The organism is Armatimonas rosea (assembly GCF_014202505.1).
In the GTDB taxonomy this organism is placed as follows: domain Bacteria; phylum Armatimonadota; class Armatimonadia; order Armatimonadales; family Armatimonadaceae; genus Armatimonas; species Armatimonas rosea.
Genome location: NZ_JACHGW010000004.1, coordinates 445,085 through 670,695, shown reverse-complemented (window position 1 = coordinate 670,695; position 225,611 = coordinate 445,085). Strand labels below are relative to the sequence as shown.

General features: G+C 63.5%; 200 protein-coding genes, 1 tRNA gene and 1 other RNA gene (2 of these 202 running past the window's edge). 75 read left to right on the top strand and 127 right to left on the bottom strand.

The window, feature by feature from the left end:
• The 14 genes from HNQ39_RS22605 to HNQ39_RS22540 form a co-directional block, all read right to left on the bottom strand.
• A protein-coding gene (locus HNQ39_RS22605) for a helix-turn-helix domain-containing protein (protein WP_184202337.1) crosses the window boundary here: on the bottom strand, positions 1–323 show its 5' portion. The gene continues 4 nt to the left of window position 1, outside the view; the window shows 323 of its 327 coding nt (coding positions 1–323); the start codon lies at positions 321–323; its stop codon lies beyond the left edge, outside the window.
• On the bottom strand, positions 320–715 hold the full coding sequence (locus HNQ39_RS22600) for a type II toxin-antitoxin system RelE/ParE family toxin (RefSeq protein ID WP_184202335.1): 396 nt from the start codon (positions 713–715) through the stop codon (positions 320–322). The genes HNQ39_RS22605 and HNQ39_RS22600 overlap by 4 nt, the downstream gene beginning before the upstream one ends.
• A gap of 55 nt (positions 716–770) precedes the next feature.
• Positions 771–1,121 (bottom strand): hypothetical protein, encoded by a 351-nt coding sequence (locus HNQ39_RS22595; RefSeq protein ID WP_184202333.1) that lies wholly within the window; start codon positions 1,119–1,121, stop codon positions 771–773.
• A 6-nt stretch (positions 1,122–1,127) separates the two neighbouring features.
• Positions 1,128–1,913, bottom strand: coding sequence for a hypothetical protein (locus tag HNQ39_RS22590; protein WP_184202331.1), 786 nt, complete (start codon positions 1,911–1,913; stop codon positions 1,128–1,130).
• Entirely contained in the window at positions 1,910–2,206 is a 297-nt protein-coding gene (locus tag HNQ39_RS22585) for a DUF1905 domain-containing protein (RefSeq protein WP_184202329.1), read from the bottom strand. The genes HNQ39_RS22590 and HNQ39_RS22585 overlap by 4 nt, the downstream gene beginning before the upstream one ends.
• Before the next feature lie 187 nt (positions 2,207–2,393).
• On the bottom strand, positions 2,394–3,815 hold the full coding sequence (locus HNQ39_RS22580; protein WP_184202327.1) for an outer membrane protein assembly factor BamB family protein: 1,422 nt from the start codon (positions 3,813–3,815) through the stop codon (positions 2,394–2,396).
• Positions 3,816–3,992: 177 nt separating this feature from the next.
• A complete protein-coding gene (locus HNQ39_RS22575) occupies positions 3,993–4,421 on the bottom strand; it encodes a DUF5990 family protein (protein ID WP_184202325.1) in 429 nt (142 codons plus the stop codon).
• A 32-nt stretch (positions 4,422–4,453) separates the two neighbouring features.
• Entirely contained in the window at positions 4,454–4,771 is a 318-nt protein-coding gene (locus HNQ39_RS22570) for a hypothetical protein (RefSeq protein ID WP_184202323.1), read from the bottom strand.
• A 4-nt stretch (positions 4,772–4,775) separates the two neighbouring features.
• The gene (locus tag HNQ39_RS22565; protein WP_184202321.1) at positions 4,776–6,104 is read right to left on the bottom strand and encodes a glucuronyl esterase domain-containing protein; all 1,329 of its coding nucleotides are present in this window, start codon (positions 6,102–6,104) and stop codon (positions 4,776–4,778) included.
• 9 nt (positions 6,105–6,113) lie between these two features.
• On the bottom strand, positions 6,114–7,472 hold the full coding sequence (locus HNQ39_RS22560; RefSeq protein WP_184202319.1) for a glycoside hydrolase: 1,359 nt from the start codon (positions 7,470–7,472) through the stop codon (positions 6,114–6,116).
• Positions 7,469–9,265: a hypothetical protein gene (locus HNQ39_RS22555; protein WP_184202317.1), complete on the bottom strand. Its 1,797-nt coding sequence runs from the start codon at positions 9,263–9,265 to the stop codon at positions 7,469–7,471. The genes HNQ39_RS22560 and HNQ39_RS22555 overlap by 4 nt, the downstream gene beginning before the upstream one ends.
• Complete coding sequence (locus HNQ39_RS22550) at positions 9,252–10,073, bottom strand: DUF1559 family PulG-like putative transporter (protein WP_184202315.1); 822 nt, start codon at positions 10,071–10,073, stop codon at positions 9,252–9,254. Before HNQ39_RS22550 ends, HNQ39_RS22555 begins: the two co-directional genes overlap by 14 nt.
• Before the next feature lie 42 nt (positions 10,074–10,115).
• Positions 10,116–11,153, bottom strand: coding sequence for a LacI family DNA-binding transcriptional regulator (locus HNQ39_RS22545; protein WP_184202313.1), 1,038 nt, complete (start codon positions 11,151–11,153; stop codon positions 10,116–10,118).
• 90 nt (positions 11,154–11,243) lie between these two features.
• Complete coding sequence (locus tag HNQ39_RS22540; protein WP_184202311.1) at positions 11,244–12,341, bottom strand: Mrp/NBP35 family ATP-binding protein; 1,098 nt, start codon at positions 12,339–12,341, stop codon at positions 11,244–11,246.
• Between the two features lie 128 nt (positions 12,342–12,469).
• On the opposite strand from HNQ39_RS22540, the gene HNQ39_RS22535 reads away from it, so the two are divergent.
• Positions 12,470–13,672 (top strand): polysaccharide biosynthesis/export family protein, encoded by a 1,203-nt coding sequence (locus HNQ39_RS22535; RefSeq protein ID WP_184202309.1) that lies wholly within the window; start codon positions 12,470–12,472, stop codon positions 13,670–13,672.
• Here HNQ39_RS22535 and HNQ39_RS22530 read toward each other — a convergent pair.
• Both HNQ39_RS22530 and HNQ39_RS22525 read right to left on the bottom strand, forming a co-directional pair.
• Positions 13,669–15,012, bottom strand: coding sequence for a hemolysin family protein (locus HNQ39_RS22530; protein ID WP_184202307.1), 1,344 nt, complete (start codon positions 15,010–15,012; stop codon positions 13,669–13,671). The two genes, HNQ39_RS22535 and HNQ39_RS22530, sit on opposite strands and share 4 nt — an antisense overlap.
• A gap of 4 nt (positions 15,013–15,016) precedes the next feature.
• Entirely contained in the window at positions 15,017–15,772 is a 756-nt protein-coding gene (locus tag HNQ39_RS22525; RefSeq protein ID WP_184202305.1) for a diacylglycerol kinase, read from the bottom strand.
• Between the two features lie 63 nt (positions 15,773–15,835).
• Between HNQ39_RS22525 and HNQ39_RS22520 the strand changes: the two genes are divergently transcribed.
• Entirely contained in the window at positions 15,836–16,429 is a 594-nt protein-coding gene (locus HNQ39_RS22520) for a Uma2 family endonuclease (RefSeq protein ID WP_184202303.1), read from the top strand.
• Here the strand turns inward: HNQ39_RS22520 and HNQ39_RS22515 are convergent.
• The 3 genes from HNQ39_RS22515 to HNQ39_RS22505 all read right to left on the bottom strand — a co-directional run bounded on the left by HNQ39_RS22515 (position 16,426) and on the right by HNQ39_RS22505 (position 21,990).
• Positions 16,426–17,751, bottom strand: a complete 1,326-nt coding sequence (locus HNQ39_RS22515) for a DUF1552 domain-containing protein (protein WP_184202301.1) — start codon at positions 17,749–17,751, stop codon at positions 16,426–16,428. The two genes, HNQ39_RS22520 and HNQ39_RS22515, sit on opposite strands and share 4 nt — an antisense overlap.
• A gap of 166 nt (positions 17,752–17,917) precedes the next feature.
• Positions 17,918–20,470: a DUF1592 domain-containing protein gene (locus HNQ39_RS22510; protein ID WP_184202299.1), complete on the bottom strand. Its 2,553-nt coding sequence runs from the start codon at positions 20,468–20,470 to the stop codon at positions 17,918–17,920.
• Positions 20,467–21,990, bottom strand: coding sequence for an alpha/beta hydrolase family protein (locus HNQ39_RS22505; RefSeq protein ID WP_184202297.1), 1,524 nt, complete (start codon positions 21,988–21,990; stop codon positions 20,467–20,469). The genes HNQ39_RS22510 and HNQ39_RS22505 overlap by 4 nt, the downstream gene beginning before the upstream one ends.
• A gap of 99 nt (positions 21,991–22,089) precedes the next feature.
• Between HNQ39_RS22505 and gyrA the strand changes: the two genes are divergently transcribed.
• Positions 22,090–24,645 carry a DNA gyrase subunit A gene (gyrA, locus tag HNQ39_RS22500; protein ID WP_184202295.1) on the top strand — a complete coding sequence of 852 codons (2,556 nt, stop codon included), beginning with the start codon at positions 22,090–22,092 and terminating at the stop codon, positions 24,643–24,645.
• Between the two features lie 77 nt (positions 24,646–24,722).
• Here the strand turns inward: gyrA and HNQ39_RS22495 are convergent, their stop codons facing one another.
• Positions 24,723–26,210, bottom strand: a complete 1,488-nt coding sequence (locus HNQ39_RS22495; protein WP_184202293.1) for a DUF4419 domain-containing protein — start codon at positions 26,208–26,210, stop codon at positions 24,723–24,725.
• An 81-nt stretch (positions 26,211–26,291) separates the two neighbouring features.
• Here HNQ39_RS22495 and HNQ39_RS22490 point away from each other — a divergent pair, with 81 nt between their 5' ends.
• On the top strand, positions 26,292–26,804 hold the full coding sequence (locus HNQ39_RS22490) for an adenine phosphoribosyltransferase (protein ID WP_184202291.1): 513 nt from the start codon (positions 26,292–26,294) through the stop codon (positions 26,802–26,804).
• A gap of 3 nt (positions 26,805–26,807) precedes the next feature.
• Positions 26,808–27,572 (top strand): Nif3-like dinuclear metal center hexameric protein, encoded by a 765-nt coding sequence (locus HNQ39_RS22485; RefSeq protein WP_184202289.1) that lies wholly within the window; start codon positions 26,808–26,810, stop codon positions 27,570–27,572.
• On the opposite strand, the gene HNQ39_RS22480 is transcribed toward HNQ39_RS22485, so the two are convergent.
• Positions 27,556–28,335: a YqjF family protein gene (locus HNQ39_RS22480; protein WP_184202278.1), complete on the bottom strand. Its 780-nt coding sequence runs from the start codon at positions 28,333–28,335 to the stop codon at positions 27,556–27,558. The genes HNQ39_RS22485 and HNQ39_RS22480 overlap by 17 nt on opposite strands.
• A 24-nt stretch (positions 28,336–28,359) precedes the next feature.
• Positions 28,360–28,887, bottom strand: a complete 528-nt coding sequence (locus tag HNQ39_RS22475; protein ID WP_184202275.1) for a hypothetical protein — start codon at positions 28,885–28,887, stop codon at positions 28,360–28,362.
• Positions 28,888–28,966: 79 nt separating this feature from the next.
• Here HNQ39_RS22475 and coaD point away from each other — a divergent pair, with 79 nt between their 5' ends.
• Genes coaD through HNQ39_RS22455 form a run of 4 tightly spaced genes read left to right on the top strand, consistent with a single transcriptional unit; the run spans position 28,967 to position 31,265 of the window.
• Positions 28,967–29,473 carry a pantetheine-phosphate adenylyltransferase gene (gene coaD / locus HNQ39_RS22470; protein ID WP_184202273.1) on the top strand — a complete coding sequence of 169 codons (507 nt, stop codon included), beginning with the start codon at positions 28,967–28,969 and terminating at the stop codon, positions 29,471–29,473.
• 35 nt (positions 29,474–29,508) lie between these two features.
• Complete coding sequence (locus HNQ39_RS22465; RefSeq protein WP_184202270.1) at positions 29,509–30,243, top strand: hypothetical protein; 735 nt, start codon at positions 29,509–29,511, stop codon at positions 30,241–30,243.
• Positions 30,244–30,281: 38 nt separating this feature from the next.
• Positions 30,282–30,938 (top strand): YceD family protein, encoded by a 657-nt coding sequence (locus HNQ39_RS22460; protein ID WP_184202267.1) that lies wholly within the window; start codon positions 30,282–30,284, stop codon positions 30,936–30,938.
• 12 nt (positions 30,939–30,950) lie between these two features.
• On the top strand, positions 30,951–31,265 hold the full coding sequence (locus HNQ39_RS22455; RefSeq protein WP_184202264.1) for a hypothetical protein: 315 nt from the start codon (positions 30,951–30,953) through the stop codon (positions 31,263–31,265).
• On the opposite strand, the gene HNQ39_RS22450 is transcribed toward HNQ39_RS22455, so the two are convergent.
• Both HNQ39_RS22450 and HNQ39_RS22445 read right to left on the bottom strand, forming a co-directional pair.
• A complete protein-coding gene (locus HNQ39_RS22450) occupies positions 31,262–32,200 on the bottom strand; it encodes a phytanoyl-CoA dioxygenase family protein (protein ID WP_184202261.1) in 939 nt (312 codons plus the stop codon). The two genes, HNQ39_RS22455 and HNQ39_RS22450, sit on opposite strands and share 4 nt — an antisense overlap.
• Positions 32,197–33,021, bottom strand: coding sequence for a phytanoyl-CoA dioxygenase family protein (locus tag HNQ39_RS22445; protein WP_184202258.1), 825 nt, complete (start codon positions 33,019–33,021; stop codon positions 32,197–32,199). The genes HNQ39_RS22450 and HNQ39_RS22445 overlap by 4 nt, the downstream gene beginning before the upstream one ends.
• An 84-nt stretch (positions 33,022–33,105) precedes the next feature.
• Between HNQ39_RS22445 and HNQ39_RS22440 the strand changes: the two genes are divergently transcribed.
• Positions 33,106–33,987, top strand: a complete 882-nt coding sequence (locus HNQ39_RS22440) for an AraC family transcriptional regulator (protein WP_184202255.1) — start codon at positions 33,106–33,108, stop codon at positions 33,985–33,987.
• 15 nt (positions 33,988–34,002) lie between these two features.
• Here the strand turns inward: HNQ39_RS22440 and HNQ39_RS22435 are convergent, their stop codons facing one another.
• The gene (locus tag HNQ39_RS22435; RefSeq protein ID WP_184202253.1) at positions 34,003–34,794 is read right to left on the bottom strand and encodes a hypothetical protein; all 792 of its coding nucleotides are present in this window, start codon (positions 34,792–34,794) and stop codon (positions 34,003–34,005) included.
• A gap of 137 nt (positions 34,795–34,931) precedes the next feature.
• On the opposite strand from HNQ39_RS22435, the gene HNQ39_RS22430 reads away from it, so the two are divergent.
• Positions 34,932–35,690: a phytanoyl-CoA dioxygenase family protein gene (locus HNQ39_RS22430; protein WP_184202250.1), complete on the top strand. Its 759-nt coding sequence runs from the start codon at positions 34,932–34,934 to the stop codon at positions 35,688–35,690.
• A gap of 66 nt (positions 35,691–35,756) precedes the next feature.
• Positions 35,757–36,548 carry an ABC transporter ATP-binding protein gene (locus HNQ39_RS22425; RefSeq protein WP_184202247.1) on the top strand — a complete coding sequence of 264 codons (792 nt, stop codon included), beginning with the start codon at positions 35,757–35,759 and terminating at the stop codon, positions 36,546–36,548.
• A 54-nt stretch (positions 36,549–36,602) separates the two neighbouring features.
• On the opposite strand, the gene HNQ39_RS30385 is transcribed toward HNQ39_RS22425, so the two are convergent.
• The 8 genes from HNQ39_RS30385 to pyk form a co-directional block, all read right to left on the bottom strand.
• A complete protein-coding gene (locus HNQ39_RS30385) occupies positions 36,603–38,432 on the bottom strand; it encodes a TonB family protein (protein ID WP_184202245.1) in 1,830 nt (609 codons plus the stop codon).
• 19 nt (positions 38,433–38,451) lie between these two features.
• Entirely contained in the window at positions 38,452–38,904 is a 453-nt protein-coding gene (locus tag HNQ39_RS22415) for an ExbD/TolR family protein (protein ID WP_184202241.1), read from the bottom strand.
• Positions 38,905–38,928: 24 nt separating this feature from the next.
• Positions 38,929–39,384, bottom strand: coding sequence for an ExbD/TolR family protein (locus tag HNQ39_RS22410; protein ID WP_184202238.1), 456 nt, complete (start codon positions 39,382–39,384; stop codon positions 38,929–38,931).
• A gap of 35 nt (positions 39,385–39,419) precedes the next feature.
• Positions 39,420–40,055, bottom strand: a complete 636-nt coding sequence (locus tag HNQ39_RS22405) for a MotA/TolQ/ExbB proton channel family protein (protein WP_184202235.1) — start codon at positions 40,053–40,055, stop codon at positions 39,420–39,422.
• Between the two features lie 115 nt (positions 40,056–40,170).
• On the bottom strand, positions 40,171–42,816 hold the full coding sequence (locus HNQ39_RS22400) for a TonB-dependent receptor domain-containing protein (protein ID WP_184202232.1): 2,646 nt from the start codon (positions 42,814–42,816) through the stop codon (positions 40,171–40,173).
• Positions 42,817–43,186: 370 nt separating this feature from the next.
• Entirely contained in the window at positions 43,187–43,834 is a 648-nt protein-coding gene (locus HNQ39_RS22395; RefSeq protein ID WP_184202229.1) for a sugar transferase, read from the bottom strand.
• A gap of 151 nt (positions 43,835–43,985) precedes the next feature.
• Positions 43,986–44,300 carry an FtsB family cell division protein gene (locus HNQ39_RS22390; protein WP_184202225.1) on the bottom strand — a complete coding sequence of 105 codons (315 nt, stop codon included), beginning with the start codon at positions 44,298–44,300 and terminating at the stop codon, positions 43,986–43,988.
• The gene (pyk, locus tag HNQ39_RS22385) at positions 44,284–45,708 is read right to left on the bottom strand and encodes a pyruvate kinase (protein ID WP_184202222.1); all 1,425 of its coding nucleotides are present in this window, start codon (positions 45,706–45,708) and stop codon (positions 44,284–44,286) included. Before pyk ends, HNQ39_RS22390 begins: the two co-directional genes overlap by 17 nt.
• Positions 45,709–45,795: 87 nt before the next feature.
• On the opposite strand from pyk, the gene HNQ39_RS22380 reads away from it, so the two are divergent.
• A tRNA-OTHER gene (locus HNQ39_RS22380) sits at positions 45,796–45,925 on the top strand.
• A 23-nt stretch (positions 45,926–45,948) separates the two neighbouring features.
• Positions 45,949–46,395: a group I intron-associated PD-(D/E)XK endonuclease gene (locus HNQ39_RS22375; RefSeq protein ID WP_184202219.1), complete on the top strand. Its 447-nt coding sequence runs from the start codon at positions 45,949–45,951 to the stop codon at positions 46,393–46,395.
• Between the two features lie 52 nt (positions 46,396–46,447).
• Here the strand turns inward: HNQ39_RS22375 and HNQ39_RS30380 are convergent, their stop codons facing one another.
• The 18 genes from HNQ39_RS30380 to HNQ39_RS22285 form a co-directional block, all read right to left on the bottom strand.
• A complete protein-coding gene (locus HNQ39_RS30380; RefSeq protein ID WP_184202216.1) occupies positions 46,448–47,494 on the bottom strand; it encodes a zinc-binding dehydrogenase in 1,047 nt (348 codons plus the stop codon).
• A gap of 3 nt (positions 47,495–47,497) precedes the next feature.
• Positions 47,498–49,123, bottom strand: a complete 1,626-nt coding sequence (gene nadB, locus HNQ39_RS22365) for an L-aspartate oxidase (RefSeq protein ID WP_184202213.1) — start codon at positions 49,121–49,123, stop codon at positions 47,498–47,500.
• Between the two features lie 54 nt (positions 49,124–49,177).
• A complete protein-coding gene (locus tag HNQ39_RS22360) occupies positions 49,178–49,843 on the bottom strand; it encodes a hypothetical protein (protein ID WP_184202210.1) in 666 nt (221 codons plus the stop codon).
• A 7-nt stretch (positions 49,844–49,850) separates the two neighbouring features.
• Complete coding sequence (locus tag HNQ39_RS22355) at positions 49,851–51,011, bottom strand: hypothetical protein (protein ID WP_184202207.1); 1,161 nt, start codon at positions 51,009–51,011, stop codon at positions 49,851–49,853.
• Positions 51,012–51,069: 58 nt separating this feature from the next.
• Positions 51,070–52,107, bottom strand: a complete 1,038-nt coding sequence (locus tag HNQ39_RS22350; protein ID WP_184202204.1) for a C40 family peptidase — start codon at positions 52,105–52,107, stop codon at positions 51,070–51,072.
• 38 nt (positions 52,108–52,145) lie between these two features.
• Entirely contained in the window at positions 52,146–52,934 is a 789-nt protein-coding gene (locus HNQ39_RS22345) for a hypothetical protein (RefSeq protein WP_184202199.1), read from the bottom strand.
• A gap of 15 nt (positions 52,935–52,949) precedes the next feature.
• Complete coding sequence (locus HNQ39_RS22340) at positions 52,950–53,972, bottom strand: hypothetical protein (protein ID WP_184202196.1); 1,023 nt, start codon at positions 53,970–53,972, stop codon at positions 52,950–52,952.
• Complete coding sequence (speD, locus tag HNQ39_RS22335) at positions 53,969–54,313, bottom strand: adenosylmethionine decarboxylase (protein ID WP_184202193.1); 345 nt, start codon at positions 54,311–54,313, stop codon at positions 53,969–53,971. Before speD ends, HNQ39_RS22340 begins: the two co-directional genes overlap by 4 nt.
• Positions 54,304–55,833 (bottom strand): polyamine aminopropyltransferase, encoded by a 1,530-nt coding sequence (locus HNQ39_RS22330; protein ID WP_184202191.1) that lies wholly within the window; start codon positions 55,831–55,833, stop codon positions 54,304–54,306. Before HNQ39_RS22330 ends, speD begins: the two co-directional genes overlap by 10 nt.
• A gap of 6 nt (positions 55,834–55,839) precedes the next feature.
• Positions 55,840–56,133, bottom strand: coding sequence for a DUF350 domain-containing protein (locus tag HNQ39_RS22325; RefSeq protein ID WP_184202189.1), 294 nt, complete (start codon positions 56,131–56,133; stop codon positions 55,840–55,842).
• Positions 56,134–56,137: 4 nt separating this feature from the next.
• Entirely contained in the window at positions 56,138–56,332 is a 195-nt protein-coding gene (locus HNQ39_RS22320) for a hypothetical protein (RefSeq protein ID WP_184202187.1), read from the bottom strand.
• Positions 56,329–57,546: a DUF4178 domain-containing protein gene (locus tag HNQ39_RS22315; RefSeq protein WP_184202185.1), complete on the bottom strand. Its 1,218-nt coding sequence runs from the start codon at positions 57,544–57,546 to the stop codon at positions 56,329–56,331. The genes HNQ39_RS22320 and HNQ39_RS22315 overlap by 4 nt, the downstream gene beginning before the upstream one ends.
• A 60-nt stretch (positions 57,547–57,606) precedes the next feature.
• Entirely contained in the window at positions 57,607–59,115 is a 1,509-nt protein-coding gene (locus tag HNQ39_RS22310) for a S41 family peptidase (RefSeq protein ID WP_184202183.1), read from the bottom strand.
• Between the two features lie 2 nt (positions 59,116–59,117).
• Positions 59,118–60,539 (bottom strand): S41 family peptidase, encoded by a 1,422-nt coding sequence (locus HNQ39_RS22305; protein WP_184202180.1) that lies wholly within the window; start codon positions 60,537–60,539, stop codon positions 59,118–59,120.
• Positions 60,540–60,618: 79 nt separating this feature from the next.
• The gene (locus HNQ39_RS22300) at positions 60,619–63,378 is read right to left on the bottom strand and encodes a tetratricopeptide repeat protein (protein WP_184202177.1); all 2,760 of its coding nucleotides are present in this window, start codon (positions 63,376–63,378) and stop codon (positions 60,619–60,621) included.
• 18 nt (positions 63,379–63,396) lie between these two features.
• Positions 63,397–64,170: a hypothetical protein gene (locus HNQ39_RS22295; RefSeq protein WP_184202174.1), complete on the bottom strand. Its 774-nt coding sequence runs from the start codon at positions 64,168–64,170 to the stop codon at positions 63,397–63,399.
• 63 nt (positions 64,171–64,233) lie between these two features.
• Positions 64,234–66,897: a carbohydrate binding domain-containing protein gene (locus HNQ39_RS22290; RefSeq protein ID WP_184202171.1), complete on the bottom strand. Its 2,664-nt coding sequence runs from the start codon at positions 66,895–66,897 to the stop codon at positions 64,234–64,236.
• Positions 66,898–66,934: 37 nt separating this feature from the next.
• Entirely contained in the window at positions 66,935–68,689 is a 1,755-nt protein-coding gene (locus HNQ39_RS22285) for a tetratricopeptide repeat-containing diguanylate cyclase (protein ID WP_184202168.1), read from the bottom strand.
• Positions 68,690–68,781: 92 nt separating this feature from the next.
• Here HNQ39_RS22285 and HNQ39_RS22280 point away from each other — a divergent pair, with 92 nt between their 5' ends.
• The gene (locus HNQ39_RS22280) at positions 68,782–70,035 is read left to right on the top strand and encodes a Gfo/Idh/MocA family protein (protein WP_184202165.1); all 1,254 of its coding nucleotides are present in this window, start codon (positions 68,782–68,784) and stop codon (positions 70,033–70,035) included.
• Positions 70,036–70,105: 70 nt separating this feature from the next.
• Here HNQ39_RS22280 and HNQ39_RS22275 read toward each other — a convergent pair whose 3' ends face one another.
• From HNQ39_RS22275 to serS, 3 genes are read right to left on the bottom strand one after another with little or no spacing between them, the layout of a single operon-like run.
• Positions 70,106–70,804 (bottom strand): HAD family hydrolase, encoded by a 699-nt coding sequence (locus HNQ39_RS22275; RefSeq protein WP_184202162.1) that lies wholly within the window; start codon positions 70,802–70,804, stop codon positions 70,106–70,108.
• Positions 70,801–71,379, bottom strand: a complete 579-nt coding sequence (locus tag HNQ39_RS22270; protein ID WP_184202159.1) for a Uma2 family endonuclease — start codon at positions 71,377–71,379, stop codon at positions 70,801–70,803. Before HNQ39_RS22270 ends, HNQ39_RS22275 begins: the two co-directional genes overlap by 4 nt.
• A 15-nt stretch (positions 71,380–71,394) precedes the next feature.
• Positions 71,395–72,675 (bottom strand): serine--tRNA ligase, encoded by a 1,281-nt coding sequence (gene serS / locus HNQ39_RS22265; RefSeq protein WP_184202156.1) that lies wholly within the window; start codon positions 72,673–72,675, stop codon positions 71,395–71,397.
• A 32-nt stretch (positions 72,676–72,707) separates the two neighbouring features.
• On the opposite strand from serS, the gene HNQ39_RS22260 reads away from it, so the two are divergent.
• From HNQ39_RS22260 to HNQ39_RS22245, 4 genes are read left to right on the top strand one after another with little or no spacing between them, the layout of a single operon-like run.
• The gene (locus HNQ39_RS22260; protein ID WP_184202154.1) at positions 72,708–73,130 is read left to right on the top strand and encodes a cupin domain-containing protein; all 423 of its coding nucleotides are present in this window, start codon (positions 72,708–72,710) and stop codon (positions 73,128–73,130) included.
• 36 nt (positions 73,131–73,166) lie between these two features.
• Positions 73,167–73,778: a TetR/AcrR family transcriptional regulator gene (locus tag HNQ39_RS22255; protein WP_184202151.1), complete on the top strand. Its 612-nt coding sequence runs from the start codon at positions 73,167–73,169 to the stop codon at positions 73,776–73,778.
• Positions 73,779–73,815: 37 nt separating this feature from the next.
• On the top strand, positions 73,816–75,348 hold the full coding sequence (locus tag HNQ39_RS22250; RefSeq protein ID WP_184202148.1) for an efflux RND transporter periplasmic adaptor subunit: 1,533 nt from the start codon (positions 73,816–73,818) through the stop codon (positions 75,346–75,348).
• Positions 75,345–79,700: an efflux RND transporter permease subunit gene (locus tag HNQ39_RS22245; RefSeq protein WP_184202145.1), complete on the top strand. Its 4,356-nt coding sequence runs from the start codon at positions 75,345–75,347 to the stop codon at positions 79,698–79,700. The genes HNQ39_RS22250 and HNQ39_RS22245 overlap by 4 nt, the downstream gene beginning before the upstream one ends.
• Here the strand turns inward: HNQ39_RS22245 and HNQ39_RS22240 are convergent.
• Complete coding sequence (locus HNQ39_RS22240; protein ID WP_184202142.1) at positions 79,675–81,138, bottom strand: adenylate/guanylate cyclase domain-containing protein; 1,464 nt, start codon at positions 81,136–81,138, stop codon at positions 79,675–79,677. The two genes, HNQ39_RS22245 and HNQ39_RS22240, sit on opposite strands and share 26 nt — an antisense overlap.
• 278 nt (positions 81,139–81,416) lie before the next feature.
• Between HNQ39_RS22240 and HNQ39_RS22235 the strand changes: the two genes are divergently transcribed.
• Both HNQ39_RS22235 and HNQ39_RS22230 read left to right on the top strand, forming a co-directional pair.
• Positions 81,417–82,460: a 3-deoxy-7-phosphoheptulonate synthase gene (locus HNQ39_RS22235; RefSeq protein ID WP_184202139.1), complete on the top strand. Its 1,044-nt coding sequence runs from the start codon at positions 81,417–81,419 to the stop codon at positions 82,458–82,460.
• A gap of 13 nt (positions 82,461–82,473) precedes the next feature.
• Positions 82,474–83,790 (top strand): alpha-L-fucosidase, encoded by a 1,317-nt coding sequence (locus HNQ39_RS22230; protein ID WP_221290234.1) that lies wholly within the window; start codon positions 82,474–82,476, stop codon positions 83,788–83,790.
• Here HNQ39_RS22230 and HNQ39_RS22225 read toward each other — a convergent pair.
• Entirely contained in the window at positions 83,787–83,990 is a 204-nt protein-coding gene (locus HNQ39_RS22225; RefSeq protein WP_184202133.1) for a hypothetical protein, read from the bottom strand. The two genes, HNQ39_RS22230 and HNQ39_RS22225, sit on opposite strands and share 4 nt — an antisense overlap.
• Positions 83,991–84,026: 36 nt before the next feature.
• On the opposite strand from HNQ39_RS22225, the gene HNQ39_RS22220 reads away from it, so the two are divergent.
• The 3 genes from HNQ39_RS22220 (at position 84,027) to HNQ39_RS22210 (ending at position 86,923) form a co-directional block, all read left to right on the top strand.
• Entirely contained in the window at positions 84,027–84,422 is a 396-nt protein-coding gene (locus tag HNQ39_RS22220) for a hypothetical protein (RefSeq protein WP_184202130.1), read from the top strand.
• Positions 84,423–86,189, top strand: a complete 1,767-nt coding sequence (locus HNQ39_RS22215; RefSeq protein ID WP_184202128.1) for a carbohydrate ABC transporter permease — start codon at positions 84,423–84,425, stop codon at positions 86,187–86,189.
• 323 nt (positions 86,190–86,512) lie between these two features.
• Positions 86,513–86,923, top strand: a complete 411-nt coding sequence (locus HNQ39_RS22210; RefSeq protein ID WP_184202125.1) for a hypothetical protein — start codon at positions 86,513–86,515, stop codon at positions 86,921–86,923.
• 80 nt (positions 86,924–87,003) lie between these two features.
• Here HNQ39_RS22210 and HNQ39_RS22205 read toward each other — a convergent pair whose 3' ends face one another.
• Positions 87,004–87,894: an Npun_F0296 family exosortase-dependent surface protein gene (locus HNQ39_RS22205; RefSeq protein ID WP_184202122.1), complete on the bottom strand. Its 891-nt coding sequence runs from the start codon at positions 87,892–87,894 to the stop codon at positions 87,004–87,006.
• Between the two features lie 243 nt (positions 87,895–88,137).
• Between HNQ39_RS22205 and HNQ39_RS30375 the strand changes: the two genes are divergently transcribed.
• From HNQ39_RS30375 to HNQ39_RS22190, 3 genes are all read left to right on the top strand, one after another.
• The gene (locus HNQ39_RS30375; RefSeq protein ID WP_184202119.1) at positions 88,138–88,503 is read left to right on the top strand and encodes a competence type IV pilus major pilin ComGC; all 366 of its coding nucleotides are present in this window, start codon (positions 88,138–88,140) and stop codon (positions 88,501–88,503) included.
• A 123-nt stretch (positions 88,504–88,626) separates the two neighbouring features.
• Positions 88,627–89,709 (top strand): selenide, water dikinase SelD, encoded by a 1,083-nt coding sequence (gene selD / locus HNQ39_RS22195; protein ID WP_281380331.1) that lies wholly within the window; start codon positions 88,627–88,629, stop codon positions 89,707–89,709.
• A gap of 6 nt (positions 89,710–89,715) precedes the next feature.
• Positions 89,716–90,636, top strand: coding sequence for a hypothetical protein (locus HNQ39_RS22190; RefSeq protein WP_184202116.1), 921 nt, complete (start codon positions 89,716–89,718; stop codon positions 90,634–90,636).
• Here HNQ39_RS22190 and HNQ39_RS22185 read toward each other — a convergent pair.
• The 3 genes from HNQ39_RS22185 to HNQ39_RS22175 are packed head-to-tail and all read right to left on the bottom strand — an operon-like array spanning position 90,587 to position 93,512.
• A complete protein-coding gene (locus HNQ39_RS22185) occupies positions 90,587–91,351 on the bottom strand; it encodes a CPBP family intramembrane glutamic endopeptidase (RefSeq protein ID WP_184202113.1) in 765 nt (254 codons plus the stop codon). The two genes, HNQ39_RS22190 and HNQ39_RS22185, sit on opposite strands and share 50 nt — an antisense overlap.
• Positions 91,323–92,744: an amidohydrolase family protein gene (locus HNQ39_RS22180; protein ID WP_184202110.1), complete on the bottom strand. Its 1,422-nt coding sequence runs from the start codon at positions 92,742–92,744 to the stop codon at positions 91,323–91,325. The genes HNQ39_RS22185 and HNQ39_RS22180 overlap by 29 nt, the downstream gene beginning before the upstream one ends.
• Before the next feature lie 9 nt (positions 92,745–92,753).
• Entirely contained in the window at positions 92,754–93,512 is a 759-nt protein-coding gene (locus HNQ39_RS22175) for a DUF1559 family PulG-like putative transporter (RefSeq protein ID WP_184202107.1), read from the bottom strand.
• Between the two features lie 144 nt (positions 93,513–93,656).
• Here HNQ39_RS22175 and HNQ39_RS22170 point away from each other — a divergent pair, with 144 nt between their 5' ends.
• The gene (locus HNQ39_RS22170; RefSeq protein ID WP_184202104.1) at positions 93,657–94,478 is read left to right on the top strand and encodes a DUF1559 family PulG-like putative transporter; all 822 of its coding nucleotides are present in this window, start codon (positions 93,657–93,659) and stop codon (positions 94,476–94,478) included.
• 103 nt (positions 94,479–94,581) lie between these two features.
• Positions 94,582–95,415, top strand: a complete 834-nt coding sequence (locus tag HNQ39_RS22165; RefSeq protein WP_184202101.1) for a type II secretion system protein — start codon at positions 94,582–94,584, stop codon at positions 95,413–95,415.
• A 57-nt stretch (positions 95,416–95,472) separates the two neighbouring features.
• Here HNQ39_RS22165 and ybeY read toward each other — a convergent pair whose 3' ends face one another.
• The 4 genes from ybeY to HNQ39_RS22145 form a co-directional block, all read right to left on the bottom strand.
• Entirely contained in the window at positions 95,473–95,937 is a 465-nt protein-coding gene (gene ybeY / locus HNQ39_RS22160; protein WP_184202098.1) for an rRNA maturation RNase YbeY, read from the bottom strand.
• Positions 95,834–98,125: an HD family phosphohydrolase gene (locus HNQ39_RS22155; protein ID WP_184202095.1), complete on the bottom strand. Its 2,292-nt coding sequence runs from the start codon at positions 98,123–98,125 to the stop codon at positions 95,834–95,836. The genes ybeY and HNQ39_RS22155 overlap by 104 nt, the downstream gene beginning before the upstream one ends.
• 93 nt (positions 98,126–98,218) lie before the next feature.
• Positions 98,219–98,410: a 30S ribosomal protein S21 gene (gene rpsU / locus HNQ39_RS22150; RefSeq protein WP_184202092.1), complete on the bottom strand. Its 192-nt coding sequence runs from the start codon at positions 98,408–98,410 to the stop codon at positions 98,219–98,221.
• Between the two features lie 89 nt (positions 98,411–98,499).
• On the bottom strand, positions 98,500–100,302 hold the full coding sequence (locus HNQ39_RS22145; protein ID WP_184202089.1) for a DUF1549 and DUF1553 domain-containing protein: 1,803 nt from the start codon (positions 100,300–100,302) through the stop codon (positions 98,500–98,502).
• Positions 100,303–100,523: 221 nt separating this feature from the next.
• Here HNQ39_RS22145 and HNQ39_RS22140 point away from each other — a divergent pair, with 221 nt between their 5' ends.
• Positions 100,524–101,918, top strand: a complete 1,395-nt coding sequence (locus HNQ39_RS22140) for a DUF1501 domain-containing protein (RefSeq protein ID WP_184202086.1) — start codon at positions 100,524–100,526, stop codon at positions 101,916–101,918.
• 173 nt (positions 101,919–102,091) lie between these two features.
• Here HNQ39_RS22140 and HNQ39_RS22135 read toward each other — a convergent pair whose 3' ends face one another.
• The 5 genes from HNQ39_RS22135 to HNQ39_RS22115 form a co-directional block, all read right to left on the bottom strand.
• Entirely contained in the window at positions 102,092–102,913 is an 822-nt protein-coding gene (locus HNQ39_RS22135) for a phytanoyl-CoA dioxygenase family protein (RefSeq protein WP_184202083.1), read from the bottom strand.
• A gap of 4 nt (positions 102,914–102,917) precedes the next feature.
• Complete coding sequence (locus HNQ39_RS22130) at positions 102,918–103,730, bottom strand: hypothetical protein (protein WP_184202080.1); 813 nt, start codon at positions 103,728–103,730, stop codon at positions 102,918–102,920.
• Positions 103,727–104,272 (bottom strand): RNA polymerase sigma factor, encoded by a 546-nt coding sequence (locus HNQ39_RS22125; RefSeq protein WP_184202077.1) that lies wholly within the window; start codon positions 104,270–104,272, stop codon positions 103,727–103,729. The genes HNQ39_RS22130 and HNQ39_RS22125 overlap by 4 nt, the downstream gene beginning before the upstream one ends.
• A gap of 63 nt (positions 104,273–104,335) precedes the next feature.
• Positions 104,336–105,148: a hypothetical protein gene (locus tag HNQ39_RS22120; protein ID WP_184202073.1), complete on the bottom strand. Its 813-nt coding sequence runs from the start codon at positions 105,146–105,148 to the stop codon at positions 104,336–104,338.
• Positions 105,149–105,242: 94 nt separating this feature from the next.
• Positions 105,243–106,160: a hypothetical protein gene (locus tag HNQ39_RS22115; protein WP_184202070.1), complete on the bottom strand. Its 918-nt coding sequence runs from the start codon at positions 106,158–106,160 to the stop codon at positions 105,243–105,245.
• 67 nt (positions 106,161–106,227) lie between these two features.
• Between HNQ39_RS22115 and HNQ39_RS22110 the strand changes: the two genes are divergently transcribed.
• Positions 106,228–108,231 carry a beta-galactosidase gene (locus HNQ39_RS22110; protein WP_184202067.1) on the top strand — a complete coding sequence of 668 codons (2,004 nt, stop codon included), beginning with the start codon at positions 106,228–106,230 and terminating at the stop codon, positions 108,229–108,231.
• On the opposite strand, the gene HNQ39_RS22105 is transcribed toward HNQ39_RS22110, so the two are convergent.
• The 4 genes from HNQ39_RS22105 to HNQ39_RS22090 form a co-directional block, all read right to left on the bottom strand.
• Positions 108,206–110,446 (bottom strand): hypothetical protein, encoded by a 2,241-nt coding sequence (locus HNQ39_RS22105; RefSeq protein ID WP_184202064.1) that lies wholly within the window; start codon positions 110,444–110,446, stop codon positions 108,206–108,208. The genes HNQ39_RS22110 and HNQ39_RS22105 overlap by 26 nt on opposite strands.
• A 10-nt stretch (positions 110,447–110,456) precedes the next feature.
• Positions 110,457–110,843: a hypothetical protein gene (locus tag HNQ39_RS22100; protein WP_184202062.1), complete on the bottom strand. Its 387-nt coding sequence runs from the start codon at positions 110,841–110,843 to the stop codon at positions 110,457–110,459.
• 1 nt (position 110,844) lies between these two features.
• A complete protein-coding gene (locus HNQ39_RS22095; RefSeq protein WP_184202059.1) occupies positions 110,845–111,456 on the bottom strand; it encodes a hypothetical protein in 612 nt (203 codons plus the stop codon).
• A 252-nt stretch (positions 111,457–111,708) separates the two neighbouring features.
• Positions 111,709–114,264 carry an ATP-binding protein gene (locus tag HNQ39_RS22090; RefSeq protein WP_184202056.1) on the bottom strand — a complete coding sequence of 852 codons (2,556 nt, stop codon included), beginning with the start codon at positions 114,262–114,264 and terminating at the stop codon, positions 111,709–111,711.
• Between the two features lie 49 nt (positions 114,265–114,313).
• Between HNQ39_RS22090 and HNQ39_RS22085 the strand changes: the two genes are divergently transcribed.
• A complete protein-coding gene (locus tag HNQ39_RS22085; RefSeq protein WP_184202052.1) occupies positions 114,314–114,814 on the top strand; it encodes an NUDIX hydrolase in 501 nt (166 codons plus the stop codon).
• 174 nt (positions 114,815–114,988) lie between these two features.
• On the top strand, positions 114,989–117,328 hold the full coding sequence (locus tag HNQ39_RS22080) for a glycoside hydrolase family 2 protein (protein WP_425503586.1): 2,340 nt from the start codon (positions 114,989–114,991) through the stop codon (positions 117,326–117,328).
• Here HNQ39_RS22080 and HNQ39_RS22075 read toward each other — a convergent pair.
• From HNQ39_RS22075 to HNQ39_RS22060, 4 genes are all read right to left on the bottom strand, one after another.
• The gene (locus HNQ39_RS22075) at positions 117,325–118,584 is read right to left on the bottom strand and encodes a mandelate racemase/muconate lactonizing enzyme family protein (protein WP_184202046.1); all 1,260 of its coding nucleotides are present in this window, start codon (positions 118,582–118,584) and stop codon (positions 117,325–117,327) included. The two genes, HNQ39_RS22080 and HNQ39_RS22075, sit on opposite strands and share 4 nt — an antisense overlap.
• Before the next feature lie 64 nt (positions 118,585–118,648).
• Positions 118,649–120,826, bottom strand: coding sequence for a ligand-binding sensor domain-containing protein (locus tag HNQ39_RS22070; RefSeq protein WP_184202043.1), 2,178 nt, complete (start codon positions 120,824–120,826; stop codon positions 118,649–118,651).
• A complete protein-coding gene (locus HNQ39_RS22065; protein ID WP_281380312.1) occupies positions 120,819–121,481 on the bottom strand; it encodes a Uma2 family endonuclease in 663 nt (220 codons plus the stop codon). Before HNQ39_RS22065 ends, HNQ39_RS22070 begins: the two co-directional genes overlap by 8 nt.
• On the bottom strand, positions 121,465–122,205 hold the full coding sequence (locus tag HNQ39_RS22060; RefSeq protein WP_184202037.1) for a hypothetical protein: 741 nt from the start codon (positions 122,203–122,205) through the stop codon (positions 121,465–121,467). Before HNQ39_RS22060 ends, HNQ39_RS22065 begins: the two co-directional genes overlap by 17 nt.
• Positions 122,206–122,294: 89 nt before the next feature.
• On the opposite strand from HNQ39_RS22060, the gene HNQ39_RS22055 reads away from it, so the two are divergent.
• Positions 122,295–123,263, top strand: coding sequence for an aldo/keto reductase (locus HNQ39_RS22055; RefSeq protein ID WP_184202034.1), 969 nt, complete (start codon positions 122,295–122,297; stop codon positions 123,261–123,263).
• On the opposite strand, the gene HNQ39_RS30685 is transcribed toward HNQ39_RS22055, so the two are convergent.
• The 3 genes from HNQ39_RS30685 to HNQ39_RS22040 are packed head-to-tail and all read right to left on the bottom strand — an operon-like array spanning position 123,241 to position 127,687.
• Positions 123,241–123,654, bottom strand: a complete 414-nt coding sequence (locus HNQ39_RS30685) for a phosphatase PAP2 family protein (RefSeq protein WP_184202030.1) — start codon at positions 123,652–123,654, stop codon at positions 123,241–123,243. The two genes, HNQ39_RS22055 and HNQ39_RS30685, sit on opposite strands and share 23 nt — an antisense overlap.
• Before the next feature lie 38 nt (positions 123,655–123,692).
• Positions 123,693–124,892, bottom strand: a complete 1,200-nt coding sequence (locus HNQ39_RS22045) for a ligand-binding sensor domain-containing protein (protein ID WP_184202027.1) — start codon at positions 124,890–124,892, stop codon at positions 123,693–123,695.
• Positions 124,889–127,687 (bottom strand): VIT domain-containing protein, encoded by a 2,799-nt coding sequence (locus tag HNQ39_RS22040; protein ID WP_184202024.1) that lies wholly within the window; start codon positions 127,685–127,687, stop codon positions 124,889–124,891. Before HNQ39_RS22040 ends, HNQ39_RS22045 begins: the two co-directional genes overlap by 4 nt.
• Before the next feature lie 93 nt (positions 127,688–127,780).
• Here HNQ39_RS22040 and HNQ39_RS22035 point away from each other — a divergent pair, with 93 nt between their 5' ends.
• Both HNQ39_RS22035 and HNQ39_RS22030 read left to right on the top strand, forming a co-directional pair.
• Entirely contained in the window at positions 127,781–128,644 is an 864-nt protein-coding gene (locus HNQ39_RS22035; RefSeq protein WP_184202021.1) for an NAD-dependent epimerase/dehydratase family protein, read from the top strand.
• Between the two features lie 148 nt (positions 128,645–128,792).
• On the top strand, positions 128,793–129,605 hold the full coding sequence (locus HNQ39_RS22030; RefSeq protein ID WP_184202018.1) for a metallophosphoesterase family protein: 813 nt from the start codon (positions 128,793–128,795) through the stop codon (positions 129,603–129,605).
• A gap of 6 nt (positions 129,606–129,611) precedes the next feature.
• On the opposite strand, the gene HNQ39_RS22025 is transcribed toward HNQ39_RS22030, so the two are convergent.
• Positions 129,612–131,225: a hypothetical protein gene (locus HNQ39_RS22025; protein WP_184202015.1), complete on the bottom strand. Its 1,614-nt coding sequence runs from the start codon at positions 131,223–131,225 to the stop codon at positions 129,612–129,614.
• A 142-nt stretch (positions 131,226–131,367) separates the two neighbouring features.
• Between HNQ39_RS22025 and HNQ39_RS22020 the strand changes: the two genes are divergently transcribed.
• On the top strand, positions 131,368–132,330 hold the full coding sequence (locus HNQ39_RS22020) for an aldo/keto reductase (RefSeq protein ID WP_184202012.1): 963 nt from the start codon (positions 131,368–131,370) through the stop codon (positions 132,328–132,330).
• Between the two features lie 54 nt (positions 132,331–132,384).
• Here HNQ39_RS22020 and HNQ39_RS22015 read toward each other — a convergent pair whose 3' ends face one another.
• Positions 132,385–135,618 carry a VPS10 domain-containing protein gene (locus HNQ39_RS22015; RefSeq protein ID WP_184202009.1) on the bottom strand — a complete coding sequence of 1,078 codons (3,234 nt, stop codon included), beginning with the start codon at positions 135,616–135,618 and terminating at the stop codon, positions 132,385–132,387.
• A 48-nt stretch (positions 135,619–135,666) separates the two neighbouring features.
• Here HNQ39_RS22015 and HNQ39_RS22010 point away from each other — a divergent pair, with 48 nt between their 5' ends.
• Both HNQ39_RS22010 and HNQ39_RS22005 read left to right on the top strand, forming a co-directional pair.
• Positions 135,667–136,263, top strand: a complete 597-nt coding sequence (locus HNQ39_RS22010; protein WP_184202006.1) for a phosphoribosylanthranilate isomerase — start codon at positions 135,667–135,669, stop codon at positions 136,261–136,263.
• A 220-nt stretch (positions 136,264–136,483) separates the two neighbouring features.
• On the top strand, positions 136,484–137,140 hold the full coding sequence (locus HNQ39_RS22005) for a GNAT family N-acetyltransferase (protein ID WP_184202003.1): 657 nt from the start codon (positions 136,484–136,486) through the stop codon (positions 137,138–137,140).
• Between the two features lie 187 nt (positions 137,141–137,327).
• Here HNQ39_RS22005 and dapF read toward each other — a convergent pair whose 3' ends face one another.
• From dapF to miaA, 3 genes are read right to left on the bottom strand one after another with little or no spacing between them, the layout of a single operon-like run.
• Positions 137,328–138,173 (bottom strand): diaminopimelate epimerase, encoded by an 846-nt coding sequence (gene dapF, locus HNQ39_RS22000; protein ID WP_221290230.1) that lies wholly within the window; start codon positions 138,171–138,173, stop codon positions 137,328–137,330.
• On the bottom strand, positions 138,170–138,448 hold the full coding sequence (gene hfq, locus HNQ39_RS21995; protein WP_184202000.1) for an RNA chaperone Hfq: 279 nt from the start codon (positions 138,446–138,448) through the stop codon (positions 138,170–138,172). The genes dapF and hfq overlap by 4 nt, the downstream gene beginning before the upstream one ends.
• The gene (gene miaA / locus HNQ39_RS21990; protein WP_184201997.1) at positions 138,445–139,374 is read right to left on the bottom strand and encodes a tRNA (adenosine(37)-N6)-dimethylallyltransferase MiaA; all 930 of its coding nucleotides are present in this window, start codon (positions 139,372–139,374) and stop codon (positions 138,445–138,447) included. The genes hfq and miaA overlap by 4 nt, the downstream gene beginning before the upstream one ends.
• A 114-nt stretch (positions 139,375–139,488) precedes the next feature.
• Between miaA and HNQ39_RS21985 the strand changes: the two genes are divergently transcribed.
• The 6 genes from HNQ39_RS21985 to HNQ39_RS21960 all read left to right on the top strand — a co-directional run bounded on the left by HNQ39_RS21985 (position 139,489) and on the right by HNQ39_RS21960 (position 143,681).
• Entirely contained in the window at positions 139,489–140,340 is an 852-nt protein-coding gene (locus HNQ39_RS21985; RefSeq protein ID WP_221290219.1) for a phytanoyl-CoA dioxygenase family protein, read from the top strand.
• 51 nt (positions 140,341–140,391) lie between these two features.
• A complete protein-coding gene (locus HNQ39_RS21980; RefSeq protein ID WP_184201992.1) occupies positions 140,392–140,739 on the top strand; it encodes a hypothetical protein in 348 nt (115 codons plus the stop codon).
• Complete coding sequence (locus HNQ39_RS21975; protein WP_184201989.1) at positions 140,736–141,248, top strand: hypothetical protein; 513 nt, start codon at positions 140,736–140,738, stop codon at positions 141,246–141,248. The genes HNQ39_RS21980 and HNQ39_RS21975 overlap by 4 nt, the downstream gene beginning before the upstream one ends.
• Positions 141,249–141,349: 101 nt before the next feature.
• Complete coding sequence (locus HNQ39_RS21970) at positions 141,350–142,219, top strand: ankyrin repeat domain-containing protein (protein WP_184201986.1); 870 nt, start codon at positions 141,350–141,352, stop codon at positions 142,217–142,219.
• Positions 142,220–142,334: 115 nt separating this feature from the next.
• Positions 142,335–142,625, top strand: coding sequence for a putative quinol monooxygenase (locus HNQ39_RS21965; protein ID WP_184201983.1), 291 nt, complete (start codon positions 142,335–142,337; stop codon positions 142,623–142,625).
• 3 nt (positions 142,626–142,628) lie between these two features.
• Positions 142,629–143,681, top strand: a complete 1,053-nt coding sequence (locus tag HNQ39_RS21960; RefSeq protein WP_184201980.1) for an SMP-30/gluconolactonase/LRE family protein — start codon at positions 142,629–142,631, stop codon at positions 143,679–143,681.
• Between the two features lie 55 nt (positions 143,682–143,736).
• On the opposite strand, the gene HNQ39_RS21955 is transcribed toward HNQ39_RS21960, so the two are convergent.
• The 3 genes from HNQ39_RS21955 to HNQ39_RS21945 form a co-directional block, all read right to left on the bottom strand.
• Entirely contained in the window at positions 143,737–144,996 is a 1,260-nt protein-coding gene (locus HNQ39_RS21955; protein ID WP_184201978.1) for an aspartate aminotransferase family protein, read from the bottom strand.
• A gap of 93 nt (positions 144,997–145,089) precedes the next feature.
• Positions 145,090–145,422, bottom strand: coding sequence for a hypothetical protein (locus tag HNQ39_RS21950; RefSeq protein ID WP_184201975.1), 333 nt, complete (start codon positions 145,420–145,422; stop codon positions 145,090–145,092).
• Positions 145,423–145,432: 10 nt separating this feature from the next.
• The gene (locus tag HNQ39_RS21945) at positions 145,433–145,663 is read right to left on the bottom strand and encodes a hypothetical protein (RefSeq protein ID WP_184201972.1); all 231 of its coding nucleotides are present in this window, start codon (positions 145,661–145,663) and stop codon (positions 145,433–145,435) included.
• 41 nt (positions 145,664–145,704) lie between these two features.
• On the opposite strand from HNQ39_RS21945, the gene HNQ39_RS21940 reads away from it, so the two are divergent.
• From HNQ39_RS21940 to HNQ39_RS21930, 3 genes are all read left to right on the top strand, one after another.
• A complete protein-coding gene (locus HNQ39_RS21940; RefSeq protein WP_184201969.1) occupies positions 145,705–146,571 on the top strand; it encodes a GHMP family kinase ATP-binding protein in 867 nt (288 codons plus the stop codon).
• A 68-nt stretch (positions 146,572–146,639) separates the two neighbouring features.
• Positions 146,640–147,008: a hypothetical protein gene (locus tag HNQ39_RS21935; RefSeq protein ID WP_184201966.1), complete on the top strand. Its 369-nt coding sequence runs from the start codon at positions 146,640–146,642 to the stop codon at positions 147,006–147,008.
• Positions 147,009–147,102: 94 nt separating this feature from the next.
• Entirely contained in the window at positions 147,103–148,071 is a 969-nt protein-coding gene (locus HNQ39_RS21930) for an isoaspartyl peptidase/L-asparaginase family protein (protein ID WP_184201963.1), read from the top strand.
• Positions 148,072–148,142: 71 nt separating this feature from the next.
• Here HNQ39_RS21930 and HNQ39_RS21925 read toward each other — a convergent pair whose 3' ends face one another.
• Positions 148,143–149,315 carry an LL-diaminopimelate aminotransferase gene (locus tag HNQ39_RS21925; protein WP_184201960.1) on the bottom strand — a complete coding sequence of 391 codons (1,173 nt, stop codon included), beginning with the start codon at positions 149,313–149,315 and terminating at the stop codon, positions 148,143–148,145.
• A 77-nt stretch (positions 149,316–149,392) separates the two neighbouring features.
• On the opposite strand from HNQ39_RS21925, the gene ssrA reads away from it, so the two are divergent.
• From ssrA to rph, 5 genes are all read left to right on the top strand, one after another.
• Positions 149,393–149,769: a transfer-messenger RNA gene (gene ssrA / locus HNQ39_RS21920) on the top strand.
• 54 nt (positions 149,770–149,823) lie between these two features.
• Entirely contained in the window at positions 149,824–151,674 is a 1,851-nt protein-coding gene (locus tag HNQ39_RS21915) for an N-acetylmuramoyl-L-alanine amidase (RefSeq protein WP_184201958.1), read from the top strand.
• A gap of 3 nt (positions 151,675–151,677) precedes the next feature.
• Positions 151,678–152,292, top strand: a complete 615-nt coding sequence (locus tag HNQ39_RS30370; RefSeq protein WP_184201955.1) for a GerMN domain-containing protein — start codon at positions 151,678–151,680, stop codon at positions 152,290–152,292.
• Positions 152,293–153,084, top strand: a complete 792-nt coding sequence (gene murI, locus HNQ39_RS21905) for a glutamate racemase (protein WP_184201952.1) — start codon at positions 152,293–152,295, stop codon at positions 153,082–153,084.
• On the top strand, positions 153,077–153,790 hold the full coding sequence (rph, locus tag HNQ39_RS21900; protein WP_184201949.1) for a ribonuclease PH: 714 nt from the start codon (positions 153,077–153,079) through the stop codon (positions 153,788–153,790). The genes murI and rph overlap by 8 nt, the downstream gene beginning before the upstream one ends.
• Before the next feature lie 19 nt (positions 153,791–153,809).
• Here rph and HNQ39_RS21895 read toward each other — a convergent pair whose 3' ends face one another.
• Entirely contained in the window at positions 153,810–154,298 is a 489-nt protein-coding gene (locus tag HNQ39_RS21895; RefSeq protein WP_184201946.1) for a methylated-DNA--[protein]-cysteine S-methyltransferase, read from the bottom strand.
• A 359-nt stretch (positions 154,299–154,657) separates the two neighbouring features.
• Here HNQ39_RS21895 and HNQ39_RS21890 point away from each other — a divergent pair, with 359 nt between their 5' ends.
• The 3 genes from HNQ39_RS21890 to HNQ39_RS21880 all read left to right on the top strand — a co-directional run bounded on the left by HNQ39_RS21890 (position 154,658) and on the right by HNQ39_RS21880 (position 161,282).
• The gene (locus HNQ39_RS21890; RefSeq protein WP_184201944.1) at positions 154,658–157,834 is read left to right on the top strand and encodes a hypothetical protein; all 3,177 of its coding nucleotides are present in this window, start codon (positions 154,658–154,660) and stop codon (positions 157,832–157,834) included.
• Between the two features lie 116 nt (positions 157,835–157,950).
• Positions 157,951–159,930, top strand: a complete 1,980-nt coding sequence (locus HNQ39_RS21885) for an SWIM zinc finger family protein (protein ID WP_184201941.1) — start codon at positions 157,951–157,953, stop codon at positions 159,928–159,930.
• A complete protein-coding gene (locus HNQ39_RS21880) occupies positions 159,927–161,282 on the top strand; it encodes a reverse transcriptase family protein (protein WP_184201938.1) in 1,356 nt (451 codons plus the stop codon). Before HNQ39_RS21885 ends, HNQ39_RS21880 begins: the two co-directional genes overlap by 4 nt.
• A gap of 108 nt (positions 161,283–161,390) precedes the next feature.
• On the opposite strand, the gene aspS is transcribed toward HNQ39_RS21880, so the two are convergent.
• A complete protein-coding gene (gene aspS, locus HNQ39_RS21875) occupies positions 161,391–163,190 on the bottom strand; it encodes an aspartate--tRNA ligase (RefSeq protein WP_184201935.1) in 1,800 nt (599 codons plus the stop codon).
• Between the two features lie 157 nt (positions 163,191–163,347).
• On the opposite strand from aspS, the gene HNQ39_RS21870 reads away from it, so the two are divergent.
• The 4 genes from HNQ39_RS21870 to HNQ39_RS21855 are packed head-to-tail and all read left to right on the top strand — an operon-like array spanning position 163,348 to position 167,795.
• Positions 163,348–163,929 (top strand): ATPase, encoded by a 582-nt coding sequence (locus HNQ39_RS21870; protein ID WP_221290217.1) that lies wholly within the window; start codon positions 163,348–163,350, stop codon positions 163,927–163,929.
• Entirely contained in the window at positions 163,889–164,125 is a 237-nt protein-coding gene (locus tag HNQ39_RS21865) for a hypothetical protein (RefSeq protein WP_184201929.1), read from the top strand. Before HNQ39_RS21870 ends, HNQ39_RS21865 begins: the two co-directional genes overlap by 41 nt.
• A 47-nt stretch (positions 164,126–164,172) precedes the next feature.
• Entirely contained in the window at positions 164,173–164,793 is a 621-nt protein-coding gene (locus HNQ39_RS21860) for a hypothetical protein (protein WP_184201926.1), read from the top strand.
• A gap of 32 nt (positions 164,794–164,825) precedes the next feature.
• The gene (locus HNQ39_RS21855; RefSeq protein WP_184201923.1) at positions 164,826–167,795 is read left to right on the top strand and encodes a proline dehydrogenase family protein; all 2,970 of its coding nucleotides are present in this window, start codon (positions 164,826–164,828) and stop codon (positions 167,793–167,795) included.
• Between the two features lie 95 nt (positions 167,796–167,890).
• Here HNQ39_RS21855 and HNQ39_RS21850 read toward each other — a convergent pair whose 3' ends face one another.
• The 3 genes from HNQ39_RS21850 to HNQ39_RS21840 form a co-directional block, all read right to left on the bottom strand.
• Positions 167,891–168,472, bottom strand: coding sequence for a TMEM175 family protein (locus tag HNQ39_RS21850; RefSeq protein WP_184201920.1), 582 nt, complete (start codon positions 168,470–168,472; stop codon positions 167,891–167,893).
• The gene (locus HNQ39_RS21845; protein ID WP_184201917.1) at positions 168,469–168,921 is read right to left on the bottom strand and encodes a hypothetical protein; all 453 of its coding nucleotides are present in this window, start codon (positions 168,919–168,921) and stop codon (positions 168,469–168,471) included. The genes HNQ39_RS21850 and HNQ39_RS21845 overlap by 4 nt, the downstream gene beginning before the upstream one ends.
• Before the next feature lie 149 nt (positions 168,922–169,070).
• On the bottom strand, positions 169,071–171,452 hold the full coding sequence (locus HNQ39_RS21840) for an endonuclease MutS2 (RefSeq protein WP_184201914.1): 2,382 nt from the start codon (positions 171,450–171,452) through the stop codon (positions 169,071–169,073).
• Between the two features lie 64 nt (positions 171,453–171,516).
• Here HNQ39_RS21840 and HNQ39_RS21835 point away from each other — a divergent pair, with 64 nt between their 5' ends.
• Positions 171,517–172,416: a pectinesterase family protein gene (locus tag HNQ39_RS21835; protein ID WP_184201911.1), complete on the top strand. Its 900-nt coding sequence runs from the start codon at positions 171,517–171,519 to the stop codon at positions 172,414–172,416.
• A gap of 137 nt (positions 172,417–172,553) precedes the next feature.
• Here HNQ39_RS21835 and HNQ39_RS21830 read toward each other — a convergent pair whose 3' ends face one another.
• The 6 genes from HNQ39_RS21830 to HNQ39_RS21805 form a co-directional block, all read right to left on the bottom strand.
• Positions 172,554–174,320, bottom strand: a complete 1,767-nt coding sequence (locus HNQ39_RS21830; protein ID WP_184201908.1) for an ABC transporter ATP-binding protein — start codon at positions 174,318–174,320, stop codon at positions 172,554–172,556.
• A gap of 167 nt (positions 174,321–174,487) precedes the next feature.
• On the bottom strand, positions 174,488–175,624 hold the full coding sequence (locus HNQ39_RS21825) for a glycosyltransferase (RefSeq protein WP_184201905.1): 1,137 nt from the start codon (positions 175,622–175,624) through the stop codon (positions 174,488–174,490).
• Between the two features lie 25 nt (positions 175,625–175,649).
• The gene (locus HNQ39_RS21820) at positions 175,650–177,863 is read right to left on the bottom strand and encodes a bifunctional diguanylate cyclase/phosphodiesterase (RefSeq protein ID WP_184201902.1); all 2,214 of its coding nucleotides are present in this window, start codon (positions 177,861–177,863) and stop codon (positions 175,650–175,652) included.
• Positions 177,864–177,974: 111 nt separating this feature from the next.
• Positions 177,975–178,532, bottom strand: a complete 558-nt coding sequence (locus HNQ39_RS21815) for a hypothetical protein (protein WP_184201899.1) — start codon at positions 178,530–178,532, stop codon at positions 177,975–177,977.
• Positions 178,529–179,080, bottom strand: coding sequence for an RNA polymerase sigma factor (locus HNQ39_RS21810; protein WP_184201896.1), 552 nt, complete (start codon positions 179,078–179,080; stop codon positions 178,529–178,531). Before HNQ39_RS21810 ends, HNQ39_RS21815 begins: the two co-directional genes overlap by 4 nt.
• 186 nt (positions 179,081–179,266) lie before the next feature.
• A complete protein-coding gene (locus HNQ39_RS21805) occupies positions 179,267–180,691 on the bottom strand; it encodes a D-apionate lactonase family protein (protein WP_184201893.1) in 1,425 nt (474 codons plus the stop codon).
• Positions 180,692–180,751: 60 nt separating this feature from the next.
• Between HNQ39_RS21805 and HNQ39_RS21800 the strand changes: the two genes are divergently transcribed.
• On the top strand, positions 180,752–181,654 hold the full coding sequence (locus HNQ39_RS21800; protein WP_184201890.1) for a glycoside hydrolase family 5 protein: 903 nt from the start codon (positions 180,752–180,754) through the stop codon (positions 181,652–181,654).
• 12 nt (positions 181,655–181,666) lie between these two features.
• On the opposite strand, the gene HNQ39_RS21795 is transcribed toward HNQ39_RS21800, so the two are convergent.
• From HNQ39_RS21795 to HNQ39_RS21780, 4 genes are all read right to left on the bottom strand, one after another.
• Positions 181,667–182,416, bottom strand: a complete 750-nt coding sequence (locus HNQ39_RS21795; protein WP_184201887.1) for a hypothetical protein — start codon at positions 182,414–182,416, stop codon at positions 181,667–181,669.
• Between the two features lie 5 nt (positions 182,417–182,421).
• Positions 182,422–183,147 (bottom strand): SDR family NAD(P)-dependent oxidoreductase, encoded by a 726-nt coding sequence (locus tag HNQ39_RS21790; protein WP_184201884.1) that lies wholly within the window; start codon positions 183,145–183,147, stop codon positions 182,422–182,424.
• Entirely contained in the window at positions 183,147–183,944 is a 798-nt protein-coding gene (locus tag HNQ39_RS21785) for a fumarylacetoacetate hydrolase family protein (RefSeq protein ID WP_184201881.1), read from the bottom strand. Before HNQ39_RS21785 ends, HNQ39_RS21790 begins: the two co-directional genes overlap by 1 nt.
• 121 nt (positions 183,945–184,065) lie before the next feature.
• Positions 184,066–185,730 carry a PLAT/LH2 domain-containing protein gene (locus tag HNQ39_RS21780; RefSeq protein ID WP_184201878.1) on the bottom strand — a complete coding sequence of 555 codons (1,665 nt, stop codon included), beginning with the start codon at positions 185,728–185,730 and terminating at the stop codon, positions 184,066–184,068.
• A gap of 107 nt (positions 185,731–185,837) precedes the next feature.
• On the opposite strand from HNQ39_RS21780, the gene HNQ39_RS21775 reads away from it, so the two are divergent.
• Positions 185,838–188,486, top strand: coding sequence for an ATP-binding protein (locus HNQ39_RS21775; protein WP_184201875.1), 2,649 nt, complete (start codon positions 185,838–185,840; stop codon positions 188,484–188,486).
• Between the two features lie 149 nt (positions 188,487–188,635).
• Here the strand turns inward: HNQ39_RS21775 and HNQ39_RS21770 are convergent, their stop codons facing one another.
• The 3 genes from HNQ39_RS21770 to HNQ39_RS21760 form a co-directional block, all read right to left on the bottom strand.
• Positions 188,636–189,475 carry an inositol monophosphatase family protein gene (locus HNQ39_RS21770; protein WP_184201872.1) on the bottom strand — a complete coding sequence of 280 codons (840 nt, stop codon included), beginning with the start codon at positions 189,473–189,475 and terminating at the stop codon, positions 188,636–188,638.
• Positions 189,378–189,632 (bottom strand): hypothetical protein, encoded by a 255-nt coding sequence (locus HNQ39_RS21765; RefSeq protein ID WP_184201869.1) that lies wholly within the window; start codon positions 189,630–189,632, stop codon positions 189,378–189,380. The genes HNQ39_RS21770 and HNQ39_RS21765 overlap by 98 nt, the downstream gene beginning before the upstream one ends.
• Before the next feature lie 85 nt (positions 189,633–189,717).
• The gene (locus tag HNQ39_RS21760; protein ID WP_184201866.1) at positions 189,718–190,062 is read right to left on the bottom strand and encodes a histidine triad nucleotide-binding protein; all 345 of its coding nucleotides are present in this window, start codon (positions 190,060–190,062) and stop codon (positions 189,718–189,720) included.
• Positions 190,063–190,095: 33 nt separating this feature from the next.
• Between HNQ39_RS21760 and HNQ39_RS21755 the strand changes: the two genes are divergently transcribed.
• Entirely contained in the window at positions 190,096–190,425 is a 330-nt protein-coding gene (locus tag HNQ39_RS21755; RefSeq protein ID WP_184201863.1) for a hypothetical protein, read from the top strand.
• On the opposite strand, the gene HNQ39_RS21750 is transcribed toward HNQ39_RS21755, so the two are convergent.
• Together HNQ39_RS21750 and HNQ39_RS21745 are read right to left on the bottom strand one after the other, a co-directional pair.
• Positions 190,422–191,192 carry a DUF5602 domain-containing protein gene (locus tag HNQ39_RS21750; RefSeq protein ID WP_184201860.1) on the bottom strand — a complete coding sequence of 257 codons (771 nt, stop codon included), beginning with the start codon at positions 191,190–191,192 and terminating at the stop codon, positions 190,422–190,424. The two genes, HNQ39_RS21755 and HNQ39_RS21750, sit on opposite strands and share 4 nt — an antisense overlap.
• Positions 191,193–191,436: 244 nt before the next feature.
• The gene (locus HNQ39_RS21745) at positions 191,437–192,681 is read right to left on the bottom strand and encodes an aminopeptidase P N-terminal domain-containing protein (RefSeq protein ID WP_184201857.1); all 1,245 of its coding nucleotides are present in this window, start codon (positions 192,679–192,681) and stop codon (positions 191,437–191,439) included.
• Between the two features lie 72 nt (positions 192,682–192,753).
• On the opposite strand from HNQ39_RS21745, the gene HNQ39_RS21740 reads away from it, so the two are divergent.
• Both HNQ39_RS21740 and HNQ39_RS21735 read left to right on the top strand, forming a co-directional pair.
• Positions 192,754–194,148, top strand: coding sequence for a glycoside hydrolase (locus HNQ39_RS21740; protein WP_184201854.1), 1,395 nt, complete (start codon positions 192,754–192,756; stop codon positions 194,146–194,148).
• On the top strand, positions 194,145–194,804 hold the full coding sequence (locus tag HNQ39_RS21735; protein WP_184201852.1) for a carbohydrate binding domain-containing protein: 660 nt from the start codon (positions 194,145–194,147) through the stop codon (positions 194,802–194,804). Before HNQ39_RS21740 ends, HNQ39_RS21735 begins: the two co-directional genes overlap by 4 nt.
• Here the strand turns inward: HNQ39_RS21735 and HNQ39_RS21730 are convergent.
• Together HNQ39_RS21730 and HNQ39_RS21725 are read right to left on the bottom strand one after the other, a co-directional pair.
• Positions 194,790–195,845 carry a hypothetical protein gene (locus HNQ39_RS21730; RefSeq protein ID WP_184201848.1) on the bottom strand — a complete coding sequence of 352 codons (1,056 nt, stop codon included), beginning with the start codon at positions 195,843–195,845 and terminating at the stop codon, positions 194,790–194,792. The two genes, HNQ39_RS21735 and HNQ39_RS21730, sit on opposite strands and share 15 nt — an antisense overlap.
• 215 nt (positions 195,846–196,060) lie before the next feature.
• On the bottom strand, positions 196,061–196,864 hold the full coding sequence (locus tag HNQ39_RS21725; protein ID WP_184201845.1) for an alkaline phosphatase family protein: 804 nt from the start codon (positions 196,862–196,864) through the stop codon (positions 196,061–196,063).
• A 162-nt stretch (positions 196,865–197,026) separates the two neighbouring features.
• Here HNQ39_RS21725 and HNQ39_RS21720 point away from each other — a divergent pair, with 162 nt between their 5' ends.
• From HNQ39_RS21720 to HNQ39_RS21710, 3 genes are read left to right on the top strand one after another with little or no spacing between them, the layout of a single operon-like run.
• A complete protein-coding gene (locus HNQ39_RS21720; protein WP_184201842.1) occupies positions 197,027–197,893 on the top strand; it encodes a prepilin-type N-terminal cleavage/methylation domain-containing protein in 867 nt (288 codons plus the stop codon).
• Between the two features lie 3 nt (positions 197,894–197,896).
• Positions 197,897–199,033, top strand: a complete 1,137-nt coding sequence (locus HNQ39_RS21715; protein ID WP_184201839.1) for a carboxymuconolactone decarboxylase family protein — start codon at positions 197,897–197,899, stop codon at positions 199,031–199,033.
• A 3-nt stretch (positions 199,034–199,036) separates the two neighbouring features.
• A complete protein-coding gene (locus HNQ39_RS21710) occupies positions 199,037–199,222 on the top strand; it encodes a hypothetical protein (RefSeq protein WP_184201836.1) in 186 nt (61 codons plus the stop codon).
• A 56-nt stretch (positions 199,223–199,278) separates the two neighbouring features.
• Here HNQ39_RS21710 and HNQ39_RS21705 read toward each other — a convergent pair whose 3' ends face one another.
• From HNQ39_RS21705 to HNQ39_RS21685, 5 genes are read right to left on the bottom strand one after another with little or no spacing between them, the layout of a single operon-like run.
• Positions 199,279–202,500 carry a DUF1553 domain-containing protein gene (locus tag HNQ39_RS21705; RefSeq protein WP_184201832.1) on the bottom strand — a complete coding sequence of 1,074 codons (3,222 nt, stop codon included), beginning with the start codon at positions 202,498–202,500 and terminating at the stop codon, positions 199,279–199,281.
• Positions 202,501–202,545: 45 nt separating this feature from the next.
• The gene (locus HNQ39_RS21700; protein WP_184201829.1) at positions 202,546–203,130 is read right to left on the bottom strand and encodes a hypothetical protein; all 585 of its coding nucleotides are present in this window, start codon (positions 203,128–203,130) and stop codon (positions 202,546–202,548) included.
• A gap of 25 nt (positions 203,131–203,155) precedes the next feature.
• On the bottom strand, positions 203,156–204,388 hold the full coding sequence (locus HNQ39_RS21695) for a DUF1501 domain-containing protein (RefSeq protein ID WP_184201826.1): 1,233 nt from the start codon (positions 204,386–204,388) through the stop codon (positions 203,156–203,158).
• A 7-nt stretch (positions 204,389–204,395) separates the two neighbouring features.
• Positions 204,396–205,874, bottom strand: coding sequence for a DUF1800 domain-containing protein (locus tag HNQ39_RS21690; protein ID WP_184201823.1), 1,479 nt, complete (start codon positions 205,872–205,874; stop codon positions 204,396–204,398).
• Positions 205,871–206,398 carry a hypothetical protein gene (locus tag HNQ39_RS21685; protein WP_184201819.1) on the bottom strand — a complete coding sequence of 176 codons (528 nt, stop codon included), beginning with the start codon at positions 206,396–206,398 and terminating at the stop codon, positions 205,871–205,873. Before HNQ39_RS21685 ends, HNQ39_RS21690 begins: the two co-directional genes overlap by 4 nt.
• 104 nt (positions 206,399–206,502) lie before the next feature.
• Between HNQ39_RS21685 and HNQ39_RS21680 the strand changes: the two genes are divergently transcribed.
• Positions 206,503–207,816, top strand: a complete 1,314-nt coding sequence (locus HNQ39_RS21680) for an MFS transporter (RefSeq protein WP_184201816.1) — start codon at positions 206,503–206,505, stop codon at positions 207,814–207,816.
• On the opposite strand, the gene HNQ39_RS21675 is transcribed toward HNQ39_RS21680, so the two are convergent.
• On the bottom strand, positions 207,810–209,177 hold the full coding sequence (locus tag HNQ39_RS21675) for a HEAT repeat domain-containing protein (protein WP_184201813.1): 1,368 nt from the start codon (positions 209,175–209,177) through the stop codon (positions 207,810–207,812). The genes HNQ39_RS21680 and HNQ39_RS21675 overlap by 7 nt on opposite strands.
• A 95-nt stretch (positions 209,178–209,272) precedes the next feature.
• Between HNQ39_RS21675 and HNQ39_RS21670 the strand changes: the two genes are divergently transcribed.
• Both HNQ39_RS21670 and HNQ39_RS21665 read left to right on the top strand, forming a co-directional pair.
• Entirely contained in the window at positions 209,273–209,878 is a 606-nt protein-coding gene (locus HNQ39_RS21670) for a hypothetical protein (protein WP_184201810.1), read from the top strand.
• Between the two features lie 63 nt (positions 209,879–209,941).
• Positions 209,942–210,826 (top strand): hypothetical protein, encoded by an 885-nt coding sequence (locus HNQ39_RS21665; protein WP_184201807.1) that lies wholly within the window; start codon positions 209,942–209,944, stop codon positions 210,824–210,826.
• 316 nt (positions 210,827–211,142) lie between these two features.
• Here HNQ39_RS21665 and HNQ39_RS21660 read toward each other — a convergent pair whose 3' ends face one another.
• Positions 211,143–212,390, bottom strand: a complete 1,248-nt coding sequence (locus tag HNQ39_RS21660; RefSeq protein WP_184201804.1) for a type II secretion system F family protein — start codon at positions 212,388–212,390, stop codon at positions 211,143–211,145.
• Positions 212,391–212,394: 4 nt separating this feature from the next.
• Entirely contained in the window at positions 212,395–213,603 is a 1,209-nt protein-coding gene (locus HNQ39_RS21655; protein WP_184201801.1) for a type II secretion system F family protein, read from the bottom strand.
• A gap of 174 nt (positions 213,604–213,777) precedes the next feature.
• Here HNQ39_RS21655 and ppdK point away from each other — a divergent pair, with 174 nt between their 5' ends.
• Both ppdK and HNQ39_RS21645 read left to right on the top strand, forming a co-directional pair.
• Positions 213,778–216,453 (top strand): pyruvate, phosphate dikinase, encoded by a 2,676-nt coding sequence (gene ppdK / locus HNQ39_RS21650; protein ID WP_184201798.1) that lies wholly within the window; start codon positions 213,778–213,780, stop codon positions 216,451–216,453.
• A gap of 128 nt (positions 216,454–216,581) precedes the next feature.
• On the top strand, positions 216,582–216,830 hold the full coding sequence (locus HNQ39_RS21645; protein ID WP_184201796.1) for a hypothetical protein: 249 nt from the start codon (positions 216,582–216,584) through the stop codon (positions 216,828–216,830).
• A 288-nt stretch (positions 216,831–217,118) separates the two neighbouring features.
• Here HNQ39_RS21645 and gcvPB read toward each other — a convergent pair whose 3' ends face one another.
• Genes gcvPB through gcvT form a run of 5 tightly spaced genes read right to left on the bottom strand, consistent with a single transcriptional unit; the run spans position 217,119 to position 222,174 of the window.
• A complete protein-coding gene (gcvPB, locus tag HNQ39_RS21640; RefSeq protein WP_184201793.1) occupies positions 217,119–218,576 on the bottom strand; it encodes an aminomethyl-transferring glycine dehydrogenase subunit GcvPB in 1,458 nt (485 codons plus the stop codon).
• Between the two features lie 4 nt (positions 218,577–218,580).
• Positions 218,581–219,366: a DUF6882 domain-containing protein gene (locus HNQ39_RS21635; RefSeq protein WP_184201791.1), complete on the bottom strand. Its 786-nt coding sequence runs from the start codon at positions 219,364–219,366 to the stop codon at positions 218,581–218,583.
• Entirely contained in the window at positions 219,354–220,661 is a 1,308-nt protein-coding gene (gene gcvPA / locus HNQ39_RS21630) for an aminomethyl-transferring glycine dehydrogenase subunit GcvPA (protein ID WP_221290215.1), read from the bottom strand. Before gcvPA ends, HNQ39_RS21635 begins: the two co-directional genes overlap by 13 nt.
• A 4-nt stretch (positions 220,662–220,665) precedes the next feature.
• Positions 220,666–221,061, bottom strand: coding sequence for a glycine cleavage system protein GcvH (gene gcvH, locus HNQ39_RS21625; protein WP_184201785.1), 396 nt, complete (start codon positions 221,059–221,061; stop codon positions 220,666–220,668).
• Between the two features lie 24 nt (positions 221,062–221,085).
• Positions 221,086–222,174, bottom strand: a complete 1,089-nt coding sequence (gene gcvT, locus HNQ39_RS21620) for a glycine cleavage system aminomethyltransferase GcvT (RefSeq protein WP_184201783.1) — start codon at positions 222,172–222,174, stop codon at positions 221,086–221,088.
• A 62-nt stretch (positions 222,175–222,236) separates the two neighbouring features.
• Here gcvT and HNQ39_RS21615 point away from each other — a divergent pair, with 62 nt between their 5' ends.
• Positions 222,237–223,094 (top strand): hypothetical protein, encoded by an 858-nt coding sequence (locus tag HNQ39_RS21615; protein ID WP_184201780.1) that lies wholly within the window; start codon positions 222,237–222,239, stop codon positions 223,092–223,094.
• Here the strand turns inward: HNQ39_RS21615 and HNQ39_RS21610 are convergent.
• The 3 genes in view from HNQ39_RS21610 to HNQ39_RS21600 are tightly spaced (at most 6 nt apart) and all read right to left on the bottom strand, a layout consistent with a single transcriptional unit that may run on beyond the window.
• Complete coding sequence (locus tag HNQ39_RS21610; protein WP_184201777.1) at positions 223,060–224,337, bottom strand: UDP-glucosyltransferase; 1,278 nt, start codon at positions 224,335–224,337, stop codon at positions 223,060–223,062. The genes HNQ39_RS21615 and HNQ39_RS21610 overlap by 35 nt on opposite strands.
• A gap of 3 nt (positions 224,338–224,340) precedes the next feature.
• A complete protein-coding gene (locus tag HNQ39_RS21605; RefSeq protein WP_184201774.1) occupies positions 224,341–225,585 on the bottom strand; it encodes a hypothetical protein in 1,245 nt (414 codons plus the stop codon).
• Between the two features lie 6 nt (positions 225,586–225,591).
• Positions 225,592–225,611 carry the final stretch of a hypothetical protein gene (locus tag HNQ39_RS21600; protein ID WP_184201771.1) on the bottom strand. The gene runs 724 nt beyond the window's last position, so 20 of the gene's 744 nt are visible here — the last part of the coding sequence; its start codon lies beyond the right edge, outside the window; its stop codon occupies positions 225,592–225,594.

Below are 225,611 nucleotides of genomic sequence, written 5' to 3'. Positions count from 1 at the left end.
GCGATGACTTCTAGCCCTTTGTGCTTCACGAGGGAGAGGAGCTTCAGTGATGCGCCCGAGGGAGATTTCTCGCCCCGCTCCCACTGGCTCACGAGGCTCACTGTCACATTGAGATAGTGCGCGAAGACGGCCTGGCTGACATGCTCCCGCTGGCGTAGCTCACGAATCTCCTCTGCGGAGAGCCGCGCGACGGGAGTAAGGCAGAGCGCATCGAATTGGCGCATCGTCTGCTTGTCCATGAGCTGAACCTCATGGAGGTCTGAGGCCGTCTCATGGACGGCGGCGAGAATACTACTTTTGTAGGTCTGATCTGTCTTGCTCATGCTAAGTTCTCCACTTCGGCAGATGGAGGGCAAGCAACCTCAATGAGTATGCCTGCCTCTTGTGCAGTCTGAAGCTGCTCCCGTGTGTAGGCCAGCAGCTCACTGGCGAGTAATCGAAACGCGGTAAGCTCATCGTCACGGATATTCTCCCGCTCGTTTTTCGCGAAACCGTAGACGAAAAAGGCTCTGTCCGCAGTGCGAAAGAGAACAATGCTCCGAAAGCCTCCCGAGCGTCCCGCACCGGGCCGCGCGATGCGCTGTTTGATAACCCCACCGCCCAAGTCTGCATCTACCAGCCCACGCTCCGCCCGCTCAACTGCTTCACAGAGCGCTAAGTCGGAGATTCTCTGTTGTCGGGCAAACCGGGTGAAGGCCTTGTTCTTATAGATCATCGTCGGCTACAAGATCATGCTATCACACTGAGTGCTATATTTCTAGAGGGTAGCCTTACGGCTCAGGGTGTTGTTGATAGCGCTGAATCGTTCGCGCGAGGATTTCCGCAGGCCATAGAGAGCCGTGCCCACAGCCTCCGAAAAAGGGGCTTGGTTTGAGAAGCTTGCCCTCTATACGCACGGTCTTCCCATGCCAGCGCCGACAAACGTCACGGTCAAAGCCCAAGCTCCCCGTGCCGACGGAGATCCACAGCGAGGACTCAATTTCTCCACGACGTTCCGCCTTAGGAAGGTGGTACAGCGCGACATGCTCGAACTCAAACCCAAGCTGGCCGTAGACGATCACCTCGGTCCCTGCGAGGCTGTCTAGCTGGTCAAGGGCTTGGTTGATGCTGAGAGGCTTCAATTGGACCTACTCCTTTACTTCCTGTGGGCGGCACAAAATCGCCATCGCAAAGTACCCCAAGATCGGCCCGACACCAAAGCCCAGCAGCGGCATGGGCGTGAGCTGGCGGTACGCAAAAAACAGAATCGCGGCGTAGTAGACCGCGACCGCAACGTGGCCCATGCGAAGGAGCATCGCGACCGGCAAGGCAAGTGCGATCAGAGCAAAACCCAGCGCGAGCATCCCGACTTGCTGCGCGAGCACGAGCACGCCCTCCACATACGCGACCGGCTCCAGTGGATCGGGGCGCAGCCACGCAACAGCCGTGGCACCGGCCAGCGCGACTCCCACACCGACGCGCGCGAGCCCAGACAGCGGCGCACGCCAGAGCACGACGAGACCCGCAAGGGCAAAGGCCGTGACCTGCGACGCATCCGGCTGGGCGGCGAGAGCGGCGGCGATTGCTAGGAGCGCGATCCAGGCGCTTCGTGTTTGTGGCAGGAGAGGCACCGCTCCGGGGAGCAATACCGACGCCATGTAGAGCCGAAAACCACCCACCCCCAGCCAGCGGTGAGGACCCGCGCCGGGGGCGAGTAGCGGGAGCACAAGGAGCACCACCACGCCCATCAGTGCGCGTCCTCGGGACGTCTCTGTAGAAGAAAGCGGCTTGCGCGAGGTGAGCACAAAGGCCAGCGCGGCGACACTAAAAGCCACCACTTGCTGGATGAGCTGCGAGAGGCCCGCACCACCGCGCTGCATCAGAAAGAGGCTCCCCAGAAACGCCGGGAGCGCGGCAAGGGCGAGCACGCTCACGGCAGGGTCAGCTCGACCGCAAGGTGCACGGTCACCATGTCATCTACCTCCAGCTGCTCCGCTTTCCGAACGACATCTTTCAGCGGGACGATATAGCCGCCGTTTTTGGGCCAGAGCGAGGTCTTGTAGGTGGTTGCGCCAAGGGTCACGGTCGCGGGGATCATGCCCCAGCCGTAGGTCACGAGCCCCGAAATGCCCTTGAGCTCCTCGCTCTCTTGCTCGGGGACCGTGACAAAGTGGAAGGGGGAGGGGCCGCGCCAGTACCAGATCGGGCCGGTGAAGGTGAGGGTCATCTTAAGAGATAGGATACCTGGTTGGAATCGCCCCCGTGAGAGGGGAGCGTCAACGGGCATTCTGCCGCAAAGGCCTCCGGCCATCAGAGAGCCTCATAGCTTTCCTATGGCCGAAGGCCTTCCCAGCGGAGCTTGCGACGCTCGTTGACGCCTCCCTCCAACGGGGGCGATCAAACCGGGGCGACGACTACCCCTTCTTACGAATCGAGTAGAGCAGGGTCTCGGTGCGTAGGAGCAGGCGCTCCCCGACCAGCGCGGGCGTAGCCTGCGCCATCTCGCCCAGCGCGTTGGTGTGCAGGAGCTTAAACGTCTCGCCTGCGGTCACCACGAACGTGTCGCCCTCCTCGCTCAGGCAGAAGACCTTGCCGTTGTGTGCCCACGGCGAGGTCGTGAAGTTTCCCGCGGTTCCCAGGCGCTCCTTGTAGGTCTGCTTGCCGGTCTTGGCATCGAAGCGGCTCAGAATCCCGGTCTCCGTGAGGGAGTAGATCGCGCCTTGGTAGGCCAGGGGGGTGGGCAAGTACGTGCCGCCCCGGGCCTGTGCCCAGACCACGAAGTCGTTGGAGGTTCCGCCACGGGGGAGGGAGATATCGCCCGTCGCGCCTGGCTTGAGCGCGTAGAGCCCGCCGCCACGACCGCCATTGATATAGAGCAGGCCGTCGTAGGCAAACGGGGTCGGGATCGGGGCGGGGGACATCCCGGACAGGCGCCAGAGCTCCTTGCCCGCCAGGTCGTAGCTCACCGCCACGCCGGGGCCAACCGTGACGATCTCGGTGCGCTGGGCGTGCTTCCAGACAAACGGGGTCGCCCAGCTGGAGCGCGCCTGTGGGGCTTGGGGGATGGCCAGGTCCCGGTTGGTGCGCCAGAGCTGGTTGCCGGTCTTGGTGTCGAAGGCGGCGAGATACTGCTGCTTCTGGTTATCGGTGAGGATCACCAGCTGGTCGCCCGCCAGCACCGGCGAGCCGCCCGTGCCAAACTCCAAGTAGATCGGGTTGGACTCCAGGGACTTCTTCCAGACCTGCTTGCCGCTCAGATCGTAGGCCCAGATTCCCAGGTTGGCGACATAGACATAGACCCGCTTACCGTCGGTCACCGGGGTCTCCGACGTAAAGCTATTCTTGCGATGGCGTCCACCCGGCGGATGGCCCGCGTGGAACTCCTGCTTCCAGAGCACCTTGCCGGTCTTGAGGTTCAGGCAGTAGAGGTAGTAGTGCAGGTTCACCTCGTTGGGGAGCTCAAAGTCACGCTCATTGACTTTCTTCATGATCTCCGCCTCGCTCAGGCCCTGCTTTGCCAGCTCCGCGACATACTCATTGCTGTACTCGGTGCCCACTTGGGGAGCCTTGGACTTGCCATCGGTGGTGGCGGTGGTCACGAAGACCTGATCCCCGACAACGATCGGCGACGACCACCCGCGTCCGGGGATGGGCTGTGCCCACTCGACATTCTGTGTCTTGGACCAGCGGTCCACAAGACGGGGGCTGGTTCCCACCGGGTTGACACTGGGGCCGCGGAACTGGGGCCAGCTAGGTGGGGTGCCCTGTGCAAGGGTTTGGGGGGCAAGCACCAGCAGGCCGCCGAGCGCCGCAAGATAGGTTCGTGTTGGTTTCAAGAGAGTCCTCATGTTCATCAATCGCGGAAAACTACGAATGTTATACACTACTGCGCCGCCCAATGGAATTGGGCGTCTGCAGTGGCCTGCGCCCACAAAGCCCGTGCCGGGCTACGGAACCACACTCTCCAGCCCGGTACGGGCTTCGCGGCGGAACGCCACGGCAGACGCCGGTTTTCAACCGGCGGTCCAGGGGGTGAGAAGGGGGACACTGGCAAAGAACGGGCCGCCATCTTTGGCAGTGCCCGCGACCCGCGCCTCCAGCGCCCTGCCCGACTCCAGCGTTGCCTGAACCAGCTCTGCCGAGATGCCCCAGAGCGGCACCTTCGCCCGCCGCGTCCATGCCGCGTCCGGCTGCCCCGCCAGAGTCCCCGAGCGGACGTAGACAAACCGCGCAGCTGCCGGTCCTTGCGCAAACTCCCCCGTGAAGCGCACGGGAGTGGCAGCAAGATCGGCTACGACCAACGAGAACTCAAAGACAAGTGCATCTGTGGAATCTTCGATTGGCCCCAGAAGCCCGTCTTTGCCGCGCTGTAGGGCTAGTGTCACGCCTGCTGGGGGGACCATAACTGAAAGGCGAAGGGGAAGCTCAATTTTGCTACTCATCTTTGTATCTTCTTTCGCTCCCGTTCAAGGGGTCAGGATGGCAACGAGAAAAGGCTTTGTTGGGGACAATCTCGACGGACCGTACCATCGGCGAACTTGGCGAGGGATTCTTGGTAGCTGCCTGTTGTCACGTCGAAAACGGTCTCAAATTCCTGAGAGAGCGTTCCCTGTTCATCGAAGAGAAAGCCTTTCACGCGATGAAGCTGGAGCTCCCGAATGGATGCACTTCGGTCCCAGACATGCTCCTTGTCGTAGTAGTCAGACAGGGGGAGAATGTCGGAGTAGACGCAGTTGCCTTCTGGATTGAAGCCCATGAGAACGGCCTGACTTTTGATCGCGCGTGCATCCATTCTCCTATTTCCAGTAGCGCTCGGCCCAGGTGAGCAGATAGGGCCAGTTGGGGCCGACGGTATGGCCGCCTTCGTGCTGACGAAATGCAAGCTCGCCGCTGGTGAGCCCTTCGCCGATCTTGGGCATCTCCGCACTAGGGAGGGGCTTCTTGCCCAGGAACGAGTACACCGGCCCGGCGGCGACCCCGGCGAGGAACTGCCCCTTGCTATCGACCCAGTTGCCCTCCACAAACGGTGAGCCGCAGCTGATAAAGACCGGGCGCGGGGCACAGAGCGCGATTAGCTCATGGGCATCGACAGGGAGGTCGTTGGGCCCAAGGGAGCCTGCGGCGTACTTCACGAAGTTCCCCGCCATCCAGTGGTACTCACCGGAGCTGGCGACATTCTCGATCTGCTCGCCGAAGTGCCGCCGGTAGAGCTTCGCCCCGCCCGTCCCCGACGAGCCGATAAAGCCGACTGAGAAGCGCGGCTCGTAGGCCATGGTGACCAGCGCGGCTTTTCCGTAGCGGGAGAGCCCCTCGATCGCGACCTGCTTGGCGTTCACGTCCTTGTCGGTCTCGAAGTAGTCCAGGGCGCGGCTGGCACCCCAGGCCCAAGCCTTCAGTGCGCCCCAGTCATCGGGCTTGCGCGGCTCGCCCTTATTGACCAGGCCGATGATGCCCTCACGCAGTCCCGCGCCATTGTCGGCCTGCACCGATGCGGGGGAGAGGATGGCGTAGCCCCAGCCTTTCTCTAAAACTTGCTCCTGCCAGCTCTTGCCCGTGCCAAGCGGCGGGGCGAAGGCGGGCGCACCCGGGCGGGTGGGGAAGATGAAGCCAAACTCCAGGACCACGGGCACGGGCTTGGTCGCGCTCTCGGGCGTCGTGAGCGTGAGCTGGATATCGACCTTGATGCTGGGAAACGCTTTGTTGTCCACGTGCCCGACCAGCTTCTTGGTGACCACGGCAATCTCGCCCTTTTTCTCCTTGATGGTCTCAGTCACCTCCCAGGTCACTCTGGGCGTGTTTTTGGGGGTGCGGCCGTACATCTCGCGGTCGAAGTCCTCGAAGAGCTCCTTGCGCCGTGCCTCCCAGTCCTTCCTGCTGGCAACTTTCTTACCGTTTTTGAGAGTCAGGGCATCGGGGAGGGTGTAGGGGGTGACCTTGGCCTCGTCGGCGTTGGCGGCGTTAGGCGCCTTGGGATCGCCGCTGGGGCCGGGGCGGAGGCCGTCGAGCTTGAGCTGCTCCAACAGGTGCTTGTGGTCGGCCTGGGTCTTGGCTTGCTGCTCCGGCGACGGCCCAAAGCGTGGCGGCTGGGTGACCAAGGCGGCGGGCAGAGGGAGAAGAATCATCATCGTTTCCTTTCAAAAAAAGCGCACGGTGACCAGGGAGCGCTTGAGCAGGGTCAGGGTGTTATCGGGGGGCAGCTTGCCCAGCGGACGCCAGCGCTCACCGTCCTCGCCCTGGCTGGAGCGAAAGATTTCTGCGCTATTGTAGCCCAGCGGCGGGGTGAGGGCGACCTTCTTTTCTTTGTCCGTCGGGTTGAGTAAGACCGCGACCGCTTGTTTCTGCTGCGGCTGCACAAACGCGGAGAGGCGAATCTCAGGATCGGCGCACTCGGCCTCGACCCGGCTCCAGCCCTCGCCTACAAAGGCGGAGTAGTGCTTCATGGCGTAGAAGCGCTCGCGCCGCTCGATGACCCCGGTGTTGGGATCGAAGTAGACCATGCCCCAGCTCGGGGTGTGGAAGGAGCGCGACGCCATCCAGATAAAGTAGGCACTGGCCTCCCCGATCACCAGCGTGTCGTGGATCTGGGTGGCGAGCTTGAGAAACGTATCGCCCTCCAAGAACTCCGTCTGCAGCAGGGGCGTCTTGGGGAACGCGACCCGCTGGGCCTTAAGCGCGTTGTGGAACTGTGTCTGGTCGGCTTTTTCCGCGCCGGAGCCGTAGATATGGAAGGCGAGGGCGTCCAGGCGCGCGAGGACATCGGGGGTGACATAGCTCTGCACACGCCCCTTGCCACTCCCATCCACTTGAATCGTGAAGGGCTCCGGCCCGACAATCTTGGGGGCGTTCTTTCCCAGGGTCTTACGAATCAAGTCCGAGACCGCGGCGAGCGCCTTGTCGTAGCCGGCCAGCGCGTAGCCCTCGCGGGTCTTGCCCTCGGTAGGGAGGAAGCGGCAGCCTTCGTAGGGCACGGAGAGATCCAGCTCGTTCTGGAGGGAGATGTAGTCGGGGTAGGCGCCGCTGAGCTTCTTGAACTGCTGGACACTCTCCAGCCACCAGTGCGCGTAGTCGTCGTAGACATAGCTCGCACCGTCGGCGGTGGGCTTGAGGGTCGCGTTCTCCAGGCCTTTGTCGGTCCCATCGGAGCGCCCGGAGACCAGGTTATTGCTCTTGAGCCGCGCCGGTGGGCTCCACGCCGTGAACATCGTCCGCACCGGTGCCTTGGCACCGCGCCCCTTGCCGCGGCCGTACTTGAGGGCACCGCGGGCGAAGTCCTGGATTAGGGTATCGAAGCGTGTTTGCTGGCCAGCGTAGTCGTGGAAGTTGCGGAGCCGGTAGAAGTCCAGCTTTAGGTCCTGGAAGAGCGCCTCGTAGACCTTATCGCGCCCCGGAAAATCGTGGAGCAGGTCGCCGTTGAAGGTCTGGGAGCCGCCAAAGCCGAGCATGGGCTGGCGGAGGGCAGAGAGATTGAGTCTTGCGTTGGGGATTTGTTTCATTGCGGAATTTCCGGGCGTGGGTACCCATGGAGAGAGAGTTCTTCGTCGTTGACTGTCAGCGGCTCGCTCCAGCCAAAGTGTACCTGACCGAGCGAGGGCGAGGGGTAGGTGACAGCGAGCGGCGTCTTATGTGTCGGCGTCGCGGCAACCACTGCCTCGCAGAAGGCCGTGAAGCTCCCGAACGCCGCTTCGTCGCCCAGCTCACAGAGCCAGAGGTTCTCGTGGGCCTCGGCGCGGAGCTCATCATCGCCATGCCAGCTAGGTTTGTGCTGTGAGTAGAGCGCCAGGTAGCTTGCCCCAAGTCGGGCGAAGACCCAGTGGCCGCTCTCATCGACTTCGCCAAAAGCGCGACGCGGGAAGTAGGCATGGGAGAAGGGCAGGGGGGCATCGGCGGGGGCGCGGTGGAGGCAGATGAGCACGTTTTTGTGCTGCGCGGCGCGGGGGAGCCACTTGTTACCCGCCCAGAAGTTGGGGCGCTCGCTGTGGGCGCTGCTCTGGGAGTAGCCGCCGGGCTGGTTGGTAAAGACCACGGCATCGACGCTGAGGGTCGCCTGCCAGACATGTTGCTGGTAGCCCAGCCCGCCGGGCCGGAAGTCCTGGGCGCACGAGAGCTGGTAGTGCGGCGTCTGGTAGGTCAGCACATCCACCGGCCCGAGCACCGTGTTGATCGCCTCGCCATCGTCGAGCACCTCCGCCTCGCGGATGAAGTTCTGGAGCCAGGTATCCTCAGCGGCGGTCGCCAGCGCAAACGCTGTCTTTCGTAGTTTTGGGTGCCGTGCGTTCTGCACCGCCCAGAAGAGTAGCGAGTCGTCTAGATTATCGAGATCGATCCCGCTGGCCTCGGCGTCGCCCGGGCCGACGCCGTAGCGGCACTGCCTCTCCCCACTCGCACCACTCGTGACTCTCTCCGGCTGATCGCTCGTTCCTCGCTGCGAAGAGGGAAGGGGGTAGGTGCTGGTTGCGAGGGCGGTTGCGGCGAAGGTGGGGTGCGAGAGATCGGGCTCCCCGTCGCCAAAGACCAGCCAAGTGAGCGTGCTTAGCGGATCGTGGCGGCGGCCCGTGAGAAACTCAGCGTAAGTGCGGCCTTGGCTCACTCCCACGACGCCGTTGAAGCTATGCCGAGCGACCTCGGAGAGCAGAAAGTCAACGTGCTTGCGGGCCTCGTCGCGGATTGCCGCATCCTGGGCAAAGTCGTAGAGGCTGACGAGGGCGAGCAGGTCCTCATCGAAGTAGCACGAGAGCCACTCGGCGTAGCCAAAGCGTCGCCGGTGGCTAAACCAGCGCTGGCAGCGCTCCGTGGCCTTTGCGACATGCCATGCGCCGATCTGCTGGGTACCTGGAAAGACACGCTCCGGGAAGAGCTGGCCTGCGAGAAGCTCGGCGCAGTGAAAGAGAATCTGGTGGTTCTCGGTGTGGAAGCACATTCCCTGGATGCCGCGCCCGCTGGCATCGCGCTGATCCCACCAGTAGCAGAAATTCAGCGCAGCCTCGGTGATTGCCTCGCGCTCACTCACACCCAGGCGTGCGGCGGCGTGGGGACGCAAGAGAATTCGTAGTAGCGCGACCAGCACAAAGTCGGCGCAGTCACGGCGCTGCGTGATCCGCGCGAGAGACGTTTCGAGCAAGTGCGGTGGGATCGGGGCATCGCCCGTCTCCAGCACTGCGATGAGCTGAAACGCCTCCAAGGGCAGGAGCCGGAAGATTCCTTCCTCCGGCTCGCTGCCCTCCGGGAGACGCAGGGCGTTTATTGCCTGCGTCTCCAGATAGCGCTGCGCTCGCTCAGTCCTGGTCATCGAGAGTCCAAGGGCCACAAGGACGGGTGCGGATACAGGGGGAGCCCGTGGCATCGAGGCCGTTGCCGCCCACGCCCTTGCCGAGTGTCGCCTCAGGGCGCATGGACTTGGCATGGCCATCGGCGAAGACATAGTTCCAGCTCAGCGAGTGGGCGGGATTCTTGAGGTTGGTACAGCGGTTGTTCGAGGTCACGGTGCAGTTCTGGGCGTTGAAGGCGTTGTTCTGGTTGTCCGTGGCGAGGATAAAGGGACGCTTCACCCCGACATAGTTGGTTCCAAGAATGCCTTCGTCCTGGTGCGCCTCGGCGAGCAGGAAGGTATCAGCCGGGGAGCTGAAGGCTGCCAGTGACTTACCCGCGATGTAGGCACCAGTTCCCGCCGCGGTCCAGCTTGCCCACGGTGCCCGGTCGGGGCCAGCGGTCCAGAAGATGGCGGCATAGGACTGTTTGGGGTTGCCTCCGTTCAGGCGCGGGGTGGCATCGCTGGGGCAGGCCCAGATCGAGTTGGTGGCCGTCTGCGTGCCGTACTGTTGCACCTTCTGAACGTAGGGGCTGGTCAGCGAGGGGAGAGCCGCGTTGTAGGGGCCGTAGCTCTGCGCCATCGGCAGGACTTCGTCGTAGTCTTGCAGGTACATCATCAGCCCCAGTCCGATCTGCTTCATGTTGGAGAGGCAGGCGGTCTGACGGGCTTTCTCACGCGCTTGGGCGAAGACAGGGAAGAGAATGGCGGCCAAGATGGCGATAATGGCAATGACAACAAGTAGCTCAATGAGTGTGAAGGCTCGTCGTGTTGTAGACAGATTTTTCATTTTTTTAGGGATCTTTCTTTGTTGTGCTGTTTCTTGAGAAGGCTACACGGGCGCGGTGCTGGCGCGGATGTGTAGCTGGAGCGCCGGGACAGCCACCCGGCACTGCGCAACGGGAGCGCCCTCGATCAGGCGCAGAAGGGAGCGGACACTCTCCCGCCCAATGGCCTCGCCCCCAGGATCGACACTGGTGAGACCCGCGCTGGCATGGGCATTGTCCACGCCGACCACAGAAAGGGGCCAGCCCAGCGCACGGGCATGGGCGAGCGCGGCGAGCGCGAGGGTGTCGTTGGCACAGAAGAGCGCGGTCGGACGGCTGGGCTGGGTGGACCAGTGCTGGAGCAGCTCGGCCACACAGCGGTCTTGCCAGCTCCCATTAAAGCCCTCTAGGGCGGGATCGTAGGCATCGTGCGCCTGGAGCCACTGGCGGTAGCCTCTGAGCCGTCCCAGGCCGATCTCACCGACGATGCCATCATCGCCGCTGGCCCGTGGCCCCGCGAGGTGCCCAATGCGCCGGTGCCCGAGCTCCCAGAGATGCTCTAGCGCCAGTGCCGCCGTGGTGGCTTCGTCGGTGTAGACCGTGCCACAGCCCTCCGGCAGCTCCTGAGAGCGGGTGAGCAAGACGGTGGGTAGCCCCGCAGACGCCAGCCGGGTCGGGCGCTGGTTGGGGTCGCTGTGGGTGTTGGCATGGTAGAGCACGCCATCGACGCGCCCGTCGAGAAACGCATCGGTGCTGGCCCCGCACCGCACCGACGCCGGAAAGTGCAGGAGGGAGTAGTCGATGGCATCGGCCTCGGCGACAATCCCACGCCAGAGCTGCTCGTAGAAGTGCCCACCAAAGTCCAGCTCGGGGTCGAGCGGGCTCAGCATGCAGACCCCAAAGGTGCGGGTGGCGCGGCGCTGAACGCTGCTGACCAGGGAGCTGGGCGTGTAGTTGAGCGCCTCGACTGCACGGCGAATCCGCTCCGCCGTCTCCGGCGAGCAGACACTCTCGCGCCCGCCCACAAACAGAGAGACCGTCGTCACCGACACCCCCGCCTGCTGTGCCACTTCCTTGATTGTTGCTTTTCGAAAACGCCGCATAGCGCCCAAGGCTCTCCTAAACCATTTTAGTAAAACATTTTACTAGATGGAGAGGATAGTAGCACGAGCGCTTGCGTTTGTCAAGGAAGCCTACATCACGGTGAGGGGGCGGAACTTGCGGGCCTGGATGCTGATCTGCTGGGCGAGCTTGCCCGCGACCTCGTGAAACACCACGGCCTGGGCGCTCTCGGGGTCGGTGATGAGCACGGGCTCGCCGCAGTCGGATGCCTCACGGGTGGCGATCTCAAGCGGGATGCGGCCCAGAAACGGGACTTGCAGTGCCTCCGCCGCCTCTTGGCCGCCACTGCGCCCGAAGATGTAGTAGGTCTTGCCCGTATCCGGGGCGACAAAGTAGGCCATGTTCTCGACAATCCCCAGGATCGGGACATTGGACTTTTGAAATGCCTTGAGGCTCTTGACCGCGATACTGGCCGCGACATCCTGCGGGGTCATGACAATCACCGCGCCGCTGAGTGGGATCGCATCGACCAGGGAGATCGTCACATCACCCGTGCCTGGCGGCATGTCCACCAGGAGATAGTCCAGCTCACCCCAGGCGACATCCCCGAGGAACTGGTTCACGACCTTTCCGAGCATCGGCCCGCGTAGCATCAGCGGCTGGCCCGCCTCGACCATGAAGCCCACCGAGACGCACGAGACCCCGTGGCGCTCCAGCGGGTTGATCTTGGGGATCACATTGCCGTCGACCTGGCGCTCCGCGATCTGCTCCAGCTGCTCGTCCTCTAGCCCCAGGAGCATCGGGATGGTCGGGCCGTAGACATCGGCGTCCATCACCCCGACCCGTGCGCCGGCCTGTGCTAGCGCGATCGCCAGGTTGGTGGTGACCGTGGACTTGCCGACCCCGCCCTTGCCCGATGCGATCGCGATCACGTGCTTGACCTTGGGGAGGACTTTTCCGCCCTGAGCCCGCCGGGAGACCACGTTGGCGGTGAGCTCGACCTTGATGTTGGTGACACCCTCGATCGCTCCGACCGCGGCGCGGCAGTCCGCCTCGATCTTGGCCTTCATGGGGCAGGCGGGGGTTGTCAGCTCGACCACAAAGGCGACATTGCCCTCGCAGATACGGACATTCTTGATCATGTTCAGGCTGACCAGGTCTTTGCCTAGGTCAGGGTCGGGGACAGTGCGCAGGGCAGCCAGCACCTGTGCCTCAGTTACTTCTGGCATACTTCTCTTTCAATTACTAGGTTTTCTTCAAATTACGGGGTTTTCTTCCGAAGATGAAACACGGGAACCTCGCTTTAGGTTCCGCAGGTATAGCACGACGAGAGCTTTCACACCTTGTGGAGAAAACAATGAGATCATTCTACTTTATCACCGGACTGGCGCTCGTGAGTAGCCTGCCTGCCCTGGCTCAGACCAGCACCGCGCCCCAGACCCCCCCGCAGGCCCCGATTGGCCAGCTGGTCCAGGACCCGATCACCGAGCCCATCCAGAAGAACGACCACCTGCGGGTGATTGTCGCGGGGGAGGTAAAGTACTCCGCCGAGCTGGTTACGGTGAGCGAGGACGGCACGATCGAGCTGCCGTTTATCGGGCAGGTGCTGGTGGCCAACAACCCCACGGGGCGGGCGGCGCGCTTTATCGAGTCTCGCCTCAAGAGCGCCAAGTACCTGAAGAACCCGAGTGTGACCGTGCTAATTGTCGCCCGCAAGGCCCGAGAGGTGATTGTCAATGGGGCGGTTGCCGGACAAGGGCGCCGGGTGCTGCGTGAGGGGACTCGGCTCTCTGATGTGCTAGAGGAGGCCAATCCCGCCCCGCTGGCCGATCTGGAGCATGTCGAGGTGCTGCGCGGTAAGGCGACCCTCAAGATCGACTACAAGAAGTACCGCAACGGGCAGGATAGCTCCCAGACCACCAACCCGATGCTCGAAGACGGCGACCGGGTCTATGTGCGCCTGGGGCAGCCGACCGAGGGAAGTGTCAAGATTGTGGGGGAGGTGAAGGACCTCACCAAGCCGCTTCTCCCGATCACCGAGGGCAACACGGTCAGCTATCTCTTGAGCATGGTGGGGGGGATCACGGAGCTCGGGGACCGCAAGAATGTCTTCCTGCTGCGCAAGGGCCAGCGCATCCCCGTTCCCTACGAGGAGATTGTCGCGGGGGCATCGGAGAAGGACATCAAGCTGCAGGACAAGGACGAGATCTATGTCCCGCGCCTGGAAAAGCCGCGCCAGTACACGGTCTACGGCGGGGTGCGGACCCCGGGGCCGTTTCCGCTCCAGGGCAAGATCACGGTCCTGCAAGCCGTTGCCAACGCGGGGCCGCTGGAGGGAGCCAAGCGCAAGGACATCCAGCTCGCACGTCGGCTCCCCGACGGCAGTCTGCCCGAGAAGGCGACCAAGATCAACCTGGAGAACGGCAAGCAGGCGGCGCTGGAGATTCAGGACGGCGACGTGCTCTACATCCCCGATCCCTCGCGCAAGAGTGGGTTTGACTTCAACCAGGCACTCAGTACGGTCGGGAGCCTGATCTGGATTCGCTCCCTGATCCGCTAGTCCTCGTCCACGGGCGGTGAGGGAAGGAGGGGCTCGGGGAGGCGGGTAGCGCGGATGGTCTTGATGCGCCGCCCCTCGAGCTTCTCCACCACAAACTCCACCCCCTCGGTCACCACACGCTCCCCAACTGCGGCTTCGTGGCCGAGCATGCCAAAGACATAGCCGCCGATCGTGGTGTAGTCCTCGTGCTCCAGGGCCGTGCCCAAGCGCTCGTTGATATCGTCGAGGCTGAGCCGGCTGTCAAAGAGTGTCTCCGTGGGCGAGAGGACCTTGAACTCCGGCTCGTCCACATCGTACTCGTCCTTGATCTCCCCGACAATCTCCTCTAACAAGTCCTCAATCGTCACAATCCCCGCCGTGCCCGCGTACTCGTCCTGGACAATGGCGAGCTGCTGGTGGGAGTGGCGCATGTGCTCCAAGAGATCAGCGACCCGGCGGTTCTCGGGGACAAAGTAGGGGGGACGAATCAGCTTGCCGATATTGAGGGGCCGGTCCTCGCCTGCCAGCAGGCGCAATAGATCCTTGGCGTGGAGAATCCCAATCACATTGTCGATCGTCCCGGCGTAGACCGCGATCCGTGAGTGCCCCGATGCCAAAATCAGCTCGACCACCTTCTCGGGCGGCGAGGTCACGGGAACCGCGGCCATGTCCACGCGGGGGGTCATGACCTCGCGCACCTCGGTCTCGGAGATCTCGATAATGTTCTTGATAATCTCCTCTTCGTCCTCATCGATTCCCCCGCCCTTGCCTTGGTCATCGACAAACTTCTCGAACTCGCCGCGGGTCATCATGGGCGCCTCGAAGCGTGCCTGGGGCGCGATCGTGCGGGCGAGGCCCAGGATCAGGGCGGAGAAGGGGGTAAAGAGGGTCGTGCAGGCGCGGACTAGGGGGGCCAGGCGCATGGCCCAGTGGTCGGGGGCTTGGAGCGCCAGGGTCTTGGGGAGCATCCCGCCAAGAGCCATCGCCAGCACCGCGACCGGGATCGTGATGATGGCCGAGGCCACGACCCGCGAGTAGTCGTTGTTTCGGTCGTGGAGCACGCTCTGGACGAGAGGAACCAGCGGGTGCGAGAGGACAGTCGCGGCGACCGCAGCGGCGGTGAAGCCACAGAGGGTCACCCCCACCTGGGTCGTGGCGATCATGCGCGGCTGGTTCTCCAGGAGGGTCTGGACCGCCTTTGCACCACGCCGCCCCTCTTCCACCAGCTGCTCGACTCGGGTGGAGCGGAGGGAGAGAAGCGCGGCCTCGGCCATGGCAAAGGCCCCCATGAGCAAGATGAGGAGCAGGACCAGCAAACTACTGGCCAAGAGAATCGTCGGGGGAATACTAGCAGGGTCCATAGAATTACTTGGGGTGAGGGAACCAGGGCGAGGGCAGGTGTGCTCCCAGCCACTGGGGGACTTTGAGCACCAGGGCCGCGAGCGCCAGCGCGATCACCGCGCCAGCCACGACCTCGCGGAGCGTGTGGATCTTTGCCTCCACACGCGACTGTGCAACCAGCGCCGCCAGCCCCAGCGCGAGCAGCGCCACGGCGGGCTGTGGCACGAGAAAGACAATCACGCCAGCCAGATAGAACGCGATTGCGGAGTGCCCGGAGATCACGCCACCTTGCAGGAGTGAGCCCTTGCGCCCGGCGATCTTGCCCACGAGCACGAGCAGGAGCAGCAGGACAAACGCGCCCATAAAGACCGGGACAGTGGGCGGCTGGATCAGGCGCAGGCTCAGGGTCTCGGGGCGCACCGCTCCCCAGAAGACCACCGCGCCCACCAGCACCGCCGTGATCGCGGAGATCAAAACGGCACCTGCGGCGATATCCTTGATGAACTTGGCGGCGGGGTGGTAGCTCTGGGTGATCATGTCCACGGTCGCCTCGATCGCGGTATTGAACATCTCGGTGATGAGCACCAGGGCGGCGCAGAAGACCAGCGCCAGCATCTCCACCCGTGGGAGGCGCAGGATCAGCCCCGCGAGAAAGACCAGGGAGAAGGCGATCGTGTGAAAGCGCATGTTCCGCTGGGTGCGAAACGCGTGTGCGATTCCCTCGACCGCATGGCGAAACGAGACGATCGGGTTCTTGGCGCGCCAGGTAGAGTGGCTCATTGTCTGGCTGTATTGTAGCCTATCCGAGCGCCTTGGTCGAGCCGTGAGCGGTATAATGGGAGAATGGCCTCCCAGACCCAAGAAAAAATGCCCGTGCTTCCTCCACAGCAAGGCAAGGTGCGCTGGACACGTGCCACCTTCCACTGGCTCTGTGAGAGTGGCGTTCTTGGGGATGGCCGCCACGAGCTTATCGACGGTGAGATTATCTCCACCATGCCCAATGAACCACACCTTTTTGTCAACTCACGGCTGTTCTTGGCACTGATTCAAATCTTCGGGGAAGACTTTACGCGCATGGGGGGCTCCCTGGCAATCAGTGATACCCAGGAGCCTCAGCCCGATGTTGCGGTCACACGCCACCCTATCACGGACTATCTGACCTCGGGGATTCCTGGTCCGGAGGAGTTTGTGCTTGTTGTCGAGGTCTCAAGTGCCACACTGCACAAGGACAAGACCGAGAAAGCGCTCCTCTACGCCACGGCTACCATCCCGGAGTACTGGGTTGTGGACATTACGGGGCGTCGCGTCCAAGTCTACCGGGACCCAGTGGCAGGCGAGTACCGAAGCGTCCGGGTCTACGATGAAACCCAGAGCGTCTCGTCGTTGGCGGCACCGGAGGCACTACTCCGGGTGAGTCGTTTTCTTCCGCCCCGCTAGACCAGCCCCTGCAGCGTCCCCGAGGCATCGCTGAATTTTTCGGTCTCCACACCGGCTTTTTGAAGGAGCGTCAGGAGCGCATTGGAGAGCGGGGGATGCTTGTCGGGATCGAAGGCGAGGTGCCGTCCGTGCTTAAGCCCGAGCGCCTTTCCGCCGGCGAGGAGCAGGGGCAGGTTCTTGGGCGAGTGGTCTCCCGTGCCCGTCCCCGAGTTCATCCCCGAGCCAAAGACAATCATCGTCCGGTCCAGCATCCGGCTCTCGGCCTCTTGGGTGGCGGCGAGGAGCTTGACAAAGCGCTCTAGGCGGCCTAGGTGGAACTTGTCGATCTCCGCGAGCTTCTTGAGCTTTTCCGGGCTACCGTCGTGGTGGGAGAGCTCGTGGTGGTTCTCCCCGCCGCCGCCAAAGCCGCCCGCCTCTCGGGACCACTCGAAGGTAATGACACGGGTCGTGTCGGTGACAAACGAGAGATAGCTGAGCTGGAGCATGACATCGAGCCACATGGGGCGGTCGTGTGCGTTGGCGGGCTGCATGTTGAGGCCGAGGTTCGTCTCGGGGACTTTGGGCTTGGGGACATCAATCCAGCCTTGGAGTCGCCCGACCAGCTGCTCAGTCTCCCGCACCGATGTGTAGTACTCATCGAGCTTTTTCTTGTCGTCGGTGCCGAGTTTTTTATCGAGCGCCTTGGCCTCGGCGGAGATCTCATCGAGGATCGAGCGGCGCTGGGTGTAGCGGCGGAGCGCGGCGGCCCGATCGGCGGCGTTCTCGGGCACGAAGAGGCGCTCGAAAAGCCGTCGTGGGGAGTTTTCGGAGGGCAGCGGGGTGCCGTTGCGGTCAAACGAGAGCGTGTGCGAGTGTCCCGCGCTTCCGGTCCCGGAGAGGTCGGAGAGCTGGAGCGACGGATACCGGGTTGCTTTGGCGTGTGCTGCGGCGATAATCTGGTCCACCGAGATGGAGTTGGTGTAGTCCGAGCCGGGCTTGCTCTTGAGGTTCGCACCTGTCAGCCACGTGTCCGCCCCCGAGTGCCCGCCCTCGGACTGGGGATGGCCCAGCCCCGAGAGCACCGTGAACTCGTCGCGGATGCCCGCCAGCGCCTGGAGTGTCGGGGAGAGGGTGTAGCTCTCGCCCGCGTCCTTGGGCACCCACTCGGCGATATTGACCCCGTTGGGGATGTAGCAGCAGATCAGGCGCGGGTGCTTCACATCGCAGCGCTCCCACGGCTGGAACTTGCTCTCGTCGGCCTCGCCCCGGCGCGGGAGCATTGCCTCCAGCATCGGCAACAATAGACTTGCGCCTGCGGCGCGCAAAACAAACCGTCGGTTCATTGAGGGGTCTCCTGGGGCATCACAGCCGGGCGGCTAAAGCGGCCCGCTGTTTCGGCAGGCAGGCTGAAGCCCGCTGAGGGTAGGGTATGAAACAACGAGGCCCATTTATGGGTCTTGCCGCACCAGCGGGCCGCTTTAGCCGCCCGGCTGCGAGGAAAGGTTATGTTCATTTTATCCGAAAAGCCTCCGATGTCACTGTGAACTCGATCAGCGAGCGCAGGGTGTTCTTGTTGGCTTTCATGGACTTTACCGCGCCCTGGACGAGGGGCCGATCGGCAAGAGAGAGCTCGCGGCCTAGGGCAAATGTCAGGAGCTTGGTCGAGAGACAGGTGAGGAAGTCGTCGCTGCGGGCGAGGAGCGCGTCTTGGAGGCCGTCCACACCGGTGATCTTGGTGCCATCGGGGAGCTGTGAGCTGGCGTCGATCAGCGGGTCGTTTTGCTCGACACGGCCCTTGTAGCCAAAGCCCTCACGCTCGCGCCACGCCCCGGAGGCGTCGAAGTTCTCCAGCGAGAAGCCCAGCGGGTCGATGCGGCTGTGGCAGCGGGCGCACTGAGGGCGGGTGCGGTGGATTTCGAGGCGCTTACGGACGGTCGCTTTCTCGATCCCCGGCACGCGCGCCGCGATCTCGCCCGCATTGGCCACGGGGAGCCCCGGATCGGCCCCGAGCAAGGTCTTCATGATCCAGGTGCCCCGCTTCACCGGCGACGTGCGCGTGCCATTCGACGTGATCGTGAGGATGCTGGCCTGGGTGGGGACGCCGCCACGGTGGACTCCTGCGGGGACAGCGACGCGCCGGAACGTATCGCCCTTGACACCGGGAATCCCATAGGCCCGTGCGAGGCGCTCGTTGACCACGACAAAGTTGGACTTGATCAGATTCAGCGCATCTAAATCACTCTTTAGAATCTCCGCAAAGAACGCCTCGGACTCCCCCACGATCGAGAGCTCAAAGTGCCGGTCGTAGCCGGGGAAGAGATCGGCGGCGGGGGGATTGGCCCCGACCTGATTCAGACCCAGCCACTGCCCGGCGAAGCGCCGTACAAACTCCGACGAGCGCGGGTCGGCGAGCAGGCGGTCGGTCTGCTGCTTGAGAGTGGTCGGATTGCTGAGCTTTCCCGAGTCGGCGAGCTGGCTGAGAGTGGTGTCGGGCGGCGCGGCCCAGAGGAAGTAGGAGAGGCGAGCGGCGAGCGCGTGGTCGGTGAGCTTTCCGGGCGTCTCCATGAGAAAGAGGAAGTTGGGCGAGGCCAGAATAGCGGTGAGAGGAGCCTTGATCGCCTCGACAAAGCTGAGCTTGTCTTGTCGCGCCTGGTCAAAGAGCGCCAGCTTGCCGGCCAGCTCCGCCTCTGCGATGGGGCGGCGGTAGGCGCGGCGCATGAATGCCGCAAGCACCTGCTTGGCGTACTCCCGCTCGTTGCTCTGGCGCAGGGGCGATGGAAAGAGAATGCGGGTGTGGCTGGTAGGGGGCCAGGCATCGTAGATCGGGCCTTCGAGCTCGAACCAGTCGATCAGAAGCTCCGGGCGGGCGAAGTCGTCGTGGCCCTGGCACCAGAAGTTCTCCAAGACGCGTGGGATGTCGTAGGCGTAGTGGAAGTTGATTCCCGCCGACTGGGTGGTGAAGCGCGCGGGAAACTCGTAGGTCTTGGGGCCTTCGGTGATATCCACCTCTGCCACCGTGCGCGGCTGCGAGCCGAGGTGCTGCACCACTTTCACGCGTGGCGGGCCGTAGCCGTAGATCGGGTCGGTGGCGAAGTGCTTCAGGTCGCGCTGGTAGGCCTCCTGGTGGTACTTGGCACCGTTGGGGTTCTGCTGGAGCTGCTGGTCACGGCGCGCAGCCAGGATCTTCTCGGCGGCGGCGGTCACTTGCTGGCGATTGGGCACACGCCCGGCGGCACGGAGCCGGACAATATAGTTTCCCTCGACCGGCACCGCGAAGTTGCGCGCATCGACTCCCTTGTCCCAGCTCTCGTGGTGCACGACGATCCAGTCGCCCTCTTCGGTGTTCTTGCCGCCATTGACAATCACGAAGTTGTTCTTGGTATCGAGCTTCACCCGTCGTGAGTCCATGGCGGTGTTCTTTGGGTCGAAGCGCCAGAGAATCTTCTCGGGGCGCGGCTGGCCCTCCTCGACCAGCGCTTGATCCAGGATCTGCTTGGCGGCGTTGGCGTAGAGCTCGACATGGAGCGGGGAGACCGTCAGATTGCGCGCATTGTTGTCAAAGCCGCCCCCCGACGGGTCGGCAGGGAAGCCCGACGTATCAAAATCCACGCCGGTGAGGTCCTTGATGGAGTTCTTGTACTCATCGCGGGTGAGCCGCCGGATCACGGGCGCTTTGTCTTTAAGCGCGTCCTCGGCCTTCTTGGTCTCCGCTGCCACCCCGTCCACAAACGCCGCCACCTCGGCGGCGGTCGGCTGCATTGCCTCGCGTGGGGGCATGAGCTGGCTGTTGAGCTGGTTCACCGCCTCCGCCCACTTGGCCTTGAGCGCCCGATCTTTGAAGCTCTCCGGCGTCAGTGCTTCGGTGCGAAAGTTCCCCTTCGCTTTCTCCCCCGTGTGGCACGGAGCGCAGTACTTGTCCAGAAATGCCTGCCCCCCCCTAGCCCCCGCCCGGCGGGGGATTCCAATAGGTTTTTCCTTATTGTCCCCCCGCCCGGCGGGGGTTAGGGGGGAAAATGCAAACAGCACCGCCCCCAGCGTCAGGCCAAGCGCGAGGCGCTTCACTTGAGCTTCTCCACAAGCCAGTCGGTTCCGAGGCGCAGCGTAGGCTTCGGGATCGTGTGGTCGGCTTCGTCGTACCAGAAGATTGTGGGGTTTGTACCCACGGCTGAATGGAGCTTCTTGGCGGCGGCTTCGGGGACGGTCGGGTCGTTGTGGCCGTTGACAAAGGCGATCGGGCGGTCGGTGACATAGGGGGCGAAGAGGGCGGGGCGGCAGGTTGCGGGGAGCGTGTCCAGCTCGCCGCCGACACAGGGAAGCGCCACCCGGATGCGCTCGTCAATTGCGGTGAGGATCGTCCCCATCATCGCGCCCATCGAGAAGCCGATCAGCCCGACTTTCTCGGGATTTAATTCCGGGCGCTCTAGGAGATTCGGCAGGAGCTGGCGGTAGTCTTGGATCGTCGTGGTGAAGATCGCCTCGGTGTCGGTGACCGGCTTGCGCTCGCCGTGGCCCGCGGCATCCAGAGCAATGGCGGCGATCCCGCGGCTGGCGAACTCGCGCTTCATCGTATTTAGCATCCGCTCCTTGCTGTGGCCCTTGCCATGCAGCACGAGGACAAGCGGAAAGGGGCCGGTGCCGTCTTTGGGGCGCACGTAGAGCCCGCTGACCGGCTCTTTGGCGGCATTGGTGAAGCTCACTCTCTCCACCCGTGCATCGGCATCCTCGACCGGCGCAAAGCGCAGCGTGGCGGGGTCGGGCGCGGCGAAGCGATCGGCGGCGGCGGGGAGCTTTAGCCGGAGAGTGAGCCAGGAGAGGCCCTTCCTTACCTCCTCAGCAGGCAAGAGATGGCCGGACTCGATCCAGTTGACGACCTTGGGGGCTTTTGCGGCGCTGAGGAGCACCTTCGAGGCAGCCGGCGTTACTGTCGTGTCCTTGGTGCCATTGGCAAAGTAGACCGGGCGTGGGGTGGCGTGGCCGATAAAGTTGCTTGGGGACGCCAGCGCGGCACCGGGGAAGGTGACAAAGGGATCGCCCCCGACACAGAGAGTCGCGGCCTGGAAGCGTGGCTCGACTCCCATGAGAATGCTGCCCTGGAACGCGCCCATCGAGTACCCCAGCAGCCCGATGCGGTTCTTATTCACCTCGGGGCGGGTGCTGAGCCAGTCCAGCGCTTGGCGCCAGTCCTTGACCGTATCCGGGACCACTTTCAGAAACGCGGCTTGGGGGCTCTTGCCCTCCACCTTGCGCTCGCCGTGCAGGGCCGCATCCAGGGCGAGGACCGCGAAGCCTTGCTTGACCAGCTCCGGGGCCATGAGTGCGAAGAGCTGCTCCTTGCTTCCGCCGAGGCCATGTAGCAGTGCGACACACGGGAAGGGGCCAGGACCATCGGGCCTCTGGTAGAGCGCGGTGACCGTCTCCCCACGCAGGTTGGTGAAGCTAAGCTTGAGCCGGCTACCGTCGCTGGTTTCCTTGGCGCTCAGAGGCGCGTGGGAGTCGTAGGCAAACGCCTTAGTGAGGGTCTCCCAGCTCGGGGCTTGCGGTGCCTGCACGAGCGCGATCATGGCGGGAAGAGGGGGTAACATAACCCATTTTAGCGCATTTCATGGTAAAATACTGGGATGATTTCCGCTCTCCGGCACGACAACGGAGTACCCCGGTAGCCTTTTGTTTGAGGATATTCTATGCCCGATGATTTAACGAACCCCGCTGAAGCTACGCCTGAAGATGAGAATCTTCCGGAGACGCCGGAGGCCCTGGCTGAGCCGGGTGTCGCGGTGATGACCTACGATGGCCCCAAGATCGAGATCAGCGAGGAGATGCGCACCAGCTACATGGGCTACGCGATGTCGACCATCGTCTCCCGCGCCCTCCCCGATGTCCGCGATGGCCTCAAGCCGGTCCAGCGGCGCATTCTCTACGCCATGCGCGAGCTGGGGCTCTCGCCCAACAACCGCCACCTGAAGTCCGCAAAGATCGTCGGGGAGACCATTGGTAACTTCCACCCCCACGGCGACCAGGCCATCTACATGACCATGGTGCGTATGGCGCAGGACTTCTCGCTGCGCTACCCGCTGGTCGACGGCCAGGGGAACTTCGGCTCGATCGACGACGACCCACCGGCGGCCTACCGCTACACGGAAGCACGTATGACCCCGCTGGCGATGGAGCTCCTCGAAGACATTGAGAAGGACACCGTTGATTTTGTCCCCACCTTCGACAACGAGCGCCGGGAGCCGTCAGTGCTGCCCGGGAAGTTCCCCAACCTGATCTGCAACGGGGCCACCGGAATTGCCGTGGGAATGGCGACCAACATGCCGCCCCACAACCTCACCGAGGTCTGCAACGCCCTGATCCACCAGCTCCGCCACCCCGAGGTCACTACCGAGGAGCTCATGGCCTTCATCCCCGGCCCAGACTTCCCGACCTCCGGGCTCATCCTGGGCCAGAAGGGGATTCGCGCGGCCTACGAGACCGGGCGTGGCTCGGTGACCATGCAGGCCAAGGTCCATTTTGAGCAGATGGACAACAACAAGACCGCGATCATCATCACCGAGCTGCCCTACCAGGTGATCAAGAGCAAGCTGATCGAGCAGATCGGCCTGCTGGCGCGGGAGAAAAAAGTCGAGGGGATCACCGGGGTCAACGACTACACCGACAAGACCGGGATGCGCGTGGTGATCGAGCTGCGCCGCGATGTCCTGCCGCAGAAGGTCCTCAACTACCTGCTCAAGCACACCCCGATGCGCATGAACTTCGGCGTGATCCTGCTCTCGCTGGTCGATGGCGGCCGCGGCCCCAAGACCCTGGGGCTCAAGGGGATCCTGCAGGAGTACATCGAGCACCGCCGGACGATCATCACGCGCCGGACGCGCTTTGAGCTGGCCCGCGCCAAGGCCCGTGCCCATATCCTGGAGGGCCTCCAAATCGCGGTGCAGAACCTCGATGAGGTCATCCAGATCATCCGCCAGTCCCGCAGCACCGAGATGGCGCGTGGCCGCCTGATCGAGCGCTTCGCCTTCACCGGAATCCAGGCCGAGGCGATCCTCAACATGCAGCTGCGCCAGCTCACGGGCCTGGAGCAGGACAAGATCGAGGGCGAGTACAAGGAGCTCCTGAAAGAGATCGCGCGCCTCGAGGACATCCTCAACGACCAGCGTCGTGTGGATGCGCTGATCCAGAAGGACCTTGAGTACCTGCGCGAGAAGTTTGGCGATGCCCGCCGCACCCGGATCGAGAAGACCGAGGCGGAGGAGATCAACCTGGAGGACTTGATCGCCGACGAAGAGATGCTGATCACGATTACCCGTGATGGCTATATTCGCCGCCTGAAGATGGACACGTTCCCGACCCAGGGCCGCGGAGGCAAGGGGCGGATCGCGGGCAAGACCAAGGAGGAGGATGCCTTCGAGCACCTCTTCATGGCCTCGACCCACGACTACATCCTCTTCTTCACCGACCGGGGCCGGGTCTACCGCCTGAAGGCCTTCGAGGTGCCTGAGTCCAGCCGGACCGCGATGGGGATGAACATCATCAACCTGATTCAGATCCTCCCCGATGAGCACATCACTGCGACCGTCCCGATCCGCAACCTGAAGAACGCCGAGGGGTACTTCTTCATGGGGACGGTGCGGGGGGAGATCAAGCGCACCCGGATCGCGGAGTTTGCGAACCTGCGCGCCAATGGCCTCGTGACCTTCGACATGAACGAGGGCGATAAGCTCAACTGGGTGAAGCTGACCGATGGCGAGCAGAATATCGTGCTGACAACCATCAAGGGCATGGCGATTCGCTTCAAGGAGTCCGATGTGCGCGCCAGTGGCCGGGCATCGGGCGGTGTCCGTGGGATTGTCTTGGACGGCGACGACGACCGTGTGGTGGGGATGGATATCGCCTCCGACGACTCCGACCTGCTGGTGGTGGGTGCCAATGGCCTCGGCAAGCGGACATCGATGGAGGCCTACAAGACCCAGGGCCGCGGCGGCAAGGGCCTCAAGACGATGGACATCACGGCGCGCACTGGCAACCTGATCGCCGCGTGTGTGGTGCCGCGCGAGGGGCAAGAGAACCTGCGCCTGGTGATTGTCACCGAGCATGGCACCGGGATTCGTGTCAAGGTCAGCGAGATCAAGACCACTCAGAGCCGCTCGACCCAAGGCGTCAAGCTGATCGAGCTCCGTGAGGGCGACTCGGTCAAGACGGTCGAGTACTTCGACGCCAGCAAGAAGCCCGAGGACTAGGGTAGCCCCCCTAACCCCCGCCGGGCGGGGGGACAAATAGGAATGGCTGGAGGCAAACGCCTCCGGCCATTTTTGTTTTAGAGCTGGCTGAGGTCGCCCCGCCCGGCGATCAGCCGCTCCAGAACCTCCAGAACTGTGCCTTCCAGCTCACGCGTATCGGTTAGGTCTTGGTGGTAGTGGCTGTCGTCTGGGGGGACAGTTGGGTACTTGCCTAAAGTAATCGTCTGCAGCCAGGTAGAGAGGGGACCACTGCTCAGCGCGACGCAAAGAACCCAGCCATCTGGCCCCTCTGCAAAAACAGTTCCCTGAGCGATGTGACCGATTTGCGGTATCTTTAGCTCCCAGGAATGGGAAGTATTGGGAAAGAGGGTCATGCGGGAGAACCGCTGGGTAAAGGCGACTAGCTCCGCGGGGAGGCTCTCCCAGCAGCTAGGGTGACTCTCTGTGGCGGCATCGGAAGGAAAGGCTCCACTGCACCGGTTCCAGAAGGCATCGATTCGATCTGGCTCACAGACGCTCCAGCCGATAAGGGGTGCGAGTGCTCCTGTCTGTGCGTCCTGGGTGACACCCAGAAACCCTGCGAGGAGATTGAGACGAAACTCACCGGGGCGTAGCGTAATCGGGGCGCAGGCGAGGCCGGAAGGGAACGTCTTGGGGGAGACTCCCGCGCGACCCATCGGGTGGTCGTCCTTGCTGACAAGTGCCCAGTCTTGGCGGGGGATAGCGAGGGTGTCGTTGCGGTAGTGCTCACCGCTATCCCCGAAGTAGGGAAAGAGATCGCTGATCCAACCCGTGGCCACATCACCGCCATAGGCGTAGGCGGGCTTGTAGATCGCTTGCCAGAACTTGGTATCGGGGCTGCCCTCGGCGGTTTTGACGAGCTCATCGAGGATCGGGCGCAGGCGAGAGACCCACCAGCCGAGGTCGTAGGGCTCCAAAAGCTCGATACGCTGGCGAATCTTGCGCCAGTCGTCGGGTGTGCCCAAGAGAGTGACCGCGGGGATGCCGCAGATGCAGAGGAGGACATAGTCGAAGTAGCGCTGGAAGGCATCCAGGAGCGCGACCTCGCTGGCGGTGCGGATCGCCGAGGTGGTGGTGGAGAAGTTGCAGACCAGTGCGGCGTGGAGCTGGGGATCGATGTACTCCCGCACGCTCGCCGACCAGAGCGCGATCGCATCGGGCCAGGTCTCGTCGGTGGGGAAGCTCTCCATCCCCACGACAAGCTCCCGCTTGCCTTCGTGGGAGACGAGCAGAGGACGGAGCGCTTCGGCGTTCTCGTTGACATGGTGTGCGAAACCCTGCTGGATCGTCAGCCAGATCGCATCGGGGGAGAGGACGAGCGGGCGGTGGTCGGCGAAGGCACGGTGGATCGCCTCGATCAGCGGATGAAAGGTCGCGTTGGCAACGACGGGCTTGTCGTGGTGAGGAAGGTTGATAAAGGTGCGTCCACTGCGCCGCTCCAGGGAAGTGAGAAGAGACTCTTGTTTTAGCCGCGTTTGTGCTGGAGCGACATCGTCCACCGCAAACGTTGTCCCCGTTGTTAACATCTTTGTCCGCGTTTCCATACGCTAGTATACAGGTCCATTTATGGGTCTTGCCGCACCAGCGGGCCGCTTTAGCCGCCCGAAACAGTGTAGAATAGAGCCATGAAAGCCGCAACCCTCATCCGTGATATCCCCGATTTCCCCCAGCCGGGGATTATGTTTAAAGACATCACCCCCGTCCTTGCCGACCCAGTCGCCTTTGCCGAGGTGATCGCCGCGCTCTCCGAGGACATCAAGCGCCTCCGCCCCGATGTGATTGTCGGGATCGAGTCCCGTGGGTTTCTTTTTGGTGCCCCTGTTGCCCACGAGCTGGGAGTCGGGTTTGTGCCGTTTCGCAAGGCGGGGAAGCTCCCCTACAAGACTGTCACCCAGGAGTACGCGCTGGAGTACGGAACTGCGACTGTCGAGGCCCATGTCGATGCCATCAAGCCGGGGCAGCGGGTGGTGATTGTCGATGATGTCCTCGCGACCGGGGGGACGGCCGTGGCGGCGGGGCAGCTGGTCGAGAAGCTGGGCGGCGCGACTGTTGGATTTGCCTTCTTTATCGAGCTGGCGTTTCTGGCGGGCCGTAGCAAGCTGGTCGGGCGCGATATCACAACCCTGCTGAGCTACTAAACAATGACGACTATTCGTGATGCGATTGCGGCGCTCGACCAGCTTGCGCCGCCGTACCTTACGCTGGGCAGTGACCCGCGTGGCCTACTGATCGGCGACTCCAAGGCACCGCTGACCGGGATTGTTGCGTGTCTCGATGTGACGCACCGGGCGGTGGAGGCCGCGCGCAAGGTGGGAGCGAGCCTGATCGTGGCGCACCATCCGCTGATCTACCAGCCCGCCCGGACGCTCCTTGCCGACGAGCCGCATCCGGGGAGCGTGGTCCTGGCCTGTGCGCGGCACGGGCTTTCGGTGGCCTGTGCCCACACCAACTGGGATGTCGCGCAGGGCGGGATCAACGATGTTCTGGCGGAGCTGGTGGGCCTGACCGAGGTCAAGGTCCTGCGTGTTACGGCGAAGGAGAGTGGCGACGGGATTGGGCGGGTGGGGCTCCTGCGCGAGCCGCTCAGCGCCACGGATTTTCTCAACAAGCTGGGCAATGTCTTGGGAATCGCGCCTCGCACCCTGACTCCGACACGGGCGCTGGCGGTGCAGACCGTCGCGGTCTGTGGTGGGGCGGGGGCGGAGCTCCTGGCCGATGCGCTGGCCGCGGGTGCGGATACGCTCGTGACCGGGGATATCCGCCACCATGAGTTTGTCGCCGCCGCCGAGCAGGGGTTTCTGCTCATCGACGGCGGCCACCATGCGACTGAGAACCCCGGCGCGCGGGAGCTAGGCCGGCGGCTAGAGCTCGCCCTTCCCGGCGTTGCTGTTACCTTCGTCGGATAGGCAGGTTGGTCACGGGAAGCTCTGCCTGGTAGAGCGCCAGAAGCGGCTCGCCCAGCTCCAAATTATCGAAGGGGCGCACGATCTGGTGGGTCAGCTTCACCGCCACGGGCTTGAGCGGCGGGTGCTCGGTGCGGAAGAGGGTCTGGGAGTCCTTGGGGAGGCGTCCCGGGTGGACCTGGCGCTCGAGTCGGGAGAAGAAGGCGACACTCTCCAGCCACGGCCCGACGAGGGTGCGCTCCGGGAGCTCGGTCGCCTCGCCGCGCACATGGACCTGCACCGAGTGGGTCGTGAGCTTGATTCCCAGTTTCTCGAAGGTCTGGCGCGCCGGGTCGCCCGCCACATAGACATGAAAGCGCGCCTCCTCGGCCGCCTGCGTGAAGGGCATGAGGCTGGTCGCGATCTGCGTGCTCGCCACAAAGTGCTTCACCACAAAGGCCGAGGGGCCATCGGTGTCGCGCGTGAGCACCTGGAGAGTCGCCTCGTGAAAGTCATCGCCCATGCTCGCGGGGAGCACCGACCACCGGGCATCGTCGCGCAGGGCAAAGAGCAGCTGGACAAACCCGACCAGGCTACCGTCCTCGCGGGGCAGGCGCTCCAGAGTCGTCCCGGCAGGAACTAATGATTGGAGGGAGTCGGCGGGGACGGCCCATGTGACGATCAGCAGATCGTGCAGCACTGCGGTCGCTGAGGCGACTCTTGAGGCGGTCTTGGTGCGCGCCTTCGGGGCTGGGGGAGCAGAGACATCGGTTTCCAGAACACTCATGCTCCCTATGATACCGCCCAAGCCCTAGTGGTTGGATTTCTTCACGACCACGACCGCCTTGCCCATCACCTCGCGCTCGGGCAGGGCGATCTCACCCAGCTCGGCATTTCGGGGAGCGGCGACAGCGCCCATGACGGGCTGGGGGAGCGGCTCAGGCGTGGACTGGATCACGGGCAGAGGCATCGGGGAACCCATGGTCACGTGCGCCTGGGGCTGGGGGCGAAGGAGCGCGGCGGCGGTTCCCACGGCGGCGGCGACCCCCGCAGTGGCCTGGGTGATCCGGCGTGCGCGGCGTGCGGTGCTTCCGACCGGGCAGTCCTTGGTCATGATCGTCCCATCGGCGCGGCGGTAGAAGCGCACACAGAGCCGACCCTCTGCAGACCGGAGAAGGGCCTCGGCCTCGGCCTGGGTGAGCTCGGAGAGGTTGTAGACCTTGTGCTGGCAGCGCTCACAGGAGCGCACCTGGGCCGTTCCCGGCATGGCGTCCCAGCTCTCGTGGCACGGGGCCGCGACTCGGACATTATCAAGAAGCGAGGTGTGTTTTGCGTTCATGGCTCTTTGGTTCCAAAAGAATGAAAAAGAGTTCATCACGAGGACATAAACTCTTAAAATTGCGGTAGAATGATCCAACGTGAGCCAACCTATCACGGCAGTCTATCCAGGGTCCTTTGATCCTGCAACCAACGGTCATCTTGATATCATTGAGCGTGCCGCAAAGACGTTCGATCAGCTTGTGGTCGCTGTGGGGCGGAACTCCACCAAGAGCTCTGTCTTCACTCCCGACGAGCGGGTGACGATCTTACAGGAGTGCGTCGCACCCTGGCCCAATGTGCGCGTGACCAGCTTTGATGGTCTGCTGGTGAACTTTGTCCGGGAGCTTGGAGTCCGAGTTGTTGTCCGTGGACTTCGCGCGGTCTCAGACTTTGAGTTTGAGTTTCAGATTGCTCTGGCAAACCGGCAGATGGCTCCTGATATTGAGACGTTTTTTCTGATGACGAGTGCTGAGTACCTCTATCTTTCCTCCTCGATTGTCAAAGAGATCGCACGTCTTGGTGGCGATATTTCCGCGCTGGCACCCGAGCCGGTGCAGCGTGCTTTAAAGGTTCGATTTGCTGGAGAAGGAGCGGCATTCCCATAGATACACTGAAGTGCTTAGAGCGCCTGGAGGCGCTCGTGGACAATGCAACAGTCGTGATGGGCTTTTCTCGGTTCAACCAGGAAGAGTTCTACACGCTTGTTCAGAAGGTACGCGCCTCGTTGCCCGAGGACATGCGCCGTGCGGGTCTGATCGCGGACGATGCCGATCGGCTTTTGGAGAAAGCGGAGCGGGATGCCCACGACCAGCTCGCCCAGGCACGCCAGGTCGCCGAGCAAGAGGTGGAGAACGCCCAGAGCAGTGCCAAGCAGTTTCTGGAGACAGCCCACTCTCAGGCAGACCAGGTCCGAGCCTCCGGGCGGCGTGAGGCCGAGCAGACCCTGGAGCTCGCGCGTCAAGAAGCCGCACGGATTGTCGAGGAGGCACGCCGCAAGGCCGAGGTGATGGTCCAGCAGACCGCGGTGATGGAGCAGGCAAACGCCCAGGCGCGCTCGATTATTTCTGGGGCAGAGGCCGACGCCGAGGTGCTGCGCCGTGAGGCGCGCTCTGAGGCCGATGCACGCCGCACGGAGATCGACCGCTATGTCCGTGAGCTACGCGCTGAGACCGACCGCTACGCCCAAGACATGCGCCGCGACTCCGATAACTACGCCCGCGAGGTCCTGGTCGAGGTGGAGCAGCAGCTCAACAACCTGATTGGCGGGGTGGAGCAGAAGATGGGAAGCCTGCGCAACCAGGTCCAGCGGGGGCGTCAGCTCCTCGAGCGCAGCCAGCAAGAGGCCGACCGGCTCTCGACCACCACGCGCCGCTAGCTTAGCACAACCCCCTCCGTGTGCGATAGATTAATACGATGTCAAGATTTGCTTACCATACAGACGACGACGACCCAGGCGAGGGGGGAGTTGTCTCGGTCGCACCTGCCAACAGTAAAGTCGCCGCGCGGGGGGGAGTCAACCGTCAGGCGGGAGTCCCTGGCCCCGATGAGCTCCTGCTCGATATTGGGATGCTCGCCCGCACTCCCGGCATGCGCTACAAGCACCGGGTCGGAATTCCCGTGGGGGCGATTGCGGAGCTTGGCGCGGTCACCGAGGTCGTGGGCAACGTGGTCCTGACCAATACGGGGGCCGCCCTGCTTCTGAGTGGCCAGGTGCGCTCTACCCTGGAGATGGAGTGCACGCGCTGTCTCCAGCCGACCCGCCAAGACGTGGTCACGGATTTGGAAGAGTCCTTCGACCTGATCGCCGAGAACACTGCCTATGCCCAAGGGGAGGTCAAGATTGTCGATGAGAATGTCGAGGCCGCGGTGGTGGAGGGGACAATCCTAAACCTGGGGGATCTGCTCCGCCAGAACCTCCTGCTGGCGGCACCGCTCCAGCCTCTCTGTGCGGGCGGGTGCTCCAACGGTGTCTCGGTCCTCGAAGACGAGCTGGATACGGTGGTTACCTCAACTCCCTTAGCGGGGCTCGGTGAGCTCTGGGCCAAGCGGCAGCACGCGACGGAGGAGTAGGGGAGGGGGACAATGGCCGTCTTCTGGATCGCGCTGATTCCCGTCTTGCTGATCGGTATCCTGCTGATCGAGCTGCTCCTCATCCACGCCCCACGCCGTGGTAAGCGCCCCGATGTCAAGAACCGCCCGCTCCCACCCCGACGCATTATCCGTGTGGTCACCCCCAGTGGTGACGTGATTACCGGCGAGCCCGAGCGTATTGTCGCGCTCCTGGCTCGCCAGGGTTTTTCCGGCGCACCTGCCACCCCCAACCCCGCGGAGGCCTGGAGCCTGCTCGATAGCTGGCGCGCCGTGGGCCGTATCCAGCTCCAGGTTGAGTGGCGCTAGCAGATTCTCCCGCGCTTGGCCGCGAGCCCATGTGCGATGGGTTTCTCGCCCTGTGGCCCCGTGATCCACCGCTCATCGATGGGCTCATCGGCGCGCTGGTAGCGCGTGTCGGAGCTCAGGCGGATCGTGTCGCCCTGGTTGTCTAGGCTAGCGTGGAGGGTCGCCATTGAGAAGATCAGCACATCGCCCATCGCATAGTCCGCTGTCAGCCAGCGCCCCCCGAGCTGCTTGCGTAGCGCGGGCGGGTCGTGGGAGAAGGCACCGTCCCAGGGGGCGTGGGTCTCGGGGTGCTCCCAGTGAATCTTTCCCGTCCGCACCTCCTCGGCGACAGGCCCATTCTCACAGTAGGAGTCGACGTCCTGTGCCAGATAACTCCCCGTGATATCGTGGCGCTTGTGGGAGCCCTCTAGGACGATCAGACCCCCCACGGAGCGCGGGATATCCCCCAGCGGCGTCCAGGCCGTGTAGAGGTTCTTTGTCCCGCGTCCCATGTAGACCACATCGCAGTGAGGGGCTGTCCCGCCGCCCGGTGTCACGGCCCGCATCCAGGTGAAGTCGTAGTGGCGCACGGTGCCGCCCAAGAGCCGCTCGAAGATCGCCATCATCGGCCCGGAGTAGAGTACTTCCCGCAGCGGCGCGTTGCCCTCCGCGAGCTCGGCCCAGAAGTAGCTCCCGGTGCCCTCCCTCCGCGGGATTGCGTCCATCAGGTCCGTGCCCGGCTCCAAGCGTCCTGCCTCCGCGAGCCGCCGCACACACTCCCGCCGCGCCTCGGTGACACCTGAGCGGCTTAGGGCTCCGCGGAAAAAGAGATAGCCGTCGTCGGCCATGCGCTGCTGGAGCGCTGGCCCGTCGAGGAGGATATCGTTGGACTCACGCAGCTCGCCGAAGGTATCCCCCGTTAGCTCTAGCTCCTTTCGCTGTGCAGTGAGCGTCATGGCAGGAGGGTCTTGTGGTAGAGCAGGGGGTTGAGACTGCTGGCGGCGAGCTCGCCGGGCTTGAGGCCGGGGAACCAGCGGCGCAGGTCGTTCTCCCGGTTGGCGTGGTCCGGCGTCGAGATCGTGGCGTTGTCCTCGAGATAGATAATGGTCATCACCTCACGGGTACGCTCGGCGTCGGCGTTGCCGGGAGCACCGTGCAGGGTCCAGCCGTTGTGGAAGGTCGCATCGCCCGCGGCCATGTCGCCGGCGTAGGCGAGCGGGTAGCCTTTCTCCGCCACAAGCGCATCGAAGCGGGCCTCGGAGTCATCGGAGATATTCTCATGGCCCAGGTAGCCCAGCGCCTGGGAGCCCGACGCAAACCGCATGGTGCCCATCTCCGCCGAGACATCGACCAGCGGCATCCAGAGGGTGACACACTTGACGCCATCGAGTGGCCAGTACTGCTGGTCCTGGTGCCACGGTGTGTGCCCCCCGCGCGGCTCTTTGTAGAGGGCTTGGTCGTGGTAGAGCCGCACGCCCTCGACTCCCATCAGCTCCGCCGCGATCTTGGCGAAGCGGCGCGCGGTCACGAACTTCTTGACATCGTCGGAGAGCTCCCAGATATTGGAGAACTGGATAAAGGCCTTGCCGTAGGTATCGCGCTGCTCTATGGGGGCGTAGCGCTTGGCGAACTCATTGGTCATCGACGTGATAACCTCACGGTAGGGCGGGATCTCGTCGGGGGCCGCGACCGAGCGGAGGAGCACCCAGCCATTGGTCTGGTAGTGGGCGGTCTGCTCAGCAGTGAGAGGGTAGTCGGTAGCTAGCTCAGGAAGCATGGTCTTCTCCTTGACAGAGCGCTGTCATGACATGTAGGATAACACAGAGATTATGGCGGATCCATAGCAAATTTGGGAGAAAACATGTCAGAAATGGTCGAGCAAGAGCGCTTGCTAGAGGAGCTGACACGGACCGCGCTGGGGCGTCTGATCCTCACGGGAGAGATTCAAGGAGGCCATGGCGTACGCACAAAGGAGCGCTGGCGGGTCTATGGCTCGTACGCGGTTGTGGTGGTCACGCGGGGGCGCGGACGCTACCAGGACAGCCTGGGAGTCGATAGGAAACTCGGGGCTGGCGATGTGATCTTTGTCTTTCCTGACCTCCCGCATCGCTACGGCCCGCCCCCGAGCCAGAGCTGGGATGAGCTCTACGTGACGTTCGATGGTCCGATCTTTGATCTCTGGCGTCACGAGGGCCTCCTCAACCCTGCGCAGCCGGTCTGTAGCGGGGGGGAGCTTGGCCTGGACTGGGGAAGGCGTCTTCAGGCACTTCTTGGAAGCCACGGCCCACAGGCAAGTCCGCAGGAGCGCCTTGCCTTCCTGCACCATTTTCTGGAGCTGCTCGCCGAGCCCCTGCTACGCGAGACTCAGGAGAAGAGCCCTACCCACGACGACTGGCTTGCCCGTGCCTGTGTGCGCCTGGAGACTCAGCTGGAGGAGTCCCTCTCTCTGGAGCTCGTGGCGCAGGAGGTTGGGCTGGGCTACGAGACCTTTCGTAAGCGTTTTCAGCAAGCTAAGGGGGTCTCGCCGGCCCGCTACCGCATGCAGTGCCGGATCGCCCTTGCCCAGCAGCTCCTGCGCTTCTCTCCACAGCGCACAAACCAGCAGGTCGCCGAGTCGCTGGGGTTTGCGGACGCCTTTCACTTCTCACGCCGCTTTACGGAGCTGGTCGGGGAGACACCGCGTGCGTTCCGTCGGCGGGGGCAACAAAAAGTGCCCTCGGTGGAGTCCACCGAGGGCACTTAGAGAGCTGCTGACTTCCTAGCTACCGGAAGGGGCGGGCATAGGAGTCGGGGCCGGGGAGGTCGGGTCTGCCGGCTGGAACTGGAAGGCGTTCTCCACCGCACGGACACGAACAAACCCGGGCGTATCATCGGTGCCCGCTCCACTGGCGATGGGCCCAACCGTGATCGAGAGATCGGGGTTGACAGTAGCCACATCGTTGGTGCCCGGCAGAACGATTGTATTGATCGTCCCATCGGCATTGGGAACCGGCGTCACGTTGCTGGCGATAATCGAGCCGTCCTCACGGAACGCGGGTAGGCTCGAGTCCACCTTCTTCAGGGACACAGGCTGAGCAATGGGGGTGATACGGATGACACTATTGACGATGCTCACGCTGTAGACCGTGCGCTGGGACGCTTGGGCAGGTACCAGATTTTTTAGGTACTTCCCATTGACTGCATCCCGGACCAGGGTCAAGGTGTCGCCTGTGATCGTATAGGTCCCATCTTCCGTCCCGCGCAGTGTCACGAGGCGATAGCGGCCTGTCCCCACAGAGGTCGGGGTACCAAAGGTCAGCGACTCGCTGGACCCACAGGTATCTACCACGACATTGTTGATGGTCAGCTCACGGGTATTGGGAGCCAGAAGCTCCTTAGGATCCGGACAGCTGACACGAGTGCCCTCAATGGCGATCTGGTAGCGACGCCAGACGCCCGAGATATTCCTACTCACAGTCGGTGGTGGAACGGTCGAGTCGGTGCTCCCACCGCACCCAGCCATGGCTACGGCAGCGAGGCCAAAGACGCTCCAGCCAAAACGAACTCTCATGGAATGTGCCAAACTTTGCCTCCTCAAGATTCGCCATAATATACCACGCATTGCATCAAAATCCCTTCCTTTATCCCAGGAATTTTTCCGGGCATTTTACAAGAGGAAACTTCGCTTCCCACAACGAACTCCCCTGCATGACCATTCACGATGCACTGGCCGCTCTGGGGGTCCACGACGATACCCTCAGCTCCGCCGAAAAAGCCCAGCTCGACCAAGACGGTTTTCTCGCTCTCCCCAATATCCTGACTCCCGCAGAGCTCACCGCGATCAATGCACGCCTCGCGGAGCTCCTCGACGACGAAGGGGAGCGGGCGGGGATCGAGGTGCACCAGGAGGCGGGAACCAACCGCCTCGCCAATCTGGTCGACAAGAGCCCGCTCTTTCTGCCGTGCTACACCCACCCGCGTGTTTTGGCGGGGATCGCCCATGTCCTGCAAGGCGACCTGAAGCTCTCGTCGCTCAACCACCGCGCTGCCCTCCCCGGCCAAGGGCTCCAGCACCTCCACGCGGACTGGAGCGGGGCCACAAAGCCCGGTGAGTTCTTTGTCTGCAACTCGATCTGGCTACTGGACGACTTCACCCTCGACAATGGAGCGACCCGCGTTGTCCCCGGCTCCCACAATAGCGGCAAGGCCCCCCGCGATGAGATGGAGAACCCCGCCGATCCTCACCCCCGTGAGCAAGTGCTGGTCGCGCCCGCCGGGACCGTGGTGATCTTCAATAGCCACACCTGGCACGGCGGAACCCTCAACCGCACCAGCCGTCCCCGGCGCGCCCTGCACGCCTACTACACCCGCCGAGACCAGCCCCAGCAGACCAACCAGAGCACGTCCCTGCGCCCCGAGACCATCGCAGGACTCTCCGAGGCCGCGCGGACGATCTTGGATGTCTAAGATGTCCAGCCAACCGTAAAGATACCGGGCAACTCCGCCGAAAACTAGAGTGGAGTGACTCGAAAGATGACGGTATTACGATTAGAAGAAGGTGGAGTACGGCCGGCGGCGGCCCTGGAGGTGCGGGGACTAACCGTGGCGTACAAAGGCGGCTTTCTCAAGCCCGCCCGGCAGGTTGTTCATGACCTCTCGTTCTCGGTGCAGCCGGGTGAGGTTCTGGGGTTTCTCGGCCCCAATGGCGCAGGGAAGTCCACGACCATCAAGGCGATCATGGGCTTCGTGCTCCCGGAGATGGGGGAGATCAGTGTCTTTGGGCTACCCGCGGGAACCGCTGAGGCAAAGGCCAAGATTGGCTACCTGCCCGAGGTGGCGCTCTACTATCCCTTCCTGACCCCTCTAGAGACCCTACGACTCTATGGGAAGCTTCAGGGGCTCTCGGGGAAGGCACTCGACGATCAAGCGATGGAGCTCTTGCGCCGTGTTGGCCTAGAGGGCCGGGAGAAGCAGCAGCTCCGGACATTCTCCAAGGGAATGCAGCAGCGCCTCGGGATTGCACAGTCGCTCTTGGGGAAGCCCGCCCTGCTTGTCCTCGACGAGGTCTCCAGCGGGGTGGATCCCATCGGGCGTCGGCACCTGCGTGAGCTCTTAGGCGAGGTTCGTAAGCAAGGCACGACCATCTTTTTCTCGTCGCACGAGCTCGATGAGGTGGCCCAGCTCTGTGACCGGGTGATCTTGATCTACGGCGGCAAGGTCGTGGCGGAGCATGAGATGGATGCTCATCTGCGCTCGGGGATCGGCTCGCCGCTGGAGAGCTACTTTGTCGAGACCATGGAGCAGGCTGCGCGGCAAGCGGCCTAATCAAAAAAGCGAAAGCCCCCCGCTTCCAACCGAAGCGGGGGGCTTTGTTGCTTTTTAGTCGATACTGATTCGGAAGCTATAGGGACGAGTGGACTTGGTCTTCTCGCCGTCTTTGTAGGCAGGTCGCCACTTCCAGCGACGCATCGTGCGCAGGATCAGCTGGTCGATCTCGTCGTCGCCGGTGCCTTGGATGATCTCCTCCTCGTGGCTCCCGTCGGCATCGATCGTGACCCGGACGCGGACACTGGTCTTGAACTGCCGCTTCTTCATGTCGGAAGTCAGCTCAGGGGTGGGCTCGAAGGTCGGCTCTGCGTCCTCGTTTCGCTTGGACTCGCTTCCCGCCGGCTTCTTATCCACCACCCCGCCGTCTTTCTTGACGATGGGCTTCTTCTCTTCCTTGTTCTCGTTCTTGGTCTCGACACCCGCATCGCCACCACCCGACGCACGTGCTGCTGCACCACCGCCGCCACCGCCACCGGCACGGCCTGCCTGGCCCTGTGGCCCGCCACCGCCGCCGGTACGGGTCGCCGTGCCGCCCGCTGCGCCTGCGGCATTGCCACTGCCTGCAGAGAGGCCCGAGCCACGCTCGCCCTCATTGGCACCACTGACGCTACCGCGGGTCGTGCTATCGGTGAGGCGTCCTGTGCCGTTTGCGGGTCCCCGTGAGCCCCCAGGGCCAGCCCCAGAGACCGAGGCATCCCCGACACTCGCGGAGCCGATATTGCGGCCACCCCCCACACCAGCACGCCCGGCAGACTCGCCGCTCACGCCGGTACGTCCAACTGCCACCGAGGTCGCCACCTGGCCCTTGGTACCCTGGATGGTCGCGAGCCCGGAGTTGGCCTTACCGTCGTCGGACATCGCCGAGGTCAGTACCGCCTTAGACTCGGAGACCAGCGCCGTGTTGCCAATCGCCGGACCACGCCGTCCCACATACGAGGGCGCAGAGATTGAGGCGATCGAGGTAGAGCCCGCCGCGCTGGAAAAGCCGCTGCTCCCACCGCGCACCGCGCCACCGCTTGCGCCGGCAACCCCTGAGCTTCGGGCGATATCCGAGGGCCGGAAGTTCGCCGCAGCCGCAGGGTTGTTTCCACCACCCACGACGATCGCGCCCGAGTCGGCGCGCTCGCTGGTAGCAGAGACCGCTGAGCGGCTGGAGCCGCCTGCAAGTGCTCCTGGGTTTCGGGTTGGCAAGCTCCGACTGAGAGCGGTTGCACTACTAATTCCGGCCGCGACCTCGCTACTACGAGCAGCCTCACCGGCGCTTCCCGCGATACGAGCGGCGCTGTTGTTCTGGGCGCTGGTGCTCGTATTGACCGCCGTCTGAGAGGTGGTTGCTGTCGTGTTGGTCGCAGTCGTGTTTTGCTGGACATCACTGGGCCGCCGCTCCGACGCCGCTGTCTTCACCGTGGGCTTGCGCACGGGCTCTGGCTCGCGCTTTGGCTCCGCCTTGACCGGCTCGGGCTCTTTGACCGCCTCAGGCTCCGGGGTGGGCTGGGGCTTATCCGGCTCAGGTTTGTTCTGCTCGGGCTCGGGCTTCTTCTCCTTGGGCTTGACCGGCTCGGGCCGCTTGGACTTGATGACCGGTTTAGGCTTCAGGGTCTGCTTGACACGAGGCCGAGGCTTGGGAGCAGGTGTGGGCTGGGGCTTGTCCTCAGGCTTGATGAGCTGGGGATTGTCAAAGACCAGATCGACGGGCTTGGCGACGATCTGTGCGGGGGGCTTTTCGCCGTCGCTGTGAAGAGCGCTGGCGACATTGATGCCAATCATGGCGGCGGCATTGATGCCGAGGGAAGCAAGCAAGGCCGCCATAAAACGTCGACCGGAATCATCTTCCGGTATGTTGATGAGCTGGGCGATTACGCCATGGTCAAGATTTGCCATTAAAGTACTCCGTTAAGACTTAACCGTTCCCGAATTTCGGGTCCGTGGCGATGGAGAACTTGCGGAACTTGACGCGGCGTGCTGCGTCAATGCAGTTTCGAACCACCGAATAGTGAGCCTTGCGATCGGCGTTGATAACGACGACCGCATTTTCCGGCGTCAGCGGCAAGTTGTTTGCGTCAACCTGTCCCTGGAGCTGCTGGACCAAATAATCAGGAAGCTCTTCCACCTTGTGGACGACCTCCGTCTTATTGACCACCATATCGCCGTTCTCCCGTATGGTGAGCGTGATCTTTGCCTGAACCTGCCTGTCCTGGTTCGTGGACGAGGGCAGCTTTACCTGGGCACCCTTCATGTCGATGACATTCAGAGATGCCAGGATAAAGAACACAAGGAGGAAAAACATCGTGTCGATCATGGGGATGATCTCGATCTTGGTTTTCTTAAACTCTCGTCGCTTGATGTGTGCCATACGTTGTTGACCTCTCTGGTTTGTCTAGCGGATCGAGAACTTCTCGATGGTCGCTCCTCGTGCATCGTCTACGGCATGGATGACATTCTCGTGGGCAGTGTCTGGGTCTGGGGAGATCACGATCGTGACCTTCTCCAGATCGCTGACACCTGCCTGACGACCAAGCTGTCCATCGACAAGCTTGATCATGTCCGAGCTGGAACTGGTTCCTTTGGGGACCTTAACCGGTTTCTGGTTCTTGTCCCCGACGAGAGTCTTGTTCCCATCCTTGTCGATCTCCACCTCCAGCTTGACGTCTTTGGCATCCTTGAGAGGTTTGCCGCCGTTCGCTGCCGGGGGTAGGTCGAGGTTGAGGCCGCGGAGGTCTATGATATTGAGCGACGCAAGCACAAAGAACACGAGTAGGAAAAACATCGTGTCGATCATGGGAATGATCTCGATCTTAGTGTGCTTGGTCTCCCGCTTACTGCTGAAACGCATGACGATCTCCTGAATAAAGCACGCAACTTCTTCGCTTAGCGGGCGAAGGTGCCGCGCGCCTCCAGTGCATTGATCAGCTTCGTCGCCGCCTGCTCAGATTCCGCGATAATCCGGAGGCGTCGGGATGCAAAGTAATTGTAGGCGATAAAGCTCACAATCGCAATAAGAATTCCACCCGCCGTGGCGTAGAGCGCGGTTCCGACGCTCGGTAGAATTGCTTGTTTTGTCTTGTCGTCGTTGGCCGCCGCGTACTGGACAAAGACCTGGATCATTCCGATGATCGTCCCAAACAGACCCCACAGCGGCGAGAGCGTGGTGATCGTGTCCAGAACGGGCAGGTACTTCTCCAGCGCGAGGAAGTACTCCTCGGCTGCCTCTTGAACCAGACGCTCGACCTCGTGCACCGGCCGCTTGGCATTGGAGAGAACGACACGGGCGATCGCCGCAACGGGGCCAGGCTGATCGTTGACCGCTCGGAGTGCCTCGTTGTCACGGCCCGCCTTCACCAGGTCCAGCGCCTCGGTCATCAAGCCGGAGCTCGTCGATCCAAACTTGTTAAAGGCGATGATCCGTTCAATGATAACCATCAGACCCGACACGGACATCAGGACCAGCACGATGGCAATAAATGGCTCGCGCTTGAAAAACTCAAAAAGCGGATTTGTCCCCATGATTCGAACTCTCTCCTCAGAGCCTTAGGTCAAGGCTCGTTAATTTCTCTAGTGGTAGGGTTGGCAAGAATGGGGCCAAAGTTGAGACTTGGCCCCATATTATTAAGTTGGTTCCCTAGAATTTGCCAGACAGGGTAACCACAAAACGACGTCCCTGCTGGAAGCGTGTCCCTGCAAAGTTCGGGTTGTTGGCACTTCCCGCGGGGCTGAAGTTCAGCGCCTTTTGTGAGTTAGTGAGATTCTCCACACCAAACTCCAGGGCATGGAGGTTGTTGAGGAAGTGGGAGCGGGTTCGCACGCGCAGGTCGACCTGGTCGATCGGTGTGCGTCCCCCGCCGGCTGTTGTGACCGACGAGCGCAGGCCGCTACCGTGGTAGTAGGTCAGTGAGGCAAGCCCCCCGTTCGCGAGCTGGTAGCCCGCGCCGAGGTTTACCGTCTGCTGCTGGTCCCAGTCCTGTAGGAAGACCGGAATCAGCCCCCCGACAGCGGCACCCTGGCGCTCGGACTTGCTTGAGGCATAGGAGATGTAGCCGCTCAGCCCACCGACAATCGGCTCCAGATACCCAGGGCGTGGCTCCAGGGTCCGAGGCTTGATCTCATAGAGCGCCTCAAATCCGTTGACCTTGGCATCGCCGGTATTGACCATCATGTAGGCTCCGGCCTGCGGTCCCTGAACCATCTGCTGCCAGGACTGGGCGTTCTTGATGTCCTTGCTGTAGGTCGAGAGGCGGATGCTCTGACCACGGAGCTGCTGCTCCAGACTAAGGTCGATCTGGTCGTTGGTCTGAGCCGCAACCGGGAGAGGGGCTGCGCCACCCACCTGGTTCGTTCCAATCGCTCCCTGGCCGATCCCGGGCGAGGTAAAGATACGGTTGTAACCGGCACGCATCACCGACGGCTGTCCCTTGGTGAGACCGCGCAAGATCCCTGAGGGGAAGGAGTAGAGGACATTGATACGGGGAGAGACCGCGTTATCACTGCGCTTGCTGTCGTAGTTCGCACGCCCTGAGCCCGGCACGACCAAGAGCTGGTTCTGCTCGTAGTTCTCGGCGCGGAGTCCCAGGTTAAATCGAATCCGATCTGTCGGGGAGTAGGTATCTTGGGCGTAGACCGCACTGTAGCCCCCCGTGCGGCGGATGAACATCGACGGCCACGTGGTGTTGTCGCTATTGACCCGCAGGCTGGTGCCGATAAAGCTATTGAGGTTGAGCAGTGCGTTGGCGGCGGTGTTGCTCATGGGGACGAACTGGTAGGCCTCATTTCCCTTCAGGCTCTGGGAGAGGATTCCAAAGCGCCAGTCATGTGCCCCCTTGTTGCTGTACGTGAAGTCTGCCTGTACCTGGGACTGGGTGTAGTTGAGGCCCGTGGTGGGGTTGTACTCAATGGAGTAGTCCGCCGGCATGGTGAGGGGAGAGTAGGCCGCCCCCGTGGTCTTGGAGTAGTTGAGTGCGTTGTTATTGGTCGTGCTCTGTGCCGACTGAGCACCGCCTACCGTGAAGGTTCCCCGTAGCTTCGGAGAGAACGAGCGGTTGAGCTGGAGGGCGTAGAACTTGTTGTTATCGGACTGGTAGACCTGGTTGTCCAAGATCTCCTGGCTTGCGGTAAAGCTTGTCCCGTCCTGGAAGTTGACACGGGGGAAGTCGGTGGCGTTCTTGTTGCCACCAAAGCCATAGCCCTGCCCACGATTGATATAGCTGGCATCAAGCCCCTGGCGGTTGGCAACCCCGGTGTTGGCGGCGCTACTTCCCAGAAGGGCGGACGCCTCCATCTGGCGGCTGATGCGGTAGCTAAACTTACCTAGCAGCGACTCAGAGGTTCCGGTGTTGTTGGACCGACGGCGCTGGGGCTGAGGCGACTCCACAAAATCATCGCTCTGGCGGCGCGAGTAGGTCAGGATAAAGCCCGCACGCGAGGCGGTACTGGGGGCGAGCTTGCCGTCTTTCCCCGGCCGCATCGCGCCAATCTGGCGACCGATGGTAAAGGTCTGGGAGGCTCCTCCAAACTCTTCCGCCCCGAAGGCATACTCAAAGGTGGGGGAAAGCGGGCTGCCTCCTCCACTGATCGCGGGCCGGAGAGTAGTATCGAGGATCGTCCCGCCCCCACCAAAGTTGGCTCCTAGGTTCCCTGTGCGTACCTTGACGGTCTCCAGCATCTCGGGAGTCAGCAGCTGGGAGACACTTCCAGCGAGGAACGAGGGGAGCTGGAAGCCGTCGAGATAGATGGTCCCGTTGTCAGCCTCACCTCGTGGGTGCAGGCGGTTCATGCTATCGGGGACCATACCGGGAACGGAGCGGAGCGCCTTGCTCAGGCTCTGGCGGTTTCCGACGCCATTGGGGAAGAACTGAAGCTGCTCACGATCCCGGAAGGTGTAGACCCCCGCATCCTTCACATCGAGGCGGATCTGCTTTCCAACAATATCCTTGACAACGACGCCCAGCGACTCCAGCTTGATCTCGACCTCGACCGCTTGGTCGTCTACAACAACGATCTTGCCCGTGATCTTTTTGTAGCTGATGCCATTGACCAGCGCCTGAGCGGTGTAGGTGCGCTCCCCAGAGTCCAAGTCCCCTGTTGTCACCAGACCATTGGAGGCGGTGTTGAACTGGATGTCGTCTAGGTCCTTGGGCCCCGCCTTGATGACGATTACCGCTCCCGGGAGTGGCTCACCGGTCTTGGCATTGACGACCTTAAACTTGATCTGGCCATCGGCCCAGGCAGCTGCTGCGGGAAGAAGAAGGGCTAGCGCCGTCGCGGTCGCCAATATGCCCCCGCGCGTCTGCGGAAAAGATCGTGTGTGTTGTTTTGTTTTTCTGGTTCCTGGCATCAGAAACTCCCTTTTACGTGAAAAAATATCCCGGTAATTGTACGTGCAGGCTCTTTGCCTGTCAAGCGAACCCCTTATAGGTTACCCATAACACCGCCGCTTCCTTCTTACCCAAGGGGGGGACTGTGGGATTTCTTACACCACATTTAGAGTAGGGGAGGGGCAATAGGTTCCCGGTTTTGTCCTTTTGGACCCTTGTCAGCTTGGTAGACAGACACAAGGCAGGGACGATGCGGAGGTTTGTGGGGGAGAGCATGCAGCCTCTATCCTACAGGCAAAGCTGAGCAACGGTGCCCAGCACGGAGCCTTAGTAGGCGCCTTTGCCGAGAAGAACTGCGGGAACGGACTTAAGCAGAATAGTAAGGTCGGTCTTTAGGGAGCGGGTCTGGATGTACTCAAGGTCGAGCTCCAGCCAGCGCTCGAAGGTGAGGCTAGAGCGCCCACAGATCTCGCGGTAGCAGATCAGGCCAGGGATAACCGAGAGCCGCTCTAGGGGGTAGCCCTCGTAGGCGTCGATCTCCGCTTGCAGATGGGGACGAGGACCGACTAGGCTCATGTCGCCACGAAGGACGCTCCAGAGCTGCGGGAGCTCGTCGAGCGAGGTCTTGCGAAGAATGCGGCCAATGGGGGTGATCCTCGGGTCGTTTTTCATCTTAAAGATGGGACCGGAGGCCTCGTTCTGGTGGGCCAGCTTCGCCTTGAGCTCGTCGGCGTTGGTGACCATGCTACGGAACTTGTAGAAGGTAAAGAGCCGACCTCCTCGCCCTACGCGCTTCTGGCGGTAGATAATCGGGCCACGGTCGGTTGCGAAGATAATTGCGGAGATAGTGACAAAGAGAGGAAAGAGCAGAAGGAGTGCCACGAAAGAAAATGAGATGTCCATTCCCCGCTTGAGCGCCTCGTAGGCACCGTAGCGAGAGGATTGTGTTTTGGTAGAGATGAGCTCTACGGACACGGGCAGGTTTCCTTTCTGTGTTGTAAGACAATCATGTTCGTTTATTGAGGAGGGGGTGGGCTGCAACGGAGAGGAAGAGATAGGGCCCGGTTTATTATGCCCAAAGTTCATTAATTTTCAAACGTTATTCTGGCAGACTTTACTGTCTTCCTCAGCGATGGGGTTCTAGGTAGACCTGCTCGTCAGGGCGGTGGTAGCCTCGTGAGCGGGCCAGGGACTCGATTCCCTCGGGAGACTTTAAGTACACCAGGTGCTGCGCAAGGCGTGCATTTTCCGCACGGCGCTCTCGAAGGCGGGCCTCCTGCTGGCGAACCTTGCGGCTGGTCTGCATGCCCTGCGCCCAGGGAAGTGAGAGCCAGCGGACATAGAGAGCCAGACCAAGCAGGATGCCAAGACTGCCACAAAAGACCCGCCACGTGATGCGACGAGGGCGGCGGGTGGGGGTGGACTTAGAGAGGATCGCCAAGAGAGTGTACCTTTATGAGATTGGTGCTGCCCGGCTTGCCAAGAGGCGTCCCCGAGGTCAGGACAAAGAGATCTCCTTGCTTGAGATAGCCGCTCCGCTCCGCAACTGCCGTACTCTCGAGGAGCAGTCCATCGACACTGGTGGGCGGCGGCATGAGGAGGGGCTGCACCCCCCAGAAGAGGGCGAGCCGACGGCAGGTCTCGGGGGAGGGAGTGACCGCGAGTACCTGGGAGCGCGGGCGGAACTTGGCCACAGAGCGCGCGGTGCCGCCGGTCTCGGTGGCGCAGAGGATGGCAGTGGCCTGCTGGTCGTGGGCGATAGTGACCGCCGCCTCCGCGACCGCATCGGTGATGCTCTCTCGGCCAAAGAGGTTGGTCTTGTCCCGGAGAATCTGGTCGTAGTTGAGCTGCTCCTCGGTGCGGCGTGCGATTCGGCCCATGGTCTCGACTGCCTGGATCGGGTAGGCACCGACCGCGGTCTCACCCGAGAGCATCAGCGCATCGCTGCCGTCGAGGATGGCATTGGCGATATCGGTCACCTCAGCGCGGGTGGGACGCGGGTTGCGGATCATGGAGTCTAGCATCTGGGTGGCGGTAATGACAGGCTTGCCCAGGGTGTTGCAAGCGCGGATCAGGCGCTTCTGGATCATCGCCATCTCCTCCACCGGAAGCTCGATCCCGAGGTCCCCACGGGCCACCATCGCACCGTCGGCGACCGCTAAGATCGCATCGAGGTTCTCCACTGCCTCCGCCTTCTCGATCTTGACCAAGATGGGGACAACACGCCCAGCGCGCTCCATCAGAGACCGCAGGTAGTGGACATCGTCGGCGTGGCGCACAAACGAGAGGGCGACATAGTCCACCCCCAGCGCGAGACCAAAGGCCAGGTCTTGCTCGTCCTTCTCGGTCACGGCGCGGATGGGGAGCGCGACCCCCGGCAGGTTCACGCCCTTCCCCGACGAGAGCGGCCCACCTTGGATCACGCGGCAGCGCACGGCCTCCGGGAGCACTTCCTCCACCTGAAGCTCCAAGAGCCCATCGTCGAGCAGGAGCCGTGCCCCCACATCCGCGACCGCAAAGAACTCGGGAATGGGCAGAGGGACTCGCTCGGCATTGCCAATGCTGCCCTCTTGGGTGAGCAGAACGCTCGCGCCATCGTCGAGCACCACGCCCGCCTCCAGGGTGCCCACGCGTAGCTTTGGCCCACAGAGGTCCTGGAGTACCGCGACATGCTTCCCCACTGCGGACGCCGCGGCTTTCAGGCGGGCAAAGCGATCGGAGTGCTGTGTGTGGGTGCCGTGCGAGAAGTTGAAGCGAGCAACATCCAGCCCCGCTCGGATCAGCTGCTCCAGAGTCTCAGGGGCATCGACCGCAGGGCCGAGGGTACAGACGATTTTTGTGCGTGTCATCTAAGCAAGTATTATACACGGCTCGAAACAAAATTACGTTAAGGGGTGGACGCCTCCGATTGTCCGTGATAGAATTCCCGTGCTTCCGGGTCGGTAGCTCAGCGGTAGAGCAGTGCCCTTTGCTTGTCGCAAGCGCAGTGGCGTCCAGCCATTTCAGGTGCAAATCCTGAGAAAAGCGATAAGGCATTGGTCGTGGGTTCGAGTCCCACCCGACCCATATTTTTCTACTTGGAATCAAACGTGAATCATCATACAAAAAACAAAGGTGACATAGGCGTTGCTCTTGTTATAGCTGACTTGATGAAAAATGGTTTTCAGGTGTGTCTACCTATCTCTGAACATTTACCATTCGATTTGATTGCCATTAACTGTGATGATGGTCGCTTGAAAAGAGTTCAAGTGAAATATATATCATTGAGAGCCGGGAAGATTTCGATCCCTTTGGAGGGAACTTCTTGGACCAACAATAAAGGTATGTACTCTGTTAAGAAAGACCTGTCGTATATTGATGCTTTTGCGATTTATTGTCCTAGTGTTGATCGTGTTTTCTATGTGAATACAATCGAATTTCAAGGTAATACTCGAGCATTTACATTGAGAGTGTGTCTTCCAAGTAATAACCAAGTTAAGGGTGTTCATCTAGCGGATGCTTTTTGTAACCCCTCTCGAATATTTTTCAATAATTAAGTTCGTCGTGGGTTCGAGTCCCACCCGACCCACCAACTTTTCCCCTTTTTCGTTACTCGAAACGAACCCCGATTTTGATGGATTTTTCCGGTGCCGTGAAGATGGTCGGAAGAACGTCAGGGGCGTCTTCGAAGGCGACGATTGGCGTGACGATTCCCTCGCCAGTGAGCTTGCGGTCACGGAAGAGCTGGATGGTGGCCAGGTAGGCGCGCTCGTGGTCCCAGAGGGGGTGGGAGCGGTCCGCATTGCCCCAGCCCACCCAGGCCTGGCTCCCGACAATCGTCGGGCGGTTGTGGTGGAACTCCTCCCCCAGCTTGAGCGCGCTCGCGTCTTTGGGGCCCCACGGGACATGCACCACCGTGCCGCACTGCCGGACGCAGCGAATGGAGTCGTTGAGGGCCTTGCCGTTGCCGGAGGTCTCAATGGCGACATCGACCCCGAGCTTTTGGGTGGCGAGCTTGATCTCCAGCGCAGGGTCGCAGCTTAGCGGATTGAGGGCCGCGGTCGCTCCGTGCGCGAGGGCGTGCTCCCGACGGAGGGCGAGGGGATCGACCGCAAAGACACGGTGGGCTCCCGCAGCCCGCGCGAGCTGAACCGCGAGAAGACCAATCGCCCCCAGCCCAAAGACCGCGACATCGTCCCCGATCCGGATATTGCCATCGCGCACCGCCACAAAGGCGACATGCGCCGGGTCGCAGCAGACCGCATCGGCCTCGGAGAGCTCCCCAAGCGGGAAGAGCTTGGCCTCTGGGAGGTGTACCTGCTCGCGCACCTGGCCGTAGCCAAAAACGCGATCTCCCGGCGCAAAGCGGGTGACCGCCGCACCGACTTCGAGGACCTCCCCGACCACCATATTGCCGATTCCCCGTGGGCTCGGCGGTGCTGGTGTGCTGGTCTCAGGACGGGGGAGGAAGAGGCGCAACTCCGGGTTCCACTCCTTGGCACTAAAGGCACTTCCCGTAAGGAGCTGCGCCTCGGTGCCGTGCTTGGGCGCAGCGAGCGTGACCCGGACCTTCACCTCATCTGCAGCCAGCGGTGCGAGCTCGTAGTCCGCGATCCAGAAACGGGAGCCGTCTTCGGTGACGATTCTACGGGGCATAATCTAGAGCTCTCCCACCACGGCGAAGTCGGTGCGCTTGCGCTTGACCAGGACCGTGTCGTGGTTCTCACTCTCTAGGGTCTCGGGGTAGTTGGTGGTGGTGTGCAGGCCGCGGGACTCCTTGCGCTGCTGGGCGGAGCGGACAATCAGCTGGGCGGTGAGGGCTAGGTTGCGTAGCTCCAGCAGGTCCTCTGTCGGGCGGCAGGTGGCATAGAGATGATCGACTTCGTCCATGATCACCTGGAGCGCGGTCGCGGCCTGCTGCAGACGTTGGTCGCTGCGGACAATGCCGACAAACTTGGTCATCGCGGTCTGGATGCGTTGCTTGAGCGCCTCGGTATCGGCGACCCGGACACGGCCACGGTAGGGGCGGAACGGGGGGACATGCTCCAGCAGCGGCGGCGTGTGGTCGGTGTTGGTCAGAAAGAGCTCGGCGGCGCGGTGGGAGAAGACCAGCCCCTCCAGGAGCGAGTTCGAGGCCAGTCGGTTGGCACCGTGAACCCCCGTACAGGTTACCTCGCCACTGGCAAAGAGGCGCGGCAGGCTCGTGCGCCCGTGCAGGTCCGTGACCACACCACCGCACATGTAGTGCGCCGCCGGAACGACAGGAATGGGCTCACGCGCCATGTCGATCCCGTAGCTCAGGCACCGGGCGTAGATATTGGGGAAGCGGTGCTGGATCTCGGCGGCATCGACATGGGTGATGTCGAGGAACATGCACGGCTCGTTCTGCTTCTTGCACTCAGCATCGATGGCGCGGGCGACAATATCGCGTGGGGCCAGGTTCCCCCGCTCATCGTAGTCCAGCATGAAGGCGCGCCCGGTACGATCACGCAGGATCCCCCCCTCCCCACGCACGGCCTCGGAGATCAGGAAGCTACGGGCAGCGGGGTGGTAGAGGGTCGTGGGGTGGAACTGGATAAACTCCATATTGGCCACCTTCGCCCCCGCCCGAAACGCCATCGCGACCCCATCCCCCGTGGCAATGGCGGGGTTGGTGGTGTGGGTGTAGACCGCGCCGCAGCCCCCGGTCGCCAGAAAGACCGCACGCGTGGCGAGAAACGTCCGAATCTCCCCATCAAGCGTATCGAGAACATAGGCCCCACAGATCCGCTCGTCGTCGTCCTTGGACTTTGCCAGATCAATCGCCAGGTGGTGCTCATAGACCGAGATGGAGGGGTGGGAGTGAATGCTCTCCACGAGCGCCCGCTCGATCTCTCTCCCGGTGAGGTCGTTGTTGTAGAGAATGCGCCGGCGGGAGTGCCCACCCTCTTGGGTCAGGGCGTAGTCGCCGTCGCTCTCTTTATTGAAGTGGGTCCCCAGCGCGATCAGCTCTCGGATGCGCTCTGGCCCTTCGGTGACCAGCGCCCGGACGGCATCCTCGTGGCACAGCCCCGCACCGGCGATCAGCGTGTCTTGAAGGTGCAGGTCGAAGGAGTCGTCGGGGGCCATGACGCCCGCGATCCCGCCCTGTGCCCAGTTGGTGTTGGAGTCGGAGCGGTCTTTCTTGGTGATGAGGGCCACCGTGCCCACCGCTGCCACTTTTAGCGCGAAGGTCAGCCCGGCAATCCCCGAGCCCATCACCACAAAATCAAACAGTGCCGCCTCTGGTCCCTGTAGTTCAGCCATTGTGAGGGTATTGTACCTCGTAGCCAAACCGAATCCAGTGGGCGTTTTGGAGCGTTACCGACGTAGGAGAAAGCGGCGGAAGAGGCGGCGTAGGCGGCTCTCTTGGCTGATTCGTGCCAGGACCTCGGTGCGGGCGATGGGGAAGGCACGCTCGGCCCGCTGCTGGGGAATCACGGCGGCGGGGCGGCTGGGAAGGGCACGCGAGTGGATGCGGGTGGTGTCGAGCGGTGGGAGAACGGTTAGGGGGCTGTGCGGCGCGACCGAGACCGCCAGCGGCCAGGACAGGACGATCGGGTAGTCGCGGGGGAGCATGGTCCAGCAGAACTGCCGGTAGTCATCGGAGTAGAGCGTAAAGCACTCCTCCAGGAGCGTGGGATCGCAGGCGGGCTGCGCCAGTGGCTGAGGGAGGACGAGCCCCGAGATTATCTGGACCGCACGCTGAGGACGGATCGGGAAGTACTCGGCGCTGGGAATCGTGCGGATGGTGTAGAGCACGGTGACCTTGCAGAGCGAGCGCTTTCCACTGCGATAAGACAGCTCACAGAGAAACGGACCGCTGTCGTCGAGGTCCATCGGGAGGGCGGTCAGTACCTGGCTCGCCGCCTGATCCGCGAGAAAGTCCGGGGCCACCACCGTACGGTAGTCCACCCGTCCAAGCTCATGGTTGGCAACGAGAAAGGGCCAGGCAGGGACAATATTAGGGTCGGAAGATACTGCCACGGATCACCTACAGTCTACCCCGTTTTAAGATGGAGTGGGGTTCTTCTTTCTCAAACGAGTCGCGGACGGCGCTACAGAACTGGACCAGGTACTGGAAGGCGCTCTCGGTGTCGGTGACCTGGCGGTGGCGCTCCCGTAGCGTGGTCACGAGCTCGGTCCTGCGCTGCTCCTCCGTCCGCGCTAGCCAGTTTCCCAGCTCCCGTAGGACCGGGACACGGATGCCCTTGAGCCGCTGCGCAAAGCTCGGTTGTGCCGAGTCCAGGCGCTCTAGCTTTGTCCCGAGCTGTGCCTTGTCGGTAGTGAGGGCCGCCAGACGCTGGGTAAGGACATCGGGGATGCAGCAGGCAATCGGGATCTCCACATTGGTGGGGATAGGGGTGACCATGCTCTCGGGCAGATGGCGCTTGCGGGTGTAGACAATCAGCCGCCGGTTGCCGTTGCCATCGTCGATGGTCTCCGACTCCATCTGGGCAAAGCCCGTCCCCAGCGCACTCACCGGGATCAAGCGCACGGTCGCATTGGCATCGGTGAGGCCAAGTAGGGCTTGGACCGCGGGGATATCGAGGAGGAACTTCTTGAACTGCTCCAGGGTCAGGTGCGGCGCAAGCTGGCCAATCGCATCCCACTTGCTGATGACAAAGTGGATCGAGAGGGTTCGGTTCTTTGCCTTGCGCAGGGTCGCTGCCGTGCGCACCAAGACCGGCGCAAGCTCCTGCGAGATCCAGTCCTGGGCATCGCTATCGGCGCTCATCGCGCGCAGGAGGTTGACCCCATCGAGGAGCCCCAGCAAGATATCGGCCTCGTTGACCGCAGCATCGAAGTCCTCGTCTTGGATGCTCTCGCTATTGAGGAGGCCTCCGGCGTAGTCCAGGTACTCAAAGTCGCAGGCCTTGAAGCTCTTCTGCTGCACCTGGACATGGCAGGCGAACCGGTAGTTGGCCTTGCTCCCCAGCGAGGTGCCCGGGGGGAAGTCCTGTTGAGAGATCAGCTGGTTGTAGATACGATCAAGCTTGTTGCGCGAGGTCGTGTCGGGGTACCCATCCGCCGTAACCGTCTCCAGGTGAAAGCCGGGATCGAGCGGCCACTGTAGCTTCTGCCACATCGCCGAGAGAAAGAGGGTTTTGCCGGACTGGGTCGGCCCCAGCATGATGACTCGAATCGGTTCCATAGTGTCTCAGCAGAAATAATCGGCAAGAACCGGGCCGAACACAAAATATATTTTCTTTTTAGGGAAGAAGTCGTCGTGCCCCGGTACAGGGACGGTGCCAGATGGTGGCGTATTTCACGACCCCACCCGCTTCTTTTGTCCCTAGTGCCTCTGCAGAGCGGCCATTTCCCACATAAACAGAGACATGGCCATCATAACATAAAATATCGCCCCACTGAAGCTCATCCGTGACCGGCTTCCCCGCCGTGGCCTGCTCTTTTGAGGTTCGAGGGAGGGAGATCTTGCAGCTCTGGAAGATCTGACAGACCAGCCCAGAGCAGTCGATTCCCTTCTTGGTATCGCCGCCCCAGACATAGGGTGTCCCTATCCAGCCCTCCACGGTCTTTTTCAGGCTCGCGTACTTCGGCGCGGGCGACTCGGTCTCGGGGCCGAGGGCGGCGCGGATAAAGCCTTTCCAGCTATGGCGCTCGGGCAGGATGCGCAGGCTCTGTCCGCTGCTCGTGCTCACGGTGACCCCGTCCTCATCGGCCTTGAGCCCCGTGACCTCGCCCTTTGCACCAGCGTAGGGGAGAAAGACCTCGATCTTCTTGGTCACCAGATCGCCGTGGAAGAGAAGCTCCTTGGTGCCCCACCAGGCGTGCGGCCCGCTGACCGCCGCGGGGCCGTTTCCGCCGGGCATGTCGGTCTTGTAGAGGGTGGTAAAGCGCCCCACTTCCTCGTCGCCCCGCTTGATGAGCACGGCCTCCGGCGTCCGCTCGGCGACCAAGCTTGGCTCGGGAGTCGGGACAAGAGCGGCTGGAGGCGTTGGCTCCGGGCTCGGACTCGGTGTCGCGTCGAGCGGCGCGGGGCTGGGGGACGCGGGCGCGGGGGACGGTGTCGCAAGGGGCGCAGGGGTGGGAGCGGGGCTCGGGGTGGGGGCAAGGACATGCACCATGGTCAGGAACTTACGGGTGGTCTCCTGGCGCTCGGTGGGCTGTGCCTGCATCGAGCGGGTGAAGACAAACTCCCGGAGCATCGGGAAAAAGGTGAGGAGGGCGAGGAGAGCAAGAGAGCCAAGACAGCCAAAGATCTTGAGACGCAGCAGGAACTTCTTCATACCACCTATGACGCAAAAACGGCGCGATTCGTTACCACCTAGCGCGGCGGATCGCAGAGTAGGAGCACCCGGCACTGTGCCAAAAAGCCCGCCTGCTGGTCCGCTTGGATCACGCGCAGGGCATCGTCGTTGCTGAGCACCATGTCGACCTTGGAGGAGCCTTTGGGACCCAGGGCCTGCACGATCAGTGGCCGAGCCCCTGCACGCTTGCTTTTGAGCGCCTCCTCAACCGAGCGTGGGTAGCCAACAATTCCCCCTATGATGGCATCGTCGATATCCACGCGCAGGGGGCCGTAGAGCTCGTGGCCGCTGGAATCGTAGAGCTTGGGGCTCAGCGCTGCCTGAACCCCGAGGCCACGGCAGTCCACAAGTAGCGCTGTAAACGGGCCACGGTCACGCGGTGGGGTCAGCGGCAGAGGTCGCTTGTGCGGGAGGGGACGTGGTGCGGGACGGGCTTCAGGGCGTGGAATGGGAGCATTGGCATGCAGGTCGCGTGGATCGAGGATCACCTCGGCAAGCACGGCCGCGGCGACCGAGCGTGCGCCATAGAGGGGAATCTCGACCGTGATGGTTGTGATGCCCTCTTTTCCCACAGTCTCGGCGACAGTGCGGGCGTTTTGCAGGAGGGCGGCTAGCTTGGTCTCGACCGTACCACTCTCCATGGCATAGCTCTTGACCGTGGTGGTGGCCGTGACCGGGATCGTGCGGATAGCCAGCGCCAGGTTGCGGAGCGCAGCGGCCTTGGCGGAGCCTAGGGGGCCGCTGCCCGTGGCGCGCACCACGCCGGTCGTGTAGTTCACGGGGTCTTGTACGGTACGATAGCTCATGGGGGAGGTCTCCGGTTAGTTATTGGGCTTTAAGAGTAGGGTGCCCAGCTCGGGGTAGTCGCGGATGCGCCAGATCAGCCCATCGACAAAGTAGTGGAAGATGACCACCATCGTGAAGGGAATGAAGGCCCACATCGCCCAGCTCTCGGGGGCGAGGAGCCCCTTGATCTCGATCACCCCGACAATCAGGCCGTAGGCCAGCGCCGTCAGTCCCCACTTGAGCGCGACATGGCGAATCCCGGGGAAGCGGCGTTTCTCATAGTGGGCCATCCAGGCATGGTACTGCACATCGTGGAAGGCTGTCTCCAGCGCCTCAGCGACCAGGAATGGGGTGGCGGTCACAAAGAAGACAAAGTAGTGTGTCCCGAGCGCCGAGAGCATCAGCAGGATCTTGGGGAGGTTTACCCGCTGCCCCAGCATCGCACGGCCCACCTGGCGGAACCCAAAGAGCGTCAGGAGCACCAAGAAGACCACCCAGAGCCCCTCGCCCCAGTCGCCGGGGAGGTTGGGGACACGGACGCTCACACTGCCGTAGACCACCAGGGGGCCGCGGACATCGCCGTAGTCCTGGAAGAAGCAGGCAAACATTCCCGTGAAGTAGGTCAGCCCATCGAGCCAGTTGTCCAGCGGTGCGCGGTCGTCGTTGAGGGCTTTGTAGATCTTGAGGAAGCCGTAGTGCTGCTTGATGATGTGCCAGGTCCCGTAGATCGCCGCCCCGACAATCAGATAGGCCTCCAGCTTGAGCGCCACACCGATAAACCCGACCGCGATAAAGCCTGCCAGCCCCCAGGTGTAGAGCCCCTTGCGCTTCTGGAACTCCGTGCGGTCGGCGTGGGTGCGGGCGAAGGTCTGGAAGATGTGCGGGTGGTCGAAGAGGGCGGTGAAGAAGAAGTAGGTGATGAGGATGCTATCGCCGTGTAGGAAGAACCCAAGGTGGTGTGCCGCCCGGTAGAGCCCGTAGAAGGCAAAGGTCAGGACGCACGAGCCGATAAAGAACGCCAGGTCGTAGCGCGCCGAGACAATCCAGCGCGGCCTCATCCGCCCCGCTCCAGCTTGCGAAGCTCAAAGCGCCCGCTGCCTAGCGCCTCGCAGAGAACCGACACCGCGCGGTCGGCGCCATCGGGAAGCCCACAGGTGAAGCAGTCCGCGGCGATATAGCCCCGCTCGGGGTAGGTGTGCAGGGCAAGGTGGGACTCCGCCAGGGGCAGGAAGGCGGTCACGCCGCCGCCGGGAAAGACATGGACAACCGGCTCGGAGAGGGGAGTCATCTCGGCGGCTTGGGCGGCAGCCAGGAGCGCTTGGGCCAGCCCGTGCGCGTTGGTGAGGCGCTCGGGACGAAGCTCGTAGCCGTCGAGGAGAACATGGACACCTACTCCCACCGCTTGGCTCCCCGCTCGTAGTGGCGCACCACCTGCGGTCGATCCAGAGTGGAGGCGGAGACAAGGGTCGGCTTTGAGTCCGCATCGAAGACTGTCAGTGTGGGAAGGAGCTCGTCGGTGAGGTACTTGACCGAGAGCCCCGTGAGCTTGGTATCGGTGAGCTTGGGGGCAGTGGCGCTGTCTCTTGCCAGGACAAAGCCCCAGTCGCCGAAGCTGGGGACATAGACATGGTAGGGCGTGGTCGCAAAGCCCGCGGCATGGACCGTGCGCTCGATACACCAGAAGGCATCGCGTGAGAACAGAGGCGACGTGGCCTGGGTAACAAACATGCCCCCCGGAGCGAGGTGGCGGCGGATCATGGCGTAGAACTCGCGGGAGTAGAGCTTGGCGAGTGCCTCACTGTTGGGGTCGGGCAGGTCCCCGATAATCACGGAGAAGAGCGCACCCGTTTTATTCAGGTAGGTAAAGGCATCCTCGTGGACCAGGGTCACCCGGGGATCGTCGAGCGCCCCCGCGTTCTGGGCGCGCAGGCTGGGGTAGGTGCGGGCGATCTTGGTCATGGCGGGGTCGATATCCACCAAGACCACTTGCTTGACTCCCGGCCACTTGAGCACCTCGCGCACCCCGAGGCCGTCCCCGCCCCCCAGGACCAAGACCGACTCGTGGACGGCTGCCAGGCTCAGCGCGGGGTGGATGAGGGACTCGTGGTAGCGGTGCTCGTCCAGGGAGGAGAACTGAAGATTGCCATCGAGGTAGAGCCGCAGGTCCTCCCGAAAGCGGGTGACCACGATCTTCTGGTAGGGAGTCTGCCGCGCAAAGAGAATCTCATCGTCGTAGAGCCGCTTCTCGAAGAACCGCCCGGCCTGGTCGGCGACCACGAGGCCCGAGGCGAGAAAGGCGGCTAGGAAGGCGCAGAGGACCAAGGGAGGGCGGATGCTCTTGAGCCGCGGCGCGAAGACCTTGAGGTTCCAGACCGCGATCCCCAGGTTCAGGAGCCCGACCACAAAGGCCGTCCGGGTCATTCCTAGTGCGGGAAGGAGCACCAGGGGAAAGGCTATAGAGCCCAAGAGCGAGCCGACATAGTCAAACGAGAGCGCCTGTGCGATCGTCTCTTTGAGCGCACCGTACTGGGAGAGCAGGCGTGTTAGCAGCGGCAGCTCGATCCCGACCAGCCCGCCGATCAGGCCGATCAGCAGAAAGAGCGCGGCGTAGTAGATGCTCCCCAGGTAGGAGTATGCCCCAAAGAGTGCCCAGGCGGAGACTCCCCCGACCACCGCGAGCAGGATCTCGACCGTGAGAAACCAGCGCATGAGATTCGTGGTGACAAACTGGGAGATATAGGAGCCAATCCCCATCGCCCCGATAAAGACCCCGATACAGAGGGAGAACTGGGTGACCGACGAGCCAATCAGGTACGACGAGATCGTCGCCAGGAGTAGCTCGTAGATCAGGCCACAGGCCGCCACGAGAAAGACACTTGTCAGCAGTGTCAGCGCCTCACGGCGGTCTTGCTCTTGCATTATCGCCTACGAGTGGATGGTCATCGCAACAATCAGCGAGACACCGAGGACCACCGCGCCAGCAAGGATCGCGGCGGCCATGTTCTTGTTCTCGAAGATCTCTTTTTCGATATCGGCGTGGATGGCGCGGTCGAAGAGCTTGAAGCCGATAATGGCAAGCGCGATCCCGATGGCACCGTAGAGAACGGTGGAGACAATTCCCTCCAGCAGGCTGGGCCGGGACCGAGCTTCGGCTTCTTGGGCGAGGGCTGGCAGGGCCGTCAGAGAGAGGGAGAAGAGCGTGACAAGTAGTTTTTTCATTGCATTACTTTCCAAAATGACTTCCACCACCGGTGATATGCGTCCCGACTCGCGCACTGGCTCGGCTATGAACTGCGTTGCGTTGCGCCGTCGTGGTGGCGCTTCCGGGGAGGAGCCAGCCAAAGTAGGCCAGTGCACAGGTGAAGGCAAAGGCGGCCAGGAGCACCAGTGTCGCGAGTCGGTAGCCCCAGGTTCTCATGAGTCTTGCATCGCCTCCACGAGGCTCTTGCGCGCACCGGGCGAGCCCTGGAGCCAGAAGACCGTCCCGAGGACAAGCCCGATTCCTCCGAACCAGGCGAGCGGTGTGGCGTGGGGGACACCTTCGTAGAGGCGGACGACCACGGGGGCTCCGGTGGCGGCGGCCTCGGGGTCGGCGTAGACGCGAACCCGGTAGTCGCCGGGCTTGGCCAGGCGAAAGTCCGCATGGGACTCGGTCACCCACTCGTGCCACGGGCCATCGTCGTAGCCCGTCTCGTCCCAGAACTCTTGCTCTGCCTCAAAGACCGGCCCGCTGGTATCCTCGAGCACCCCCTGCACCCACACCGATGTCTGGCTGAGCGAGCCTGTGGAGAGGTAGAGGCGGTGGGGAGCACCGGTCTTTGTGAGCGCGAAGGGCCCCACCACCGAGCCTTCTTCGGCCACTTGATCCGCCGTGAGCTGGGTGCTGTAGACCTGGTGCCCCGGCGTTCCCGAGGCGACCGCGCACAAGATAAACGCGAGGAGCGAGAGGTTGAGCCAGAGGCACCCAAAGCGCCGCTTGTCGCCCTGAACCTCTTCTTTCTTCAGCTCACCTTGGGCCTCTTTTTGGAGTCCAAAGACCGTGTAGACCTCGGCGGCATCGAGGTGCCGTCCGCGAAACCACTCGATCCCCTCGCTGGTCTGCTCGACCGAGAAGATCGTGTCGCCGGAGCCAAAGTCGGCGTAGGGGCTACTCTCGCCCACGCGGACCGGCCAAGGGATCTCGCCCTCGACTCCTGTGACCGTCGCGACTCCGACAGAGGTGACGATATAAGCCTTGTTGCCCAGAGTGACGGGCTGTCCCTCGGTGTAGGAGCGCACCTGCACCGAGTCGTCGCCATCGGGCCAGTAGTGGGTGAGCTTCCACTTGCCCTCGTCGAACTCCAGGTACTGGGCATCGCCATCTTGGGAGAGCAGGACCCACTCTTCCCAGGTGTAGCCCTCGGAATCGCGGAAGAGAAGGCGGCCCACCGCGACATACTCGCGCCCACCGAGCCTTGCCTTCATGCCGATGCGGAGAGGGGAGGTGTGCGGAAACCTGCCGCCGGGGTGGGTGAAGGGAAGAGGAGGAAGTGTCGCTCCGCAGTAGGCACAGGTGCTCTGCCCGTTCTTAAAGACACGCGCCTGGGCACCGCAGCTGGGACAGGCTAGCGAAGAGTCGAGGGTGTGCTTCATCTAACCAATTATGACACAGAGGGGGTGCCCTCGGGGCACCCCCTCTGATTTTTTTATGTTCTACTCGGTGAGCTTGGGCTCGTGAGTCGGCTTGGAGTACGGGCCGACCGCGTCCTTAGGCTTGGCGCTGACGGTCTCCGACTTCTCGGGCTTGTCGGGGAGGTCCTTCTCCGACTTGGGCCAGGGCTTGCCCGCCATGCGTGCCTTGAGGAGCTCGATCCCCTTGGCAACCTGTGGGCTGAACTTCGCGGCGGCTTTACGGTCGAAGGGCTTGTCGCGCAGGGCGTTCCACTGTGCCTCGATATCCTTGTCGGTCTCGGTGAGGACCATGTCCGGCTTGACACCGCCGAGCTTGGTGACCGCGCCGGACTCATCGCGGAAGGTGTTGATATCGCGCTTGTTGCGGGTGTAGTACCGCTGGGTCGTGATCTTGACCGCGCCCTCGCCCTCTTGCAGCGGGATGATGGTCTGCACGAGGCCCTTGCCAAAGGTGCGCGTTCCGACCAAGAAGCCCGCGCCGCCGTCTTGGACCGCACCGGAGACAATCTCCGACGCGCTGGCGGAGCCGCCGTTGACCAGCACGACTGTGGGAATCTTGCCGGCCGCGAGTGGGCCGCGGCGCAGGCTCGTGTTGACATCCAGCGAGCGCATCTGGCCGTTCTTCTCCTTGAGCCAGGTCACCGGTCCGCCGGGGAGGAAGCGCGATGCCAGGTCTTGTGCCACATGGAGCATCCCTCCAGGGTTGTTGCGCAGGTCGAAGATCAGGGCCTTCATCCCCTGGCGCTGGAGTCGCTCCAGGGCGATCCCAAACTGCGTATCGGCCTCCTCGCTAAAGAGGTCCAGGCGGATGTAGCCGATCTTGGCGGCCTCGTCCTGCATCCACGAGTCGATCACCGGGGAGTTGACCTGAGCTCGGACAAAGACATAGTCCTTCACCTCGGTGCCACGGCGGATTGTCAGCTTGACCTTGGTGCCCTCCTCGCCCTTGATGCGCTTGATCACATCGTCGAGGTGCTGCTGGTCCGAGAGGAGCGCGGACTTGCCATCCACCGACGTAATGGCATCGCCGGGCTTGAGCTTGGCGCGCCAGGCGGGGGAGTTCTCGATCGGCTCGATGATCATCGGGTATTTCTTGTCGGTGGTGACATCCAGCCGTGCCCCGATCCCGAAGAAGCGTCCCTGCGTATCCTCCATGTTACGCTTGAACTCCTCGGGGTCCCAGTACTCGGTGTAGCGGTCCCCGATCGCCAGAAGCATCCCCTCGATCCCCGCGTAGCGTAGCCGATCGCGCCATTTTCCCAGGGCCTTGGGCTCGGTGGGCGGGGTGCCGTACTCGCTGATGATCTTCTCCAGGACACTGTGGTAGGTGTCGATGGGCGAGAGATCGCTGGAGCCGGCCTTGGCCGATGCGGGCCGGGTTGCCTCGCTCAGGCGGGTGGCCAGCAGGAGGGGCGTGGTGCGGAGCGGGTCCTCTTTGCGGCCGAGGAGGGCCTGGCTATTGAAGCCACTGAAGAACGCGGCCCCGATCAGGCTCGTGGCGGCGATTCCCTTGATAACACTGCGTACCATGATTAACCCTTCCCTCCGGTCGGAGCCGTGGCGGCGACTTGGGGGCGACTCTTGAGGGTCGCGACCGCGCGGGCGAGTAGCTCGGACTCCGGGGTTCCCGACGCGACAGCTACCTGGGGACTGAGCCCCACGCCGCTCCAAGCGACTCCCTTGCTACTGACGAGCTTGCCCGTGATCAGCGTAAAGGCGGAGCCATCCTCCATCCGGTACATCCCTTGCACGAGAGCGTCTCCAAAGGTCTTCTCACCGACAAGAGTCGCCCCTCCGCGCTCGCTCAGGCAGGCGGCAAGCGCCTCCGCGGTCGAGGCCGTTCCGCCATCGACCAGCACGGTGAGGGGGCCCTTAAAGACTGCGGCATCGGCGGCGAGGAGGTTGTTCTTCTTGCCGGCTTGTCCCACTTCTTGGGCGACCACCCCGCGTCCCGCAAGCAACCCCGCGATCCGCTGCATCGCCTCAAACGAGCCCCCGGGGTTGCCACGGAGATCGAGCACGAGGCCGGCGCTATCCGCTGGGAGTGCCTTCAGGGCGGTGGCGACTGCCTCGTCGCTGCCCTGGCTGAGATAGGGGAGCTTGAGGTAGCTGGCCTTACCCGACAGAGACTTGCTGGCTAGCGTGGGAGCGGTGGTCGTGTCCGGCGTAATCTCCACTTTGAGTGGGGCGCTCTGGCCCTTGCGCTGGACGGTGAGCGAGTAGGAGTCCTTAGCCGCGATGGTCTTGGCCAGGAGCTTGTCGCCGCGGAGCAGCATCTCTGCGGCGTGGAGGCGAATTCCCCCGGTGATTCGGTCGCGGGCACTCGTTCGGGCCTTCTCGTAGACCTTCTCATCGACCTCGCGGTTCTGGAACTGCTGGGCGACCTTGGCAAAGGAGAGCAGGGGGTCGTAGCCCAGGACCCACTTGCCATCGACATGGGTGATGATATCCCCTGGCTTGAGGCCCGCCTTCTCTGCCGGTGACCCGGGCAAGGGAGCGACTACGGTGATCTTGTAGTCCGTGTAGCCGTTGGTCTTGGTGGACTGGAGGCTTAGCGCCGCCCCGATCCCGCTAAAGCGCCCCTGCGCCTCGGCCTCGAAGAGCGAGCGCTGCTCGGGCTCTAGGTAGTAGGAGTTCGGGTCTTCCAGAGCGGCGAGCATGAGCTTGACACTGCTCTGGGACATCTTGGTGTCGGTGGGAAGCTTGTCGTAGTACTGCTCCTTGACCAGGGCGTAGACCGTCTCAAAGGTTCCCCCTAGGTCCTGCGCCTCGCTCCCACGGGGAGTCACGGCATGCCCGTTCTCCGCCACCTGGGCTCGCCCGGGAGCCGCCTCTAGGGTTGTGGTTCGCGGTGCCTGGTGGCCTTGGCGAAGGCGCACCCCACCGGCAAAGGCGACTCCGGTGGCCAGGACGACCCCCGCGCCAAAAAGAAAAGACCCACGCCGTCGTTGCATCACTGTGCTCTACCTTCCGTTGCTTAACCTACGATATTTTATCATCGGAAGTTCCGCTTTGGTTACAGCGCTGTGTAGGCTACGGGGTTCGGCTCTGAAGCAAGGGAGCGAGGAGCTGCTCCTGAGCGCTACTCCGAGGGAGCTGGATATCGTCACGGAGGGCCTCGGCGCTCTGGAGATTGTCGCGTGCCGCATCGTGCTGGCCGGTGAAGAAGGCAGCCAGGGCGAGGAGCTCCTGTGCCTGGGCAACACTCTCCTGGTAGCCGTTCTGCTGGCTGATCTGCAAGGCCTCCTGGGCGAGCGCCTGGGCCACGGCAAGCTCTTCTTGCTGCAAGGCGAGCACCGCACGTCCTAGCTGGCAGGCGGTGATTCCACGCCACTCCTCAAGGGGGCGAAGCACGACAAGCGCACCTTCGAAGTGTTGCTGGGCGCGGGCAGGATCTCCGCTCTGGCCTGCGAGGTCGCCGAGGTTGATCTGGGCATGGGCCGCATGGACCGGATCGCCCAAGGCCTCGTACATCTGGTGGCTCGTCTCAAAGGCCGCAATCGCGCGCTCCACCTGCCCGAGGGCGGCACTCGTCGCTCCGATACAGTTCCAGGCATGTGCCTCCCGGACCAGGTCCCCGACACTCTGGCGGTAGGCGAGACACTCCTCAAAGAGCTGTAGCGCACGGTCGTTCTCACCGCGGGTCATGGCATTGATGCCCAGGTTGGTCTTGAGCGCCATCGACACCGACCTGTCCTCGGACGGGACAGCAAGTGCCGCTTCATAGTGCTGGTCTGAGGCGAGGAGGTCGCCACGGCTATAGGCAATCATGCCAAGGACCGTGAGTGCCGTGCGCTGCGTGAGCTGCGACTCCGGCTCGGGGTGCTGGGAGCTGAGAGCGACGCTGCGCTCCAGGTAGCGGATCGCCTTCGCGGCGTTGGCGCTGTTCCACTCCAGACGACCGGCCGTGAGGAGGAGCTCGGCGAGGGTCAGTGGGTCGTCGAGTGCGCTCTCTCGCTGGAGGAGGCGCTGGACCTGAGCTCGGCCCTCGCGGAGCCAGCCGCGGATCTCCCAGAACCGCCAGAGGTGGATCGCGAGTCGTGCGGCATCCCCGACCTCACCGGTACTGAGGAGACGCTCTTGAACCGCGCGAATATTGGCGGCATCGCGCTCAAGGGCACTCAGTGCCGCTCGCTGGCCTGCTCCCCGGAGCTCCTGTGCACGCTCCTGCACCAAGCTCTGGTAGTACTGGCTATGGCGCGAAAAGAGCAGCTCTTGCTGGGGCGGGGGCTCGGTCTCGCGGAGGGCATCGGCACCAAACTCACGGAGGCTATCCTGGAGGAGATACCGCACGGGCTCGGTCGGTGTGCTGTGCTGCGCCGCCGCAAGGCGCAGGAGGCTCTTGTCTCGTAGCCGTCCCAGGGTCTCGGTGAGCGAGGATCCTGGGGTGAGAGGGCCACAGACTGCGGTGGCGGCCTCGGTGCTAAAGCTGCCTGCAAAGCACGAGAGGCTCCGAAACAGCGCCTGCTCTTCCGGTGTGAGCGACTGGTAGCTCCAGTCGATCGTGCTCCGGAGGGAGCGGTGGCGCGGGTGGATATCGCGCAGGCGGGTAGCCAGGAGCTCAAAGCGCTTGCTCAGGGCATCTAGTAGCTCGGGGAGGGCGTGGAGGCGCACCTGGGCCGCGGCGAGCTCGATGGAGAGGGGGACACCCTCCAGGGTCTGGCAGAGGGTGTCTAGGATCGGCTCTGTTTCCGTGGTGAGGGAAAACTCGGGGCGTGCCTGCTGGGCACGCTCCACAAAGAGCTCCCGCGACTCGGCCAGGGTGAGCGGCTCGATCCCCACCTCGTGCTCCATGCTGAGATAGAGCACACTCCGCGAGGTCGCCAGGACTTGGAGGTGCTCGGTTCCCTTAAGCAAGACCGCGATATCGTCGGCGAGCTCTTCGAAGCGCTCGGCACCGTCCACGAGGATCAGCGCCTTGCTGCTCTTGAAGCGCTCACAGAGCTGCTGGAGAGCGGTCTTCTTGCTGTCTTCCGTGAGGCCACAGGCGTGCAAGAGAGTCGAGCTAAACTCCTCCACATGGGAGAGGGAGACCGCATCGACATACCAGATACCGTCGGGGTAGCGCCAGAGGATGTCACTCGCCGCCCGGATCGCGAGCCGGGACTTGCCGCTCCCTCCCAGCCCGGTCAGGGTGACCAGGCGGGCTTTTTTCTCGATCAGGAGGTTGCGGATCTGGATGATATCGGGCCGCCGTCCCACAAACGATGTGGTCTCCGACGGCAGGTTGTGGGGGTGGGCGGACTCGGTCTTGAGGGGGGGGAACTCGGTGGGGAGACCGGGCAGGGCTAGCTGAAAGATCGGCTCGGGCTCCTCAAGGCCACGGAGGCGGTGGTTGCCCAGGTCCAGCCACTGGAGCGTCTCAAACTCAGGCTCGGTGACCTGGGGACGAAGGTGTCCGGAGATGAGTAGCTGCCCTCCGTGGCCCGCGTCCCGTAGCCGCGCGACTCGGTTTAAGGGAGTCCCAAAATAGTCGCCGTCGCGCTCCTGCACCGTGCCGCCGTGGATCGCCAATCGCACCCGAACCGTGCCCACCTGGCCCCAGTCTTGAGCGTAGAGTGCCTGGTGTGCCTGAAGTGCGCCCCGGAGCGCGTCGGCCAGGGTAGGAAAGGCGATACAGAAAGCATCGCCGATGGTCTTGAAGACCCGGCCCTCGTTTGCCGCGGCTGCCTCCCGGAGGAGGGAATCGTGGCGCGCAAGGGCTGTCTGCATCGCGACTGGAAAGCGCTCCCAAAGGGGGGTGCTGCCCTCAATATCTGTGAAGAGGAAGTAACGTTCTTGCTCGGTAAACACCAGGGGAGAGTATACCCGCTACGAGCGCCGTCTCCGCCGCGCCACGAGAACAACGGGGAGAAGGGCGGGAACAAACAGCGCCGCCCCCGGAAGCTCCGGTGTGACAGCTGCAGGGACGATACCACCACTCGGGTTGGTCGCGGTATTAAAGAACGTGGTGTTAGGCGTGCTGCTGGGTGTGCCGAAACCGGGGGCCACATCCATGATAAACGCTGTCAGCCCATTGGTGGCGGGGTAGGCCGCATAGAAGCTAAAGTTGCCCGTAGTGTTATTGGTGATCCCGCCGCCCCAGAAGTGGAGGGTGCTATAGACAGGGAGATTCTGGAAAGCGAGAGGGCCATCGCCATTGTAGGTACCGGTGAGGGGATCAGCGTAAGAGACATTAAACGCCCCCGCGTTTCCGATTCCGAAGGTAGTGGCACCCGTATCGAGAAAGCCAAGCTTGCGGTAGTTGGGATCGGTGGGGGCGTACTGGGGCAGACGGAATGTCACCGAGGTGATGGTCTGGAGATTGAAGTTATAGAGGTTGTAGGTATTGAAGTGGAGCACAGGATCTGAGATGGGGGTGACAATGATGGCATCCCCTGTCTGGCCCGTTCCCGCTCCTAGAAAGCTGCTATTAATAGTGCCTAGGTTGATAAAACCGTTGCCGGAGCCGTGGTAGGTTGTGTTGACAAAGCCTTCAGACCCGAGGTCGAAGTAACCTACGCTGACGGTCTGTGCACGTACGGAGGTGGTGAGAAGGGAGAGTGTCGCGGCAAGAGAGAGAACTTTATGTAGAGGGAAACGCATAGGATGTCCTTAGGATGGGTAGCTTCGAGTCTGTTTTGTCTGCGAGTCGTCTAGGAGAGCTATCTAGTTTTTTACCAGCTCGTACCAGAGCGTCTTGTGCTCAGGACCGATTGCCAGTGTCAGAGTGCCATTCTCTAGAGTGGCGGGAATCTCTTTGACGCGCCTACCTGTGTTATCAAGTGCCCAGACTGTCAAGTTTTGTGCCAAAGTCGCAATGTGGAGGGTCGCTGTGGGGACACTGAGCTGTGTCGGGCCGGATTTCCAGGCTTCGGCGGCAAAGGTGCGCTCTTTGTTCCACTGAAGGCCTGGGTTCTCCGCCTTGTCTAGAGCTGTCAGGAGCAACGAGCTCGACTCTTGCGTGGGCTTGCCATCCCGACTGGTGAGGGTCAGGACGGCGAAGTTGCGCGCCGACGGTGCCACCTCGGCGACAAAGCCGGCGACACGGCTCGCATGGCCTCCGAGCTTGCCCATCAGTGCCTTCGAGGCAGGGGAGCTCACCCGCACTTGCTGCGCGGAGTGGTCCCAGACAAAGCCCTCGCTCTCGGGCTTGAGGTTCTGGATGCCCAGCGCGAGGGGGCCAGGGTCGCTCTCAAAGCGCACGGCCGCCCGAAACGTCAGGAAACTCTTGGCATCGACTCGCTCTGGGGCGTTCTTGAGGCTGCCTTGCAAGTAGCGGGTCTGGGCCAGTCCCCAGAAGGCATAGTCCGAGCCCAGCCCCTTGAGACCCGCGACCCGGTTCTTCGGGACCGTGAGCTGGATGGCATTGGGTGCGGGCGCGAGATCTCCCCGAAGGAAGAGCGACGCCGCTGCGGGGAGAAAGCCTAGCTTGCCCGGGTGGAGCTGCTGGTCGAAGAAGCCGGTGATCTTCTCGCTTCGGGCGGTCTCGTAGGCGAAGAGAAAGACCCCATCCCAGTCCTGCCAGGCGGCGTAGGCGAAGATCAAGGGGACCATCTCGGCGCTGTACTCGCTGGGAGCGGGGTGGTCGTACTCGCTGACCGTGAAGGGCTTCCCTGCCACCCGGTGCATCGCGAGCCCATCGAGGACACCCGCGGCGGAGCTTGCGGTCATGGGGGTGTTCTCGATCCGGTAGTTGTTGGGGTCGAAGGCCGTGCCGGGGAAGCTGGGGTGCTGCCAGTAGGCGTGCATGTCCACCCAGTCCAGCTTCGACTCCCGGTAGGCCCCCGCGATCCCGCCGTAGCTGGCCTGGGAGCAGGCAACCGCCGCCCTGCAGCCGGTCGCCGAGATCGCTGCTTTCAGTGCGGTGCAGTAGCGGTCCTCGACGGTCATGAGGTAGTGGGTGTAGTCCACGCCCGCCGGAGAGCCGCTGACCTGCCCGAGCCCGAGATTGCCCGCCTCCAGGCGCTGGCCCGGCGCGAGAGAGACCCCGCCACTGCCCGGGCGAAGGCTCCACTCGCCCAGAAAGACGCTCGCCGTGCTATCGCCCAGCATCAGGGAGAGCCGACAGTGGCCGGGGACGACACTGCCATTGGCAACAAAGGTGAAGGAGTAGCGCTTCCACTGCGTGTCCAGCCCGATACTGGTATCGAGCCCGACCATGCTCCACGGCGCTTGGTCCAGACGCGCGTTGACAAAGACGGTCCGAGGCGCCGATGCCCGTGCGGTAAACGACACGGTGTAGGTCTTGCCGGTGTCTAGCGTGAGGCCGGTCTGGTGGAGCTGAACATGCCAGTTGGTGCTGTCGATTTTTTCCGGGGCGAGCTGGAGTACCGTCCCCGATGGCGCATTGGTCTGCCCCGCAGCACTCACCGGGGTGACCGTGAGCTTTGTCTGACCTTGGGCCTCGGAGGTCCAGGCGCTAGGCTCGCGCTTTAGCTGCTCCGGGCCGAGTGCCGCCGAGCGGTTCCATGCCTTCTTGAGCGCCTCGGTCGTGCCGTACTTTTGGAGCAGATAGGCACGCCAGCCGTCTTCCAGCGGCTTGCGGACCGCCGGGGGGAGCGCCTCGGCCTGCCCCGACGAGCCGACCAAGGAGTCTTCGTTGTTGAGCTCGACCAGGGCAAGCACGGGATCGGTGGCGAGCGGCTGGCCGGTGTAGGGGCTCTTATGGCTCAGCATCTGGGTGGCGAACTGCTTCTGGAGCGCGATTGCCCGGGGATGGAAGTAGGCGACCACCTTGCCGAGCTCGGGGAGCTTACCGGGGGGAAAGCCATCGCCGGGGAGCCACTCGCGGGAGACATGTAGGTTCAGGTCGACATAGATACCGTTCTTCTTCAGCTCCGCGATAAAGAACTCCAAGAGGTCCAGGCTCTGAGGATCGGGGGCGGCACTCGTGGTGTAGGGCCCCTTGTGGTTGAAGATATTGGGAGTCGACCACTGGGCATCCAGGTGGTGCAGACGCACGAGATTGACCCCGAACTTATGCAGGCGCGCCGCGATCTTGGGCGCATCGGCCTTGCTGGGAAACGCCGCCGCCGCACCGATACTCATCCCCACAAAGCGCACCCGCCGGCCCGTGGAGTCGTAGAAGTGGCCGTTCTTGGCGGTGAGCTGGTGCGCCGCGGTCAGGGGTGCCGGGTTGAGAGCGGCAACACTGGTCACGCTCGCGCTGGAGTCGTCCCAGGGGAGGGCGAAAGGAAAGGCGGCCTCGGCGGGGGGCTGCGCCTGGGCAGCGGGGAGGAGCCGGGGACCGAGAAAGGCCACACCAGCGGCCAGAGCGGGAAGGGCGAGCCAGGGAAGCGTACGGCGGCTAAGCGCAAGAGTTAGGTTCACGCTCCATTATAGGTCATTGCGAGGCCCTGTGTTTAGGTCAGGCAGCGACTTGGTTCTTGCCCGCGTTCTTGGCGACATAGAGCATCTTGTCTGCGTGCTGTAGGAGGCGCCGGGGGGAGCGCGTGCGGCTGTCGCTGAGCCCCATGCTGAGCGTGACGTGGAGGTCGGGGTGGAAGTGCTTCCAGGGGTGGCTCTCCACCGCTCTGCGGATACGCTCACAGACATCGCGGCCCTGGGTTGAGTCGGTCTCGGGCATCACCAAGAGCAGCTCCTCGCCGCCGTAGCGGATCACCACATCGCTCTTGCGGCTGTGCTTGCGAAAGATCTGGGAGACAATCTTGAGCACCTGGTCACCCACCTCGTGGCTGAAGTGGTCGTTGATCTGCTTAAAGTTATCCAGGTCGGCGAGGGCGAGGGCGAGCACCTGTTTCTGGCGCTGGGCGAACTGGAGCTCGCGGGGCAGGTACTCCTCAAGGTAGCGCCGGTTGTAGAGCCCGGTGAGCGGGTCTTCAATCGCCTGCTGGGAGAGCTGGACCAGAAGAACCTCTTTTTGCTGGTTGGCCCGCTCCAAGGCCGCGACTAGCTCCGCGAGCTCGCCATTGCGGAGGCGCTGGAGCTCGGCGTCTTTCCGGGCGACCTCGTTCTCCCTGTCCGTGAGGCGCGACGCGAGCACGAGCTGCACCTGCTCCCGCCGGAGGCGCTGCTCCAGGGCGTGGTAGGCCTTGAAGTGGGGGAGCGCCTTGCCCAGCTCGCCACGACTCTCAAAGTGCTCCGCCAGCGCCTGGTGGGCCGCGGCCTCTTCTTTCGGGTCGCCCTCGGTCTGGGTGCGCTCCAGAGCGGCGAGAAAGGCGGCTTCGGCCAGGGCGTGCTCCCCCCGCAGGCTCGCCAGCCCTCCCTGAAGCCGGAGTGCCTCCGGGAGATGCCGCAGGTTCCCGACCACCTTGTAGATCTGGATCGCTTCTTGGATCCGTTGCTCGGCCTGCTCGTACTCGCCGATGTCTTTGTAGAGGGCCGCGAGCACCTGGAGCGTCGGGGCCCGGCGCATCTCATTGCCACTCTCAAGCGCCTCTCGGTGTGCCTGCAGTCCCGCAGAGAGCGCTTGCTCGAAGCGTCCGAGCTGGCGCAGGCTACTGCACTTATTGCTTAAGATACTGACCCGGAAGTAGCGGTCCTTGACCCGATCCGACTGTACCAGAGCCTGCTCGTAGTAGGTAAGGGCTTGCTCAAAGTCTCCCATCTCCTCAAAGAGAAAGCCCAGGTTGCCCAGCATCACCAGCTCGGCTTGGGGATCGGCTTGCTCTCGGGCGAGGGTGAGGGCCTGGAGGTAGTAGCCCACCGCCTCGGTGTGGCTTCCCAGGACACTATGGACATTTCCCAGACCATTGAGGAGCGTACTCTCGATCCGTTTTGCCCCGCTACGCCGTGCCCGCTCCAGCCCCTGCTGATAGCAGTCCAGCGCCTGGCGGTAGTCGGCGCGGTTACGGTAGACAATCCCCAGCCCCAAGAGCGCGGAGGCGTGCAGGTCATCGAGCTCACTGCCCTGGTCGCGGCACTGTGCGAGCACCTCCGAGTAGTCCTCAAACGAGGCATCTAAGTCTCCGCAGAAGCGCTGTGCCCCCCCACGGCAGATCAGGGCTTGGAGCAGGAGTCGTCGCGGTGCCTCGATCTGTTGTGCCAGCGCGAGGGCCTGCTGTGCCAGACAGAGCGCCTGCTGGGAGTCGTGGGCAAGGAGACCCTTGACCTGCTCACAGAGCTGTGTGATCTTCTCGCACGCGGAGAGAGGCTCTTCCATAATCTAGCCTTCATTATGTGTTGTTTTCTATTAAGTCAATACCAGCTTTTGTGGTACTCTGTAGACCAGATTTTTAAGGAGGAGAGTCAGGAATGTCGCAGGAGCTAAACCGACGAGAGCTACTTTTGGGGAGTGCCGCACTGGCACTAGGAACGACCGAGGCGCAGGCCCAACCACCGAGCCGCCCGGTGCGGATCGCCGTGATTGGGATCGGGGGGCAGGGGACCTTCTCGGTCAATGAGCTGGCAAAGCTGGTCCCCGCGGAGAGCTTTGTCGCGCTGTGTGACGTGGACGATGAGCGGGCGGGGAAGGTCTACGCGCGGTTCCCGGGTGCAAAGAAGTTCTACGACTGGCGCGAGATGTTCGACAAGATGGGCAAGGAGATCGAGGCGGTCGTGATCGCCACCCCGGACCACACGCACTTTCACCCCGCCTACCGTGCACTCTCGATGGGCAAGCATGTCTACCTGGAGAAGCCCATGGCCCACTCGGTCTGGGAGGTGCGTGAGCTCACCAAGCTGGCGGCGGAGAAGAAAGTCGCCACCCAGCTCGGGGTGCAGCGCCACACGCTACCGGCGCTCCATAAGGCAGTCGAGATTGTCCAGTCCGGGCTGATCGGCAAGGTCACCGAGGTGCATAGCTGGATCGCCAGTAGCCGCGGCATGCCGCCCGTCCCCACGGATATGCCGCCCGTCCCCAGCACCCTCAAGTACGATCTCTGGCTTGGCCCCGGTCCACAGCGGCCCTACACCCCCGATATCGTCCCCTACAAGTGGCGCTTCTTCTGGGACTACGGCACCGGTGAGGCGGGCAACTGGGGCTGCCATATCCTCGATATCCCGTTCTGGGCGCTGGGTCTGACCTACCCCAGCCGGGTGGACTACCACGACGGTGACCCGGTGCATGCGGTGACCACGCCCACCAAGTTCCATGTCAGCTTCAAGTACGAGAAGGACATCACGCTCCACTGGTACCAGGGGACCCCTGCGATCCTGAAGGAGAAAAATCTCGATGGTAAGGGGATGAACAATCTCTTTATCGGGGAGAAGGGGATGCTCCTCTGCGGCTTTGATAAGGCGCAGCTGATCGGGGTGGAGGGCGAGCCCAGCGTCAAGCTGAAGAAGTCGCCGGGCTTCCACAAAGAGTGGCTTGAGGCGATCGCGGGGGGCACGCCGGCAACCTGCCACTTTGGCTACTCCGGCCCGATGACCGAGACCGTGCTCCTGGGGAATGTCGCCTACCGCGCACAAGAGGGCTTCGACTGGGACTCGAAAACGCTCAAGGCCAGTAGCGCGAAGGCCAGCGCCCTGGTTCGCCCGAAGTTTCCGAAGGGCTGGACGGTCTAGCCGGCCATACCCCCTTCGCGGAGCCGGAGGGGGTTACGGCGCTGTCGCCGTGGGGGAGGCGGCCGGATCGCTAGCCGGTGATCTCCAGTAGCTCGGCGAGGGTTTGGACCGTGTGGTGTGGCTCCGTAGCCGACTCGGGGCGGGGCTTGTTCTCCGGGTTGTACCAGATCGCCGTGAGGCCCGCGCCCCGTGCGCCGCCGATATCCGAGACCAGCGAGTCGCCGATATGGGCGGTGTGCTCTGGGAGCACGCCCAGACGCTCACAAGCCAGGTGGAACTGGCGCGGGTCGGGCTTGGCGAAGCCGGTCAGGTCGGGCATGAGCACGGTGTCGAAAAAGTGCCCCAGCCCCAGCCGTGCCAGCTTGCCCGTGTGCGACTCCGAGACTCCGTTGGTGACCATCCCCAGCTTCAGGCCGCGCGCCTTGAGCTGCGCAAGCGTGTGCTCGGCATCGGGAAAAGGCGGCGGGGTCTTCTCCCGTGCCTCGCCGTAGCGGGCCGCAAGCAGCTTGAGCTGTGCGGGTGCGTGCGCGACCCCCGCCTCGTCGAGAGTCTGCTTCCAGAGGAGCTCGCGGATGCTCTCCAGCGGCTCGGGCGGGCGCGTGTGGATCTCGTAGGTCCAGAACCGGTGGGAGATACGCCAGTAGCCGTCGGCAATCGCCTCAGGATCGCCGCCGGGAACCAGCCCGGCGACCTCTCGGATGCTCTCAAACATCTGCCCCGTGTCGTCGCAGAGGGTGTCGTCCAGATCGAAGAGAACCGCACGGATCATGCGATATTATCCACTTGGGCGTAGACATCCACCAGAGGCAGAGAGAGGTTCAGACCACCGATCAGCAAGGTCGCCTCCAGACCCTCCGCGGCTTGGTAGAGCCAGAGATCGCTCTCCCCCTGACGCTGGTAGTGCTCGATATAGGCCCGGTCCTGGGAGACCAGGACATAGTCCGTCAGCGACGGCACCTGGCGGTAGTCATGAAACTTATCCCCCCGGTCGTAGGCCGCGGTCGAGTCGGAGAGCACCTCAATGATCAGTCTCGGGTTGATCAGCGCCTGCGGTTTGGTGTCGTCAAAGACGGGCGTCCCACAGACCACGACTAAATCCGGGTAGAAGTAGCGGCCGTCTGGTGTGAGCCGCACGCGCATATCCGCCGAACCGATCCGGCACCCTCCCGACTTAAGCTGTGAGCGGATTAGGAAGACCAGGTCTGCCAGAATAAAGGTGTGGCTTGGGCTCGCCCCCGCCATCGCGACGATCTGACCGTCGCGGAACTCGTGCTTGACCTCCGAGGCCTCCTCGATGGCGATGTACTCCTCCAACGTGAACGTGCGGGCCGTGTTTGTGCTCATCTCGCGATCCTAACCCTACTTGGGCTCCAAGGTCTCCAGGCCGCCCAGGTACGGGCGAAGCGCCGCGGGGATTGTCACGCTGCCATCGGCGTTCTGGTGGGTCTCGAGGAGGGCGGCATAGACACGGGCGAGCGCGGTTCCTGAGGCGTTGAGCAGGTGCGGGAACTCGGGCTTGGCACCAGCCTCGCGGCGGAAGCGGATATTGGCGCGGCGTGCCTGGAAGTCCGTGCCATCCGAGGCCGACGACACCTCAAGCCACTTGCCCACGCCCGGTGCCCAAGCCTCGATATCAATCGTGCGGGCCATCGAGAAGCTGGTGTCTCCCGCGGCAAGAAGCAGCAGGCGGTGGGGGATCTCAAGGCCATCGAGCACGGCGCAGGCCTGCTGCACCATCTCGTCCTGGGCCGCCGCACTCGCCTCGGGGAGGGTGTACTGGAAGATCTCCACTTTGTCGAACTGGTGGACGCGCTGGAGGCCACGGGTGTCTTTCCCTGCCGCACCCGCCTCGCGCCGCCAGCACGGGGTGTGCGCGACATACTTGAGCGGCAGGACGCCCGGCTCTAGCAGCTCGCCGCGGTGGACATTGACAAGAGCAGGCTCTGCGGTCGGGACAAAGAACTGGTCGCTCTCCGCATCGTGGTACATCTCGGGGGCGAACTTGACGATATGCCCTGATGCCGTGACGGACTCGCGGGTCAGCAGGTAGGGGACGCCCAGCTCGGTGTAGCCGTGGACGGTGGTGTGCAGGTCCAGCATGTAGTTGATCAGTGCCCGCTGGAGCCGCGCCCCGACTCCCGTGTAGAGCACAAAGCCGCTCCCGCTGAGCTTGGCACCGCGCTCCGTATCGAACAGCCCGAGGTGGGCGGCAAGGTCCCAGTGTGCCTTGGGCTCGAAGTCGAACTCCCGGAGCGGCTTGTTGGCACCACGAAGCTCCGCGTTGCACTCCTCGCCGCCCGCCGGGACATCGTCGAGCACCAGGTTGGGGAGCTTGGAGAGCAGCGCCTCTTGCTCGGGGTCGAGGGACTTCAGCTCCCCGTCGAGGCTCGCCAGGCGGGCCTTGAGCTCCCCGGAGCGCTCCAGGATCGCGGTGGCGTCCTCCCCGGCCTTCTTGGCGGCGGCGATCTGCGGCCCCAAGCGGTTCTGCTCGGCGCGGAGCCCCTCCCACTCGGTCTGCTTCTCCCGGCGTGTCTCGTCGATGGCGAGGAGCGCATCTATCTTGGCAACATCCTCGCCGCGCTTGGAGAGGTTGGCCTTAATCGTGTCCGTTTCGGTGCGAATTCGTCGAATATCCAGCATAGCGCCGCTATTGTATCGGGTACAACGATGCGATGCATCCACGCGCCCAGGAGCTGATCGAGACACTCCAGCTCACGCCCCACCCTGAGGGCGGCTACTTCCGCGAGGTCTTTCGCTCCGCCGAGACCGTCACCCCAAGCGACGGCCGCCCGACCCGCTCGGCGCTGACCACGATCTACTTTCTCTTGCCAGCGGGGGCGTACTCCCGCTGGCATCGGGTGCTCTCCGACGAGGTGTGGCACTACTACGAAGGCGCGCCCCTGGAGCTGCTCTGCGACACGGAGCGCTGGGTGCTGGGGCCGGTTGGGGAGGGCCAAGCACCGACCCATACCATCCCGGCGGGGGCGTGGCAGGCGGCGCGCTCGCTCGGGGAGTACACACTGGTGGGCTGCACGGTGGGACCGGGCTTTGATTTTGCGGATTTTTCCCTGCGCGAGGGCGACCCGTTTGCATAAACCAAATTCTGGGTGTAAACTTAACGGTGTTAAGTAATGGGAAGTACGGAGCGACGAAAACGAGAGCGGGAGAACCTCCAGCGGGCGATCCTGGATGCGGCACGCGATCTGTTCGTGGAGCAGGGCTTTGCGGCTGTCTCGCTCCGTAAGATCGCGGAGCGCATTGAGTACTCGCCTACCGCGATCTACCTCTACTTCAAAGACAAAAACGAGATCCTGGCCGCGCTGATCGTCGAGGGCTTTGAGCTGCTCTGCACCCAGATGCACCAGATTCAGATCGAGGACCCCGTCGAGCGCCTGCGCCAGGGCGCACGCTGCTACTTTGCCTTCACCCAGAACCACCCGCAGTACTACGCCCTGATGTTCGAGCTCTGCGACGAGGACTTTGAGAAGAGCTTTGGCCCGAAGCCGGAGGCAGGGCTGATGGCCTTTAACTTTATCCGCCTCGCGGTCGCGCAGGCGATGGCAAGCGGGCAGTTTCGCAACGACCAGCCCGAGATCGTGGTCTCGCACACGATCTGGGCACACATCCACGGTGCCGCCGCCCTCGCACTGGCGCGGCGGCTCACCATGCTCCCCGACGAGTACCACGCGGCGTTTTTCGAGAGTGTCGCTGAGGCAAGCCTGCGCGGCTTCCTGGCGTCCTAAATTTTTTGTGTCCTACTAAACAGTGTTAAGGAAAATCATGATGTTAAGAAATGAGCGACTTCTTGGAGCACTTGCCCTCGTGAATCTCGGGCTGGGGCTCGCCAGTGGCTGCGCGAGGAGCACCGCGCAAGCACCCCCTAGCCCGTTAGGAGGGATTCCCGTCGAGAGCATTACGGCACAATTGCAACTATCGCAAGCTAAAGTCCAGCTCAGCGGGCAAGTAGAGCCCTACCGGATCGCGACTGTCTCGTCGGAGGTGGCGGCGCGCTTGACGGCACTCCCCATCACGGTGGGGGCTCGTGTGGGAGTAGGGGGGCTTCTGGCTCAGCTCGATAGTGGTGTGGCGACCGCGACCCTGCACGAAGCCGAGGCGGGGCTACGCCAGAGCCGCGCGGCACGGAGCCAGGCCGAGGCAGAGTACGCCCGTGCCGTGGTCGAGACCGCTGCCGCCCAGCAAGCCGCCCACGCCCAGCTCGCGCAGGCGGAGGCAGGAGAGAAGGGGGCGACCGCTCAAGCGACCCAGGCAGCCGAGGGGGAGCGAAAGGCCCGCTCTGCCACCCGTGCTCAGGAGCTCCTTCAGGCCGTGGCCGCACTGGCCCAAGCCCAGGCAGACGATCGGCTGGCGACCAAGGAGCGGGACCGGGTCGCGGTCTTGCTTAGCGAGGGGGTGGTGGGGCAGCAGGCGCTGGACCGAGCCCAGGCCGCCCAGGAGGCCGCCGCCGCACGCAAGAGCGCCGCGGAGCAGGGGCTCTCCCTCGCAAGAGAGGGGGCACGGGACGAAGACATTCGCTCGGCGGCGGCAGGGGTGGCGCAGGCGAGCGCGGGCGTCGCGAGCTTCCAGGCACAAAAAGACGCCGCCCGTGCCCAGCTCCGAGTCGCCGCGACACGCCCCGCGCGGCTGGAGAGCATCCGGCGGCAGATCGAGGGGCTAAAGGCACAGGAGGCACGCGCCGCCGCCAGTGTGGAGCAGGCACGCCTCCTAGTTCTGAAACACCGGGTTGTCGCGCCCTTTGCCGGGCGCGTGCTGGCCAAGCTCACCGAGAGCGGGCAGACGCTCGCGCCCGGTTCGCCGATTGCTCGCCTCGGGGAGCTGAGCCGTGTGAAGGCAGTCTTTGCCGTCCCCGAGGCCGCACGGCTGGCGCTCCGGCCCGGTCAGAGGGTCCCCTTGACCGCCGATGCCCTGCCGGGTAAGCGCTTCACCGGGGTGATCGAGACCGTGGGCTACCAGGCCGACCCCCGGACCCGCGCCTTTGCCGTCGAGGTTCGTGTGGAGAATCCCCAGGAGGCGCTCCTGCCCAACATGGTCGTCCGCCTTGCGCTCGATGCAGCCCCCACGACCACGAAAGCCGTGTTTATACCGCTCTCCGCCGTTGCGACCGATGGGAGCAGGTCCTATGTCTTTCTCCTGAAGTCCGGGAAGGCGCAGCGCAAGGATATCGTCACTGGCCCTGTTCAGGGAGAGCGGGTGCTGGTCCAAGCCGGGCTGGTTGGGGGGGAGACCTTGGCGGCGACCCCCCAGCGCCTCACCGACGGCGTTGCGGTTGCGGCGCGCGCGGAGGTGACGAAATGACCCTGACACGCCTTGCCTTTACCTACCGCCCAGTGACTATTTTAGTCGCGTTCTTGGTGCTGGTCCTCGGCCTGACGGGCCTCTTCACGATGTCCCGTCGCGAAGACCCCGATCTCAAGGGCCGCTTTGCCCAGGTTGTTGCGCTCTATCCGGGGGCCTCGGCCTCGCAGGTCGAGCAGCTTGTCACCGAGAAGCTGGAGCGAACCCTGCGCGAGATCGACGATGTCGGGACCGTGACCAGCACATCGCGGCCCGGTCTTGCCGTGATCCAGGTGCAGGCCGCCGACCGCATGACCGACACGCTCGACAAGCTCATGGACCAGCTCCGCAAGCGCAGTGCGGACCTACGCCCCCAGCTCCCTGCGGGTGTCGTGAGTGTGGCGGTCAACGATCGGTTCGCGGATACGTCGGCGCTGATCTTTGCGGTCACCCAGCCGGGGGCGAGTGCACGCGACCGCGAGGCCCTGGCCCGCCAGCTCCGAGACCGTCTCAAGGTCCTCCCCGAGGTGGGCGAGACCCAGCTCCTAGGAGTCGAGCAGGAGGTGGTGACCGTCTCGCTCTCGTCGCAGCGGCTGGGCGCACTGGGCGGCGCGGTGACCACGGAGCGTATCGCGGCGGCGATCGCCCAGAAGAATGTCTTGCCGGAGGTAGGCGGCTCGCTGGCGGCGGGCGATGCACGCCTCACCCTTCTGCCGACCGGAAACCTCACCGACCCGGCGACCCTGGAGAGCCTAGTCGTGGGCCTCTCTGAGCAAGGCGCACCGGTCTACCTGCGGGACATCGCGACCGTCACGCGCGGCTTTGCCGATCCCCCCGCCGCCCTGCTCCGGGTCGGGGGCGAGCCCGCAGTGGGGGTCGGCCTGACCATGCGCAAGGGCGGCAATATCTCCGCGCTGGGGGCCAAGGCACAGGCGGTCGTGGCGGGGCTGAGCCTGCCGCAGGGCGCAAGCGTGACGACCGTCAACAACCTGCCGCGCTCGGTCGAGCGCCGGGTGGGGAGCTTCTTTCACGAGCTGATGCTGGCGGTGGCGATTATCTTTGTGGTCATGCTGGCCTTCATGGGCTGGCGCTCCGCACTCCTCGTGGGGGCGATGCTCCCGCTCTCGATGCTGGTGACCTTTGCCGCGATGTGGTTCACGGGCCGCGAGATCCAGCAGATGAGTATCGCCGCGCTGATTATCGCGCTGGCGCTGGTCGTGGACAACAGTATTGTCGTGCTGGATAACATCGAGGAGAAGCTCGCGGCGGGAATCCCCCGCGAGGAGGCCGCGATCTCGGGTGCCGATGAGCTTCGTGGCCCCTTTATCACCGCAAACCTGGTGGCGATTAGCTCGTTTCTCCCGCTTGCCTTCCTGCCGGGGGGCGCGGGCGACTTTGTGCGCGATCTGGGGCTGGTGACCGGCCTCTCGCTCGTGGTCTCGGTCGTGCTCAACCTGACGGTCCTACCCTTGCTCTGCTTCCGATTCCTGCGAGCGGGCCACGACGAAAAGAAAACCGTGGTGCAGCGCTGGCTAGACCGCGGTGTCGATGCCCTGCGGGAAGGGAAGGCAAACCTCGCCCAGCTCGCGTTCCGTCGGCCGGGAGTGGTGGTTGGGATCGCATCGGTCCTGCTCTTCGGGGCGGTGAGCCTGATCCCCAAGCTGGGCTTCTCGTTCTTTCCGTCGGCGGATCGCGACCAGTTCACGATCGATGTCTGGCTCCCCGAGGGCCGTGATATCCGGGCGACCGAGCGTGCGGTCCAAAAAGTGGAGAAACTGTTAGCTGGTCAGAAGGGCATTGTCTCCTACGTGAGCTATATCGGGCAGGGCGGGCCGCGCTTCTACTACAATGTCAACCCCGAGGTCCCGACCCCCAACTACGCCCAGCTCGTGGTCAACACGGAGACCCTGGACCAGACCGAGGCGCTGGTGGCCTCGCTGCAGAGCGCGGCTCGGACGGCCGTCCCGGAGGCGCGGGTGACGGCTAAGAAACTCGAACAAGGCCCGCCCGTGGGAGCTCCCGTGGCGGTGCGCGTGACCGGCGAGTCGGTCGCGGGCCTGCGGCGGGCGGCGGCAGAGCTGGAGGCGCGGCTCAATGGGATCGCGGGGACGCACAGTGTCCACAACAGCTACGGTGAGCTCCCGCTCCAGCTCGAGGTGAAGATCGACGAAGACCGGGCCGCCGCGCTCGGGCTCTCGTCGGCTGCCGTGGCACAGACCGCACGCCTGGCAGTCACGGGGCAGACCGTCTCGCTCTTCCGTGAGGGGGATAAAGAGATTCCTATCGAGCTACGGGTGGCGGCGAGCGAGCGCAGGTCCCCCGACGATGTCCTCAATCTCTACCTGCCGGGTGGGGTTACTCTGCGTCAGGTCGCCACCCTCGCGCTCACCCCCGGCGAGGGGCGCATTGTCCGCCGCAACGGCCAGCGCACCCTGACGGTCTCCGCGTTTCTGGATGGCACCCGGCTCGCCTCCGCGGTGGTGGACGACCTCAAGCTATCGCTGGCCCAGAGACCGCTTGCAGAGCCGGTGACTGTCGGGTTTGGTGGGGAGCAAGAGGAGGCCAACAAGACCTTCACGGACATGATGGTGGTCTTTGCCGTGGCTTTTGTCTTCAACTTGGTCGTGCTCATGGTCCAGTTTAACTCCGTCCCGATCGTCACTGCGATTCTCTCGTCGGTGCCGCTGGGCGTGATTGGTGCCGTGCCGGGGCTCTACTTGGCGCACCAGAACTTTGGCTTCATGGCCTTTCTGGGGATCGCCGCGCTGGGGGGGATCGTCACCAACCACACGATCTTTATCTTCCACTACGCCCAAGAAGAGCAGCGCCAGCAGCCCGTCTCGATGGCGGAGGCCTTGGTCGATGCGAGCCGCCGCCGCCTGCGCCCGATCCTGCTGACCGTCTTGCTCTCTGTGGGGGCGCTCTTGCCGCAGGCCTACGCCGGGAGCAAGCTCTGGCCGCCGCTCGACTGGGCGATTATCGCCGGGCTCTTGGTCTCGACCTTCCTCACGATGATCGTCATTCCCAGTGTCTACGCCCTCCTGGCCCGCGGCGAGGCACGACGTCTCCTAGTCCCGGCGGTCGTGGCAAGCGTGTTGATGATGGCGCTCCCGAGCCAGGCACAGAGCCTGACGGTCGATAGTGCCGTGACTCAGGCGCTCCAGAAGAGCCGCCGTGTGCAGCTTGCGGAGGCGCTGGTGCGGCGTGCGGCGGGCAAGACCGACGAGGCCCGTGCGGCGCTCAAGCCGACCGCAGGGGTGAGTGCGAACCTGGTGCGGCTCAACCGTGAGCAGCGCTTTGCGGCAGGTCCCGTGGCGATCCAGGGCGCGTACTTGGAGCAGGCGCAGTACGCCGCCAGCGCGACCCTGCCTCTGGATGTTGCGGGGCTGCTCCACACCGCACGCGATGCCGCCCAGCTCGACGAGGCCAGTGGGCTGCTGGGAGTTGAGAGCGCCCGGCAGATCGTGGCGCTGGAGGTGCGGCTCGCCTGCTACGAGCTCACCCGAGCGGTGGCGCTGGAGCGGGTGGCACGGGCGGCGCAGGAGACCGCCGCACAGCGCCTCCACGATGCGGAGGCGAGCCAGAAGGCAGGAATCGCACCGCGCTTGGATGTCCTGCGCGCCCAGACCGGGCTCGCCGACTCCCAGCAGCAGCTCCTGCAAGCCGAGAACGGGGTCAAGCTCGCGCAGGCCGCGCTGGCGACCCTGCTCGTCCTCCCGCTGGAGAGCCCACTCGTGCTGGGGGAGCGGGCGACTCCCGAGCGGCCCCTCCCCGACGAAGCCACGCTCCAGGCGAGCGCCCGCTCCCAGCGGCCCGAGCTGCTCCAGGCACGGCTGGGCGTGAAGGCGGCATCGCTGGGAGTCAAGCTCTCGCAGCGGAGCCTGGCCCCGAGTGTGGGAGTCTCGTTGGGCGGACAGTACAACCCCAACGCGGGCTCACTGGCGGTGCGGGACCTCGCCCAAGTCGCCGTGGGGGTGACCCTGCCGCTGAGCGATGGCGGGCTCGCCCGGAGCCGTCGGCAGCAGGCGCGGGCGGACCAGAGCAGTGCCGAGACCACGCTGAGCCAGCTCGAGGAGGCAGTCGCGCTGGAGGTGCGCCAGGCCGTGCTCGCGATCCGCGATGCCCAGGCCCGGCTCGGTGTGGCAGAGCAGGCCCAGGCGACCGCGGAAGAGGCGGCGCGGCTGGCGCGGATCAAGTACAACGCGGGGGTGAGCGAGGGGACGGTCTCTCCCTTGCTGGACCTGGCAGATGCCCAGGCCGCGCTGACCCAGGCACAGAGCAACGTGGTCAATGCCCGCTGTGCCTTGCTCGCGGCCTGGGCCCGCTGTGACCGTGCGGTGGGGAGTCCTACGGGCGCAGAACGACCGTCTTAGCGCGGACGGAATCGGGGAGGGTGCGGAGCTTCTCCACATCCTCCGCCGCGAGGCCCACTCCCTGAGCGCCGGCTTGCTGGGCGGTGATCCGAAGGGGATTGATCCCCACGGCCTGGACCGCCTGGAGCTCGTCGTTGGTAGCGCCGGAGCTGGTGTAGAGCGCGACATCGTTGGGGCCAAACAGCCCGATCGAGGCGCTATTGGCGAGCTGGGGAAAGCTACGGGCATCCACCAGAACTCCGGTGAAGGCACTCTGCTCCCCGGCGGGGGCGGGAGTCGGCGCTACCTGGCCGCCTACGGCGAGGCTCACGTAGACCGTCCCCCCGCGCACAAACTGCTTACCTGGGATCGGGAACTGGCTCAGGACCGTCCCCGGCGCGACCGTGGGGTTCTGCACCTCCGGGCTCTTCTCCGAGAGGGCCAGGGTCAGCTTGACAGCCGCGAGAGCTTTCTCCGCATCGGCGCGGGGCAGGCCGACAATACTCGGGACATCCGCCTCGACCATTGCGCTTGTCTCGGGGCTTGTGCTCGCCGGTCCGGGGGTGGGGGTGGCGACCACGATGGGCTTGGGCTCAGGGGTAGGCGGCTGGTTCTTGCGTTCTTTCTCTTCTTTGTTCTTGCGAATGACATCGGCGACATGCTGGACCTCTTTGGAGTCCAGCGTGCTGTGGCGCCAGACCATAAAGAGCAGTGAGCCCAGGAGCACGAGGGCTCCCAGGAGCAGGGCGGCGCGGAGGGCATAGCCCGTGACCGTGCTCCGGTTCTCCTCTTGGGTGCGCGCTGCCTCTTGCTCTGCCTGCTCCCGAGCACGCTCCCGGCTCTCGTAGACCTTGCGGGGCAGGGCCTCGTAGCCGATTGTCGTACCATCGGGGCGGATCCCGTGGAGGCTGTAGAGGTGGACAAGCTCGTCGTGCTTCACCCGCACGATTCCCAGATCATGGAGGAGGCTCTTCCAGTGCGGCTTCTCCTCTACGAGATTGAAGACCGGGCCAGAGACCAGGATATGCCCTTGGTCGCCACAGTCCATCACCCGCTGGGCCGTGTTGATTCCCTCGCCCGCAACATCCATGATCCCATCGCCGTCTTCATCGACAATCACGACTGGGCCGGAGTGGACTCCCATACGGAGCCGAAAGTTTGCGCCCACCTGGTCCCGCAGGCTGGTCGCTTGGTGCTTGAGGACCTCGTCCAGCGCCACCGCGGCGGCCAGAGGGAACTCAACATCCTGAAAGAAGACAATCGCCATCCCATCGCCGGTCTTGCGCACCATCAGCTGGCCGTCGTTGCGGGCCGCGATAAAGGCGGGGAGGTTGTAGACCAGGTTCTGGAGCGCGACCTGGACCGCCGCCTGCGAGTCGGCGGAGAGCCGGGAGTAGCCGACAAAGTCCACAAAGAGCGTGTGCGCGGTGCGCCGGGGTTGGATCTCAGATAGGGACATGGTTCTCTCCATTAGACGATGGGCATATTGTAATAGTTCCTCTCTGCCATGGTGTCAAGCAGGCGAGGTGCCACAACAGTGTGGTGCAAAGTCTGTGTGCTTATGATACAGTGGATTTTAGTTATGGCACACCCCACCAACGGCTACTGGTATTTTAGCTTTTACTTCTTCCCGAACCGGGACGGAGCCGTTGTGTAGCGTCTGCCAAGACACCCACACCAAGCCCGCCCCGGAGAACCGGGGCGGGCTTTTTTCTTGGGAAAGAGCAAAGCAAACCTATGGACAAGATCGCCGATAAACGAGATGAGAGCGCCGTGACCCGCACCGTGCTGCCTGCCCCCGCCGTGCTGCGGGAGGAGTTTCCGGTCAGTGCCGCCTCGTACCAGACTGTCGCCCAGGGCCGTGTGGCCATCCAGCGTCTCCTTAACCGCCAGGACTCCCGCTTCTTGGTGGTCACCGGCCCTTGCTCCATCCACGACCCCGAGGCCGCGCTGGACTACGCCCGCCGCCTCGCGCCGCTGGCCGCGCAGTACTCCGACAAGCTGGTGATCCTGATGCGCACCTACTTTGAGAAGCCCCGCACGACAGTCGGGTGGCGCGGCCTGATCAACGACCCGCACCTCGATGGCACCTACGACATGTCCGAGGGGCTGCGCCGCGCCCGCAAGCTTCTAGTCGAGATCACCGAGCTGGGCCTGCCCGTCGCCACCGAGCTGCTCGATACCGCGACCCCGGACTACTTCGCCGACTTAATCTCCTTTGGCTCGATCGGCGCTCGCACCACCGAGAGCCAGCCGCACCGGGCGATGGCCAGCGGGATGCCCATGCCCGTGGGCTTCAAGAACGGCACCGATGGCGAGCTGCAGATCGCGCTGGATGCGATGCAGTCGGCGCAGAGCAAGCACTCCTACCTCGGCTTCGATGAGGATGGTCGCTGCTGCGTGGTGCGCACCCCCGGCAACCCCGATGTGTGCCTGGTGCTCCGCGGTGGCAAGAAGAGCCAGCCCAACTACGACCGGGTGAGTGTCGCCCGCGCCGTGGCCTGCCTCGATAAAGCCGGGCTCCCCCCCGGAATCGTGGTCGATGCCAGCCACGCCAACTCCGGCTACGACCCTGAGCGCCAGCCCTTTGTCGCCGAGAAGATCGGGCGCCAGCGCCTGGAGGGGGACAAGTCCCTTCTGGGTGTGATGATCGAGAGCAACTTAGTAGGGGGCAAGCAGAGCATCAGCAAGGAGATGGTCTACGGCAAGTCGGTCACCGATGCCTGCCTGGGCTGGGACGAGACCGAGGCGCTGCTCGCTCGCCTCCACGCGATGTTTTAGGCATACTAGGGGCATGAATAGCTTGGTTCCACGATTCGGCGATGGCCGCGACTGGTGGTTTGCCCACCGCTACGGGATGTTTGTCCACTGGGGGCTCTACTCGCTCCACGGCTGGCACGAGCAAGAGCAGTGGCGGCGGCGGGTGCCGCGCAGTGAGTACCAGAAGCTCCAAGCCCAGTGGAACCCGGTCAAGTTCAACCCCGAGGCTTGGCTGGATCTGGCGCAGGAGGCGGGCATGGAGTATCTCTGCGTTACGACCAAGCACCACGATGGCTTCTGCCTCTGGGACACCAAGCTGACGCGCTACAACACGATGAACACGCCCTACGGGAAAGATATCGTCCGCCAGCTTGCCGATGCCTGCCACAAGCGCCGCTTCCCGCTCTGCCTCTACTACTCCATCGCGGACTGGCACCACCCGAACTATCCGAATCAGGGGCGGCACCACGAAATCCCGGCACAGCCGGAAGACAGCCCCGATCTGCTCGCCTACACCGAGTTTGTGCGCGGCCAGGTGCGCGAGCTCTGCACCCAGTACGGCGAGCTTCACGGCTTCTGGTGGGACATGAATGTCGATCTCCACCGCGACCCGAGCATCAACGCCTTGATCCGTCAGCTCCAGCCCAAGGCCGTGATCAACGACCGGGGCTACGACGACGGCGACTTTGGCACACCGGAGCGGGACTACGAGAGCAAGGTGGACTTCGCCCGGCGGGTGGAGGCCTGTCAGTCCGTGGGGATGGAGAGCTGGAGCTGGCGCAAGGGCGAGGACTACTACACCGACCGCCACCTGATGCGCTCGATCGCCAAGTTCCGGGCGCGCGATGCCAACTACCTGCTCAATGTCGGGCCCAAGGGCGATGGGACCATCCCCACGGAGTCAGCGGGAATTGTGAGGCGCTTGGGCAAGTGGTACCACACGGTCCGCGAGGCCTTCGATGGCACCACTCCTTGCACCGAGCTCTCTGCCAATAAGAGCATCTTGCTGACCCGCAAGAACAACACGCTCTACGTGGTCTGCCATACGGACTTGGTGGGGAGCGCCCTCAAGCTCAAACCTCTCACGCTTACTCCTACACGCGCGACCCTGCTCAATACCGGCAAGCCCGTCAGCTTCTCGCTGGAGCTGGCCCCGAGCGACCATGTCGAGCACGAGGGCTACCTGCGGCTCACCGGCCTGCCCACCAACGAGCTCAGCGCCACCGTCCCCGTGATCAAGCTAGAGTTCGACCACCCGCTGCCCACAACCCCCTTCGCGAAGCCGGAGGGGGTGGCGAGCCTAAGCGAGCCGGGGGAGGTAAAGCGGCCGGGGGATGTGCGGATTCGCTAGCGCTTTTGCTTCCGCGGCTCGGCATAGAGCTCGGCGAGGGCCTGGTGGGGGTTTTGGGGGTTGCGCTCCGCCTCCGCCAAGAGCTCCTCGTGGCGCTTGCGGATGGCGTGCACCTTACGGATCGCCCGGACCGTCAGTGCGATTATCGTGGGGACGCCGAAGACCCAGACCACAATGCGCAGGTTTTCGTAGGGAGTCACGGTGCTATTGTACCGCTAGCACGGTAAAATACCGGCATGAGCAAGATTTCTTCCGGTGACACCGTGACTGTCGCCAAGCGCGAGCAGACCCCCGCCGATATCAAGAGCGGACTCTACTACCCCCACTACGGGGGCCTCAGTGGCACGATCCTCAAGGTCTACGGCGATGAAGCCTCGATCCTAGTGGACCGAGACACCATGACCACCGAGCTCCGCAAGCGCCATGAAGAGAATGAGAAGAGCATGAAGGCCAAGTGGCTCGATGGCCTCTCTGAGGAAGCCCGCAACCGCCTAACCGGCGCGGAGAAGAAGTTCGCCCTCAACTACGCGATCCTCGTGGCGGTCGCGGACCTGGCTCCGGGCGAGGCAAAGCGCATCACCCCCGAGGAGCTGGCCGCCAAAGAGGAAGCGTTCCTGGCAAGCCGCAAGTAGATGCATATCTCACGGATCGGGAGGCGCTCGTGGAAGGTGCGGCTGGGGCTGGCAGTGCTCTACCTGGTGCTGAGCCTCGGGGCCGTGACCACGCTCTACCCGTTTTTATTGATGCTCTCCACGGCCACCAAGAGCCAGTCGGACTTCAATGACTACGCCCCCGCACGCCTGATCCCGGCGTACTGGCGCGACGATGCGGCGCTCTATGTCAAGTACCTGGAGGACCGCTATGCCAACAATGTCGATGAGCTCAACGCGGCCCACCACGCGGACTACAAAAAAGTCGCTGAGGCCCCGGTTCCCACAGGGGAGCCCGCCGATCTCGCTGCCTGGGAGAGCTTCGCCCAGTCCCTCCCCGAGCACCTCCTGCGCGCCGGCTTCGGGGAGCACGAGAACGCGCCCGCACCGCTCCTGATGCGCTTCCGAGACTGGCTCAAGCAAAAGTACGGCAACGATATCGACGCGCTCAACAAGGCGTGGCGTGAGGAGAATGTCCGCTTCGAGACCATCACCGCGCCGATCGAGAAGCCCAACCTCCGCGCCTGGATGCCCCAGAGTGAGCGTCCCAAGGTCAAGGACTGGTTCGCCTTCCGCAAGAGCCTCCCTAAGAACTACCTGATCCCGACCTTTGGCGACTCTCTCTGGCGTAAGTTTCTCAAGGAGGACCGCTACGAAGGCAAGCTGGAGAACCTCAACGCCGCCTGGAAGACGTCGGTTACGGATTGGACCGCGCTGACCCTGCCCACCACCGCACCCGTGGGAGCAAGCTACACGGACTGGGAGGTGTTCATGCGCACCAAGTTCCCGCTCCGCATGCTCAAGGTCGAGGCCAGCGCCGCACCCGCCTGGCAGGCGTTTCTGGCGCGCCGCAAGCGCCCGCAGATCCCACTGCCCACCGCCCCGCCCGCCGATGGCCTCTCCCTCACCGACTGGATGGAGTTCATCAAGACCGACGCGCCGGTGAGTGCCTTGGTCGCGCAGGCACCGGAGAACCTCTGGCGCGCCACCCGTAGTGACACCACGGCCCAGCCCCCGCAGGCCGCCGCGGACTTTGCCTTTGTGAAGGCCCACCGCAGCGAGCTGCGCCAGGACTTTGTGGGGCGCAACTTTATCCATGTCTACCGGCAGCTCATGACTGGGGGACAGAGCGGGCGCACCCTGCTCAATACCGTTGTCTTCTGTGTGCTCTCGATCCTGGGGGCGCTCTTAGTCAACCCGCTCTGCGCCTACGCGCTCTCGCGCTACCCGCTGCCCTACGCCTACAAGGTCTTGCTCTTTCTCCTCGCGACCATGGCCTTCCCCGCCGAGGTCGCGATGATCCCTAACTTCCTGATGCTCAAGAGCCTGGGGCTCCTCAACACCTTCGGGGCACTGATCCTCCCTGGGCTCGCCAGTGGCTACTCGATCTTTCTGCTCAAGGGGTTCTTTGACTCACTGCCCAAGGAACTCTACGAAGCGGGGATTCTGGATGGGGCATCGGAGCTGGCGATGTTTGCTCGGATCACGCTCCCGCTGTCGCTGCCGATCTTCTCGGTGATCGCGCTCAATGCCTTCACCGGGGCCTACGGTGCCTTTCTCTTCGCCCTCGTGGTCTGTCAGGACCCGAAGATGTGGACCATCATGGTCGCGCTCTACAACCTGCAGTCCAGCGCACCGCAGTACGTGATCTTTGCGGCACTCACCCTGGCGGCACTGCCCACGCTGCTGGTCTTCCTGGCCGCGCAGAAAGTGATCCTGCGTGGAATTGTCCTGCCCTCGTTTAAGTAGCAACCGCACAGGCGGGGCAGGATCGTATATTGCGAATTTAGTACTTAAGAATCACTTAAGAAGCATAAGGTCAAGGTCTCTTCTTGCTGATTCTTTTAGTGGTTAAGATGGTGGGACTTTGCTTTTCACGAGGGAGCCGAGTCGAAGCCGTGAGTTATGCGTTATCTACACCCCGGAGTGCCTGGTGCTCCGGGGCTTTTTTTGTGTTTCGAGGGGAAGGCGCATCGGCGAGAGAGCAACGTGGTGTGTGGTGCCTCGGTCCAAACCGCCTTCTGGCTCCACGATTGTAAAGAGAAAATCTCTATGTTCCTATACTATGGTTCGTGTCTAGCATTCAAGAATCTATTCCCGTTTTGCTTGGTGTGAAGAGAGTGGAGGTGCGAGTCGCTTGTACCCAGAGCGCTCGTCTCCGTGAGTGGTGTGCGATAGCCTGCCTCATCGAACCGGGGCGTCGCCCCTTTGAGGTCATGGCGACCGGAGTCAGCAAGGGCGTTCTCGACGAGGAAGTTGCGATCCGCTTGGCCCTGCTGAGTCTGAGCGAGAAGGTCGATCGCGATGAGCGCCCGCTTGTCGCACAGGCGCTGACACAGCCGACGAGCGCAGTGGTAGACCGGCAGCACGTACTCCGGGGGCCACGGGAGACCTTTACCGGCAAGCGCGCCGCTCCGCAGCGACTGAGCACACTCATCGAGGTGGTCGCCCTGCTCCAGGAAAACTACTCTGTGGCCTACTGACAACAAAAAGCCCCGAGAGGTGTTGCGGCTTGGCTCTACCTCTCGGGGCTCGGTGTTCAGCTGTCTGTTTCTACAGATCGTTAGCTACCGTCTACTGAGTTCTTAGAGTGTATCACCGCGAAGCTGGTCTGGCTTACACGCTGGGACGCGAGCGCATCTTTTCGGTAGAGCGCCAAGACACTGGCGATGACCGCACCCAGAGCAAGGAGCCCAAGGGTGGAGGGCTCGGGGGCGCTGGTGGTGGTCACAAAGACCAGTGAGCTTCCCGCGACCGTGGGGGCCGTGGTCCGCAGGGTGTGATTGTCGGACTCAAACCCCGAGCCGCCGGTGTTCCAGAAGTCAATACGGTCCGCGCCACCGGCGATCAGAAAGTGAACAAAGGCGTAGTTCTCCCCGGCGTTGACGGTCGTATTTCCTGGCTGGCCCCGGTAGCTTGAGGAGTTGTAGACCGTCCCATCGATGGCGGTGACGGTGGGGTTTGCCAGAAGGGTCTGAATATTGGCCGATGAGAAGATGGCGAGGACAGCACCCTGCTTATAGAACGCCATGCGGTTGTTGTTATCCCCCGCGTTCCAGGAAAATCCAAAGTAGCCGACCGACGACGAGAGCTGAAGGGTGGCGGTGGCGGTGCTGCCTGACTGGGCACCGACCGCGAAGTAGTTGCTCCCGACGCTCCAGGGGTCGCTTGCTGGGCCAATTGCGTACGGATGAGCGACACTTCCCTGGTAGGTCCCGGTAACCCCGGTAGCGGTCCCAAAGTTGGGGGAGAGGAAGTCCGAGGTCTTGATCCCGGTTGTGAGGGACTCGAAGGTCTCGACATCGGTGTTGGAAAAGCCGGAGCTGGTGGCACCAGGAGCAGAGAGGTAAATACTGACTTGGGCGTCGGCCGATGCGGTGAGAAGAAGAGAGGTGGCGGCGAACAGAGCCCCGACGTAGCGAGGGGCGCGGATGTGTGATGGTCTAGATGGCATGTAGTGATCTCGAAGGGATACTTTCGTTTTGAATAGTGAGGATTACTGCGAAGTATTTTGGCGATGGAAAAACCTTTCTTTAGGTCTCGTGGGCGGGAGAGATTTAACCAGGTGGGATTACCTGTTTCCTGCGTTTGGCGGATTTTTCGTAAATAACCTCTAAGGATAATCTGGGTTTCTTCCGCTATTTGGGGTGTGAATTGGGAGAAGATTCTCCTGATATCGAAAGGCCCTTTAACTCGAATGAAATCTCTTCGCCGTGCGTTTACGCTTGTAGAAATTATGATCGTCGTCCTGATCATCGGTATCCTGGTTGCGATCGCTGTCCCAAACTTTGTCCGTGCTCGTGAGTCCGCTCGCGCTCGTGCTTGTGTTGCCAACCTGAAGCAGATCGACTCCGCCAAGGAGCAGTACGCCATGGACTACAAGCTGGCACAGGGCTCCACCATGCCCGCTCTGTCCGCCCTCTGTGGCGCGGGTACCACCACCTACATCAAGGGCGGTACTCCCACCTGTGCATCGAGCGGCACCTACACGGTCGGCAACCTGGGCACCGACCCAGTCTGCTCCATCGGCACGGCCGCTGCCGTTGCTCACGTCCTGCCGTAGGCCCCGACCACGTCCTGAGAGAGCCCCCCGGAGCAGTCTGGGGGGCTCTTACTTTTTACAGCGCGGCTCCCGGGTACAATCTAAGTTGTGACAACTACCCCCGAGGAACCCAATAAGCGCACCCTGGCTGCGCAGCGTCTGACTGCAAGGGTGCGCTGCGCTGGCTGAGCGAGCAAGATCGGGCCGTCGGCCCTGAAGACAATCTTGGCAGGACTCCCCCACGAGAAGCACCCCGACCTCCTCGTGGGCCTCGACACGTCGGACGATGCCGGGGTGATTCGGCTGAGCCCCGAGCTGGCCCTGATCCAGACCCTGGACTTCTTCACGCCCATCGTGAATGACCCCTACGACTTCGGGAGGATCGCCGCCGCCAACGCGCTCTCGGATGTCTATGCGATGGGGGGAATTCCCCTGACCGCGATGAATATCCTCTGCTTCCCCATCAAGGAGCTCCCCGGCGATGTGCTCGCGGAGATCCTGCGCGGGGGGGGCGATCAGCTTCGTCTGGCGGGGGTGCACCTGGCGGGGGGCCATAGTGTGGATGACCCTGAGCCCAAGTTCGGACTCTCGGTCACGGGGACCGTCCACCCGGAGCGCGTGACAACCAATGCCGGAGCGCGCCCCGGTGATGTCCTGGTTCTTACCAAGCCACTCGGCACGGGAATTCTAATGACCGCGGCCAAGTTCGACAAGCTCGATGACCACACCCTGCAGCTAGCCGTGGAGAGCATGGCGACCCTCAACGCCGCCGCCGCCGCCGCGATGCGCGAGGTGGGGATCTGCCCCCCAGCCCCCACGAGTGGGGGAGTGCGTGAAGGAGCGGTCTCCGCGGCGACCGATATCACGGGGTTTGGCTTGCTGGGGCATCTCTCGCATATCGCGCGGCAGAGTGGGGTGCGCCTGCACCTGGAAAACGATGCCATCCCGCTCCTCCCTCGTGCCGTTGAGCTCGCCCGCGCGGGCTTCACCACGGGAGGGGGCGCGAGCAACGCGGAGTACCTCGCCGAGCTTGTCACCTTCGACCCATCGGTCCCCGACGATCAGCGGGAGGTCTTCTTCGATCCCCAGACCTCGGGGGGGCTCTGTATCGCGGTCGCCTCGGGGAAGCTTGTCGCCCTGCTGGCCGCCCTGGAGCGCCACGGAGTTGTCACCCGTGCCGTGATCGGGCGAGTCGAGGCTGGCGAGCCCCAGATTCTTGTCACCTAGCCGTCCATGAGCCCGCTGAAAAAAGACGCCCTGACCTGTCTGTGCTACCGGCTCTACAATCCTCTGGAGGCGATGGCGCAGGACCTGGTCGAAGAGCTTGGCTTCACACGCCGCTCTCGTCCCGAGCGCAAGATTGAGACAGCCGAGACCTACCACGCCGTGCTGGCCGAGATGCTAGCCGAGGGCTGGCTCAAGATCGTGCGCACGCCTCGGGCGGTGCGGCTAGAGCGCTGGCGCTCCGCGGGCTGGCTCACACCGCCACGGGAGGACCTTGCAGAGAGGGGTGACCTAGACTTCACCCGACGAGGCTGGCAGCTCTACCGAAGGCTTGAGCGTCTCCCGGATCGTCTGGTCTGGCTGGACGAAGACGAGCAGACATTCAACTGTGTGGCCCCTACCAAAAAAGCCTGTCGCGAGTGGTTTGCTCAGCGTTGCACGCCCAGTGCTGGCTGGTTACTCAGCTACCACACCACGCGTCCCGCACAGCCAACCCGCATTGACGAGCCGGTACGGGTGGGGAAGTGGTTTTCCCGTGAGCAGAGCCGGCACCAAGCCGGCTGGAAGCTGACCATCCACTATCGAACGCTGCGCCGTCGGCGTGTGCAGGTCCCAGAGCTTGGCCTCGATGCCTGGCTGGAGCCACGGGAACACGTTCACATCTCTGGTGCTGTCCCAGCCGGCCACATCGCCTTCTGGCTCCATGTCTCCCAGAACCCCGAGGGCCACTATCTCTACAGACCCGTGGTCGTCCTCGATCACGGCAGTGTGGAGCTGATCTGGAGCAGCCCTGATACACTCCTCAATCCCGTCACGCCCCACCAGGCAATCGCCTATCTCATCGAAGGACTACAAACCCTGCTCCCGCAAACCGCCTGCCTCAGCGAAAATGGAAGTACAGCACCGCGATATCGTTGCCCAGGGAGATGAAGTAGTGCATTAGAAAACACGGCAAGAACGATTTGTAGCGGATCGCCACCGGAGCGAGGATTAGACCGCCGGCCAGCGACGACCAGAACTCGGCGGGGGGCTTGCCCAGGTGGAGGATGAAGAAGGGGAGGACCTGCACGAGCGCGGCGGCCCAGGTGGGCATGATCTTGCGCAGTCCAAAGAGCAGGTACCCGCGGAAGAACCACTCCCAGGCCAGCATGTACATCAGCATCATCAGCTCGTGCTGGACCAGCCGCCCGTAGTCGATCTGCCCGCCCGAGAGCTTGCCATTGACCCAGCCGACCCCATAGAGCACGCGGTCGTCCATCAGGACCCGGGTGTAGTAGCTCTGGAAGGCTTGCTGGCCGGAGAAGAGCGCTAGCACGGGAATGTAGGCTACCCCCACAATCAGCGAGAGGATCAGCGCGCCGCGGGCATTGCCGGGGGTGAGGCCAAAGTCGCTGAGGTCGCGGCGTAGGACCACAAGAATCCAGGTCAGGGGGGGGGCGAGGAGCATGCAGATATTGAAGAGATTGAACTCCACCACATTCATCTGCGTGGGGCAGCGAAAGACCGGCCAGCCTCCGTTTTTCCAGAGGAGCAGGGTGCTGATCGCCATGCCAAAGGCCAGGGTGCTCCAGCCCACCAGCTCGTCGCTGGCGCCCCGGGAGCCGGTGCTGGCACCACTAGTATCGTTGCTGCTTCGCTTCGCCAAGAATCTTCTCTCCCTCTGAACGAACTTTCCGCCGTGCGGTGAGGACACTCTGGCGCAGGCGGGCCACATCGACCGTGGGATAGCGCCCATGATCGTAGACCGCCTGGCCGGCCACCAGGGTCAGGCAGACATCGCTGGCACGCGCGGAGTAGACCAGTGCCGCCTCCGGGTTATCGTCGCCGACCGGCGCATGGTGGACCCCGTCGAGCCGCACGACACAGAGATCGGCCTGCTTTCCGAGCTCCAGAGAGCCAACCTCCCGCTCCCGGTGCAGGGCGCGTGCCCCGCCCAACGTTGCCATGAACAGCGCTTCTTTCGCCGTCAGGGCGCGGGTATCCTGCTCCCGGGCACGGGCACCGTAGACCGCGGCGCGCATCTCCTCGAAGAAGTCGGCGGAGTTGCCCGAGACCATGGAGTCGGTGCCCAGGCCGATATCCAGGCCACGCTCCTTGAGAGCCCTCAGCGGTGCGAGCCCCGCCCCAAGCTTTCCATTGGAGCGAGGACAGTGTGCCACCGATGCCCCGGCGTTTGCTAATAGCGTGATGTCATCGTCGCTGGCATGGACACAGTGCACCGCCAGGGTTCGCGCATCCAGTGCACCGGCTTGTTTTGCGTAGGCGATCGGCGAGATATCCTTGGTTGGCCAGGCGATCCCGCGCCGGTCGAACATCTCCTTAAAGGGGCCGCCGCCGATCTGGAAGAGCGCCTCCTCGGCGGGCGACTCGGCCAGGTGAATGGTCTGGAGGTAGCCGTTTTGATCCGAGAAATCGGCGAGGGCTTGGAAGAGCTCGGCGCGGACCGTGTAGGGCGCATGGGGCGAGACCCCAAGGTGGACACGGCTCTCGGCGTTGCTACGGGAGAGCGTGCTCCCCATCTGCGCCAGCTGGCGCCGGAGCACATCGAGGGTCTGGCTAACGGGTGGCTGGCTCTCGATCCCAAAGACCTCCCGAAAGACCGTCCCGCGGAGCCCCGAGCTCACGAGGGCATTGATGGTGGCACCCGCATCGCAGGCATCCCCAACCGTCGTGATCCCCGCCGCCGCCAGCTCCGCTGCTCCCAGGGTCGCCGATGTTACCCAGTCGTCGAGGGTGAGAAAGGCCTTGAGGCCGGTGAGGCCCCGAATCCAGGGGAAGAAGGGCATGTCCTCCAGCAGGCCACGCAGGACCGTGTACTCCAGGTGGGCGTGGACATTGACCAGGCCGGGCAGGATGGCGGCGAGCCCCAGGTCAAGCGCGCCGGCGTCCGGACGGGCGCGACCCACGTAGGTCAGGATGCCGTTCTCAAACGCCACCTCCCCGTTCTCAAAGAGCGGCCCGGAGATGGGGAGCACCCAGCGTGCCTTGAGGCGCACGGGACCCTCGGCGTTGCGCAGGAGGTCGGTGAGATCAGGCATGGGAGGCCCTCACTGGCATGGGTTCGACCCAGGGGCAGCGAGCTGGATGTTCCAGGCCTTTTGGTAGTCGTCGTAGGTCAAGAACTTGACGTGCCCATCGGCGAAGAGCGTGGTGTAGCGCAGGCCACTCGGGTTCCAGCCCAGCGGGTCGAAGCGCAGGGGGCTGGCGTGCCAGCCGCCATTGCCATCGAAGAGGATGTTGAGCTGTGCCAGCCCGACCTCCTGACCGGTTGCGGTGACCGCGGTCGCGGTGTCGATATTGAGCTTTCGGAAGGCGATCTCGGTGCGGAAGAGATAGGAGGCACCGTAGCGCTCGTACATCGTGGGGCGTGCATTGAGGGGGCAGGGGCCGCCGCAGTTGAAGTTGTTGTCCAGCACGTCAAAGCCCGTGTCTCCGGCGCAGCGCCAGACCTGGCGGCTCTTGGTGTAGGGAGTCAGCGAGCCGGTGGACCAGTTGGGAGTCGAGAGGATGGGCGAGTCGTGGAGGAAGGGCATCGCGTCGATCACGGCCTTGCACTGAGGGTAGCCCGCCCAGATCTGGGGGACATAGGCATCGGAGGCATCTTTGGCGTACGGGTAGAGGCCATCGTAGTCTTGGGCGTACATCTGCACTGCCATCCCGATCTGGCGCAGGTTGCTCTGGCAGGTCGCCTTGCGCGCTTGACCCCGTGCCTGGGCAAAGACGGGGAAGAGAATAGCGGCAAGAATCGCGATAATAGCGATGACGACAAGTAGCTCAATGAGGGTAAAACCACGACGCTTCGTCATGGAACCAGTGTACCATCTGCGATAAATTTTCCCGATCCGTGATTTTTAAGGGAACACCTGATATGATGTAGACTGTCTTAACCTCTGGTTCTCGACAAACCAATTTCTACTTCTACGACCACTCCCTTTCAAAGGACTCTTTCCATGCAACAAAAACGTGGTTTTACCTTAATCGAGCTTCTTGTCGTCATCGCCATTATCGCGATTCTTGCCGCCATTCTCTTCCCGGTCTTTGCACAGGCCCGTGAGAAGGCCCGCCAGACCTCCTGCCTCTCCAACATGAAGCAGATCGGGACCGCGCTGATGATGTATTCCCAGGACTACGATGAGATGATCCCGGGGTACCGTTTTGCCTATGCCAACCCGTTTGCTGCCGATACGCGGGTTGGAGCCAACGCCAAGACGGCTACTTTTACGAACCAGATCCTACAGTCCTACACGAAAAATGACCAGATCTGGCGCTGCCCCTCGAAGCCCAACTCCTGGGTGAATATCGATGCCGCCGGCGCGATGGGCAACGCGGGCAGCGGATTCCAGAGCTACGGAGGGCAGAACTCCTACGCCATGAACAACTACGTCTTCAAGTCCAACGCAGGCTTTGCCCTTGCTGCCTTTGAAGCACCTGCGGATACCCTTGCAATGGTCGATGCCAGCTACTACAACGCGCTGCCTCGCTATGCCTGTGCTCTCCGAGCCGATCCGACAGGGACTCTCTTTGTGACCGCAGGGACGAGCTACCCGAACTACTGGAAGAACCTTGGGAACTCTTACTGGGGGTTTGCCGATCTTCCCAACCCCACCGATCAGCAGGCGATGGATCGTGGGAAGTCACGACACAGCGGGGTTCTGAATGTCATCTGGCTCGACGGTCACGCTAAGGCGCTTCCCTACAATAAAGTGGCAAATGTTACCAACCAGGCTGCCGACTTCTTGATCTGGGATCCCTACAAGCAGGGCTGTAACTAATCGGTTGTCGCCCAATGCAGGAGGGGGGGGGCTGCCAGAAAGCGGCACTGCCCCTTTTCTGGGTATACTCCGTCTTAGCACTAGAAAGGCTAACATAATTCCTATGACTCGCCGCGCATTCACGCTCATCGAGCTGCTTGTGGTGATCGCCATTATCGCGATCCTTGCCGCCATCCTCTTTCCCGTCTTCGCCCAGGCACGTGCCAAGGCCCGCCAGACCGCTTGTCTCTCCAACATGCGCCAGATCGGCACTGCCGTGATGATGTATGTCCAGGACTACGACGAGACCTATCCGCCGTCGCAGATCCCCCTTGGGCCCAACGATGCCACCCCGGCTCCGCCTGCAGGCGCGGTGCTCTCCTGGCCGACCTTGATCTATGCCTATGTCAAGAACGAGGGGATCTTTGTCTGCCCCGATGGCGAGACGAGTGTGAAGGGGGTCACCCTGACGGTCAATGGCACCACTACCACGGGAAACTACTGTGGCGTGACCACTGCCAATACCCGCTTCACCCCGGCTGCTCAGGGCGATGGCAGCACGCAGGGCTACGGCAAGGTCAACAAGCTCTCCTACGGCCGTAACCTGATCCCCCTGGGAACATCGAGCGCGACCAACTGGACCACGGTCGGCTTTGCTGGTCAGGACAAGAGTGGTTTCGTGACCACGGGCACCACACTCTCTGTCTCGGAGGCCGCGGTGGCGCAGCCCTCCAACACGATCCACATCATGGATGCCTGGACCACGGTCTGTGACCAAGGCAACTCGATTCGCGGAATCCAGCAGGAAATCCGCACCGACCGTTACCCCAATATCACGGCGTCTAAGGTCTCCAACCGGCACTTTGGTGGCTATGTCTGTCTGTTTGGCGACGGCCACGCGGGCTACAAGAAGTGGGGCTCGTCGAAGGCTTCGGAGTGGAGCATCCAGGAAGACTAGGGTCTCTCTCAAAATAGACACAAAGCCCACGCGAGCCTTCGCGTGGGCTTTGTGTCTTTAGAGTGGGTCTAGGGGTTTTCCGAGGATCTCTCGCTCGATAACCTTCATCTGCTCCGAGCCCTCTTCGGTATCGTCTTCGTGGCCGAGGAGGTGGAGAATGCCGTGGACCAGCAAGAGCGCGAGCTCATCTTCCAGTGCCCAGCCGCGGGCGGTGGCTTGACGCTCCGCGGTGTCGCGGGAGATCACCACATCCCCAAGGTAGGCGCTCAGGGGCTCGTCGGCCTCGGACTGGGGCCAGGAGAGGACATCGGTGGGCTTGTCTTTACCGCGCCACTGACGGTTGAGCTGGTGGATGGCGTCGTCGGTGACGATCACCACACTGACCTCGAAAGGCTCCCCCGTGGGACGGGGGGGGCTACTAAGGCATTCCGAGAGGAGTCTTTGCGCGGCGGCGGCGGCCCGCTCCCACGGCAGGGTCGGGTTCGGGTGCTGGTTCTGGACGAGAATCTCCGCTAGGATCATGGCTCTCTTTTGGCTCTTTTTGCTCACGCTGCTCTTTATGCTCGCGAGCGGTTTTGGGGTCTTTGGGGTACTCAATGCGGGCGTGCAGGGTCGCGCAGAGAGTGCGGGTGAAGACCTCCTGGATCATCTTCAGGTCCCGAAGGGTCAGCGGACACTCGTCGAGCTGCCCATCGACCCGCTTGTCCTCGATCATCCGCGCCACGAACTCATTGACCCGCTGGGGGGTGGGCTTGCTCAGCACCCGCGATGCCGCCTCAACCCCATCGGCGAGCATGAGAATCGCGGCCTCCTTGCTCTGTGGTTTGGGGCCGGGGTAGCGGAACTGGGACTCCAGGGTGGGGTCGGGGACACCGCCGGTCGCCTGGTGGTAGAAGTACTTCATCAGGGTGGTCCCATGGTGCTGCGAGATCACCTCCCGCACCTTGGGAGGAAGCCCCACCCGCTCCGCGATCTCGAGGCCGTCCTTGACATGGTTGACCAGCACCAGCGCCGAGAGCGACGGGCTGATGCTATCGTGGACATTCTCAGCGTTGGCCTGGTTCTCGATAAAGAACTCCGGGCGGTTCATCTTGCCTAGGTCGTGGTAGTAGGCGGCAACACGGACGAGCATCGCATCGGCACCGATCGCCTCCGCCGCCACGTGCGCGAGGTTACCCACCATCAGCGAGTGGGCGTAGGTGCCCGGCACGGCGAGGCGGAAGTCCTGGAGGATCGGGGTTGCCGGGTCGGAGAGCTCCAGCAGGCGCAGGTGGGTTGTGATCCCAAAGGGGCGCTCCAGGCACCAGACCCCCAGATAGAAGAGCGCAAGCGCCACCAGCCCCGAGCCGATTCCCATGAGCGCACCCGCCAGCATCTCCCGCGGCAGATCGTGTTCGATCTGGGAGACCAGCAGGCTCAGGATCGCATTGGCTCCGCACACCGCCAGCCCCGCGCGGAAGACATCGCTGCGGTTGCGCATCGAGGCGACGGAGACAATTCCGGCCAGCGACGAGCCCAGAGTAAACAGCGTGAAGCGGAGCTCGTTGTTGAGCACCACGCCCGATGTCACCGCTAGCAGCGCGACGATCAGGGTCGCCACCGACGGCGACAAGAGCAGGCCGATCACCATCCCGGCGGAGGCGACACACATCATTCCCAGGTACGAGAGGTTGATCCCCGTGAACGGGAGCCCGAGCAGGCTAGAGCCCAGCTTGATCCCCATCACGGAGACAATGGCCAAGATGGAGAGCAGAAACAGGCGCGGCGTGTCGTTGTAGAGGTCGGGGTGAAAGAGCCGCAGGTAGATGGTCACAAAGCCGACAATCAGGCCCACCATGAGCACGATGACCAAGACGGCGGTCGTGTCCAGCGAGGCATTGCGCAGTCCCAGGGCCGTGAGGGCATCGAGATGGGCCTGGGTCACCCGCTCGCCCGGGCGCAGGACCTGCTCTCCCGCCGCGATCCGCCGCATCTGGCGCTGCACCGACGACTCCGCTTCATCGCGGGCCTGCTGGGTAGCGCGGGCATCGTAGTGCTTGTTGTTGGTGAGGGCCTCGCTACAGATCGCCGCAACGGGCGCGCGCAGGTTCTCGGGCAGGTCGAGCAAGATCGGATCAGCCACCAGGCTCCGGCGGGCGATCAGCAGATCGTTGGTGTCATCGCGCAGGGACCCCTCCATCGTCCGCGTCACGAGCCGGCCGGCGACCTCCTGTGCCTTCTCCTGAAGCGCCTTGGGCTGGGTCTTGAGCGCCTCGACAGTCGCCGTGGTTACAGAAAGGCCGGACTGGCGGCGGATATCGTTGACATCGGGGGTATCCCGAATAGGGTTCTCGATCGCCTCAAATACCGTCTTCACCGACTCCTGGATATTCTGAAGCGCATCGGGAATGAGCTGGTAGCGCTTCTCGACACTATTCATCGCCTCGTCGCGTAGCCGCCGGGTCGCCTCCGTGTCTTCGTAGCGTGCCGTGCGCGGTGCCGTCACCTCTTGCTTGGCAATAGAGCCTAGCGCGACCGAGACACGGTTGGGGAGGAGGTGAATACAGAGCAAAAGCGCAAGAATCGCGGTGGTGCCCAGAGCGAGAAGGAGCCGAACGGGCGCGACACGCGGCGCAGGGGGAGCCTTTCGGCGCGGCTCGGTGCGGCGACGGGGGCGGGGGGAGGTGGAGCGGATTTGTAGCTCAAAGGGCAGACGCCAGCGCATCTTCATAAGCGATCCCGTGGCGATCTCGGAGTTCGGTAGACAGTGGGGAGAGCGGTTGTCGGCAACTTGGCACGGTGCACGGCACGCTCGGGGTTAAAACTACTTCTCTTCGTTCGCCTGGCGAATCTTGCGTTTGCGAGCTGCCTCAGCCTTCCGGCGCTGGTCGCTGGGCTTCTCGTAGAACTCGTGGGCGCGGGCAGCCTTGAGGACGCCGTCCTGCTGGAGGACCTTCTTGAAGCGCTTAAGAGCAGCTTCGAGCGGCTCGCCCGGTTTCAGATTAATCTGTGCCATAATATTTCACCCCCTCCCAAAATGATCATCAATCAAATGGATGTGCGACGCACACCGTGCCGGGGGCAATTATATCTCCAAACGTCTTCTCAGTCAAGGTAGACAAACTCATTGAGGTTAAGAAGTGCCCGGCAGAGCGCAGAAAGCCCGTGTTTCTTTAAGAGCTCCTCACAGAGACGGCGCTCGTCGGCGTGGGGAGAGCGCTGGAGCGCGAGCCGAAACGCGACCTGAACCTTGTCCGGCTCCGGGTGCTTCTCCACCCGCCTCGCAAACGCCAGTGCTGCCTCGGTGAGGAAGGGATTGTTGAGGAGGGTCAAGGCCTGCGGAGCGACCGTCGAGGTCGTGCGGCGGGAGCAGGAGAGGGCGTTGTCGGGGAGATCGAAGGTGGCGAGCAAGGGAACCGCGACCGTACGCTTCTGCACCAAGTAGAGGCTCCGGACCCCCTGACGCTCCGTCGGCGACGGATACCACCCTTTCGTTTTCTCTTTGTTGTCGTCGAGGAAGGCAGGATTGGCCTTGAGGACCTCATCGGGGAGGGGCGGCCAGATCGGCGGGCCGCCAAAGCGCTCGGTCAGCTGTCCGCTGGTGGCGAGAACGGCATCGCGGAGCTGCTCGGCGGAGAGCCGGCGCGGGGCATGGACGCTCTTGTAGGCGCGGCTGGCGACAATAAGACGCTGGAGCTTCTTGACCGACCAGCCGCTCTCGATAAAGTAGCTCGCGAGAAAGTCCAAGACGGCTTGGTTGGCAGGCCGCGCGCCCGCGTAGCCAAAGTCCCCTGGTGTCGCAACGAGGCCCTCGCCAAAGAGCTGCTTCCAGACGCGGTTGACCAGCACGCGCGCCGTCAGCGGGTTGTTCCGGCTTGCGATCCACCGTGCCAGCGTGAGCCGCCGCCCCGTGGACTTTGGGCGTGCTGGCCGCACCAGCGAGACGGGGTTGGGATCAAGCACACTGGGAAAGCCATACGAGACTTCTTCTTTAGGCTGGTTCAGGTCCCCACCGACAAGCACATGGGTCGCCGCGGGCGCTCTCTCCCCATCGGTGGCGAGGAGTGCCTTGAGCGGCTCTTGGTCGGGAGCCAGCGCCAGCGAGAGATCGTCGCGGAAGGTCACGCCCTCGAAGAACGCGCGGAAACGGTAGAAGTCGGTCTGGGCGAGAGGCTCGGTCTTGTGGTTGTGGCAGCGGGCACAGGCCAGAGTCAGCCCCAGAAAGGCCGTGCCCGTGGTCTCGACCAGGTCGTTCATGAGGGCGTTGCGCACCCGGTTCGCCTCGCCAAAGAGCCCCGCGCTATTGTCCCACGGCCCGAGCCGCAGGTAGCTGGTCGCGAGCAGGGCGTCTTGTTCCGCGGCGGTCTTGGGCCTGCCCGCCACCAGCTCATCGCCGGCGAGCTGCTCGGTGAGGAATCGATCATAGGGCTTGTCGGCGTTGAAGCTCCGCACGACATAGTCCCGGTAGCGCCAGGCAAGTGGCCGGAACTCGTCCCAGTCGAAGCCATTGGAGTCGGAATAGCGCACCACATCCAGCCAGAGCCGCGCTTGGTGCTCGCCGTAGCTGTGTTGCTCTAGAAGACCGCTGGCAAAGGTCTCTGCGGTGGTAAAGGTCGCCACCTCTCCCGCCGTGGGAGGGAGCCCGGTCAGGTCAAAGCGGAGCCGTCGCGCCAGGGTCCGCTTATCCGCAAGGGGAGCTCTCGTGGTCCCCAGGAGCGAGTCGATGGTGCTCCCTTGAGGGGCTTTCTTCAGCGGGCGCAGGCTCCACAGGTCCAGCCGCTTGCCGCCAAAAATCTCGACAATCGGGTTTCGTCGATCGCTCCACGCCGGGCCGACACGCTCTTGGGCCCCGGTGGATCGGGGGATGAGACTGAGAAGCGTGAGCAACAGCAACGGTGCGAGGCGCATGCGGGTATTATACCTTCGATCTTCCAGGTTCGAATGGGGGCAGGAGAGCGTCGCGTTCCCCCCGATCAGAACGGGGGGGCTGGAGAGCGCTTCGCGCTACAAAGCCCGTTCCGGGCATGGGGATTTGTATGGCCGAAGGCCTTCCTAGCGCGAAGCGCTCGTTGACGCCCCCCTCCCACGGGGGCGATCCACAGGGGGCGATCCACAGGTACAATACCTTCATGAGTCTCTTTGGTGAGCTAGCCCTCGCACTGCTGCAGGCGCAGGCACGACCGCCTGCGGTGACAATTGACCCGATTCGGCCGCTCGCGCCGCGCAAGCCCCACTTCAAGGCCCGCGCGAAGAACGTCATTGTCCTCTACCAAGTCGGAGGCCCCGGGCAGATGGACACGTTTGACTACAAGCCGACCCTCCAGCAGCTCCATAAAAAGCCCGTGCCCAAGAGCTTCCGCGATGCCCTCAAGGCGACCCGCCACGCCAATGTCTTTGAGGGGTGCAAGGACGAGCTCATGGCCTCGCCGTACAAGTTCACGCAGCAAGGCTCGAACGGGATGTGGGTGAGTGAGCTCTTCCCCGAGCTGGGCAAGCACGTGGACGACCTCTGCTTTGTCCATTCGCTCCAGTCCGAGTCCAACAACCACGCGCCGTCGAGCTATCTCTTTCACACGGGCGACCTCAACGCAGGCAAGGCGAGCCTAGGGAGCTGGATCACCTACGGCCTCGGCACGGAGAACCAGAGCCTGCCCGGCTATGTCGTGCTCTTCGATGCCGGTCCGCTGGGCGGCGCGGCCAACTACCAGAACGGCTTTCTCCCTCCCGCGTTTCAGTCCACCAAGCTCCGCGACCAGGGCTTGCCGGTGCTGGACCTCACCCCGCCCCAAGCGTTTGCCGCGAGCCAGGCCGACACATTTGCGTTTCTGAAGTCCATGAACCAGAGGCATCGGCAGGGACGAAAAGAGACACTTGAGCTGGATGCCCGGATCGCGAGCTATGAGCTGGCGTACCGGATGCAGAGCGCAGCGCTGGAGGTGGGGGATATCGAAAAAGAGCCCACGCACCTGCGCCGTGCCTATGGCTTTGAGCACAAGGACCCACGGACGGTCGCCTATGCCCGCAAGCTGCTCCTTGCCCGGCGCTTGGTGGAGCGTGGCGTGCGCTTTGTCGAGGTCTACGACATGCCGGATAAAGACGGCTGGGATGCCCACGGGGAGCTCTCCAAGAACCACACGCCCCGCGCCCGCTGGATCGACCAGCCCACGGCGGCGCTCCTGACCGATCTAAAACAACGCGGCCTCTGGGACGAGACCCTGGTTGTCTGGGCGAGCGAGTTTGGCCGCACACCGATGATGCAGGGCAACGACGGGCGCCAGCACAACGCGGCGGGCTTCACGATCTGGCTGGGCGGCGGGGCGGTCAAGCCCCAGCGCTACGGGGCCACCGATGAGCTCGGGCTGATGGCGACCGAGAAGCCGATGACCTTTAAGGACCTCCACGCGACGATCCTACATATCCTGGGCCTCGATCACGAGAAGCTCTACTTCGAGCGCGCCGGCCGCCCCGAGCGCCTTACGGGCGTCGCGGGAACGGCGAGCGTCGTTAAAGAGCTGCTGGCGTAATGAGAGCCTGGACAACGAGGTCCGGGCTTAAGAGGGCGATCCACCCGCAAGCGGGTACCCGGCCTTCGTAGCCAAACCAAATCCACTGGGCACGAAGGTGCCCGTAGCCCTTTTAAGCCCGAGGACTTGTTCCTCGGGCTACTACGTTCCTCGGGTTCTTGCGTTGTCCGGTCCTACCCGTACCACTCGCGCCACTTGGCGCGGAGGGGGACATCTGCATCGGTGGGGAGGTGCACCCCCGTGATGGTCTTGATGTCGCCCATGAGCTGGCGCTGGATGGGGTTGGCTTTCTCGTAGAGCTCGCGGTAGTCGTACTGCGGTGAGAAGTCCATCGGGAAGACCCAGCGGAAGCCGTAGCCGATAAAGAGGGTCTTGCGGGTGATGTCCGAGTAGTTGGGGCCGACCGCGTGGTAGGTGCGCTGCTCGAAGAGAAAGGCATCGCCGGGCTTGCCACAGATCTCGATGGCACCGTAGGGATGGGGTGCGCTGGGGTCTTTGGCTAGGGGGCCGGTCAGGCGGTTGCTCCCTGGCACGACCTGGGTGTTGCCCCGCCCCGGCTCGCTCTGATCCGAGAGGAAGAAGGCGATCTTGAGCAAGATGCGCGGGTGGGGCTCGGTCATCTCCCAGCTCGACTGGCCACCGTCGCGGTGCCAGCCCTCGCCCTTGAAGTGCTCGTCGGCGCCAGGGGTAGGCGGGCGGACGATCAGATGGCTGGTCATCAAGTGAATGTCCCAGCCGAGGATTCCGGCGACCAGCGGCAGGACCTGCGGGTGGTCGATCAGCTCCAGAAACGCGGGATCGTCGGGGAGGCAGCCGCGCTTTTGCCAGTGCTTGCGCTCCGAGAGCCCCTGGGCCGCGATACCCTCCGCCGAGAGCCGGTCCGCCGCCGCGACCAGCCGTGCCACGAGCTCCGGGTCGATCAAGTCCCGCAGGACCAGAAAGCCATCCCGATCAAACTGCGCCTTCTGCTCCGCCGTGAGAAGATTGGGTGTCATGCGGCTATTTTACCGGTTTTACCTCAAGCGTGACGAGAACCTCGCCGTTTTTATCCACAACGCGGTGGATACCAAAGCCAGCGAACTGTCCAATATCCTGGAGGAGCCCCTTGCCGCGAACCGGCCCCTCGGTGCTATCCCACTCGCGTGCGACCCAGCCCTTGCTCCAGAGCAATGTCGGTGGCAGATCACCACGGCTGGGGAAGTTGGGGTAGCTACTCATGAGGACCCTCCACTGCTGAGGACTATTGGGTAGGCGACTGACACGACGAGAGGTAGTCCCATCTGCATAGGTCGCCGTGACTTGTGCATGGCCAATGAGCTTCCAGGCAACTCCTAATGTGTTGTTGTGCTCTTCAATCAGAAGAAAGGGATCCTTGAGTACTTTCTCTCGTAAGAAGGCAGGAGACTCGAGGGAATACTTCATCTTTTTGCGCTTCTTCGAAAGAAGGGACTCACGAGGGGCAGCGACGGAGGCGTACCGTTGCCTCATCTTTGCGAGCTTTTGTTGCTCCCAGAGAAACCCGGCAAGGAGGCAGGAAACGAGGCTGACAACGAGCCCCACATGGAAAACTCTTGGGTTGAGGAGCTGTGGCAGTACTCCTTGCCGGCCTGATTCTAGGGGCCAGCTCGGTGGGGGAGGAACCGATTTGGGCGTGGCAGAGAGCCGAAGCTGATGATGTAGTGCCTGGGTGTTTTCCCACACGCGGGCGAGTTCGGGGTCTTGGGTGAGACGCTTGCGTAGCCGGGCGGCCCGCCACCACGAGAGCCCTCCTGTGGCGAGTAGGGTGAGCTGGGCGTGATCTTGTTCTCTCATTTTGGGTTCTCCGAGGTGGTGAGACGAAGGCGCAGGAGGCGTGTCGCTTCGTGGACGCGCCACTTGAGCGTCCCTTGTGGGGTGCCCAGTAGCGCGGAGGCTTCCTTGTAGGTGAGCTGCTGGAGGACAATAAGCTCCAGCGCTTCTTGAAGTGTTGGTGGCAGAGCCTGGACTGCGGCCTCAAGCGTGAGGGCGTTGGCGACCGCCTGGGCGAGGTCGTGCGAGTCTTGCTCGTCGCGCTCAACCAGTCCTCGGTATTCGGGCTGTCGGAGTCGGTCTGCACAGCGGCGGCGGGCAATTCCCAGGAGCCAAGCGAGCGGTTGTGCCGAGCCGCGGTACTGCTGCCTGCCCGCATACGCGGCCAAAAAGGTCTCCTGGAGCACATCTTCCGCATCCGCACGACTGGGCATCCGGCGTAGGAGATAGCCCAGAACACGGGGAGCAAGCTCCACGTAGAGGCGGTTGAAGCGTCTATGGCTACATCCGCCTTGTTCGCACTCTGGATTCTCTTGTGTATGCTGCTTGGTGTTTACATCCAACATCGTCGGTCTCTCCTAGTAGTCGGAAGATACGGCGATTTGGTTGGTAAGAGAGCCTTTAATTTTTTACAGCTCGAAGTGTCCGGCGAGGACCTGCTGGGCTTGCGGCGGAAAAAAGCTCGCAATCGGCTCTTGCTCCGAGGCGCGGAGCCGGCTACGCACTTTCTGCTCATTGAGCCAGCGTAGGAGCAGGCGGATCGTGCTGATGGGCCAGAGGAGCATCCAGGTCATGCGGTAGGCCCCGAGCAGTGTGAGCTGGAAGATGCCCGCTTTATCGTTGCGCCGGTACTGCCCAAGCTCAACTTGCTCGTCGAAGCCCTTTGTCCAGACCTCGGCGAGGTACGCCGCCGCGGTTCCGGGGGGATAGAGCACGCGCTCGCCCTGAGCATCGCTCTCCCGGAGGACCATGCGGTGGGCCTGGTAGAGCTCGTGGGGGCTCTTCACCGACGGCAGGTAGGTGTTGGTATCGGTGGCGGGAAGGACGAAGCTCCCGAGCTGCTTGGAGTTGTGGGTATTGAAGCAGCGCCCATCGGCGAGGCGCGTGTTGAACTCCAGATAGAGGGTCTTGATAGTCGAGCCCCCGGACTTGCTGAAGAGCACATTGACCATCGCCTTGTCCCCCGTGTGGCGGTTGACCATCATCACCGTGGTCGCGGTGGCACCGGGGAGCGGCGCGGCGATCTGGAGGTAGCTGGACTCGAGAAAGCCGAGGGCGCGGAGCTCTTGAAGGTGGTGGTCTAAAAAGCCTTGCCACTCACGGGGGAGGGTCTCGGGGGGGATCGCCTTGATCTCGGGGTGGATCTTGGCCTTCTGAGTCAAGAGGATCACCAGCGGCAGGACGACATAGAGGAAGATAAGAAGGACAACGAAGGACGGCATGGGCCACCTGCTCTTTCTGCTCGGACAAACTTGGTTTCTGAGAGGTACGCAAGAGTTCGACAGAGGAGCAGGCAACTCCTTCGTGTGGATGATGCTAGATGGCGCGTGAATGTCGGCGGCGGCCGACCACTACCAAGGTGCCTCCTACCACAAGCAGGCAGAGTGAGGTGGGCTCGGGCGCGGACGAGCCCGCGGCGGCGGTGCGGCCGTCTTGGTTGAACATGACCTCGCCGCTGGAGACCTCCTGCATAGTCCAGTTTGTCAGACGCGTGTTGCTGCCATCGTAGAGGTCGATGCTGTCCAGGACATAGGTATTGGAGAAGTCGGCGAGGGCGCTGAGGGAGGAGCCGACGTGGCCCGTGGTCTCGGGCTGGTTGATCTGGATGTAGGCACTGGACCAGTAGAAGAGGTCGATGGGCTGGTTGAGGGTCATGGGGAGGGTGTAGGTGAAGTTCCCGGGGCCGTACTCCTCCATGCGCGGGCCAGTGGGGATACTAAAAAAGCCATTGAAGTCGGTCGTGCCGTAGCTGCCCGCGGCAAAGTCGATCCGGCTCCCCGCAACCCCGAGGGGCGTGTTGCTGTTGCCCGTGACATGCCAGTGGAAGACCGCGCGCTCGGCGAGGGCACCGGGGGTGAAGAACTCGACGGTCGTGTGGGAGCCGCGGCCCGCGATGGCGTAGTAGCCCTCGTTCTGGACATTGGTCACCCCAAGCTGGGCGTAGTTCTTGGCGGCAAAGAAGCCCGCATAGTCCGAGTGGGTGTACGACGAGACCGTGGCCCCGTTGTAGTTTCCAAAGATCGACTTTGCCGTATTGACGGGGATGGCGGTGTCCTGAAAGTCGATGTCGGTGCCCGGCGCTGTAAAGTTGTTTATCCCATCGTCGGTGCTGTCCGTGAAGAGCCCGGAGAAGCTTCGGAAGAACGGAACAAACGGGTCCTGGGCACGGGCGACTGTCGCCGCGGTCAGGAGGAGGCTCGTGGAGAGGAGCCGAAGGAAGGTTGGTTTTTGCATGCCCCCAGCCTAACCCGCTACCGTGTGGCAAACGTGTCAGGCGAGTCCACACGATAGAATAGACCCGATGAATACACACTTTTCCCGCTTTCTCTATGGTGGCGACTACAACCCCGAGCAGTGGCCGCGTGCGGTCTGGGCCGACGATGTGGCGCTGATGGGGGAGGCCAATGTCAATATCGCGACCCTCCCGGTCTTTGGCTGGGTGAGCCTCCAGCCCGACGAAGACACGTTTACGTTTGACTGGCTCGATGAGATTCTCGATAAGCTCGCCGAGGGGGGCGTGAAGATCTGCCTCGCCACCGCCACGGCATCGGTGCCGGCGTGGGTGACCCAGAAGTACCCGGATGTGCTCACCGCCGACGACATGGGGGTGCGCCGCCGCCACGGCAACCGCCACACGTTCTGTCCTAACTCGGCAAACTTCCGCCGGCTCTCGACCGGTCTTGCCCGCAAGCTCGCCGAGCGCTACAAAGACCACCCTGCGGTGCTCCTCTGGCATGTCAGCAATGAGTACGGCACCTACTGCTGGTGCGAGACTTGCGCGCAAAAGTTCCGGGAGTGGCTCCAAGCCAAGTACGGTTCCCTCACCGAGCTGAACGTGCGCTGGTACACGACTTTCTGGGGGCATACCTTCACCGACTGGGCGCAGATCGAGCCCCCGTACCGCAACGGCGAGGGCGCGATCCAGGCACTGAAGCTGGACTGGCAGCGCTTCCAGAGCGAGAGCCTTCTCAGCTGCTACCGTGCGGAGGCCGCGGTTCTGCGTGAGGTCACGCCGAATATCCCGATCACGACCAACCTGATGGGGACGTTCTACCCACTCAACTACCACGAGTGGGCCAAGGAAATGGACGTTGTCAGCTGGGATAGCTACCCGCCGCAGGGGAGCCCGCCCGCCCATGTCGCCTTCACGCACTCGCTGATGCGGGGGCTCAAGGACGGCAAGCCGTTTCTCCTGATGGAGCAGAGCCCGTCGCAGCAGAACTGGCAGTACTACAACACGGTCAAGCTGCCCGGCGAGCTCCGGCTCCAGTCGTTCCAGGCCGTGGCACACGGCGCGGACTCGGTGATGTATTTTCAGTGGCGGCGCGGGCAAGGCGGGATCGAGAAGCTGCATGGCGCGATCATGGAGCACCGCAACCGCACCGACACGCGGGTCTTTCAGGAAGTGAAGGCACTTGGTGGCGAGCTCAAGACACTCGGGGAGGCGCCGCTGGGCAAGCGGGTTGCGGCGCGCGTGGCGCTGCTCTTCTCGTGGGAAAACTGGTGGGGTCTCTCGTTCTCGTCGGGGCCGACCCGCGACCTGAACTATGTCGAGCTCTGCCGCAGCTACTTTGTCGCGCTCTGGAGCCTGGGAATCCAGGTCGAGGTGCTTCGTCCCGATGCCGACCTCTCGGCCTACGACGTGATCATCGCCCCGACTCTCTCGATGCTGACGCTCCCACAGGCCGAGGCGCTCAAAGCACGGGTGGCGGCCGGAGCCACGCTGCTCGCGTCGGTGTTTACCGGCCTCACCGACGAGTTCGACACGGTGCACGCGGGCGGCGCTCCGGGCCCTCTGCGCGACGTGCTCGGGCTCTGGGTGGAGGAGACCGATGCGGTGATGGCGAGTGAGAAGAACGGAGTGCGCTTCGACGATGGCGAGACCTTTGAGGCGACGCTGCTCTGTGACCGTGTGCGGCTAGAGGCGGCGGAGACCGTGGCGACCTACACGGCGGACTTCTACGCCGGGGAGCCTGCGGTGACCCGAAATGCGTTTGGGGAGGGAGTCGCCTACTATGTCGCCACCCAGCCCGAGGCGCGTGGACTGCGCCGCCTGGTCTGGTCGCTCTGTCGGGAGAAGGGGATTGGCTCGCCGCTGGCCGATGGGGTCGCGCCGCCCGCCGGGGTCGAGGTGACCCAGCGGGGCGAGTTTGTCTACCTGCTCAACCACGCGGAGCCCGCGACGGTCGCACTGGCACCGGGCGCGTGGACCGACCTGCTGACCGGGGAGACCCTCACCGGGGACGCCACGCTGGAGACGCGCGGCGTCCGGGTGCTGGTTAGTAGTCCGTCACCCAGCCTTTGAAGGTCGCCGGGCCTGTGGTCGGAACACCGCGCAGGCCCTTGAGGTTCACGCTCAGCGTGTAGCCAAAGTAGCCAGGGCCGACCTCGGTGACGGTCAAGGTCCCGGGGGCAGACGGGGCAAAGTAGAGAGAGTCGCTGCCTGCGGGGAGCTCGTAGGTGAGGTCGTAGTCGCTGGTGACCGTGGCGGTGCTCCCTACCACGAGGGTCTTCGTGGCGAACTGAAGCGTCAGCTTGAGGGCGACCTTACCCCCGTAGGCAGTCGAGACCGCCTGGTAGAGTGCCCCGAGCGCCAGGCCCGTGGTGCTGCCGAGGCGCTGGGTACTGTACTTGGGCAAGATGCGGGTCTTGCCATCGAAGACAACCCGAACCGAGCCAAAGGGGACGTCATCATTGACGGTGACAGTCGAGAGGGCTTGCCCGCGCGACGTGCGGTTTCCCCCCGAACTAAGCTCAACTGCCTCGACCGTCACGGTGAGAGTCCCCTTGGTTGAGGGGGTTGTGGCAAGTGAAATATCGGAGCCTGATGTCTCAAAACTCAAGCCTGACTTGCCCTCTTTCACATCTGTCAGAGTCGCGAGATCGCTTCCTACAAGTGACCACTTGTAGACAATATTTGCTCCCAAGGCATTCGGAAGCCGTGCACTGAGCGCGAGGCTGTCGCCTGGCGCAATCGTCGCCAACGCTGGGCTCAGGGTAACATCGCTAGTGACAAGTGTCGCGCTCCAGCGCTCCACTGGTTCCGAGCTTGCCAGGTCCACGATCACCGCTCCCAGATCACCCGCTCCTAGAACCAGCCCTGCCACGTTTAGCACCGTCATCAGCGACTTGGCGAGCAGGGCCGTGCTGTTCTTGACCGTATCCGCAAAGAGATAGCTCTTGAGATTGGGACTGAGCGTGATCGAGAGAGAGACCATGTACTCCACAAAGGCAGGATTGGTTGCGAGCAGCCGCAATACCTCGGTAAGTGCTCCGGAGAGATCGCCTGCATCTGCGGCAATGAAGAGCCGCGTCTCGATAGTGGCGTAGTCTTTACGAAACTTCTGGACCGCCTCTCGAATGGCTCCTTTCTGTGCCACAAAATCCCGTAGGCCCCAGAGCTCTAGGAGCAGGCCCAGAAGAACATCGGCAACCCACGATGAGAGGTTCAGATCGGCGCGGATCTCACGCCACACTCCGACCTCACTGGCATAGCGCGGCTCGCTGTAGACAGGGGGATCGCCCACCAGCGACGAGGACCCGAGAACTACGACCTCGAAGAACGTCTTGGCATCACCGTCGTTCATGGAGAGTGTGATGGGGTCGGTTGCGACGGGGGTAAAGGCGGTTTTACGGCTGAAGAAGCCTGTTGCGGTATCTTTGAAGCCGAGGGCGGGCGTGCTGGGAAGCCAGACGGAAGAGACAAGGCGTGCCTTTGACGGGTTGGTGCGTTGCCCGCTTTTGTTCTCACGGTTGATCTCATAGGTCATTACCTGGCAGTAGCGCCGGGCTTGATTGGTGGCGATGAAGGTCTGGGGAGCCGTGGCTTGATCCACGCGGAGATTGCTTTGTGCGATGGCGGGCTCTAAGAGTAAGCTTGCCGTTGTGGTTGCCCGCGAGCGACTCGGTGCGGGAGTCGCGGTGGCCCTTCCCGTGGCGCTCAGCTCCGCGACAAGGGCATTGTGGGCGGTTTTAAGCGCCGCCCCGAGTGCTGCATCGCCCTCGGCTAGCGCGGTGGGAACCGCAGTGACCCGTGCAGCGACAACTTGGGCGAGCGTCGCGGTGGCGGCGTGCTTGCGGAGCCCACTGAGCAAGAGCGACTTGCTGACCTCTTCGGCCTGAAAGCCTCCCAGCGAGAGATAGAGAAGCGCGACTGCAGTAGAGGTGGCGTCGATCGTGGCGTCCCCATCGTCGACAAAGCCTAGGTAAAGAACTGCCGTATTGTTACGTACCCAGGCCAGTGTCGGGCTGGTTGCTGTTTGGGATGTCGGTATCTGGCAGCTTCCATTGCCGTCGATAGCGACCGCCCCCAGTGCCGTCTCCACCTTGAGAGCACTTAGTGTCACGGGGGTTCCGGTGGGGAAAACAACGCGCCCTGCGACGGAGCGTGTTGGGACTGAGTTGTCGCCGCCTGATCCGCCACCTTTGATGGGGCCAAAGCCGGGCTGCCAGCCCCCGCCACAGCCCGCAAGGGGCAGGGCAAGCGCCAGCTTGAGTAGGTTTCGTCGTTGTAGTATCATGACTTTCTTCCTAGTAGGCCACGACCACGTGGATCGGGTTGTTTTCGTAGTAGGGGGCGGGATCGAAGCCGCGGCCCCAGACAAGTAGGTAGCGAATGCCACTCTCCCTCCGGTAGAAACTCGCCCGGACCGTCCCTGTCAGCTCCTCCCGCACCGGGATCGCCGGGGGAAAGGGCTCATCGGCGGTGAGGATCGGGATGCTGGTCACGGCGGTCGCGTCGATATCGCTCTGGAGGACGTGGTAGCGCTGCTGGATGCCCCCGGCCTTGTTGCAGACCGTGATCGTGTAGTGCCGTGCCCCCGGAACCGTGGGAAACTCCCAGAAGTGGGCCTCGGTGGTCGTGCCGGACTTCGTGCTCGCCCGCTCCCGCGCTGGGGTGACTGTTAGGGGTTGCATCTCACAGGAGCTTGCGCACTTCGATCGCCTGGAGCCGCATGGTCTCCATTTTCTCCGCCAGCTCGACCGGGACCTCGGTAAAGGCCTTGCTCCCGAAGTTGGTCTTGCGGGACTGCCACATCGCCAGCATCGCGGGAGCATATTTTTTGAAGGCGGCGGCGCTGGTGGCACCGATAAACGAGGCGTAGGTCTGGCCCATGCCATTACCGACGGGGCCGGCGGCAAAGAGCCCAAATCCCTCGAACGGCGCGGCGCCTTCAATGCGATAGCGCAGCAGGACCGCCCGCATCCCTTGGCTGGGAACCGCTTTCTGCTCCAGGATCTTCAGGCGCATCGGCTTGCCGGTCTTGCGCCCCTGTTGCTCGACAAAGTCCGCGGTCGCGCGCACCGGGTCGGAGAGGTCGGGGGTGACCGTGAAGTAGCCCTCGGCACCAAACTGCACCGCCTGGGGGACAATGGTCGAGCCGTACTGCCCCAGTGCCACTTGGGTGCCGTCGGGGCCGGTGAGGAGAATCGAATCGCGCTTCTGGTCCACGAGCGTAAAGCCCGCCGCCACCCCGATACTGCCCGTTCCATCGCCGAAGGTCTGGGTCTTGAGTTTCTTTTGTTTCATGTGCACAGGGTAGCGGGGGACCGTGTGGCAAACGTGTAGAGGGGGGAGGGAGGGAGTTTGGTATCCCTCCCCCGGCTCTTTGGCATCCCTCCCCCGGCCCCTCCCTTCGCTTGAAACCCTCGTTCCGAGGGACGAAGGGAGGGGAGCCCGAGGGGTGGGATGAGTAAGTCACCCCCTCCCTTCCCCCCGACGAAGTCGGCGGGTACCCTCTGGGTGTGGGGAAGGGAGGGGGCCGGGGGGGAGGGATGCCCCCTACCCCAGCGCCAGCGCCAGTGCCTCGCTCAGGGAGAGCGTGCTACCCATCGCTTTCTGTGCGGCTGTGGCACTCGCTTGGTTGTAGATGCCATCACGGTAGGTGTGGTCGTCGGGGGTGAGCGCGTCGAAGCGGGCGAGCCAGAAGGTCTCGGCGAAGGCCATGAGCTGCACCGCACGGTCTGGGTGGCCCAGGTGGAGCAGGGGCTCGGGGAGGTTCCAGAAGGCAAACGCGAGGGTGCGGAGGTTGCCAATCGCCTGACAGACCCGGACGCAGGCCTGCCCCGACTCCAGCGCCTCGGGCCACTGCCCCAGCTCCGCTTGGAGCGAGCCGATATTGAGGAGCAGCTTGCTCTGGTGCACCCGGTCCCCGAGGGCGCGGGCGCGGGCCAGGCAGGTCTGGTAGAGCGCGAGCGAGCCGAGCGAGTCGCCCTGTGCCCCGAGGACATGGGCGCGGTTGGCCAGCGCGTAGCGGGCCCCCGACGCGTCCCCGACCGAGAGAAAGAGCCGCTCGGAGCGCTCGAAGCACCCGGCGGCCTCGGGGAGCTGCTTGCTACGCAGGAGCAGGATGCCTAGGCGGCGCAGGACCGTCGCTTGGGTCGGGAGGTCCTGCGCCACCTCCGAGAGTACCAGTGCCTCGCGGAGCAGAGGGAGAGCGGCGGCGGGGGCGGCGTAGTTGGAGACCGCGAGCTGGCCCTGGATCGCGAGCGCGACCCCACGGAGGGACGGTTCGGAGCCGGCTGCGGTAAGGGCATCTTGGGCCAGCGCGTGCGCCGCCTCGGTGTCGCCGCAGGTATCGGCAAAGGCGACCGTGTGGCTGAGGGTTAAGAGCCGCTCACGAGGGGTCGGGGCGGGGAGTGCGAGTACGGACTTTCCAAGCGCAAGGGCCAGGGGCGCTCCTAGCACGGCCAGGGTTCGGGTCGCTTGGGCCAGAAAGAGCGTGTAGGCACGGGCGGCATCCCCCGCGCCGCACGCCGACTCCAGCGCCGCCAGCACATTACCCGCGTCTTCGTCGGTGGCGTGCTGGGCGAAGTAGCGCCGGTGCCGCGCTTGGGTCGCGCTCGCTTCGTCTGCGGAGAGCTGCTCGGCGGCGAAGGTGCGGATCAGCTCCAGCAAGGTGAAGCGGCTCTCCTCGGCTTGGGAGTCGTCGCGGCGCACCAGCGATGCATCCGTGAGGGCGGCGAGGCGCTCGGCGGCATCGGCCACCCCGCAGACCGCCTCTGCCGCCGCCGCGGTCCAGCCCCCGCGAAAGACCGAGAGCTGGGCCAGAAAGCGCTGCTGGGGGAGCGGGAGCAAGCGCCAGCTCCACTCGATAGCGGCGTGGAGCGAGGCATGCCGGGTGTTTTTCTGGCTCCCGGGTGCGGGGCGTGCGAGCAGGCGCAGGCTCTGGTCGAGCTGGGCTTGCATCTCGGCGGGGCTCAGGCTACGGATGCGCGATGCCGCCAGCTCCAGCGCCAGCGGGACTCCCTCCAGCCGGGCACAGAGCCCCGTGAGGGCGTCCCGGTTGCGCTCGGAGAGGGCGAAGTCTGGGCGAGCGGCCTGGGCACGGTCGAGAAAGAGCGCCAGGCTCGGCTCGGGCGAGAGAGGACTGAGGGGAAAGACCTGCTCGCCGGGGACACCGAGCACCTGCCGCGACGTTGCCAGGCACGTGAGGCTGGGCACCGCCAGGAGGAGCTGCTCGATCACCTCCGCCGCCTCGCCGTCCACGAGCTGCTCCAGGTTGTCGAGCACGAGGAGCGCTGGGCGCTCGTAGAGAAAGGGGACCAGCTGCTCCAGCGCGGAGCGCTCCCCGCCGGCGAGCTGGAGGGCGGCGCGCACCCGGTCGAGGAGCTGGCCGCTCTCGACGCACTCCGCCAGCGGTACAAACGCGACCACGGCGTAGTGGGCCGCGACACTCTGGGCCAGCTCGGTCGCGAGGCGGGTCTTGCCGATCCCGCCGGGGCCGAGGAGTGTCACCAGCCGCCGGGTCGGGAGGAGCGCGCTGAGCTGGGCGTGCTCGTGCTCACGCCCATGGAAGCGGGTGAGGTAGCCCGGCAGGAGGCACTGCTGCGTCCCCAGCACGGGCGTCGGGCTAGCCTCTCCCACGCTGGGAGCGCTCTGGGGAAGGCTCTCAAAGAGCGCCTGAAGCCGCGTGCGCTCGTCGTCGAGCCAGTCGTCGTAGTGGCCCGGCAGGAGCTCGCCGCGGTAGAGGGTGCGCGCCTCGGCCCAGTGGCGCTGCCCGACCGCACGCTCGAACTCGCGCACATCGCAGCTCAGGGCCTCGGGGCGGACCCGGACACTCTGGCGGTCGGCGGTGAAGAAGCCCTCCCCTTCAAGGTCAGCGGGAATCAGGGTGCGCCGCAGCGACGAGAGCGCGTGGCGGAGCCGGGCGAGGCCGGTCTCACGGTCGCTCTCGGGCCAGAGGAGATCGGCGAGCTCCTCGCGGGAGTGCAGACGCTGCGGGGCGAGCGCGAGCCGTGCCAGGAGCGCGACAATCTTTCGGCTCTCCAAGCGCGTCACCACCCGCTCTCCACAGAGAACGCGCAAATCTCCCAGTAACTCTACCCGCCAGTGCATGGTTGTTCTGGATTGTATCGTCGGTTGTGGCACTGTGTATACTAAGAGCATGCCAACCTTTCCCACGCGTCCGCCCAACAGTGTCCAGGTCGTGCTCTGGGACGGCGACGGGCGGGTGCTCCTGCAAAAGCGCGAGGACTTTCGCCTCTGGAGCCTACCCGGTGGCGGGATCGAGTCGGGGGAGACCCCCGAAGACGCCGCCGTCCGCGAGGTGCGTGAGGAGACTGGCCTGGCCATCACGGTGGAGCGCTGTGTGGGGTTCTACTGGCGCCCGGACCTGCCGGGCGGCGGTGCCTTGATCCAGGTCTACCTCGGGCGGGTCGTGGGAAAAGTGGGGGAGTCAGGCTGGGAGTCGGTCGCAGTGGACTGGTTTCCCCTCGACAAGCTCCCACGCTCCGTTCCTGGCTGGACCCGCACGGTCCTCACCGATGCCGTGGTAGGGGGCGCGCCGGTGCGTCGCATCCAGCGCCTGCCGCTCTGGAAGGCCTGGCTGGTGCGCCTGCTCTATGCCCTGCGTAGTCTCCGAAACCGGCTCATGCGCCGAGGTTAGTTAACAGCCCGGACAACGATTTGTGCCCGGACAACGAGTGTCCGGGCTTGAGAGGGCTACGGCTGCCTTCGCAGCCAAACCAAATCTACTGCTCGCGGAGGCGAGCGTCGCCCTTTCAAGCCCGAGGACTCGTTCCTCGGGTGACTCGGGTCAACCTGTTCCTTGGGAAAACCGATGCAGGGGAGCCGCCGCCACGTGTCGAACCATGACCCCATGGATTTCCGCAAAGATGCTGTCGCACTAGACCTCTCCGGCGAGTGGCAAATGGCCTACACCAATAACCCCCAAGAGTTTCGCTTTTTTAAGGATTGGGCAGTTGCGGGTTTGCCGATTTACTCCGCTCAGGTGCCGGGGAACTTCGAGCTTGATCTTTATCGAAACGGGCTGATTCCAGAACCGTTTATTGGGATGAACATCGCGAAATTACCAAAGTGGGAAGAAACGTTCATTGGGTATCGTTCGATTTTTGTTGTCCCTCCGATTCTCCCGAACCAAGAACCACTGTTAGTTTTTGACGGCATTAGTGGAAATAGCTTCTCCGTTCAAATGAATGGGCAGGCTTTTGCCACTGGTAGCGCTACTTTATCTTCTTGGGCAAGTGGTTCCCCAATCCTAACAAAGCTTCTTCGGCTGGGGGAGGCGAACGAGATTGTGGTTGCTATTCGCCCTCAAGTTATGGAAACCGGTAATGCACCGCTTGACTTCGCTCAGCCCAATCGGTACGAGTCGCTTCGCGTGCGGCGGGCACCACATGAATATGGGTGGGACATCATGCCGCGGGCGGTCTCGGCGGGAATTTGGCGTCCGATCAAGCTCCTTTATCTGCCCAAGGAGCGCATCGAGAACGTGTATTTGGAGACCCTGAGCATTGGTTCCTCCCACGCTTCGGCGCGGCTGGTGCTGCACTTTGACTGCAAGCTCGATGCGTCGTGCTATGCCGAGCGCTACGAGATTGAGGTGGAGGGCCGGTGCGGCGACTCGGTGTTTACCAAGCGGGAGCGGCTGCTCTTTGGCGCGGGGCGGATGAATGTGCAGGTTGCCAACCCGATGCTCTGGTGGCCCAAGGGTAAGGGCGACGCCAGCCTCTACGACGTGACCGTGCGGGTCTTCAAGAACGGCGAAGAAATTGACCACGTGCACTTCACCCACGGGATTCGCACGGTCGAGCTGATTCGCACCAGTGTCACCGACGAGCAGGGCTCTGGGGAGTTCTTGTTTAAGGTCAATGGCGAGCGGGTCTTTATCCATGGCTCGAACTGGGTGCCAGTGGATGCGTTCCACTCGCGCGACCGAGAGCGCATCCCGGCGATTCTGGAGCTGGCCGTGGACCTGAACTGCAACATGCTGCGCTGCTGGGGCGGGAATGTCTACGAGGACGATCTCTTCTACGAAATCTGCGACCGTGAGGGCATTCTGATCTGGCAGGACTTCTCGATGGCCTGCGCGGTCTACCCGCAGGACGAGGCGTTCCAGCGCACCCTCGCCGATGAAGTGCGCTCTGTTGTCCGGCGGCTACGGCAGCACGCGTGTGTGGCGCTCTGGGCGGGGGACAACGAGTGCGACCAGGCCTGGAGCTGGGGCGGCAGGCGACAGGACCCGAACCGCAATGTGCTCACCCGCAAGGTGATCCCCGATGTGCTTCTCGAAGAGGACCCCGGTCGGCCTTATCTGCCCAGCTCGCCCTACATCGACCCGGAGGCGTTTGCCAAGGGGGAAAAGTACCTGCCCGAGGACCACCTCTGGGGGCCGCGGGATTACTTCAAGAGCCGCTACTACACGGAGTCACTTTGTCATTTTGCCAGTGAGATCGGCTACCACGGGTGCCCGTCGCGCAAGAGCCTGGAGAAGTTCCTCTCCCCCGAGAAGCTCTGGCCGTACCAGAACAACGACGAGTGGATCCTGCACTCAACCTCGCCGATCCCTGGCTACGATCTCTACGACTACCGTGTCGAGCTGATGGCCAAACAGATTCGGGAGCTCTTTGGCACGGTGCCGGACAACCTCGATGACTTTGCGTTCGCGAGCCAGGTGAGCCAGGCGGAGGCGAAGAAGTTCTTTGTGGAGCTCTTTCGCACCAGCATGTGGCGGCGCACGGGGATCCTCTGGTGGAACCTGATGGACGGCTGGCCGCAGCTGTCGGATGCGATCGTGGACTACTACTTTGAGAAGAAGCTCGCCTACGGCTACCTCAAGACCAGCCAGCAGCCGCTCCTGCTCGCCCTCCGCGAGCCGCGCGACTGGCACCAGGAGCTGGTCGCCTGCTCGGAGCTGCGGGAGAGCACGCCGCTCACCTTCACGGTCACGGATGCCGAGACGGGCGAGGTCCTGCTCCGCGGCGAAGGCATCGCCCAGCCCGACTCGGTCACCGTGCTGGGGCGGATTCCCTACTCCGCGTCGTGGAAACGGCTGTACAAGATCACCTGGGAGGGTGGCAGCAATCACTACCTCTGCGGCAATCCCCCATTTGACCTGGAGACGTATCGGAGCTGGGGCCAGAGCGCCGGGCTGTTTTAGCGTCGGTCGCGCACCGGGCCGAGCTCCGTTTGGGCGAAGAGGTCAGCGAAGTCTTTCGAGCCGTCGTCGAGGCGGGTTTCCATGGTGACACCGCGCTCTTGGACGGGGATATTGCCCGCCCAGCCGTCGTTCCAGGCCGCTTGGCGCAGGTTGTTGTAGTGCACGACCCGGCCGCCGGGCCAGACCACCGAGAGGATATGCCGCTCCTTGGGGATTTCGTAGGGCGGCTCCATCTTGTACTTGGTGAGCGTGGACGCATCGAACTCAATCCCGAGGCCGGGCGCCTCGGGGACCCGGACATAGCCGCCGGAGATTTCGAGCGGGTTGATTAGCAGATCGTCGGCGAAGTTATTGAGGCAGTTGACGGCGGGCCACTGCGCAAAGGGTAGCACGGCCCCGAGGTGCGCGGAGAGCGCGGTGGTCAGGCCGGTGCCGACCATCTGCAGGAAAAACGGCTTCTCAAAGGCGGCGGCGAGTGTCCCTTGCTTGAGGATGCTCGCCAGCCCCCCCGCGACCACAAAGCCATCGCAGATCTCCTCGCGGGCGGCGCTGGCAAAGGGAACAGCCCCGAAGTGATGCGCGAGCGGGCGGTTGGTCTTCTGCCGGAGCCAGCGGTTGCCTTCCAAATCCCGATGCGGGATGGGGGACTCGTAGAGGGCGACTCGCTCGTAGGTGTCTAAAGACTGCAAGACCGGCGCGGCGTTGCTGGCGTTGAGGAGAAACTCGTTCCAGTCCAGGTCGATCTTGAAGTACTCCGGCGACGCGGCGGAGAGCGCCTCGACCTGTGCCCAGACATCCCACCAGGGCCGCGCTTTTGTCTTATAGGCCACATAGCCTGCCGCGAGCGCGTCTTTGGCCTCTTCCGCGAGGGCCTCGGGGGGAAAGTCGATGGTCCACCAGGAGATGGGGCACCAGGCGCGCACGAGGGGCTGGTTGAGCAGCTTGTAGACTGGGACGCCCAGGGCTTTTCCCACCACATCGTAGAGCGCCATCTGCAGGCCCGCCCCGAGGGAGTCGTCGCCCAAGAAGTCCGCCGGGTTCTTGCCCTTCACCCGCGCCACGGCATCGTCGCTGACCCGCCCCCAGGTGTAGTGCGGAAGTGTCTCCCCCCAGCCCACAAAGCCCGCATCGGTCTCCACCCGGCAGACCTCCACGACTTTCCACTGCCAGACCTCGCGGGCGTTCCACTTCTCACAGCGGGGCGTAAACGGGACAGTGAGCGTGATGCGCTCGATATCGGTAATCCTCAGTGACATGGCATCGTTTTCGGGAACGGGCGGAGGAATTCCTTCTCTGCCCCGGTTCTCGGGGCGGAGAAACCTACCTGAGCTGGTCCCAGTAGCGGCCCATCCAGTAGGCGAGGAGCCAGTCGGTGGGCTTGTCTTCGCGCTCGCCGTTGCGGCCGATGACGGTTTTATACGGCTCTTGGTCCCACATGGTCAGGCCCATCTCGCTGCGGGGGACGAGCGTCTTGAGCATGCCATCGTCGGTGCCGGGCGTGCGCTCTAGCTGAATATCCTCGCGGCTGCGGTTGTCGACTGTCCACTCGATCATGTCCAGCGGCCAGTCACGGAGGGTCTCGATGGCGGGCTCTAGTGGGACGCGCTGGCCGGAGAACTGGTTGTAGACAAAGTCGTAGAAGGGGATGTGGTCCCGGGCGCAGGTGGCGTGCCACTGGCGGATCGCGGCGAGGGCAGCGGGGCGGAGCTCGGGGAAGATCAGGTGGTTGAAGAGGTTCTGGAAGACCATGCCCAGAAGCTCATCGTTGATATGCGTCCGCTCTGACGGAGTCCTATAGGCAAGGCGCTGCATGTTCTTGTCGTAGCCATGCTTTGCGATCAGGAGCCGGGCCGCGTCTTTGTATTTTTGCTTCTTGGTGAGATGGTAGGCAACCCCCAGGTGCGCCAAGATCTCGGTCGAGTTCCCGTACCTCTCCTCGTTCCAGTTCGGGTCGCCGTTGAGGCTCTCCGGGGACCAGTTGCCCCACTGGGTCGCCTTGCCGTCGATATCTTGCAGGACAAAGCCATGGTCCACGATCCCCCCGACAATGCGGTCTACCAGCGCGGCGACCCGTTTTTTCTCGCCCTCGTCGGCGGCGAGGTCGTAGTAGAGCGCGTAGCCGTAGAGGTGGCCGTCGATCTCGTCGGAGCTGGCATCGCGCTTCCAGAGCCACTTGCCGTCGTGGCTGAGTACCCAGCGCTTCTCGATCGGTTTCTCGCGTGGGTTGTCGCGCTGCATTTTGGCTAATTCTTCGGGAGTGAAGGTGCGGTCGGTCTCGTGGAGCGGGGCAGTGCCGGCGGGCAGGACCGAGCGAGCGATAAAGTGCGGCGTTCCGGTCACCTCTTGCAGGAGCACCATGGCGTTGAAGGCCGCGCGGGCATTGGCGCGCGCCTCGGGGTTCTTGGTCACGGCGTAGCGCAGCGACTCCACGGCCATGTACATCCCTGTATGCTCACCGTCGTTGTCGTCGTCCTCGATAAAGCTCTCGGTGAGATCACCGCGTCGCTTGAGCACGGCCGGCCCGACCAGCCCCAGCGGGCGGATGTGGCGCTTGCGTACCATGTCCAAGAAGTAGTCGGCCTTCTGCGCGAGCGTGAGCTTCTTGCGGTGGATCGCATCGACACCTCCGGCGGTTCCGATCCAAGCCGTCCCGTCGTCGGCGAGGGCCACGGCGCGGGCATCGTCGCTGGTGAGCCAGCGGCGGCTGTGGCGCAGGCTGAATTTCTGTGTCTTCGTGTCGTAGCGTGCCACCCCGAGCTTGGTCGCGATCCAGAGCCGCCCGTCTTTATCCGCGGCGATTGCGCGGGCGTGGCGGTTGGGGAGCCCCTGCGCCACCCCAAGCGATTTCACTCGGGTCGTGCCTCGGTAGAGATCCACGCCGCCGGTCGAGCCCATCGCGACAGTGCCATCGGGGAGGGGCGTGAGACAGTAAACATTGCTGCTCAGGAGCTGGTCGGGTGTCCCAAAGCGCCGTGCGGGCGTGCCATCGGACGTGTGCTGTAGGTACAGCCCACTGGCGGTGGCGATCCAGAGGTGGTTGGTATCGAGCGGGGCGATTGCCCGAATCGCCTGGTGCCAGCGCCCTTGAATCGCCTGCCAGCTCCCTCCCGCGCGACGTCGCCAGATGCCCTTTGGCCCCGCGGCGTAGAGCGTACCCTCTTTGCCCAAAGCCAGCGCACAGATCAGCGAGCCCGAGACACCGCCCGGCACGACACGGTCACTGTCGAGCCTAAAAAGCCCCTGCCAGCTCCCGATCCAGAGCGTGCCTGTGGCATCGCGTTGCAGGCAGTGGCAGGGGCCCAGCGCCTCGCCGCCTACCGCGCCGCGCCACGCGGCACCGTCGCGATAGAAGACGCCTGCCGCTGTCGCGCACCACAAGCGTCCTTGGGAGTCGAAGGCGAGGGCACGGACATCGTTTTGCTCGGGAGTGGCGAGAGGCGCGGCTTGGTGCCAGTCCTGCCAGAAGGGGGTATCGGCGATGGGGAGCATCTTAGTCATTTTTCGTTCTGCGAAGCTGCTCCAGCTCCGCTCTCAGGCGTGCGATCTCGCTCTGCGCCTCTGCGAGTGTGGGCAAGAACTCGCCTGTTGCCGGGTTAAAGAACCGCAGGCGCACGCCATCGGCAGCCAGCTCTAGGCCTAGCTGCTCGGAGGCAAGCCGACCGTTTTCCTGGGGCGCGATGGGCGAGTACATCCCAAGCGGCGTCATTCGGTAGCCACGAAGCGAGGGCTTGAGGTAGTCGCCGGTGGGATCGAAGAGAAAGTACTCGGGGATGCGGAGCTGCTCGTAGGTCTGCATCTTGTCGGAGACATCTTCTTTTTGGGTTTTCTTGCTCGTGAACTCAAAGACCACCGCAGGGAGCGCATCACCCTCCTCCCAGCTCTTGTAGGAGTTCCGGTCGCGCTGCTCTGGCCCAAAGACCACGTAGGTATCCGGTGAGAGCCGCGCTTTGGGATCGCCTTCTTTGTAGTAAAAGAAGTTATTCCCCGAGACATAGACCTCATGGGAGCGCGAGGAAAAGTGCCAGAGCAAGGCACTGACACTGTTGGAAATCAGGAAGCGGTGGGCATCGGTTTCAGCCATGGGTTTTCCATCCGAGTCAGGGTAGTGCACGGCTCGCCGCGAAGCGAGGTGGGGATCAAAGGTCAGGGACATGGTCGTTGCTCCTTAGGTATTCTATCCCACGGGGAAGTTTTGAGCGGCGCAGGCGGTAGGTCCAGCCTGGGTCGTACCACCAGAGTCGCCAGCGGAGCACTCGCCAGACGTCAAACCAAAAATACTCCTGCTGGTAGCCAAGGTGTCCACGCGGTGTTGTGTGGGGGAGAAAGTAGCCACGGGCACGCTCCCAGAAGGCAAGAAACTCGTGGGAGTAACGCTCCGTTGGTTCGGTATCCGGCTCACTCCAGCGGGTCTGTTCGGGGAAGAAGACGCAGCCACACGCGGAGCACTCGATCGCCTCGCCTCCCTGTAGACGCCAGCAGTTACGACAGTAGGGGCAGTGGCAAAAGACATCGCGAATGCCAAAATCGCAGTGCCCTGGCCGGGATAGCTCCGCATGGAGAGGCCGTTTGGTTCCGAGGCGCAGTGCACGCAAAAAAGTCCAGTGCTGGACACGGCGGTGGTAGTCCGCGTACTCTAGCTGCTCGAATACTTTGTAGAGAAGGAGGCACTGCTCGGGTGTGAGAGGGGAGTGCACCCAGAGCCCCCACCAGCGTGGGGTGGTCTTCTCAAACGCGGCATCGAACTGCTCGCGCACTCCGGCCAGGCCGATCAACAGCTCCAGGAGTGCTGCACCTTGCTCGGTGAAGAACTCGCAGGGCAGGAAGGCACGAGGCGAGCCCTCAAGGTGCCAGAGGATACCGGGTAGCGTGTCGGCCATACAGGGGCTAGATTCGGGAAACAGCGGGGGCAATCCTGCCCGAATGGGTAGTGTCTCCGCGCCGTTGGGGTCGTGTAGAATTCCAGCCTATGAAGTACCGAAAAATTGGAAAAACGGACCTCGAAGTCTCTGAGGTCAGCTTGGGTTGTTGGACAATGGGGGGCCTGAACTGGGTCAATGGAAACCCCAATGGCTGGGCGAATGTGGACGAGGACGAGATTGTCGCGGGGATTAAGACAGCGCTCGATGCCGGGGTGAACCACTTCGACAACGCCGATGTCTATGGCAATGGCAAGGCCGAGCGGATGCTGGCGCGGGCGCTGGACAAGCTGGGGGTCAAGAGCGAGAGCGTCGTGATCGCCACCAAGATCGGGCACTTTCCCGGCACAGCGGCCCATGCCTACGAGCCCGCGCACATCCGCCACCAGTGTGAGCAGAGCCTGATCAACCTCAAGCGCGAGTACATCGATATCTACTACTTCCACCACGGCTGGTTTGGCGAGCACCTGGAAGAGGCGGCGGCGACCATGGACGCGCTGGTGGCAGAGGGGAAGGTGCGTGTGAAGGGCCAGAGTGCCTACTCCACCGACGATTTTGCCAAGGCGATTCCGGTGGTCAAGCCCGATGCGCTCCAGAGCTGGGCACACGCGCTCGATGACCAGTTTGTGCGGCCGGGGGCGCGGCTTCAGGAGCTCATGGACGAGTACGGCTGTACGTTTGTGGCGTTCTCACCGCTTGCCCAGGGGCGCCTGCTGGATAAGTTCGACCCCACCAAGCCCCCCACTTTTGAGCCTGGCGATCATCGGCTGGGCAACCGTGGGTTTGAGGCGGAGGCGATCCTGGCACTCAAGCCCAAGCTGGAGAAGCTCAAGGCCCGCTTCGGCGCGACCACCGAGGACCTCTCGGCGGTCGCCCAGCGCTACATTCTGAATCTCGATAACGTCGCCTGTGTCATCCCGGGCTTCCGCAACGAGCGCCAGGTCAAGTGCAACCTCGCGGCGGTCGAGCGGGAGCTGAGCGCGGAGGACATGGACTTTATTCGGGCGAGCCTCGCGTAAGTCTCCAGAGCGCAACCGACACGCTGGTGGCCAGCACCACGGCCCCCAGCGTGTCTCCTAGTGAGTGCCAGCGCCCGTAGATCAGGCTCACCATCATGATCAGAGTGAGTGCCACTCCGACCACGAGCCAGCGTGGGCCGCGTCGTAGGAAGAGAAGTGCTGTACTGGTGGCGGCAAAAGTGGTGTGGCCGCTTGGGAAGCCCTTGTGCCCCGGCCAGACCGGAATCGCCTTGCCCAGCTCCGCCAGCCCAACCGCGACCGACAGGGTGAGGATCGCCCGGAGCCAGAACGGCCACGCGGCGCGCAGCCCCTTTCGCTCCCCGAGAAGCAGGAGGCAAAAGAGCGGGTTGATCGCTGTCGAGAGAAAGTCTGCCACCGCAAAGAGGGTCACGGATTGAGGATACGTGGTCTGCCAGCGTTGTGCAATTTTTAAGCCTGGTAGAGGGCCGTGCGTGCCCCGATCCACAACCCTAACGTGGCTCCCTGACAGAGCGCTTGTGCCTCGTGGATCGCGGGGAGCGACGTGCCGGGGGCGTTGACGGTGAGGACTTTCTGGCGGGTTGCGACCAGCAGGCTATTTCTGCGGGGCTCCAGCGCGGTCACTTGCTGACCGTCGGTCTGTGGGAGCCTTTCCCAGCGCGTCGCACCAGGGCGGAGTCGCGCCAGACCGCCCACAAATGTCCCTGCCCAGAGCGTGCCGTCGGGTGTTTTTTGGAGCGCCGTGAGCCAGTCGTCGGGGAGGCCGTGGCGCTCGTCGTGGCGGGTGATCGTGTTTCCAGAGAGCTCATAGAGGCCCTTGCCTTGCGTCCCCAGCCAGAGCCTCTCACCGTCGAGTAGGGCGCAGGTGAGCGGCGTGGCGCGGAGGGCCGGGAGGTCGAAGTGGTGGGTCCAGGTGCCGTTGCTCAGGCGTGAGAACCCGCCCCACTGGAGCACGATCAGCGTGCGGCCGTCCGAGGCAAGCGCACTTACCTCAGGGCGGGGGAGGAGCGGCTTGAACACCGCACGCTCCCAGCGCCCCTGTGTCAAGCGGTCCACCTGGCCGTCTCCGTGGCGCACGAGTAGCTGCTCGCCATGGATCAAGAGCTGGCGGGGGGCGTCGGAGGAGAGCAGTGGGGCGCGGAGCTGGCTCCAGTGCTGGCCGTCGAAGGTGACCAGGCCCTGGTCGAGTGTGCTGGCGTAGAGCGTTTTCTGGTACTCTGTGAGGGCCTGGATGTTGTGGTCGGTGGGCTCGCTCTCATGCTGGGTGAGGGGCCTCCAGGTGGGGCCGTCTTGCACCCATGCCCCTTGTCGCCGCACGCCGATCACCAGTCTCCCGTTCCAGCGGGCCAGCGCCGTGACCGCGCGGAGGTGGGTGGGGAGGGATGGGCCAGGGCGTTGTGCCTGCCAGAGACAGCTATCGCCAAAGACCGCCGTGAGACCGTCGGGGAGGCACGCGGTGACCACCGCGCCGTGGGCGCGGGGCGGCAAGGGAGCGTTGCAGCGGGTGGGGAGGCACTCCTGGCGGGAGAGCACCTGGGTCTTGCCGTTTGCAAACGCTTGGAGGACACCGCCGCTCGTCTCGATCCGCAGGCTCCCATTGGGGAGGGCATGGAGCGCGGTGATGTCACGGGTGCTGGTAAAGGCTCTCATCGCGTCTCAAGCTCCGTCAGCTCCGTTCGGTTGTGGGCGCGGTCGGTGACCACTACCGTGAGGTTTGTCGGGAGTGCGTCGAGGAGGGTGAAGAATCCGCCGGGCTGCCCGGTCGGGGTGAGCGCCACGGGCTCGGCACCCGCGAAGAACGCTGTGGCACGTCGGGCGTCCGCTGTGGCGCGGACCTCCAGGCGCACTCGTCCATCTGGGAGGCGGGTGAGAGAGCCCTGAGCCTTGGGGGCGTCCATGTCCACGGTCACGGGGAAGACACGCGCCTCGCGGTGGCCGTCGGCGTGGACAATCGTGACATGGATGTCCCAGGCACCGGGGCGGGCATGGGGGGGCACATCGAAGCGCAGCTCCCAGCGCTGGTGCTCGGGGCTCCAGGCAAGCGGCTTGACACTGCCATCGGCGAGCTGCGCGACCACCTGCTGCGCGTCTTTTGGCGCGTCGATTGCCAGCAAGGGGTCGCCAAAGCGGGCGTGGAGGGCCTTGCTGCGAGCACGGAGCGCGGCAAGTGCGCGAGCATCCGGAGCGGGCTGGTTTTCGAGCGTGTCGAGCTCGGTGTCGGTGAGCAGGAGCTCGATACGGAGCTTGGCATAGTCGCGGCCTTTTTCGCGTGCCGTCAGCTGCTCCAGCTGCTGGGCCAGTGCGCGGAGCCGCTCGCGGTTGGGGGGGAGCTTACGGCGCTCGGCGAGGAGCTGGCTTCTCAGGGGCTCGTCGTTATCGTAGGCAAAGGGGGGGAGGGGCGGACGGGAGGTTCCTGTGGGCTCCTCAACCTGCCGAAGCTGCTTTTCGAGGGTGGCGATACGGTGCCGGTCGAGCCGGGGACGGCGCTTCTCGAAAGAGAGATCTCTCAGGAGGGTCTGGTACGCATAGGTCTCGGTGATGGGGGCAGGCAGCTCTGCAAGCTGCACAAGGTGCCGCACGCGGGGCTGGACGGTGGGCGCGTTCTCAGGGTGGTTGCCCGCGAGCTCCTTGACATAGGCCTCGGTGACCTCTCGGAGCTGGTATCTCGCCTGTTCCTGCACCACCTTCTCGGGAGTCGTGCGGACCTCACCGGGCTCTGTCCGAAGACGATTGAGCAGCGGGGCTAGCGCTTTCTTCGCGACAGCCAGCTTCGTGTTGAGGTCGGGGAGGCGGTCGGGCTCGAAGGACTGAAGGTGGTGCCCCACCTCTTCCTGCAGGTGGCGGATACGCTCGAAGACAAGGGGCTGCATCGCCGTCTCGATATAGTGCTCCTCCGAGAGCCCCGTGAGGCGTGCGAGGCGCTGAACGAGCGCCTGGTCCACGGGCGACGGTGTCAAGGAGTCGAGCTGGGCATGGGCGAGGTGCTGGCTCGCCTGTGCGACCGCCTGCGGGCAGAAGTTCTGGAGGGCATCCTGCGCGGAGACCTCCTTACCCAGCTTGCGGATGTGGCTGACGAGCTGGCGGGCGCTGTCGCTGGAGTCTTGGTTTGTCTGAAAGAGCACGGTGAGTTTCCGGAGGGCTCCCAGAAGCTCTTGCTGGGCATACGGGGCACGTGCCTCCCAAAGGAGCGGCAAGGGATCGATGCCGATGCGCTCCGCCTGAGCAAAGAGCCTCTGTCGTGCCGTACGGTCGCCTTGGACGACTCGTTCTGCGAGGGGATAGAGATCGTCGCTGAAGGCGGAGCGGAGCAGCTCTTGAGGGGTGTGCTTGGTTCCCTTGCAGCGGCTTGCCAGGCGAGCGCGGAGCACGGCCGTGGGCCGATGGCGGCGGATCGCCTCAGCGAGTGCGTCGGTGGCGACTTGGATCTCGGCTTCGCGCTTCTCGGTCTCGTAGCGCTCTCGCTCCGCGACAGGGATCGCGATCCAGCTGGTGTGGGCACAGACAATCCCATGGCGCAGGCTAAGCGCGACTGCCTGCTGTCGTGAACTCTTTCCGAGCGCCGTGAGCTCCTGCGCCGCCCAGAGCTTGGCCGCGGGGCCGTTGGGCTCGGGCTTTTGGGTTGCCTGTCGGTAGCGCCCCGTGACAAGCCAGCCTGCTCCGAAGGCTTTCCGGTGCACCGCGTAGCTGTGGGCGGGGGAAGGGGCGTCTTTCTGGAGGCTCGTCAGGGCAAAGAAGCCATCGCGCCCGCCCGATGGTGCCGCGAGCAGGGAGTCGCCGCTCCCACTAACCCGTACCCGGAGGTTTTTATCGGGGCGCGTGTTTTGGACCGAGTAGTGCAGCGTGCTGCCCCCAGCCCCCAGCCCAAGGTTGTTCTGAAGCGTCGGCCAGCCCACCACGGAGACATCGGCGGTGCAGTCGTCGAGGTAGGGAGCCTCTTTGTCGAGGGCGAGGGGCAGGGTAAAGACAGCGGAGCCATCGCGGTCTCGGGGGAGAGCGCTGACATAGACCAGCTCGATCCGCAGGTCCGCGTTGGGCTCGACCGGGAAGATGCGGGCGCGGAGCTTGTTCTTTCCCACCAGCTCCACGAGGGCCGGGTCGCGCTGGCGGGTGGTGATCGCCTTGTAGATCGCCGCCGCCCGCTCGCGCTCCGCGATCCGAGCCGGGACTTTTTCGTCGCCGTACCAGTAGGCAAAGGCGGTGGCGACCGCGCCCTCAGGGAGCTGGTAGAGGAAGTCCGCCTCGATCCGCTGGTAGTGGGGATTGGCATAGCACAGCGTCCGCGTGGTGGTCGCCACTGGTCCCGTGATCTTGACATCGGCGTGGAGTGTCTTGAGAATCAGGGGAGTAGCGCTCTCTCCGTGCGGCTTGAGGAGCGCCTGCGCCACGGCGGCGGGGGCGAGAGCGACAAGAGGGGCCAGGGTGAGGGGAGCGAAGAGCCAGCGCATTTATTTTTGGTACCTTTGACTACTTTTGTAGTCTGATTTTATCTCATGACTATAGTTATAGTCAATACCGCCGGCGGGTATAATTTCCCCGCCATGAAAATTCTTCTTACCGGTGCCAATAGCAATGTCGGGCGGGGCATGATCCCTCGCCTTCTCGCCGCAGGCCACACGCTCGTCCTCTCCGATATCAACAAGCTCCCCGAGAAAGAGCCCTTTGTCGGGCTGGAGTTTGTCCAGGCCGATGTCCAGATCGGAGTCGGGCTGGAGCGGGCCGCTGCGGGCTGCGATGCCATCCTCCACCTGCCGGCCTGGCACGGGATCCACTGGAACGCCAAGACCGAGGCGGACTTCTGGCGGCTCAATGTCGATGGGACTTTCTGGATGTTCCAGGCGGCGCAGAGCGCGGGGATCAAGAAAGTGGTCTTTTTGAGTTCACAGGCATGGCACGGGCACTACGACAAGTACGGCTTCACCAAGCGGATCGGGGAGGAGCTGTGTGAGTACAACAAGCAGCGGCATGGGATTCAGTATGTCGCCATTCGCCCCGCCGACTTCACCCCGTACCGGGACTTTCTGCACTTTGGGACACGCCTGCTCTACGGCGGCGTGGACCGTCAGGATGTTCTCGACTGTATCGAGGCGAGTGTCGCCTACACCGGCAGTGAGAGCTTCTACGTGAACGCGGTCAAAGCCAATGCCTTCACCGACGATCAGACGGCAGGCTGGGAAGCCGATCCATTAGCCACCTGTGAGGCGATCTTCCCCGGCTCGCGGGCACTGGTCGAGAAGTACGGCCTGGATATCACCCGCCGCCCGCACCGCAGCAACGCCGAAGAGTCCCCGCTGGGCTGGATGCCCCGCCGGCACTTTCGCAGCTTTCTGGATGAGCTAGAGTGGATCGAGCGCAAGAAATCTATCGACGAGATCCGCGCCCTCGGCTGTGACTACGCCGCGTAAGCGCCCCATGGAATGAGGCGTCTGCAGTGGCGTCGTTCCTCCGCCGCGAAGCCTGTTCCAGGCTGGGGAAGTAAGTTCCCTAGCCCGGCACGGGCTTTGCAGCCGCAGGCTACTGCAGACGCCGGTTTCCAACCGGCGGGAGAAGAATATGGGATTCAAGTTTGTTCATCTGACCGACACGCACATTCAGCCGGAGCTCAAGGCCTCGGAGGGCGTCAAGAAAGCCATCGAGGCGATCCGTAAGAGCCGGCCCGCCTTCTGCCTGCACGGCGGCGATGTGGTGATGGACGCCGCCGCCGTCGATCGTGCTCGCGCCGAGCAGGTCTACGATCTCTGGGGCGAGGCATCGAGCAACCTGGGCGTGCCCGTCCACTACGCCTGCGGCAACCACGATGTCTTCGCCCTCACCGGCCCGGAGCAAGGCAAGCGCGATACCGACAAGCAGTACTGGCAGCGCCGGGTCTTCCAGAGCGAGCGCTTCAAGACCTTCGACCAGGAGAACTGGCGCTTTGTCGTGCTGGACGTGGTGCAGACCGAGAGAGACCGCTGGTGGGCGGAGCTGGACACCGAGCAGCTCAAGTGGCTCGACGATCTCCTGCGCAAGACCGACAAGCGCCAGCCTTTAGTGTTTCTCACCCATGTCCCGCTCTTTACTGCCATCAACCAGTTCACCAGCGGCACGACAGTCGCGGTAAAAGACACCCAGATCGTGAAGAACGCCAAGACATTCTTTGAGCTGACCGAGCGCCACAATGTCAAAGCGGTCTTCCAGGGCCACACGCACGTGGTCGAGGAGGTCGTCTACAACGATGTCCACTACATCACCGGCGGCGCGGTCTGCGGCGACTGGTGGAAGGGCCCGCGCCTTGGCCGCCACCCCGAGGGGTTTATCGAGGCGGAGGCCAAGGGCGAGGAGCTCAAGTGGCGCTACATTCCCTACGGCTGGAAGGCTCAGAAGTAGGCCACCTCACGACCTCTGCCTCTCCGGGGTCATGTCTCTTGGGAGGGGCAGAGGCGCAGGATAGCTCCGTCCTGGCACCGGCTCCGGTACGGTGAAGGGCAGGGTGATGGAGCCTCCCCGGTCCAGTCGAATCGAGCGGTTGTTGTTCCCATCGTCCAAGGTGGCCCCGTTCGAGACCCCGACTGCCAGGGTGGCGTAGTCGCCCGCATCGCCGGCATCCGTGGCCGTGATCTGGAGCGTGTGTGCCCCCACCGTGATGGGGCAGCGCTTGAAGCTACGGCTTCCCCCCTTGGGAGTGCTCCCTAAGTTCACCCCATCCAACGAGACGGTGAAGACATCATCTTGGTCTGGGCCGTTGTCCGAGACGACGATTGCGACCGAGGGGAAGGGGAAGGATCTCTCCGCAAGCACGGCCTCGGCGATCGTGAACGGGTAAGAGATATCGGAGAGGTCCACGTCCACAAGGCTCGCCAGGTCCCGAAGGAGCCCACTGACCCGAATTCCCACCTCGCCGTCGAGCGCACCACGGACACGGGCATCGACACCACAGCTATCCTCTGCGAGGTTGACCGTTGCATCCGCGTTGATCCGGGGGCTGAGGCTTGCGTAGGGGCCAACCAGCCCATAGACCATAAACTTAACCTCGGCAATAATTTTAAGCTCCGCAGCCATGGCCCCTTTGGCGGTTTGGATTCCGCCCGACTTCGATGACGAGACCCGTGCGTGGGTTCGCCAGCCTTGGCCCGGTCGCCAGGTCGCCGTGGCCGCGCCGCCTGCACTCACGCTTCCCGTGACACTGACCTCCGCATCGGCGCTTGCGGCGGCGACAACCTTGATCTCCAGGCTGGGGACGAAGACGACCGGCCCGGCTTCAATCGGGGGGAACGTGCGGCTGACAAGGACACGCTCGCCGTTGTAGGACGCGGAGCCGGCGGCCGTGATGGTCACCGAGCCGCCCGCACGGGGGAAGATACCGACCGCAAAGGCATTGAGAGTCGCGCCAGAAATGTCGATAATCAGCATCGGGGTGATGCGGAGGAACGCCGTACCCGTCAGCGTGATTCCCCCGCCCAGAGAAAACCCACTCTCCCCGTCCACGTCGCGGCCGCTCTGCCCAAAGTCGATGGCGAGGGTGGACTGTGTGGCCCCATTGAGCTCACTCTGCTCGTTCTCCGCGCCGGGGATCGTCTCGACCCAGCGGAAGCCGACACCCTTCTCCGAGGTCGCCAGGTCCCCAAAGACCTCTCGGCCCCAGGGGCGGTTTTGCTCAAACTGGAGCAGGGAAAAGGCATCGGTCAGGCGGGCCGGTGTCGTGGTGAGGGTCCAGGTATCCCCGGCCTGGCTGAGGGCGGTGATGCGCCGAAGGGCTCCCACACCCAGCAGACTGACCACCACCTGCCCCACGGCAAGCGTCGGGACACCTCCCCGGAGAACCAGCGTGCTGTCGGTCTGGGACACCAGTACCACACTACCGTCGTTGGGAATCAACCGCGCATCGGGCTGTAGCGTGTAGTCCGAGCGGTTTGTCGCCGGGAGGTTCAGGGCTCCGTCGCCCCCGCCCCCACAGCCATAGACAACCAGGGGCAGTATCGCCAGCTTCAGAAAGGTCAAACGTTTCATCACTTGCTCCCGTGGCACTGGGTTTGCGTGTCTAAGGTGACTACGTCGCTGCAGCCCCACAGCCATAGTTTGAAGGGTGCGCTAAAGTAAATCGTCCCCTGAGTGGCGTATTGGGTATGATCTTGGTGAGGAATCAATCACGATGCACTACACGAATCTGGGCCGCACTGGCCTAAAGGTCTCCCGGCTCTGTCTGGGAACCATGAACTTTGGCCCGCGCACCACCGAGCCGGACTCCTACGCGATCATGGACCGCGCGCTGGAGCTGGGCGTGAACTTCTGGGACACCGCCAATGTCTACGGCGGCAAAAAAGGCGAGGGCATCACCGAGCAGATCATCGGGCGGTACTTCGCGCAGGGCGGGGGACGGCGCGAGAAGGTCGTGCTGGCGACCAAGGTCTACGGCGACATGGGCGAGTGGCCCAACACCAGCCGCCTCTCGGCGCTCCACATCCGCAAGGCCTGTGAGGACAGCCTGCGCCGCCTCCAGACCGACTACATCGATGTCTACCAGATGCACCATGTCTGGCGCGATGCTCCCTGGGAGGAGATCTGGCAGGCGATGGAGCTCCTGGTACAGCAGGGAAAGGTGCTCTATATCGGCTCGTCGAACTTTGCCGGCTGGCACATCGCCAAGGCCAACGAGGCCGCCAAGCGCCGCAATTTTCTCGGGCTGGTGAGCGAGCAGAGCCTCTACAACCTCAACGCCCGCACCGTGGAGCGCGATCTCCTGCCCGCCTGTGAGGACTACGGCCTTGGAGTCATTCCTTGGTCGCCACTGGCGGGTGGCCTGCTGGGGGGTGTCTTGGGGGACATCGACGAAGGCTCGCGCCGTGCGGGGATCAAGCTCGACGATGCTGGGCGTGCGAAGATGGAGAAGTGGGAGGCGCTCTGTGCGGAGCTGGGAGAGTTCCCCGCCGATGTTGCGATTGCCTGGCTCCTGCACCAGAAAGTGGTCACCGCCCCGATTATCGGGCCACGCACCCAAGCCCAGCTCGATGGCAGCCTGCGTGCGCTGGAGATCTCCCTCTCCGCAGAGACCCTGACCAAGCTTGATGAGATCTTCCCCGGCCACAAGCCGTCGCCGGAAGGCTACGCCTGGTAGGTCAAACCGAAAAAGCCCCGGACACGCACCGCGCGTCCGGGGCTTTTTTTGTGGCTACTTTAGCTTCTTGGCGGCGCTGATCGCCTTCTTGGCGGCCTGGATCGCGGCCTCAGCTTCTTTCTTGTTGCCGGGGCTGAGCGGCTCGATCAGGGCATCGATATTCTGTGATGCCCTGCCAAGCCGTGTTGTCAGGGAGTTGCTGGGAGCGGGCCGCGGTGTGGGCTGCCCCTCTGCTCCAGACTCGCCGCTCCCGGTCGCACCGCCGGTTGCCGGGGGAGGCGTTGCCGTTGTCGGGCGGTTGCCCCCTTGGGGATCGTTGCCACGGAGTGCGCCTGGGGTTCGGCGGTTGGCCGGTGCGTTGGGATTGCCGCCGCCCTGACCTCCACGTCCGCCACCGCCGCCTTGCCCCCCGCCACCGGGGCGTCCTCCGCCTGCCGTAGGGGCGATCTGGGCGAGGAGCTCGGTGAGTTCCTTGAGCTTGGCATCGCGCTTCGGGCTGGCAGGCTCTTTCTCAAGCGCCGTGCGCTTCTCCGTGAGGAGCGTGCGTGCGGCATCGAGCTCGCCGTAGGTGTCCCGGAGCGCCGCGAGGATGTCATGGACCTCCTTGCGCTCCTTGTCGGTCAGGTGCGACCGGGGATCGTCGTAGACCGCCAGTGGCTGGGTCGAGGACTGGCCGGCGACGGTCAGGGTTGCGGTGTAGCTCCCAGGGAGCAGGCGCGGGGCCTGCACCCCGCCCCCGAAGCCACCGCCAAACCCACCGCCGCCTTGGTTGGCCGTGGCCGTCGGGGCGACCGCAGGGTTCTCTCGGATGTCCCACCGGATGAGGTTCCAGCCTGCCGACGGCTCCGCTTGGGTGAGCGTGCGGACTACTTTTCCCTTAGTGTCCTTGATCGTCAGGGTCGCCGCGCCCTTGACCTTCTCATCGAGGTAGAACCGGAACGGATTGCCGGTTGTCGGGTTGGGGGCGACATAGATCTTGTGCCCCGTGATCGCCTTGCGGCTTGCGATGCGGTAGGGCACGGCGGGCTTGACCGGCGCGAGCGTTACCGGAGCCAGCCCCGCTGCCTTTGCCTCCAGCGCCCCAATATCGTCGAGAATCCAGATCCCGCGGGCGTGGGTGGCGAAGATCAGGTCGTTCTCACGGGGGTGGACCTGGATGTCATCGACCGGAATCGACGCCGGGAAGGGCTTGTCGAAGCGCTCCCAGGTCGCGCCGCGGTTGAACGAGACATAGGCGCCGCGCTCGGTGCCGGTGAAGAGCAGGTTCGGCGTGCGTGGGTGGTCGCGGGTCACGCTGACCGTGGAGCCGTCGGGGAGGGAGCCGGAGAGCTTCTTCCAGGTCGCGCCAAAGTCCTCGGTGACAAAGATATAGGGCTTGAAGTCATCGCTGCGGTGGCCGTCGAAGCTCACGTAGCAGCGTCCCGCGGCGTGGGGGCTGGCATGCACGCGGCTGACATAGGTGCCCGCCGGGACTCCCGGAACCGTGCACTTTGTCCAGGTCTTGCCATCGTCCTGGGAGACCTGCAGCACGCCATCGTCGGTGCCCACCCAGATCACGCCCTCCTTCACAGGGGACTCACTGATGGTCTCGATCGAGCCGTAGGTGTCCTGCCCATCGTTTGCCGAGAGGGTCTTGGCAGGATCGACCGGCTTGCCCAGGATCGGGAGCTTCGTGCGGTCCGGCTTCCCCGTGAGGTCGTCGGTGCGGCGCCAGGTGTCGCCGCGGTCGAGGGAGATAAAGAGCTTGTTGCCCCCAAAGAAGAGCTTCTTGGGGTTGTGCGACGAGATCAAGATCGGGCTGTTCCAGTCGAACTGGAGGCTCTCGCCGGGAGTCTCGGCGCGGGGACGGATGCTCTTACGCTCGCCGGTGGCCTGGTTGAAGCGCGCAACAGCACCGCCTTGGCTCTCGGTGTAGATCACGCGCCAGTCGAGCGGATCGGCCTGGGCGTAGAAGCCATCGCCGCCCCCGACATTGAGCCACTCGTCGTTGGTCACCCCGCGGGCATCGAGCGTGCGGCTCGGGGCCTCCCAGGTGCCGTTGTCCTGGAGGCCGCCGTAGACATGGTAGGGGAAGCGCATGTCGTAGTGGACCTCGTAGAACTGGCTGATGACGATGTGGTTGAGGTAGTCCCAGGTCTTACCCTGGTCCCAGCTCACCTGGATGCCACCGTCGCAGCCCAGGAGCAGGTGGTCCGAGTCCTTGGGGTCGATCCAGAGCGCGTGCCCATCAGCGTGGACACGGGAGAACGGCGACGAGAACGTCTTGGCCCCATCGACCGAGACATAGGTGCTGACCCCTGTCACGTAGACTGTTTCGTCGTCGTTGGGATCGACCCGAATCTGCGAGAAGTACATGGGGCGTGGGTTGGTCTGGGCACGGCGCTCCCAGCTCTCCCCGCCGTCGTCGGTGCGCCAGATATAGCCATTGCCCTGCGCCGACTGTGTCCCCCCCTTGTTGTCGTTCTCCCAGGTCACGTAGACAATCTTGGGGTTCTTAGGATAGATCGCGATCCCGATGCGCCCGACCTCGCCGCTGGGCAGACCGCCCGAGAGCTTCTTCCAGGTCTTGCCGGCATCGGCGGTCTTGTAGAGCCCGCCATCGGCGCTACCGCCCGCAAACCCAAAGGCCGTGCGCCGCCGGGTGTAGGCCGCCGCGTAGAGCGTGTTGGGATCGCTCGGGTCCATCGCCACATCGGTTATCCCCGTATCATCGTTGATGTAGAGCGACTTGGTCCAGGTCTCCCCACCATCGACCGACTTGTAGAGCCCGCGCTCCGGGTTGGGGCCCCAGAGCTTGCCCAGCGCGGCGACATAGAGCACCTTGGGGTCTTTGGGATGCACCACGACTCGTCCGATGTGCTGTGTCTTCTCCAGCCCCAGGTGCTTCCAGGTCTTGCCGGCATCGTCGGACTTGTACATGCCGTAGCCCCACGACGAGCTCTGGCGGTTGTTTGCCTCGCCGGTCCCGACATAGACAACATTCGGGTCGCTGGGGGCGATGGCGATATCTCCGATACTGCTGGTCTCGTAGCCATCGAAGATACTCTCAAAGGTCGTGCCATGGTTGGTGGTCTTGAAGATCCCGCCCGCTGCCGTGGCGACATAGTAGGTCTTGGGATCGGACTCCACCACCGCCAGGTCATCGATACGCCCGCCCATGATCGCCGGGCCGATATTGCGCCAGCCGAGCTCCTGGAGGACAGGATCGACCTTGGTCTCCTGGGCGAGGAGGGGGGTGGTCAGCAGGCTCAAGCTAAGAATTGTTAAAGGGAGAAAATGGCGTTTCATGCGGCGATTTTACCTGTAACTGCCCGAGAACGGGGGTAAAATCTTAACATGCGCATCAAAATTTGTGGAATAACCAACCCCGAAGACGCCCGGCTGGCGGTTGAGGCGGGTGCGGATGCCCTAGGGTTTATCCGAGTGGAGTCCTCACCACGCTATATCCCCGAGGCGGATGCCCATGAGATCTACCGGGAGGCTGGCCCGTTTGTGACGGTCGTTGCGGTCGTGCGCCGGGTGGAAGAGGTGGGCAGTGCCGAGTGTGATGCCATCCAGTTCTACGAAGGTCCTGCCCCGACATCGGGGAAGGGGATTCGGGTATTCCGTATCAAGGATGCGCTGAGCCTGCCCGCGCTGGCCGAGTACCGGGAGCCAAATACCGCGATTCTCCTAGACACGTACCACGAGCAAGCCTTGGGCGGTGTCGGTGCGACCTTTGATTGGTCCCTGGCAGTGGCCGCAAAAGGCCTCCAGCCCCATCGTCGGTTGATTCTGGCTGGCGGCCTGACTCCCGACAATGTCGCCGAGGCCGTGCGCCGCGTGCGGCCCTACGCCCTCGATGTTTCGTCGGGGGTGGAGGCGAGCCCCGGAAAGAAAGACCCCCACAAGCTCCGCGACTTTATCGCCGCCGCACGCCAGGCCGCCGAATAGAATTTGGCGGCTGCAGTGGCGGGCGCGAAGCGCCTTCAAATGCCCCTACGGGGCCGCCGCGAAGCCCGGGTACCCTCTGGGTGCGGGCTAGCCTCCCCCCGGCGGCACTACCGCCGACCCCCTCCGGCAAGCGAAGGGGGACAGCTTCGGTAGCCCGGCACGGGCTTTGCAGCCGCAGGCTACTGTTGACGCCGATTTCCAATCGGCGGGATAATAGCCCATGCGAACTGCACCCTTTGACACTTCGTGGAGCCTCCCGCCGTATGTCGAGCACGTGGGCAAGTCTATCCGCCTCGTGCCGACCGATCCCACCCGCGATAGCCTGGAGCTCTTTGTCGCCGGGCACACCGACAGCCCGGAGGCGCTCTGGCGCTACATGACCCGTGGGCCTTTTGCCAGCGAGGCGGAGTTTCGGGGCTACTTGGAGGGGCTGCAAGGCCGCGATGACTGGCAGCCCTACACGGTGCGGCGCATCGACGATAGCGCGGCGCTGGGGATGCTCTCGGTGATGCGGATCGAGCCACGCGATGGGGTCGCGGAGCTGGGGAGCATCTGGTACACCCCCAAGGCGCAGCGCACTGCCACCAACACCGAGGCGATCTATCTGCTGCTCCGGCATCTCTTCGAGGCCTGTGAGTACCGCCGCGTGGAGTGGAAGTGCGACTCCCGCAACGAGCCCAGCGCCGCCGCAGCCCGCCGCCTTGGCTTTACCTACGAGGGGTGCTTTCGTCAGCACATGATCAGCAAAGGAGCCAGCCGCGACACGCTCTGGTTTGCGATGCTGGATGGGGAGTGGCCTGAGAAAAAGTCCCACTTCGAGCGCGTGCTCTACTCGGGGGAGAGTATCTCGCTGAGCGCGCTGAACGCTACGCTGTGATCGCCCCGGTTAGAGCGAGGCGTCTCGCCCCGATAAACCGGGGCGTCTTACTGTCCTCGTGCCTCGGACACAAAGGGCTTCGCCCATGCCGAATATGGCCGGAGGCCTTCGTGTCGGAGCTTGCGACGATAGCAAGACGCCCCCGTTCATGGGGGCGATCTCAACGGAGCGATCCAAACGCGGGCGATTAAAGCTCGATGGTCCCATGGTAGACCAGGGTCGCGGAGCCGGTCATGTAGACATGGTTGTCGATGCCCCACTGAATCCTCAGGTCGCCGCCGGGGAGGTGGATGAGAATATCGCGGCCCGTGAGACCGTTGAGGTGCGCTGCCACCCCGACCGCGCACGCGCCGGTGCCACAGGCGAGGGTTGGGCCTGCGCCGCGCTCCCAGATCTTCATCACCAGCTCATCGCGGCCCACCACTTGGGCGGCGTGGACATTGGTGCGCTTGGGGAACGACGGGTGGTTCTCCAGCTGCGGCCCGATCCGGTGGATCAGCTCGTCGGTGGCCTGCTCGGGGAAGAAGACAATATGCGGGTTGCCCATCGAGACACCCGTGATATAAAGCAGCTCGCCGCCGATCTTGAGGGGCTCGTGGAGCACGGTTCCCGACGGCCCTTCCATGGGGAGCTGGGCACGCTCTAGGCGCGGCTCGCCCATGTCCACGCGGACCTGGGTCACCTTGCCGTCTTCTACCGTCAGCACCAGCACCATGATCCCCGCCAGGGTCTCGACCGAGAGCTCGGTCTTGGTGGTGAGGCCAAAGTCGTAGACATACTTGGCGAAGCAGCGGATGCCGTTGCCGCACATCTCCGCCTCGGAGCCATCGGGGTTGAACATCCGCATGGCGAAATCGGCTGTCTCGGAGGGGAGGATCGAGATCGTCCCGTCCCCCCCGATTCCAAAGCGTCGGTCGCACAGAGTCACGGCAGCGGCTTGAATCTGCTCAATGGTCGGTGCGCCCGGCTGTGTGTGATCAAACACGGGAAAGTCATTGCCAATCCCGTGCATCTTGACAAAAGCAACCGTCACTCGGCGGTCTCCTCAACAGAGCTGGGCTCTCCCTCGGTGTTAGGAGTGCCTTCTGGGTGCAGGCGGACAGGGCGCATAGGAACGATGCTCGTCACGGAGCTCTTGTAGACCAGCTGTGTCGGTCGACCGGGGGACTCTAGCAGGATGGTAAAGGCATCGAAGCCACGAACATGGCCACGGAGCTGCACAGAGTTCATCAGATAGATCGTGACGGCAATATTCTCCTTACGGACCTGGTTCAGGAAGAGATCCTGAAGTGCCTGTGTTTTATTCATACGGATATCCCTATTTCCAAGCGTTCGGCTATGTCCTGTGCCGATTCGCCTTCATGTATTATTAACCAATGTACGGCGGGATCGTTGCGGAACCAGGAGAGCTGCCGCTTGGCATAACGCCTGGTATCGCGCTTGATCAGTGCGATTGCGTCCTCTAGGGGAACCCCTTCGCACTGGAATTGTACCAGATGTCGGTAACCGAGGCTTCCCAGGCTCTTGACATCGTGTGTAATTCCCGATCCTAGCAGGTTTTGTACCTCTTGGAGAAAGCCAGCTGCCATCATCTGGTCCACCCGCTGGTCGATCCGCTGGTAGAGCTCCTCGCGCGCCCGGTCCAGCCCAATGAGCTGGACACCGGGCCGGAGCACCCCCCGAATCCCTTCTGGCGTGTGGAAGCTGCTCATGGGCTGGCCGGTGACCTCAAATACCTCCAGGGCGCGAATGATGCGCTTGCCATCGCCGGGCTGGATCTTGGCGGCCGAGGGCGGATCGACTGTCGCGAGCTGGGCATGGAGCCAGGGCGCACCGTGCGCCTCCACCTCGGCCCAGCGCGCCTCGCGAAACGCGGGCTGCGGTGGGACGGCGGGAATGGAGAGCTCGGCGGTGACTGCACGGACATAGAGCCCGGTGCCCCCGAGCAGGATCGGGAGCTTGCCACGGGAGCGAATGTCGGCGATTGCCTCCTCCGCGAGGCGCTCGAAGTCCGCCACCGTGAAGTCTTGGTCGGGCTCCACTACATCAATTAAGTGAAAACGTACCCGCGCCTGCTCCTCTTTGGTGGGCTTGGCCGAGCCGATATCCAGCCGCTTGTAGACCGCGACCGCATCCGCGCTAATCAGCTCCCCATTGAGACGCTCCGCCAGCGCGATCCCCACCGCTGTCTTTCCCACTCCCGTGGGGCCAACCAGTGCAATCAATTTTTCCACCCAGGCAGTTTACCCCCTAACCCCCGCCCGGCAGGGGGACAAAATGGAATCCGATTCCGCATATCCCCCCCGTTGGACGGGGGCAGGGGGGGCGAGGGGATGTACAATAGCGCCATGGAATCCGCAAAGCCGCAGGCCCTTGCCTACGTCCCCGACCCCGACGACCTCACCCAGATCGAGCGCGACCTGCGCTTCCACCCCGCCATCACCCAAGAGCCCAAGGCACTCTCCCTCGCGCAGCTGGCGCACTACAACCAGCACGGCTACCTCCGGCCCGTGCCGATCTTCACCGACGACGAGATCTCCGCGCTCCGTGCCCGCTTCGACGATGTCTTAGCCCAGACCCTGGCCTCGGGGGGGAGCAGCTACTCCATCGCCACTGCGCACCGCAAGTACGGCTTTGTCTACGATATCCTCAAGCACCCCAAGATCGTCGCGGCGGTCTGCGATATCCTCGGCCCCGATGTGATCGGCTGGGGCGCACACTTTTTCTGCAAAATGCCCCACGATGGCAAGAGAGTGGACTGGCACCAAGACGCCGTGTTCTGGCCGCTGACCCCGAGTAAAACCGTCACCGTCTGGCTCGCCATCGACGACGCCGACCCGGAGAACGCCAACATGCGCTTTATCCCCGGCTCGCACGTCCACGGCCCCGTGATGCACCTGCCCTCCAGCGCCGCCGAGGACAATGTCCTGAACCTAAAAATCGAAAACGCCGAGCAATTCGGCGACGCCCCCGTAGACGACACTCTCAAAGCCGGCGAAGCCTCCCTCCACTCCGACCTGCTCCTCCACGGCTCCGAACCCAACAACTCCGACCGCCGCCGCTGCGGCCTCACCCTGCGCTACTGCGCCGCCGAGGTAAAAGCCCATCTCGGCTGGGATGACAAGGGAATTGTCGTGGCCGGCGAGGACCGGGCAGGGAACTGGAAGAACGCGGCACGGCCGGGGGAAGCGGGCGCATAAATGAGCCCGCTGTTGCGGCAAGCAGGCTGAAGCCCGCTGGAGAGCTATCGAATGGAATCTCGGGATGAGTACTTGAAAATCGCCCTCGATTATTTGTACGATGGTAAGGTGCCGGAGACACGGAAGGTCGAATGTCGTTTCGAGAGTGCGCTGGATTGGTTAGGGGGATTGTCAGGATATTTCGTGACTATCCGTCCACCTGAAATCGCTGGCGGAGTTTCCTCGGCCCACTATATATTCTGTGCCATAGATCAAAAGAAAACCCGAATGGTAATCAATGATGGTTATTCCAAAGAAGAAGTCGATATTGTAGATTTCCAAGAGAACGGTAGAGCGCCTGTGAGAAGCACTAGGATTGATCCGGACTTTATAGTTACTGAGAGTATTTTTAAGTTATGAAGAATACTAATAATCAATTATTGCTTGATCACTTTAATAAAGTACAATCCCATTTCCGGAAAAATGATTATAAAAAAGCCAGAGAATATATATCGGAAATACGAAAAATAGTGTTTGAAATCTCTTGTGGTTTTGTAGACCAGAAAATCCCTGAGGATGGTATTTATGATGAGATTTTTATGGTGATGGGAGCAGCCCACTGTTATGAAGGGATGATTGGCTTTATACAAGGAGACGGGAATTTATGTGTGATGATGCATATGCAGTCAATCCGATTTTTAGATAAGGTGCAGAAGAAGACAAACGAAGTGTTGTTCTTAGAGATGCGTAGTTGCATTGAAATTGCATGTCGATATTCCTCTGATATAAGGAATGAAGAGAAGATAAAATTATATTTAGATAGATTTAATTCATTGTGTCGTCAGATTGATGTGATGGATAATATTCCTCATAATATATCCGTTATGTGTAAGGAAAGAGACCGTATATATGAATTATACAATGGATAGTTTTTTGGAGATTTGATCATAGGATTCTTCTTATGTAGTAATTTGTTGATCATAACCCATAACTAGACCCTTCCCTCCGAACAGGGCAGGTGAGATATATTATGATAGAAAAAGACCACAATCATATCTCAATAGCAGTCAAGAGTTTGATCGATCACCTCCGTAGCGGAGATATTGGCGCTTTTTTTGCTATTGTTGCGGAGCATCCTGAAGCGGTTTATGGCCGGACGGAACTTGGAGTCTGTCCGCTGAATGTGGCTATTAACTTTGAGCGGGATGCGGTAGTTGATTTTCTTTTAGAGCGCGGGGTTGAGCTTAATCCTTTAAATGACTACACGCCGCTCATGACTGCTCTCTCACGTAGCAAATTCGAAAGTGCCAAAAAGCTTCTTAAGCATGGGGCACGGCTAGACATCACGGACGAACAGGGGCGAACGGCGTGGTCCATCTGTGCTTCTAATGGAAACCGTGAGGCTCTCTTGTTTCTGGTGGAGAACTCCCCTGAGCTTTTGGATGCCCTTGCATTTGCCTACGTTGGCGAGCAAGAACAAGCGATTGAATTTCTCCAGTCCGAAGCAGCATCGGGCTACCTAGAGCAGCATGGCGGAACGCTGCTACTCTATTGTTGCGAGCTGCGTTTAGAGAGACTCTTTGAGTATCTTGTTGAATCTGGAGCTGCTCTGGACTTTATCCATCCGCAGACGAAAAACACTTTGCTGCACTTGGCTGCCGGTGCCTGCCCGCTCTCATTTGTTCAAGCGATCCTGCCGCATGTTCGCCTCAATGCACGGAACGATGTGGGGCAGACTGCTCTGATAATCGCAGCGGCTGACAATAATTGTGAGGTTGTCTCTTTCCTCCTCCAAAATAAAGCTAGCACGCGCCTTAGAGACTGGCGAAAGCTGAGCGCACTGGACTATGCCCATATGGCAAACTGCCCACGTTGTATCGAATCTTTACTGAAAAAGTAGGCCCATTCATGGGGCTTGCCGCAACAGCCGGCCCATTTATGCGCCCGTCTCGATCCCCCCGAAATCGTGATGCCACCCGTCCCCAAACACGAAAATCCCAGGTAAAATGGGCGGCATGGTGATCATTGAAGTAACCTCGACCGTGCACCCCGACAAGCGCGATGCGGCTCTGGAAGCCATGCACGTGATGGGAGTCGAGACCCGCAAAGAGCCGGGCTGCCTGCACTACCGGTTTTATCAGGACATCGACGACCCCAATACGTTCTTTGTCTACGAGCGCTGGACCGATGGCGCGGCGCTGGATGCCCACATGAAGACCCCGCACATGGACGCGTTTCGCCAAGTGGTGCCGCAGGCCGTGGTCGGCCAGCCCATCTTTGCACGCTATGATCTGGAGGATAAGTAAGTTATGAACCGACGAAGTCTACTCACGGGCGCGGTGGCGCTCACCGCCTCGGCTGCCTTGGCGCAGCAACAGGAGAAGGGGAGCGCCTTCGACCGCTACAGCCCCGGCGCGGCACCCATCCGCTACCCCGATCCCGATATCATCGCGCTGGACAAGCGCTACGAGCCCCTCATGATCGGCAACACCCCGATTCAGCGCCTGCACACGGGCTCGATGTGGGCGGAGGGTGTCGTGTGGAACAGTGTCGGGCGCTACGTCCTCTGGTCGGACATTCCCAACTCGCTCCACCGCCGCTGGCTCTGGGACGACGGCCACACATCGGTGATCCGCGACTCCAACAACTCCAACGGCAACACGTTGGACCGCGAGGGACGGCTCATCTCCTTTGAGCACCTCACCCGCCGCGTGGCCCGCTACGAGCACAACGGGAGCATCACGGTCCTGGCGGACAAGTTCAACGGAAAGCCCTTCAACGCCCCCAACGACGGTGCCGTGCACCCCGATGGCGGCATCTGGTTCACCGATCCCGGCTACGGCTCCATGGGCTACTACGAGGGGATGAAGGGGCCTCTGGAGCTCAAAGAGGCGGTCTACCGGATCGATCCCAACACCCTCAAGGTGGAGAAAGTCACCGATGCACCTACCAAGCCCAATGGACTCTGCTTCTCGCCGGACTACAAGAAGCTCTACATCGCTGACACAGGCGATCCCCACTGCATCTGGGTCTTCGACGTGCAGAATGGAACCAAGCTGGGCAAGGCAAAAGAGTTCGCCAAGATGACCATGGAGGTGAATGGCAAGAAGGTCACAGGGAACGCCGATGGCATCCGCTGCGACACGGAGGGCAATCTCTGGGCATCGGCCGGCTGGGTAGGAGCGGGCTTCGACGGTGTCCATACCTTCGCCCCCGACGGCACGCGTATCGGTCAGATTCTCCTACCCGAGATCGGCTCGAACCTCTGCTTCGGCGGCTCCAAGCGCAACCGGCTCTTCATCACGGCGGGCCAGTCGCTCTACGCGGTCTACGTCAACGCACAGGGCGCCCACTGGTGCTAACGCGCACCGCCCTCCTGCCCCCCGCCGAGCGGGGGCAGGGGGGCGGAGATGGGGCTTAATCCAGCAGGCTCAGCACATCTGCCGTGTCGGTGAGGGCTTGGTCGAAGGCGGCGATTACCTTCTCGATCTGCTCGTCGGTGATGACGAGCGGCGGCTGGACCCGCATGATCTTGGTGTTGTTGAGCGTGTAGGCAACGACAACGCCGTTCTCCACCAGCGAGCCAATCGCTAGCTTCTGGATATCCGAGTCCGAGAACTCCACCCCAATCATCAGGCCGCGCCCGCGGACCTCCATGATCAGGGCGGGGTGCTTCTCCTGGATGCCCTTCAGCCCGGCCAGCAGCTTCTCGCCCTTGACCCGGGACTGCTCCGCAAGGTTGTCCTCTTGCATGATGGTCAGGGCCGTGAGCCCCGCCACACAGGCTGCCTCGTTGCCGCCGAAGGTGCTGGTGTGGAGATACGGGTTCTCGCGAAACACCGCGTCCCAGACCCTTTGCGTTCCCACGATCGCCCCGATCGGCATCACGCCGCCGCCCAGCGACTTGGCTAGGGTCATGATGTCCGGGGCTACCCCCTCCCAGTCGCAGGCAAAGAGCTTGCCCGTACGACAGAGGCCTGTCTGCACTTCATCCAAAATCAGCAGCGCACCGTGCTTGTCGGCGAGCTCGCGCGCGGCTTTTAGGTAGCCATCCGGGGGGATGCGGATCCCGTTCTCTCCCTGGATCGGCTCTAGCAGGATCGCCGCAGTCTCACCATCGACCGCTACCGCGAGGGCCTCGCTATCGCCGAAGGGAACATGGACAAAGCCGGGGAGCAGGGGCGCAAACGGGGTCTTGTAGGTATCGCGGCCCGAGGCGGAGAGAGCACCCAGGGTCTTGCCGTGGTAGGAGCCCTCGGCGGAGATAATCTTGGTGCGCCCCGTGGTCATGCGCGCAAACTTAATCGCCCCCTCCAGTGCCTCTGCCCCGGAGTTGCAGATAAAGCTGTACTGCAGGTTGCCGGGGGTAATCGCGGCTAGGAGGGCCGCCAGATCGGCGAGGGGCTTGTTGAGAAAGGTCTTGGACGAGAGCGGGAGGCGCTGCATCTGCTCGGTAACCGCAGCGACCACGCGGGGGTTGGCATGTCCGAGCGAGAAGGTTCCGTAGCCCCCGAGGCAGTCGATGTACTCGGTGCCATGGGCATCGCGGAGGGTGGCTCCACTGCCTTCCCACTCCACTTTGTCAAAGCCCGCGATCTTGAGGAGCGCGAGGGCGGTTGGGTTGACGAACTTTTGGTACTTTTCCGCAACATCGGCGGTGAGGGCATCTGCATCCATGCCTGTTATGATACCCGAACGCGGAACGGGGCTAAAAAAACAAAGACCCGCGCACGGCGCGGATCTTCGAGAGAGGGGAGAGAGTTCTAGAGCCTACTCTTCGACATCCTCGGTATCATCGCCTAGGTCGATATCCTCGATATCGTCCACGGTGATATCTTCATCGAGGTCCCCGATAGAGATCTCATCGGCGTCCTCGGTCTCTTCTTCTTCGTCCTTATCGTTGAGCTCCGCGAGGCGCAGGTAGTTGGCCTGTGCGGCGGCGGCGCTGGACTTCGAGCGGGCGTGGTCCGAGACAAACTTCACATTCACCTGGGCGTACCAGTTGGGAATGGTCGGGATTGGGATACCCGTGGTCGAGCAGCGGACTTCCTTAACTTCCTGCTCATCAATATCTAGAACGTCTATCGTAGCTTGATTACTCATCGTTTTTTCACTAAAGATCGGTAGGTTTTCGCGGTTTGGTCTGCGGCACGGTTGCGGGCGGCAGGAGGCCATTGACTAGCATCAGCACCCCAGCCACCAAGTATAGTGCCCACTCATAGCCCCGGTGCGCGCGGCCTGGGTCGAAGACCATCTTGCCCTGCAAGACGAGTCCTGCAAGCCCAATGCCTAGCAGGATAATGCCAAGCAGGTTAAACGAGTTCCACCAGCGAATCTGTTTCATTATCGCCTCAATCTCACCAGTTTATCATAAGGAATTTTGCTATGCATCTCCGCTCCCACGCTCCGGCCCGTATCGACTTCGGCGGCGCTTGGACCGATGTCGATCTCTACGCCCGTGATTTCGGCGGCGTGGTCTTCAATGCCACGATTAATCAGTACGTCACCGGCGAGCAGATCGTTACCGACGAAGGCATGCAGGTGCGCTATGGCTTTTCGCTTCCCACCGGCTCTGGGCTAGGGACGTCGGCGGCGCTGAATGTCTGCTGGTTCGGTCTGATCGGGGGCGGGAGCGACCGGCGCAAAGTGGCGGAGCAAGCCTACGGCCTCGAGGAGCTCCTGGGAATTCTGGGGGGGCGGCAGGACCAGTACGCCGCGGCGTTTGGTGGCTTCAACCTCATGCGCTTTGCGGGCGGCTCTCAGGTCGAGGTCGAGCCCGTTGCCCTTCCGCCAGAGACGATCACCGCCCTCGAAGCGCGGAGCGTCTTGGTCTACACCGGGACGCCGCGCCTCTCGGGCAATATTCACGAGAGTGTCTGGGGCGGCTATCGCGCCGGTCGCACGGAGACAGTTGCCGCGTTTCATGGCCTGCGCGAGGTCGGTCTCGCCCTGCCCGAGGCGCTTAAAAACGGTAACGTCACCGAGTTCGCCGCGCTCCTCGGTAGGAACTGGACCTGTCAAAAGAACCTCGACCCGAGTGTCTCCAACCCCCAGATCGAGCAGCTCTTCGCCACGGCACAGTCCGCGGGAGCCTTGGGCGGAAAGGCCTGTGGCGCGGGCGGCGGGGGCTGCCTCTACTTTGTCACCGAAGAAGGCCAGCAAGCCGCCGTCGTAGATGCGCTGGTTACCGCTGGGGCGCGCCACATCCCCTTCGCCTTCGAGTTCGATGGGCTCCGGGTCGCCGCCGATTGAAAGTCGGCGTCTGCAGTGGCCTGCGGCCGCAAAGCCCGTGCCGGGCTGGGGAGATTGGGGAGGGTGGGATGAGAAAGAAGGTGCCTTGGGTGGCGATTATTGCCGCAGCAAATGTTATCTTGTGTGGCTGGGCTCTCGTGAGCTATCTCTACCTTCGTGTCCAGGTTGTGCTCGCCAACGATCAGACCTGGCGTTTTGAACAGTCCCGGAGCCATGCGCTGGCAAGCAAAAACGCCGAGGGAGTTGCTGATCTCCAGAAGATCGTTCAAGAGTATCCGTCGGGAACGAAGCAGAGCAAGGGCTCGCTATTGGATCAGCTGGTCGAGCAGCAGCGAGCATCCGCCGTTCGCGAGGTCCTGGCCCATTTACGGAAAGAGACCGGCAAAAACCTCGGCGATGATCCCAATATCTGGATCGAAACGTACTCCAAAAACTAAGCCCACTCCGACACTTCCCCAGCCCGGAACAGGCTTCGCGGCGCGAAGCGCCACTGCAGACGCCGAATTCGATTCGGCGGGTACAATCGGCGGCATGGGAAGCTTAGAGATTTCGCGAAACGATTCGGTGGTGCAGGATGCGGTCCTGGTGATTCACGGGGGCGCGGGGACGATCCTGGAGGAGAACCTGACCCCGGAGCGCGAGGCGGCGTGCTGGGCGGGACTGCGGGCGGCGCTGGAGCGTGGCTACGGGCTCTGGCGCGACGGTGCCGATGCGCTCACGATTGTCGAGCAGACCGTGCGGGTCCTGGAGGACGATCCCATCTTCAATGCAGGCCGCGGGGCGGTACTCAATAGCCAAGGAATCGCGGAGCTGGACGCGTCGATCATGCGTGGCGTTGACCGGATGGCGGGCGCGATCACGGGCGTGACAACCATCAAGAATCCGATCTCGCTGGCACGGGCGGTGCTTGAGAAGACCCCGTTTGTCTTTCTCAACGGGCACGGCGCTGAGGAGCTAGCCGCGACCCTGGACGAGATCGAGGTTGTCGGGCAGGACTACTTCTTCACCGACGAGCGCTGGCGGCAGCTCCAGGCGCTCAAGGCGAGCAACTCGGTCTCGCTCTCGGAGGACAATAAGTTTGGGACGGTCGGTGCGGTGGCGCGGTGCCGGGAGAACCACTTGGCCGCCGCGACCAGCACGGGGGGAATGACCAACAAGCGCCACGGGCGGATCGGGGATAGCCCGGTGATTGGGGCAGGCACCTGGGCCGACGATGCAACCTGCGCGATCTCAGCGACCGGCCACGGGGAGTTTTTTATCCGCACCGCAGTCGCCCATGAGATCGCCGCCCGGATGCGGCACGCCAAAGAGAGCGTGGGAGTGGCCGCCAACACCGTGATCCATCAGGAGCTTCTCTCGATTGGCGGACTCGGCGGCGTGATCGCGCTGGCGGCCAACGGCGAGGCGGCGCTTCCCTTCAACACGGCGGGAATGTACCGGGGGGTGATCGCCGCCGACGGGACTATCGCGACGGCGATCTATGGGAAAACTGCCCCCTAACCCCCGTCCAACGGGGGGAAAATAAGGAAATTCCTCTTATCCCCCCCGCCGGGCGGGGGATGGGGGGGAACCTACTTCAACGCCTCGCGAATGCGGCCGATGGCCTCGGTGACGCGCTCGCCGGCCTTGTCGCCGGCAATCGTGAGGCTCATACGGACGTACTTATCGCCGTTCTCGCCGTAGCCCACTCCGGGGATCACCAAGACGCCCGCTTTTTCCAGAAGTAGCTTGGAGAAGCTCATCGAGTCGTGGCCCTCGGGGACGGGAATCCAGACAAAGAAGCCCGCCTTGGGGTAGGGAAGGTTCCAGCCCAGGGAGTTGAGGCCGTCGATGAGGAGCTTGCGGCGCGTGTCGTAGAGGGCCAGGGTCTCGGAGTTATCGGCGTTGAGCAGCGCCCAGCCCGCAGCGCGGGAGATCGCGGAGAACTGCTTGGAGTCGATATTGCTCTTCATCTTGTTCAGGCTCGCGATAGCGTCGGCGTTGCCCACCGCAAACCCGATGCGCCAGCCCGTCATGTTGAAGGTCTTGGAGAGCGAGTGCGTCTCGATGGCGACATCCTTTGCGCCCTCGGCCTGCAGGATCGACGGTGGCCGGTAGCCGTTGTAGCCGACCTCGGCGTAGGCGCAGTCGTTGCAGATCAGAAGATCGTACTCCTTGGCAAAGCGCACGGCCTCCTCGAAGAACGAGAGGGGAGCGGTCGCGCCGGTCGGGTTGTGCGGGTAGTTCAGGAAGAGCAGCTTGGCCTTCTTGGCGGTCTCGCTGGGGATCGCGGTCAGGTCGGGGACAAAGTTGTTCTCTGCGGTGAGGGGCATCAGGTAGGGGACACCACCCGCGAGGAGTGTCTGCACCTTGGGCACCGTGTAGTTCGGGTCCGGGATCAGCGCGACATCGCCGGGGTTGATGTAGGCCCAGCACAGGTGCGCGAGGCCCTCTTTGGAGCCAATCAGCAGTACGATCTCCGATTTCGGGTCCAGCGTCACGCCGTAGCGGTTGCCAAACCACTGGCACGCCGCGACCGTCAGGCCCGGATCGCCCTGGTCGGACTCATCGTAGCGGTGCGTCTCCGGGTCCTGTGCGAACTCGTAGAGCTTGTCGATAATGGGCTGGGGCGTGGGCTGATCGGGGTCACCGATACCGAAGTCGATCAGGTCCTTACCCTCAGCGCGGGCCTTGGCCTTGAGGCGAGCGATCTCGCCAAAGAGATACGGGGGGATTAAATCCAGTCGGGAAGCACGTTGTGGCATGGGTGAATTTTATCAGAAATTTCTCCGATACTTAACCGGCAGTGTGATACACTTGATACGGTTCTCAAAACCATCCTGGGGGCGATTGGAGTAGACAGGGTGCCGATGAGACAGGTGGCGAGCCGAGGCGCGGGAGGCCTCGTAAAAACCCGCAAAAAAAACAAACGCCAAGAAGAACAACTTCGCGGTTGCTAAGAACGCTGTGCGTTCCTTAGCGCTTGCTTAACTAGTTTAAGCCATCGCGTCACTTACCAGTGAGGAGTGAGTGCCCCGGTGAAGATGAACCTCACTACCTATCGGCGTAACGTGCGCATCGCCGGGGGAAACAAATCGTACTAGGACCCAGCCCAGCCCGTCCGTAGGCGGGGCCGTCTGAGAATTAAACTGCGGACTATGCTCGTAGAGGCTTGATCTTTGACCACTTTGGACTGGGGTTCGAGTCCCCACGCCTCCGATTTACTATCAATACGTGTTATTAACTGACTGGCTTAAGGGGGAACTCCATCGGATGCCGCAGAGGAAAATAGGCGCTGTTGTTGCTGCCGGACTTGCGGGGCTGTCTCTCGGGCTCCCCGCACAGGCGCAGAAATCGAAACCCAAGCCCACGCCGGGGACACTCTGGGCGAGCCGATTTGGAGGGACCATCCGGGTTCTCTATGGAGCGATGCCGCTTCCGGTCGCCAACCCGAGCCGTATGCCGTATCGGGACTCCCGGGACAATGCCATCTGTGTGGCACCAGAGTCGCTTGCTCCCTTGGGGATTGTCGCCACGGTCGAGGGCAGCTCGGTGAAGCTCTCCTGCGCGGACCGAAACCTCGTGATGGTGGGGGCGCGGCAGGGGCCGTTTGAGCGCTCGGGGGGAGTCTTTGTCGATGTGGTCGAGGTGCTGAAGTCCATGGGGATCGCCTCGCTCTCCTACGATGCCGAGTCCACGACCCTGACCGTCCGCTCGATCTTGCTGGCGGTGGGGCTACAAGGCGACTCGCTGCGGGTGAGTGCTGGCCTGCCGATCTCTCCCAAGGTGACCCTAGAGCGCGAGGGGCTTCGCGCTATCGTGGATATTTCAGGGGCGACTCTCGGGGAGCTGCCTCGCCAGCTGGCCCAGACCTCGCCAAAGATTTTGGGGGTGCGCACCCAGCAGCTCGATGAGAACACCGCGCGGCTGATCGTCGATCTGGCCGAGCCGCTGGCGCTGACCTGGAGCGAGGGTAAGCCAACCCTCAATGCCGTGATCGCCGCGCCGGGCACCCCGACCCTCAGCGAGGGAAGCCTGCCTCCGGTGGCGGTCGCGCCCAAGCCCACACCGACCGTCGGGAAGCCGTCGCTGCCGGCCCCGATGGTGCTGCGGGGGGTGGCTGCGACGGCGGTGGGCGACGATCGCCTGCGCTTTGCCTTGGAGGTGAATCGCCTCCCCGCGGTGCGCCCAACCCTCCAGAACGAGACCCTCACCCTGGACATGGGTAATATCTACCTCTCGGAGTCTGCCAAGAGCGCCGCGGCGGCGCTGGCCGAGGTCAAGCATCCCTTGATCAAGTCTGCGCACCTCGTGCCGGTTGGGGCAAGCGCGGCGCGGCTGGTGGTGGAGCTGGCGAGCCAGGTCGGCTTCACGATCAAGCACAGCAAGGGCGGTGGGCTCCTCCTAGACCTGCTGACGCCGCGCAAGACCGATGGCCCCTTGGCGGGGAAGACCATTGTCGTGGACCCCGGGCATGGGGGCAGTAGCTCTCCGGGGAACCGAGGCGACGACGGGGTCTTTGAGCGGAGCCTGACCCTCCCAATCGGGCTGATGGTGGCGCAGAACCTAGAGGCGATGGGGGCCAATGTGGTGGTCACCCGTGACTCCGACTTTGATCCCGGCCTGGAAGAGCGTGCCATTATCGCCAACCGGGTCAATGCCGATATCTTTGTCTCCGTGCACCTCAACGACGGTCGGCCTAACCGCACGGTGCGGGGGATCGAGGTCTACTTCCACCGCCAGGAAGAGACTAGCCGTGACCTTGCCCGCTTTATCGGGGCCAAGGTCAAGGAGAAGGTCGGGGAGGCGCTTCCCTTGCGAGGTGCCCGCTCGGACTCCGTGAATGCACCGGAGAAAGGCTATGCGATCCTGCGCAACTCCCAGATGACCGGGGTTCTTGTCGAGCTGGGGTACATGAGCAACGGTAGCGACTACGCCGCCCTCAAGAATCCCACCGTGCAGCAGCAGGCAGCCGAAGGGATCGCGGAGGGGATTGCGGACTACTTTGCCGCCAACCCCGCCCGTTTCACCAAGTACGTCAAACCGCAGCCACGCCGCGAGTACGGGCTGCCCTCCTTGACCGTCGCACCCGAGAATCAGGTGCCGGAGAATTCGGTAAAATAGAGCGTGTCGAACCAGAAGCGTATTTTCCTTGTTCTCTTCTCTCTGCTCGCGGGCATGGGGCTGGGCGCTCTCGCGCTGCTCTCCGGTCGCTCTAAGCCGGTCTATGTCAGCCCCTACCAGCCCGGATCGACCCCGCCGCCGGATGCACCGGGGCCCACGCCCGAGCCCATTGTCTCTCTCCCCACCCCCTCCCCAACAGAGCCGGGCCAGGCCGGAGCCGAGAAGAAAAACACAGTGACGGTCTACCGGATCGTGGATGGCCCCGATGGTCCCGTCCTGCGCCCTGAGACCAAGGAGGCGGTGGGGGACGACTTCACCCGGCTGGCCGCGGCGATTGCCTCCATGGCCCAGGGAGAGAACCCGCCTCTGCCGAAGGACACCCGGCTCCTGCGCCTGAAAGTAACCGGTGACACCGCGCTCCTCGACCTGAGCCCCGAGCTCAAGGAGAACTTCTCCGGCGGGGATCGCGCCGAGCTCCTGGTGGTCAATGCCTTGGTTGCCGTGGGGGCACAGCTTCCTGGGATCAAGCAGGTGCAGATCTTTGTCGATGGCCAGGCGATCGAGAGCCTGGGCGGGATGCAGTCCCTGCTCGAGCCCTTTCCCGTTCCGAAAAAATAGATGCTCGGGGTTTTTGACTCGGGGCTGGGGGGCCTGACGGTCGTCCGGGAGATCCAGGCGCTCTTGCCGACGATGGCAATTGCCTATGTCGGTGACTCTTGCCACGCCCCCTACGGTAGCCGCCCCGAGGAGGAGCTCCGTCGCCTCTCCCTGGGCCAAGCCGAGTTTCTGCTCGCGGAGGGCTGCACGGCGCTGGTAATCGCCTGCAACACCGCCACGGCCGCCGCTGCCGGGTATCTGCGCGAGCGCTTTCCCACCACTCCCATTATCGGCATGGAGCCCGCAGTCAAGCCCGCCGCCGCCGCCACAAAGACCAAGACTGTCGGAGTGCTCGCCACGGTCGGAACCCTCCAGAGTGCGCGCTTTGCCGCGCTCCTTGATCGCTTTGCGTCGGATATCACGGTCCTCACGCGTGCCTGTCCGGGCTGGGTCGAGGCGGTGGAGGCGGGAGCGTTCGATACCCCCGAGACACGCGCCCTCCTACGGCGCGATGTCGAGCCCCTGCTGGCAGCTGGTGCCGATACCTTGGTGCTGGGCTGTACCCACTTTCCCGCCCTCCGTGAGCCGCTACAGAAGCTGGTTGGCCCTGAGGTCGCGCTCATCGACACGGGCTCTGCTGTGGCACGTCGTGTGGTCGAACTTGTGAAACCGACACAAATGCCGGGGCTTTTGCTATATACTTCTGGCAATCCGACGGTGTTTTCTCGTAGTGCACAGGCTATACTGAGTGCGGAGCAGCGGCCGAGTGTGCTGCCGCTGGTCTGGAAGAATGGAAGGTTAGAGAATGCCTAGAGTGGACGGTCGAGGTAACCTTGACCTACGGGTGGTAAAGATCGAGCGTGGCTTCATGCCCAATGCGGAGGGATCGTGTCTGATCTCGATGGGAAATACGAAGGTCATTTGCTCGGCGACGGTAGAAGAGCGGGTTCCTATGTGGCTAAAAGGACGAGGTGAGGGCTGGGTGACAGCGGAGTACGCAATGCTCCCTCGTTCTGGCAAGGACCGCAAGCCGCGCGATACCGGCAAGCCCGATGGGCGCTCGGTGGAGATCCAGCGGCTGGTGGGACGGAGCCTGCGTGCCGTGGTGGACCTCAAGGCCCTGGGAGAGCGGATGATCACCCTCGACTGCGACGTGCTCCAGGCGGACGGGGGAACCCGGTGCGCGAGCATCACGGGCTGCTATGTCGCTCTTGCCGAGGCGCTCCAGACACTCCGACTGAAAAAGCCCGCACTGACCGACTCGGTTGCCGCAGTCTCGGTGGGGATCTTGGGCGGCGTGGAGCTGCTCGATCTCTGCTACGAGGAAGACTCCCGCGCGATGGTGGACATGGACATTGTCGCCACGGGGGCGGGTAAGTATGTCGAGGTGCGTGGCACGGCGGAGGGGCGCCCCTACGACCGCAAGCAGATGGACCGCCTGCTCGACACCGCCAATGTGGGGCTGGAGACCCTCTTCCGCAAGCAGCGTGAGGCCCTCGGCGAGATTCTCGCACCGTAGATTTGGGGATCGCGGCTCCCTAGAGTGCCGTGATCCCTTCCAGAGCGAGCAACGTAGCTTTTCGCTCCAGCCCACCGCCGTAGCCGGTGAGCTTCCCTGTTGCCCCGACCACGCGGTGGCAGGGGACGATAATCGAGAGCGGGTTCTTCCCATTGGCCAGCCCGACCGCGCGTGAGGCGCTGGGGTTGCCGATCCGCCGTGCCAGCTCGCCGTAGGAGATGGTCTGGCCGTAGGGAATCTGCTCCAGCTCCGCCCAGACCTGGCGCTGGAACGCTGTGCCGGCGGGGGCAAGGGGCAGAGTAAAGCCCGTGCGCTTGCCCTCCAGGTACTCGGTCAGCTGCGCGGCGGCTTGCTGGAAGACCGGAAGTGCTGGCGCTTCTTGCCAGTCGGGGGTGACTCTGGGGGCGTGTCGGTGGTCGGGGAGCAGGTAGAGGCCCGTGAGCGCCTCGCCATGGGACGTCAGCCGGAGTGGGCAGAGCGTGGTCGCAAGCTCGGTGAAGTAGATCACAGCGCTTAGTATGCCACAAAAAAGAATTGACAGAACGCTTCCGGCTTGGGCATACTCGGAGTAGTGTTTGGCGTGGAGGGCGGAGCTAAAATCGTTAGCCTTTCAAGCCTTCGGGTTTGAGCCACGATGCTTCGTCGTGGTGGCCGTAAAGCTCGCTTTACATCACCGGTCGCCGATGCGACTCAGCGCAGGCCGCACTAGTGGCGGTCTACCGTTCGCGCTGAGGAGCCTGCGGCCACGCCCCGTAGACCGCCACTAGTGCGGCCTGCGCCTACAGTGATCGTCGCCGGTCCCTGCAGGATAGTAGCGATTCCGCCCTCCACCCAGACACAGCTTTCCTATTTGTGTCGGAGATGACCATGCCCGAGCCAGATACCGATCTACGTCGTTTTGTCCGAGAGTCTCCCCTTACCTTTGGTGCGTGGCGTGAGCTCAAGTCCCTCTATAAAAAACTTGAAGCCGATCCGCAGGCCAGCCCCGAGCTCCTGGGCGCACTGATCGCGCGGCTCGATAGTGCTCCCTTGAGCCAGACCGTCGAGCGGCCGCGGGTGAACATTGGGCGGGTTCAGCGTCTCTTTGCAATGGCGGCTCAGGGAGATCGCCTCGCGGTCGCCCTGAACCGCTCCTGGAACAACCCGTATCTCTCGTTGTTGGACTTTAATGTCGCCAACCGCCTGCAACCCAAAAAAATCGGGATGGCACGACTGGAGGGAGGTGTTCGGGAGGTCAGCCAGGTGCTCTGGTGTGGCCCCTTGATCGTCGTGGCATCTGCCAGCACCATCCAGGTCTTTGAGCCGGAGCGTGAGACCCTCAAGCCCCTCGCGCAGCTGAGCCTCCCCAATGTCAGTGTCGCGGCTCAGTTTCCCTATCTCTACGTCCTCTCCAACAAAGAGCTACGGGTTGTGGATCTGCGCGATATCCACGGTGCGGGCACGGCCATTGAGCACCGGGGGGCAAGGCAGGTCGTGCTGGGCGAGGGATTTCTGGTGGTCTTGGGTGAGGGCGCGGGGTTTGCCTGGAACCGCCTCCCCATGACCGCGGGGATCAAGGTCTTGGACAGCACCGACCCTGCACGCCCCCTTCCCATGGGCGAGCTTGCGCTTCCTCAAAGCCGGACGATGGCACTGGAGAACCGGACCCTCTTTGTGACCACCAAGTCACGCAGTGGCCACGATACCACGCTGCACCGGATCGATCTGACGGAGCTCCGTACCCCGCGGGTGACAGGTCAGGTCTCGCTGGGCTACTCGTACCAAGATGTCTCCCTGCTGGCTCGCGAAGGCATGGTCTTTGTGGGAGGGAGCGCCATGGTCTCCCAGGTCGATGCGCGCGGTGACGACCTCAAGCCTTCCCGTCCTCTGCGAGATCATCCCTACGCCCTCGCGGCTGCGGAGGGCTGGCTCTACACCCACTCCTGGCAGGGGGTGTCCCTGCTGAGCATGGCAAACCCCGAGCGCCCGGCACCCTACGGCACCCCGCCATCGCCCAAGACCCTGGGCTACATGAAGCGACGGGCGCGGCGCTACCTTCGTGGGCTGGCCCAGACCGACCCTACTCGCTTTGTGGAGCTTGCGCTCCAGACCCTCATGGGCCTTACCGAGCCACTGGACGCAACACGCAACTGGGTCGCCTGGGACCTGCTCTTTGGCGGAGGGGAGCGCTTTGAGCAGCGGAGCCATGGGCGCGGGGCACTTGTGGAGAAAGCACCTCTCCAGCTCTCGATCCGCCGGCGGGAGGAGCGTGGCCGGTCGGCGTGGGATGCCCACCCGGAGCAGGCGGCGCAGCTCTACTTGAGTGAGCAGGCGGTCTGGCAGGCGCGGGAGCTTGCCTTGAAAGCCCTGTGCGCCGCAAAGGCGACCGTGCCGGATGCCAAGGGTGCGGGAGTCGTGACACCCTCGTTGTTGCTCACGGCCTATGGGGTGCGGGAGCTTGTTGCGGCGAAAGAGCTCACGCCCGAGAGGGCTGCACTGGGATTTGCCAGAGCGATTGCCCGCCAGCGCACCGCGCTCTTGCCGACAATCCTGCGCCAAGCCGAGGGCGATGCCAAGTGGAAAGCCGCGTTCGTCGAGTGTGTTCTTCGGGCAAGCGATCCGGCGAAACTCAGGCGCTTTGGTGCGATTGCCGGACTTGTCGCTCAGCACTTCCCGGAGGCGGTCGGCGGAACCGCCGTGATCCGTCTCGTGCCAGGCCTGCTGGCCTCGGGTAAGGCGAACTTACGGGAGCTGGCGCTTCGTGCCGCGATGTCGGTGGATGAAGGAACACTGGAGGAGTGGCTGGAGGTTCTGCCACACCTTCGTGAGATAGACCGTGAGCCCCTGCTGGTCGCGCTGGAAACGGGAGCGGCGGGGAAGGATCTGGGCGAGCCGTTTGAGCTCATGGAGCACGAGAGCACCCTCGTACGGGGCAGTCTCTGGCGCGTTCTGGCTGCCTCCGCGACACCAGAAGGGAGCCTCCGCGAGCTCTGGGACGAGCTTTTACTCGCCTCGTCCGTAAACGATGCGCTCCAGACTGCGATGAACTCGGCCTACGCTCTGGCGACTCTCGGGCGGGCGGGCTACACGGCGGGGGAGCTGGCCACGGCACTGATAGAGCGCCCGTTCCTGGTGGGGATTCTCGACACGCAGGCCTTTACGGCACTCACCCAGACACTGCCGGTGAGCGCGACCCTTCGCCTGATCGCTGCAGCCGAGGAGGGGGTCTGGGGCAGAATCCGCGATGGCTGGGTGCGAAACCTGCGCGAGGGCATCGGAATCACCGAGCTCTGGAGTGCCCTGCCCGAGGCGCTGAAAAACGACTTGGTGGGAAACCTCGAGATGCGTGTCCTCAACGACGCGACTATCACGGAGTGCCTGCTGACCTGTGAGGAGGCTGCACGCTTGCTCGAGATTCACGAGTCGGCGCTCGGGCCGCTCCTAGGGCGCTGGCTCGTGCGGCACTGGCCCAAGCTGGAGAGCGACGAAGGACTTCTGCTCACGGCAGCAACCCACGCCCTCGCCGAGGTACGAGCGCCCGCGCTGGAGATGGTGGGGCGGCGGACGATACGCTTGCCGTTTGCTCTGCGCTTGCTGGAGTGCGAGATTCCCGGCAGTGTCGCCGTGGGCAAGCGCTGGTTCGAGGCGAGTAGCCCAGAGGAGCTGGAGGTCCGTGCGCTGGCGCTCTGTGACAGCCCTGTGTTCTCCGTGCGAGCCTACGGGCGGCAGTTCGCGACGGCAAAAGCGCTCACGGGCGAAAGGCTGGCACTCGCCCTCTTTGAGCACGACGAGCCAGACATGCAGGCCTTTGCCGCGGAGGTCGCCGGGGATGCCTCTGCACCAAGCTTCGACCGCACGGTGCTACGGGCGCGCCACAAGTCGCGGCGGGCGAAGGAGCGGGTGAAAGCGCGTCAGGAGAGTGCGGCGCCAGACGGCCAGGTCGATGTGGCGACTCTGCTCGCCCTTGCCCGAGGAGCAGGGAGCACACGGGATGCGGAGTGGGCGCTGGTGCAGCTCACCAAGCGGGCACTGGCGGGAGAGACTGTCGAGGGGCTGTCAGTGTGAACACCAGCCCTCCACCCCCCGCAGCCGAAGGCTGTTTGTACCCGCTTCGCGGGCGGGGGGGATAAAACGAATTTCCTCATTGTCCCCCCGCTGGGCGGGGGTTAGGGGGTAGGATCATGGAAGTAACACAAAGCTATGCACGGCCATCCCACGCGGGAATCGACGACTCCGGGGCGCTACGGATGGGGCTCACGGCGGAGGCATCGCGGCCGGGGGTGCAGCTCACGGCGCAGATCAAGGACAGCCGCAGTTATGCTCGGGTGATGCTGGCGCTCTACAATGTCGTGTCGTCGGACCTGCGGAGCAAGAACAAAGATCACAGCGGCTACCAGAAATGGGTCGAGGAGCGCTATCTGGAGGAGCTTGATGCCACGCTGGGAGCGAAGCTGCGTGCTCTGCCGGGCTTGAAAGAGAAGCAGGGACGCCTGAAAGAGCGACTCAAGCACCTCAGCAGGGAGATTCGACCGCTGGAGCAGACCATCCAGAGTAAGGACTTCTACAACAAGCGCTACGAGTACTTCCAGTGGCTCCGCAAGCACGATATGGACGCCTGGTGGGTGCTCGATCCTGTCGTCTCGGTCCACGAGGACTGCGTGGTCTTCGAGGTATTTAGCCTCGATGAGTCGTCGTATGGCCGCGTGACCGTCCCTTGGGAGAAGCTCGAGGTGCTCGGCGACGTGCGCTACGGGACGACCAATGTTGACTACTCCAGCGCCCTTGCCGATGAGATGCGCCGCATTCGCTCGTATCGGCCGGCGTTTCTCTCGGTGGCGGCCGAGGGGGTGAGTATCGCCACGGGAGCGGGGGAGCGGGTAGAGAAGAAGATCGACCTACCCCCGACCTGGGTGCGCGGCTTCTTGCAAGTGCAGTCCGCTGCGGTCTACCCGGCACTTGAGGTCCCGTTCTCGCCGGAGACGCTCTCCGAGGTCCTGGCGGCACTCCAGCGCGAGCGGGAGAAGACCGGCCCGCGCTCGCTGCGCTTTCAGCTCACCCCTGGCGAGTGCCCGACCATCACGATCGAGCCGTGGGGGACGGTGATCAAAGAGCGTGTCCATACGTACACCGGCGACTCGGCCACCGAGATTCGGCTCTGGGGGCGGCGGCGCTTGCTGGCCTTTGCCGACCTCCTGCCCCACGCTGACTCGGTGACCGCGCGCTTTCTAGGGACGGGGATGCCGTCGTACTGGAGCATCACGCTCGACGGCCACCGCTTCGATATTGGGGTCTCGGGCTGGACCAAGAACGACTGGTCGAGTGCGGCCCGCTTCGACGTGCTCGCTGCCACGGGGCAAGCCAGCGACGGTGACATTGCCAAGGCATCCCAGGAGCTCGAAAAACGCCTCAAGCTCGTCCCATCCGACATCGCCGATCTCTCCACGGAGACCGCGACGGCGGCGCTCCAGAAGCTCTGCGCGACGGGGATGGCGATGTACGACCTCGCCGACTCCTGCTACCGCTGGCGTCAGCTCCTGCCGTTTCCCACCCCGGTGAGCGACGAAGACCAGCGCAGCAGGCTGGCGGGGCGGATCGTCCAGACCGGCGGTGTGAGCTTCCTCAAGGACACCGACGAGGACGAAGCGTTCTCCACCCTCACCGCCCGCACCGACGACACGACCTTCCGGTTCCGGGCCTGGGTCCGTGGCGGGGAGACCCGGCGCGAGGCCAAGTTCGCGGTGACGCTCGATCTCGACAACGATGGCCGTGTGCGCTTTGCGAGCTGTACCTGCTCGTTCTTCAAGCGCGAGAAGCTGCGAAAGGGCCCCTGCGCCCATATCCTCGCCGCGGTCGGGCTGGCATCGCAGCAGCTTTTGGGGGCCAAGGCTGCCAAGAAAGCCGACACGAGTAGCGCCGATGCCTTCGATTTCACCGACAAGACCTTTGTCTTCACCGGGGCGCTCACCAAGTTCACCCGCGAGCAGGCCGAGGGGATCGTCGTCCAGCGTGGCGGGAAAGCGTCGGGGAGCGTCAGCAAGAACACCCACTATTTGGTAGCAGGCGACAAAGCGGGCAGCAAGCTCGCGAAGGCACAGGAGCTAAAAATCCCCGTCATGACCGAGGATGAGTTCTTGGCACTACTGGGAGGAAGCATCGCATGACAGCGGCAGAGCGACAGCGTTTGAAAGAGATCGGCAAGGATGCCTTTATCCGTGAGGAGATGGTGCGCCTCGGGTTCTGGCCACCGTCGCCGGAGATCGCGGAGCAGTCGGCGGAGGCGGAGCGGAAGCTGCGGCCCCTCTACGACGAGCTGGTGGGTGTCCGGCGCGAGCTGGATGGAGTGGAGAAGGCGATTCGCGAGAGCGGCGATGTCCCGGCACTGCTGGCAGAGATTCGGCGCAAGCGGATCGAGCGGGTGCGTGCGGCGCGGGTGGTGAAGAAAGTTGAACGCGAGGCGGCGCGGGTCAAGAAGCAGGAGCAAGACGCGCTCTGGCGACGGACGGCACTGCCGCATCTGGGGCGCGGTGTCTCCGGCGGCCTGACCTTTGTCGAGGGGGAGATCGAGAAGCTGTGCGCGGCGATGGGCCTGACCGAGCGCGAGCTGGCGTGGCTCTGCTACCAGCGGCCCGCGTCGAAGACAGGGCACTACTCCCTCTTTACGATTCCCAAGAAGCGTGGCGGCAAGCGCGTCTTGGCCTCACCCAAGAGCAAGCTGCGCCAGGCACAGCGCTGGATTCTGAGTGAGATTCTCGCCAATCAAGCTCCCCATGCCGCCGCGATGGCTTTCTCGCCCGGCGCGTCGGTGGTGAAGAACGCCGAGCCGCACACGGGAAAATCCGTCGTGGTTAAAGTGGACTTGCAGGATTTCTTTCCGTCGCTGGGCGTCAAGCGAGTCAAGAACTACTTCGAGCACCTGGGCCACAGCGAGGGAGTCGCGACGGTTCTGGCGCTCCTCTGTACCGACTGCCCACGGGTTGCCGTGGAGTTCGACGGAGAGAAAAAGTTTGTCGCGGTGGGGCCACGTGGCGTCCCGCAAGGCGCGCTCACGAGCCCGGCGCTCTCCAACCTGCTCGTGGAGAAGCTGGACAAGCGGCTCACCGGCGCGGCGCAGAAGCTCGGGTTTGTCTACACGCGCTACGCCGACGACCTGACGTTCTCCCACGCCGACGGTAGTGCGCCCGTGGGGCTGCTCCTCACCCTCGTGCGGCAGATCGTCGCCGATGAAAAACTCACGGTGAATGAGAAGAAGACCCAGGTCTTGCGGTCGTCGGACCGCCAGATCATCACGGGCCTCGTGGTCAACGGCGAGCAAGGTGTGCGCCTCTCCCGCGACGATGTCCGGCGCTTCCGCGCGATCCTCCACCACTGCGACACCGAGGGCTTCGATAAGGTCAGCGAGCGCCTGGGCCGCAGCGCCCAAGCCTACTGCCAGGGCTACCTCGCGTTCATAAAGATGGTGCGCCCCGAACTCGCCGACAAGCTGGTCACGGCGCATTCGTGGCTGGTGCGATAAGACGGGCATTGAAATACCCGTCTCCCGAAAAAGAGCGGCCCGAGGACGCGCAGAGCTTGTTCGCTTCTGCGTCCACGGGACGCTCCCAAAAGCTCATGCCGGGGATTTCTAATCCCCGGAAACTGAAATCCCTAGCTCCTTGAGCTGCTCGGGCTCCACTTCCGACGGGGCATCCATCATCGGGTCGTAGCCGCCGCCCATCTTGGGGAAGGCAATCACCTCGCGGATGTTCTCTTCGTCGCAGAGGAGCATGACGAGGCGGTCCAGGCCGGGGGCCATCCCGGCGTGGGGTGGGGCGCCTAGCGCGAAGGCGTCGAGCATGTGCCCGAAGCGGCTCTGGATCTGCTCGGGGGTCAGGCCCATCTTCTCAAAGACCTTCACCTGAATCTCGGGGACATGGATACGGACTGCGCCCGAGGCGCACTCGGTGCCGTTGCAGACCATGTCGTAGCACTGGGCACGCATCGCCAGCGGGTCGGTCTCGAACTTGTCGAGGTCGTCGGCTTGGGGCATGGCGAAGGGGTTGTGCGCAAACGTGAGCTTGCCGGTCTCTTCGTCTTTCTCGAAGACCGGGAAGTCGATAATCCAGCAGTAGGCGAGCTTGTTCTTGTCGATCAGGCCCAGCTTGTCCCCGATAAAGCGGCGCAGGCGGTCCAGCACCTTGGCGACCGTCTCCGGCTGGTCGGCGATAAAGCCCACGAGATCGCCGGGTTGTGCCTCGGCGGCGGTGACGAGGGCTTCTTTCTCGGTGTCGGAGAGGAACTTGGCGACCGGGCCTTTGGTGGCCTTGCCTTCGTCGTCGACCAGGAAGTAGGCCATGCCCTTGGCGCCCCAGTCGCGGCTGAGGTTGCCCAGCTCGTCCATCTCGCGGCGGGGGATGCTCGCACCACCAGGATAGCGCACGGCCTTGACCTGGCCGCCATTGGCGAGTGTCTGCTGGAAGACCGCGAACTGCGTCTCCGTGAGGTAGGGCGCGCAGTCGATCAGCTCCAGCCCAAAGCGAATATCGGGCTTGTCGGTGCCAAAGCGGCGCATGGCCTCGTCGTAGGAGAAGCGCGGGAAGGGCTTGGAGAGAATGGTCTTGCCCGTCTTCTCGGTGAACTTCTCCACCACCTCGATCATCAGGCCCTCGACCATCCCGAGCACATCGTCTTGCGTGGCGAAGGCCATCTCAAGGTCGATCTGCGTGAACTCCGGCTGCCTATCTGCCCTTTGTGATTCGTCGCGGAAGCACTTGGCGATCTGGAAGTAGCGCTCCATCCCCGCCACCATCAGGAGCTGCTTGAACTGCTGCGGGGCTTGGGGCAGGGCGTAGAACTTCCCGGCCTGGAGGCGGTAGGGAACCAGGTAGTCGCGGGCACCCTCAGGCGACGATTTTGTGAGAACGGGGGTCTCGATCTCGAGGAAGTTGTTCTTGTAGAAGTACTCACGGACCGCGCGGACAATCTCATGGCGCAGGTGCATCTTGCGGTACATCTCAGGGCGGCGCAGGTCCAGATAGCGGTACTTGAGGCGCGCTTCCTCGTTGATGTTCTTGTCGTCGAGCTGGAAGGGCAGGGTCCGTGCGGCGTTGAAGACCGTGATCTCAATCGCCTCGATCTCCACCCTGCCCGTCTCCAAGTTCGGGTTGGCCAGGCCATCGGGGCGGGCCGCGACACGGCCACGCACCGAGATACACCACTCGCTCTTGACCTTCTCGGCGATGGCGTGGGCCTCGGGGCCGGTGACATTGCGGGTCGGATCGGCGACAATCTGCACGAGACCGGTGCGGTCCCGCAAGTCCATGAAGACAACCCCACCGTGGTCGCGGACACTATTGGCCCAGCCATTGACTACCACTTCTTGTCCCACATGCTCGACGCGCAAAGCGCCGCAGTCTATCGTCCTCTGCCAGCTTGCAAATGCCACAAAAACCTCCTTGTGCCTCCTCAGAGGCGCGTAAGGGTCATTATATCGCGAACCCCAGATAACGCAGTTATGGCCAGAGGCCTTCGTGTCGCGCAGCGACAGCAAGACGCCCCCCTCTAACGGGGGCGATCTCTATGGGGGCGGTACAATGCAGTCCATGCCGCGATTGATCATTCTAGCGGGGCCGAACGGTTCGGGGAAGTCCACGATTGCGCGGACCTTCTTGCCGGAGGGGATGCCGTACCTCAACGCCGATGAGATCGCCAAGGAGCTGCGCCTGACCGACCCGGACGGAGTCGAGGTGCGGGCGGGGCGGCTGCTCCTAGAGCGGCTCGATCTGCTGGCGGGCGAGGGGCGGGACTTTGCGCTGGAGACCACCCTCTCCGGGCGGGCGCTGGCGGTGCGGGTGGTGAAGCTGCGGGAGCAAGGCTACCAGGTGCACCTCTACTTTCTCTATCTCCCCAGCCCGGAGCTTGCGGTGGCTCGTGTGCGCCAGCGGGTGCGAACCGGCGGGCACTCGATCCCCGAGAAGACCATCCGCCGCCGCTGGGAGAGCGGCCTGCGCTGCTTCTACGATCTCTACCAGCCCCTGGCCGATGAGTGGCTGGTGGTAGACAACACGACCCTGGACGACCCCGGGGTGATCGCCTACGGAACGACGCCACAGCCCGCTGCCTGGCGTCAGATGAGAGCAAACTATGTCGAGCGACGAGTCAAACCAACCGAAGAAGTCCTTTGAGCTGAGCCACCTTCCGATTGTCCTGAAGGCCTTTCAGGCCGGTGTCCAGGCCGCGCTGACGGACCACAAGCGCCGGCAGCAGTCGGTCGTGGTCTGGCGCGACGGTAAGGTGGTCGAGGTCGAGCCCGAGGATATCCCCGATTTTGCGCCAGAGTCCGCCGAGGAGGGGAAGGAAAAAACGGAGCATCCTGCGTAACTTCTCTGGGGGGGCTGTGTCCCACAAAACAGAGGAGTTTAATGTCGATGTTGAAGACACTTGGGATCGTTGTTGTGGTAGGGGGCCTCGTGGCGGGCTGTAGCAAGCCCATTCCGGCGCCGGAGCTCAAGCCTGCGGTGGGGCCAAGCAATGCCTTTCAGTACCTGCGGCCACAGGGCTGGCGCGGCGAGGGCAAGATCGAGGCGGGAGGCAATGCGGGCTCGATCGAGCTCACCAGCGGCACTGCCTATGTCCGAATCGGGGGCGACCTCGTGGGCTCGCTGATGGGCGACATGATGAACGCGAGCAATGCCCAGATGGGAAGCCTCGCAGAGGGGCTCCCGGGTGGGCTGGGGGCGGCGGTCAAGGCCAGCACCAAGCCCGCGGTCGAGCGTCTCCACGATGCCCAGGGCGAGGGGCTGAGCAAGAAGTTCCAGGACTACCAAGACGGGACGATGAAGCCGCTGCAGTCCCCGACGGGTGAGGGGCGCTTCTCGGAGTTCACGGCCAAGGATGGCAGCCTGGCGATTCATGGCTACCGTGTAACGATTCTCGGGGGCGACAAGCGCTACACCGTGCGGGCCAGCTGCGCCGAGAGCGACTGGGCGACCCTCAAGCCGGTCTACGAGAAGATCATCCAGAGTGTCGCTCCCGGGCCACAAAATTAGGACAGTCTGAACAAATGTGGTAGAATGCCCCCATGAGTACTACCATGGGGGTTGAGCAAGCAACACAGACACGTGGCAAGCGCTTGCTCTCCGAGGTCCGCCGCCAGGAGAAGAAGGGCAGCGCGACCGAGATTTTCTATAGCAAGCTCATGGCGCTCTCGACGCGCGATGAGAAGCTCAAGATCGAGCTCTTTCGGTTTGTTGATGCGCTTCCTGCGCTCAAGTCGCCCGAGTCCGTGGCACGGCACTTGATGGAGTATCTGGTGCGTCCTGATGTCTCCCTCCCACCGGGCGGCGCTCAGCTGCTGAGCACCCTTGCGGCCACCGGGCCATCGCGCTCGCTGTTGCACTTCGTGTCGCACACCGGGGCGAAGATGATGGCGGGGCGCTTTATCGCTGGGCGCAACGGGATCGAGGCCGTCAAGGAGATCGAGCGCCTTCGCCGCGTCCCCATGACCTTCACGATGGACCTGCTGGGTGAGGCCGTGATCAGCGAGGTCGAGGCGCTTGCCTACCAGAAGAAGTACCTCGATCTTATTGAAGACCTCGCGCGGCTCTCCAAGGACTGGCCGACCATCGACCAGCTCGAAAAGGCCAGCTATGGCCAGCTCCCCAAGGTCAATGTCTCGGTCAAGCTGAGCTCGCTCTACGCGCGTTTTGACCCGATGGCCGCCGATGCCACGGTCAAGGCCGTCAAGGAGCGCCTCTACCCGATCCTCTCCGCCGCCAAGAAGCACGGGCTCTTTGTCAACTTCGACATGGAGCAGCACGACTTCTGCACGGTCACCAACCGCATCTTCCGCGAGATCTTCACCGAGCCCGAGTTTGCCGACTGGGCCGATGTGGGTATCGTCGTGCAGGCCTACCTCAAGCGCGCCGAGAACGACTTGGTGGAGCTGCGCGACTGGGTGATCGCCCGCGGGGTCCCCGTCCATGTCCGCCTTGTGAAGGGGGCCTACTGGGACTTTGAGACCATTATCGCCGCCCAGCGCCACCATCCGGTTCCGGTCTGGGAGAAGAAGCCCCTCACCGATGCCTGCTTCGAGCGCTGCACGGAGTTCTTGCTGGACAACTGGCAGTACCTGCGCCCGGCAATCGCCAGCCACAATGTGCGCTCGTCGTCGAAGGCCCAAGCGCTGGCGGAGGCAAAGGGAGTCCCGCCGCGGACCGTCGAGTACCAGGTGCTCTTTGGGATGGGCGAGCCCATTGGCCGCGCCCTCGCCGCGCAGGGCGAGCGGGTCCGCACCTATGTCCCCTTTGGGGAGCTCCTCCCCGGCATGGCCTATCTTGTCCGCCGCCTGCTCGAGAACTCGTCCAACGATAGCTTTATCCGCAAGTCCGGCGATGCCAATGCCGACGATGCGCTGCTGGCCGAGCCCACCTCTCCCCCCCAGCCCCCCTCACCTAAAGGCAAGGGGGGAGAGTTTATGAATAACCCCGAGGTGGATTTTGCGATCCCCGAGAACCAGAAAAAGATGCAAGAAGCTCTAGATAAGATCAAGGCCGACCTCGGCTTTACCGTTCCCATCGTCATCAATGGCAAGCGCGAGACAGGCACCGTCGTCGAGCGCCCGGACCCGTCGGAGACCGCCGTGGTGGCGTCCAAGGCCCATTTTGCCAGCGTTGCCCAGGCCGAGCAGGCGCTGGCGGCGGCGAGCGCGGCGTTCCCGAGCTGGCGCGATGTCTCGGTGAAGGAGCGCGCGGATCTGCTGCGTCGCACCGCCGAGCAGTTTGAGAAACGCCGCTTCGAGATCTCGGCGTGGATGGTACGCGAGGTCGGCAAGCCCTGGCGCGAGGCCGATGCCGATGTCGCGGAGGCGATTGATTTCTGTAACTTCTACGCCACTGAGATGGAGCGCCTCTCGGAGCCCCGCAAGCGCAACCTGCCGGGCGAGTGGAACGAGTATTTTTACGACGCCCGTGGTCCCGCGGTGATTATCGCCCCCTGGAACTTCCCGCTGGCGATCCTCTGTGGCATGGCCGTGGCCGCGATTGTCGCCGGAAACCCGGTGATCCTCAAGCCTAGCGAGCAGGCATGCCGTGTCGGCTACTTCCTGCAAGAGGCGCTGGAGGCCGCGGGTTGCCCGGCGGGCGTCTCCAACTTCCTCCCCGGCGATGGCGAGCAGATCGGGCCGACCCTTGTCAACGATCCACGCGTCGCCGTGATCGCCTTCACGGGGAGCAAGGCCGTGGGGCTCAGCATTATCCGCTCCGCCTCCGAGGTGCGCCCCGGCCAGCGTGAGATTAAGCGCGTCATCGCCGAGCTCGGCGGCAAGAACGCGATTATCGTGGACGAAGACGCGGACCTTGACGAGGCCGTGGCCGGTGCGCTCGCCTCCGTTGCCGGTTTTGCCGGCCAGAAGTGCTCGGCGTGCTCAAGAATCATCGTGGTCGGGGATGCCTACGAGCCGTTCTGTCACCGGCTGGGCGAGGCGATGGCCAGCCTGATCGTCGGAAACGCCGCCGACCCGGCGACCAATGTTCCGCCGGTCGTGGATGCGGACTCCCAAGCGCGGATCGAGCGCTATATCGAGATCGGCAAGCAAGAGGGCAAGCTGGTCGGGCAGAAGGCCGTGCCCGCGGAGCTCGTCGGGAAAGGCTACTATGTCGCGCCGAGCGCCTTTATCGACTGCCCCGCCGATGGCAAGCTCTGCCAGGAGGAGATCTTTGGCCCGGTGGTCGCGATCCTCAAGGCGGCCACGCTCGACGAAGCCCTCGCGATCGCCGATGGGACGATGTATGCGCTGACGGGCGGGCTCTACTCGCGCTCCCCGAAGAATATCGAGCGGGTGCGACGGGAGTTCCGCGTGGGCAACCTCTACATCAACCGCAAGATCACCGGCGCGGTGGTGGACCGCCAGCCCTTTGGCGGTGCGCGCATGTCGGGAGTCGGGAGTAAGGCGGGCGGGCCGGACTACCTCCAGCAGTTCCTCGTCCCCCGCACGATCACCGAGTCGGTCATGCGCCGCGGGTTCGCCCCCACGGAAGAGAGCGGGGCCTAAAAGTCCCCGCCTAAGGCCGCGCAAGCGCGAAGCGGGCCGAGCCCGCAGAGAACCGCGTGTTTACGCGGCCTCGGGCCGCTTGACGTGCAGCGTCGCTAAGGCGGGGACTTCAGGCCCCGCTCAATGCGCCGGTCGGGGATGAGCCACATCACCGCCACGGCCCCGTAGAGCACCGCCGACCCCACAGGAAGCCAGAACGCCAGCACGACGGCAATCAGGTAGAGAACGACGGAGATAATTCCTTTGATGTCTTTACCGATTGCCCGTGCCAGGTGCGAGTCCTCACCGTTTACCGCGACCAGCACCTGCGCCAGGATGTAGTACGCCACGCCGCAGAGCAGCAAGATCACGCCGTAGAGCATGACAGGCCGCGTCGCAAAGTGGTTCTCGCCCATCCAGCCGGTCGCAAACGAGACCAGCGAGAGCCAGAACAAGAGATGGAGATTGGCCCAGAGCACGCGCCCGTCCACATGGCGCACCGCCTGGAGCAAGTGGTGGTGGTTGTTCCAGTAGATCCCCAGAAAGACAAAGCTCAGCGCGTAGCTGAGAAACTTATCCTTCAGCTCCCAGAGGGTCGGCCAGTCCGCCCCATGGGGCACTTTCAGCTCCAGCACCATGATCGTGATGAGAATCGCGATCACCCCATCGCTAAACGCTTCCAGTCGGCCCTTGGTCATGGGGAGATTTTACCGCACAGAGCTTGTATCGCGTCCCAGGGAAGCTCTTTTACCGTTCGGTTCTTGGCGTAGTGCTCGTCGGTCGCCAGAAGCATGATCTTGGAGAGCTCCGCACGGACGAGCTTTAGCCAGAACGCACGCTTGACAGTGAACTCGATAGGGGCGACGTTCACGCGATCCGAATCGACAATCGTCACGCGATCAAGGTGCTGCGCCGTCGGGATACGGGTGAAGGTAAAGTCGAAACGTCCTGGCTCTTCGTACCACGTGAACGTCGCCGTCGCGTCGCCCGCGTCAAGCCGGACAGCCGACTCCGCAAGCCCCTCAAGGGGATCGTTGAAGATACCCGTCAGGGTGAACTCATGAACCGTGCGGTTGACGGAGAGCCGTGCATAATCCCAGCCATGGGTGCCATGCTGGAGCTGAAGGTCAATGTCGTCGGGCTTCATTTTGGTTCGGGATTGGTCGGGGCCTGAAAGTCCCCATCTAAGCCGCCTTCGGCGAAGCGGCCCGTGGCCGCACCGGACAATCTTTCCTGTTCGCGGGCTCGGCCCGCTTCGCGCTTGCGCGGCCTTAGACGGGGACTTTCAGGCCCCGACTACTGCCGCAGAACCAGTTCCGTTGCACCCGCGCCGCCGAAGTCGGGGTGGGCCATGGCGAAGCTTAGCACGCGGTTGTCGGTCTTGAGAGTCTCCCAGATGGCTTTGCGGAGTGCGCCTGTGCCCTTGCCATGGACAATGCGGACATTGAGCAGCCCGGCGGTGTAGGCATCGTCGAGCCACTTGTCCACGCGTGGAAGGGCGGCATCGGCGCGCAGGCCGATCACGGTGAGCTCGTGGGAGACGGTCATCGTCTTGGTCATGGCGAGCGCCCCGGCGTTGGTGGCGCTCTCCACCTTGGGAGCGGGGAGGGCGGCGATCTCCACTCCGTTGAGGGTGCGCAGGGCGGAGAGGGGAACCGTGACACGCATCGCACCGACCTGGACCTGGACCTCTTTGCCCACAGAATCAGCTAGCACATTGCCGACAGCGTTGCCTAGCGACGTTACCCGGACGCGCTCGCCTTTTTTGAGGACGGTAGGGATCGGGGCCTCGTCGAGCGGGAGCGGCTCTTTTTCCCAGCCAATCTCCCCGATCAGCTCGTCGGTGGTGTCCTTCATCTTCTTGCGCGTGGACTGGGTCTTGCGGCCCTCCTTGCCCATCCGCCGCAGCTCCCCGATCAGGTTGTCCATCTTCTCGGTCTTCTGGCGAATCACCGCGCGGGCCTCTTCCGTGGCGCGCTCTTTTGCCTCTTTGCGCAGGCTCTCCAGATCGCGCAGGCGCTCCTCGTACTTGAGCTTCATCACGTCGAGCTCACGGCGGAGCTTGCGGGCGTTCTCGCGCTCGTTCTCGGCGCTGCGCTTGGCTTTTTCGAGGCGCTGCATCACGGTCGCGGCCTCCGCGCCGGCGCGGTTTTGGTTCTCGACCGCGGCATCCACCACGCGCGGCGGCATGCCGAGGCGGCGGGCGATATGGAACGCGTTCGACGAGCCCGGGACACCCTGGAGAATGCGATAGGTCGGGCGCAGGGTCTCCGGGTTGAACTCCACCGCGGCATTGTCGATCCCATCGCGGCTGTAGGCGAACTCCTTGAGCTCCCCATAGTGGGTCGTCGCGATCACACGGGCGTTGTGGGCGAGCAGGTCCCCCAGGATCGCCTTGGCGAGCGCCGCGCCCTCCGCGGGGTCGGTGCCGGAGCCGATCTCATCTAGCAAGACAAGGGCTTGGGTGCCGAGGGTCTTCAAGATGCGGACGATATTGCGAATATGCGCGGAAAACGTGGAGAGGCTATGCGTGATCGACTGCTCATCGCCGATATCGGCAAAGACCTGGGTAAAGTGGGCCAGCTCGGCACTGCGGGCGGGGACATGAAGCCCGGACTGCGCCATGAGCGTGAACAGCCCGACCGTCTTGAGGGTGACGGTCTTTCCGCCGGTGTTGGGGCCAGTGATCAGAAGCGCCTTTGTGGCATCGTCGCCGAGGTGCACGGTGATGGGGACGACATTTTCCTGGTCCAGCAGCGGGTGGCGGGCCTCCTCCAGGGCGACATAGCCCTTCTGGTTGAGCTTGGGCGCGACACAGTGGAAGTCATCGGCGAGCTTGCCCTTGGCGCTAGCGAGGTCCAGCCCCCCGACAATCTCGATCGTACTAAACAGCGACTCATTGACCTTCTTGACACTCTCGGTGAGCTTCTTGAGGACCTTCTCGATCTCGGCCTGCTCGGCGGCCTCAAGCTGACGCAGCTCATTGTTCAGCTCAACCACGATCAGCGGCTCGATAAAGACGGTCGCGCCGGTGCCGGACTGGTCGTGGACAATGCCGGGGAGCTGGCGCTTGAACTCGGCCTTCACGGGCAGGCAGCGGCGGCCATCGCGCAGCACGACAGTCGGGTCCATGAGCATCCCGCGGGTCACCGACGAGTTCAGCACGGCGTTGAGCTTCTCATCTACCCGGCGCTGGGTGACCCGAATCTTGGCGCGGGCCGCCGCCAGCGCCGGGGACGCGGAGTCCAGCACATCGCCGCTCCGCCCGATACAGAGCTCGATCTCGGCCAGCAGGCGCGGGTACTCTTGGATGCCGAGGGCTCGGTCACTCAGAAGAGGGGCTTTCTCGGCGTGGCGGACCAGGAACTGCTTCAAGCGGCTTGCTCCCACTAAAGTCGACGAGAGCGTCAGGAACTCATGGGGAGTCAGGTTTTGTCCTACATCGGCGTGGGCGAGCGAGCGCCGGATATCCTGGATTCCCCCCAGCGGAAACGGCCCGTGCGCATCCGTAACCTTTCGGACTTCGGTGGTCTCTTGCTGCCACTCCTGGATAAAGGCAAATAGGGGGCTAGGCGTCAGCTCCCGCGCCCGCTCCGCCCCCAGCGCACACGCCGCCCGCTCTGCCAGCAACCCGCGCACGGCGTCAAACTCTAAAACTCGTAGGGAATGGTCATCCATAACAAAACTCGTATCGCCCCCGCGGGCTCGCTCGCTAAACAGTGTACCCGGCTATAATAGACCCATGCCAAAGACATGGACTGTCGCTTCCGAGGGAACCGGAGGCAAGGCGGACTTTAAGACCGTCCAAGCGGCGCTGGATGCGGTGCCGGAAAACAACAAAGAGCCGATCTTGATTCGAATTCGCCCAGGGACGTACAAAGAGCTCCTGACCCTGCACAAGAGCAAGGGCAATGTCACCCTGCGCGGTGAGTCGGCGGAGCGGACGGTGCTGACCTTTGACCGGAGTGCACGGACCCTCGACCCGACGGGAAAGCCCTACGGCACGAGCGGCTCGGCGAGCGCGACTCTCTCAGCCGATAACTTCCGCGCCGAGAACCTGACGTTCGCCAATAGTGCCGGGCGAGGTCGCGATGTCGGGCAGGCGGTGGCGGTCAAGACCCAGGGCGACCAGATGGTCTTTGAAAACTGTCGCTTTCTGGGCTGGCAGGACACCCTCTACGCCAACGGCGACGGCCACCAGCGCTTTACAAACTGCTACATCGAGGGCGATGTGGACTTTATCTTCGGCCACGCTGCCGCGGTTTTCGAGAAATGCAAGCTTGTCTGCAAGGGCGAGGGCTATGTCACGGCGCAGGCCCGCGATACGGAGCGCGACCCCGGCGGCTATCTCTTCTGGCGCTGCGATATCTCCGCCGCGCCGGAGGTTCGTCCGGGCAGTGTCTATCTAGGCCGTCCGTGGCGCGACTTTGCCCGTGTTCTCTTCTGGGAGTGCACGCTTGGGGCACAGATTCGCCCGGTCGGGTGGCATAACTGGGACAAGCCGGAGCGCGAGAAGACGGCGTTTTTTGCGGAGTGCAACAACAAGGGGCCGGGGGCGGAGACCAAGGAGCGTGCGCCGTGGAGCAAGCAGCTCACGGTCAAAGAGGCCGAGGCGTTTCGCCGGGCTCTAGCCGGGGTGTAGCCGGGGAATGAATGCCCCGGCAGGGGGGAAGGAGCGCCCCGTGGGCGCGGAGAGCGCTCATTTCTGCGCGTCCGCAGGACGCTCCCAACTCGGAGCCGGGGCATTCATTCCCCGGCCAATCCCCGGCCAATCCCCGGCTAGGCACCAGCCTCAAGCTCCGCTCTAAACTGCTCGGCGTAGAGGCGGGCGTAGATGCCGCCTTGCTCCAGGAGCTCGCTGTGGGTGCCCATCTCCTTGATCTCACCCAGCTCCATCACGACAATCTTATCGGCCTTGACAATCGTGCTGAGGCGGTGGGCGATCACAAAGCTGGTGCGGTTTGTCATCAGCCGGTCGAGCGCCTCTTGGATCAGGGTCTCGGTCTCGGAGTCCAGTGAGCTGGTGGCCTCGTCGAGCACCAGAATCCGTGGGTCGGCGAGGAGGGCTCGGGCGATCGCGAGGCGCTGCTTCTCGCCCACCGAGAGCTTGACCCCTTCCTCCCCGATCTTGGTGTCGTAGCCCTGTGGAAGCGCCTCGATCACCGATGTCAGGTTCGCGGCCTCCACCGCCGCGGCCAGCTCTTCGTCTGTGGCGTCCAGCTTGCCGTACTTGAGGTTCTCCCGGATGGTTGCGTGGAACAGAATGCTCTCCTGGAGCACCACCCCGATCTGCTGACGGAGCGAGTAGAGCTCGATCTCCCGCAGGTCGTGACCGTCGATGGTGATCCGCCCCTCCACCACATCGTAGTGGCGTGAGAGCAGGCTAATCATCGTGGTCTTCCCCGAGCCGCTGCCCCCCACAAAGGCGATCATCTGCCCCGGCTCCACGGTTAAGTCGATCCCCTTGAGGACATACTGCTCCGGCTCGTAGGCGAACTTCACGTGCTCGTAGACCACGCGCCCGGCGATCTTGGGGAGCGCGGGGGCCTTGAGATTGTTGACCACCACGGGCGCGGTGTCCAGCAGATCGAAGATGCGGCGCAGGCTGGTCTGGGAGCGTGCGAGCTGGTCGTTGAGCTGGATCAGACGGATCGTGGGGGCATAGAGATAGGCCGTGACCAAGACCAGAAACGCCACGAGGTCGCCCTGGCGGAGGTCGCCCTTAATCACCGCCTGTCCGCCCACACAGAGAACCACCGCCGTCCCGACCGCCGTGATGAGCTCTGCGCGCACCCAGAGCCAGGTGCCCAGGCCGTTCTGACGGATATTGAGGTTGAGGTTGTCGCGGTTGAGGTGCGTGTAGCTTCGGACCTCCGAGCGCTCCTGGGCGTAGGACTTGACCACCTGAATCCCCGCCAGCTTCTCCTGCAGGTCCGAGAGGATCACGCCGCGCAGCTCGCTGATCTTGCTGGCGTTGTCCGAGAGCCCCTTGCGTGAGAGCAGGTAGTTGAGGATGTAGATCGGGTAGACCGAGAGCGCCAGCAGCGCCAGGTGCGCGTTCTGCATAAAGATCAGAATGAGCACTCCGATCAGGGTCACGGAGTCCTGAATAATGGTCACAAACGCCCCGGTGATCAGCCCATTGACCTGGCCGACATCGTTGACCACGGTGGCGACGATCTTCCCGGTCTGGGACTTCTCAAAAAAGCCCTGCGAGAGCCCCTGCAGGTGGGTGTAGAGCTTGACACGGGTGTCGAGCAGGAAGCGCTGGCCCATCGCCTGGATGGTGACGCCCATGACATAGCTCATCAGGCCCGAGGCGAGCGAGACGAGAATCAGCAGGACAAAGGCTCCGGTAAGCGATGAAAACGGGCCGGGGAGGTGGAAGGGCTCGGACTTACGCGGGTCGAGGAAGTTGAAGATCTGCTTGATCAGCCCCGGTGTCTGGAGAGAGAGGAGGGCCGAGATCAAGGTCAAAAACGCGATCCAGAGCTGTGCCCCGCGGTACTTGCCTAGCTCCCGGATAAAACGCCCGAACTGCCCCATGGCTCTTACTTTATCATAAGCCGGGGATTGGCCGGGGATTGAAATCCCCGGCAGCCTTAGGGAGCGTCCCGAGGACGCAGGAAAGCTCTGTGCGCCCACGGGGCGCTCCTTCCCTCCTGCCGGGGCATTCATTCCCCGGCTACACCCCGGCCAATCCCCGGAAGAGGCTAGCAGCTGCGGGCGGCTTCGTAGACCGCGACAATGCGGCGGGCCATCTCGGTGGGGGTGGGGTGGAGCGGGCTCTGGCGGGCGGCGCAGGCGAAGGCTTTTAGGCGCTCGGTATCTTTAAGGAGGGCGGCGGCGGCCTGGCCCAGCTCGGAGGGTGGGACGATCAAGGCGTCGATGCCGTCGCGGACAAACTCCGGGGCACCGCCGCCGTTGGCGACCACACACGGCAGGCCGTTGCTCTGCGCCTCCGAGAGCACGACCCCTTGGGTATCCGTCACGCTGGGGAAGACAAAGAGAGTCGCGGCGGCGAAGATAGGCGGCAGATCGGGGCGTGGGACAAAGCCCGCAAAGCGCACCCGATCCGCGATTCCACGGGTCTCCGCCTCGGCCTTGAGATCGTTGAGTGCGGGGCCGCCTCCCACGAGCAAGAGGACGGCGTCCGCGGGCCAGTGCCGTAGGCCGTCGAAGAGGCACTCGATATTCTTCTCCCGCGCCAGCCGCCCGACATAGAGCAGGACCGGTGCTCCCTCGGTGAGGCGGTAGCGCTCCCGGACGCCCGCGATCTCGGTGGGCAGGACGGGGCGCAGGGCGGGGATTCCCGTGGGGACTACCGTGAGCTTGCTCTCGGGGACTCCCAGGCGGATCAGCACGTCGCCGGTGGCCTGCGACGGCACGATCACCTGGGCGCACTCGTGGCCGTAGTAGAGGCGCAGGTGTCGGGAGAGCCACCAGCGGCTCACGGCGCTTGGCAGCGGGACATAGTGGGTGTACTCGTGGTAGAGCGTGTGGAAGGTGGAGACGAGCGGCACGCCGAGCTGACGGGCCATGGCGCGGGCGTGCTGGCCCATGCCAAAGGGCTGCTGGGAGTGCACCACATCCAGGGGGAGGTTGCGGAGTGCCATCGGCTGTCCCAGGAGCGGCGAGTGCGCAAAGGGGTTCTGCGGGTTCCAGGGGGAGACCCACGACGGCAACCGGCGCACGGGAACCTCGCTGCTGTCGGCATAGCCGGGATAGCGGGGAGCCAGGACCGTCGGTTCGTGGCCCTCGGCGAGGAGTTCCAGGGCAAGGGTCTTCACCGAGGTCGAGACGCCATTGATCACGGGCTCGTAGCTCTCGGTAAACAATCCTACACGCATGACCGGTATTGTACCCGGTCGCGTCTCAGGCGGCGCGGCGTAGCCGAGGAGCGTGGTCTAGGCAGAGCTGCTCCACGGGGACGGGGCGGGCAAAGTAGAACCCTTGGAGGCCGTCGCAGCCCAGCTCCGTCAGAAGCTCCGCCTGCGCACGGGTCTCCACCCCCTCCGCGACCACGGTCATGTTCAGTGCATGGCCCATCTCGATCACCCCACGGACAATGGCGGCGTCGTTGGACGTGCGCTTAAGGTTATGGACAAAGAGCCGGTCGATCTTTAGGACATCGATGCGGTAGTTGCGGAGGGAGACCAGCGACGAAAACCCGGTGCCAAAGTCATCGAGCTCTAGCCAGATTCCCAGGTCTTTGAGGGCATTGAGGGTGCGCTCGGCGGACTTGCCGTGCTTGAGAATCGCGGTCTCGGTGAGCTCAAAGCCAATCAAGTCCGGGCGCACCCCGGACTGCTGGAGCGCACTCTGGACACGTTTTTGTAGGTCGGGCTGGAGGAGCTGGCGTGCGGAGACATTGATCGAGACGCGCAGGGGGAGCCCCGCTATCTCCCAGGCGCGTGCCTGCTGGCAGGCGGTCTGCATGACCCAGTCGCCCAGAGGGAGGATCAGCCCGGTCTCCTCCGCAAGGGGGATAAACTCACCGGGCGAGACCATGCCCCGCTCGGGGTGCTGCCAGCGGATCAGGGCCTCGACACCAATCGGCTGGTGGGTTCGGGCATCGACCTTGACCTGGTAGTGCAGGGTGAAGGCCTGCTGCTCGACCGCTTGGCGCAGGTCCGATTCTAGCTGGACTTTCTGGGCGAGGTTCTGGGCCAGGATCGGGTCGAAGCGACGCGTGCCGCCGTAGTGGTCTTCCTTGGCGCGGTGCAGGGCGATATCGGCGTACTTGAGGAGGCTATGGGCATTCTCGGCATGGCCTGGGTAGTCGCTGATACCGATCGTGACACTGGGAAGGTACTCGTAGTTGTCGAGCTGCACGAGGCGCGAGAGCTCCCGGCGGAGCCGTTTGACAAGCTCATCGGTCTGGCGCGCATCCGAGTTCTCCAGGAGGATCGTGAACTCGTCGCCCCCCATCCGGTAGACCCGCTCCCCGACAACGTCTTGCATCCGGCTGGCAATGGTCTGGAGCAAGTGGTCGCCAAAAGAGTGCCCGAGGGAGTCGTTGACCTGCTTGAAGCGGTCGAGGTCGAGGAAGAGAAGCGTGAGGGTGGTCTGCTGCTGGCGCGCTGCATCGAGCTGTGCAGTGACATCGGTGGTGAACCGGTGGCGGTTGGGCAGGCCCGTGAGGGAGTCGTGGCTGGCCTGGTAGCGGATCGTATTCTCCGACTCCGAGCGCTCTATCGCAACCCCGGCGAGGTAGGCGGCGGTTGCCAGGAGCTCCCGCTCCCAGCCTGTGGGGGTGTGGGGGTGCCGGTGGTAGATGGCGAAGGTGCCGACGGGGTTGCCCTCATTGGTGAGGATGGGATGAGACCAGCACGAGCGTAGCCCATAGCCATCAACCGCAAGGGTGACAAAGTCTTTCCAGAGGGGATCGGTGGCGATATCCTTGACAACGACCGGCTTTTTCCGGCTGAGAGCGGCCCCACACGAGCCCGCATCGGGGCTGACGATCAGCCCGTTGATCGCTGTGCGGTAGCCCTGGGGAAGGTTGGGAGCGCTCAGATCATAGACCGAGTTGGTGAGGGGGGCATAGCCCAGGATGCAGGTGAGCGACTCGGGGACCAGCTCCTCGATCAGGAGATTGAGCGAGTCCAGGATCGTCGCGAGTGGCCTATGCTCCGCGATCATCTTAAGGATGCGTGTCTGTCCCACATGGAGCGCTGCGTTGCGCTCTTGCCTGGTCACATCGACGAAGGTCCCGACCGCATCCCAGCCGTCGGGCTGGTAGAGCACATGGGCCTCTTCATGGAGCCAGTGCCACTTACCCCACTGGTCACAGACCCGAAAGGTATTGCTGACGAGCGGCTGCTGCTTCTCGATCGCCTGTGTCCAGGTCGCGCTCCTATAGGCCCGGTCTTGGCGGTGGATCGACTCTTCGAGTCTCTCCGCATAGCTGTTGGTTGAAGAGAGAGGGAGGAGGGCTTGTGCGGTCGCTTCACAGGGAAACGTAAGGCCTGCCGCGTTCGCCTTGAAGGCAAAGGCCCGCAGTGTCATCAAGAGCCGTGCCTGTAGCCGATCCTGGCGCTCATCGTCGTCGCGGGTCGTTTCGAGAAGGGGGGAGCGGTTTTGCATCAAGTCTCTCACTTTTCTTAATAATCGTCAAAAAGTGAGAGGGCGTGCAGGCTGATAAAACTACGGGAATTTCCCCTGTGGTACCTTGCGATCCCACAGGGGAAAACGTGCTTACTCCTCAGTCGGCGGTGTGGGCGGCGTCGGTGGCGTCGGGGGGGTGGGAGCCGTCGGCGGTGTGGGCGGTGTCGGTGGAGTCGGCGGCGTGGGAGTGCCACGGAGCCACTCGGGGAGGTGCTCCCGGATGACCGAGCCGATATCCTTGAGCTGGCCGAGCTCCTCTAGGTTGATATGGCTTGAGTGCTCGCCGTGCTTGCCGACAACAATCTTGACCCCTTTGTTCTTGCTCTTACCACCACTGTACTCCTCGCTCTCGTCGTCGAGGTAGCCCCGTAGCAGTCGACTGGCGACCCCGATCCGGTCGAAGCTCGCATCGGCGGGGAGGGGGGAGAACATGCCATGCAGCTCCACCCCTTGGTTCTGGAGCACGGCGAGCACATCGTTGTAGATTCGCACGGCCTCGAGAGCGCCCTCTTTCCGAAAGGCCCCCGAGAGGCTTGCGTGCTCGGCGAGGGAGTAGAGCTCCCCCACCATCCGGCGCACCCGTCGGATGTCTCTCTCGCGCTTCTCCGCCGCCGGGTCGAGGGTCGTGGTTGTTGTTTCTTCACTCATGGTAGTTCCTCCTGAAGGGAATAGTGTTGGCGCACGGCCTGGCGTGCACGGTAGAGCCGGCCCCGGACCGTGGCCTCGGGGACCGAGAGATACTCCGCGATACGAGCGACACTCCAGTCTTCGTAGGCGGCGAGGTAGAGAACTTCTTGCTGGTCTTGTGGGAGCTTTTGGAGCGCCTGGAAGATCACCTCTTGCTCGATTCGGGCGATCCAGTCGGGGGGGATCGCAAGCTCGTGGCTCGCGGTTCGCACCAGCGCCTCAAGATCGTCGGTGGCGGTGCACCGTCGCTCGCGCTGGAGGGTCTTGAGCGCAAGATTCCGGGCGATGGCGCGGAGCCACCCCCCGACTGCGCCCGGCGCTTCGAGGGTCGGCAACGCTTTAAAGGCTGCCAGAAAGGTCTCCTGCGCGACCTCTTCGGCGATTGCGCGGCTCTTAACAACCTGCTCCGCCGCCAGGGTGATCGGTCCCCGGTAGCGCCGGATCAGCTCATCAAAGGCCCGGATCGAGCCCAGCGTGGCATAGACCACCAGGGCCGCGTCCTCTTGCATTTCCAGCGAATCGTGCATCGTCGTAAGTAAAGAGCAACGCTCCGCACGAATCGTCACACCAGACGCGCAATTATTTTTTGGCGGGCAATAAATTACCCGCCTCGTATTTTTGGGAGCGTCCCGAGGACGCGCAGAGGATTTTGATTTATGCGCCCACGGGGCGCTCCTTGCCTTCGGCCGGGTAATTTACTGCCCGGTGCGTGTGAGAATGCGAACCTCGTGGGGGGCGAGGTTGAGGTTGGTCTTGCCGCCACTCACTCGTACTGCGGTAGGCTCGGGGAGGGTGCCGGCGGCGGTCTGGCCGTGGAGCTCGCGCGCGGTCCAGGCTCCCGCCGCGAGGCCCTCTAGGTTCGCTCGCTGGCGTGCGCTGGTTTTGTTGAGGACGATAATGCTCTCGCCGACGCCAAAGGCATCCACCGTGGGGACAAGGGGCGACCCGAGGACGGAGACAAGCCCCGTGCCGCTGGCGCGGACCTGGCGGATGGGCTGGCCGGCAAGGGGCGTGAGGGCCTTGAGAACCCGGTTGGCGTAGCCGGGGCCCATGTCGAAGGTCGTGCTACGGACCCCGGCGAGGGCGGCGTACTTGAGGCAGGCGGCGGCCCAGGCGGCGCCCAGGGGGCTGGCATTGCGCGGCTCGGGCGCGGGGCGCGGGTGCGTGAGGGTGAGGGCGATGTGGTGGAGATCGATGGGCTTACCGGGGGCAAACTGCCGCGCCGACTCCGCCAGCTCCGTGATGACCGGCACGTTCTCCCAGCACGTGTCGTCGTCGAAGAGGTGCTCGACCGGGAAGTAGGCAAAGGAGATGCTCTCGGCCGCCTTGGCCTTCTCACGGTCGTGGTTGATGCCATGGAACCAGTTGCGCTCGCCGGTGCTGCCCTGGCGAATCTCGGGAAGGACGCGGCCCGGCACGAGCTCCCCAACCTTGAGCGTCGTCGAGGCAGGCTGGAGAGTGCGGCGGGTCTCGCCGGTGGCGCGGATCGTGATGGTCTGGGTGTGCTCCTCACCCGTCTTGAGTTTGGGGTAGGGGTAGGGCATCACGGCGTAGGCCTTGAAGCTGGAGTCGGCGAAGTTGCGCTGGTCCTCCATGGAGAAGAGGCCGTCGCCGCTGAGGCTGACCGTGACATTGTCGTAGCGGAGCTCGGAGAAGTCGGGCTCGAACATCAGCGGGGCGTTGACAAACGTCGGGAACGTCCCGGTGCGCGGCCCCTTGGGGGTCTTGAGCTGGTAGCGCTTGCCGCAGACCGTCGGGGTGCCAAAGAGAACGCACAGCCCGATACGGTTGGTCTCAAAGTCGCGCTGGGGGATGCCCGTGACCGTAAACGTGATGGTTCCATCGTCGGTTCCCACCACCTTGGCTGCCCAGGAGTACGCGCCGTCGGAGTCGTAGCCCGCCGCGCCGCGCTCGCAGTCCGCCTCGAAGGTCAGCTCAAACGAGCCGAAGCGCGTCTTGATGGAGCTCGCCTTGATCCGGGGTGTCAGTGTGTCCCAGGTCTTGGTACGCACCGCGAAGAACACGCGGCGGATGATCTCCGTCTCGCCGATCTTGAGATAGCGCAGCTCACCATCGACAAACTTGCCGCGAATTGGCCCTGCAGTCACATAAGATTCCATGCGCTACAATTAGGGAGTGAGACTTGAAAGTCCTTTGTGGAGTGACGTGAGGAGAGATTGATGTCGATTGTAGAGCAACATGGTTTTTTGCAGGTGAAGGGCAACCGGATTGTCGATGCACAAGGCAAGCCGGTGCAGCTGCGTGGGATGTCGCTGTTCTGGAGCCAGTGGATCGGGAAGTACTACACTGCGGAGACCGTCAACTGGCTGCGCGATGACTGGAAGTGCACGGTGGTTCGTGCCGCGCTGGCGGTGGAGCCCGATGGCTACCTCAAGAACCCCGAGGTCGAGAAGAAGAAGCTCTTTACCGTGGTCGATGCGGCGATCAAGGCGGGAATCTACGTGATTATCGACTGGCACGACCACAACGCCCACCTGCACACCGAGCAAGCTGTCGCGTTCTTTGGCGAGGTCGCAAAGCGCTACAGCAAGGTCCCCAACGTCATCTACGAGACCTACAACGAGCCGCTCCAGAACGCAGCGTGGGCGACCCAGCTCAAGCCCTACCACGAGGCCGTGATCGCGGCGATCCGGCAGTACGACAAGAAAAACCTGATTATCTGCGGCACGCGCACCTGGTCGCAACAAGTGGAGGAGGCATCGCTGAGCCCGCTCAAGGGTAGCAATATCGCCTACACCCTGCACTTCTACTCGGGGACGCACAAGCAGTGGCTCCGGGACAATGCGACCAAGGCGCTCAAGAACGGGGTCGCTCTCTTTGTCACGGAGTTTGGGACGACCGAGGCGAGCGGCAATGGCCCGGTGGACCGCGACGAGACCCAGAAGTGGTGGGAGTTCTGCGATGCCAACGGGATCAGCTGGTGCAACTGGTCGGTCGCCGATAAGAACGAGTCGTCTGCGGTGCTCAAGCCCGGCGCCAGCCCGACAGGGAAGTGGAAGGACTCCGAAATCTCCCCCTCGGGCTTGTTTATCCGCGACGAGCTACGGCGCAAGAACCGCTAGGCGACGCCGGCGTCATTTGAGCCCAAGTGGCGAGTGTGCTTGTTTCTGTTTTGGGAGCTCTTCGACTTGCGCTTCTTTCGGTTCGGTGTCCCAGAGGGGGTGAACTGCCCAAAGCCCTAAGCCTATCGTGATCCAGCTCATGAGCTGCCGGAAATAGCTGGCGATGATGAGAGCGCTACCCCTGTCCCGGTTTTGCAGATAGCCACAGAGAAACAAGAGTCCCAGGTTAATCGAGAAGGCCAGGGCGTAGCGGCTGAAGGCAGTTCGTGTGCGGACCCGGAACGCCAAATTGTCCACGAGGCTCCGCTCTCTCGGCAGAAGCATTGTCGTGAGTCCCGCGATGAATGGGAGGAGAGCGGTCGCCAAGCCAAAGAGCTGCATCGTGAGGTCGGCTGGATTTCTCTGTGGCCAGAGCCCTGCGACCGTAAAGAAAAGCCCATTGGCAACGGCGGAGAGGGCGACCACATACCCCCAAACACCTAGCGTGCGTTTCGTGAGGTGTGGGCGACGTGTCCCGGCACAGACCGCGCCAAACCCTGCAACCAGGAACGCAATTGAGGAGAAATAGACATTTGAGCCGACAAAGGGAAACCAGAGAAGTTTTGTAAACCCCCAGAATAGGGCGACAACGGACAACGCAAGAAGGCCTATGAGGAAAGGGTAGTACTGCTTTTTAGGTTTGCTTTGGAGCCGGTCTTCCAGGACGAGCACTGCACAGCCAAGCAAAAAGGCAAGAAGTAGCGGTAGCAGTGCTCGTCCCATCGGAATTAGTGCATCGCCATCACACCGCCGTCGATGTCGTAGGCGGCGCCGGTGACAAAGCTGGCTTCGTCGGAGCAGAGGTAGGCGACCAGTGCGGCGATCTCGGCGGGCTGGCCCATACGGCCCATGGGCTGCGCCGACGAGAGCACGGCGAGCTGGTCTGCCTCTTTCCCGGGGTAGTTCTTCGCCAGATACGCATCGACAAACGGGGTGTGAACCCGCGCCGGGCAGACCGCGTTGCAGCGGATGTTATCGGCGACAAAGTCCTTGGCGATGCAGCGGGTCATGGCCAGCACCGCGCCCTTGGTGGCGGAGTAGGCAAAGCGCTCGGCGAGGGCGGTCTCGGCGGCGATGGAGCAGATATTGACGATACTCCCGCCCTTGCCGCTCGCCTTCATCCGCGCGACCGCCTGCTGGCAGCAGAGAAAGAGCCCACGCCCATTCACGCCCATCAGGCGGTCGAAGTCGGCGGGGGTGGTCTTGAGGATATCCCCGACAAACCCGATTCCCGCCGAGCAGACCAGCAAGTCCAGCGGCCCGCTCTCGTCGGCCTTGGCGAAGGCCCGTGCCACAGAGTCCGGGTCGGAGACATCACAGGGCAGGTCGGCGTGGTCGCTCAGGTCTAGGACAAGGACATGTGCCCCCTGGGCCTTGAGCGTCTCGACAATCGCCGCGCCAATCCCGCTGGCGCCGCCGGTGACAATGGCGCGTTTTCCATCTAACCGAAACATTAGGCGGCCTCCACGGTATTGGTGAGAATACCGATTCCCTCGATCTCGATCTCACAGACATCGCCGGGGACCAGCCAGCGCTTGGGGGTGCGGCCCATGCCGACGCCCTCGGGCGTGCCGGTGAGGATCACGGTGCCAGGAAGGAGCGTGAAGTTCTTCGAAAGCGACGAGATAATCTCACAGACATCGAAGATCATGTCCGCGGTGTTGGAGTTTTGCAGCGTCTCGCCATTGACGCGGGTCTGGATCTGCAGCTCGTTGGGATCGTCGATCTCGTCGGCGGTGACCAGCACCGGGCCGAGCGGGCAGAAGGTGTCGAAGCTCTTGCCGCGTGCCCACTGCTTGTCGTAGCGGAGCTGCCAGTCGCGGGCGGAGACATCGTTGGCGCAGGTGTAGCCCAGCACGTAGTCGAGGGCGTCGTCTTCGTCCACGTTCTTGGCGGTCTTGCCGATCACCACGGCCAGCTCACACTCGTAGTCCAGCTCCTCGGTGGTCTTGGGGTGGACAATCGGGTCGCCGGGGTTGCTTAGGGTGCTGGTGGGCTTGATAAAGAGCAGGGGACGGTCGGGGAGGGCCATCCCGCTCTCCTCGGCGTGGCGCTTATAGTTGAGGCCGATGCACAAAATATTGGGCGGCGTAATCGGGGCGAGGAGCTTGGCGACCGAGAGCAGCTCTTTGGTCGGGGTGAGTCCCGTGAGAAGCTCGCCATCGAGTGCAGTCGCCGTGGTGTAGGTATCGTCGGTGGGGGTGCCGTAGCGGATATTGCCCGCGTGGTCAACAAATCGGATGATCTTCATGCTGCGGGAATTATACCCCAGAGCGGTTTCCCCCCTAACCCCCGCCCAGCGGGGGGACAATAAGGAATCTGATTCCTCAGGGATTCCCCCGTCGGACGGGGGCTAGGGGGTGGGTGGCGGACTACGGAAGCCCTTCGAGGTACCAGCGGCCGGAGGCAATCGCAGCGTTGCCTGCACGCGTGATGTAGGGCGACTCTTTGGAGAGCCAGACATACTGGTCAAAGGCGATATTTCGCAGGGCGTAGGTGCCATTGCTCTGGCGCTCCAGCTTGAACTGCGCCTTGTCTTTCGTGTTCCAGAGCTTCACCGCGCCCGTGGTCTCGTTGTAGCTGAAGTAGAGCTGGGTGCCATCGACCCGCAGGCTGCAGTTGTTGAGATCGCCCTCCACGACAAACGTGAGCGGTGTCCCCGCCTTACAGTAGAGCCACTGGTTGTGCTGGAGGCCATCCGACGCACAGACATACATCTGGTTGGAGGCGCTCTTGATCTTAATTTTAATCGGCACGGCTGCGACCGGGGCAGTGGCAACCGAGACCGTGGCGCTGAGATTGGGCGACTCGATCCACTTATTGAAGGTGAAGCGGCGGGTGGCGATTCCGGGAGCACTAAGCTCGATCCAGCCGAGATACCACGCCGATGCAGGGTACATATTGTCGCTGCGCACCGTGACACTTGTCAGCTCACCCACGGGGGCGAGGTTCACGAGCGTCACATAGTCGGTCTGGTTGCGCTCGAAGGCATTGGTGGTGATCAGGGCGTTGAGGCGTTGCTCGCCAATCTGGCCGCTTGCGCCCTTAAACGAAAGAAAGATATTCGAGTCTGTCCCTGCGCCGGAGACATCGCCGGTGTAGATCTTGACCGAGTAGGTTGTGGTTCCCAGGTTGCTTCCCTGGAACTGTGAGGTCGTCAGGTTCGTGACCTTTGTGCGCACGGTCGGGATCGAGACCGCAACCCCCGCACGGGAGCAGGCTCCCTCCAGCGCTTGTTTCACGGCGGTGTAGTTGGCCTCATCGGCAGTCTCACGAAAGAGAAACTTGGGGTTTGCATCCGTTGAGACGGTGTAGGCACCGATCTGGGAGCGGATAAGGTCGGTGAAGAACTTGCGGGCGGGGGTGGAGCTGTCTACCACCAACGTGTTGAAGAACTTCCCCTTACGCTTATCCGTCCAGGCACCGTCCAGCTCGCCCTTGGCAGCTGAGTAATTGTCAAAGAGCGTGGTGGGCGTACGGCGGACGCAATCCTTAACAAATAGCCGGGCATAGGTACTTCCCTCTTCCAGGCACCGCAGGGCGCAGACGGGATCAAAGGGGGGACGGTCCGGCTGGTGGCCGTCTGCTGCGTGGCCAAACGGGGTGGAGTAGGTATCAAAAGTTGCGGGATCGCTGTTGGGGTGCTTGCGGTGTGCCCAGGTGTCTTGCTGGTAGTGGAAGAAAACCCCGAGGCGCTGGAGCCGCTTGGTGGGGTTTGTCTCGGCGAGAACACTGTCCCAGAGCTCTTTTTTCCGGGCTAGCACCTCTGTTTTGGAGCCACTCTTGGGGATCGCGTGCCAGAAGGACTCCTCGGGGATATTGGGGATAATCCCGCCTGTCCCGCCATTGGCAACGGTGCCGTCGGAGTCGTCCATGCCTTGGTCGTAGCTGGCCACGGTGAGTGCCTCCGCATTGGAGAGGCCGGCGGCGCGGCAGAGCACCAGGGTCATGGTGAAGTGCGTATCCTCTTCGTACGCGTGGGCAGGCGCAGCGAAGAGCAGGGTGAGAGCCGCCAGGGCTCCCAGGAGACGTTTCATGGTTTACTTCCTTATGAATTTTTGGATGTACAGTTCTCTCACTTCACCATGCCCCTCTTAGATTCGTCTTACAATAGTCTTAAAAAGGCGTATAATTGGCCATAACGATGGCTTGGCGCATTGAACTTTTCGGAGGCCCAAGGCTTGTGGCCAAGAGCCGCGAGAGTATCAGCCATTTTCCCACCCAAAAAGCCGCAGCGATTCTGGCGTATCTGGCCGTCACGCTCCCGCGCTCCCACTCCCGTGAGGTGATCGCGGAGCTGTTCTGGCCCGACAAAGACCCCGCACTGGCGCGCAACAGCCTCTCGGTGACTCTCTCTAGTCTCCGCAAGCTCCTCGGCGACTCGCTGGTCAGTGGCCGGCTGCAAGTGGGGCTCCACCCGGACTCTGTCACCACCGATGTGGCGGAGTTTGAGGCACGGCTCAAGGCGGGCGATGTGGCGGGAGCCGCGAACCTGGCCCGTGCGGAGCTTCTGCCCGGTCTCTACGACGACTGGGTGATCACAGAGCGCGAGCGTCTCATGGCACGTTTGGAGGCGGCCCAGCAGGCACAGACCGTGCAACAGGCTCAGCCAAAAACGCCCGTGTCTGCGTCTTTATTGCCGAGTGAGTTCTTGCACAACCTGCCCGAGCCGCTGGTGAGCTTTATCGGGCGTGAGCGAGAGCGCGGGGAGCTCGCCGAGCTTCTCAAGACCGTACGCCTCGTCACTCTCACGGGCTCCGGCGGGAGTGGGAAGACCCGACTGAGCCAGTATGTCGCGCGGGATGTCCTGGATCGCTTTACGGATGGGGTCTGGCTGATCGAGCTGGCGTCTCTGTCTGACCCTTCGCTGGTCGTACGCTCGATCGCCTCAGCTCTCCGCGTCAACGAGGCCGCCGGGAAGCCGCTGCTTGACAACGTACTCGACAGGCTGAAGTCCAAGAATATATTGCTGCTCCTCGATAACTGCGAGCATGTCTTGGACGCGAGTGCGCAGGTGGCGGAAGCGCTTCTTCGCGGCTGTCCGAATCTTCGGATTCTTGCCACGAGCCGCGAGGCCCTTGGCGTGGTGGGGGAGCGCCCGTACCGCACTCCCTCGCTCGCCCCGCACGAGGCCCTCCAGCTCTTTATCGGGCGTGGCACCGCGTTTTGTCCGGACCTCGCTCAGACGGAGCAGAACACCGCTACCCTGACCGCGCTCTGCACGCGCCTCGACGGGATTCCTCTGGCTATCGAGCTTGCTGCTGCCCGCCTGCGCACACTCTCGCTCGACGAGCTCCACCAGCGTCTGAGCCAGAGCTTCTCGCTTCTCACGGGCGGCCCTCGCACGGTTCTGCCCCGGCACCAGACTCTGCGTGGCCTGATCGACTGGAGCTACGACCTGCTGACAGAGAGTGAGAAGCTTCTGTTCGCTCGTCTCTCAGTCTTTGCAGGTGGCTGGACACTTGAGGCGGCGGAGCGGGTCTGCTCCGGCGCGGGGCTTGAGGAAGGGGCTGTGCACGATGTGCTTACCTCGCTCCTAGACAAGAGCCTCGTGGTGGTTGAGCGAGAGCAAGGCCGCTCCACGCGCTACAGGCTCCTGGAGACGGTTCGCCAGTACGCCCAAGAGCGCCTCGAAGAGCGTGGCCCCGACTTGGTGCAAGTGGCCCACCTAGAGTACTTTCGTGACTTCTGCCGCGAATCGTATCCCAAGCAGTTTCAGGCGGAGGCGGTTGCGGAGCTGCACCGTGTGGAACAAGAGCACGACAATCTTCGGGTCGCCCTCCGGTTTGCTACCTTGTCCTCGAGCGAAGTGCTACAGTGTCACGCTCTTGAGATCGCAGGGGCACTTCATCGGTTTTGGAACCGCCGGAACTACCTGGAAGAAGCGGCCCAGTGGTATCGAGCAGTCTTAGCCCTGCCTGCCACTCGCACTCCCAGCGAGGCACAAGGGCAGTGTCTCATGGAAGCGGGGGCGTTGGCCGAGCTACGGGGAGATTACGCGGAAGCAGAGTCGCTGTACCGGCGATGCCTCACCGAACAGAAGGCTATGGGGCATACCTCAAATGTGGGAAAGGTACTGGGCTATCTTGCCATTCTGATCGGGGAAGTTCAGGGCGATAAACAGCAGGCACTGGCCTACGAACGAGAGAGCTTGGTCTTTGCCCAGAGAGCCGATGATCTCAATGCGAGGGCGCGTGCGACAATCAATATTGGAATCACGCTCCTCAATCTTGGGGACTACTCTGAGGCACAAGAGACCCTGGAGCAGGGGCTCGTGCTGGCGCGTGCACAAGGGAACAAACACCTGATTGCGGCCGCTCTCGGGAACCTGGGATTGATAGCCTGTGAGCGTGGTGAGTTCTCAAGAGCCTGTGACCTTGGCCGGGAGAATCTCCTGATCTGCCAGGAGTTTGGTCGTAATATCTCCCTGGCCGTTGCCTTCAGCTACATGGGGTTGTTCGCCCAAGGTGCGGGTGATCTAAAACTGTCGCGGTACTACCGACAGGAAAGTCTTCTCTTGGCAGAAAAACTACGAGCACAGGGGCTCTGTACGGCCCTGCTGGGTTTTTTCGCAGAGCTAGATGCACAGGAAGGAAATGGGGAGCGCGCGGCAAGGCTCTTGGGGGCGCTGACCGCTCTACGAACAAAAGATAATGGCGTGATTGGAGACCGACACGTGCAGGAAATAGACAAGCTCCGCACAACCCTCGGTGAGGCGGTCTTTGAGCGGGCCTTTGAGGAGGGCAAGCACCTTTCCCTCACCGACGCCATCTCTCTGGCCATAAACCCCTAGGTTGAGTCTTCTACAGCGCGGAGCGCGGCGCAGTGGAGACAACGGAAGACATGGGCCGCAATGGGTTCACATAAGGGCGGCATAGGAAAAAACCCTCTTGGCCTCCCCCTTCCCTTGCGGAGTAAGGGAAGGGGGCCGGGGGGATGGGACTACCCTTGGCTGAGAATCTCCAGCACCTCGGGGTAGAGCGCGGCGCTGGTGGCGAAGAAGTCCGGGCCGTAGATATCGTTCTCACCCTTCCAGGTGGAGCACTTTCCGCCCGCCTCGGCGAAGATGATGGGCATCGGGCCGACATCCCAGGGGCTCTTGACCGGGTCGAGCATGATATCGAGCTGGCCCATCGCCACGCGGGCGTAGCCAAACGCATCGCCCCAGGTGCGCTGAAGATAGGTCTTGTCCGCGAGCTCGTTGTAGGCACCCGAGCGCTTCTGGGCACGGATGATCGACGAGGTCACCAGCACGGACTTATCCAGCGGCTTGTCGCTGACCCGGCAGGCGCGGCCATTGACCGTGCAACCCAGGCCCTTGCCGGCGGCGACCATCTCATCGAGCGCGGGGAGATAGATCACGCCGGCGACAATCTCGCCCTCGCGCTCCACCCCGATTAGGGTGCCGTAGAGCGGGACGCCCGCCACGAACGACTTGGTGCCATCGATCGGATCACAGACCCAGCGAAACGCACCTCCCCCCGTAGCCCCCTCCTCCTCGCCGAGAATCGCGTGATCGGGGAAGTGGGAGAGAATGCACTCGCGCAGGACCCGCTCGCCTTCTTTATCGGCGATGGTAACGGGGGTGTTATCGCCCTTGAACTCGGGGGTGACTCCCGTGTTGAAGTAGGCCAGGGTGCGCTTGCCGCAGAGATAGGCCGCCTCTTTGGCGACCCGCAGTAGGTTATCCGTTGTCGGTTCCAGTGTCTTGTTCCTCAGTTGTTGGGGGTTCTTGGGCTTGGGTCGCCTCCGCGTTGCGGTTGCGCCACTTTGCCATGACATTCCACCACGGCGTGGTGGGGGTGGTTGCCAGGCCCAGGGCCTGACGCGCGAGGTTGCCGCCGGGGACGATCTTGGTGCCCGTGTCAACCGCTTCTTTGCCCGCGCGGCGCAGAAAGTCCCGCCGCGAGAGAGCCTGCTTATCTTGTTCGTCGCTCATGATCTTCGTTTCTTTATAGCATCCCCCGCTCGCACTACTCGCGATCCCTTCGCCTGACCGGTCGTTCCTCCCTGCGAAGGGGATGTTAGCCGGGGGGCCAGCTCAGTGCACGGCCACCAAGGACGTGTGCATGGAGGTGCCAGACGGTCTGGCCGGCATCGCTGCCCGCGTTTAGCACGACCCGGACGCCGCTGGAGTCGATCCCGAGCTTGCGCGCCACAGCGGCGCAGGCTAGCAACACGCTTCCCGCCAGCTCGCGGTCCTCAGGGCCTAAATCGAGAATGTTCTTCACGGGCTTCTTGGGGATCACGAGGACATGCACGGGCGCTTGCGGGTTGAGGTCCGGGAAGGCCACCACCCAGTCGTCTTCGTAGAGCCGCTCAACCGCAATCTCACCCCGTGCGATCTTGCCAAAAATCGTATCTTCCATCAGCTCTTATTCTATCAGGCTACAATAGGGGCAATGATCTTTGTGCTGACAATTGCGGCGTGTCGAAAAGACGAGCTGGGGGTCTATCTCTTCCCGGGGCTGGCGATGGAGGAGCTGGACTTTCGGCCTGAGCTGAAGCGGCTGAAGCCCGGCGAGCTTCTGGAGCTGCGCTATCCCAATGGCTGGACCATGACAGCGGAGCTGCTCGCCTTTGGGATTCCCGCGCAGCGGCTCTCCGACGGCACCGCGCTGGTGAGCCTGACGGACTCGGTGCACCTGACGATCTCGTACCCGTTCGATCCGGAGGGGCTCCCCGCTGGCACCGAGCTCTGGTGGCAGCGGGAAGCCGGTGAGGCAGCTTAGCGCTTGACGAACTGATCGAGGATGATGTCGATCGAGCTATCCGCGTTGTGGCGGACGCTCCAGCGGGTCGGGTAGTACCCCGGCTTGGCAACGGCATCGGGGACGGTGAAGGTGCCCGAGTCGTTGGTCTTGCTCTGGAGGAAGGCGCGGGTGATCATGGGCTCGACAAAGGCCAGCTTGGCATTGGCAAAGCCATAGATCAGGGTGCGGCGGAAGGGCTTGCCCTGGAACTCCTCGGAGGTCGAGGGGGAGGTGTAGTGGACCCCCATGCCGGGGACGAGGGAATCGACAAGCTTACCCGGGGGCGGGAAGTAGCCCGCGGGCACCATGTTGGCGGGAGGTGCTGCCGCTGCCGTCACGGAGCCGGGAGCGATCGCGGCCTGCTCGGAGTCGCTGATGGTGTAGAAGTGGATATCGAAGTGCGGGGTATCGTAGATTCCCGCCGGCTCGTGGCCCTGGGGGTTCCAGTCTAGCACGACATGGTCGAAGGGCAGACCGGAGTCAGGGCCGACCGCGGCGATATCCAGCTCGTACTCCACCCCAAACGGCGCGGTGGTGGCTAGGCCGTTGAGGGCACCATCGGTGAGGCGCACGGCGATCGCGCTGGGCTTGTTGTCGGCGGCGAGGCTGACATAGGTCATGGCCTTACCGGCACCAACCGCCTTCGATGTCCCCGTGAACTCAAGGGGGACGACATTATTGCTGCTGCCACAGCCGCTGAGGGCGAGTAGGCCCAAGGCAGACACGAAAAAACTCTTTCGCTTCATTGACACTTCCTTTTAATCCAATACAAGACCCAGGCGTCTGCCTGGTATCGTCTCATTATGCCAGATTACCTATGTTTCTAAACCTGAGCATTTTTCACGAATCGCTCCGCCGCCGGTTGGAAACCGGCGTCTGCAATGGCACTGCGTGCCGCAAAGCCCATTCCGGGCTGGGGAACAGCTTCGGTAGCCCGGAACGGGCTTTGCAGCCGAAGGCTACTGATGACGCCCAATTCCATTGGGCGAACTAGTGTGGAATCTCTGACGTCAGGTTAATCGGCTCGCTGTCCGTGACCAGGATATCGTCCTCGATACGGAAACCGCCGGGGACCAGCCAGCGCTCCAGGACCTCCCAGTCGACCTGCGGTGCGTATTTCTCCCGGTTGGCGGGATCGTTGAGGAGGGCGGGGATGAAGTAGATGCCCGGCTCTACTGTCGCCAGAAAGCCCGGCTCCAGCTTGAGGTCGCACCGGGGTGTCACACCGCAGCAGCGCCGCTTCTCCCCGCGCCCCGGCCCGACCCCGCTGGCATCGCGCACGCCCAGCCCCAGCAGGTGCCCGACTCCATGGGGGAAGAAGAGCGCGATCGCCTCGGTCTCCAGGGCTTCGTCGGGGGAGCAGCGCAGGATTCCCAGGTCCTTGAGGCCAAAGGCGATCCCGCGCGCGGCCTGGCGGTGGATATCATGCCACTCGACCCCGGGGCGGCAGGCGAGGCAGGCAGCCCGCTCAACCCCGTCGAGGATCGCCAGGAGCTCGGCCTGCTGGCTGGTGAAGCCGCTGGGGCCGGGGAGAGTTCGGGTGACATCGGCGCAGTAGCCCTCGACCTCGGCGCCGGCATCGACAAGCACCTGCTCGCCCACGGCAAGCGCGCGGCTCCCCGGCTCGGCGTGGAAGATCGCCGACGTCGGGCCAAAGCCGACAATCGTGTCGTAGGCGACCGCGGTGGCTCCGGCGCGGGCGAAGGCGGTCTCGATCTCGATCTGGAGCTGGCGCTCGGTGAGGCCCTCGCGGAGAGCCTCGCGTGCCGCGGCGAACCCAGCGGCGGTGGCACTGACCGCACGGTACATCAGCAAGAGCTCGGCTTCGTCCTTGGGACGCCGCGCCTCCAGGGTCTTTTGCTCCAGCGGGCTGGTCGTGCTGTCGTGGCCCGCCCCGAGGTGCGTGATAGCCTTGCCCTGGCGTGCCTCCAGCCAGGCGGGGAGCTCACTGAGGGCGCGGCCGCGGTTCAAGGGAAGCAGCCCCTCCCAGACCGTGTCCATCGCCGTAACCGTCGGGAAGAACTCCGTCCAGCCGTCGCTGGGATCGTAGGCGAGCACGGCGTCACGGACCGAGAGCCCGGTCAGCCAGCGGAAGTGCGGGTGGACCTTGAAGGGGAAGCACTGGTCCTGGCCTCCGGGACGGCCAATCTGCCCTCCGGCGTGAACCAAGACAATCTCATCGGTGCCCCAGGCGGCAGCAGCGCGCGCTCGGCGCGTCTCAAGCATAGTTTCCATCGCGCACTTTTTCGCCGTGGCTCTCGCATTTCCCTCTGGCACAAGGCGGTTTCTGCCAAAGATTGAGGGTATATGGCTTCTTCCTCAAAGACCGGAGTGCTGGGGGACCGCTCTGGGGTCGTGTTTTGTGCCGCGCTGGGCGTGACGGTCGCGGCGGTCCTAGGGCTACGCTTCCGCGCAGAGAGTCCGCGAGCGGCCACCCCCTCAGGCGCTACGTTGCAGCTTGACCTTGCGAAAACCCACCAGAAAATCGAGGGCTTTGGTGCGTCGACCGCCTACTACCAGGAGATGCTCGCGGCCCACCCGGAGCGCAAGGCGATCTACGCCGCGCTCTTTGGCGAGCTGCGGCTCAACCTGCTGCGCCTGCGCAATACCTACGAGCCGGGAAAGCCAGGCTTCGCCGCCGCGGAGCGGGATATCGTTGCCGGGGCGACCGAGGTACGGGGGAGCGCACCGGAGCTCTTTCTCGCCTCGTGGTCTCCGCCTGCCGCGCTCAAGAGTACGGGGAGCACGAAGAACGGGGGAACCCTCGCGCGGCGCAACGGTAGCTACGACTACGCCGGGTTTGCGACCTGGTGGCGCGACTCCGTGGTGGCCTACCAGCGCGTGGGTCTTGCCCCGACCTATCTCAGTATCCAAAACGAGCCCAACTGGAAAGATCACTGGGAGACCTGCCTCTTCCAGCCGCAGGAGAGCGCCGACTACGCCAGCTACAGCAAGGCGCTGACGGCAGTCGCGGGGGTGGTTCAGCCCCTAAACAACGCGCCAAAGTTTCTCGGTCCGGAGACTCTGGGCGCGGAGAACCCTCAGGCGTTCTTGCCACCAAGCCAGGTAGGGACTGTCTCCGCCGTGGCGCACCATCTGTATAGTGGCGGCAAAGAGAGCGCCCCGGATAGCTTTATCCCCGCGCTCCGTGCGATTCGCCAGAGCTATCCCAACACTCCCAAGTTCCAGACCGAGTTTGGGCGGGGCAGTGGCTTCCAGACCGCGTGGATCGTGCACAACTGCCTCACCGAGGAGGATGCCAGTGCCTATCTCTACTGGGCAGGGGTCTGGCCGGGGCCGGATGCACTGATCACGATGGAGAATGCCTGGCAGCGGGGGAGCTGGAAGACCCCGCAGGGCTTTACCCGGACGGATCGCTTCACGGCGCTGGAGCACTACTCGCGCTTTATCGTGCCGGGCTCGGTGCGGGTGGAGGTGCAGAGTGCACTGCCGAGCCTCAAGCTCAGTGCGTTTCTCAGCCCGGACCGTCAGGCGCTGGTCGTGGTGGGGCTGAATACCGCCTCGGGCAAGCCGGTGGCGCTCGGGACGGAGGTGCCTGGTTTTGCGCTCCACGAGGTCTACCGGACAGTGTTTTCGGGGGCGGAGCGTTGCCAGGCAGTGCCACTGCCCCAGAACAGCACGGTGAGTGTCCCGGCGCAAGGGCTGGTGACGCTGGTGTTTACGAAAAGGATAAAACGATGAAAGTGATTTTAAAGCCCGCGGGCGTGCTGGTTGTGTTTGGAGCGTTCGGTGTCCTCGCCTTTGTGGCGCTTCCGAAAAAAGTGACTCCTCCTGAGGTTGCTCCTTCGTCAGCCCCTAGTAACGAGAGCCCGGTGGCAAGTGCCTCGGCAGCAGGTGGCGGCCCCGAGCTCTCCACACGCTCGTCTGGGAAGGTGAACTGGAGCAAGGCCAAGCAGATCCTCAAGCCCGACATCACCGGCCCGAACTGGCGGATGCTGGTGGGCAAGGGAAAGATGGAGAACACGGTCGTGCCGTCGTCGATTGCCGGCCACCAGTTTGCGCGCCGCCTGACCATTGGGACCCTGGGCAGCAACTCGTGGGACCTTCAGATCGCGCACCCGCTGGAGGTGGCCTTTAAGAAGGGAACCCACGTACGGCTGACCTACTGGGGCCGCAGTAAGGACTCGTGCACGCTCGCTGCGGTGGTGGAGCAGGCCGGCGACCCCTACACCAAGATCACGTCACGGACCGCCAAGCTCACCCCCGAGTGGAAGCAGTACTCGGAGGAGTGGGAGCAGACCGCTGACACCGAGCCGGGCTGGGCGCACATCAACTTCCAGGTCGGCTACCAGGTCGGGGAGCTCGAGCTGACCGGGGTGGAGCTAGACGCGCTCTAGGACCAGGTGCTGGAGAAGGCTGGTGGTGAGCCGTGCCAGGCTCTCGATCGCGTCCTCGTGCATGATCTCAAAGCCGTGGGTGTTCTCGCAGGGGAAGGCGAGCGTGATGGGGCGCGCGCACAGCCCCTGCGCAGCGGCACACGACGCATCGGAGCCGCCGCGGGAGAGTGCCTGAAACTGTAAGCCCGTCCCCGCAGCGATCGCGGCGCTTCGTACCAAGTCGAGGTCCCGTGGGCTCGTGGGGCCAAAGCCATCGCTGACCCAGCAGGTGGGGAGGGCGCTGAGCTCAATCGCGTTGTCGGGGGCGAGCGGCCCAATCTCCAGCGCGATACAGACCTCGGGGCGCGTGTTCCCTAAGAGCCAGAGCGCCCCGTGGCCGCCGAGCTCCTCGCAGGTCGTGGCGGCAAATAAGATATCGCCGCCCCCATCAAGCCCCCCCCCGCCCCCATTCATGGGGGAGCTTTTAAGGGTAGCGATGACCTTGAGCCAGGCCACCAGGTCGGCGCGGTCGTCGAGGAAGTAGCTGGCGATTTTGTCTCCAAAGGGCCAGAGCGTGCGCCGCTCGCGGGCGAGGACCACACGGGAGCCGGGGGGGACTATCGCGCCGTCGGGGACCAGCACGCGGGCATCGGCCCAGGTGAGAGAGCTGCCACTGCGTGCCCGCTCGATCGCCGTGGCGGGGTGGCTGGTGTGGATCGAGCCAAACGAGAGGACCCCGCGTATCGGCTCGCCGCCTTCGAGGGGAAGAATCTCCACCGGTCCCTCACCCCACTTCCAAGGATGCGCACCGCCAATCGGGGAGACCCCTAGCGAGCCGTCGTGGCGCGTCCCCACAACCTGCAAGGCGATCTCGTCCATGTGCGCCGTGACCACAACCTTCGGGTTCTCCGATCCGCAGAGCAGGTTGCCCCGAGCATCAAGACGCCACGGAAGCCCTAGCGCATCGAGGACATCGCCCAGGTAGTCACAAACCGCCTCTTCCTGCCCACCGGGGCCGGGCAGGGCAACTAGATCCGCAAGGAGCTCACGATCACTTTTCATAAAACTTACTTCTTTAGACAAAATTACCGATGAGTCCTGCTACGTTTTCAGGCTTATCCTCGGTTGATCGCCCCGGTTAGAGCGGGGCGTCAACGAGCCTCGTTCCTTGGCTGGGAAGGGCTTCGCCCATAGAGAGCTCTCCGCGGATTTTATGGCCGGAGGTCTTTGCGGCGGAACGCCCGTTGACGCCCCCCTCCAACGGGGGCGATCCAAACTTAGGCCAGTGCTTCGTAGACCGGTTTTCCGTCCCAGTCGGCGGGGATCGGAATCCCCAGGAGCTCCAGGGCGGTCGCGGCGGTATCGCAGGTGGAGATCGGAAGGGTGAGGGTGGCTCCCCGCCGAATCCCCGCGCCCCAGGCGATCCAAGGAATGAGCATGTCTTCGTCGGAGGCGGTCCCATGGGTCTTCTCATGCCCGCCGTGGTCGGCGGTGAGAATTATGGCGCTACGGCTCTGAATCCCGGCTTTTCGGATCGCCTCCAAAAGAACCTTGAGCGCCTTGTCCTCGTTGCCAAAGGCCTCGATCTGCTCGGGGGAGCCCCAGCCCTTGCTATGCCCCGCGCCGTCGGAGTCGGCAAAGTGGACAAAGCACAGGTTCGGGCGATTCTCCTGAAGGTAGGTCGCGGCGGTCTGCGCGACTGTCTTAGCGCTGTACTCGGGCACCGCAAAGGCATTGAGGGTCTTGGGCTGATAAAGGTGGGCGAACTTCTCTTTCCCCGCAAAGAGCGCCGTGGTCTTCTTGGCCTTGGTCGCCACGGCAAAGACGGTTGGGACCCCCACGACACCCTTCTCTGGCTTCCAGTCGTTCCAGTCGATCTTATGCTTGGCGGGCTGCACCCCGGTGAGCATCGACGTGTGCGAGACCAGCGTGATGCTCGGGAAGACCGTGCGGGCCGCCCAAGTGCCTGCGCCCTCTTTGAGAAGTCCTTGGAGGGTGGGCATGTTGCTCTGCTGCATGACACCGGGCTTGCCGCCATCGAAGCTGACGATAAAGACGTGCTCGGCACGTGCGAGTTTCATAGCTCTGTTGTACCGAACGCACGCAGCAATTGCATTAAAACCGTGTGAGCGTTTTCCCTTGGTTCGGTTTCCCTGCCGTGGGCCGTCCAAGGCAGGCCCAAACCCCTGCCTTCGGGGCGCAATCCCCTTGTGAGCTCGTTTGGGGCCTGATAGCCTTGCGCCATGCTTACTCGTACCTTCTCCCTGCACCGACGCAACGCCTTTACGCTGATCGAGCTTTTGGTCGTCATTGCCATTATTGCAATCCTTGCCGCGATTCTCTTTCCTGTCTTTGCCCAGGCTCGTGCCAAGGCCCGCCAAGTCTCGTGCCTCTCCAACCTCAAGCAGGTTGGCACCGGGCTGATGATGTACACGCAGGACTACGACGAGACCCTGCCTGGCAACTCCACACTGGGAACCAATGGCATTACGGACGCGCGCTGGCCGGCTCCCGCCGTGAGTGCACACAGCGCCGGGCTCTCGGAGCCGCTGGGGTGGATGCAGCCCTTCAACGCCGCCAACCCTGGCACGCACCGCATCTGGGCACGCGATGTCCAGCCCTACGTGAAGAACCTCCAGATCTTCCACTGCCCCGAGACCAAGCTGCGCTCGTCGGAGGCGGCGGGCTGCACTCCCTCGGCCAACACCTGTGAGGTCACGGGGGTGGCGGGGGCAGGAAATGGCAATATCCACCTCAATGGGATCGCGGCCAGCAAGTCGCTCGCGGCGATTCCGGCACCGGCAGACATTATCTTTGCCCACGAGGTCCGCAACTACAACCGGGTCGCCCAGGAGAAGCCCCGCGGCATCCTGGTGGGCTCCGAGGTGCAGTACACCGGCTTCGCCAATGCCTTCTACGACTCACTCCACAACGGCGGCGCGAACCTGCTCTTCTGCGACGGCCATGCCAAGTGGCAGAAGCGCAGCTCGATCCGCTTCGCCCAGTTTGGCGCTCCGGTGAGCCTGAACCCTGGGATGCCGACAAACCTCTCCGACGACGATACCGTGAGCAACACGCTGGGAACCCTCAACTACCGGGCGGAGTTCTAGGCAATGCCCCAGAGCGCTGTCTTTCCTCTCAATCCTAGCTTTACCTCCGAGCCCGCTGACTCTCTGGAGGCGGCGGGCCGGGTGCCCGACTACCTCCTGGCCACCGCGGGCGTAAGCCCCGAGGCGGCGGTACGGCTCGCCAAGCTGGTGCGGGTCGTGCTGTTTGGCGGGACCCTCCCGGCGAGCCTGAAGCTGGCGATGGGGAGCCAAATCACCCAGCAGTGCCAGGCACGCTACGCCCAAGCCCATGTTCAGCGGCTCGCGAAGGCGGTCGGGGGGAGCGACCCGCGCACCGCGCTGGCGGTCCGCTACGCCACCGACCTCACGCGGGATGTCCACGGGGTGAGCGACGAGACCTTTAACCTGGTCAACACGCGCTTCAACGATGCCCAGGTGATCGAGCTGACCATGGTGACGTGCTTCTTCAACTACTTTGCACGCCTCACCATTGGCCTCGGTGTCACGCCCGAGCCCTGGCTCGCCACCACCGCGCCCAAGCCGCCCGTCCAGAGCATCAGTGAGCTGACAGTCGCTCGGGTTGCGCTGGCCTCGGATGCCGAGCTCGCCATGGGGTCGTCGCTGCTGGAGCGTGCCAAGAACCCGGCCGCCAGTGGCCTTGGGATAGCCATCGCCAACTCCCAGCGCGCCATGGTCCGTGTCCCCGATCTCCACGAGGCCTGGATGGGGGGGGGTGGGACACCCCGGCCGGCGGGGAGCCCTGCACCTCCCGCGATTGTCCCTCGGACCACCATGCTCCAGGTCTCGCTCGCGGTGAGCCAGGCCAACGGTTGCCGCTACTGTGTCCTCCACCAAGTACAGGGGCTCCGTCGCCAAGGGGTTGAGGTTGGGAAGCTCCTCGCGCTCCAGAAGTCCGATGCCGCGCTCAGCCCCGACGAAAAAGCCGCCGTGGACTTTGCCCGCAAGCTCACCAAGACCCCTGGTGCCCTCACCGAGGCTGACCGGCTAGCCCTGCAAAAGTCCTTCCCCGGCCCCGCGGCCTTTGAGGTGCTCCACCAGACCTGCCGCTTTGCCTTCATGAACCGCTTCACCGACGGCCTGCGCCTGCCGTCGGAGGACGAAGCGGTGAAGACCTACCGTGAGGTCTACGGCCAAGACTTCCCCGAGAAGAGAAAGAACTAACCCATGAGTAACGAGACCGTGTTAAAAAACCAAGAGAGTATTCTGGCCAACCAGGAGTCGATCCTAGAGAACCAGAAGGTCATTGTCGAGAACCAGAAAGTGATCCTGGAGAACCAGGCACTCTTAAAGCAGCTGCTGGAGAATCAGGAGACCATTATCGCCAATCAGGAGAAGATCCTCGCGAAGTAACCTCTGTTTGTTTGAAGATGAGTCCTTCCCAGGAGCCCCGCTCCTGGGATTTTTTTCTATCCCCGTGTGATCGCCTCGTCGAGGTTGAGAACCGTGCTACAGACCGTCGCCCAGGCGGCGAGCTCGATGGGATCGAGCCGTGTGTCCACGGGGGACTCGCCGACCATCAGGAGCTTTTTCGCGTTCTCCGGTGCCTTGCGGTACGCCGTGGTCTGGCGGTTCAGGATCGTCAGCAAGAGCGCGGTCTCGTCGGGGCGGGGCGCGCGGGCGAGGAGTAGGCTGTAGAGAGAGGCGATGCGTGCGGGATTCGACGGTGGAGCCTCGTGCATGAGGCGCTCGGCGAGCTTGCGGGCGGCCTCGACATAGGTCGGGTCGTTGAGCAGGATCAGCGCCTGGAGCGGGGTGTTGGTGGCGCTGCGCCGGACGATGCAGAACTCGCGCTCGGGGGCATCGAAGGTCTGTAGGCTGGGTGGGGGGACCGTGCGCTTCCAGAACGTGTACATCGAGCGCCGGTAGAGCTTCTCGCCGTGGTCCTGCTCGTAGGTCTGGGCGGAGAAGTTGCCCTTGAAGCTCATCTCCTCCCAGAGGCCGGCGGGCTGGTAGGGCTTGACACTGGGGCCACCGATCTTGGGGACGAGCAAGCCGCTCACGGCCAGAGCCTGGTCGCGTACCAGCTCGGCGGGCAGGCGCAGGCGCGGTGCACGGGCGAGCAAGCGGTTCTCCGGGTCGCGCTGGAGGAGTGCGGGCGTGGTCTCGGAGTGCTGGCGGTAGGTGGCGCTGGTGACGATCTGCCGCACGAGGCGCTTGACATCCCAGCCGGAGTCGCGGAAGTCGGTGGCGAGCCAGTCGAGGAGCTCGGGGTGGCTGGGAGCCTCGCCCTGGACCCCGAAGTTCTCGCTGGTCTTGACCAGTCCGACTCCAAAGAACTGCTGCCAGAGCCGGTTGACCGCAACCCGCGCCGTCAGCGGGTTCTCGGGCGAGACCAGCCACTTGGCGAGATCCAACCTCCCCCCGCTCGCACCACTCGCGACCCCCTCCGGCTTCGCGAAGGGGGTGAATACAGCGGGCAGCCCGGGCTCGACACGCTCTTTGGGGCGGTCGTACTGGCCGCGGTCGAGCAGGAAGGTCGGGCGCTTTTCCTTGCGCTCCTGCATCACCATTGTGGTGGGGATCGCCTTCTCCAGCGCGTCTTTTTCTGCGGCCGCCTTGGCTTGGTTCTCGAGGAGCACACGGTACTCCGGGTCGCGCGAGCGGAGGGCGTAGCGAGCCAGAGTCCGCTGCTGCTCGGGTGTGCGCTTGTCGGCGGGCGCGGCGAGCGCGGGGCGGAGGGGGTCGGTCTCGACCAGTAGGGCGACATCGGCGGGGGAGAGCACGCGCGAGTAGATGCGGATATCGTCGAGCTTGCCCTTGAAGCCCGTCGCCTGATCGCGCCCCCCAAGGCGCAGGGGCTTGTTGACCTTGATCGTCCCCTTCAGCGAGTCCGCCCCCGCCGTCAGCTCCGTGGGCTTGCCATTGACATAGATCCTCACCCCCGAGAGCTTCCCGCTACCGTCGTAGGTCACAAAGACATGGCTCCACTTGCCCATCGGGAGCCGCTCCTTGCTGTCGGCGCGCAGGGCGCTGTCGGGCCAGTTATGGATAAAGTGCGCCATCGGCTGCCCATCGGCGAGATAGAGGTCCCAGCCCCGCACCCCGAGGCTATTGTCCATCCGTGAGAAGAGCGCTTGGCTTCCGCCCTCGGGCCAGACCCAGCAGCCGTAGGAGAACGCCTGGTCGCCCTCAAACTCCCCGAGGCCGGGGTAGTCTTTTGCGTCACTGCCATTGAGCGCCAGTGCGCCACTGACAATGCCATCGCCCCCCCCGCCCCCAAGATTGGGGGAGCCAAAGGTGAGGTGGGTCTGGAGCCCAGGGGCGAGCTGCTTGTCCCAGTCGCTGGCGAGGAGGGTCGGGATCGCCACCGGGCCAGATTCCTTGGCCGTGACCTTGGCGGTGAGTGTTTTTTGAAGGGTCTCCAGCTCCGCGAGGCGCGCCTCTTGCTCGGGGTAGGGGGCCTTGATAAAGGGCTTGGCGTTACCATTGGTGCCATCGAGCCCCACTTCATCGTTGTTGTTGAAGTAGGCAAAGAGCCGGTAGTAGTCTTTTTGGGTGAGCGGGTCGTACTTGTGGTCGTGGCACTGGGCGCAGCGCAGGGTCAGCCCCAGAAATGCCGTGGCGGTGGTGTCCACCCGGTCGGCGACATAGGCCGTGAGGTACTCCTCGGGGATCGCGCCGCCCTCAAAGTTGATGGGGTGGTTGCGGTTGAAGCCCGTGGCGATGATCTGGTCCCGAGTCGCGTTGGGGAGCAGGTCCCCGGCGAGCTGCTCGACCACGAACTGGTCATAGGGCTTGTTGGTGTTGAAGGCTGCGATCACCCAGTCCCGCCAGCGGTACATGTCGCGGTGGGGGTCGATATGGTAGCCGTGCGTGTCGGCGTAGCGTGCCAGGTCCAGCCAGCCAATCGCCATGCGCTCGCCGTAGTGCGGGGACGCCAGCAGCTCCTCGACCAGCCTCTCGTAGGCATCGGGGCGGGTGTCTTTGACAAACGCGGCGACCCGCTCTGGCGTGGGCGGCAGGCCGGTCAGGTCGAGCGAGACCCGGCGGATGAGGGTGCGCTTGTCCGCCTCGGGCGAGGGGGCAAGCCGCTCCTGCGCCAGCCGCGCGCGAATGAAGCCATCGATGGCATCCCTGCCGGCATCCCTCCCCCGGCCCCTCCCTTCGCTCTGTTTCCCGCTTCGCGGGGACGAAGGGAGGGGGGAACCCACCCCCTCACCCCCTCCCTTCCACCCACGGAACGTGGCGGGTACCCTCTGGGTGTGGGGAAGGGAGGGGGCAGGGGGGAGGGATGCCGGCAGGGGGCTAAACGCCCAGTGCTTCTCGTAGGCCGCGCCCTCGCCGATCCAGCGCATCAGGAGCTGCCTCTCGGTGGGCGTCAGGGACTTGTGGCTCATCGCGGGGGGCATCGCGAGGGGATCGGAGTCGGGCTTGGCGATCCGCTGGACGAGCGCCGACGCGAGGATATCGCCGGGGACAACCGCGCGGTTGGGGCCGTCGAGGCGCAGGCCGGCCTTGCGCTGCTTCTCATCCGGGCCGTGGCAGGCAAAGCAGTTCTCTGAAAGAATCCGCCGCGCCTCGCGTCCTAGCGCGACGTTCGAGGGGGCTGGCGATGTACGGGTGGTCTGGGCGGTGGCGAGGGCGGCGAGGCTCAGGGCGGAGGCGAGCGTAAAGGCGCGACGGTGCATACGAGTTCAAGGTTCTCCCGCCCCATTGTACCTGTAGTTGGGAGGCTATTTGAGGCCGACACAGTCCCAGCCGCCCGCGCGCCCGGCATTGCTAAACGCGCCGACCACGGCAGTCTCCACCCCCAGCGACGCCCCGGACCAGACCGCGGCCTGCGGTGAGGACCTCTCCGCGGGGGTGGCGGGGAAGATACCCACTCTCTGGAGCGCCTCCGCCGGCCCTGCTGCTCCTACGGAGAAGTAGATCGTGACCGCGACCGCTCGCCCCTCGGAGAGCTGGACGGTGACCTCGTCGCAGCCCTTGGGCTTGAAGGTCAGGGTGTTGCCCGAGCGCTGCGAACGTGGACCTAGTAGCCGGGGGAGGTCCGCCGCGCTGAGCCCGATGACCGACTTGGCGTCAAAGAGCGTCGTGACCGGCTTGTCGAGCGCTTCGGGCTTGGAAAAATACGAAGGGTCATTGATTTCGCCCGGCTGACTGGGCAGAGGTGTCGGGGTCGCAGCCATAGCGGGGGGCGGCGGACTTGTCTGGGCGATCGGAGGTGGGGTGGGCGCGGTGCCACAGCCTCGCTGCACCAGCAGGAAGACCACGAGCCCCGCAATCCCAATGACACCGCAGCCGACAAGTGCCCCCATCCCCAGACTCAGGCCACTGCGCCCGCTACCCAAAGAGTCCCACGAGCTTTCCGGGGGCACTGGGGAAGAGTGCCGCAGCCTTCTCCAGCCCGACTTGCCGACTCGCGAGCTCGGTGAGGATATCGCGGTAGTCGGTGGTGACCTTGAGGTCGCCGGGGGCTTCGAGCTGGTTGTCCTTCAGGCCGGGCCAGCTGGCGTAGACCTTGCCACCCTTGACTCCGCCACCGGCCACGAACCAGCAGCTCGCGCGGCCGTGGTCGGTGCCCAGCCCGCTGTTCTCCGCAACCCGCCGGCCAAACTCGGTCATCACCACGATTGTCACGTCGGCGAGCTGTGGGCCGAGGTCCTTGGTAAAAGCCGCCAGCGAGTCCCCGACATCCTGGAGCTGCTGGGCCAGAAACGGCGTGTTCTGCCCGACATGGGTGTCCCAGCCGCCGCGGTCCAGACAAGCAGTCTCCACCCCAACCCCCGCCTTGAGGAGCATCGCGGTCTGGCGCAGGCCATTGCCCAGGCCCGTCTCCGGGTACTTCGCACCGCCGCCAGGCTGGTAGCGCTTCGGGTCGAGCTTCTCCAGCACCTTCAAGACACCAAGCGCCTCACGGCCGGCGACTGCGGCGGCATCGGTGCCGTGGGCGTAGACACTCTCTAGCGCACCGCGAAGCTCGGGGGAGACACTGAGCCGCAGGTCCTTGATATCGTTGATCGCCATCGCACTGGTGGCACCGCGTAGGATATCGGGGAGGATCGTGTTGAAGGCCACTCCCCGGAGCGGCGACGGGTTGTCATCGGGGAGGGCGGAGAGGTAGCGCGCCACCCAGCCCGACGGAATCGATGCCGGATCGCTGGCGGCCCCGCGCTCCATCAGGGCCATGGCCTCGAAGTGCGAGCGGCTCTGGTCGAGCGAGCCCACGGCGTGGAGCGGCGCGAGCTTGCCTTCTTGGTAGAGCGGATGGAGCCCGACAAGCGACGGATGCAGGCCAAAGAAGCCGTCGAGCTTGAGCGGGTTGGTCACCTTGATGGTCGGGCGGTTCTTATGGTAGTCGTCGTCGCCCACCGGAGCCAGCGCCGTGAGGCCGTCCATGCCGCCCCGCAGAAAGATCGTGATCAGCGGCTTGCGCTTCTCTTTGCCGACGGTCAGCTGCGCGAGCGCCGAGCTACCCGCCCAGGCGACAATCGCTGCGGCGAGGGCTCCACCGAGCAGGTCGCGCCGTGTCTGACTCTTGTGGGTGCTCTCTTCACACAGTCCCCAGTCGTTCATTTTTTCTCTATCTCCACTGAAACTCGGGTGAGGAAAGCGCGAGGGCGAGGCGCTCCTCGGGCTTGCCGGAAAACGCGGGGAGGGGCGCGAGCAGGGTGCTAGCCGCCTCTTGGTCGACCTGGGTTGCGGCCACCCCGCCCGACGTGAGCGCGTTGGCGAAGTTCCACCGCGCCAGGAGCGAGCCAGTCCAGGCCTGGGTCTTCTCAGGGTAGCCATCGGGCATGGGCCACTCGTAGAGCGGCTGCCCCATACGAGTGAGGTGCTCCTGCACACCCTGGCTGCCATCGGTGAGGGCGTTGGTGGCGCGGAGCGCGGAGACCGTGAAGTCAAAGGGCCGCTTGAGGATCGGCGGGGCGTGCTCCAGCTCCGGTGACTTCAGCAGGGTCTCCACCATCGCACGGATCGAGCCATCGGTCTTGGTGTAGGTCTCGCCCACTTTTGCGGTCAGCGCCTCGGCCTGGGCATCGTCGCCGTAGAAGTAGTGGACCAGCTTGCGGGAGAGAAAGCGCGCCGCCGACGGGTGCTTTAGGACGATCTCCAGCACGCGGGTGGCATCGCTCTCGCCGCCGCCCGCCGGGATCTTCTCGCCCAGCACCACTTTCTCGCCGTCGTCGTGGCGGTGCGGGTCGAAGTAGACCGCGCCGGTCTGGCGGTGGGAGAGGCCATCGGTGAGTTTCCGACCGGAGAGAAAGCGGTCCTCGATGGTCCAGCCGGTCAGGCAGCGGGCGACCTCCATCACATCGCGCTGGGAGTAGCCGCCGTCCACCCCGAGCGTGTGCAGCTCCAAAAGCTCGCGGGCGTAGTTCTCGTTGGGGTGGCGCGCATCGCTGACCTGCTGGTCCAAGTAGCCCAGCATCGCGGAGGACTTCATCGACGCCCCGATGACATCGTGGACTCTTCCCAGTGCATTGGCACGCACGACCGTCTTGAGATCGGTGGGGAGGAGGTACATCAGCTCTGCGGAGACATTATTGCGGTGCGGCGCGGAGTAGACCTTGCGGGCGTAGATATTGAGGTGGTTGGCCCAGAAGTCGCAGAGGCGCTCGCGGAGCTGCCACTTGGAGTAGGTTGCGCGCAGAATGGCACTACGAGAGAGCTGCTCCAGGACCATCTTCTGCGGCGTGTCGCGGAGCTCGTAGGCGGGCGTCCGAAAGACCTCGAGCCCATTGAGCCGCCAGCGTAGCGCCAGCGACTCGTCGTCGTCGTGTGTGGGGGCCTTGAGCTGCTCGGCGAGCCAGGCGTCCTTTCCCAGGCGCTCCAGGCTCTCCAGGTCCTGTAGCGACCGCCCAAACGCGGCGCGGTTGAGCAGCTGCGCATCGCCGATCGGGCGGAGCGGGGGGCGAGGGCTCGTGCGGACACGGGGGCGGGGATCGCGCAGGTCCCGCAGTGCCTCCCGTAGCGGCCCCTCGCCGGATTTTTCGCTACGGCAGCCCGTGAGCGCCGCGCTCGCAAGGCCTGCCCCTAGGAGGAGTGCTCGTCGTTTCATTGCTGGTGGGGCTGGGGCTGGGGCGCGGGCTGCTCGTAGGGGAGGCGCTCACGGGCGGTCAGCGCCTGGAAACCGGCTCCCAGCGACGCGAAGAGCTGGAGGGGGAAGAAGAGAATCCAGCCCACCGCGGGAAGTGCCCCTGCGGCGATCAGGAGGGCTCCCCCGCGGGCGAGGGTGGTCAGGGCGCTCTGGGTGGGGGCGAGGTGCTGCATCCGCCCACTCATCACGCGAGCCAGCCCCGCGCTCCCGATCATCGCGATGCTGAGGGTGATGGCCAGGAGCACCCAGCCGATCAGCATTCCGAGGCCATTCTTACTATTGAGGAGCACGATCCCCAGCCCCACCCCGAGGAGCCCGAGGCCCGCTCCTGTTCCCAGGGCACGTCCCGGTGCCCGCTCCAGTAGCTGCGCCGCGTGCTGGGTCTTGGCTGAGAACACCAGCCCCACGGTCAAGATCGCGGCCCAGAGTGTCACTAAGATCGCGGCCAGTAGAGAAATGTAGGCAAGCACATCTCCGTTTGTCATTTGCAGTTCCTCCGTTGTTCTGGTTCTGAGGATACCGCAGAGAAACGCTTTGTTACAGCGTCTGCTGGGAGGTTTCTCACACCTGCCTGTCGAACACTGACCCCATGGAACACCCTGCTGTCAGGAAAGCCGCGCTGCGCCTGATTCCCTTTCTCTTCTTTCTCTACGTGATTGCCTACATCGACCGGGTCAATGTTAGCTTTGCCAAGCTAGAGATGAAGGATGTCTCTTGGTTTAGTGAGGCGATCTTTGCCAGTGGGGCGGGGATCTTCTTCTTTGGGTACTTTCTCTTTGAAGTCCCCTCGAACCTGATCCTGCGCAAGGTTGGGGCGCGGATGTGGATCACCCGGATCATGATTACCTGGGGGCTGATCTCCGCCCTCATGGCGCTCTCCAGCAGTGCGGTGACCTTCTACTTCTTCCGGTTTATGCTGGGGGTCGCCGAGGCGGGCTTCTTCCCAGGGGTCTTGCTCTACCTAACCTTCTGGTTCACGCGGAAAGAGCGGGCGCGGGTGATCGCACTATTCATGACCGCAAACGCGGTCGCGCTGACCTTTGGCGGGCCGCTCTCGGGCTGGATCCTCGACAAGGCGAAGGCGCTCCCGGCTATGCAGCCCTGGCAGTGGCTCTTTGTTTTGGAGGGGGTCCCCGCGATGCTGATTGGCTTTGTGGTGCTGGCGTACCTGCCCAATGGCCCCAAGGATGCGAAGTGGCTCACCCAAGAGGAGCGCGAGGTCATTGAGGAGCGTCTGCGCGTGGAGGAGCTGGAGTTTGGCAAGCCGGTCTCGGTGGCGGATAGCCACGACAACGCGGTGCTCCTCAAGCTGGTAAAAGACTCGCGTGTCTGGATGTGGTGTGGGGTCTACTTCCTGCTGGTCTTTGGGATGTACGGGATCACGATGTGGCTCCCCCAGCTCCTCAAGACCATGAGTGGCGGCGACAATACCCGTGTCGGGCAGCTCACCGCGATCCCGTACTTCACGGCGGGGGTCGCGATGGTGGTCAATGCCTGGCACTCCGACAAGACCAACGAGCGGCGCTGGCATATCGCGGTTCCTGCGGTGATTGGCTCGGTCGGGCTGGCGCTCTCAGGGCAGGCGTTCATGCCGCTGTGGGGCTCGCTGGTCTGCCTCTCGGTGGCGGCGGCGGGGATGTGGTCGACTCTGGGACCGTTCTGGGCCGTGCCCCCGCAGTTCTTGCGCGGGGTCTATGTCGCGGCCGGCCTGGCGATGATCAACTCCGTGGGGAACCTGGCGGGCTTTGCCGGCCCCAAGCTCTTTGGCCAGGTAAAGGCGGGCTCGGATAGCTTCCTAAGCAGCCTGCTCCTCCTGGCGGGCTTTGTTCTCGCCGGCGGTCTCTTCGCCGGGGTTGTCGTTCCGCTCCTGGCTCGCCGTAGCGCCGAGACCGAGGATCAGTAGGTTCGGACTCCCTTGCCGAGTGTGTTGTCCCAGCGGTGTGCCTTGAGGTAGTGCAGCGCCGTGCGGAGCGCTTCGGGCTTCCCGGAGCGCTCCAGAATCTCGAGCCCAAAGCCGCCGACATAGCCGCAGGGGTCGTTCAGGGCCGCGATGACCAAGTCAATGACGGCATCGGAGTGCCAGCCGAGCTTGAGCAGGGCCATGATCGCATTGACCCGCACTTGGTTCTCCCCGGTCCACGTGCGGTAGAGCGGCTCCTGCCACACGGCGTTGTCGGTGAGGAGCAGGCGACGCAGCTCAGGGAGGAGGGCCGCTTCCTCGGCACCGACCTGCCCCAGGGCATCGAGAGCGGTGCGGACAATGGCGTGCGACGGATGCGAGAGCTTCTCGAGGAGAGCGGGCGCGGCGGCACGTGCCTTCCTGCCTTGCTCGCCCAGGGCAAAGATCGCGTTCATCTGTACCCACTCCGACGGGCTCTCCAGGAGCGCGAGTAGCCCAGGAAGGGCCGGCGTCCCCAGCGCGGCGAGGGCATAGGCGGTATCGTCCATGACCACCGCGCCCTCGTGCCAGCCACTCTCCGTGCGACTTGCTAGGGCATCGCAGAGCGGCGCGACCGCGGGCTCCCCCGCGGCGGCGAGGGCGTAGATCGCCTGAAGGCGTGCCGGGTGGGGGCCATTGAGCGCGGCGATGAGGCTTGGTATCTCCGACGGCTCCGGTGCGGGCTGGGTCGGCAGGTCAAAGGACTCCGGCTCCTGGGTGCGCACAAAGACAAGCTTCACCATGTAGCGGGTCTGGTCGGTGAGGTTGAGGGAGCCGCCGTGGGCGATATCGAAGTGCACCAGCGTGCAGGTTCCCGCAGGTCCCGCCGCCTGGAAGCCGCGCGCGTAGTCGGCCTCGGTGAGGGTGCGGTGGAACTGGGTGCCGGGGATCAGCTGGGTCGGCCCAAGCTCCTTGGGCGTGTCCTGGGGGTAGTAGAGCACCATGGCATAGCGGCAGGCGTGGTGCCGCGGGCGCGCAAGGGGGCTGTGGGAGTCCTGGTGCCACCCGATATAGGCATGGGTGCCTGCGCCCGCCTTCAGGCCGTCGTCGGTCTGCTGTGCGGGCTCGTTGTTGTGACAGAAGCGGTGGGGGTGCAGGACATAGCCCTCGCCCAGCACCTCGGTCAGGGCGGCGACAAGCTCGGGGGAGTCCAGGACCTGCTGGAGCTCGGGGACCGCGGGAAGGATATTGTTGCCCGGATTGAACTCCTGCTTGAGGACGAAGGCGAGGCGCTCCCGGATGCGGGCGTGGAGCGCGGCGGGAAGCTCGGGGTGGAGGCTGACATAGCCGTCGGTGAAGAACTGCTGGCGCTGCGTGGTCGTCATGGAATTGGTTATACCCAAACGGAACAAGAAGTGGGCGACGGTCGTATATAATCTGTTTGCGAAACCTCGCTCTGAAAGATTCAAAGGATTTTCCCATGCGCCTCAAGTCTGAACTCGCTCTCGTTGCCCTGGCAGCGCTGACGACACTCCCCCTGATGGGCTGTCCCAGCCCGCAGTCGAGCGCACCGCCACCCGCTCCGCCTGCACAGACCGCCCCTGCGGGACGACCCGCGGGCCTGCCGGACCTGCCCCCCGACCCTCGTGCCGTGCGTGCCGGTGGGGGGAGTGCGACCAGTGCCTCGTCTGCGGGCTCTGTCGGGACCCTGGTTCTACCGTCGAAGCCCGTCCCCGGCAGCGCCCTCAATAAGTTCTTCCCCGGCGACTCCGATGGCTTTAAGCGAATCTTCACCCAGGAGAAGAACGGGACATCGCTGGCCAACCTCACCAAGGACGGCAAGACGGTCGCGACTCTCTCGATCAGCGACACGGCGGGCAATCCCAGTGCACGCGATAAGTTCAAGAGCGCAGGACGTAGCGTCGCGGGCAACCCGGCCACCAACGATGGCATGAGCGGGATCGCCGTGCTGGTGGGGGATCGCTACCAGGTCAAGGTGCGTGCCAGTGGCCCCACCCTCAGCGACTCAGACCTACAGAGCTGGGTGGAGAAGTTCGACCTCGCGGGGCTTGCGGGGCTTAAGTAACCTCCCCCCGCCGCTGAGACGGCGACCCCCTCCGGCAAGCGAAGGGGGTAGAAAGTAACGAATATGGAAGCAATTAATGTTTATGCGGATCGCCTGCCGACAGCGGGGATCACGATTGGGGCGCTGAAGGCACTCGACTGGGTTGCCCCGGGGCAGTGGGAGAATGTGGTGGGCTTTGAGAACATGCTCTCCGCCTACACCGGGGAGACCGACCCCGGGATTCTCCAGCAGGTCTCGGACCGCTCGCTCGCGCTCTTTGCCGATCCGGGCGAGGGCTACCAGCGCGCGCTGTGGATCTACCAGGCGGTCGACTCCACCGACCACAAGCTGGGCAATGTCTCGCTTGCCCACCAGCTCGGGGCGCGCTTCTCCGCGCTGAAGTTTCTGGAGAAGCTCACTCCCAACGACGAAGTCACGCAGACAATCGACCTGACGGTGAAGATCGTCGCGGAGCTGACGGCATTTACCTATGTCAACGGTCTCCCCGGCGACTCGATCGGGGACTTTGTGGCCGCCCTGGGCCAGTTTGAGCACGACTCGCTGATCCGTATGGCGGCGCTGGTGACCTTCGATGGGCTCCTCCCGCTGGGGCCGGACTTCCTCGATAAAGTGGACAGTAGCCTGCGCGGCTTCTCAGCGGGCCATCTAGAGGGCAACCAGACCTTCAACGCGCTCAAGTCCATGATCCCCGGCGGCGATACCCTGGGGCAGCTGGGCTTTATCGGGCAGACCTTTGGCTCGGTCTCGGGCTGGATCGGTAGCTTTGTCCAGCAGCACGGCCTCACCCCCGAGAATATCTACGAGAGCCTGAAGGGGCGCATCGATGGTCTGGATGGCAAGATGGACGTGGTCGCGGCGCTGATCGACACCCACACGGACTACTTTGCCCACACGGGGACCCAGTCGCTCTGCCGGAGCCTGATGACCCGCTCACTCGCCGAGATTTAGAATCGCGTCGGAGATCGCCCCGGTTAGAGCGGGGCGTCAACGAGCCTATGGCTGGGAAGGCCTTCGGCCATAACCGAATAAACTTGGTATGGCCGGAGGCCTTCGTGTCGGAGCTTGCGACGACAGCGAGACGCCCCCCTCTAACGGGGGCGAGACAAAAAAAAGCGGTCAATCTAATTGACTGACCGCTTCCACAGCACGTGGAGAGAAAAGGAGATCACACGCCGAAACTATAACGTACGCTAAAGATTATGTCAAGGGTTCCCGATAAAAAAGTTTCATCTTTTTTTCATGTCCCCAACCGAGTGGGGGAAGGCTAATCTCCCCCGCCCCCGTCGCCCGCACTCATCGCCTGATTTGCGACTCCCATGTAGGCCTGGATCGCGATCATCAGCACCACCACCGCGGCCACTAAGATCGCCACCACCCCTAGTACCGTTGCCAGGCGGTGGGCCTTCATATCTGCTTCGGACTCCAGAAAGTCCGCGACACGGGCCAGCATGTCGTCGAGGCTGCCCGTCGCCTCGCCTGTGCGCGCCATCTGCACCGCGATGGGAGAGAGCACGCCCGACTGCGCCAGCACCGCCCCGATTCCCTGGCCCGACATCAGCAGCGGGACCCCGTCGAGCATCGCCTGGGCGATCGCCCGGTTGCCACAGGCGCGGCCCGCGATCTCGACCGCACGGACAATATTAATGCCGCCTGCAAACAGCGCCCCGAGTGCACGGCAGAAGCGGGCCGTGGCGTAGCGCCGTGCGACTCCTCCCACACCGGGGATAAACATCTTGAAGTTGTCCCACGCCGCGCCAAAGGCCGGAAACTGGTTCAGGAAGCGCCCCAGCCACCACAGCCCCGCGAGGGTCACCGCGACAATCACCGCAAACTGCACCTTTGCCGCCACGACCGCCGACCCCGACGCCCCCATACCGGCTTGGGTCCACTTGATAATCAGGTAGACAAGCCCGGCGAGCGAGAGCACGATCTTGGGGTAGAGGGTCTCGCGGGAGAGCTTGCGCCGGATCTCGATCTCGCGCTCTAAATAGTCGGCGAGGCGGTTGCACATCGCCTCCAGCATGCCGCCGGTCTCCCCGGCGCGGACCAGCTCTACCTGCATCGCCGTAAAGACCGCGGGGTAGTTGTCCATCACCCGGGAGAGCGGGGCACCGCTGGCGATCGCGGCCTGGCACTCGCGCAGGATCTGCTTGAGGCGCGTGTTCTTGGTCTGGTTCTCCAGCGCATGGAGCGACTGCAAGAGCGGGACCCCGGAGCGCAGGAGGGTGGCAAACTGCCGGTAGAACATCGCCAGCTCGGAGAGGGGGACCGCCACCATGAACGGGGCGGGGTCCACGCGCGTTGGCCGGTCCGGGGAGAGAGGGCGCTGCGGATTGGGGGTCGGGGGGAGCGAGTGGTCGTAGGTCGTGCCGGGGGGAGCCTGTTCGATCTTGCTGGGAAAGAGTCCCTGCTCCCGGAGCGAGGCGGCAGCGAGGCTGGGGTTGACAGCCTCGATCAGCCCGGAGATCTGGCGACCTTCGTTGTCTTTGGCGTGGTAGGAGTACGTTGGCATAAGGTTACTCGGGCGCGATTCCATCGGCGACCTGGAAGCTCATCTTCATTATGTAATAGGTCGCCAGGATCGTGACATAGCCCATGGAGACAAGCGTGATGATCCCGGCCAGCTGTTTCTGGGCCTTGCGCGCCTGGTCGGTGGCGCGGGCGGCCTCCTCTTGGTAGAGCGCGGTCACTTGGTCCAGGGTCTCGGTGAGCTGGCCGGTCTGCTGGCCGGTGACCAGGAGCTGGATCGGGTCGTGGTCCATCAGGCCCGTGGCGAGGATGGCGGCATCGAGGCCCCGTGCGGCGCGAATCTCGGGGAGGCCACGCAGGAGCTGGGCACGCAGGACCGAGTTGGGGGCCGAGCGGGCGGCGGCTTCATACGCCGTGGACGAGTCCACGCCGGCGCGGAGCAGGCGCGAGAGCACGCGGGTGAAGCTGGCAAGGGCGCGGGCGCGGTGGAGCTTGGCCATCACGGGAATCCGTAGTGAGAGGGAGTCCCGGGTGTGGGCACCGGCGGGGCTGGCCCACCACTTGCCCCCGAGGTAGGCCCCGAGGTGCAGCGCGATCCCCAGTGGGACACAGAGAAAGGCCTGCCACTTGAGGTAGGTCAGCGCGTGGCCCTTGATGTCCTCGAAGTGCTTCGTGTCGATACTGGGAAAGAGCGGCTGAAAGAGCAAGATCGACCAGACACTCTGCCAGATCAAAAAGCGCACCCAGCCGAGCCCCTGGCGCAGGGCGGCGTCTTGCTCCGCACTCAGGGCCGCTTCCTCGCAGGAGAAGGGCAAGAAGCCACCCGCCTCTCCCGCCGCGACCAGCCCGACCATGTGCTCGGGGATCAGGCCGTTGGTGCGGGCGAGCTCGGTGGCCCAGGAGATCCCGTTGGAGACACTGCGTGCCATCTCCAGCCCCGCCGCCTTGAGTGCCGGGTTGGCCGTGCGGGGCGCGAGGTTAGCGAGTGCCGCCCCCGGAGTCATCCCTGCATGGAGCAGCGCGCCGAGCTGGCGAAAGAACAGCCCCAGGTCCTCGGCCTTGGCAGCCGGCGTGATTCCCGACACCTCGGCTCCCCCACTTGTGGGGGCGGGGGCGTGTACGCTGCTCTGCACGACAACCTGGGTGTAGCCCTTGCCCGCGAGACGCGCCTCGACCTCCTGTGGGCTCTGGGCGTCCATCGCGCCGCGTAGGACGCGGCCGGTGGGCTCGTGGGCTTCGTAGCGAAAGATGGGCATGGTGTGTACCTATTGTAACGTATGGACGAAATTTACCGCGCATTCGTTACGGGTGGTTGATCTCTTGCATTCGGGGTATAATCCGAAGGTTTTTGCCGCGCCGGAGAAGGCTTCCTTTGTGAGCTCAGCTAGCGCGGCATTTTTACGAATTTTAACCCGGAGAAAAGTTGACCTATGGCGACACAGAAGCGTGTCTGGCTCTTCCGTGATGGTGACAAGAGCATGCGTGATCTCCTCGGCGGTAAGGGTGCAAACCTCGCTGAGATGACCAATATCGGACTGCCCGTTCCCCCTGGCTTTACGATTACGACCGAAGTCTGTACCGACTACTACGCGGAGGGCCGCAAGCTCCCCGCCGGTCTCCTCGAGGAGATGAAGGCCGCGCTGGCCGATGTCGAGAAGCAGCTGGGCAAGACCTTTGGTGATGTGAAGAACCCGCTTCTTCTCTCGGTGCGCTCTGGGGCGAAGTTCTCGATGCCCGGAATGATGGACACGGTTCTCAACCTTGGCCTCAACGATGCGATTGTCGAGGAGTATGTCAAGGTCGCCGATCCGCGCTTTGTCTACGACTCCTACCGCCGCTTTATCATGATGCTCTCCGATGTGGCTTTCTCCGATAAGTTCGACCACATCACCAAGCATGACTTCGAGCACAAGTTCTACGACCTGAAGGCGCGCCTTGGGGTGAAAGAGGACCTGGAAGTGCCCGCCGAGAGCCTCAAGGAGCTCTGCGCCGAGTACCAGGCCCACGTGCTGAAGCAGACCGGCTCGCCGTTCCCGCAGGACCCGATCGCGCAGCTGACCGCTGCCGTCGAGGCGGTCTTCCGCTCCTGGAACAACGAGCGCGCCTTTATCTACCGCCGCAAGGAGAAGATCGACGACTCCATCGGGACCGCGGTCAATGTCCAGGCGATGGTCTTTGGAAACCAGGGCGACGACTGTGGCACCGGTGTTGCCTTCACCCGCAACGCCTCGACCGGTGAGAACGTGATCTTTGGCGAGTACCTGATGAACGCCCAGGGCGAGGATGTCGTGGCCGGTGTGCGCACCCCCATGCCCATCTCCGAGCTGCAGAAGGCCAACCCCGAGATCTACAAGCAGTTCGAGGACACCTGTGCGATTCTTGAGAAGCACTACAAGGACATGCAGGATATCGAGTTCACCATCGAGCATGGCAAGTTCTTTATCCTCCAGTGCCGCTCCGGTAAGCGCACCGGCCCCGCCGCCGTGAAGATCGCGGTGGACCATGTCAAAGAGGGCCTGATCACCAAGGAAGAGGCGATTGCCCGTGTCGAGCCTAATCTCTTGACCCAGTGCCTCCTGCCGGTGATCCCTGCCAACGCCAAGTACAAGGTGATCGCCAAGGGCCTGCCCGCTGGCCCCGGTGCCGCCACTGGTATCGCGGTCTTCTCCTCCGATAAGGCTGCCGAGCTGGGCAAGGGCGGAGCCGGTCAGCGCGTCATTCTGGTGCGCGCCGACACCAACCCCGATGACCTCAAGGGAATGCTGGCCGCCCAGGGTGTCCTGACCGAGCGCGGTGGGATGACCTCCCACGCCGCTCTCGTGGCCCGTGGCTTTGGTATCCCGACGGTCGCGGGGTGTTCTGAGATCGCGGTCTCGGAGACATCGTTTATTGTCCATGCCACCGGGCAGGTCATTAAAGAGGGCGATTTTATCTCCCTCAACGGTGCCGCCGGTGAGGTGATCGAGGGCCAGGTTCCGGTCGAAGAGGCCAAGATGACCGGCGACTTCGGCGAGTTCCTGGGCTGGGCCGATGAGTTCCGCGGCAAGTTCGGTGTCCGCGCCAACTCCGATACCCCCGCCGATACCGAGCTTGCTATCAAGCTGGGCGCCGAGGGAATCGGGCTGTGCCGCACCGAGCACATGTTCTTCGAGGGCGAGCGTCGCCCTGTGGTCCAGCGCATGATCCTTGCCAAGAACGATGCCGAGCGCCAGAAGGCTCTCGACGATCTCTTGGTGTTCCAGCGCGAGGACTTCAAGGGCATCTTTGAGGCGCTCGGTGGCCGCCCGGCGACCATCCGCTTGATCGACCCGCCGCTCCATGAGTTCCTGCCCCACGCGGGTGAGGTCGCCGCCGAGCTGCGCGAGCTGCTCAACCGTGGCGCAACCGGCGCGACCGTGGCGGAGAAGGCTACCCTGCTGGCCGCGATTGAGTCGATGCACGAGATCAACCCCATGATGGGCCTCCGTGGCGTCCGCCTCTCGATCTACATGCCGCAGATTGTCGAGATGCAGACCCGCGCTATCCTTGAGGGAGCCGCGGCGGTGATCAAGGCGGGCGGCCAGGCTGTCCCCGAGATCATGATCCCGCTGGTCGGGCATGTCAATGAGCTGAAGTTCGTGAAGGATCGCCTGGAAGCCACCGCGCAGAAGGTTGTCGCCGAGCAGGGAGTCGAGATTCCCTACCAGTTCGGGACGATGATCGAGGTGCCGCGTGGCGCTCTGACCGCCGATGAGATCGCGGTCGAGGCGAGCTTCTTTAGCTTCGGAACCAACGACCTGACCCAGATGACCTTTGGGTTCAGCCGCGATGACTCCGATAAGTTCCTGCGCCCGTATGTCGAGCACAAGATCCTGCCCGGCGACCCGTTCGAGTCGATCGACCAGACCGGTGTCGGTGAGCTGATGAAGATCGCGATTGCCAAGGGGCGGTCGGTGCGGCCTGACATCAAGCTGGGAATCTGTGGCGAGCACGGCGGCGAGCCGACCTCGGTTCAGTTCTGCTACAAGATCGGCCTGAACTACGTCAGCTGCTCCCCGTACCGCGTCCCCATCGCCCGCCTAGCCGCTGCACAAGCCGCACTCGGCAAGGGCGTCAGCGACAAGTAGGTTACCCCCTAGCCCCCGTCCGACGGGGGGACAATAAGGAAGGGCCGGAGGCAATTGCCTTCGGCCTTTCTGCTTTGCGTTTTTCACCGGGTGGCTAAAGCGACCCGCTGATGCGACAAGACCCATAAATGGGCCTCACGATTACGCACCAGAGCCGAGCGGGCTTTAGCCTGCTTGTCGAAACATCGGGCCGCTTTAGCCGCCCGGTGGAACACGAAGCCGCCGCCGCGCAGGATGCCACCGCGCAGATCGAGGACGCGCGAGTACAAGAAGTGGGGGCCGAAGCCGGGGGGCGCTGCGGCGGGGACGGCGGGGTAGCCTCGACGGAGATCGTCGGGCTATGGGGCCTTCGGCCGTTCGCTTCGCTCAAATTTTAGTGACACAACACTTGTACCGACGAGGGACGAGGAGGCGGCGCGAAGCGCCCCATAGCCGGATGATTTCCATCCTGGCTTGCCGCACGATTTCCGTGCCGGACAAGAAGCACGGGCCGAAACCCGCAAGCACTCCGCCCACTCCGTAGGCCCATTCATGGGTCTTGCCGTAACAGCGGGCCGCTTTAGCCGCCCGAACACAAACGCCGCCCGAATTTATGCGCCCCACCCAAGACGAAAAACGCCCCGCGCCAAGACCGGCGCGGGGCATTGCATTACGACGAAGCCGGGTTATTTCCAGGCGACATCCAGGTTACGTGCGGCAAAGGGCTCGTCGAGGCGCTTGACCGGGGCGGTGTAGGGCGCGCCCTGCACCAGGGCGGGGGTGTCGGCGGCCTCTTGCGCGATCGCCTCCAGCGCCTCCACAAACGCATCCAGGGTCTCCATGCTCTCCGACTCCGTGGGCTCGATCATCAGACACTCGGGGACGATCAGCGGGAAGTACATGGTCGGGGGGTGGAAGCCGTAGTCGATAATGCGCTTGCAGACATCCAGCGCCTTGACATTGTAGTCCTTCTTCAGCCGCTCCAGGGAGAAGACCGCCTCGTGCATGCAGGGCCGGTCGTAGGCCACCGCGAAGGTCTTGGAGAGCTTGGCCTTAAGGTAGCTCGCATTCAGGACGCTGTTCTCGCTGATCTGCGGCAGCTTCTCGCGACCGTAGTGCAGCAGGTAGGCAAAGGAGCGCACCACCGCAAGGTAGGCCCCCGCGTACGGCCCGACCTTGCCAATGGAGAGCGGGCGGTCTGAGTCCAACGAGAACGTGCCGTCGTCGTTCTTGACCGCCATCGGCACGGGGAGGAACGGCTCCAGGATCTTCTTCACGCCCACCGGGCCGGAGCCGGGGCCGCCGCCGCCGTGGGGGACCGAGAAGGTCTTGTGCAGGTTGACGTGCATCACATCGAAGCCCATGTCGCCGGGGCGCACCGTCCCCACCAGCGCGTTCATGTTCGCACCGTCGCAGTACATCAGCCCGCCCGCCTCGTGGACCAGGCGCGAGATCTCGAGAATCTCCTCCTCAAACAGCCCGACCGTGTTGGGGTTGGTGAGCATGAAGCCCGCGATATGCCCCTCGTTCTTGGCGAGCTGCTCCTTGAGGTGCTCAAGATCGGTCAGGCCGCGCTCATTGGTCTTGACATCCACCACCTTGTAGCCACAGCGCGCCGCCGATGCCGGGTTGGTCCCGTGAGCAGCCGTGGGAACCAGCACGAGACGCCGGGTCTCGCCATCGCCGCGGTGGACATGGTAGGCGCGGATCAGCATCAGCCCGAGCAGCTCACCGTGGGCACCCGCGGCGGGCTGGAGGCTGACCGCGTCCATGCCCAGGATCGTCGAGAGCCAGCTCTGCATCTCGTAGAGCACCTCGATCGCGCCCTGTGCGGTCTCCTCCGGCTGGTAGGGGTGCACGCGGGCGAAGCCGGGCATGTTCACGGCGACATCGTTGATCTTGGGGTTGTACTTCATCGTGCAGGAGCCCAGCGGGTAGAGGCCCTTGTCGACGCAGTAGTTCAGGTTCGAGATACGCACAAAGTGCCGCACGACCTCCGGCTCGGAGAGCTCGGGTAGCGGGAGCTCGTCGCGCAGGGCGACCCCAGGCAAGAGCGCCTCCAGCGGCTTGGTCGGCACATCGCAAGCGGGCATGCGGACACCCACACGGCCGGGGCGAGAGAGTTCAAAGATTGTTTGTTCCATAGTGTTATCCGTTACGTTTTCCAAAGAGTCGTGTGAGCAGGCCGGGCTTGCGCTCGGGGGTGCTGGGAGTCTCGGGCACGAGTGCGGCGGGGGGCTCGGGGGTGCTGACATTCATGCTGATGATCTGGCCGTGGTGCGCAAACTGAATCCGAAGCTGGCTGCCTCCCAGCTCCCAGAAGAACGTCTCGTCGGCCAGGTTCGAGCCGCCCGCGCCGCTGGGGGTTCCCAGGTAGGCGACCACGGCCTCTTTGTGGTTCATCGAGAAGCGCAGCTTGCCTTCCTCAATCACGTGCGCCGCAAGATGCACGTCGCGCTCGATCAGCCCCGCATCGGGGAAAAAGTCCACGGCGAGGAGCTGGGTCTTGCCGTCTTGACGCGCCTCGAAGACAAAGAAGGCCTTGAGGTAGCCCGCGCAGGCAACCGCCCAGCCCTGCGCCTGAGTGGGCGTGCGGAGCGTGACGGGCTCGACCGAGTCGAAGATCTCCAAGCCCGCGCCGCGTGCGGTCACACGCAAGCGCCCTAGCCCCGAGACACACTTCCAGTCCTCGGGAATATCGGGGTTGGCCCAGCCAAAGCGAAAGGCCTCCGCCTGCTGGTCGTAGGTGCCCACCAGCTTGACCGCCGACGAGAACAAGATCCGCCCGGTGCCTGGCTCCCGGAAGAGAATCTCCCCTCCGGGCAGGTCGAGCTCCCACACCCACGAGTGCGCGGTGCGGTTCAGAAACGCCAGCGCGGTCTGCTCATGCTCCAGCAGGCGAAACGCGTGGTCCTCGAGCTTTAGCGAAGGCATTCCACTAGCTGGTCGATCTCAGACTTGGAGCGCTGCTCCGTGACACAGACAAGCATCTGGTTTCCCGGGAGCGGCAGGCCCCCAAGAATCCCCGCCGCGAGGAGCTTCTTGTTCAGTGCCACGGGATCGCTCGGGCACTGGATCACAAACTCCTTGAAGAACGCCCCCGAGAAGACAAGCGAGAAGCCCGGAAGGCTGGCGAGCTGCTCAGCGGCGTAGTGGGCTTTCTGGACGCAGAGAGTCGCCACTTCCTTCATTCCCTGCTTGCCAAAGCTCGCCAGGTAGACCGTCGCGGCCAGGGCAAAGAGCGCCTGGTTGGTGCAGATATTGCTCGTGGCGGTATCGCGGCGGATGTCCTGCTCGCGGGTGCGGAGGGTCATCACAAAGCCCCGGTTGCCGTCGGTGTCTTTGGTGACTCCCACGATGCGGCCGGGGATGCGGCGGATGTACTCTTTCTTGCAGCAGAAGATTCCGAGCAGCGGACCGCCGAACGCGGGGAAGCAGCCCAGGCCTTGGCCCTCCGCGACAAGGATGTCCACGCCGCACGCACCGGGTGTCTCCAGGATCCCCAGCGAGATTGGGTCCACCGAGGCGACCAAGAGCGCGCCATGGGCATGAGCCGCATCGGCGTGGGCCTTGAGGTCCTCGATCGTCCCAAAGAAGTTCGGGGACTGCACCACGACACAGGCCGCCTCGGAGTCCGCCATCACGGGAAGCTGGCCGGTTGCGGGGTCGTGGGCGAGCGTCTCGATCGTGATCCCGAGCGGGTCCAGGTAGGTCTCCACGACCTGGCGGAACGCGGGGTGGAGCGAGCTGGGCAGGAGGACCTTACGACGCTTGGTCAGGTCCGCCGCCATGATGACCCCCTCGGCGAGGGCCGTCGCGCCGTCGTACATCGACGCGTTGCAGATATCCATGCCGGTGAGCTGGCAGATCAGGCTCTGGAACTCGTAGATGCTCTGGAGGACACCTTGAGAGACCTCGGGCTGGTAGGGCGTGTAGGCGGTGTAGAACTCCGTGCGCCCGGTCACAAACCCGACTGTCGGCGGGATAAAGTGGTCGTAGATACCGGCCCCGAGGAAGCACGGGTGGGAGTCCATGGTGACAGACTTGCCGGAGACCTCGAGGAGCCGCCGGCGCAGGCTGATGTCATCGAGGGCATCGGGGAGCGCGGAGAAATCGGCGGCATCGCGCACCTCTTGGGGCAGGTGGTCAAAGAGTGCACTGATCGAGCTCGCCCCGACCGCCGCCAGCATCTTGGCGCGATCCGCATCGGTATTGGGAATATAGGACACGGGTCTACTCCCCGATCTCGCTCTTGTAGCCCTCGGCATCGAGCAGCTCGGCCAGGGCATCGGGGTCGGAGACACGGATCTTGAGCATCCAGCCGTCTTCGTAGGGTGTGGAGTTGATCAGCGCCCCATTGTTAGCGGGATCGTCGGTGAGGGTCTCGTTGACCGCGACCACCTCACCGGCGAGCGGCGAGTAGAGCTCGGAGACCGCCTTGACCGACTCGACCGTCCCAAAGACATCGTCGTAGGCCAGCACGCGCCCGACCTCAGGCAGCTCGACATAGACAATATCGCCCAGCTCTTCCTGGGCATGGTCGGTGATCCCCACCGTGGCGATATCGCCGTCTAGCTTGACCCACTCATGGGACTTGGAATACTTCAGCTCACTCGGTACGTTTGACATAACTCTCTCCTAGGCTCAAAAATATCAGACATTCTTATAAAAGGGCAGGGCCGCGACTGTTGCCGCATGGCGCGCTCCCCGAATCTCGACCTCAAGGGCAGTGCCCGTCTTTGCGTAGGCGCTCTCGACACGGGCCATGGCGACCCCGCGGCCCACGGTGGGGGAGAAGGTCCCCGACGTGATGTGCCCGACAGGCGCACCGCCCACCACGCAGACCGGATAGCCCTCGCGGGGGATGCCCTTGCCCTCCAGCGTGATTCCAACACACTTTCGCGCCGGGCCGCTCGCCTTCACGGCTTGCAACACGTCTTTTCCGATAAAGTTCGCGGCTTTGTCGAGCTTCACCACCCAGCCCAGGCGCGCCTCGTAGGGGTTCACGGTCTCGTCCATCTCGTGGCCGTAGAGGGGCAAGGCCGCCTCCAGTCGCAGGGCATCGCGCGCCCCGAGGCCACAGGCAAGCGCTCCCGCCGCAATCAGCGAGTCCCAGAGCAGGGCGGCCTGGTCGGCGCGGCAGACCAGCTCGGCACCGTCCTCGCCCGTGTAGCCCGTGCGCGCCAGATCGACTCCCGCCGTGCCCAGCTTGACGGTCGCGATCTGAAAGCGCCCCATCCAGATCGCATCCTGGGTCATCCCGCGGAGCAGCTCCAGCGCCTTGGGGCCCTGCACCGCGATCAGCCCGGTCTCGTCGGAGCGGTCGGTGAGGGTGGCATCGAAGCCCGCGAGCTTCTCGCGCATCCAGGCGAGGTCCTTATCGCGGTTGCCCGCATTGATCACCACAAAGAATCCCGTGGCGGAGATGCGGTAGACAATGATGTCATCGACCACGCCGCCGCTCTCGTAGCACATCAGGCTGTACTGACCCTGGCCATCGGTGAGCTTGCTGACATCGTTGACCGTGAGGTAGTCCAGAAATGCCTCGGCTTGCGGCCCTTCGACCCAGACGCGGCCCATGTGGCTGACATCAAAGATTCCCGTTGCCTCGCGGACCGCCTTGACCTCCGCGACAACTCCGGTATATTGAACAGGCATCTCCCAGCCTGCAAAGGGGACCAGCCGCGCTCCGCTGCGTAGATGGGTTTCGTAGAGCGGCGTACGCCGCAAATTTTCGCTCATGCCGTTGACGATTATACCCTTTCAGACTGTCTTAATCACCCCTCGCAACCAAGAATAAAATTATGGATCAACGCTACTCTGCTGCCACGGATATCCTGGGAGCACGTCGCCAGGCCGAGGGCTGGCTGACACGCTTTGCCCCCGTTCTGGAGATTGGGACGGAGAGCCCGCAGGAGCGCCTCAAGACCGTCCAGGCGCTCCAAAAAGACGGCGAGCGGGTCTTGGTGGAGCTGAGTGCCTGGGCGACTCAAGACGACCAGGTGCTCCTAACAACAGTGCGTGAGGCGCTGGCGCACCTCAAGAGTGTCGAGGAACCTCTCAAGCGCACCCTGCAAGGCAGTTCGGGTACCGTGAACCTCACAGACCTCCGGTCCAAGATCGCCGAGGCAGCGGCGCGCACCGAGCTGGGGAGCACCGCGGTGGTGCCTGAGAAGGTGGAGCTCGCCCTCGCCCCCGGAAGCCTGGCGGCAGCGGGGGGGATGGGGCTGTTCTCGCTGGCCTGGCTGAGCTTCACCACCTTCCATGCGACCCTCATGATCGGGGGGATGTGGAAGGCCTTTGGCCCAGTGGCGCTCTTCTTGCTCGCCTTCTACTCCCTCTTTTTTGGCGTGGGATTTATGATGGCCCGAGGCGCGCTGGAGATCGCATCCAGCGAGAACCTGGAGCTCTTTGGCAGGACACTGGTGCTGCGCAAGAAGCTGGGGTTCTGGGTGCGGGAGCGGCGTATCGAGCTGGGGCCCCAGAGCCGGGTGAGCCTGGAGGTTCCGACACTCCGTCAAAAGGGCTCGCGTGCCATGGCGCTCTCCGTCAACGATCTTCAGGGCAAGCAGCACCAGTTCGGTCTCGGCGCACCGGAGCACCTCAAGAGCGACTACGTCCGCCAGCTCAATGCATCTCTTGCGGCGCAAGGAGCGAGCTGAGCAGCGCCTCGGCGGCATCGGGAGAGTGCTCGGGCTCGTCTTTCCAGCGCTTGGCGGCGGCCTTGAGGAGCTTCTCCTCGCCGACACCCTGCTGCGCCGCGGCGAAGAGCGGACCGGGATCGCACAGGAGCGCGGCATCGTCGATTCGCTCCTCGGCAAAGACCAGCCCGAGAATCTCCTCCGCCGCGGCGAGGGCACCGTTGCGCGGCGCAAGCGTCGGGATCGTGCGTGGCAGTGCGGCGAGCCCGGCCGTGATCGCCTCCGGGTCGAGCCCACTGAGGCGAACCCCCGCGCCGGCAGCGACACAGCGCTCCACCCGCGCCTCTTGGTCGTCCCAGCCCCGCGCCAAGGGGAGGAATAGGCAGGGGACCCCGCTGTGGAGCAGCTCCCAGACCGAGTTGAAGCCGCCCGCGGTGATCGCGCCATCGAAGGCCCGAAAGCACTCACTCAGCACGGGCCGCCGGGTCCAGGAGACATTGGGCGCCGGAAACTCTCGTCCCCGGTAGAGCATCCCCGCACCGAGCGTAAAGTGAATCTCCGGGAGCGCCCGCGCGGTGGCCACCAGCTGCTCAAAGAGTGCCTCGGCGTCTTTATCGCCCCCGCCACCGGTCGAGGCATAGAGCGCGGTCGCACCCAGCGGAATCCCCAGCCGCTCCCGTGCCTCAGCCCGCTCGTAGGTCTCCTCGACAGAGCGCAGCAAGATCGGCGGCACCCCGACTGCTTTCTCGCGAGCGTGCTCCGGAAGCGGCGTGTCGTTGAAGCCGTCCTCTTCCGGCAGGACAATCTTGTCGTAGCCGCGCAGGGCGCTCTGAAACGCGGGCTGGGTCGCCACGTCGGCCCGGATCGCGCGGCAGACAAAGACATTCTTGCTCCCCAGGTCCAGCACGTCGTAGAGCTCATGGAAGCTGCCTGCGGGAAAGGTATCGACCACGAGGATATCAGGGGCAAAGAGGTTGATTGCGTTCCAGACCCACTGCTTGCCCAGTTTTCGGTACCGTGCGGCGCTCAGTCCTCCTCCGGCAACAATGTTCTTCGACGGAATCTTAAAGGCGGGAAAGTCGTGCACCAGCGCGAGGCCATCGCCCTCGCTTGAGGTCAGGATCGCCACCTCCAGCGGCTCCCCCAGCGCCCAGCACAGGCGGCGTAGCTGGCGTGCAATCGCAATCGTCCGGGTCAAGTGCCCCAGCCCGAGGCCATTGACCGCGTAGAAGAGAACCCGTAGCGGGGAAGGAGCACGGCGCATGCGCTAGGAGTCGTCGCGGTCCCAGGAGCTGTCGGAGGAGCCGGAGTCGTAGACGGGGCGTTCGTAGGCGTAGTCGGGGTGGACCTCACGGTACTCGGCCACTTCTGGGATAAAGTTGCCGTCGATGCGACCGTCGGTGATGACATCCCACCACAGGAACTCTTCCAGGAGCGACGGTCGGTAGTAGTCGTCGTAGACATAGACCACCTCGGTGACCCGCTCATAGCGGTCCCCGAGCTTCTGGTAGCGGCCCGTGCGACCAAAGCGCTTGTCCCACTGGTCCTGAGAGAAGCTCTTGTTGCGGTAGCGGTAGCGGTCGGTCTCGTAGCGCAGTTTCTCGTCGCGCAGCTTTGCCGCCCGCTCCAAGAGCCCCGTGAGGTCGTCGTCGATCTTGCTCTGGGTCTGCTCCAGGTAGGAGATCTGGTGGGTGATCCCATCCAGGGCGAGGGTCGCACGCTTGGCCGCCTCGGGGTCGGGGAGCTTGTCGGTGCCACGGACGGTCGCATAGGCGGCGAGGTCCTCCCCGAGGCGGGCGCGGGTCTGGCGCGGCAGGTCGGCCTGCTCGGCCGTGAGCTTCTCGTGCTCCCAGACCAGCGCCTGGATCGCCTCTTGCTCGTTCTTGAGGCGCAGGACCCGCTCGCCCAGAACCGACTCTTGCTCCACCCGGTCTGCGTGGCGCTGTGCGATCTCCGCGAAGTCTCTTGCCTTTAGCGCGGCGACCGCGGCATCGGCGTTCTTCCAGTCTCGGAGAAACTCGGACTTGAGAAAGCGAAAGATCCCACGGTGGGGGTAGCGGGGCGTGCCCCACTCCCGGCGGATGAGCTCCAGGACACCCGGCTGGCTCTGGAGGCGAGTGCGCTCGGACTTGGCCTCGTTGTAGAGCGGCTCGACCTCCCGAAGCTCGGTCTCCAGGCGCAGGAGCTTGATATCTCGCTCGGCGAACTGCGGGTTGGCCGTGAGCTGGGCGAGGCGCTCGGCGATCTTCTGGCCCCGCGCTTGGACCTCCTGAAACCCCCAGACCAGGGCGGGCGCTCCTAGCTGGTCGGCGAGGCGCTGGACACTCTCCGCGGTCGGGCCGTCAGGGAGGCTTGCATCGGCGAGCTGTGCCTGTGCGTCGATAAGCCGCTGGCGCAGGCCGGCCTGCTTCTCGGCATTGCTGGCGCGGAGGCTATCGAAGCGCTGGGCGTGGGCATCGTACTGCCGCAGCTCCGTGTCGGCAGCCCGGACAAAATCATCTACACCGTACATATCGTCTCAGTTCGCTATCTGGCCCA

Coding starts and splice junctions, on each gene's coding strand:
- HNQ39_RS22600 (WP_184202335.1), bottom strand. CDS start 715: ATGATCTATAAGAACAAGGCCTTCACCCGGTTTGCCCGACAACAGAGA.
- HNQ39_RS22585 (WP_184202329.1), bottom strand. CDS start 2,206: ATGACCCTCACCTTCACCGGCCCGATCTGGTACTGGCGCGGCCCCTCC.
- HNQ39_RS22575 (WP_184202325.1), bottom strand. CDS start 4,421: ATGAGTAGCAAAATTGAGCTTCCCCTTCGCCTTTCAGTTATGGTCCCC.
- HNQ39_RS22570 (WP_184202323.1), bottom strand. CDS start 4,771: ATGGATGCACGCGCGATCAAAAGTCAGGCCGTTCTCATGGGCTTCAAT.
- HNQ39_RS22565 (WP_184202321.1), bottom strand. CDS start 6,104: ATGATGATTCTTCTCCCTCTGCCCGCCGCCTTGGTCACCCAGCCGCCA.
- HNQ39_RS22560 (WP_184202319.1), bottom strand. CDS start 7,472: ATGAAACAAATCCCCAACGCAAGACTCAATCTCTCTGCCCTCCGCCAG.
- HNQ39_RS22555 (WP_184202317.1), bottom strand. CDS start 9,265: ATGACCAGGACTGAGCGAGCGCAGCGCTATCTGGAGACGCAGGCAATA.
- HNQ39_RS22550 (WP_184202315.1), bottom strand. CDS start 10,073: ATGAAAAATCTGTCTACAACACGACGAGCCTTCACACTCATTGAGCTA.
- HNQ39_RS22545 (WP_184202313.1), bottom strand. CDS start 11,153: ATGCGGCGTTTTCGAAAAGCAACAATCAAGGAAGTGGCACAGCAGGCG.
- HNQ39_RS22540 (WP_184202311.1), bottom strand. CDS start 12,341: ATGCCAGAAGTAACTGAGGCACAGGTGCTGGCTGCCCTGCGCACTGTC.
- HNQ39_RS22535 (WP_184202309.1), top strand. CDS start 12,470: ATGAGATCATTCTACTTTATCACCGGACTGGCGCTCGTGAGTAGCCTG.
- HNQ39_RS22530 (WP_184202307.1), bottom strand. CDS start 15,012: ATGGACCCTGCTAGTATTCCCCCGACGATTCTCTTGGCCAGTAGTTTG.
- HNQ39_RS22525 (WP_184202305.1), bottom strand. CDS start 15,772: ATGAGCCACTCTACCTGGCGCGCCAAGAACCCGATCGTCTCGTTTCGC.
- HNQ39_RS22520 (WP_184202303.1), top strand. CDS start 15,836: ATGGCCTCCCAGACCCAAGAAAAAATGCCCGTGCTTCCTCCACAGCAA.
- HNQ39_RS22515 (WP_184202301.1), bottom strand. CDS start 17,751: ATGAACCGACGGTTTGTTTTGCGCGCCGCAGGCGCAAGTCTATTGTTG.
- HNQ39_RS22505 (WP_184202297.1), bottom strand. CDS start 21,990: ATGTTACCCCCTCTTCCCGCCATGATCGCGCTCGTGCAGGCACCGCAA.
- gyrA (WP_184202295.1), top strand. CDS start 22,090: ATGCCCGATGATTTAACGAACCCCGCTGAAGCTACGCCTGAAGATGAG.
- HNQ39_RS22495 (WP_184202293.1), bottom strand. CDS start 26,210: ATGGAAACGCGGACAAAGATGTTAACAACGGGGACAACGTTTGCGGTG.
- HNQ39_RS22490 (WP_184202291.1), top strand. CDS start 26,292: ATGAAAGCCGCAACCCTCATCCGTGATATCCCCGATTTCCCCCAGCCG.
- HNQ39_RS22485 (WP_184202289.1), top strand. CDS start 26,808: ATGACGACTATTCGTGATGCGATTGCGGCGCTCGACCAGCTTGCGCCG.
- HNQ39_RS22480 (WP_184202278.1), bottom strand. CDS start 28,335: ATGAGTGTTCTGGAAACCGATGTCTCTGCTCCCCCAGCCCCGAAGGCG.
- HNQ39_RS22475 (WP_184202275.1), bottom strand. CDS start 28,887: ATGAACGCAAAACACACCTCGCTTCTTGATAATGTCCGAGTCGCGGCC.
- HNQ39_RS22460 (WP_184202267.1), top strand. CDS start 30,282: ATGTCAAGATTTGCTTACCATACAGACGACGACGACCCAGGCGAGGGG.
- HNQ39_RS22455 (WP_184202264.1), top strand. CDS start 30,951: ATGGCCGTCTTCTGGATCGCGCTGATTCCCGTCTTGCTGATCGGTATC.
- HNQ39_RS22450 (WP_184202261.1), bottom strand. CDS start 32,200: ATGACGCTCACTGCACAGCGAAAGGAGCTAGAGCTAACGGGGGATACC.
- HNQ39_RS22445 (WP_184202258.1), bottom strand. CDS start 33,021: ATGCTTCCTGAGCTAGCTACCGACTACCCTCTCACTGCTGAGCAGACC.
- HNQ39_RS22440 (WP_184202255.1), top strand. CDS start 33,106: ATGTCAGAAATGGTCGAGCAAGAGCGCTTGCTAGAGGAGCTGACACGG.
- HNQ39_RS22435 (WP_184202253.1), bottom strand. CDS start 34,794: ATGAGAGTTCGTTTTGGCTGGAGCGTCTTTGGCCTCGCTGCCGTAGCC.
- HNQ39_RS22430 (WP_184202250.1), top strand. CDS start 34,932: ATGACCATTCACGATGCACTGGCCGCTCTGGGGGTCCACGACGATACC.
- HNQ39_RS22425 (WP_184202247.1), top strand. CDS start 35,757: ATGACGGTATTACGATTAGAAGAAGGTGGAGTACGGCCGGCGGCGGCC.
- HNQ39_RS30385 (WP_184202245.1), bottom strand. CDS start 38,432: ATGGCAAATCTTGACCATGGCGTAATCGCCCAGCTCATCAACATACCG.
- HNQ39_RS22415 (WP_184202241.1), bottom strand. CDS start 38,904: ATGGCACACATCAAGCGACGAGAGTTTAAGAAAACCAAGATCGAGATC.
- HNQ39_RS22410 (WP_184202238.1), bottom strand. CDS start 39,384: ATGCGTTTCAGCAGTAAGCGGGAGACCAAGCACACTAAGATCGAGATC.
- HNQ39_RS22405 (WP_184202235.1), bottom strand. CDS start 40,055: ATGGGGACAAATCCGCTTTTTGAGTTTTTCAAGCGCGAGCCATTTATT.
- pyk (WP_184202222.1), bottom strand. CDS start 45,708: ATGACACGCACAAAAATCGTCTGTACCCTCGGCCCTGCGGTCGATGCC.
- HNQ39_RS30380 (WP_184202216.1), bottom strand. CDS start 47,494: ATGCCCCGTAGAATCGTCACCGAAGACGGCTCCCGTTTCTGGATCGCG.
- nadB (WP_184202213.1), bottom strand. CDS start 49,123: ATGGCTGAACTACAGGGACCAGAGGCGGCACTGTTTGATTTTGTGGTG.
- HNQ39_RS22355 (WP_184202207.1), bottom strand. CDS start 51,011: ATGGAACCGATTCGAGTCATCATGCTGGGGCCGACCCAGTCCGGCAAA.
- HNQ39_RS22350 (WP_184202204.1), bottom strand. CDS start 52,107: ATGAAGAAGTTCCTGCTGCGTCTCAAGATCTTTGGCTGTCTTGGCTCT.
- HNQ39_RS22345 (WP_184202199.1), bottom strand. CDS start 52,934: ATGAGCTATCGTACCGTACAAGACCCCGTGAACTACACGACCGGCGTG.
- HNQ39_RS22340 (WP_184202196.1), bottom strand. CDS start 53,972: ATGAGGCCGCGCTGGATTGTCTCGGCGCGCTACGACCTGGCGTTCTTT.
- HNQ39_RS22330 (WP_184202191.1), bottom strand. CDS start 55,833: ATGCAAGAGCAAGACCGCCGTGAGGCGCTGACACTGCTGACAAGTGTC.
- HNQ39_RS22325 (WP_184202189.1), bottom strand. CDS start 56,133: ATGAAAAAACTACTTGTCACGCTCTTCTCCCTCTCTCTGACGGCCCTG.
- HNQ39_RS22320 (WP_184202187.1), bottom strand. CDS start 56,332: ATGAGAACCTGGGGCTACCGACTCGCGACACTGGTGCTCCTGGCCGCC.
- HNQ39_RS22315 (WP_184202185.1), bottom strand. CDS start 57,546: ATGAAGCACACCCTCGACTCTTCGCTAGCCTGTCCCAGCTGCGGTGCC.
- HNQ39_RS22310 (WP_184202183.1), bottom strand. CDS start 59,115: ATGGTACGCAGTGTTATCAAGGGAATCGCCGCCACGAGCCTGATCGGG.
- HNQ39_RS22305 (WP_184202180.1), bottom strand. CDS start 60,539: ATGCAACGACGGCGTGGGTCTTTTCTTTTTGGCGCGGGGGTCGTCCTG.
- HNQ39_RS22295 (WP_184202174.1), bottom strand. CDS start 64,170: ATGCGTTTCCCTCTACATAAAGTTCTCTCTCTTGCCGCGACACTCTCC.
- HNQ39_RS22285 (WP_184202168.1), bottom strand. CDS start 68,689: ATGGAAGAGCCTCTCTCCGCGTGCGAGAAGATCACACAGCTCTGTGAG.
- HNQ39_RS22280 (WP_184202165.1), top strand. CDS start 68,782: ATGTCGCAGGAGCTAAACCGACGAGAGCTACTTTTGGGGAGTGCCGCA.
- HNQ39_RS22275 (WP_184202162.1), bottom strand. CDS start 70,804: ATGATCCGTGCGGTTCTCTTCGATCTGGACGACACCCTCTGCGACGAC.
- HNQ39_RS22270 (WP_184202159.1), bottom strand. CDS start 71,379: ATGAGCACAAACACGGCCCGCACGTTCACGTTGGAGGAGTACATCGCC.
- serS (WP_184202156.1), bottom strand. CDS start 72,675: ATGCTGGATATTCGACGAATTCGCACCGAAACGGACACGATTAAGGCC.
- HNQ39_RS22260 (WP_184202154.1), top strand. CDS start 72,708: ATGCATCCACGCGCCCAGGAGCTGATCGAGACACTCCAGCTCACGCCC.
- HNQ39_RS22255 (WP_184202151.1), top strand. CDS start 73,167: ATGGGAAGTACGGAGCGACGAAAACGAGAGCGGGAGAACCTCCAGCGG.
- HNQ39_RS22250 (WP_184202148.1), top strand. CDS start 73,816: ATGATGTTAAGAAATGAGCGACTTCTTGGAGCACTTGCCCTCGTGAAT.
- HNQ39_RS22245 (WP_184202145.1), top strand. CDS start 75,345: ATGACCCTGACACGCCTTGCCTTTACCTACCGCCCAGTGACTATTTTA.
- HNQ39_RS22240 (WP_184202142.1), bottom strand. CDS start 81,138: ATGTCCCTATCTGAGATCCAACCCCGGCGCACCGCGCACACGCTCTTT.
- HNQ39_RS22235 (WP_184202139.1), top strand. CDS start 81,417: ATGGACAAGATCGCCGATAAACGAGATGAGAGCGCCGTGACCCGCACC.
- HNQ39_RS22230 (WP_221290234.1), top strand. CDS start 82,474: ATGAATAGCTTGGTTCCACGATTCGGCGATGGCCGCGACTGGTGGTTT.
- HNQ39_RS22220 (WP_184202130.1), top strand. CDS start 84,027: ATGAGCAAGATTTCTTCCGGTGACACCGTGACTGTCGCCAAGCGCGAG.
- HNQ39_RS22215 (WP_184202128.1), top strand. CDS start 84,423: ATGCATATCTCACGGATCGGGAGGCGCTCGTGGAAGGTGCGGCTGGGG.
- HNQ39_RS22205 (WP_184202122.1), bottom strand. CDS start 87,894: ATGCCATCTAGACCATCACACATCCGCGCCCCTCGCTACGTCGGGGCT.
- HNQ39_RS30375 (WP_184202119.1), top strand. CDS start 88,138: ATGAAATCTCTTCGCCGTGCGTTTACGCTTGTAGAAATTATGATCGTC.
- HNQ39_RS22190 (WP_184202116.1), top strand. CDS start 89,716: ATGAGCCCGCTGAAAAAAGACGCCCTGACCTGTCTGTGCTACCGGCTC.
- HNQ39_RS22180 (WP_184202110.1), bottom strand. CDS start 92,744: ATGCCTGATCTCACCGACCTCCTGCGCAACGCCGAGGGTCCCGTGCGC.
- HNQ39_RS22175 (WP_184202107.1), bottom strand. CDS start 93,512: ATGACGAAGCGTCGTGGTTTTACCCTCATTGAGCTACTTGTCGTCATC.
- HNQ39_RS22170 (WP_184202104.1), top strand. CDS start 93,657: ATGCAACAAAAACGTGGTTTTACCTTAATCGAGCTTCTTGTCGTCATC.
- HNQ39_RS22165 (WP_184202101.1), top strand. CDS start 94,582: ATGACTCGCCGCGCATTCACGCTCATCGAGCTGCTTGTGGTGATCGCC.
- ybeY (WP_184202098.1), bottom strand. CDS start 95,937: ATGATCCTAGCGGAGATTCTCGTCCAGAACCAGCACCCGAACCCGACC.
- HNQ39_RS22155 (WP_184202095.1), bottom strand. CDS start 98,125: ATGAAGATGCGCTGGCGTCTGCCCTTTGAGCTACAAATCCGCTCCACC.
- rpsU (WP_184202092.1), bottom strand. CDS start 98,410: ATGGCACAGATTAATCTGAAACCGGGCGAGCCGCTCGAAGCTGCTCTT.
- HNQ39_RS22145 (WP_184202089.1), bottom strand. CDS start 100,302: ATGCGCCTCGCACCGTTGCTGTTGCTCACGCTTCTCAGTCTCATCCCC.
- HNQ39_RS22140 (WP_184202086.1), top strand. CDS start 100,524: ATGAGTCTCTTTGGTGAGCTAGCCCTCGCACTGCTGCAGGCGCAGGCA.
- HNQ39_RS22135 (WP_184202083.1), bottom strand. CDS start 102,913: ATGACACCCAATCTTCTCACGGCGGAGCAGAAGGCGCAGTTTGATCGG.
- HNQ39_RS22130 (WP_184202080.1), bottom strand. CDS start 103,730: ATGAGAGAACAAGATCACGCCCAGCTCACCCTACTCGCCACAGGAGGG.
- HNQ39_RS22125 (WP_184202077.1), bottom strand. CDS start 104,272: ATGTTGGATGTAAACACCAAGCAGCATACACAAGAGAATCCAGAGTGC.
- HNQ39_RS22120 (WP_184202073.1), bottom strand. CDS start 105,148: ATGCCGTCCTTCGTTGTCCTTCTTATCTTCCTCTATGTCGTCCTGCCG.
- HNQ39_RS22115 (WP_184202070.1), bottom strand. CDS start 106,160: ATGCAAAAACCAACCTTCCTTCGGCTCCTCTCCACGAGCCTCCTCCTG.
- HNQ39_RS22110 (WP_184202067.1), top strand. CDS start 106,228: ATGAATACACACTTTTCCCGCTTTCTCTATGGTGGCGACTACAACCCC.
- HNQ39_RS22105 (WP_184202064.1), bottom strand. CDS start 110,446: ATGATACTACAACGACGAAACCTACTCAAGCTGGCGCTTGCCCTGCCC.
- HNQ39_RS22100 (WP_184202062.1), bottom strand. CDS start 110,843: ATGCAACCCCTAACAGTCACCCCAGCGCGGGAGCGGGCGAGCACGAAG.
- HNQ39_RS22095 (WP_184202059.1), bottom strand. CDS start 111,456: ATGAAACAAAAGAAACTCAAGACCCAGACCTTCGGCGATGGAACGGGC.
- HNQ39_RS22090 (WP_184202056.1), bottom strand. CDS start 114,264: ATGCACTGGCGGGTAGAGTTACTGGGAGATTTGCGCGTTCTCTGTGGA.
- HNQ39_RS22085 (WP_184202052.1), top strand. CDS start 114,314: ATGCCAACCTTTCCCACGCGTCCGCCCAACAGTGTCCAGGTCGTGCTC.
- HNQ39_RS22080 (WP_425503586.1), top strand. CDS start 114,989: ATGCAGGGGAGCCGCCGCCACGTGTCGAACCATGACCCCATGGATTTC.
- HNQ39_RS22075 (WP_184202046.1), bottom strand. CDS start 118,584: ATGTCACTGAGGATTACCGATATCGAGCGCATCACGCTCACTGTCCCG.
- HNQ39_RS22070 (WP_184202043.1), bottom strand. CDS start 120,826: ATGACTAAGATGCTCCCCATCGCCGATACCCCCTTCTGGCAGGACTGG.
- HNQ39_RS22065 (WP_281380312.1), bottom strand. CDS start 121,481: ATGTCCCTGACCTTTGATCCCCACCTCGCTTCGCGGCGAGCCGTGCAC.
- HNQ39_RS22060 (WP_184202037.1), bottom strand. CDS start 122,205: ATGGCCGACACGCTACCCGGTATCCTCTGGCACCTTGAGGGCTCGCCT.
- HNQ39_RS22055 (WP_184202034.1), top strand. CDS start 122,295: ATGAAGTACCGAAAAATTGGAAAAACGGACCTCGAAGTCTCTGAGGTC.
- HNQ39_RS22045 (WP_184202027.1), bottom strand. CDS start 124,892: ATGAGAGCCTTTACCAGCACCCGTGACATCACCGCGCTCCATGCCCTC.
- HNQ39_RS22040 (WP_184202024.1), bottom strand. CDS start 127,687: ATGCGCTGGCTCTTCGCTCCCCTCACCCTGGCCCCTCTTGTCGCTCTC.
- HNQ39_RS22035 (WP_184202021.1), top strand. CDS start 127,781: ATGAAAATTCTTCTTACCGGTGCCAATAGCAATGTCGGGCGGGGCATG.
- HNQ39_RS22030 (WP_184202018.1), top strand. CDS start 128,793: ATGGGATTCAAGTTTGTTCATCTGACCGACACGCACATTCAGCCGGAG.
- HNQ39_RS22025 (WP_184202015.1), bottom strand. CDS start 131,225: ATGAAACGTTTGACCTTTCTGAAGCTGGCGATACTGCCCCTGGTTGTC.
- HNQ39_RS22020 (WP_184202012.1), top strand. CDS start 131,368: ATGCACTACACGAATCTGGGCCGCACTGGCCTAAAGGTCTCCCGGCTC.
- HNQ39_RS22015 (WP_184202009.1), bottom strand. CDS start 135,618: ATGAAACGCCATTTTCTCCCTTTAACAATTCTTAGCTTGAGCCTGCTG.
- HNQ39_RS22010 (WP_184202006.1), top strand. CDS start 135,667: ATGCGCATCAAAATTTGTGGAATAACCAACCCCGAAGACGCCCGGCTG.
- HNQ39_RS22005 (WP_184202003.1), top strand. CDS start 136,484: ATGCGAACTGCACCCTTTGACACTTCGTGGAGCCTCCCGCCGTATGTC.
- hfq (WP_184202000.1), bottom strand. CDS start 138,448: ATGAATAAAACACAGGCACTTCAGGATCTCTTCCTGAACCAGGTCCGT.
- HNQ39_RS21985 (WP_221290219.1), top strand. CDS start 139,489: ATGGAATCCGCAAAGCCGCAGGCCCTTGCCTACGTCCCCGACCCCGAC.
- HNQ39_RS21980 (WP_184201992.1), top strand. CDS start 140,392: ATGGAATCTCGGGATGAGTACTTGAAAATCGCCCTCGATTATTTGTAC.
- HNQ39_RS21975 (WP_184201989.1), top strand. CDS start 140,736: ATGAAGAATACTAATAATCAATTATTGCTTGATCACTTTAATAAAGTA.
- HNQ39_RS21970 (WP_184201986.1), top strand. CDS start 141,350: ATGATAGAAAAAGACCACAATCATATCTCAATAGCAGTCAAGAGTTTG.
- HNQ39_RS21965 (WP_184201983.1), top strand. CDS start 142,335: ATGGTGATCATTGAAGTAACCTCGACCGTGCACCCCGACAAGCGCGAT.
- HNQ39_RS21960 (WP_184201980.1), top strand. CDS start 142,629: ATGAACCGACGAAGTCTACTCACGGGCGCGGTGGCGCTCACCGCCTCG.
- HNQ39_RS21955 (WP_184201978.1), bottom strand. CDS start 144,996: ATGGATGCAGATGCCCTCACCGCCGATGTTGCGGAAAAGTACCAAAAG.
- HNQ39_RS21950 (WP_184201975.1), bottom strand. CDS start 145,422: ATGAGTAATCAAGCTACGATAGACGTTCTAGATATTGATGAGCAGGAA.
- HNQ39_RS21945 (WP_184201972.1), bottom strand. CDS start 145,663: ATGAAACAGATTCGCTGGTGGAACTCGTTTAACCTGCTTGGCATTATC.
- HNQ39_RS21940 (WP_184201969.1), top strand. CDS start 145,705: ATGCATCTCCGCTCCCACGCTCCGGCCCGTATCGACTTCGGCGGCGCT.
- HNQ39_RS21935 (WP_184201966.1), top strand. CDS start 146,640: ATGAGAAAGAAGGTGCCTTGGGTGGCGATTATTGCCGCAGCAAATGTT.
- HNQ39_RS21930 (WP_184201963.1), top strand. CDS start 147,103: ATGGGAAGCTTAGAGATTTCGCGAAACGATTCGGTGGTGCAGGATGCG.
- HNQ39_RS21925 (WP_184201960.1), bottom strand. CDS start 149,315: ATGCCACAACGTGCTTCCCGACTGGATTTAATCCCCCCGTATCTCTTT.
- HNQ39_RS21915 (WP_184201958.1), top strand. CDS start 149,824: ATGCCGCAGAGGAAAATAGGCGCTGTTGTTGCTGCCGGACTTGCGGGG.
- murI (WP_184201952.1), top strand. CDS start 152,293: ATGCTCGGGGTTTTTGACTCGGGGCTGGGGGGCCTGACGGTCGTCCGG.
- rph (WP_184201949.1), top strand. CDS start 153,077: ATGCCTAGAGTGGACGGTCGAGGTAACCTTGACCTACGGGTGGTAAAG.
- HNQ39_RS21890 (WP_184201944.1), top strand. CDS start 154,658: ATGCCCGAGCCAGATACCGATCTACGTCGTTTTGTCCGAGAGTCTCCC.
- HNQ39_RS21885 (WP_184201941.1), top strand. CDS start 157,951: ATGGAAGTAACACAAAGCTATGCACGGCCATCCCACGCGGGAATCGAC.
- HNQ39_RS21880 (WP_184201938.1), top strand. CDS start 159,927: ATGACAGCGGCAGAGCGACAGCGTTTGAAAGAGATCGGCAAGGATGCC.
- HNQ39_RS21870 (WP_221290217.1), top strand. CDS start 163,348: ATGCCGCGATTGATCATTCTAGCGGGGCCGAACGGTTCGGGGAAGTCC.
- HNQ39_RS21865 (WP_184201929.1), top strand. CDS start 163,889: ATGTCGAGCGACGAGTCAAACCAACCGAAGAAGTCCTTTGAGCTGAGC.
- HNQ39_RS21860 (WP_184201926.1), top strand. CDS start 164,173: ATGTTGAAGACACTTGGGATCGTTGTTGTGGTAGGGGGCCTCGTGGCG.
- HNQ39_RS21855 (WP_184201923.1), top strand. CDS start 164,826: ATGAGTACTACCATGGGGGTTGAGCAAGCAACACAGACACGTGGCAAG.
- HNQ39_RS21850 (WP_184201920.1), bottom strand. CDS start 168,472: ATGACCAAGGGCCGACTGGAAGCGTTTAGCGATGGGGTGATCGCGATT.
- HNQ39_RS21845 (WP_184201917.1), bottom strand. CDS start 168,921: ATGAAGCCCGACGACATTGACCTTCAGCTCCAGCATGGCACCCATGGC.
- HNQ39_RS21840 (WP_184201914.1), bottom strand. CDS start 171,452: ATGGATGACCATTCCCTACGAGTTTTAGAGTTTGACGCCGTGCGCGGG.
- HNQ39_RS21835 (WP_184201911.1), top strand. CDS start 171,517: ATGCCAAAGACATGGACTGTCGCTTCCGAGGGAACCGGAGGCAAGGCG.
- HNQ39_RS21830 (WP_184201908.1), bottom strand. CDS start 174,320: ATGGGGCAGTTCGGGCGTTTTATCCGGGAGCTAGGCAAGTACCGCGGG.
- HNQ39_RS21825 (WP_184201905.1), bottom strand. CDS start 175,624: ATGCGTGTAGGATTGTTTACCGAGAGCTACGAGCCCGTGATCAATGGC.
- HNQ39_RS21820 (WP_184201902.1), bottom strand. CDS start 177,863: ATGCAAAACCGCTCCCCCCTTCTCGAAACGACCCGCGACGACGATGAG.
- HNQ39_RS21815 (WP_184201899.1), bottom strand. CDS start 178,532: ATGAGTGAAGAAACAACAACCACGACCCTCGACCCGGCGGCGGAGAAG.
- HNQ39_RS21810 (WP_184201896.1), bottom strand. CDS start 179,080: ATGCAAGAGGACGCGGCCCTGGTGGTCTATGCCACGCTGGGCTCGATC.
- HNQ39_RS21805 (WP_184201893.1), bottom strand. CDS start 180,691: ATGGAATCTTATGTGACTGCAGGGCCAATTCGCGGCAAGTTTGTCGAT.
- HNQ39_RS21800 (WP_184201890.1), top strand. CDS start 180,752: ATGTCGATTGTAGAGCAACATGGTTTTTTGCAGGTGAAGGGCAACCGG.
- HNQ39_RS21795 (WP_184201887.1), bottom strand. CDS start 182,416: ATGGGACGAGCACTGCTACCGCTACTTCTTGCCTTTTTGCTTGGCTGT.
- HNQ39_RS21790 (WP_184201884.1), bottom strand. CDS start 183,147: ATGTTTCGGTTAGATGGAAAACGCGCCATTGTCACCGGCGGCGCCAGC.
- HNQ39_RS21785 (WP_184201881.1), bottom strand. CDS start 183,944: ATGAAGATCATCCGATTTGTTGACCACGCGGGCAATATCCGCTACGGC.
- HNQ39_RS21780 (WP_184201878.1), bottom strand. CDS start 185,730: ATGAAACGTCTCCTGGGAGCCCTGGCGGCTCTCACCCTGCTCTTCGCT.
- HNQ39_RS21775 (WP_184201875.1), top strand. CDS start 185,838: ATGGCTTGGCGCATTGAACTTTTCGGAGGCCCAAGGCTTGTGGCCAAG.
- HNQ39_RS21770 (WP_184201872.1), bottom strand. CDS start 189,475: ATGTCATGGCAAAGTGGCGCAACCGCAACGCGGAGGCGACCCAAGCCC.
- HNQ39_RS21765 (WP_184201869.1), bottom strand. CDS start 189,632: ATGAGCGACGAACAAGATAAGCAGGCTCTCTCGCGGCGGGACTTTCTG.
- HNQ39_RS21760 (WP_184201866.1), bottom strand. CDS start 190,062: ATGGAAGATACGATTTTTGGCAAGATCGCACGGGGTGAGATTGCGGTT.
- HNQ39_RS21755 (WP_184201863.1), top strand. CDS start 190,096: ATGATCTTTGTGCTGACAATTGCGGCGTGTCGAAAAGACGAGCTGGGG.
- HNQ39_RS21750 (WP_184201860.1), bottom strand. CDS start 191,192: ATGAAGCGAAAGAGTTTTTTCGTGTCTGCCTTGGGCCTACTCGCCCTC.
- HNQ39_RS21745 (WP_184201857.1), bottom strand. CDS start 192,681: ATGGAAACTATGCTTGAGACGCGCCGAGCGCGCGCTGCTGCCGCCTGG.
- HNQ39_RS21740 (WP_184201854.1), top strand. CDS start 192,754: ATGGCTTCTTCCTCAAAGACCGGAGTGCTGGGGGACCGCTCTGGGGTC.
- HNQ39_RS21735 (WP_184201852.1), top strand. CDS start 194,145: ATGAAAGTGATTTTAAAGCCCGCGGGCGTGCTGGTTGTGTTTGGAGCG.
- HNQ39_RS21730 (WP_184201848.1), bottom strand. CDS start 195,845: ATGAAAAGTGATCGTGAGCTCCTTGCGGATCTAGTTGCCCTGCCCGGC.
- HNQ39_RS21725 (WP_184201845.1), bottom strand. CDS start 196,864: ATGAAACTCGCACGTGCCGAGCACGTCTTTATCGTCAGCTTCGATGGC.
- HNQ39_RS21720 (WP_184201842.1), top strand. CDS start 197,027: ATGCTTACTCGTACCTTCTCCCTGCACCGACGCAACGCCTTTACGCTG.
- HNQ39_RS21715 (WP_184201839.1), top strand. CDS start 197,897: ATGCCCCAGAGCGCTGTCTTTCCTCTCAATCCTAGCTTTACCTCCGAG.
- HNQ39_RS21710 (WP_184201836.1), top strand. CDS start 199,037: ATGAGTAACGAGACCGTGTTAAAAAACCAAGAGAGTATTCTGGCCAAC.
- HNQ39_RS21705 (WP_184201832.1), bottom strand. CDS start 202,500: ATGCACCGTCGCGCCTTTACGCTCGCCTCCGCCCTGAGCCTCGCCGCC.
- HNQ39_RS21700 (WP_184201829.1), bottom strand. CDS start 203,130: ATGGGGGCACTTGTCGGCTGCGGTGTCATTGGGATTGCGGGGCTCGTG.
- HNQ39_RS21695 (WP_184201826.1), bottom strand. CDS start 204,388: ATGAACGACTGGGGACTGTGTGAAGAGAGCACCCACAAGAGTCAGACA.
- HNQ39_RS21690 (WP_184201823.1), bottom strand. CDS start 205,874: ATGAAACGACGAGCACTCCTCCTAGGGGCAGGCCTTGCGAGCGCGGCG.
- HNQ39_RS21685 (WP_184201819.1), bottom strand. CDS start 206,398: ATGACAAACGGAGATGTGCTTGCCTACATTTCTCTACTGGCCGCGATC.
- HNQ39_RS21680 (WP_184201816.1), top strand. CDS start 206,503: ATGGAACACCCTGCTGTCAGGAAAGCCGCGCTGCGCCTGATTCCCTTT.
- HNQ39_RS21675 (WP_184201813.1), bottom strand. CDS start 209,177: ATGACGACCACGCAGCGCCAGCAGTTCTTCACCGACGGCTATGTCAGC.
- HNQ39_RS21670 (WP_184201810.1), top strand. CDS start 209,273: ATGCGCCTCAAGTCTGAACTCGCTCTCGTTGCCCTGGCAGCGCTGACG.
- HNQ39_RS21665 (WP_184201807.1), top strand. CDS start 209,942: ATGGAAGCAATTAATGTTTATGCGGATCGCCTGCCGACAGCGGGGATC.
- HNQ39_RS21660 (WP_184201804.1), bottom strand. CDS start 212,390: ATGCCAACGTACTCCTACCACGCCAAAGACAACGAAGGTCGCCAGATC.
- HNQ39_RS21655 (WP_184201801.1), bottom strand. CDS start 213,603: ATGCCCATCTTTCGCTACGAAGCCCACGAGCCCACCGGCCGCGTCCTA.
- ppdK (WP_184201798.1), top strand. CDS start 213,778: ATGGCGACACAGAAGCGTGTCTGGCTCTTCCGTGATGGTGACAAGAGC.
- HNQ39_RS21645 (WP_184201796.1), top strand. CDS start 216,582: ATGGGCCTCACGATTACGCACCAGAGCCGAGCGGGCTTTAGCCTGCTT.
- gcvPB (WP_184201793.1), bottom strand. CDS start 218,576: ATGGAACAAACAATCTTTGAACTCTCTCGCCCCGGCCGTGTGGGTGTC.
- HNQ39_RS21635 (WP_184201791.1), bottom strand. CDS start 219,366: ATGCCTTCGCTAAAGCTCGAGGACCACGCGTTTCGCCTGCTGGAGCAT.
- gcvH (WP_184201785.1), bottom strand. CDS start 221,061: ATGTCAAACGTACCGAGTGAGCTGAAGTATTCCAAGTCCCATGAGTGG.
- gcvT (WP_184201783.1), bottom strand. CDS start 222,174: ATGAGCGAAAATTTGCGGCGTACGCCGCTCTACGAAACCCATCTACGC.
- HNQ39_RS21615 (WP_184201780.1), top strand. CDS start 222,237: ATGGATCAACGCTACTCTGCTGCCACGGATATCCTGGGAGCACGTCGC.
- HNQ39_RS21610 (WP_184201777.1), bottom strand. CDS start 224,337: ATGCGCCGTGCTCCTTCCCCGCTACGGGTTCTCTTCTACGCGGTCAAT.
- HNQ39_RS21605 (WP_184201774.1), bottom strand. CDS start 225,585: ATGTACGGTGTAGATGATTTTGTCCGGGCTGCCGACACGGAGCTGCGG.